194 protein-coding genes, 2 tRNA genes and 1 pseudogene (2 of these 197 running past the window's edge) are annotated in these 230,686 nt (G+C 43.7%); 107 read left to right on the top strand and 90 right to left on the bottom strand.

Annotated elements, in window-relative coordinates; genetic code table 11:
- From AC3E9V_RS24015 to AC3E9V_RS23980, 8 genes are all read left to right on the top strand, one after another.
- Positions 1 to 834, top strand: the end of a protein-coding gene (locus AC3E9V_RS24015) for a RagB/SusD family nutrient uptake outer membrane protein (protein WP_488750715.1). The gene continues 864 nt to the left of window position 1, outside the view; 834 of the gene's 1,698 nt are visible here — the last part of the coding sequence; its start codon lies off the left edge, out of view; the stop codon is at positions 832 to 834.
- 262 nt (positions 835 to 1,096) lie between these two features.
- On the top strand, positions 1,097 to 3,151 hold the full coding sequence (locus tag AC3E9V_RS24010; RefSeq protein ID WP_488750714.1) for a family 16 glycosylhydrolase: 2,055 nt from the start codon (positions 1,097 to 1,099) through the stop codon (positions 3,149 to 3,151).
- 183 nt (positions 3,152 to 3,334) lie between these two features.
- A complete protein-coding gene (locus tag AC3E9V_RS24005) occupies positions 3,335 to 5,323 on the top strand; it encodes an RICIN domain-containing protein (protein ID WP_488750713.1) in 1,989 nt (662 codons plus the stop codon).
- A gap of 867 nt (positions 5,324 to 6,190) precedes the next feature.
- On the top strand, positions 6,191 to 7,594 hold the full coding sequence (locus tag AC3E9V_RS24000; protein WP_488750712.1) for a family 43 glycosylhydrolase: 1,404 nt from the start codon (positions 6,191 to 6,193) through the stop codon (positions 7,592 to 7,594).
- Between the two features lie 11 nt (positions 7,595 to 7,605).
- On the top strand, positions 7,606 to 10,554 hold the full coding sequence (locus AC3E9V_RS23995) for a glycosyl hydrolase 115 family protein (RefSeq protein WP_488750711.1): 2,949 nt from the start codon (positions 7,606 to 7,608) through the stop codon (positions 10,552 to 10,554).
- A gap of 9 nt (positions 10,555 to 10,563) precedes the next feature.
- Complete coding sequence (locus tag AC3E9V_RS23990) at positions 10,564 to 11,367, top strand: SDR family oxidoreductase (RefSeq protein ID WP_488750710.1); 804 nt, start codon at positions 10,564 to 10,566, stop codon at positions 11,365 to 11,367.
- A 200-nt stretch (positions 11,368 to 11,567) separates the two neighbouring features.
- The gene (locus AC3E9V_RS23985; protein WP_488750709.1) at positions 11,568 to 12,299 is read left to right on the top strand and encodes a rhamnogalacturonan acetylesterase; all 732 of its coding nucleotides are present in this window, start codon (positions 11,568 to 11,570) and stop codon (positions 12,297 to 12,299) included.
- A 177-nt stretch (positions 12,300 to 12,476) separates the two neighbouring features.
- A complete protein-coding gene (locus AC3E9V_RS23980; protein ID WP_488750708.1) occupies positions 12,477 to 13,232 on the top strand; it encodes a TMEM175 family protein in 756 nt (251 codons plus the stop codon).
- Positions 13,233 to 13,274: 42 nt separating this feature from the next.
- Here the strand turns inward: AC3E9V_RS23980 and AC3E9V_RS23975 are convergent, their stop codons facing one another.
- Entirely contained in the window at positions 13,275 to 14,408 is a 1,134-nt protein-coding gene (locus AC3E9V_RS23975) for a hypothetical protein (RefSeq protein WP_488750707.1), read from the bottom strand.
- A 168-nt stretch (positions 14,409 to 14,576) separates the two neighbouring features.
- Here AC3E9V_RS23975 and AC3E9V_RS23970 point away from each other — a divergent pair, with 168 nt between their 5' ends.
- A complete protein-coding gene (locus AC3E9V_RS23970) occupies positions 14,577 to 14,846 on the top strand; it encodes a hypothetical protein (protein WP_488750706.1) in 270 nt (89 codons plus the stop codon).
- Positions 14,847 to 14,848: 2 nt separating this feature from the next.
- Here the strand turns inward: AC3E9V_RS23970 and AC3E9V_RS23965 are convergent, their stop codons facing one another.
- Both AC3E9V_RS23965 and AC3E9V_RS23960 read right to left on the bottom strand, forming a co-directional pair.
- Complete coding sequence (locus AC3E9V_RS23965; RefSeq protein WP_488750705.1) at positions 14,849 to 17,407, bottom strand: ABC transporter permease; 2,559 nt, start codon at positions 17,405 to 17,407, stop codon at positions 14,849 to 14,851.
- Between the two features lie 54 nt (positions 17,408 to 17,461).
- A complete protein-coding gene (locus AC3E9V_RS23960; protein ID WP_488750704.1) occupies positions 17,462 to 18,130 on the bottom strand; it encodes an ABC transporter ATP-binding protein in 669 nt (222 codons plus the stop codon).
- A 197-nt stretch (positions 18,131 to 18,327) separates the two neighbouring features.
- Between AC3E9V_RS23960 and AC3E9V_RS23955 the strand changes: the two genes are divergently transcribed.
- The 6 genes from AC3E9V_RS23955 (at position 18,328) to AC3E9V_RS23930 (ending at position 24,939) form a co-directional block, all read left to right on the top strand.
- Entirely contained in the window at positions 18,328 to 19,035 is a 708-nt protein-coding gene (locus tag AC3E9V_RS23955) for an arylesterase (RefSeq protein WP_488750703.1), read from the top strand.
- Positions 19,032 to 20,390: an alanine/glycine:cation symporter family protein gene (locus AC3E9V_RS23950; protein ID WP_488750702.1), complete on the top strand. Its 1,359-nt coding sequence runs from the start codon at positions 19,032 to 19,034 to the stop codon at positions 20,388 to 20,390. The genes AC3E9V_RS23955 and AC3E9V_RS23950 overlap by 4 nt, the downstream gene beginning before the upstream one ends.
- Before the next feature lie 121 nt (positions 20,391 to 20,511).
- Positions 20,512 to 21,852: a Trk system potassium transporter TrkA gene (trkA, locus tag AC3E9V_RS23945; protein ID WP_488750701.1), complete on the top strand. Its 1,341-nt coding sequence runs from the start codon at positions 20,512 to 20,514 to the stop codon at positions 21,850 to 21,852.
- A gap of 3 nt (positions 21,853 to 21,855) precedes the next feature.
- Positions 21,856 to 23,313 carry a TrkH family potassium uptake protein gene (locus AC3E9V_RS23940; RefSeq protein ID WP_488750700.1) on the top strand — a complete coding sequence of 486 codons (1,458 nt, stop codon included), beginning with the start codon at positions 21,856 to 21,858 and terminating at the stop codon, positions 23,311 to 23,313.
- A gap of 3 nt (positions 23,314 to 23,316) precedes the next feature.
- Entirely contained in the window at positions 23,317 to 24,432 is a 1,116-nt protein-coding gene (locus tag AC3E9V_RS23935) for a prolipoprotein diacylglyceryl transferase (protein ID WP_488750699.1), read from the top strand.
- A 3-nt stretch (positions 24,433 to 24,435) separates the two neighbouring features.
- The gene (locus AC3E9V_RS23930) at positions 24,436 to 24,939 is read left to right on the top strand and encodes a hypothetical protein (protein ID WP_488750698.1); all 504 of its coding nucleotides are present in this window, start codon (positions 24,436 to 24,438) and stop codon (positions 24,937 to 24,939) included.
- On the opposite strand, the gene AC3E9V_RS23925 is transcribed toward AC3E9V_RS23930, so the two are convergent.
- Positions 24,919 to 25,674, bottom strand: coding sequence for a DUF6503 family protein (locus AC3E9V_RS23925; RefSeq protein WP_488750697.1), 756 nt, complete (start codon positions 25,672 to 25,674; stop codon positions 24,919 to 24,921). The two genes, AC3E9V_RS23930 and AC3E9V_RS23925, sit on opposite strands and share 21 nt — an antisense overlap.
- Positions 25,675 to 26,086: 412 nt before the next feature.
- On the bottom strand, positions 26,087 to 26,875 hold the full coding sequence (locus AC3E9V_RS23920) for a DeoR/GlpR family DNA-binding transcription regulator (protein ID WP_488750696.1): 789 nt from the start codon (positions 26,873 to 26,875) through the stop codon (positions 26,087 to 26,089).
- Between the two features lie 636 nt (positions 26,876 to 27,511).
- On the opposite strand from AC3E9V_RS23920, the gene AC3E9V_RS23915 reads away from it, so the two are divergent.
- The 5 genes from AC3E9V_RS23915 (at position 27,512) to AC3E9V_RS23895 (ending at position 33,524) form a co-directional block, all read left to right on the top strand.
- Positions 27,512 to 28,933: an L-fucose/L-arabinose isomerase family protein gene (locus tag AC3E9V_RS23915; protein ID WP_488750695.1), complete on the top strand. Its 1,422-nt coding sequence runs from the start codon at positions 27,512 to 27,514 to the stop codon at positions 28,931 to 28,933.
- A gap of 23 nt (positions 28,934 to 28,956) precedes the next feature.
- Positions 28,957 to 29,814, top strand: coding sequence for a transketolase (locus AC3E9V_RS23910; protein ID WP_488753681.1), 858 nt, complete (start codon positions 28,957 to 28,959; stop codon positions 29,812 to 29,814).
- Positions 29,815 to 29,818: 4 nt separating this feature from the next.
- Positions 29,819 to 30,787, top strand: coding sequence for a transketolase family protein (locus AC3E9V_RS23905; protein WP_488750694.1), 969 nt, complete (start codon positions 29,819 to 29,821; stop codon positions 30,785 to 30,787).
- Positions 30,788 to 30,906: 119 nt separating this feature from the next.
- On the top strand, positions 30,907 to 32,403 hold the full coding sequence (locus AC3E9V_RS23900) for an FGGY family carbohydrate kinase (protein WP_488750693.1): 1,497 nt from the start codon (positions 30,907 to 30,909) through the stop codon (positions 32,401 to 32,403).
- A gap of 62 nt (positions 32,404 to 32,465) precedes the next feature.
- Positions 32,466 to 33,524 (top strand): Ldh family oxidoreductase, encoded by a 1,059-nt coding sequence (locus tag AC3E9V_RS23895; RefSeq protein ID WP_488750692.1) that lies wholly within the window; start codon positions 32,466 to 32,468, stop codon positions 33,522 to 33,524.
- 176 nt (positions 33,525 to 33,700) lie between these two features.
- Here AC3E9V_RS23895 and AC3E9V_RS23890 read toward each other — a convergent pair whose 3' ends face one another.
- Genes AC3E9V_RS23890 through AC3E9V_RS23875 form a run of 4 tightly spaced genes read right to left on the bottom strand, consistent with a single transcriptional unit; the run spans position 33,701 to position 38,026 of the window.
- Positions 33,701 to 34,774 (bottom strand): efflux RND transporter periplasmic adaptor subunit, encoded by a 1,074-nt coding sequence (locus AC3E9V_RS23890; RefSeq protein ID WP_488750691.1) that lies wholly within the window; start codon positions 34,772 to 34,774, stop codon positions 33,701 to 33,703.
- A 31-nt stretch (positions 34,775 to 34,805) separates the two neighbouring features.
- Positions 34,806 to 36,050 carry an ABC transporter permease gene (locus AC3E9V_RS23885; RefSeq protein WP_488750690.1) on the bottom strand — a complete coding sequence of 415 codons (1,245 nt, stop codon included), beginning with the start codon at positions 36,048 to 36,050 and terminating at the stop codon, positions 34,806 to 34,808.
- A gap of 17 nt (positions 36,051 to 36,067) precedes the next feature.
- On the bottom strand, positions 36,068 to 37,318 hold the full coding sequence (locus AC3E9V_RS23880) for an ABC transporter permease (RefSeq protein WP_488750689.1): 1,251 nt from the start codon (positions 37,316 to 37,318) through the stop codon (positions 36,068 to 36,070).
- A gap of 21 nt (positions 37,319 to 37,339) precedes the next feature.
- Positions 37,340 to 38,026, bottom strand: coding sequence for an ABC transporter ATP-binding protein (locus AC3E9V_RS23875; RefSeq protein WP_488750688.1), 687 nt, complete (start codon positions 38,024 to 38,026; stop codon positions 37,340 to 37,342).
- 181 nt (positions 38,027 to 38,207) lie between these two features.
- On the opposite strand from AC3E9V_RS23875, the gene AC3E9V_RS23870 reads away from it, so the two are divergent.
- From AC3E9V_RS23870 to AC3E9V_RS23860, 3 genes are all read left to right on the top strand, one after another.
- Entirely contained in the window at positions 38,208 to 38,528 is a 321-nt protein-coding gene (locus AC3E9V_RS23870; protein ID WP_488750687.1) for a PadR family transcriptional regulator, read from the top strand.
- Between the two features lie 4 nt (positions 38,529 to 38,532).
- The gene (locus AC3E9V_RS23865) at positions 38,533 to 41,133 is read left to right on the top strand and encodes an ABC transporter permease (protein WP_488750686.1); all 2,601 of its coding nucleotides are present in this window, start codon (positions 38,533 to 38,535) and stop codon (positions 41,131 to 41,133) included.
- 111 nt (positions 41,134 to 41,244) lie between these two features.
- Entirely contained in the window at positions 41,245 to 42,648 is a 1,404-nt protein-coding gene (locus AC3E9V_RS23860) for a DUF4403 family protein (protein WP_488750685.1), read from the top strand.
- Between the two features lie 234 nt (positions 42,649 to 42,882).
- Here AC3E9V_RS23860 and AC3E9V_RS23855 read toward each other — a convergent pair whose 3' ends face one another.
- Positions 42,883 to 43,122 carry a hypothetical protein gene (locus tag AC3E9V_RS23855; RefSeq protein WP_488750684.1) on the bottom strand — a complete coding sequence of 80 codons (240 nt, stop codon included), beginning with the start codon at positions 43,120 to 43,122 and terminating at the stop codon, positions 42,883 to 42,885.
- Between the two features lie 116 nt (positions 43,123 to 43,238).
- Positions 43,239 to 43,985, bottom strand: coding sequence for a hypothetical protein (locus tag AC3E9V_RS23850; protein ID WP_488750683.1), 747 nt, complete (start codon positions 43,983 to 43,985; stop codon positions 43,239 to 43,241).
- A 384-nt stretch (positions 43,986 to 44,369) separates the two neighbouring features.
- Between AC3E9V_RS23850 and AC3E9V_RS23845 the strand changes: the two genes are divergently transcribed.
- Positions 44,370 to 44,729: a hypothetical protein gene (locus AC3E9V_RS23845; RefSeq protein ID WP_488750682.1), complete on the top strand. Its 360-nt coding sequence runs from the start codon at positions 44,370 to 44,372 to the stop codon at positions 44,727 to 44,729.
- Between the two features lie 186 nt (positions 44,730 to 44,915).
- Here AC3E9V_RS23845 and AC3E9V_RS23840 read toward each other — a convergent pair whose 3' ends face one another.
- The 4 genes from AC3E9V_RS23840 to AC3E9V_RS23825 all read right to left on the bottom strand — a co-directional run bounded on the left by AC3E9V_RS23840 (position 44,916) and on the right by AC3E9V_RS23825 (position 49,757).
- Entirely contained in the window at positions 44,916 to 45,212 is a 297-nt protein-coding gene (locus tag AC3E9V_RS23840; RefSeq protein WP_488750681.1) for a hypothetical protein, read from the bottom strand.
- Positions 45,213 to 45,303: 91 nt separating this feature from the next.
- Entirely contained in the window at positions 45,304 to 46,980 is a 1,677-nt protein-coding gene (locus AC3E9V_RS23835) for a glutamine--tRNA ligase/YqeY domain fusion protein (RefSeq protein WP_488750680.1), read from the bottom strand.
- A 418-nt stretch (positions 46,981 to 47,398) separates the two neighbouring features.
- On the bottom strand, positions 47,399 to 48,256 hold the full coding sequence (locus tag AC3E9V_RS23830; RefSeq protein WP_488750679.1) for a DUF4382 domain-containing protein: 858 nt from the start codon (positions 48,254 to 48,256) through the stop codon (positions 47,399 to 47,401).
- Positions 48,257 to 48,284: 28 nt separating this feature from the next.
- A complete protein-coding gene (locus AC3E9V_RS23825) occupies positions 48,285 to 49,757 on the bottom strand; it encodes a DUF4382 domain-containing protein (RefSeq protein WP_488750678.1) in 1,473 nt (490 codons plus the stop codon).
- A gap of 81 nt (positions 49,758 to 49,838) precedes the next feature.
- On the opposite strand from AC3E9V_RS23825, the gene AC3E9V_RS23820 reads away from it, so the two are divergent.
- From AC3E9V_RS23820 to AC3E9V_RS23810, 3 genes are read left to right on the top strand one after another with little or no spacing between them, the layout of a single operon-like run.
- The gene (locus tag AC3E9V_RS23820; RefSeq protein ID WP_488750677.1) at positions 49,839 to 50,360 is read left to right on the top strand and encodes an RNA polymerase sigma factor; all 522 of its coding nucleotides are present in this window, start codon (positions 49,839 to 49,841) and stop codon (positions 50,358 to 50,360) included.
- Positions 50,361 to 50,415: 55 nt separating this feature from the next.
- Positions 50,416 to 51,318: a FecR family protein gene (locus tag AC3E9V_RS23815; RefSeq protein ID WP_488750676.1), complete on the top strand. Its 903-nt coding sequence runs from the start codon at positions 50,416 to 50,418 to the stop codon at positions 51,316 to 51,318.
- On the top strand, positions 51,281 to 53,821 hold the full coding sequence (locus AC3E9V_RS23810; RefSeq protein ID WP_488750675.1) for a TonB-dependent receptor: 2,541 nt from the start codon (positions 51,281 to 51,283) through the stop codon (positions 53,819 to 53,821). Before AC3E9V_RS23815 ends, AC3E9V_RS23810 begins: the two co-directional genes overlap by 38 nt.
- 244 nt (positions 53,822 to 54,065) lie before the next feature.
- Here AC3E9V_RS23810 and AC3E9V_RS23805 read toward each other — a convergent pair whose 3' ends face one another.
- On the bottom strand, positions 54,066 to 54,437 hold the full coding sequence (locus tag AC3E9V_RS23805) for a hypothetical protein (protein WP_488750674.1): 372 nt from the start codon (positions 54,435 to 54,437) through the stop codon (positions 54,066 to 54,068).
- A gap of 79 nt (positions 54,438 to 54,516) precedes the next feature.
- On the opposite strand from AC3E9V_RS23805, the gene AC3E9V_RS23800 reads away from it, so the two are divergent.
- Positions 54,517 to 55,563, top strand: a complete 1,047-nt coding sequence (locus tag AC3E9V_RS23800; RefSeq protein ID WP_488750673.1) for a hypothetical protein — start codon at positions 54,517 to 54,519, stop codon at positions 55,561 to 55,563.
- Between the two features lie 621 nt (positions 55,564 to 56,184).
- Here the strand turns inward: AC3E9V_RS23800 and AC3E9V_RS23795 are convergent.
- Complete coding sequence (locus tag AC3E9V_RS23795; protein ID WP_488750672.1) at positions 56,185 to 56,889, bottom strand: hypothetical protein; 705 nt, start codon at positions 56,887 to 56,889, stop codon at positions 56,185 to 56,187.
- A gap of 153 nt (positions 56,890 to 57,042) precedes the next feature.
- Between AC3E9V_RS23795 and AC3E9V_RS23790 the strand changes: the two genes are divergently transcribed.
- The 5 genes from AC3E9V_RS23790 (at position 57,043) to AC3E9V_RS23770 (ending at position 60,536) form a co-directional block, all read left to right on the top strand.
- On the top strand, positions 57,043 to 57,399 hold the full coding sequence (locus AC3E9V_RS23790) for a hypothetical protein (RefSeq protein WP_488750671.1): 357 nt from the start codon (positions 57,043 to 57,045) through the stop codon (positions 57,397 to 57,399).
- A gap of 182 nt (positions 57,400 to 57,581) precedes the next feature.
- The gene (locus tag AC3E9V_RS23785; protein ID WP_488750670.1) at positions 57,582 to 58,061 is read left to right on the top strand and encodes a hypothetical protein; all 480 of its coding nucleotides are present in this window, start codon (positions 57,582 to 57,584) and stop codon (positions 58,059 to 58,061) included.
- A 266-nt stretch (positions 58,062 to 58,327) separates the two neighbouring features.
- Positions 58,328 to 59,041 carry a hypothetical protein gene (locus AC3E9V_RS23780; protein ID WP_488750669.1) on the top strand — a complete coding sequence of 238 codons (714 nt, stop codon included), beginning with the start codon at positions 58,328 to 58,330 and terminating at the stop codon, positions 59,039 to 59,041.
- Positions 59,042 to 59,222: 181 nt separating this feature from the next.
- Positions 59,223 to 59,630: a hypothetical protein gene (locus AC3E9V_RS23775; protein ID WP_488750668.1), complete on the top strand. Its 408-nt coding sequence runs from the start codon at positions 59,223 to 59,225 to the stop codon at positions 59,628 to 59,630.
- Between the two features lie 72 nt (positions 59,631 to 59,702).
- Entirely contained in the window at positions 59,703 to 60,536 is an 834-nt protein-coding gene (locus tag AC3E9V_RS23770; protein ID WP_488750667.1) for a WG repeat-containing protein, read from the top strand.
- Between the two features lie 308 nt (positions 60,537 to 60,844).
- On the opposite strand, the gene AC3E9V_RS23765 is transcribed toward AC3E9V_RS23770, so the two are convergent.
- Complete coding sequence (locus AC3E9V_RS23765) at positions 60,845 to 61,372, bottom strand: hypothetical protein (protein ID WP_488750666.1); 528 nt, start codon at positions 61,370 to 61,372, stop codon at positions 60,845 to 60,847.
- A gap of 222 nt (positions 61,373 to 61,594) precedes the next feature.
- Here AC3E9V_RS23765 and AC3E9V_RS23760 point away from each other — a divergent pair, with 222 nt between their 5' ends.
- The 4 genes from AC3E9V_RS23760 (at position 61,595) to AC3E9V_RS23745 (ending at position 65,972) form a co-directional block, all read left to right on the top strand.
- Positions 61,595 to 61,900 (top strand): ArsR/SmtB family transcription factor, encoded by a 306-nt coding sequence (locus AC3E9V_RS23760; RefSeq protein WP_488750665.1) that lies wholly within the window; start codon positions 61,595 to 61,597, stop codon positions 61,898 to 61,900.
- Between the two features lie 41 nt (positions 61,901 to 61,941).
- Positions 61,942 to 62,730: a PhzF family phenazine biosynthesis protein gene (locus AC3E9V_RS23755; RefSeq protein WP_488750664.1), complete on the top strand. Its 789-nt coding sequence runs from the start codon at positions 61,942 to 61,944 to the stop codon at positions 62,728 to 62,730.
- A 200-nt stretch (positions 62,731 to 62,930) separates the two neighbouring features.
- Positions 62,931 to 65,543 carry an ATP-dependent chaperone ClpB gene (gene clpB, locus AC3E9V_RS23750; RefSeq protein ID WP_488750663.1) on the top strand — a complete coding sequence of 871 codons (2,613 nt, stop codon included), beginning with the start codon at positions 62,931 to 62,933 and terminating at the stop codon, positions 65,541 to 65,543.
- A gap of 237 nt (positions 65,544 to 65,780) precedes the next feature.
- Complete coding sequence (locus AC3E9V_RS23745; RefSeq protein ID WP_488750662.1) at positions 65,781 to 65,972, top strand: hypothetical protein; 192 nt, start codon at positions 65,781 to 65,783, stop codon at positions 65,970 to 65,972.
- Here the strand turns inward: AC3E9V_RS23745 and AC3E9V_RS23740 are convergent.
- The 7 genes from AC3E9V_RS23740 to AC3E9V_RS23710 form a co-directional block, all read right to left on the bottom strand.
- Positions 65,962 to 66,318, bottom strand: coding sequence for a hypothetical protein (locus AC3E9V_RS23740; protein WP_488750661.1), 357 nt, complete (start codon positions 66,316 to 66,318; stop codon positions 65,962 to 65,964). The genes AC3E9V_RS23745 and AC3E9V_RS23740 overlap by 11 nt on opposite strands.
- A gap of 317 nt (positions 66,319 to 66,635) precedes the next feature.
- Positions 66,636 to 67,373 carry an NYN domain-containing protein gene (locus AC3E9V_RS23735; protein ID WP_488750660.1) on the bottom strand — a complete coding sequence of 246 codons (738 nt, stop codon included), beginning with the start codon at positions 67,371 to 67,373 and terminating at the stop codon, positions 66,636 to 66,638.
- 68 nt (positions 67,374 to 67,441) lie between these two features.
- Complete coding sequence (locus AC3E9V_RS23730) at positions 67,442 to 67,966, bottom strand: NADPH-dependent FMN reductase (protein WP_488750659.1); 525 nt, start codon at positions 67,964 to 67,966, stop codon at positions 67,442 to 67,444.
- A gap of 415 nt (positions 67,967 to 68,381) precedes the next feature.
- On the bottom strand, positions 68,382 to 70,001 hold the full coding sequence (locus AC3E9V_RS23725; protein WP_488750658.1) for a Gfo/Idh/MocA family protein: 1,620 nt from the start codon (positions 69,999 to 70,001) through the stop codon (positions 68,382 to 68,384).
- Positions 69,994 to 70,494, bottom strand: a complete 501-nt coding sequence (locus tag AC3E9V_RS23720) for a DoxX family protein (RefSeq protein ID WP_488750657.1) — start codon at positions 70,492 to 70,494, stop codon at positions 69,994 to 69,996. Before AC3E9V_RS23720 ends, AC3E9V_RS23725 begins: the two co-directional genes overlap by 8 nt.
- An 88-nt stretch (positions 70,495 to 70,582) precedes the next feature.
- Positions 70,583 to 71,251 (bottom strand): SGNH/GDSL hydrolase family protein, encoded by a 669-nt coding sequence (locus AC3E9V_RS23715; RefSeq protein ID WP_488750656.1) that lies wholly within the window; start codon positions 71,249 to 71,251, stop codon positions 70,583 to 70,585.
- Positions 71,252 to 71,415: 164 nt separating this feature from the next.
- Complete coding sequence (locus AC3E9V_RS23710) at positions 71,416 to 72,099, bottom strand: energy transducer TonB (protein WP_488750655.1); 684 nt, start codon at positions 72,097 to 72,099, stop codon at positions 71,416 to 71,418.
- 127 nt (positions 72,100 to 72,226) lie between these two features.
- Here AC3E9V_RS23710 and AC3E9V_RS23705 point away from each other — a divergent pair, with 127 nt between their 5' ends.
- The gene (locus AC3E9V_RS23705; RefSeq protein ID WP_488750654.1) at positions 72,227 to 72,748 is read left to right on the top strand and encodes a mechanosensitive ion channel domain-containing protein; all 522 of its coding nucleotides are present in this window, start codon (positions 72,227 to 72,229) and stop codon (positions 72,746 to 72,748) included.
- A gap of 57 nt (positions 72,749 to 72,805) precedes the next feature.
- Positions 72,806 to 72,973 (top strand): hypothetical protein, encoded by a 168-nt coding sequence (locus AC3E9V_RS23700; protein WP_488750653.1) that lies wholly within the window; start codon positions 72,806 to 72,808, stop codon positions 72,971 to 72,973.
- A 72-nt stretch (positions 72,974 to 73,045) separates the two neighbouring features.
- Here the strand turns inward: AC3E9V_RS23700 and AC3E9V_RS23695 are convergent, their stop codons facing one another.
- The 4 genes from AC3E9V_RS23695 to AC3E9V_RS23680 form a co-directional block, all read right to left on the bottom strand.
- A complete protein-coding gene (locus AC3E9V_RS23695; protein ID WP_488750652.1) occupies positions 73,046 to 74,197 on the bottom strand; it encodes a transporter in 1,152 nt (383 codons plus the stop codon).
- A gap of 138 nt (positions 74,198 to 74,335) precedes the next feature.
- Entirely contained in the window at positions 74,336 to 74,860 is a 525-nt protein-coding gene (locus tag AC3E9V_RS23690) for a hypothetical protein (protein WP_488750651.1), read from the bottom strand.
- A 104-nt stretch (positions 74,861 to 74,964) separates the two neighbouring features.
- Positions 74,965 to 75,606, bottom strand: a complete 642-nt coding sequence (locus AC3E9V_RS23685) for a DsbA family protein (protein WP_488750650.1) — start codon at positions 75,604 to 75,606, stop codon at positions 74,965 to 74,967.
- Between the two features lie 352 nt (positions 75,607 to 75,958).
- The gene (locus tag AC3E9V_RS23680; RefSeq protein ID WP_488750649.1) at positions 75,959 to 76,714 is read right to left on the bottom strand and encodes a carboxypeptidase-like regulatory domain-containing protein; all 756 of its coding nucleotides are present in this window, start codon (positions 76,712 to 76,714) and stop codon (positions 75,959 to 75,961) included.
- A gap of 107 nt (positions 76,715 to 76,821) precedes the next feature.
- Here AC3E9V_RS23680 and AC3E9V_RS23675 point away from each other — a divergent pair, with 107 nt between their 5' ends.
- Positions 76,822 to 77,151, top strand: coding sequence for a hypothetical protein (locus AC3E9V_RS23675; RefSeq protein WP_488750648.1), 330 nt, complete (start codon positions 76,822 to 76,824; stop codon positions 77,149 to 77,151).
- Here AC3E9V_RS23675 and AC3E9V_RS23670 read toward each other — a convergent pair.
- From AC3E9V_RS23670 to AC3E9V_RS23620, 11 genes are all read right to left on the bottom strand, one after another.
- On the bottom strand, positions 77,148 to 78,602 hold the full coding sequence (locus tag AC3E9V_RS23670) for a glycosyltransferase family 2 protein (RefSeq protein ID WP_488750647.1): 1,455 nt from the start codon (positions 78,600 to 78,602) through the stop codon (positions 77,148 to 77,150). The genes AC3E9V_RS23675 and AC3E9V_RS23670 overlap by 4 nt on opposite strands.
- Complete coding sequence (locus tag AC3E9V_RS23665) at positions 78,602 to 79,696, bottom strand: HEAT repeat domain-containing protein (RefSeq protein WP_488750646.1); 1,095 nt, start codon at positions 79,694 to 79,696, stop codon at positions 78,602 to 78,604. Before AC3E9V_RS23665 ends, AC3E9V_RS23670 begins: the two co-directional genes overlap by 1 nt.
- A 5-nt stretch (positions 79,697 to 79,701) precedes the next feature.
- Positions 79,702 to 80,064, bottom strand: a complete 363-nt coding sequence (locus AC3E9V_RS23660) for a response regulator transcription factor (RefSeq protein ID WP_488750645.1) — start codon at positions 80,062 to 80,064, stop codon at positions 79,702 to 79,704.
- Between the two features lie 43 nt (positions 80,065 to 80,107).
- Positions 80,108 to 80,824, bottom strand: coding sequence for a hypothetical protein (locus AC3E9V_RS23655; protein ID WP_488750644.1), 717 nt, complete (start codon positions 80,822 to 80,824; stop codon positions 80,108 to 80,110).
- Positions 80,825 to 80,930: 106 nt separating this feature from the next.
- The gene (gene secDF, locus AC3E9V_RS23650; RefSeq protein WP_488750643.1) at positions 80,931 to 83,942 is read right to left on the bottom strand and encodes a protein translocase subunit SecDF; all 3,012 of its coding nucleotides are present in this window, start codon (positions 83,940 to 83,942) and stop codon (positions 80,931 to 80,933) included.
- Between the two features lie 105 nt (positions 83,943 to 84,047).
- The gene (locus tag AC3E9V_RS23645; protein WP_488750642.1) at positions 84,048 to 84,416 is read right to left on the bottom strand and encodes a hypothetical protein; all 369 of its coding nucleotides are present in this window, start codon (positions 84,414 to 84,416) and stop codon (positions 84,048 to 84,050) included.
- Positions 84,417 to 84,475: 59 nt separating this feature from the next.
- The gene (gene udk / locus AC3E9V_RS23640) at positions 84,476 to 85,099 is read right to left on the bottom strand and encodes a uridine kinase (RefSeq protein WP_488750641.1); all 624 of its coding nucleotides are present in this window, start codon (positions 85,097 to 85,099) and stop codon (positions 84,476 to 84,478) included.
- A gap of 10 nt (positions 85,100 to 85,109) precedes the next feature.
- Positions 85,110 to 85,685 (bottom strand): non-canonical purine NTP diphosphatase, encoded by a 576-nt coding sequence (locus AC3E9V_RS23635; RefSeq protein ID WP_488750640.1) that lies wholly within the window; start codon positions 85,683 to 85,685, stop codon positions 85,110 to 85,112.
- A 1-nt stretch (position 85,686) separates the two neighbouring features.
- Positions 85,687 to 86,262 (bottom strand): FKBP-type peptidyl-prolyl cis-trans isomerase, encoded by a 576-nt coding sequence (locus tag AC3E9V_RS23630; protein WP_488750639.1) that lies wholly within the window; start codon positions 86,260 to 86,262, stop codon positions 85,687 to 85,689.
- The gene (locus AC3E9V_RS23625; RefSeq protein ID WP_488750638.1) at positions 86,263 to 87,147 is read right to left on the bottom strand and encodes an FKBP-type peptidyl-prolyl cis-trans isomerase; all 885 of its coding nucleotides are present in this window, start codon (positions 87,145 to 87,147) and stop codon (positions 86,263 to 86,265) included.
- Entirely contained in the window at positions 87,144 to 88,178 is a 1,035-nt protein-coding gene (locus tag AC3E9V_RS23620) for a DHH family phosphoesterase (RefSeq protein WP_488750637.1), read from the bottom strand. The genes AC3E9V_RS23625 and AC3E9V_RS23620 overlap by 4 nt, the downstream gene beginning before the upstream one ends.
- A gap of 150 nt (positions 88,179 to 88,328) precedes the next feature.
- Here AC3E9V_RS23620 and AC3E9V_RS23615 point away from each other — a divergent pair, with 150 nt between their 5' ends.
- On the top strand, positions 88,329 to 88,748 hold the full coding sequence (locus AC3E9V_RS23615) for a nucleoside-diphosphate kinase (RefSeq protein WP_488750636.1): 420 nt from the start codon (positions 88,329 to 88,331) through the stop codon (positions 88,746 to 88,748).
- A 41-nt stretch (positions 88,749 to 88,789) separates the two neighbouring features.
- Here AC3E9V_RS23615 and AC3E9V_RS23610 read toward each other — a convergent pair whose 3' ends face one another.
- Positions 88,790 to 89,581 carry a segregation and condensation protein A gene (locus tag AC3E9V_RS23610; protein ID WP_488750635.1) on the bottom strand — a complete coding sequence of 264 codons (792 nt, stop codon included), beginning with the start codon at positions 89,579 to 89,581 and terminating at the stop codon, positions 88,790 to 88,792.
- 143 nt (positions 89,582 to 89,724) lie between these two features.
- On the opposite strand from AC3E9V_RS23610, the gene dxs reads away from it, so the two are divergent.
- Together dxs and AC3E9V_RS23600 are read left to right on the top strand one after the other, a co-directional pair.
- Positions 89,725 to 91,644, top strand: coding sequence for a 1-deoxy-D-xylulose-5-phosphate synthase (gene dxs / locus AC3E9V_RS23605; RefSeq protein ID WP_488750634.1), 1,920 nt, complete (start codon positions 89,725 to 89,727; stop codon positions 91,642 to 91,644).
- A gap of 212 nt (positions 91,645 to 91,856) precedes the next feature.
- A complete protein-coding gene (locus AC3E9V_RS23600; protein ID WP_488750633.1) occupies positions 91,857 to 93,353 on the top strand; it encodes an MltF family protein in 1,497 nt (498 codons plus the stop codon).
- Here AC3E9V_RS23600 and crtD read toward each other — a convergent pair.
- Complete coding sequence (gene crtD, locus AC3E9V_RS23595; protein ID WP_488750632.1) at positions 93,337 to 94,797, bottom strand: 1-hydroxycarotenoid 3,4-desaturase CrtD; 1,461 nt, start codon at positions 94,795 to 94,797, stop codon at positions 93,337 to 93,339. The genes AC3E9V_RS23600 and crtD overlap by 17 nt on opposite strands.
- 191 nt (positions 94,798 to 94,988) lie before the next feature.
- On the opposite strand from crtD, the gene AC3E9V_RS23590 reads away from it, so the two are divergent.
- Entirely contained in the window at positions 94,989 to 95,435 is a 447-nt protein-coding gene (locus AC3E9V_RS23590) for a hypothetical protein (protein ID WP_488750631.1), read from the top strand.
- On the opposite strand, the gene AC3E9V_RS23585 is transcribed toward AC3E9V_RS23590, so the two are convergent.
- From AC3E9V_RS23585 to AC3E9V_RS23575, 3 genes are all read right to left on the bottom strand, one after another.
- Positions 95,407 to 96,741: an FAD-dependent oxidoreductase gene (locus AC3E9V_RS23585; protein ID WP_488750630.1), complete on the bottom strand. Its 1,335-nt coding sequence runs from the start codon at positions 96,739 to 96,741 to the stop codon at positions 95,407 to 95,409. The two genes, AC3E9V_RS23590 and AC3E9V_RS23585, sit on opposite strands and share 29 nt — an antisense overlap.
- Positions 96,741 to 98,009, bottom strand: coding sequence for a kynureninase (gene kynU / locus AC3E9V_RS23580; protein ID WP_488750629.1), 1,269 nt, complete (start codon positions 98,007 to 98,009; stop codon positions 96,741 to 96,743). Before kynU ends, AC3E9V_RS23585 begins: the two co-directional genes overlap by 1 nt.
- An 85-nt stretch (positions 98,010 to 98,094) precedes the next feature.
- A complete protein-coding gene (locus tag AC3E9V_RS23575) occupies positions 98,095 to 98,625 on the bottom strand; it encodes a 3-hydroxyanthranilate 3,4-dioxygenase (RefSeq protein ID WP_488750628.1) in 531 nt (176 codons plus the stop codon).
- A gap of 150 nt (positions 98,626 to 98,775) precedes the next feature.
- Here AC3E9V_RS23575 and AC3E9V_RS23570 point away from each other — a divergent pair, with 150 nt between their 5' ends.
- Both AC3E9V_RS23570 and AC3E9V_RS23565 read left to right on the top strand, forming a co-directional pair.
- Positions 98,776 to 99,549, top strand: a complete 774-nt coding sequence (locus AC3E9V_RS23570) for an SDR family oxidoreductase (protein ID WP_488750627.1) — start codon at positions 98,776 to 98,778, stop codon at positions 99,547 to 99,549.
- Positions 99,546 to 100,973, top strand: a complete 1,428-nt coding sequence (locus tag AC3E9V_RS23565) for an aldehyde dehydrogenase (RefSeq protein WP_488750626.1) — start codon at positions 99,546 to 99,548, stop codon at positions 100,971 to 100,973. Before AC3E9V_RS23570 ends, AC3E9V_RS23565 begins: the two co-directional genes overlap by 4 nt.
- A 76-nt stretch (positions 100,974 to 101,049) precedes the next feature.
- Here AC3E9V_RS23565 and AC3E9V_RS23560 read toward each other — a convergent pair whose 3' ends face one another.
- A complete protein-coding gene (locus tag AC3E9V_RS23560) occupies positions 101,050 to 101,790 on the bottom strand; it encodes a hypothetical protein (RefSeq protein WP_488750625.1) in 741 nt (246 codons plus the stop codon).
- A gap of 772 nt (positions 101,791 to 102,562) precedes the next feature.
- On the opposite strand from AC3E9V_RS23560, the gene AC3E9V_RS23555 reads away from it, so the two are divergent.
- The 5 genes from AC3E9V_RS23555 (at position 102,563) to AC3E9V_RS23535 (ending at position 107,939) form a co-directional block, all read left to right on the top strand.
- Entirely contained in the window at positions 102,563 to 103,522 is a 960-nt protein-coding gene (locus tag AC3E9V_RS23555) for a hypothetical protein (RefSeq protein WP_488750624.1), read from the top strand.
- 82 nt (positions 103,523 to 103,604) lie between these two features.
- Positions 103,605 to 104,588 carry a hypothetical protein gene (locus AC3E9V_RS23550; protein ID WP_488750623.1) on the top strand — a complete coding sequence of 328 codons (984 nt, stop codon included), beginning with the start codon at positions 103,605 to 103,607 and terminating at the stop codon, positions 104,586 to 104,588.
- A gap of 490 nt (positions 104,589 to 105,078) precedes the next feature.
- On the top strand, positions 105,079 to 105,999 hold the full coding sequence (locus AC3E9V_RS23545) for a hypothetical protein (RefSeq protein ID WP_488750622.1): 921 nt from the start codon (positions 105,079 to 105,081) through the stop codon (positions 105,997 to 105,999).
- Positions 106,000 to 106,298: 299 nt separating this feature from the next.
- Entirely contained in the window at positions 106,299 to 107,543 is a 1,245-nt protein-coding gene (locus tag AC3E9V_RS23540; protein ID WP_488750621.1) for a dipeptidase, read from the top strand.
- 69 nt (positions 107,544 to 107,612) lie between these two features.
- Positions 107,613 to 107,939 carry a four helix bundle protein gene (locus tag AC3E9V_RS23535; protein WP_488753680.1) on the top strand — a complete coding sequence of 109 codons (327 nt, stop codon included), beginning with the start codon at positions 107,613 to 107,615 and terminating at the stop codon, positions 107,937 to 107,939.
- Positions 107,940 to 108,011: 72 nt separating this feature from the next.
- Here the strand turns inward: AC3E9V_RS23535 and AC3E9V_RS23530 are convergent, their stop codons facing one another.
- Positions 108,012 to 108,626, bottom strand: a complete 615-nt coding sequence (locus AC3E9V_RS23530) for a carboxypeptidase-like regulatory domain-containing protein (protein WP_488750620.1) — start codon at positions 108,624 to 108,626, stop codon at positions 108,012 to 108,014.
- A 142-nt stretch (positions 108,627 to 108,768) separates the two neighbouring features.
- Here AC3E9V_RS23530 and AC3E9V_RS23525 point away from each other — a divergent pair, with 142 nt between their 5' ends.
- From AC3E9V_RS23525 to AC3E9V_RS23510, 4 genes are all read left to right on the top strand, one after another.
- Positions 108,769 to 109,152, top strand: a complete 384-nt coding sequence (locus AC3E9V_RS23525; RefSeq protein ID WP_488750619.1) for an ArsR/SmtB family transcription factor — start codon at positions 108,769 to 108,771, stop codon at positions 109,150 to 109,152.
- Positions 109,149 to 109,844, top strand: coding sequence for a YjjG family noncanonical pyrimidine nucleotidase (locus AC3E9V_RS23520; RefSeq protein WP_488750618.1), 696 nt, complete (start codon positions 109,149 to 109,151; stop codon positions 109,842 to 109,844). The genes AC3E9V_RS23525 and AC3E9V_RS23520 overlap by 4 nt, the downstream gene beginning before the upstream one ends.
- A gap of 220 nt (positions 109,845 to 110,064) precedes the next feature.
- The gene (gene pruA, locus AC3E9V_RS23515; protein WP_488750617.1) at positions 110,065 to 111,696 is read left to right on the top strand and encodes an L-glutamate gamma-semialdehyde dehydrogenase; all 1,632 of its coding nucleotides are present in this window, start codon (positions 110,065 to 110,067) and stop codon (positions 111,694 to 111,696) included.
- Positions 111,697 to 111,888: 192 nt separating this feature from the next.
- On the top strand, positions 111,889 to 114,483 hold the full coding sequence (locus tag AC3E9V_RS23510) for a ligand-binding sensor domain-containing protein (protein ID WP_488750616.1): 2,595 nt from the start codon (positions 111,889 to 111,891) through the stop codon (positions 114,481 to 114,483).
- A gap of 44 nt (positions 114,484 to 114,527) precedes the next feature.
- Here the strand turns inward: AC3E9V_RS23510 and AC3E9V_RS23505 are convergent, their stop codons facing one another.
- The gene (locus AC3E9V_RS23505) at positions 114,528 to 116,309 is read right to left on the bottom strand and encodes a sodium:solute symporter family protein (protein ID WP_488750615.1); all 1,782 of its coding nucleotides are present in this window, start codon (positions 116,307 to 116,309) and stop codon (positions 114,528 to 114,530) included.
- A gap of 101 nt (positions 116,310 to 116,410) precedes the next feature.
- Between AC3E9V_RS23505 and AC3E9V_RS23500 the strand changes: the two genes are divergently transcribed.
- The 7 genes from AC3E9V_RS23500 to AC3E9V_RS23470 all read left to right on the top strand — a co-directional run bounded on the left by AC3E9V_RS23500 (position 116,411) and on the right by AC3E9V_RS23470 (position 122,626).
- Complete coding sequence (locus AC3E9V_RS23500) at positions 116,411 to 118,369, top strand: fructose-1,6-bisphosphatase (protein ID WP_488750614.1); 1,959 nt, start codon at positions 116,411 to 116,413, stop codon at positions 118,367 to 118,369.
- Between the two features lie 80 nt (positions 118,370 to 118,449).
- Positions 118,450 to 119,466: an L-glyceraldehyde 3-phosphate reductase gene (mgrA, locus tag AC3E9V_RS23495; RefSeq protein WP_488750613.1), complete on the top strand. Its 1,017-nt coding sequence runs from the start codon at positions 118,450 to 118,452 to the stop codon at positions 119,464 to 119,466.
- A gap of 16 nt (positions 119,467 to 119,482) precedes the next feature.
- Entirely contained in the window at positions 119,483 to 119,830 is a 348-nt protein-coding gene (locus tag AC3E9V_RS23490) for a Z-ring associated ZapG family protein (protein ID WP_488750612.1), read from the top strand.
- A gap of 235 nt (positions 119,831 to 120,065) precedes the next feature.
- Positions 120,066 to 120,902, top strand: a complete 837-nt coding sequence (locus tag AC3E9V_RS23485) for an OmpA family protein (protein WP_488750611.1) — start codon at positions 120,066 to 120,068, stop codon at positions 120,900 to 120,902.
- A 111-nt stretch (positions 120,903 to 121,013) separates the two neighbouring features.
- Positions 121,014 to 121,292 (top strand): heavy-metal-associated domain-containing protein, encoded by a 279-nt coding sequence (locus AC3E9V_RS23480; protein ID WP_488750610.1) that lies wholly within the window; start codon positions 121,014 to 121,016, stop codon positions 121,290 to 121,292.
- 187 nt (positions 121,293 to 121,479) lie between these two features.
- Positions 121,480 to 121,965, top strand: coding sequence for a helix-turn-helix transcriptional regulator (locus AC3E9V_RS23475; protein WP_488750609.1), 486 nt, complete (start codon positions 121,480 to 121,482; stop codon positions 121,963 to 121,965).
- A gap of 10 nt (positions 121,966 to 121,975) precedes the next feature.
- Complete coding sequence (locus AC3E9V_RS23470; protein ID WP_488750608.1) at positions 121,976 to 122,626, top strand: nucleotidyl transferase AbiEii/AbiGii toxin family protein; 651 nt, start codon at positions 121,976 to 121,978, stop codon at positions 122,624 to 122,626.
- A 481-nt stretch (positions 122,627 to 123,107) separates the two neighbouring features.
- Here the strand turns inward: AC3E9V_RS23470 and AC3E9V_RS23465 are convergent.
- Positions 123,108 to 123,181, bottom strand: a tRNA-Asn gene (locus AC3E9V_RS23465).
- A 428-nt stretch (positions 123,182 to 123,609) separates the two neighbouring features.
- Between AC3E9V_RS23465 and AC3E9V_RS23460 the strand changes: the two genes are divergently transcribed.
- From AC3E9V_RS23460 to AC3E9V_RS23445, 4 genes are all read left to right on the top strand, one after another.
- Positions 123,610 to 124,041 (top strand): Hsp20/alpha crystallin family protein, encoded by a 432-nt coding sequence (locus AC3E9V_RS23460; RefSeq protein ID WP_488750607.1) that lies wholly within the window; start codon positions 123,610 to 123,612, stop codon positions 124,039 to 124,041.
- Between the two features lie 220 nt (positions 124,042 to 124,261).
- Positions 124,262 to 125,755, top strand: a complete 1,494-nt coding sequence (locus AC3E9V_RS23455; protein WP_488750606.1) for a Do family serine endopeptidase — start codon at positions 124,262 to 124,264, stop codon at positions 125,753 to 125,755.
- A 133-nt stretch (positions 125,756 to 125,888) separates the two neighbouring features.
- A complete protein-coding gene (amaB, locus tag AC3E9V_RS23450; RefSeq protein ID WP_488750605.1) occupies positions 125,889 to 127,436 on the top strand; it encodes an L-piperidine-6-carboxylate dehydrogenase in 1,548 nt (515 codons plus the stop codon).
- Between the two features lie 11 nt (positions 127,437 to 127,447).
- Positions 127,448 to 127,999, top strand: a complete 552-nt coding sequence (locus AC3E9V_RS23445) for a 3-oxoacyl-ACP synthase (RefSeq protein ID WP_488750604.1) — start codon at positions 127,448 to 127,450, stop codon at positions 127,997 to 127,999.
- On the opposite strand, the gene AC3E9V_RS23440 is transcribed toward AC3E9V_RS23445, so the two are convergent.
- The 5 genes from AC3E9V_RS23440 to AC3E9V_RS23420 form a co-directional block, all read right to left on the bottom strand.
- Positions 127,996 to 128,493, bottom strand: a complete 498-nt coding sequence (locus AC3E9V_RS23440; protein WP_488750603.1) for a uridine kinase family protein — start codon at positions 128,491 to 128,493, stop codon at positions 127,996 to 127,998. The genes AC3E9V_RS23445 and AC3E9V_RS23440 overlap by 4 nt on opposite strands.
- 72 nt (positions 128,494 to 128,565) lie before the next feature.
- A complete protein-coding gene (locus AC3E9V_RS23435; RefSeq protein ID WP_488750602.1) occupies positions 128,566 to 130,302 on the bottom strand; it encodes an ABC transporter ATP-binding protein in 1,737 nt (578 codons plus the stop codon).
- 67 nt (positions 130,303 to 130,369) lie between these two features.
- Positions 130,370 to 130,882 (bottom strand): hypothetical protein, encoded by a 513-nt coding sequence (locus AC3E9V_RS23430; protein ID WP_488750601.1) that lies wholly within the window; start codon positions 130,880 to 130,882, stop codon positions 130,370 to 130,372.
- A 337-nt stretch (positions 130,883 to 131,219) separates the two neighbouring features.
- Positions 131,220 to 131,293 (bottom strand) — tRNA-Ala (locus AC3E9V_RS23425).
- Positions 131,294 to 131,431: 138 nt separating this feature from the next.
- Entirely contained in the window at positions 131,432 to 131,908 is a 477-nt protein-coding gene (locus tag AC3E9V_RS23420) for a C40 family peptidase (RefSeq protein ID WP_488750600.1), read from the bottom strand.
- 55 nt (positions 131,909 to 131,963) lie between these two features.
- On the opposite strand from AC3E9V_RS23420, the gene asnB reads away from it, so the two are divergent.
- Positions 131,964 to 133,850, top strand: coding sequence for an asparagine synthase (glutamine-hydrolyzing) (gene asnB / locus AC3E9V_RS23415; protein ID WP_488750599.1), 1,887 nt, complete (start codon positions 131,964 to 131,966; stop codon positions 133,848 to 133,850).
- On the opposite strand, the gene AC3E9V_RS23410 is transcribed toward asnB, so the two are convergent.
- Together AC3E9V_RS23410 and AC3E9V_RS23405 are read right to left on the bottom strand one after the other, a co-directional pair.
- Positions 133,844 to 134,287 carry a Dps family protein gene (locus AC3E9V_RS23410; protein WP_488750598.1) on the bottom strand — a complete coding sequence of 148 codons (444 nt, stop codon included), beginning with the start codon at positions 134,285 to 134,287 and terminating at the stop codon, positions 133,844 to 133,846. The genes asnB and AC3E9V_RS23410 overlap by 7 nt on opposite strands.
- A gap of 25 nt (positions 134,288 to 134,312) precedes the next feature.
- Complete coding sequence (locus tag AC3E9V_RS23405) at positions 134,313 to 135,083, bottom strand: class I SAM-dependent methyltransferase (RefSeq protein ID WP_488750597.1); 771 nt, start codon at positions 135,081 to 135,083, stop codon at positions 134,313 to 134,315.
- A 130-nt stretch (positions 135,084 to 135,213) separates the two neighbouring features.
- Here AC3E9V_RS23405 and AC3E9V_RS23400 point away from each other — a divergent pair, with 130 nt between their 5' ends.
- Together AC3E9V_RS23400 and rlmB are read left to right on the top strand one after the other, a co-directional pair.
- Positions 135,214 to 136,365, top strand: a complete 1,152-nt coding sequence (locus AC3E9V_RS23400; protein ID WP_488750596.1) for a GWxTD domain-containing protein — start codon at positions 135,214 to 135,216, stop codon at positions 136,363 to 136,365.
- Entirely contained in the window at positions 136,366 to 137,112 is a 747-nt protein-coding gene (gene rlmB, locus AC3E9V_RS23395; protein ID WP_488750595.1) for a 23S rRNA (guanosine(2251)-2'-O)-methyltransferase RlmB, read from the top strand.
- Here the strand turns inward: rlmB and AC3E9V_RS23390 are convergent.
- Entirely contained in the window at positions 137,105 to 138,178 is a 1,074-nt protein-coding gene (locus tag AC3E9V_RS23390; protein WP_488750594.1) for a mannose-1-phosphate guanylyltransferase, read from the bottom strand. The genes rlmB and AC3E9V_RS23390 overlap by 8 nt on opposite strands.
- A gap of 170 nt (positions 138,179 to 138,348) precedes the next feature.
- On the opposite strand from AC3E9V_RS23390, the gene recQ reads away from it, so the two are divergent.
- From recQ to AC3E9V_RS23370, 4 genes are all read left to right on the top strand, one after another.
- A complete protein-coding gene (recQ, locus tag AC3E9V_RS23385; RefSeq protein WP_488750593.1) occupies positions 138,349 to 140,529 on the top strand; it encodes a DNA helicase RecQ in 2,181 nt (726 codons plus the stop codon).
- A 246-nt stretch (positions 140,530 to 140,775) separates the two neighbouring features.
- Positions 140,776 to 142,062, top strand: a complete 1,287-nt coding sequence (gene purD / locus AC3E9V_RS23380; RefSeq protein WP_488750592.1) for a phosphoribosylamine--glycine ligase — start codon at positions 140,776 to 140,778, stop codon at positions 142,060 to 142,062.
- A 53-nt stretch (positions 142,063 to 142,115) separates the two neighbouring features.
- Positions 142,116 to 143,288, top strand: a complete 1,173-nt coding sequence (locus AC3E9V_RS23375; RefSeq protein ID WP_488750591.1) for a PSP1 domain-containing protein — start codon at positions 142,116 to 142,118, stop codon at positions 143,286 to 143,288.
- On the top strand, positions 143,285 to 143,758 hold the full coding sequence (locus tag AC3E9V_RS23370; RefSeq protein ID WP_488750590.1) for a gliding motility lipoprotein GldH: 474 nt from the start codon (positions 143,285 to 143,287) through the stop codon (positions 143,756 to 143,758). Before AC3E9V_RS23375 ends, AC3E9V_RS23370 begins: the two co-directional genes overlap by 4 nt.
- Positions 143,759 to 143,763: 5 nt before the next feature.
- Here the strand turns inward: AC3E9V_RS23370 and AC3E9V_RS23365 are convergent, their stop codons facing one another.
- Entirely contained in the window at positions 143,764 to 147,759 is a 3,996-nt protein-coding gene (locus tag AC3E9V_RS23365) for an AAA domain-containing protein (RefSeq protein WP_488750589.1), read from the bottom strand.
- Positions 147,760 to 147,770: 11 nt separating this feature from the next.
- On the bottom strand, positions 147,771 to 148,694 hold the full coding sequence (locus tag AC3E9V_RS23360; protein ID WP_488750588.1) for a ComEA family DNA-binding protein: 924 nt from the start codon (positions 148,692 to 148,694) through the stop codon (positions 147,771 to 147,773).
- Positions 148,695 to 148,814: 120 nt separating this feature from the next.
- On the opposite strand from AC3E9V_RS23360, the gene hemA reads away from it, so the two are divergent.
- Positions 148,815 to 150,068, top strand: a complete 1,254-nt coding sequence (hemA, locus tag AC3E9V_RS23355; protein WP_488750587.1) for a glutamyl-tRNA reductase — start codon at positions 148,815 to 148,817, stop codon at positions 150,066 to 150,068.
- Positions 150,069 to 150,103: 35 nt separating this feature from the next.
- Positions 150,104 to 152,260, top strand: coding sequence for a WG repeat-containing protein (locus AC3E9V_RS23350; RefSeq protein ID WP_488750586.1), 2,157 nt, complete (start codon positions 150,104 to 150,106; stop codon positions 152,258 to 152,260).
- Positions 152,261 to 152,395: 135 nt separating this feature from the next.
- Here AC3E9V_RS23350 and AC3E9V_RS23345 read toward each other — a convergent pair whose 3' ends face one another.
- From AC3E9V_RS23345 to AC3E9V_RS23325, 5 genes are read right to left on the bottom strand one after another with little or no spacing between them, the layout of a single operon-like run.
- Positions 152,396 to 153,652 carry a M16 family metallopeptidase gene (locus AC3E9V_RS23345; RefSeq protein ID WP_488750585.1) on the bottom strand — a complete coding sequence of 419 codons (1,257 nt, stop codon included), beginning with the start codon at positions 153,650 to 153,652 and terminating at the stop codon, positions 152,396 to 152,398.
- The gene (gene porV, locus AC3E9V_RS23340) at positions 153,653 to 154,879 is read right to left on the bottom strand and encodes a type IX secretion system outer membrane channel protein PorV (RefSeq protein WP_488750584.1); all 1,227 of its coding nucleotides are present in this window, start codon (positions 154,877 to 154,879) and stop codon (positions 153,653 to 153,655) included.
- Positions 154,880 to 154,908: 29 nt separating this feature from the next.
- Positions 154,909 to 158,277, bottom strand: a complete 3,369-nt coding sequence (porU, locus tag AC3E9V_RS23335) for a type IX secretion system sortase PorU (RefSeq protein ID WP_488750583.1) — start codon at positions 158,275 to 158,277, stop codon at positions 154,909 to 154,911.
- 46 nt (positions 158,278 to 158,323) lie between these two features.
- Complete coding sequence (gene pssA / locus AC3E9V_RS23330; protein ID WP_488750582.1) at positions 158,324 to 159,001, bottom strand: CDP-diacylglycerol--serine O-phosphatidyltransferase; 678 nt, start codon at positions 158,999 to 159,001, stop codon at positions 158,324 to 158,326.
- A 9-nt stretch (positions 159,002 to 159,010) separates the two neighbouring features.
- Positions 159,011 to 159,652, bottom strand: a complete 642-nt coding sequence (locus tag AC3E9V_RS23325; protein WP_488750581.1) for an MBL fold metallo-hydrolase — start codon at positions 159,650 to 159,652, stop codon at positions 159,011 to 159,013.
- A 55-nt stretch (positions 159,653 to 159,707) separates the two neighbouring features.
- Here AC3E9V_RS23325 and AC3E9V_RS23320 point away from each other — a divergent pair, with 55 nt between their 5' ends.
- Genes AC3E9V_RS23320 through AC3E9V_RS23310 form a run of 3 tightly spaced genes read left to right on the top strand, consistent with a single transcriptional unit; the run spans position 159,708 to position 164,939 of the window.
- A complete protein-coding gene (locus AC3E9V_RS23320; protein WP_488750580.1) occupies positions 159,708 to 160,760 on the top strand; it encodes an NAD(P)/FAD-dependent oxidoreductase in 1,053 nt (350 codons plus the stop codon).
- 6 nt (positions 160,761 to 160,766) lie between these two features.
- Positions 160,767 to 164,057: a translocation protein TolB gene (locus tag AC3E9V_RS23315; RefSeq protein ID WP_488750579.1), complete on the top strand. Its 3,291-nt coding sequence runs from the start codon at positions 160,767 to 160,769 to the stop codon at positions 164,055 to 164,057.
- A gap of 9 nt (positions 164,058 to 164,066) precedes the next feature.
- Positions 164,067 to 164,939 carry a YicC/YloC family endoribonuclease gene (locus AC3E9V_RS23310; protein ID WP_488750578.1) on the top strand — a complete coding sequence of 291 codons (873 nt, stop codon included), beginning with the start codon at positions 164,067 to 164,069 and terminating at the stop codon, positions 164,937 to 164,939.
- Positions 164,940 to 164,975: 36 nt separating this feature from the next.
- Here AC3E9V_RS23310 and AC3E9V_RS23305 read toward each other — a convergent pair whose 3' ends face one another.
- Positions 164,976 to 165,494: a DUF2911 domain-containing protein gene (locus tag AC3E9V_RS23305; protein ID WP_488750577.1), complete on the bottom strand. Its 519-nt coding sequence runs from the start codon at positions 165,492 to 165,494 to the stop codon at positions 164,976 to 164,978.
- Positions 165,495 to 165,685: 191 nt separating this feature from the next.
- Here AC3E9V_RS23305 and AC3E9V_RS23300 point away from each other — a divergent pair, with 191 nt between their 5' ends.
- The 4 genes from AC3E9V_RS23300 to AC3E9V_RS23285 are packed head-to-tail and all read left to right on the top strand — an operon-like array spanning position 165,686 to position 167,280.
- Positions 165,686 to 166,255, top strand: coding sequence for a hypothetical protein (locus AC3E9V_RS23300; protein ID WP_488750576.1), 570 nt, complete (start codon positions 165,686 to 165,688; stop codon positions 166,253 to 166,255).
- Positions 166,256 to 166,582: a nucleotide pyrophosphohydrolase gene (locus AC3E9V_RS23295; protein WP_488750575.1), complete on the top strand. Its 327-nt coding sequence runs from the start codon at positions 166,256 to 166,258 to the stop codon at positions 166,580 to 166,582. It begins immediately after the preceding gene.
- Complete coding sequence (locus AC3E9V_RS23290) at positions 166,582 to 166,989, top strand: DUF2721 domain-containing protein (protein ID WP_488750574.1); 408 nt, start codon at positions 166,582 to 166,584, stop codon at positions 166,987 to 166,989. The genes AC3E9V_RS23295 and AC3E9V_RS23290 overlap by 1 nt, the downstream gene beginning before the upstream one ends.
- A 6-nt stretch (positions 166,990 to 166,995) precedes the next feature.
- Entirely contained in the window at positions 166,996 to 167,280 is a 285-nt protein-coding gene (locus AC3E9V_RS23285) for a YciI family protein (protein WP_488750573.1), read from the top strand.
- Positions 167,281 to 167,505: 225 nt separating this feature from the next.
- Here AC3E9V_RS23285 and AC3E9V_RS23280 read toward each other — a convergent pair whose 3' ends face one another.
- The 10 genes from AC3E9V_RS23280 to AC3E9V_RS23235 form a co-directional block, all read right to left on the bottom strand.
- On the bottom strand, positions 167,506 to 168,213 hold the full coding sequence (locus AC3E9V_RS23280; protein WP_488750572.1) for a 2-phosphosulfolactate phosphatase: 708 nt from the start codon (positions 168,211 to 168,213) through the stop codon (positions 167,506 to 167,508).
- A gap of 260 nt (positions 168,214 to 168,473) precedes the next feature.
- The gene (gcvT, locus tag AC3E9V_RS23275) at positions 168,474 to 169,556 is read right to left on the bottom strand and encodes a glycine cleavage system aminomethyltransferase GcvT (protein ID WP_488750571.1); all 1,083 of its coding nucleotides are present in this window, start codon (positions 169,554 to 169,556) and stop codon (positions 168,474 to 168,476) included.
- Positions 169,557 to 169,635: 79 nt separating this feature from the next.
- Complete coding sequence (locus AC3E9V_RS23270; RefSeq protein ID WP_488750570.1) at positions 169,636 to 170,412, bottom strand: exodeoxyribonuclease III; 777 nt, start codon at positions 170,410 to 170,412, stop codon at positions 169,636 to 169,638.
- Between the two features lie 93 nt (positions 170,413 to 170,505).
- Positions 170,506 to 170,922, bottom strand: a complete 417-nt coding sequence (locus AC3E9V_RS23265; protein WP_488750569.1) for a DUF1801 domain-containing protein — start codon at positions 170,920 to 170,922, stop codon at positions 170,506 to 170,508.
- Positions 170,923 to 170,986: 64 nt separating this feature from the next.
- On the bottom strand, positions 170,987 to 171,319 hold the full coding sequence (locus tag AC3E9V_RS23260) for a tRNA-binding protein (RefSeq protein ID WP_488750568.1): 333 nt from the start codon (positions 171,317 to 171,319) through the stop codon (positions 170,987 to 170,989).
- A 100-nt stretch (positions 171,320 to 171,419) separates the two neighbouring features.
- Entirely contained in the window at positions 171,420 to 172,112 is a 693-nt protein-coding gene (locus AC3E9V_RS23255; protein WP_488750567.1) for a LytR/AlgR family response regulator transcription factor, read from the bottom strand.
- Complete coding sequence (locus tag AC3E9V_RS23250; protein ID WP_488750566.1) at positions 172,109 to 173,131, bottom strand: sensor histidine kinase; 1,023 nt, start codon at positions 173,129 to 173,131, stop codon at positions 172,109 to 172,111. Before AC3E9V_RS23250 ends, AC3E9V_RS23255 begins: the two co-directional genes overlap by 4 nt.
- Positions 173,132 to 173,249: 118 nt before the next feature.
- Positions 173,250 to 174,440 carry an acyltransferase family protein gene (locus AC3E9V_RS23245; protein ID WP_488750565.1) on the bottom strand — a complete coding sequence of 397 codons (1,191 nt, stop codon included), beginning with the start codon at positions 174,438 to 174,440 and terminating at the stop codon, positions 173,250 to 173,252.
- 303 nt (positions 174,441 to 174,743) lie between these two features.
- Positions 174,744 to 175,061, bottom strand: a complete 318-nt coding sequence (locus tag AC3E9V_RS23240; protein ID WP_488750564.1) for a type II toxin-antitoxin system RelE/ParE family toxin — start codon at positions 175,059 to 175,061, stop codon at positions 174,744 to 174,746.
- The gene (locus AC3E9V_RS23235) at positions 175,055 to 175,288 is read right to left on the bottom strand and encodes a hypothetical protein (RefSeq protein WP_488750563.1); all 234 of its coding nucleotides are present in this window, start codon (positions 175,286 to 175,288) and stop codon (positions 175,055 to 175,057) included. The genes AC3E9V_RS23240 and AC3E9V_RS23235 overlap by 7 nt, the downstream gene beginning before the upstream one ends.
- Positions 175,289 to 175,714: 426 nt before the next feature.
- On the opposite strand from AC3E9V_RS23235, the gene AC3E9V_RS23230 reads away from it, so the two are divergent.
- Positions 175,715 to 175,918: a hypothetical protein gene (locus AC3E9V_RS23230; RefSeq protein ID WP_488750562.1), complete on the top strand. Its 204-nt coding sequence runs from the start codon at positions 175,715 to 175,717 to the stop codon at positions 175,916 to 175,918.
- Positions 175,919 to 176,013: 95 nt separating this feature from the next.
- Positions 176,014 to 177,270, top strand: coding sequence for a tetratricopeptide repeat protein (locus tag AC3E9V_RS23225; RefSeq protein ID WP_488750561.1), 1,257 nt, complete (start codon positions 176,014 to 176,016; stop codon positions 177,268 to 177,270).
- A 171-nt stretch (positions 177,271 to 177,441) separates the two neighbouring features.
- Here AC3E9V_RS23225 and AC3E9V_RS23220 read toward each other — a convergent pair whose 3' ends face one another.
- The 7 genes from AC3E9V_RS23220 to AC3E9V_RS23190 all read right to left on the bottom strand — a co-directional run bounded on the left by AC3E9V_RS23220 (position 177,442) and on the right by AC3E9V_RS23190 (position 186,501).
- Entirely contained in the window at positions 177,442 to 177,642 is a 201-nt protein-coding gene (locus tag AC3E9V_RS23220) for a hypothetical protein (RefSeq protein WP_488750560.1), read from the bottom strand.
- Positions 177,639 to 177,785: a hypothetical protein gene (locus AC3E9V_RS23215; RefSeq protein WP_488750559.1), complete on the bottom strand. Its 147-nt coding sequence runs from the start codon at positions 177,783 to 177,785 to the stop codon at positions 177,639 to 177,641. The genes AC3E9V_RS23220 and AC3E9V_RS23215 overlap by 4 nt, the downstream gene beginning before the upstream one ends.
- A gap of 335 nt (positions 177,786 to 178,120) precedes the next feature.
- Positions 178,121 to 179,461 (bottom strand): sensor histidine kinase, encoded by a 1,341-nt coding sequence (locus AC3E9V_RS23210; RefSeq protein ID WP_488750558.1) that lies wholly within the window; start codon positions 179,459 to 179,461, stop codon positions 178,121 to 178,123.
- Entirely contained in the window at positions 179,454 to 180,605 is a 1,152-nt protein-coding gene (locus AC3E9V_RS23205; RefSeq protein ID WP_488750557.1) for an FIST signal transduction protein, read from the bottom strand. The genes AC3E9V_RS23210 and AC3E9V_RS23205 overlap by 8 nt, the downstream gene beginning before the upstream one ends.
- Positions 180,606 to 181,422: 817 nt before the next feature.
- Positions 181,423 to 181,977: an EF-hand domain-containing protein gene (locus AC3E9V_RS23200; RefSeq protein WP_488750556.1), complete on the bottom strand. Its 555-nt coding sequence runs from the start codon at positions 181,975 to 181,977 to the stop codon at positions 181,423 to 181,425.
- 343 nt (positions 181,978 to 182,320) lie between these two features.
- A complete protein-coding gene (locus AC3E9V_RS23195; RefSeq protein ID WP_488750555.1) occupies positions 182,321 to 184,039 on the bottom strand; it encodes a PAS domain-containing hybrid sensor histidine kinase/response regulator in 1,719 nt (572 codons plus the stop codon).
- A gap of 11 nt (positions 184,040 to 184,050) precedes the next feature.
- Entirely contained in the window at positions 184,051 to 186,501 is a 2,451-nt protein-coding gene (locus tag AC3E9V_RS23190; RefSeq protein WP_488750554.1) for an aminotransferase class I/II-fold pyridoxal phosphate-dependent enzyme, read from the bottom strand.
- A 247-nt stretch (positions 186,502 to 186,748) separates the two neighbouring features.
- Between AC3E9V_RS23190 and AC3E9V_RS23185 the strand changes: the two genes are divergently transcribed.
- Positions 186,749 to 187,162: a DUF7793 family protein gene (locus tag AC3E9V_RS23185; RefSeq protein WP_488750553.1), complete on the top strand. Its 414-nt coding sequence runs from the start codon at positions 186,749 to 186,751 to the stop codon at positions 187,160 to 187,162.
- Between the two features lie 250 nt (positions 187,163 to 187,412).
- A complete protein-coding gene (locus AC3E9V_RS23180; protein WP_488750552.1) occupies positions 187,413 to 187,835 on the top strand; it encodes a DUF7793 family protein in 423 nt (140 codons plus the stop codon).
- Here the strand turns inward: AC3E9V_RS23180 and rnhB are convergent.
- Complete coding sequence (rnhB, locus tag AC3E9V_RS23175) at positions 187,817 to 188,413, bottom strand: ribonuclease HII (protein WP_488750551.1); 597 nt, start codon at positions 188,411 to 188,413, stop codon at positions 187,817 to 187,819. The genes AC3E9V_RS23180 and rnhB overlap by 19 nt on opposite strands.
- Before the next feature lie 671 nt (positions 188,414 to 189,084).
- Between rnhB and AC3E9V_RS23170 the strand changes: the two genes are divergently transcribed.
- The 4 genes from AC3E9V_RS23170 to AC3E9V_RS23155 all read left to right on the top strand — a co-directional run bounded on the left by AC3E9V_RS23170 (position 189,085) and on the right by AC3E9V_RS23155 (position 194,419).
- Entirely contained in the window at positions 189,085 to 191,445 is a 2,361-nt protein-coding gene (locus AC3E9V_RS23170) for a TonB-dependent receptor (protein WP_488750550.1), read from the top strand.
- Positions 191,446 to 191,648: 203 nt separating this feature from the next.
- A complete protein-coding gene (locus AC3E9V_RS23165; RefSeq protein ID WP_488750549.1) occupies positions 191,649 to 192,194 on the top strand; it encodes an NUDIX domain-containing protein in 546 nt (181 codons plus the stop codon).
- Positions 192,195 to 192,356: 162 nt separating this feature from the next.
- Positions 192,357 to 193,664 carry an MATE family efflux transporter gene (locus AC3E9V_RS23160; RefSeq protein WP_488750548.1) on the top strand — a complete coding sequence of 436 codons (1,308 nt, stop codon included), beginning with the start codon at positions 192,357 to 192,359 and terminating at the stop codon, positions 193,662 to 193,664.
- A 308-nt stretch (positions 193,665 to 193,972) separates the two neighbouring features.
- Positions 193,973 to 194,419: a hypothetical protein gene (locus tag AC3E9V_RS23155; RefSeq protein ID WP_488750547.1), complete on the top strand. Its 447-nt coding sequence runs from the start codon at positions 193,973 to 193,975 to the stop codon at positions 194,417 to 194,419.
- A 12-nt stretch (positions 194,420 to 194,431) separates the two neighbouring features.
- Here AC3E9V_RS23155 and AC3E9V_RS23150 read toward each other — a convergent pair whose 3' ends face one another.
- Together AC3E9V_RS23150 and AC3E9V_RS23145 are read right to left on the bottom strand one after the other, a co-directional pair.
- The gene (locus AC3E9V_RS23150) at positions 194,432 to 198,967 is read right to left on the bottom strand and encodes a hybrid sensor histidine kinase/response regulator (protein ID WP_488750546.1); all 4,536 of its coding nucleotides are present in this window, start codon (positions 198,965 to 198,967) and stop codon (positions 194,432 to 194,434) included.
- Between the two features lie 140 nt (positions 198,968 to 199,107).
- A complete protein-coding gene (locus tag AC3E9V_RS23145; protein WP_488750545.1) occupies positions 199,108 to 203,265 on the bottom strand; it encodes a hybrid sensor histidine kinase/response regulator in 4,158 nt (1,385 codons plus the stop codon).
- 280 nt (positions 203,266 to 203,545) lie between these two features.
- Between AC3E9V_RS23145 and AC3E9V_RS23140 the strand changes: the two genes are divergently transcribed.
- Positions 203,546 to 204,757, top strand: a complete 1,212-nt coding sequence (locus tag AC3E9V_RS23140) for a TCR/Tet family MFS transporter (RefSeq protein ID WP_488750544.1) — start codon at positions 203,546 to 203,548, stop codon at positions 204,755 to 204,757.
- On the opposite strand, the gene AC3E9V_RS23135 is transcribed toward AC3E9V_RS23140, so the two are convergent.
- From AC3E9V_RS23135 to AC3E9V_RS23125, 3 genes are all read right to left on the bottom strand, one after another.
- Positions 204,727 to 205,944, bottom strand: coding sequence for an MFS transporter (locus AC3E9V_RS23135; protein WP_488750543.1), 1,218 nt, complete (start codon positions 205,942 to 205,944; stop codon positions 204,727 to 204,729). The genes AC3E9V_RS23140 and AC3E9V_RS23135 overlap by 31 nt on opposite strands.
- Before the next feature lie 83 nt (positions 205,945 to 206,027).
- Positions 206,028 to 208,634 (bottom strand): ABC transporter permease, encoded by a 2,607-nt coding sequence (locus AC3E9V_RS23130; RefSeq protein WP_488750542.1) that lies wholly within the window; start codon positions 208,632 to 208,634, stop codon positions 206,028 to 206,030.
- Positions 208,634 to 208,969, bottom strand: coding sequence for a PadR family transcriptional regulator (locus tag AC3E9V_RS23125; RefSeq protein WP_488750541.1), 336 nt, complete (start codon positions 208,967 to 208,969; stop codon positions 208,634 to 208,636). The genes AC3E9V_RS23130 and AC3E9V_RS23125 overlap by 1 nt, the downstream gene beginning before the upstream one ends.
- A gap of 209 nt (positions 208,970 to 209,178) precedes the next feature.
- Between AC3E9V_RS23125 and AC3E9V_RS23120 the strand changes: the two genes are divergently transcribed.
- The 9 genes from AC3E9V_RS23120 (at position 209,179) to AC3E9V_RS23080 (ending at position 221,943) form a co-directional block, all read left to right on the top strand.
- Positions 209,179 to 209,508: a PadR family transcriptional regulator gene (locus AC3E9V_RS23120; RefSeq protein WP_488750540.1), complete on the top strand. Its 330-nt coding sequence runs from the start codon at positions 209,179 to 209,181 to the stop codon at positions 209,506 to 209,508.
- Positions 209,509 to 209,512: 4 nt separating this feature from the next.
- Positions 209,513 to 210,019, top strand: a complete 507-nt coding sequence (locus tag AC3E9V_RS23115) for a nuclear transport factor 2 family protein (protein WP_488750539.1) — start codon at positions 209,513 to 209,515, stop codon at positions 210,017 to 210,019.
- A 13-nt stretch (positions 210,020 to 210,032) separates the two neighbouring features.
- The gene (locus tag AC3E9V_RS23110) at positions 210,033 to 210,656 is read left to right on the top strand and encodes a 3-keto-alpha-glucoside-1,2-lyase-like domain-containing protein (RefSeq protein WP_488750538.1); all 624 of its coding nucleotides are present in this window, start codon (positions 210,033 to 210,035) and stop codon (positions 210,654 to 210,656) included.
- On the top strand, positions 210,656 to 213,244 hold the full coding sequence (locus AC3E9V_RS23105; protein WP_488750537.1) for an ABC transporter permease: 2,589 nt from the start codon (positions 210,656 to 210,658) through the stop codon (positions 213,242 to 213,244). Before AC3E9V_RS23110 ends, AC3E9V_RS23105 begins: the two co-directional genes overlap by 1 nt.
- Entirely contained in the window at positions 213,241 to 215,862 is a 2,622-nt protein-coding gene (locus tag AC3E9V_RS23100) for an ABC transporter permease (protein ID WP_488750536.1), read from the top strand. The genes AC3E9V_RS23105 and AC3E9V_RS23100 overlap by 4 nt, the downstream gene beginning before the upstream one ends.
- Positions 215,859 to 218,483, top strand: a complete 2,625-nt coding sequence (locus tag AC3E9V_RS23095; RefSeq protein WP_488750535.1) for an ABC transporter permease — start codon at positions 215,859 to 215,861, stop codon at positions 218,481 to 218,483. The genes AC3E9V_RS23100 and AC3E9V_RS23095 overlap by 4 nt, the downstream gene beginning before the upstream one ends.
- Positions 218,480 to 221,065, top strand: coding sequence for an ABC transporter permease (locus AC3E9V_RS23090; RefSeq protein ID WP_488750534.1), 2,586 nt, complete (start codon positions 218,480 to 218,482; stop codon positions 221,063 to 221,065). Before AC3E9V_RS23095 ends, AC3E9V_RS23090 begins: the two co-directional genes overlap by 4 nt.
- A gap of 162 nt (positions 221,066 to 221,227) precedes the next feature.
- Positions 221,228 to 221,683: an RNA ligase family protein gene (locus AC3E9V_RS23085; RefSeq protein WP_488750533.1), complete on the top strand. Its 456-nt coding sequence runs from the start codon at positions 221,228 to 221,230 to the stop codon at positions 221,681 to 221,683.
- Positions 221,680 to 221,943: a hypothetical protein gene (locus AC3E9V_RS23080; RefSeq protein WP_488750532.1), complete on the top strand. Its 264-nt coding sequence runs from the start codon at positions 221,680 to 221,682 to the stop codon at positions 221,941 to 221,943. The genes AC3E9V_RS23085 and AC3E9V_RS23080 overlap by 4 nt, the downstream gene beginning before the upstream one ends.
- A gap of 22 nt (positions 221,944 to 221,965) precedes the next feature.
- Here the strand turns inward: AC3E9V_RS23080 and AC3E9V_RS23075 are convergent, their stop codons facing one another.
- Both AC3E9V_RS23075 and AC3E9V_RS23070 read right to left on the bottom strand, forming a co-directional pair.
- On the bottom strand, positions 221,966 to 222,391 hold the full coding sequence (locus AC3E9V_RS23075) for a type II toxin-antitoxin system VapC family toxin (RefSeq protein ID WP_488750531.1): 426 nt from the start codon (positions 222,389 to 222,391) through the stop codon (positions 221,966 to 221,968).
- Between the two features lie 6 nt (positions 222,392 to 222,397).
- Entirely contained in the window at positions 222,398 to 222,649 is a 252-nt protein-coding gene (locus AC3E9V_RS23070; RefSeq protein ID WP_488750530.1) for a DUF6364 family protein, read from the bottom strand.
- Between the two features lie 259 nt (positions 222,650 to 222,908).
- Between AC3E9V_RS23070 and AC3E9V_RS23065 the strand changes: the two genes are divergently transcribed.
- The 7 genes and pseudogenes from AC3E9V_RS23065 to AC3E9V_RS23035 all read left to right on the top strand — a co-directional run.
- Positions 222,909 to 223,949, top strand: coding sequence for a c-type cytochrome (locus AC3E9V_RS23065; protein ID WP_488750529.1), 1,041 nt, complete (start codon positions 222,909 to 222,911; stop codon positions 223,947 to 223,949).
- 146 nt (positions 223,950 to 224,095) lie between these two features.
- Positions 224,096 to 224,422 (top strand): PadR family transcriptional regulator, encoded by a 327-nt coding sequence (locus AC3E9V_RS23060; protein ID WP_488750528.1) that lies wholly within the window; start codon positions 224,096 to 224,098, stop codon positions 224,420 to 224,422.
- A 37-nt stretch (positions 224,423 to 224,459) separates the two neighbouring features.
- The gene (locus AC3E9V_RS23055) at positions 224,460 to 224,852 is read left to right on the top strand and encodes a GxxExxY protein (RefSeq protein ID WP_488750527.1); all 393 of its coding nucleotides are present in this window, start codon (positions 224,460 to 224,462) and stop codon (positions 224,850 to 224,852) included.
- 5 nt (positions 224,853 to 224,857) lie between these two features.
- Entirely contained in the window at positions 224,858 to 227,500 is a 2,643-nt protein-coding gene (locus AC3E9V_RS23050) for an ABC transporter permease (RefSeq protein WP_488750526.1), read from the top strand.
- Positions 227,497 to 227,658 (top strand): annotated as a pseudogene (locus AC3E9V_RS23045) (permease prefix domain 2-containing transporter); the annotation flags it as partial. The gene AC3E9V_RS23050 and the pseudogene AC3E9V_RS23045, both read left to right, overlap by 4 nt.
- Positions 227,659 to 227,718: 60 nt before the next feature.
- Positions 227,719 to 230,136, top strand: coding sequence for an ABC transporter permease (locus AC3E9V_RS23040; protein WP_488753679.1), 2,418 nt, complete (start codon positions 227,719 to 227,721; stop codon positions 230,134 to 230,136).
- Positions 230,137 to 230,391: 255 nt separating this feature from the next.
- Positions 230,392 to 230,686, top strand: partial view of a sigma-70 family RNA polymerase sigma factor gene (locus tag AC3E9V_RS23035; protein ID WP_115867797.1) — the beginning only. The gene runs 578 nt beyond the window's last position; only the first 295 of its 873 coding nucleotides appear in the window; it begins with the start codon at positions 230,392 to 230,394; its stop codon lies off the right edge, out of view.

The following is a 230,686-nucleotide window of genomic DNA, read 5'->3' as shown; positions in this document are numbered from 1 at the left end:
AATCTGGAAGGAAATGGACAAAGCGCCCATTGGGGATGGGAACTGTGGGTAAAAGAAGCCGGTTTTGAACGTGAAAATCCGGAATATAACTGGAAGAAAACACAATTTACGCCTACCCAGTTTCTATATGGACTTTTCGATACCGATATCGACAGTCGGTATGATGGTACGTTCTTAAGTACTTTTTATGCCACAACAGACGTCCCTGATGAGGGTATTGAAGCAGGTGACCTGAAGGTTTATTTTCCCAAGCCGGACCAACCATTCACAACGGCAGACTCAACTGCCTTTATGGCTGATAACCCGAATGCCAACATCATTACTTTTCCAAAATGGAAGCAGGATATTGAAGGTATTGGGGGTGCAGGCAAATATCCAATGGTTTGGAAATTTCATGACCCCAATTCCTTGTTCCATGGCAACACAACCCAATACAGGAGTACCCGGGATATCTTCCTTTTCAGGCTTGCTGAAACTTATTTGATTGCAGCCGAAGCATATCATATGTCCGGTGATAATTCTACGGCCGCAGATAGAATTAATGAAGTTAGAAGACGTGCGGCTATTCCTGGAAACGAAACGGCAATGGAAATTGCGGCCGGGGATGTGGACCTTGACTTCATCCTGGATGAAAGGGCTCGTGAACTGACCGGCGAATACAAGCGGTGGATGGACCTGAAAAGAACAGGTAAATTAGTGGAACGTACCTTGCAGCATAACAATCTTGCACAAAGCGCAGGTCAGCTACAAGAGTTTCATTTGCTGCGTCCGATCCCTCAATCAGTAATTGATCGGGATGCTGGTGAATTCCCGCAGAATCCGAATTATAATTAATTATTTCAATCACACAAAGCTCAAAGGGCTCCCATCATTTGGAAGCCTTTTGAGCTATCTGTCTCATTTAAATTATACACTCCAAAAATAACGTTAAACCGTGATCCAAAGCAAAATTTTCAGCATTCGACACTGTATCGAGTAGGGTATGCCAGGCACTTATGCTGGCCTGGCAGGGATTGGAATTTTTAGAAAACATGACAGTTACGTGGGTGCGATAATTTTTGTTTCCATTTCATCAAAAACAAAAATTTAAAATACCATGAAACTACGACCTAAAACCTATAGTAATACACAAGTCCTGGTCATCATATTGTTAATATGTCAGGTATCATCCTGCAACATGATAGATGAATCTGAACCTAATGACTTGCAGACACCGCTAAAGGCTGCAGAAGCAGCAACCGATCCAAACCCAATCGACAAGCCGGGCTATGTACTGGATCGCAATGATGAATTCGACGGCACCACGCTTGACACGAGTTTGTGGATTCCCAGTTACTTATCATACAGGACTACAGAAGAGCGGGCAGCAGCCAGGTACGAATTAAGGGACGGCAATTTGGTATTGAGGATTGATGATGACCAGCCTACCTATTACCCTGGCAACGCTATGAAGGTGTCGAGTTTCCAGACCGGTCAAAGAGATTACCTTCATAAGGATAACATTAACCATAGCACCCCGACAATTATGAAGTATACGCCACAGTACGGCTATTTTGAGATTCGCGCCAAACTCATTAACCAGACAGGGTATCATTGTGCCTTTTGGACAACCGGAGTAAGGGATGAACCCTGGCAGGAAGGAGAAATTGACATTATGGAACAGTATGGCGGTAATCGTTCTAACAATTTCAATTTGTTCAAATGGGATGACCCAAATCTTGCTACCAGTACCTACGGCATGACACTTCCGTTTGATCCGTCAGGAGGATATCATATCTATGCGCTTGAATGGGATCCTAATTCCATCAAATTCTATGTAGACAACCAGTTATACAGGACGGTTAACCAATCACCTAATTATCCTGCGGTATTCTATTTAAGCATATATGAAAATGCCGGATGGACAGGAACAGCAGATACCAGTCCACATCTATACCCCAGAGAGTTTGTTATTGATTATTTCAGAGCATATAAGAAAGAAGCTGTGATCAGTAGTTCCATTGAGGCTGAAAATATGATCCTTGAAAACTACTCAATTGAGAGCAATGCAGATGCTTCAAATGGTTCGTTGATCAGGACAAACGGAACCGGAACCGCCTCCGCTACCTATGACGGCCCAGCAACAACCACCGACATCAAAGTGAGCTATTTTGACGAGACTGACGGAGTCTCATCCTACAAACTTTATAGGAATACTACGTTGATCGATCAGTGGACCGCTGACCAGGATTTAGGTTCTGATGCTCCGGTAAGCGCCACCTTAACCAGCCGGATTATTCCGGATGTCGCATTGAATGATGGGGATGTCATCAAGATCGAGGGCGCTGTAGACAATTTTGAATATGCTCGCGTGGATAAAATAGAGCTTCAATCCGGAATAACCAATTCAGTAGAAGCTGAAAATATGGCCCTTACCAATTATTCGGTTGAGAGCAATGCCGATGCTTCAAATGGTTCGTTAATCAGAACGAGCGGAACCGGAACCGCAACCACTACCTATGACGGTCCTGCAACAACAAAAAACATCAAAGTGAGCTATTTTGATGAGACTGATGGGATCTCATCCTACAAGCTTTATAAGAACAGCACATTAATAGGAGAATGGACTGCCAACCAGGATTTGGGTTCTGCTGCTCCGGAGAGTATAACCCTAACGAGCCAGACCTTTGCGGATGTGACATTGAATGACGGAGATATCATCAAGATTGAGGGAACGGCCGATAATTATGAATACGCCCGTGTGGATAAAATAGAGCTGCTTACTTCAACATCCAGTTCCATAGAGGCTGAAAATATGACCCTTACCAACTATTCGGTTGAGAGCAATGCAGATGCTTCAAATGGTTCGTTGATCAGAACGAGCGGAACCGGAACCGCAACCACTACCTATGACGGTCCTGCAACAACAAAAAACATCAAAGTGAGCTATTTTGATGAGACTGATGGGGTCTCATCCTACAAGCTTTATAAGAACAGCACATTAATAGGAGAATGGACTGCTAACCAGGATTTGGGTTCTGCTGCTCCGGAGAGTATAACCTTAACGAGCGAGACCTTTGCGGATGTGACATTGAATGACGGAGATATCATCAAGATTGAGGGAACGGCCGATAATTTTGAATATGCCCGTGTGGATAAAATAGAGTTCTGATCCTTAACTGGTTTTCAAATCACCGGAAAAACGAAACAGCATGTCAACAATATTTAAAAAAAAATGAGCCCCTGCGACCACCAACCCGCAATAGATCGGGACGCAGGAAATTATTACAAATTCGGAATATAATTAACACAAGATCAATGTAAATATTTTTAATTAACCTAATTCTAAACATTTATGAAACAGCTAACTACGTTACTTGTTCTGTGTCTTTTGGTTCTTTCAGCCTGGGCACAAGAGTTAAAACCAATTGCACAAGAAGTTGCAGCAAGAGTATCAACCAACGAGGCATTTGCCGAGAGTGGTGACCTTTTTGAATTAGCCAGCGCCAGCAAACGAATAGCCACAGCTGAGCAAATTGAAGATGCCAGTGTGCTTGAGCTACAGCCCAATGCATTACAGCAGTTAATTGCGGAGAGCCCGTCAAATTTAGAATTAACCATTCCTGTAAATGCCGGAAGTATGGTTCTCCAGCTATATGAAGTGGACCTCTTCAGCGAAGGATTCTACGTTACTACTTCTGATGGCCAGCAGTTTGCCCCTGAAGGAAAACATTATCGGGGGATCATTGATGGCGATAACGAATCGCTGGCAGCTATCAGCATTTTTGAAAATGAGGTCATGGGGCTGGTAGTTGATAACACCGGCAATACGGTTTTAGGAAGGATCGGAGAGACAGGGAATGATTATGTTCTTTATAACGACCGGAATTTAAAAAATTTCGAACCTCCGACATGCCAAACGACTGCTGAGCATTTAAAATTTCCGCTAGAAGACCTGCCCGAAACAGGTGGCCGCATACAAGCGACCAGTTGTGTTCGCGCATACTGGGAGGCGGATTATGAGCTTTATCAAAATAAAGGAAGTGTTAACAATGTTGTCAATTATCTGACAGGTCTTTTTAATGAATCAAAGATCATCTATGACAATGATGGAATAAGTATAATGCTTCAGGAGATCTATGTATGGACTTCTTCAAGTCCCTACTCAGGCACTACTAACAACAAGCTGTCACAGTTTAAAAACTACCGTACCTCTTTCAATGGTGATTTGGCACACTTGATCCATGCAGATGGAGGTGGCGGAGTGGCCTATGTAAATGCCCTCTGTGCATCCGGCTGGAACTATGGGGTTAGTAACATCAGCACATCTTATGCAAATTACCCGACCTATTCCTGGAGTGTGATGGTGGTCACACATGAGCAGGGGCACATTATGGGGTCTCAACATACGCATGATTGTGTATGGAATGGCAACAATACGGCTATTGATCATTGTGGCGGAAACTCTTGTTGGGCTCCGGAAGATTATCCTTCTGATGGAGGTACCATTATGAGTTATTGCCATCTGCAGAGTGTGGGGATCAACCTGACAAAAGGTTTTGGGCCTCAGCCTAAAGCTCGTATTGCAAATGCTATAAATTCCAAAGGATGTCTGTCTGGTACCTGTGGTGGAGGTGGTGGTAGCACCTATTATACCATGACCAATAGAGCTAGCAGCAAATGTGTGGATGTGGCCGGTGCATCAACAAGTGACAATGCAGATATTCAGCAATGGGATTGTCATGGCGGTGATAATCAAGAGTTTGAATTGGTGGATGCCGGAAGCGGTTATTATTACCTCAAAGCACGACATAGTGGAAAATGTCTCCGGGCAGTCAATGGCAATGTAGTGCAGTATACCTGTAACAACGGCTGGTGGAGTGAGATGTTTGAAAGAGTAGATGCAGGAAGCGGGTATTACATTCTGGAAAACCGCAACACAGGAACCTGCCTCCGGGTAGAGAACAGTTCCGGGTCAAATGGCGCAAGTATTGTGCTTGAATCCTGCAACACCGGCTGGTGGAGTCAGCAGTTCTCCTTTTCCGGTTCCAGTAGCTCCCTCTCAGAGGAAACTAAAGAGTCAGCAGCGACAGCCGAAGATCTGACCTCAGATGTGGCGGTTTATCCAAATCCGAGTGTCGATGGAGACTTCATCATAGAGGTTCCGGAAACGTTGGTAAATGCCAAACTGGCAATCTTCAATCTGTCAGGAATGGAGCTTTTCACCATGCAGCTGGAAGGGAACAAAACGACTCCTGTAAAGGCAGGACTGAAGCCGGGAATGTACTTTGTGAAGGTTATTGGGGATGGCGACAGCATAGAGAAGAAGCTGGTAGTTAAATGATAAGCATATTACCGTCATAATGATAAAGTGACACTGGTAGGCAGAAGGTTTAGGGGCTTATCCCCTGGCCTTCTGTATACTGGTGAAAAACAATCAACCCATTTCAGTTGGAAAATAACAAATAAACGATAGCAACAAATAATAGAATCATAATTTATATACCTGATGAATTGAAAGCACTATAATTGAAATAGTTTTAATGCAGCAGGAACTGGATAAATTCATTGAAAAGGCCACAAAATATAACGGATCGACGGGAGTAATTCGCTGAAATTGTGGATATAAAAGTTGCAACCGCCAGGACTAATCTGGGCGAATGATTAAATAAGAGTTCAGAGTACTAAATGATATGAAATAGAAATGATAATCATGTGCAGGTCGATATTTTTACTGTTATTCTTACCATTTACTTTATTTTCTCAATCCGTAGAGACCCCTACCCACTCAACAAAACAAACCAGTGATAGTAGCTACACCCCGTACATTAGCCTGAAATTCTCAATGTTTGCCGGTAGTAAATGAAAAAGACACCTCTTATATCTATACAGGCGATTAATGGTCCTTTCCCAAACAGGCTCCTATGTATTGCAGACCAATATCAAATAGTCTCCTGTCGAATTGAAGAAGGATCAATAAAAGACATATAAAGAATTAAGAGATAACAATTATGATAAATGAAGTATTCAAACTTGATAAAGAATTGCCAAAGCTGATAGATAAATATTTACTTAAGTAAAAATGATCATTTTACAAAGACCGATATTTTTGCTACTATTATTCTCACCATTTACTTTATTATCTCAATCCGTAGAGACCCCTGCCCACGCAACAGAACCAGCCGCAGATAGCCTATACACCAATCCAATCATGGCAGGAGACTACCCAGACCCCTCCATCTTCCGGGATGGTGACGATTATTACATGACCCACTCGTCCTTTGAGTATTACCCGGGATTACTCATCTGGCATTCCAAGGACCTGGTGAACTGGGAACCGGTCTGCCGCGCCCTTCATAAAAATGTGGGTTCGGTTTGGGCACCCGAGTTTCTCAAGCACCAGGACAAATACTACATTTATTTTCCGGCCGGTGGCACCAATTGGGTGATCACTGCTGACAGCCCCGAAGGACCATGGAGCGATCCGGTGGATCTGAAGGTTGGGCAAATTGATCCGGGCCATGTGGTAGACCTGGATGGTAAACGCTACCTGCACCTGAATTACGGAAAAGTTGTTGAATTGTCTGACGATGGCTTATCAGCAAAGAGTAAAGAAACGTCTCATTCCTATGACGGCTGGGACATTCCCGATGACTGGGATGTGGCTTGTAAATGCCTGGAAAGCCCAAAACTAACGTATAAAGATGGTTATTTTTACCTCACTGTGGCCGAAGGGGGCACAGTGGGCCCGGCCACTGCTCACATGGTAGTGTCTGCCCGGTCAAAATCACCCCTTGGCCCCTGGGAAAATTCTCCCTACAACCCGATTGTCCATACCTGGTCAAAAGATGAAAAATGGCATGCCAAAGGGCACGGTACTCTTGTTGAGGACCGGGAGAAGAATTGGTGGATCGTGTATCATGGCTATGAAAAAGATTTTTACACATTAGGAAGACAAACTTTAATGGAGCCAGTTGAATGGACTCCGGATGGCTGGTTTAAAGTTCCTTCAGGAATTCAAACCGATTTGCCCATCAGGAAGAAAGTTCTTGAAAATGAAGGTCCGAAATTTTCATTGTCTGATAAGTTTGAGGGGGATCAACTGGGTCTGCAATGGACTTTTTTTAAGGAATACAACCCATCACGAGCACAGGTCGGCGATGGTAGGCTTCAATTTAAGGCCGAAGGGGATAATCCTGGCAACAGCGCTCCATTGTTGTGCATCCCATCGGATGAATCCTATGAAATACAGGTGAATTATGAACTGAGTGGCAATGCACGGGGAGGAATAGTCCTCTATTATGACCAGTCGATGTATGCCGGACTGGTCACAGCTGAAGGAAAATTAACGATATACAGGAGAGGTCAGCCCCTTAATGCAGGCACAAATCCAATGGGGCAAACCGGCTATCTGAAAATCCGGAATGTAGAAAATATGGTTACTTTTTATTATAGTCCCGATGGCGAAAAATGGGAGAAGATTCAGCGTTCGTTTGTAGTGGATTCTTACAATCACACTGCCTTTGGAGGTTTCCTTTCTCTACGGGTTGGCTTGGTTTCGATCGGAGATGGAATGGTCAACTTCCGGGAGTTCATATATTCAAAAATTGATTAATAATAGCGCTAATGTTACGACTGAGTAAAGTAAAAAAACCTTCATTAAAATTCCACGCCGTTGTTGGTGTTGTCCCCAACAACTTTCGGAAAATTTCTTCATTATTCATACTCCTGTGCGTTGCTGTTTTGGTCTTGTCATGTCACGAAAGCAAAAGTCAGGTTCTCTTCAAAGAGGATGGTACTACCACCATATACGTAGACCAGAATGAAAGTGAACTGGTTCATACAGCACTGTCCATGCTGCAGAAAGATGTAAAGGAGGTTTTCAATGCTAAACTTGATGTAGTCTCAAACGAGTCCGGATATGCGAAAGTGATAGCCGGTACTATTGGGAAAAGCCCGGTAATAGCAGAAATGGCTGAAAATGGACTTGTCGATCTTTCACAAATAAAAGATCAGTGGGAGTCCTATTTGATCAAAAATGTAAAGCGGAACGGCCAACAAGTACTGGTCATAGCAGGAAGTGATAGCCGGGCCACTGCTTATGGCTTGCTTGAAATATCCCGTATGATCGGTGTTTCACCCTGGGTATGGTGGGCAGATGTGTCTCCTGCAAAACAAGAAGCCTTTGAAATTTCCGAAGCCCTATTGATTCAGGATGCGCCAAAAGTAAAGTTCAGAGGGATTTTTCTCAACGATGAGGACTGGGGCCTGCAGCCCTGGGCCGCCAAGACCCTTGAGCCGGAAACCGGCGACATTGGGCCTAAAACCTATGAAAAGATCTTCCAGTTGCTTTTGCGCCTGAAAGCCAATGCCATCTGGCCGGCCATGCACCCTTGCACCAAAGCATTTTATACCATTCCCGGCAACAAGGAAATGGCCGCAAAATATCAGATTTTCGTGGGCACCTCCCATGCTGAGCCGATGCTTAGAAACAATGTAGACGAATGGGACCATGAAAAGTTTGGTGAGTACAATTATGCTACCAATAGTGGTACTGTAAAGCAATATTGGCAGCAGCGACTTGAAGAATTAAGCGAAGAAGACAACTTCATTGTAACACTCGGCATGCGGGGAATCCATGATTCGGGAATGCAGGGCCATTATACCCCGGAGGAAAAAGTGGAAATGCTGGAAACGATCATCAGCGACCAAAGAGGGATGCTGGGAAATGTGTTGAAAGAAGACGTAAAGGACATTCCTCAGGCATTTGTACCCTATAAAGAGGTTTTGGAAATTTACAGCGAGGGAGCCCAAATTCAGGATGATGTAACCCTCGTTTGGCCGGATGACAACCATGGTTACATTCGCCAGCTGTCCAATGCAGAAGAACGCAACCGGTCCGGTGGCGGAGGCGTCTATTACCACATATCCTACTGGGGCCGTCCGCATGATTACTTGTGGCTGGAGTCCGCTCCGGTATCGCTCATCTGGGAAGAGATGAACAAGGCCTATCATACCAATGCCAAAGACATCTGGATCGTGAATGTGGGTGATATCAAGCCCAATGAAATTGGCATGAACTTTTTCCTGGAGATGGCCTGGAACCCGGACCAGTTCTCGCCCGAAAACCTAGGTGCGTACTATACCCGGTTTGCCGAAGAGCAATTTGGTGATGCCTACGCCGAGGAGATCGGAGAAGTTCTCACCAACTATTTTCAATTGGGCTTTTCGCGTAAGCCCGAGCATATGGGATGGACCAGCGTATACCCGAACACTCAAATACAGGACCCTGAATTTTCCATGTTTAGCAATGGTGATGAGGTGCAGCAAAGAATAGATGCATACAGCAAACTGGAAGACCAGGTGGAAACTTTACAGAACCAACTCCCTGATCATTTAAAAGATGCTTTTTACCAGCTGGTGGCCTATAAGGTACAGGGAGCTGCTAACATGAATAAGAAGCTCCTGTATGCCTACAAAAGCCGTGTTTATGCACAGCAAGGCAGAGTAAGCGCCAACGCATATGCAGAAAAAGCCAGGGAAGCTTATGAGCAGATAAAAGAAATCACCACCCGCTACAACCGGCAAAATGATGGGAAATGGATGCACATGATGAGCTACAATCCACGAGAGCTGCCCGTTTTTGGCATGCCCGAGGTTGGTCGTTTTGAACCCACTCAAAAAACAGCAGGAGGGATTATTCTTGAGGGAATTTCGCAACCGGTTGAGCCGGGTAAGCAGGTTTCTTTACCCACCTTTCTTTCAGCCACCGACCGGCAATATTTCATCGATGTTTTCAATGCAGGATCGGAACCATTGAAGTGGACAGCTAAAGCCAAAGACCCATGGATTCAAATTTCATCAATAGAAGGAGAAACCTCTGCTGAGGAGCGCATCTGGGTCTCGGTGGATTGGTCCCAAATGAAAGATGAGCCGGACCAAACATCATCCATAAAATTCAATGTTGGGAATTCGGCATATCAAATCCAGGTGAAAGCTCAGCAGTTGGATATATCAGAAGACAAGCAGCTATTTGTAGAAGACAATGGCGTTATATCCATAGAAGCGGAGCATTTCAGTGACGCGCAGAATAGCCAAAATAATGAATGGAAACTCATACAGGGGTTAGGTAGACAAAATGATGCGGTGGGTAGTTTTCAAATAACTTCCAGTCCCCTAGAGGTACCAAATGAACAAGCGCCGTCTCTGTCCTATGAATTCTTTACCCGGTTAGCCGGGGAGGCAAACCTCCGATTTTATTGTTTGCCCTCTCAGCCGATAAATTCGGATTACAAGCTCCGGTTTGCTGTAAGTATTGATGATGAAAAACCCATCGTAGTAGACGCATCCCTCAAAGAAGTAATGAATGAATACAACAAGGAGTGGAGTATGAATGTACTTCGGGCTACCAACATTACTGAAATCAAAGTAACCATTCCACAAACAGGGAGACACCAGTTAAAGATCACCATGATTGATCCGGGAGTGGTACTGGACAAAGTAGAGATCCTGCAAGGCAGGAAAATGAACTCATATTTCGGATCAAAGGAAACTAAATTGATAACCAACAAGTAATTCTGATTAATGTTTGAAGTTAAAAATAAAGTCATTGTTATTACCGGAGGTACGGGCGTACTGGGGAGCAGCATAGCAAAATCCATGGTCAATGCCGGAGCAAAAGTGGTCATTCTCGGGCGCAATCCGGATAAGCTTAAAAGTACCATAGATTCCCTGGGTAATAATGAAAACCTGATCGGCTTTAGTTGTGATGTTCTGGATAAAACCAGGCTTCATGAAGTCAGCGGTCAAATTCTCAAAAAATGGGATTCAATTCATGTGCTGATCAATGTGGCGGGAGGAAATATGCCGGAGGCCAATATAAATGATGATCAGACAGTTTTTGATATAGATATAGATAACCACAAAAAGGTCATGGACCTCAACCTCGATGGTACCGTCATCCCCAGCCTTGTTTTCGGAAAAGCCATTGCCGAAGGTGGTGACGGGTGTATTATTAACATCTCATCCATGGCCACCTATTCTGCTATCACCCGGGTAATGGGTTATTCAGTAGCTAAAACAGGCGTCAACAATTTCACCCAGTGGATGGCCATGGAAATGGCGCTGAAGTTTGGCGACAAAGTGCGGGTGAATGCGATCGCTCCCGGTTTTTTTATTGGCGATCAAAACAGAAAAGTGCTCATTAATCCCGATGGGTCTTATACAGAACGCAGCAAGAAAGTGCTGGCTCGTACTCCAATGAAGCGCTTTGGAAATATTGATGAATTGAATGGGACTGTACAGTTTTTATGTTCAAAGGCAGCTTCATTTATCACGGGTGTTGTCCTCCCTGTAGATGGAGGATTCAGTTCTTTTAGCGGTGTGTAGTGGGAATAAAATGTATAAGCTAAGTGGAGAATGGGGTTTGATACAAATATTTCCCCTTTTTTGATTCAAGGTGTTTCAACCCAACTCAAAATTGTTTCTTAGACTGACGGCTATGGGGCGATGGGGTTATTTCAACGACCATGATCAGTATATCCTACGGTCTATATATTAAAATTTGACATACTAATTATATTCGTTCTATGAGGACAGCATTATTATTAATAGCCTTTTTGTTTCTGGGCTGCCAGTCTCAGGATAAGATCACATTACATTTGATTGGTGATAGCACCTGTGCCCCCAAAGCAGAGCACAGGCGTCCTGAAACCGGTTGGGGAGAGAAGTTTGAACAGTTTTTCGATGAAGCTATTACGGTGCGTAACTATGCCCGAAACGGTCGCAGTACACGTACTTTTATAGAAGAGCATCGTTGGGATTCTGTTGTTGCTGCTTTGCACGTGGGCGACTATGTGTTCATTCAGTTTGGTCATAATGATGAAGTGCCAACTAAAAAGAGCTATACCACACCGGAAGAGTTCAAAGCCAATCTGAAACGTTTCATATCGGAGACTCGTGCAAAGGAGGCAACACCTGTTTTGCTCACCCCCGTAAGCAGAAGGCGTTTTGACGAGTCGGGTAATTTCTTCGACACCCATGGAGAATACAGCGCCCTTGTCAGGCAAGTCGCAGACGAAACGGGCGTGCCATTCATAGATATGCATACCATCAGTATGTCGATCCTGGTACAGTACGGGGAGACGAAATCCAAAAAACTCCATTTACACTGCGCTGAAGGTGAATGTCCAAACTACCCCAAAGGAATCATCGACGATACCCATTTCAGCGATCTTGGCGCAACTGTAATGGCCGAGGCGTTATCTAAAGCTATCGCCGACGCTGATATTTCACTGAAAGATCATATACTGATGCCCTAGTGTTATCCGTGCAATGTTTTTTCAAGGCAATTGCTGTTAAAAGTATAAGGGATAGTCTCTGCAATCCTGACAACTTTCTGGTCATGCGTAGGATCACTCTGAAAAGGACCTCTTCTGCAAGCCGGAATTTTCAGCAGATCTACTGTTTTTTAGCTCACCTTTCACTATTTTCAAAGGATGAGAAAATGGATGAAAGACCAGGAAGTGGGTTTAGACCCATATTTCCGCTACCGCGGCAAGAACCAAACCCGGGTGGAGGCATTCAGTGATGCGGCTTTTGCTCTGGCTGTTACCTTGCTGGTACTCTCTTCTTCCGTGCCGGAAACCTTCTCCGAGTTAAAGGACTCTATGCGAATGATCATACCCTTTGGGATCAGCGTCACCCTGATCGCGCTTATCTGGTATCAGCACTATGTGTTTTTTCTCAAATACGGGCTACAGGATAAGGTGATCATCGCATTTAATTCCGTGTTGATCTTTTTGATACTCGTTTATGTCTATCCGCTAAAGTTTTTATCCAGATTTCTCTTCGAGCTATTTGTGTCGGTTTTTACAGGTGATTACGCTATCCTCAACTCCGCATTTGGAGACCTTAACATGCCCAACATGCGCTTTTTAATGGTAATGTATGGGCTGGGGGCTTCGTTTATCTTCCTGATGCTGGCCATTATGTACCTGTCTGCCCTGAAGCGGAGCAAATTACTGGAATTAGACGCCTACGAGCGATTTATTACCAGAAGTAGTTTGGTAACCAATGTATTGATGGGCTTTATACCCTTGCTATCAGTACTACTTTCGCTGATCGATTTTGGATCCACCTCGCTTACCTTTTCAATCGCTGGTTTTAGTTATTTTCTGTATCCCATAGTTATGCCTGTCTATGGATTTATAGTCAGGAAACAGCTTAAAAAACAATTTCCTGACTATATCTGAATACTACTTTGTTAAGTAGCCAATTCGGCTCCCAAAGTTGGACTAAATCCTCCTGTAATAATAGCTGATCTTATTGATCACCTGATCATAAAGAGGTGCAGTAAACTCCTCAAACATCAGCTGAGGGCTGGGGATGCCTATTTCCTTGGTATTAACCATATCTAATTCCTCATCGCTCAGAGCACGCTTATCCCCATTAAAATTTGCCCATTGAATAGACCATGTGTAATTACTCGGGAATTTCTCCTGAGAAACAACCTTATTCAGGTCATTGTCATAGATCTTAAAATCCAGCACACCCCTGCCGGTAATGGATTTCTCATGAATTTTCAGGTCTGCTTTTACCGTGCCATACACAGGCTCTCCATTGCTTTTGCCTATCTCCACACTGTCACGGCTTACCTCCCGCTCTATGGTCCTGCTGGAGACATTGCCCAGTGAAAACTGATCAAACTCCATGCGGATCACATGATCTACAAAGTCAAGGTTTTCAGCTTTGGCCTCACCAGGAGTGTAAAAACGTACGTAATCATTGATGTTGGCATTGTGGAGGTATTCGTTGATCTTATTTACAAAAAACTCATGCCGGACATTCAAAACCCTTACCGGTGCCGGAATGGGCTCAACCACTACTTTTAACGTAGCGTAATACAATGCCTCATTCATTTTCTCCTCCACATCTTTGTACCTGGGAACAAAACTTCTGGCGCGAGCAAAATGCTGATGGGCTTCTATGGCTTTATTCCTGTTTTTCTTAAACTTCAGGGCGTCCATACCCATCTCATACCTTACCTCTGCTGCAGATTGATTGGCAGAAGCCAGCTGAGCATCATACTTCGCCGGATTAGGCACCACATCCCTGCAGCCGGGACACCGGACGATCTGATCATACAGGTAATTGATCTGCTGGTAATTTGCTGAGACCACTTCCCACTTAAAAGGGTCGCTGGATACTTTGGCTCTTTCCACATTATCCCGATGTACACTTACCGCCAGTCGATAGGCTTTTTTAAGGGTAGATCGGGCTTTTTTATGGTCATCATTTGACCGCAACCTGTTTACGGCCTGGGCTACAGCTTTGTCATAGTCTCCTTTTTTCAAGGCTTTTTTACCACTGGCACATCCTGCCAGCACAAAAAGGATCACTAAAAATCGGATGGTAGAAATTGCTTTCATAGTCTAAGGGTTTGGTCCAATAAAGATACCAATACCAGAAATAATGCCAATTTAAATTTTCCAACTCCCGTACCTCCCATCAAAAAGAGCTTTCTCGTTCATAAAATATCTCTTTGATCCTATTCGGAATTTTTATACTTTCAATCTGTTTATCAATTTTTCATGAAGATGTCACTTAAGATCAAAGATTTTGTTCCGGAAAAAACCAAAGGTGGGCTCTTTAAGTCAGGAAAAGTCCAAAAGTTTGAAGAAGTCCTTCAGGAAGCTAACCAGTGGGTAGCTGACAACCCTTCTGCGAAGATTATGAATGTAGAAACCCTTCTGCTGCCTAATATCCATGAAAGTGACGAGGAAGGCAGCACAGACACAGAGCTCTGGACCGCAGGAGAGGCAAGCTCACACTGGTATCAACTCATCCGGATTTGGTACAGAGACTGAGTTTAGGTCTCTCTTCTGAGTACTTCCAGTGGGCTTTGTGATATCACCTCACGACTGTTAAACAAGCCAATGACTACCGTGGCAAAGGTTACCGACAGGGTGATCCAAAGCATACTTGTAATGTTTGGCACAAAAGTAAATTCAAAAACAAACTTACCCAGAAGGGTAGTAAAGATCACCGCTATCAGAATACCCGAAAGAGCGCCCAACGCTCCTAAGAAGAAGTATTCAGCAAAAATAATTTTCCAAAGTTTACTACTGGAAGCCCCAAGTGTGCGTAGCAGGACATTTTCACGCATCCGCTGAAAACGACTTAAAAGTATGGAGCTGATCAGCATGAGAATACCCGTGCCTATGCTGAAGAAAGCCATAAAACGGATGACAAAAGCCACCTTTCCTAAAATATCCTCCAGGGTTTTCAAAATCAGCTCCAGGTCGATGATAGAAATATTTGGATAGCTCCTTACCACAGCCTGCTGATAACGAGCGGAAAGCTCATTATTATTGATCCTGGTGATCAGCACATGAAACTGCGGGGCTTTTTCCAACACACCCTCAGGAAACAAAACCAGAAAGTTTGTCTGTACACGGTTCCAGTCAATTTCGCGAAAGCTCCCGATGTAGGTTTTGATCAGCGCTCCCTGAACATTGAAAAGCATTTCGTCTCCAAGCTCAAGCTCCAGGTTTTCAGCATAACCACTACTTATCGAGATAAAAATGGAATCGGAAGGATCTTCAATCTTACCGATCCATTTGCCTTCTTTCAGTGTTTCTGAATCAATCAGACTGTCCCGGTAAGTCACCCGGTACTCACGATTGTAGGCCCAGTCTGGCAAATTGATGGTAGTATCATTGTACGCCTCATCTTTGTCAATCCCGTTGATCTCCTCCAGTCGCATCGTCACAATAGGCACTTCCTGAATGACTGGCAGGTCATAATCCAGGGTGAGTTGTCTTACCTCTTCTTTTTGTGGTGTCTGAATATCAAAAAGCACTGTATTGGGGCGCTCATCTGCTCCGGCTATTGATACACGGTCTACGAGAAGGTTTTGCATGAAAATAAGGGTAGCAATAAACGTAGTGCCCAGGCCTAGTGTGGTTATCAACAGAGATGTCTGATTGTGTGGTCGGTAAAGGTTTGAAAGCCCCTGCCTCCAGACATAGGGGATACTGTTTGGGAGCAATTTTTTGATCAGCCATGCCAGCCCTTTTCCCGTAAGGCCCAGGATGATAATAGCTGCCAGCAAACCAAAAGTAAATACCAGGGCCTGGTCGAATTCACCTATTTGCAAATAGACCAGAACCAATATGAATAATAGGATCCCAAACCCTACGACTAGCTGGACCCAGTCCAGCCTGATCTTCCCTGTTTCCAGGTCCGATCGAATTGCCTGAAGTGGGCTGACCTTGCGCAATGAAACCAAAGAGATCAGGGCAAAAAGTACAGAAACCACCACGCCTATACCAATGCCGCTGAGCACTGAAAGCCAGGAAAAGGTTGGCTCCAGGTCCACCGGAATAAAATCACTCACCAAAACAGGCAAATACATATGAAGCCCTACACCGATCAGACTCCCGGCCACTGCTCCGATGAATCCAAAAACGCCTACCTGTATCAGGAATATGGAGATTGCCTGGTTGGATTTCATACCCAGGCAACGCAAAGTTGCTACAATTCCTACCTTTTCTTTAGAATACACATACATGGAGCTGGCTACGCCTATACACCCCAGCAGTAATGCCGTAAAAGCCACAAGTTCCAGAAAGCCGGACAAGTCTCTGAATGCCCTGCCCGTTTCCTCTTTCGTTTCTTCTATATCATCTATCCGGTAGCCTTTTTTGTCCGCAGCCTCCACCACCTTATGCCAGCCAGTGGTGTCCACTTCAGGGTCAAACATGTAGTAGTTGATGTAATTGACGCGGCTCCCTTTTTTGATAAGCTGGGTCTGGTCCAGGTAGTCATACGGTATATACACCACCGGAGCAGCCGTGGCGCCAATATCTGTTTGCCCGGGTATCTTCTGCAGCCGGCCTATAATTTCAAAGGACTGCTCACCAACTTTCACCGAGTCACCGATTGATACATTGTATTGTATCATCAGCTTCTCATCTACCAGCGCATATTTGTCTTTCTGGAAGCGGTCTGCAGCCTCCGGCGGCATGGTTTCTATTTTCCCGTAATAGGGATATGCTCCGGACAATGCCCGCACCTGTGCCAGCCTCGTCCCGTCCGTTCGCGGGAAATAAACCATGGAAGCAAAGTATGTTTCATAGGATACCTCCGGCGCCAGCTTATAGAAAGCCAGGTGGACACTATCTGCTATAGGCTGCCGATCCCTTACCTCAATATCAGCTCCCAAAAGGGTTTTTGCCTGATCGTCTATCTCGGCGAGAAGGTTTTCTCGAAAGGAAGTAATCCCCACTAGTGCGGCTATCCCCAGAGAAATAGCCATGATAAAAAGGAAAAGCTTCCCTTTGCTCTTTCGGCTATCGCGCCAGGCCATTTTTAGCGGCCATGTGAATGAATAATGCGACTTTTCTATGTTGAGTTTTTTGTCCAAATCTGTTAATTAGAATGTGAAAAGGAGAATTTTCAATTACAGTATTATCAATTCTCAATTAGCTATCCTTCCTCCCTTTAATTTGATGATCTTGTCGGTTTTGGCAGCCAGCTCATTATCATGAGTTACCAGCACCAGAGTGGTGCCTTGTTCTTTATTGATCTCAAAAAGCAATGATTCGATGGAGTGGCTGGTTTCTTCATCCAGATTTCCTGTGGGCTCATCCGCAAAAAGGATCTTGGGTCTGTTTGCAAACGCCCTGGCTATGGCCACCCTTTGCTGCTCTCCACCGGATAGCTGGCTGGGGTAGTGATCCAGTCGATCGGCCAACCCCACGCGCCTTAAGAGCTCTCCGGACAATGGTTCTATATTTTTCTCACCTCTCAGCTCCAGCGGAACCATCACATTTTCCAGCGCCGTAAGGGTGGGGATAAGCTGAAAATTCTGAAATATAAAGCCCACATACTGATTTCTCAACTGAGCAAGGTCATCTTCCGAGAGTTTGTTGAGCAGTGTGTTGCTCAGGGTTATTTTGCCCTCTGTTACCCGATCCAAACCTGCACAGAGTCCAAGTAATGTGGTTTTTCCACTCCCGGAAGGGCCAACGATGGACATGCTTTTACCTTCCTCCAGGTCAAAGGAAATATTCTCAAGTACATTGATCTGACGGTGGCCACTTTGAAATGACTTGGTTAGGTTTTCTACCTCTAAAATACTCGACATTTAATTGAGTTTTAACCCGTATTATTCATGAAAAATACGGTGCTGTTTGGTACAAATGATTGATATCAATGAGTTACAGGTTCTCATTAATTATTCCCGGATTATCCGGGTTTAAATGAATAAAACGAATTCACCCAGATCATGTTTACTAATTTTCGGGTCATCCCTGACGATTAGCCAATATATTTGCAGGATCTATGAAAACGTACAATGGAATAACCCTGATCTTTTCAGGCCTGCTGTTTTTAGCTGCAGCCTGTGAAAATACCAAATCAGGGAGCAACGACAACAAAGAGCAGGAAGTTAGTAGCCAGGAAATTTCTGAAGAAGAGAGCAATGAACCCATCATTCTCTTCTTTGGCAATAGTATTACGGCAGGTTACGGAGTGGACCTGGAGCAGGCATTCCCGAACCTTATCCAGGAAAGACTTGATTCACTCGGATATGATTACAAAGTAGTAAATGCAGGCCTGAGTGGTGAAACTACAGCTGGTGGCCTCAATCGTATCGAATGGGTGCTACGAACAGTCCCGGATATATTTGTGCTTGAGCTTGGCGCAAATGATGGCCTTCGGGGGCTTAATCTGGACGAAACCAGAAGTAATCTGGAATACATTATTGAAAAAGTGCGTGAAGCTAATCCGGAAGTAAAGATCATCCTTGCAGGGATGATGGTGCCTCCGAATATGGGCAGCGACTATTCGAAAAAGTTTGAAACCATCTTTCCTGAGTTAGCAAAAGAGAAAAACGTTATATTGATCCCCTTTATACTCGATGGAGTGGCCGGTAACCCGGAACTCAACCTCCCCGATGGAATCCACCCCACACCTGAAGGCCATGAGATTGTGGCTGACAATGTCTGGCAAAAACTGAAGCCACTTCTGGAAACGAAAGAAAGCTTATGAGTGTAGAGGCGTTTTTTAGTGAAGCCGCCGACTTTGTATGGGGGACACCATTACTCATTCTTCTTCTAGGAGGCGGATTTTTCTTTATGATCTATTCCCGATTCCTACCCTTCAGGTATTTCAGACATGCCGTAAATGTACTCAGAGGCAAATATGATGATCCGGACGATCCGGGGGAGATCAATCATTTTCAGGCACTTTCAGGAGCTCTTGCCGCTACGATCGGCATGGGAAATATCAGTGGTGTGGCTCTGGCGATTTATTCCGGGGGCCCCGGGGCTATTTTCTGGATGTGGGTAAGCGCCTTCCTCGGGATGGCTACCAAGTTTTTTACCTGCACACTGGCGGTCATGTACAGAGGGAAGGATTCCGAAGGCAAGCTACAGGGCGGTCCGATGTACTATATCCGGGAAGGTCTGGGAAAGAAATGGATGCCGCTCGCCATTTTCTTTTCTGTAGTGGGCTTCTTTGGAGCAACACCCGTATTTCAAACCAACCAAATGGTGGCCGTGATCCGGGATGTCTTTCTGAAACCATACGGGATGGTTGCTGACAGTGAGTTCAATACGAATTTGATCGTGGGCATAGTGATCGCACTGCTGGTGGCTGCTGTGATCCTTGGAGGTATCAAGCGTATCGGAAATGTAGCTTCGAAGCTTGTTCCTGCAATGGTGCTGCTCTATTCAGGAAGTGTAATTTTGATATTGATACTGAATTCCACAGACATCATCCCCTCCTTTGTGTTTATCATCGAGGATGCCTTTTCGGCAAAAGCTGCGTTGGGAGGAGCTTTTGGTATGATCGTAATAGAAGGAGCCAAACGAGCAGCTTTCTCCAATGAAGCCGGGATAGGCACAGCCCCGATGATGCACGGAGCAGCCAAAACAAAAGAACCGGTACGGGAAGGGCTGGTTGCCATGCTGGGGCCTGCTATTGATACGTTGATTATCTGCACCATGACCGGACTTTGTATCCTGATCACGGGCGTCTGGGATTCCGGAGAAGCAAACGGCATCCTGCTTACTGCACAGGCATTTGAACAAACACTACCGGGGGCAGGACCATTTATTTTGCTGATCTGCGTAATGATCTTTGCAATTACTACAGTCTTTGGTTTAGCGTATTACGGTCGAAAATGCCTGTCATTCCTTATCGGAGCAAAGTATGGCAAACTATTTAATTACTGGTACATTGCTTTGATCCTTGTGGGGTCCGTGGCCAGCCTGAGTGTGGTGGTAAATATTGTGTTCGTAGCCTATGGGCTTATGTCCATTCCTACGATGATCGGGGCCATTTTACTGGCGCCTAAAGTATCACAGGCTGCAAAAGCTTATTTTAAGCAAGTGAAAGAATGACAGCCGGACAGTCCATAGATAACACTTACCCCTCCAGATGGTTAACTTATCGAATAAGGCAAATAAGTTTGTTTCTCTGGCTTTCATTTGCTTTATATTTGCCCTCCTATAAGGAATTGCTATGAGAATAATCATTGCAGGTGCCGGGGATCTGGGGTTTCATCTGGCTAAGCTTTTAGCTTACGAAGAGCAAGACATCATCCTCATTGATCAGGACAGTGCAGTCCTGGAACATGCGTCCAACCACCTGGACGTACATACAATAAAAGGCAGCTCTACCTCCATCCACGTCCTGGAAGAAGCCAATGTCTCAAAAGCGGACCTGCTCATTGCAGTGACATCCATTGAGGACACCAACATCACTACGGCCTCTATCGGCAAAACCCTTGGTGCAAAGCGTACCATAGCACGTGTCTCCAATATCGAGTTTTTGCACCAGCGGGAAAAATGTGACCTGAAGACCATCGGTATAGATGAAATTATCTCTCCGGAATCATTGGCTGCCCGTGAGATCAAGCGATTATTGAAAGAGTCCGCTCTTACTGATACGTTTGAATTTGAGAAAGGAATGCTTTCCCTGATCGGGATCACTGTGGACGAAAACTCTGAGCTAAGAGATAAAACACTTACCGAAACTGCGTATCTCAACCCGGATCATAATTTCACTACAATAGCTATCCTCCGGGATAATCACACGATCATTCCACATGGTGAAAATAAGTTCCAGCTCAATGATCACGCTTATTTCATTGCCGAGCCCAGCGGGATTGAGCGGGTAATGGCCCTGGCCGGAAAAGAGCGGTTTGACATCAAAAACATTATGATCCTCGGTGGCAGTAAGGTAGGGATCAATACTGCCCGTCAATTGAGTAAAAAATACAGTATCAAGCTGATCGAGAGGGACAAGGATAAATGTTTTGCCCTGGCTGATGAGCTGACAGACACCATGATCATCAATGGTGATGGACGGGACATAGACCTGCTAAGAGAAGAGGGTATCGATCACATGGATGCCTTTATTGCGGTGACGGGTAATTCTGAGACCAACATTATCTCGTCCCTTGTAGCCAAAAACAATGGTGTGAATAAAACCATCGCTGCAGTGGAAAATATGGATTACATCCATCTTTCCCAAAGCATTGGGGTAGATACGCTGATCAATAAAAAACTGATCGCGGCAAACTTTATTTTCAGATATATCCGAAAGGGACAGGTACTAAACCTCACCAGTATTCATGGTGTAGATGCAGAGATCCTTGAGTTTGAAGTACATCCAAACTCGAAGATCCTCCAGCAGGAGCTCAGGAATCTTGATTTCCCCAGAACTGCAATTATCGGAGGTGTCATCAGGAAAGGTGCCGGACACACTGTGAGAGGGAGTTTCCACTTTCAGCCAAAAGACCGGGTAGTGGTGCTGTCAAAATCCGAGTGCATACACAAAGTAGAAAGTTTCTTTAAATAAGGCATGTTTTTTAACTATCGGGTCATCATCAACATCCTGGGCACTTTACTAATGCTCAATGGGGCCTTTATGCTGACCTCCCTGCCTTTCAGCCTGTACTATGGAGAAGGAGATGTGTGGGCTATACTTGGTTCTGCGGCAGTTACTGCATCCTTTGGCTTTGTGATGTGGATCTTTTCCAGGCGAAACCTCAATAAAGAACTTAAGAAAAGGGATGGCTATCTGGTAGTAGCAGGAGGATGGCTTATCATGTCTTTTTTTGGCTCGCTCCCGTATATTCTCAGTGGTTCTATCCCCAATCTAACCGATGCTTTCTTTGAAACATTATCCGGTTTTTCCACAACAGGCGCCACAATCCTTACGGATATCGAATCTGTCAACAAGGGGATCCTCTTTTGGCGGAGCCTTACACAGTGGATAGGGGGAATGGGGATCATCGTGCTTACTGTAGCTATCTTACCGATATTGGGTATTGGTGGTATGCAGCTATTCGTAGCTGAAGCACCCGGTATCTCTCCGGATAAGCTTCAGCCAAGGATTAAAGAAACGGCTAAAAGACTTTGGTTGATCTATATCGGGCTTACCGGACTGGAAACTTTGTTGCTTTGGGCCGGAGGCCTGTCTTTTTATGACGCTATCAACCACGGCCTCACCACCATGGCTACAGGAGGGTTTTCCACCAAAAACGCCAGCATTGCTTACTTCACTTCCCCTTTTATTCAGTATGTCATCATCGTATTTATGTTCCTCGCCGGAACCAATTTCACAATGACTTACTTCGCTCTGCACGGACGTTTCAAAAAAGTTTATAACAATGATGAATTTAGATCCTATCTGGGAACTTGCATCCTTTTTACATTGATCGTGGCGGGAGTTATTTATGGATTGGGTTATGAAAATCAGGAACAATCATTTAGAGATGCAGCTTTTCAGGTAGTTTCTATCGTTACTACCACCGGATACATCACCGCTGATTATACTGCCTGGACCCCTTTCATTACTATTCTCTTTTTTATTATGATGTTTTTTGGAGGTTCAGCCGGGTCTACGGCCGGTGGTGTAAAGATCGTCAGGCACATGATCCTGATCAAAAACAGCATCCTGGAACTCAAGCGCCAACTGCATCCAAATGCCGTGATTCCCGTAAGATTCAATGGCAAAGCTGTCTCCAGGGAGATTACCTACAACATTCTGGCGTTTATCATGATCTATATTTTCATTTTCGCGATCGGGTCTATTGTTATGGGTGTTTTAGGGGCCGATTTTGAAACAGCTATCGGGTCTGTGGCAACCTGTCTTGGAAATATTGGTCCGGGGATTGGTTCTGTGGGCCCGGTTGATAACTTTGCCGGCATATCTGCTCCGGGTAAGTGGCTGCTGGCATTTTTGATGCTGCTGGGCAGACTGGAGCTTTTTACGGTTTTAATGTTATTTACACCCTATTTCTGGAAAACAAACTAATACATGCATTTTATCCTCGACTTCCTTATCTGGAGCCCCGACCCTGAAATTTTTGTCATCCCCGGTATCGATCATCCAGTAGTATGGTATGGTTTATTATTTGCTGGTGGATTTATTCTGTCTCAGCAGGCTATGTTCTGGATGTTTAGAAAAGAAGGGCGGCCGGAGAAGGATGTGGAGAAACTTACCCTTTACATGGTAGTTGCCACAGTCATCGGGGCACGTTTAGGTCATTGTTTGTTTTACAATCCTGGCCATTATTTATCCAATCCTATAGAAATTATCAAAGTATGGGAAGGGGGTCTTGCCAGTCATGGTGGAGCCATTGGGATCATTATTGCTATTTACCTTTTCGGAAAAAAGTACCCGCAGTACCCCATGCTCTGGATGCTGGACCGCCTGGTGATCGTTGTGGCGCTGACAGGTGCGATGATCCGCACCGGAAACTTTGTAAACTCAGAGATGGAAGGTGTAGAAACCAACTCCAAAATGGGTGTGGTTTACGCCCGGTATACCAAAGAGGTGCTGGAATATGATGATGAAAAGGTAGATGAGGTCACTTTTGAAAAAGGGGGAGATAAAGTAAGCAATATGCCAGGCCGGTATCCGGTTACGGCTAAAGTGATTTTTGAAAGAGGAATAGATTTCACTGAAAGAGATAAAGCATTTTTTGAAAACCAGATCCGAAATGCGCTGGTGAGCTATGATGAAGTGACTCAGCACATAGATTTTGGGAAAGATGAACCGCTGGCCTACAAAGTATACCAGGAAGATGGAAGAAACATCGTAGAGATCTATGGGATAGGCATTGTACGTCATGCAGCCCAGCTTTATGAAGCAGCCTATTGTGTGCTAATCATGCTTGTTTTATTCTGGCTTTGGAAAAACAAGCGGTTTACACTGCCTCAGGGCTTCAACTTTGCACTGTTTATGATCGTCCTTTGGGCGTTAAGATTCGTAGATGAGTTTTTCAAAATGAACCAGGAGGCTTTTGAAGATGACCTGGCACTGAACATGGGACAGATCCTGAGTATACCGCTTTCTCTCGCAGGAGTGGTCATGCTGGTGTGGTTCTTTCAAAAGCAAAAGAAGACCATGGCTGGGGAAGAGAGAGCTTAAAAGATGAAAGGGAAACGAGAGGAAAAGTCAAAGAAGGTAGAAAAATCGACTATCAAATCTGTCAATGAACTACTGAATAGGATATATCAGACTGAATCTGAAAATGTAAAAATCGTTTCAGCAAGAGTTGATGTGGTTTTTTTATCTACTAGTGCGGCTTCCCTTCTCTTTATTTTTCAAAACGAGAATCTTACGTGTCAATTCACTCTAGTTTTGAGTGCTACATTTTTTGTAATTGAGATAATTCTAAATCTCTTATTTTTAATAATAACTCAAAGAAAATCTAGTAAGAGAATGACCAACTACGCTACTCATTTATTTGAATTAGGGTTGAAAAAAGAGTGGTTAAAAAAAGATTTTGTAGATTTTTACAACAAAATGGTTAACCCAGAGGAAAAGGAGGAAAAATCATTGTGGCATAAAAACTTCTACAAACCAAACCTTTGGTATCAATTTGGGATTTGGGGCTTAGCAGTGGTTTTACTATTAATTGGAAGCATTGATTAAGTTTCTCACTTGAATTTCCTCATTCTCTATCCTGGATAACTCTTTCAAGCTTCCCTTTTCAAAAAGTTTTGGGAGCTTTCGTAAAGGCGTACCCACTGGCACCTCATAATTGACATAATCCTGAAACAGGATACCTCCTCGCACCACCCGGTTATAGGCCTCTCTAAAGCGAACTCCACCTCCATCAGTCTGATAGTTATAGGCCAGGTAATCCAGTTTGTGGGTTTTTTGGTTGATCCAGTACATGTACTCATCTTCAAAATCTTCTCCGCCGCCCTCAGTGTCAAAGGTCACTTTTACTGCATCGTACTTCTCACCCTTTATTTCTACCTGTCCCTGATGCGTTTTATTCACAGCAGGATCATTAAGCAGGTAGGGCAACTGGACAAAATACAGCACCGAGTTAACCGAGTTTGAGTATTTCGTTTTCATAGTGTCTGGTAAGGAAACCGTATCTCCATTTCTGGATCTTGTGAATTCACTACTATTGACCAGCACATCTTTTATGGTATCTCCGTCCTGAATAAACGTTCGTGTATAAACATACTTATTTTCTGTCCTTGTTGCACTGTAGCTTCTGTCCCGAAAATCAAATGAAACTGTTGCACCCATAAAGTGCTTTCCTCCATGGGTTGCTATGGCCTGATCAATAACTTTCTGGGCGTTACCCGTCCCGGAATCTGAACAACAGTAAAAGACCAATACAGACAAAACTACAATTACGATGTATCTCATATCAGGAAAAACGAATTACCACACAGGCCGTTGGTCAGAAATGGATGAATTGTAAGATTTATGACATGAATGGGTGATAATGGGTTAAGTTAGCGCAACATATAGTCAGTAAATTCTTGACAAAGATTCTGTAAATGAAAAGTAGGCAATCCGATAACTATCGGATCGCTGATTTCAGTATGTTTAAGATTCTCTTGACAAACGGAAAGTGAATTCCCCTCGCATTCGATAATCATCAATCAAGGATTCCCCCTTAAAAAGGGGGAGACAGGGGGTTGTAAAAGGCATCTTTTACACAAGGCGGTGGGAATACTAAGATCTGTCAGGCTATTTCCTATTGTATTTTTTAAGCAGTCGCCAGTTACGCTGTCCATGTGGGTGCAAGTCTTATCGAATCGAACAGCACAAGAAATCACTCGCTTGCATGGGTAATGATCAATTCTATTTCGTGCTCTTCAAAGACTTTCTTATCCTTCTTGTTAATACCTTCGTCAGTAATGATGTAATCGATCAACGAAAGTGCACCTAAACTGGCTAATGCGCTCTTTCCTATCTTTGAAGAATCGGCGACCAGGTAGGTGATATCAGCCGCCTCTATCATGGCCTTTTTAACTACGATATCACTAATGCTGGGATAGGTAAGTCCGGATTTTAAAGATATTCCGGCAGTCGCCAAAAACAACTTTTGAACATTTAGCCCTTTAAAAAAATCTGCAGCCTTCTGACCGGTTAAGGACAAGGTTGGCGGCTTGAATTCTCCTCCGGTAACAATGACCTCTATTCCGGGTTCAGCGCCAAGCATCAGGGCTATGTTCAGGGCATTGGTGATCACCGTTAAATTTTTCATGCCTTTTAGCCTTTTGGCTATCTCTGTTGTGGTAGACCCGGAATCCAGAATAATCGTATCCCCCGACTCTATGTATTCCAGGCATTTTCCGGCAATCAACCCTTTTTTTTCCATGTTTTCCTGGTGGGTCAGGGAAAAATTGCGCACGTGGTCTTCCACATTTTTAAGAAATGCACCTCCATGCTCACGAATGATCAGTCCATCATTTTCCAGCTTTTCGAGATCCTGCCTGATCGTAACCTCGGTGACTTTAAATAATTTCGCAAGATTCGTCACTTTGGCAGACCCGTCTTCCCGAAGAAGATCCATGATCTTTTCTCGACGCTGATTGGCCATTAAATTCTCCAACTTCATCCTGTAAAACCTGGTTTAATTGAAATCCTAAAGCAACTTAATAAATTACATAGTAACCGCCCCAATTACTTGTGATAAGGCGAATCTATTCTTTCAGTAATTCAAAAACTTAAAACAAGTTAAAAGAAAGTAAATGAAAATAATCAACATACCCTAAAAATAGAAACCATAAACATAATTGGTATAAAAGAGATCGTCTTTTCCTTTTATATCTTATTTAGAGTAGCTCTATTTTTGTCCAAATGCTGATATTAGAGGGAAATTCAAAATAGAAGGGGAGTATTGTTTTCCTTATTCACAAGAAACTACAAGCAAAAAAACGAAAATTAAAGAAAGTAAAACGAAAATTATTACCTTTGGGTTTTCACGTTAAAGCAGGATCTCAAAAAACAGGAGAAAAGGTGCTTTTCCCGGCTACTGCCCGAATATCTTTAAAATCCGAACTTATGACAAAATCAGGGCGATCGCATGGGGGTTGATCCTATATCTTCAGCGTCAGACGGTTGGCAGGCGGAGTATCGGGCAATAGCAGTAGAACATATAACCGTCAGACTGCTATTAGGGAAGGCTACCTGTCTCACATACAATGGATAAGTAGAAATGGAGCTTTAACATGCACAAACAAAATAACCAGAAATGAAATATAAAAAATTTAGTTTAGGTGTAATTATAGGAAACAGGGACTTCTTTCCGGACAAGCTGGTATCCGAAGCCCGCGCGGAAATCCTGAGGGTATTGGATGAACATGGGATCACTCCGGTGATCCTGGGCGAACAGGATTCAAAACTTGGTGGTGTTGAGACCTTTACAAATGCGAGAAAGTGTGCCGATCTGTTTAAAAAGCACAAAGAGGAAATAGCCGGGGTGCTGGTCGTTCTTCCGAATTTCGGAGATGAACGTGGCGTTGCAGATGCCTTACAGCTGTCCGGATTAAACGTACCGGTGCTGATTCAGGGGTATCCGGATGATCTGAACAAATTAAACGTCGCAAATCGTAGAGATGCCTGGTGTGGGAAGATCTCAGTATGTAATAATCTGTATCAATACGGGATCAAATACTCCCTGACAACAAAACATGTGGTACGACCGGACAACCCCTCATTCCAGGAGGACCTGAAGAAGTTTGTTGGAGTTTGTCGTGTGGTTAAGGGAATGAAAAATGTCCGGATCGGCGCTATTGGTGCAAGACCCACGGAATTTAACACAGTGAGATACAGCGAAAAGATCTTGCAGGCAAATGGAATTTCAGTGGTGACCTGTGATTTGTCAGAGATCCTGGGGAATGCTGAGAAATTATCTAAAGATGACAATCGCGTAAAACAACATCTGGAAAAAATACATCAATATGCTTCTGTCGGGAAGACTCCAAACGAAGCCCTGATCCAGATCGCCAGACTGGACGTGGTCCTGAATGATTTCATGGAAGAAAATGTACTGGATGCCAACGCTATTCAATGCTGGACTTCATTGCAGCAAAACTATGGATGCAATGTTTGTACAAGTTCGAGCATGTTTAGCGAAGGAATGATCCCAAGTGCATGTGAAGTAGATGTAACCGGAACTCTGACCATGTATGCCCTGCAGTTGGCTTCAGCTAGTCCCAGCGCACTGGTTGACTGGAACAACAATTATGCTGACGATGATGAAAAATGCGTCCTGTTCCATTGCGGTAACTGGGCAAAATCCTTTCTCCCGAACATTGAAATCAGCAATGCCCCCATTCTTGGTACGACCGTAGGTGTAGAAAATACCTACGGCGCACTGGACGGACGCACTCCCGCATCACCATTGACATTTGGCCGCATCAGTACGGATGATATAAGAGGGGTCATGAAAGCTTATGTTGGCGATGGAGAGTTGACAGATGATGAGCTGAAAACATTTGGGAACAGAGCTGTAGCCAGAATCCCGAACCTTCAGGGTCTAATGCAATACATATGTAAAAATGGGTTTGAACATCATGTGGTAATGAATGCTTCTCATACCTCCGGTATACTAAAGGAAGCTTTTGAGAATTATCTGGGGTATGAAGTTTATCACCACCAATTGAATGAATAAACAAAGGCGAAAAGGGGGTTGTCATTGCTGGCAACTCTCACAGTGAATTCAATAATATGGAGGCAAACGAATTAAGATTAAACTCGATAAAGCTCAGGAAAAACCTGCTCAAATATATTTACATGGCCAAAGCAGGCCATACAGGTGGAAGTCTCTCCTGCGTTGACATTCTGAATGTATTGTATAACAGGGTGTTGAATGTAGATCCGGACAATTTCGCTGACCCAGACAGGGACCGGTACATACAGAGCAAAGGGCATTCGGTTGAAGCCTTGTATGTTACGCTTGCTGATCGTGGATTCTTTCCTGAATCGGACCTGAAAACAATGGGAAAGTATCAATCGCATTATATAGGGCACCCGACCAAAAAAGTTAATGGTGTGGAACAAAACACCGGAGCGCTTGGTCACGGGCTGGCCCTTTGTGTGGGGGAAGCCATTGCCGCCAAACTTGACAAAAAGAGCCATCGGGTTTTCACCTTGTTGGGTGATGGGGAGTTGCCGGAGGGGTCAAACTGGGAGGCCTTTTTAGCGGCTGCACATTACAACCTGGACAATTTATACGCCATACTGGATTATAACAAGCAACAGATCACGGGGGAAAACCGCGAGGTGATGAATACAGAGCCCGTGCAGGATAAACTGAAAGCCTTTGGTTGGTCTGTCAGAGAGGTTGATGGTCATGATGTGGATCAGTTGGAACAAGCATTGAACAATGGTCCTTTCGAAGTAGGAAAACCCAATTTCATCATTGCCCACACTATTAAAGGAAAAGGAATAAGCTACATGGAAAGAGTGATCAAGTGGCATCACGGAGTCCCTACCGCTGAACAATATGAAGCTGCCCAGCAGGAATTAGACAAATCAGAGGTCTTAATTTAAGAACATGCAATTAGACATAATAGAAGAACGATCATTAGAAATGGGTAAGCCCAACCAGGAGATTTTTGCTAAAACCCTGGAAGAGCTTGCGGCCAAAGACCCGAAGATCATTGCGGTCACCAGCGATTCTCGAGGTTCTGGCAAATTGGTCCCTTTTGGAAAGAAATTTCCTGATCAGATCGTTGAAGTGGGCATTGCGGAGCAGAACCTTGTAGGCATAGCAGCCGGACTGGCTTCTGCAGGGAAAAAAAGCTTTGCTATTTCTCCTGCTTGTTTTTTAAGTGCCCGGGCATTGGAACAAATCAAGAATGATGTGGCCTATTCTGATAATCCGGTTACCCTGGTTGGCATTAGCGCCGGTGTAAGTTATGGTAGCCTGGGAAGTACGCATCATAGTTTGCATGACTATGCTGCACTTCGTGCCATCAATAACCTAATTATTGTGGCCCCGGCAGATAATTTTGAAACAAGAGAAGCCGTCCTGGCAGCGGCAAACATAGAAAAACCGGTTTATATCAGAATTGGTAAAAAAGCCATGCCCTACCTAAACCCGGAAAACAAGACCTTCAAATTTGGAAAGGGCCGAGTGGTTCGCGAAGGAGATGACCTGGCCATTATCGCCACTGGAGAGACTGTTTATCCGGCCTGGCAGGCAGCTGAAAAACTGGAGGAAGAAACGGGCCTGTCTGCAACAGTGGTCAGTATGCATACCATTAAACCATTGGATACCGCACTTCTGGATCAACTCAGCGACAATGGGAGACCCATCATTACTGTGGAGGAGCACATGGTAAACGGAGGTCTGGGAGAGGCTTGTGCTTCCTATTTTTTTCAAAAAGGGGCCAAAAATTCTTTCCATATCATGGGTATACCGGATGAATATACCGTAACAGGATCACAGATGGAAATCCTTAAACATTACGGGATCTCCGGAGAGGGTATAGCGTCCAGAGCGAAAGAACTGTTGAAATGAACTCAACGATGGGACGGTACTACCGGATGTCTCCCCTTTTTGGCAGCAGGTCATCAAGGGGCTGGTCATTCTGCTCGGTGATCGTTGATAAATCTAGTTCGAAAAACAAAGAATAAAACATGTCAGAATCCAACATACTGGCCGTCGATCAGGGAACCAGCAGTACCAAAACGATCATTTTCGATCGGCAGGGCAAAGCCCTGAGCAAGGGAACTGAACCGTTAAAAACCTACTACCTGGAAGGAGGAATGGTAGAACAGGACCCGGAGGATATTTACCAAAATGTCCTGTTATCGATCAGGAAATGCCTGCAGGATTTTGATGCTAAAGGAAATGATCGATCCTCTATCAAGACTTGTGGTATTTCGAATCAGCGTGAGACATTTGTCATTTGGGATAAAAACGGGACTCCTCTTTATAATGCGATAGTGTGGCAATGCAAGCGGTCAGTCGATATCTGCGATAGACTTAAAGAAGATGGTCTGGAGTCTAAAATACAGCAACGGACCGGCCTGATCATTGACCCTTATTTTTCAGGTTCCAAGGTGATCTGGCTCTACCAGAATCATGCAAAAGTAAGAAATGCGATAGATGCCGGCGAAGCCTACTTCGGTAATATTGATGCATGGATACTTTACAAGTTAACCGGGGGGAGCTGCTACATGACCGACTATACCAACGCTTCCAGAACCATGTTTTTCAACCTGACCTCCCTAGAATGGGACCGGGAATTGTTGGCCGATTTTGGTCTTCAAAACCTAAACCTTCCTGAATTAAGACCTTCCGCTTCTCACTTTGGTGAAACTCACCTGGCCGGCATGCTTGATCAGAAGATCAGCATTTCCTCCCTGATCGGAGATTCTCACGCTGCGGCTTTTGGCGAACGCTGTTTTAAAGCTGGCGACGCTAAAGCTACCCTGGGTACAGGAAGCTCCATACTCATGAATATTGGCCCTCAGCCTAAATCATCAAAGAATGGAATGGTATCAACGATCTGTTGGAGCATGGAAGGCCGAGTGGATTATGCGCTAGAAGGGATTATTGTCTCCGCTGGCGCCACCATAGAATGGATAAAAAACCAGCTGGGCTTATTTGAAGATGCTGCCGATCTGGAGAAAATTTGCAGGTCCGTGGACGACAATGGAGGGGTCTACATTGTCCCGGCATTCAGTGGTCTGGGAGCGCCACATTGGGACATGAAACGAAAGGGAAGCATTGAGGGCCTGACATTTGACTCCACCAGGGAGCACATTATTAGAGCGTCCGTTGAATCCGTTCCCTATCAAATTACCGATGTGATCCTTGCCATGGAACAAGACTCAGGTACTCGACTCTCTGAACTTAAAATTGATGGAGGGATCACCAACAACAAGTTTGTGGTTCAGCTTCTTGCAGATCTGCTGGATCGAAAAGTAACCAATATTCAAATAGCTGATGTTTCGGCTCTGGGGGCAGGATACCTGGCAGGAATCGGATCGGGCATCTATCAGGATATTGATGAACTAATGACGTTTGATCAGGATTCCGGCACTACCCTGGCAGGCGAAGGTAAAAACAAAGCAAAAAACGCTTATCTTGGTTGGTCGAAAACTGTAAGCAGGGCAAAGAATTTCTAGTAGGGCAGAGCACTATTCAGTGAGCAGTTAACAAGTAGCATCAAAATTATCTGTTTTCGATCATGTCACACTATAAGTACACAGAACTCATCCGAATGGTCACAGATCTGCTGGTCTGCTCGGGTTTTCCGGTTGACCGGGCTCAGATAACAGCCGAAACACTGGTTGAAGCCGATCTCATGGGGCACTATACACATGGATTGGCGCTGATCGACCCCTATCTGAAAGATGTGGCTAAAGGTGGAATGAAAATGCAGGGTGAGCCGGAGGTGGTGAGGGATACCGGGGCAAGCATCACCTGGAATGGAGACTACATGTCCGGACCCTGGCTGGTACAAAATGCCATGGAATTGGGATTTGACCGGATCAAACATCACCCGGTTGTGACGATTTCCATAGCAAAAAGTCATCATATCGGATGTCTGGCCGCTTATCCGGAACAGGCCACTCGTAGAAACCTGATGATGCTTTTATCCTGTTCAGATCCACTAAATGCAACAGTTGCCCCGTTTGGAGGAACAAAGGGGATTTACAGTCCGAATCCCCTTGCGATTGGGATACCTACGCAAAACGATCCTATCATCATTGATATCAGTATGTCAACCACTGCGAATGGATTAGTCAATTTGAAGAAAAAAAAGGGAGAAAAACTTCCTTATAAATGGCTACTTAAGCCAGATGGCCAACCTACCGATGATCCAAATTCATTCTTTGAAAACCCGCCTTCTACAATTTTGCCACTGGGAGGAATGGAATCCGGTTACAAGGGGTTCGGGTTAGGACTTTTGATTGAAATGCTGACATCAGGACTTGCTGGTCATGGCAGAGCTGATCATCCGACCCAATGGGGGGCAAGTGTGTTCATTCAGCTGATCAATCCTCAGGGATTTGGCGGGACTGATGCATTCAACCGACAGGCCCAATACCTGGTAGATGCATGCCTTGGGTCTGAGCCCCTTGACCCACAAAACCCCGTCAGGATACCAGGGAGTCGTGCATTAAGATTGCGCGAAAAGCGGAAGAAAGAAGGTATTCCGTTGTCCTCCGACATCATTGACTCACTTAAAGCATGGGCTGAAAAACTGGATTTCGATATTAGCAGGTATTTATCGGACAACTAATTGATTTATTGATGATCACGACTTTTGCTTTGATTAATGGGCAATTCAGTGATTTCAACACCGTAAACGTAGGATATTAACGATTGTACGTCTAAAGTCTTCCAGATTCCGTTCAAATTTACTGTGTCTCCCAGCTTCCTCTGCAGTTATTTCCAGCGATGATTCACACCCCTGGGTTAAAGCTTCTTGATCTTCTCCTCTTTCGTCAGTCCGGCAATGACCTCAATATTTATACCGTCCGAGATGCCTGTAGTAATCTCTCGCTTTTCAAACTCCTGCTCAGCCACAGCCACCTCTACAAAGGTTTTCTCATCCTCAAAAAGAATATTGCTTTCTTTCACAGCCAGGACCTGTTCTTTCCTGTCTAACACAATATCAGCATTTGCGCTGTAACCTGCCCTTAAAAAGTAGTCGCTCAGCAACAGAACGGCAGCTCGAATTTCAAACTGAATGGCCCCTTCCTCTTCTACACCTTTGGGAGATATGTACTCTAGTTCGGCGGTAAACTTTACCGTATCCAGGGCTCCCACTGTCAGTTCCAGTTCCATACCTTCTTTTAGCTTGCCTACTTCTGCCTCGTCTACTTTTCCCTCAAAGATCATCTCACTCATATCGGCTATCGAAGCGATAGTGGTGCCGTCGTTAAATGTATTGGTCTCAATGACAAAGTTTCCTTCTTTCACCGGCACATCCAGTACCATTCCACCCACTGTGGAACGAACCAGGTTAGAGATAGCCCCTGATTTCCTGGAAGCGCCTTCCTTAATCAGCTCCAGATTGTTTTCAGCAGCATCTACCTGCTGTTTGTTCAGGTCATAGGACAGGCGAAACTGATTATAATCCTGTTCCGAAATCACCTTTTCTTCGAAAAGCTTGTGTTGACGTTCCAGCTCCTTTTCAGAATTTTTGAAGTTAATAACAGCTTCTTTCAGCCGGGCTTCTGCATTATTAAGTGCCACCACATCCGGGATGATCTTAATTTTTGCAATTAGCTGCCCGGTTTTTATATTATCACCAGGCTCAACAAAAAGCTTTTCTACTACACCTGAGACTTGCGACTTGAGCTCAATCTCTCTCCTGGGATTGATGGCCCCGGTAGCTACGGTTTTCCGCTCAATATCCGTGACAAACGTAGAGTCCGTTTGAAACACTATTGCCGGTTTTTCAGATTTTTGGTATACAAAAAGCCCCAAAAAACCTAAGCTCGCAATGAAAATGACAATAAGCAGAATTTTAAAAAATTTCTTCATAACCTTTATGTTTCAACCTTATATTTAAATATTATTCATTTCTAATGGCTTCTATAGGATTGATAGAAGCTGCCTTTCGTGCTGGTAAAATACCGGCTATCATTCCTCCAACCACCAGAATACCCAATGCCCCGAGGGCAATAGCGGGATTGACTGAGGGAGCAGCAAAAGGCATATCATCTCCCTCCGGTATGATCTGTGCAACTCCTTCCAGGAGCAACAGACCCGTAACAAGTGCCATGTAACCACCGATCATTGTGAGAAAAACGGACTCCTGAAGGATCAAAGAAATAATGGAACCAGGGGTCGCTCCCAGCGATTTTCTGATACCTATTTCTTTAGTCCTCTCCTTTACGATGATCAGCATGATATTACTCACCCCGATAATCCCGGCGAAAAGTGTACTTAGCCCTACAAACCAGGTAAAGTATTCCAGTCCGTTAAAAAGTCCGTTGATCTCATTATACTCCTCCTGGAGATTAAAATGTCCTATTGCATCTTCGTCTTTAGGATGGATGTTGTTTTTCTCTTTCAGCAATGTGAGGATTTCCTCCTCCATTTTCATAATGTCAGCATCAGGCACTGCAGAGTAGGCATACCATCCTACCCGGTCTCCATAGTGAAATGCTTTTTGAAAAGTACTGAACGGCAGGTGGATCCGATTTTGATCCTGGTTGTTTCCCTCACTTCGCACGGGTTTGATCACTCCCACTACCATAAAGTTTACCTTTCGGATGGTGATGAACTCACCAATAGGGTTTACCTCATCTCCGAAGAGGACTTTCTTCACATTCATACCAATGACTGCTACTTTCCGGTTTTCACGAATGTCCTTTTCATTGATAAACCTTCCGTACAGCAGATCATGGATCTCTATTTTGTTGTACTCCGGATAATCGCCCAGCACCTCAAACTGGCCGGACTCAGATTTATACGTCACCTGGTTTGTATTGCCCAGGCTATTTCTGGGAGCCAGGTACCGGATCTCGGGCACTCTGCTCAGAAGCATCCGTGTATCAGAATTATTAAAACGAACATACCTGCCAGGCTGAAATCCATTGTGAGAAATCGTGGTTTTCCTGCCCCATAAAAAGCCGCTGTTAGTTGCCCAGTTTCCAAAGCCTCGCATGACACCATCCCGAAAGCTGTTACCACCTCCCAGCAGGATAATGATCATGAAGATCCCCCAGAAGATCCCAAGTACAGTGAGAGCCGTACGCATCTTGTTTTTTCTGATGGTACTGAATATTTCCTGCCATTTGTCGTAATCAAACATCTTTACTGAGCGTTAAATTATTCATCTCTGAGTGCTTCAACAGGCGGTATCCTGGCAGCCTTTCTGGCAGGAAAATATCCTGCCAGCGTTCCGCTGACAGCCAGTATGATGGTGGCTACCACCGCATTCGAAAAGTTTACATGTGGGTCGATGAAAAAATCCATCGGGAAACCAAATGAAAGCATAAGGTTTGTCAGAGCTCCTGATTCCAGGAACAGCATGCCAAGGACCATCCCCACATAACCGCTAAACAAGGTGATCAGAAGGGCCTCCATCAGGAACAAGCCAATTACTGATCTGGGAGATGCGCCCACTGCTTTTCGCACTCCTATTTCCCTGGTTCGCTCCTTTACTACAATCAGCATAATATTGCTCACTCCCACAATACCGGCTACCAATGTGAAAATGCCCACAAAGGCCAGGAAAAAACGAATTCCCTTGAACACACCCATCCACCTTATATATTCCCCGAAAAGATTGAAGGTTTCTACGGCCCGGCGATCATCTTTGGAAAACCGGTGTTTTTCGGCCAGTAATGTATGGATCTGGTCTTGTATCTGTACGCTCTCCTCAAATGAAGCATCCCCTACAGTAAGCCTGAAGTCATGGATCCTTCGCCCGCCACCGTAAGCAATCTGAGCAGTAGTGATAGGTACATAGATCACCTTTGATTCCCGCTCACTGCCCTCATCCTTAAAGATTCCCACCACTTTATACTTGATACTGTTTACCGTGATGTATTTCCCGATAGGTTCAATGGTACCAAACAGTATCTCAGCCACATTGGTACCTATCGTGGTAACCTTTCGCTTTTCATTGATGTCTTTTTCATTGATATAGCGACCACTGATCATCTGGGATTTTTCAATGAAGGAATGATCAGGGTGAACCGCCCGGATATTAAATGATGAGTATTTGTCCTCATACCTCACGGTAAATTCTCCACTCACATAAAATCTACCTGAAATATGATCCACCCCTTTTATTTTTTCTTTGATGGCCTCATAGTCTTCATTGGTAAACCGGATCCAACGACCAGGCTGCATTCCTTTATGTGCCATGCTGGTCTGACCACTCCAGATAAAAATACTGTTTACCGCGTCATCCTTAAACTGGTTAGCGACTCCATTCTGAAACCCGCGTCCAAAACCCATGAGTATGATAAGTATAAAAATCCCCCAGGCCACATTAAAAGCAGTGATAAAAGACCTTAATCGATTCTTATCGATGGTATAAAATATTTCCTGCCATTTATCCAGATCAAACATTATCGGGGTCTTTGTGGTGTATCAGGCTTCTGCCAATTTGTGATCTTCATTTAGTATGACTCCATCCTGCAGCCTGATGATCCTTTGAGTTTCGGCTGCTACTTCATTTTCATGGGTAACTACCACTATGGTTTTTCCCATAGCATTTACATCTTTAATGATGCTCATTACCTCCTGGGAGGTTTTGGTATCCAGAGCTCCGGTCGGCTCATCAGCCAGGATCACCGATGGATCAGATATCAGGGCTCTGGCTATAGCTATACGCTGCTTTTGACCTCCGGACAGCTCACTTGGCAAATGTTCTGCCCATTCCTTCAGGCCAAGTCGATCCAGGTACTCCAGCGCCAGCAGATTTCTCTTCTTTCTGCTTACTTTCTGATAGTAGAGTGGTAATGCTACGTTTTCCATAGCATTTTTAAAGTTCAGCAGGTTGAAAGACTGAAAGACAAAGCCGATCAGTCTGTTTCTGTAGTAAGCTGCTTTCGTTTCGGAAAGGTTATTTATTCGATTTCCGGCTATGTAATACTCACCGGAATCATACGCATCGAGTATCCCCAGGATGTTGAGAAGGGTAGATTTACCAGATCCGGACGAGCCCATAATGGATACAAGTTCACCTTCCTCTATGGTAAGGTCTATCCCCTTTAGTACATGTAAAGACTGAACTCCTGTTTGATAGGACTTATGGATTTGCTCCAGTTTAAGCATGAGTAGGCGGGTTTCTAAAAAAAATGTTTCAAAAGCTTTAACGACAGTTTCATAAATTAGATGTACCACTCATGTAAAAAGTTGCATCAGGACTTAAAAAAGGCCTTGAGTGCAATTTTAAATTAGTTAAACAAAAATTAATGATATTCGTATCTATTACTTAAACAAAAATTAATCATATATGAATCTTCAGTTGGGCACACTCGAAGAAATGGTTCTGATCATACTTCTTATGAAGGAAGAAACCTATGGAGTAGACATTGCGAAAGAATATTATGATCAACTGGGCCAGTCAATATCTCTACCGGCTATTCATGTGGTGCTAAAGCGACTGGAGAAAAAAGGACTGGTCCGATCTGCTATGGGAGAGCCCACCGCAGAACGTGGTGGCAGGAGGAAGCGGCTCTACTCTGCGACCAATAAAGGGTACGAAGCTGCCAGAACCCTTCAGCAAAAGCGATCAGCAATGTGGAAAGTGATCCCAAAACTAAATTTCGGTTAGTCATATGAGTCACAACCATCCACCGAAATGGGCAGACCGGCTGCTCGAGTATGTTTTTCGCCCTGATCTTCTGGATGAGGTGCAGGGTGATCTGCATGAAGCCTATAACTGGAGGCTGGAGATGGATGGATCCAAAAAAGCTAAACAACAATTCATATGGGAGGTATTTTCTTCATTTCGCCCTCAAAATATTCGTCCATTTTATTACTTATCGCTCAACACCATGATCTTTAGAAACTACATGAAAATTGCCTTTCGGTCCATGCTCAAAAGAAAGGCCTTCTCATTTATTAACATCTTCGGCCTGTCGGTGGGTGTGGCTGCTTTCCTGCTGATCTTTTTGTATGCTTACCAAATTCTCACTTTTGACCGGATGCATAGTAAAAAAGACCGCATATTTCTGGCCTATAAGGAACGAATAACCCCTGACGGAACCCAGGCTACTTATGACACCTGGGTCCCCATGAAAGACCGGCTGGAAGCTGAGTATGAGCAAGTGAAGGAAGCTGCGCGGTATTATGACACGGAGGCTAGCATCATCCGGGATAACCAGTACCTTGAAGAGGAGATTATCTACACAGATGAATCATTCTTCAGGATTTTTTCATTCCCGGTGAAGTATGGTAACGAGCAAAATTTATTTACTAATAAAAACTCGGTAGTCATTGCAGAAGAGCTAGCTATCAAGTATTACGGAAAATCAAATGCCGTGGGAGAACCTATGGAATTATTTTTGCCGGACGAAGATACCACCATGAGGTATTACGTCTCTGCGGTTCTGAAGGACATCCCGGAAAACAGTTCCTACCAACCACAATTGGTCATTCAGGCTACCAGCCTTCCGGTTTTTTCTCATTACGCTAATAACTGGGGATCATCTTTTCTGGAGACCCTGGTTCTCCTGGATGAACCAGAAAGTGCAAACTACCTCGAAAGAGCCTTCCCGGATTTGATCGAAAACATCTGGGGAACGGAAACACGGGATAACACCAATTTTAAACTTCTCCCTTTCGATCAGTATTACGATACATTTATCGGAAACAAATCCGACGCAAGGACACTTTTGTGGATTGGAGCAGGCATCCTTCTGATCGCCATGATCAATTTCATGAACCTTTCAACAGCTCAGTCCTCCCAGCGAGCAAAGGAGATTGGCCTTCGTAAAGTGCTCGGCGCTTATAGATCCCAGCTCAGAACTCAATTCATTACCGAAGCCTTAGTCAATACCTTTTTTGCAACCATACTGGGTTTACTCGTGGCTATGCTCCTTATCCCTTATTTCAATGACTTTTTTGACACTTCCATTACCCTGGCTGCCTTTTCAATAGTAGAAATTAGTGCGTTTGCCCTCAGTTTGGTATTGGTACTTGGGTTTTTGAGCGGAAGCTACCCTGCCCTTTACCTATCTTCCATTCGAGCCATTGATGTGATAAGACACAAATTAGGAATGGGCGGTTCTACCAGCCTCCGAAATGCCCTCGTGGTGATCCAGTTCTCAATAGCGGTCTTTTTGATCAGTGTTTCGATTATTGTCAAAAACCAGATCGAGTATATGACCCAAAAGCCCATGGGCTTTGAAAAGGAGGGAAAACTGATCATTGGTGCTTCCAGCGGAGATTTTAGCAACAGGGAAGAGGGAGTTGTCCGGCTAAATACATTCAAGGATCAGCTTAAGAACCAATCCTATATCAGTGAAGTAACCATGAGCCGGGCTGTGCCCACTTTCTGGACTCGCAGCTTCACCTTTGTACGACCAGATGGATGGAATGGAGACCCGCTGCGAATGCGGTACACCTATGTAGATGCAGGCTTTTTTGATGTCTATGAGATCCCCCTGAAATACGGCAACCCGTTTCTGGCGGATTCAGAAGGAGACCAGCGTCAATCGGTGATTTTGAATGAAGCTGCCCTGGAGGCATTTCAGTTTGACCCCTCGGAGCAAAATGTGATCAAGATCGGAGATACGCGGCTCAATGTAGTAGGGGTAGTGGAGGATTTCAATTTCGAGTCTTTACGGAATGAAGTAGCGCCCACCCTGTTTTTTCATCGGACGGCTAAGCATCCTGTTCATACTTTTATCACCTGCAATATGGATGTCTCACAGTTACAAGCCCGACTTATCGAAATGGAGGAAATGTGGGAAAAACTGGGTTCCACGAAACCTTTTACCTATTCTTTTATGGATGATCGGGTATTAGGCCTTTATGAGTCCGAACAGCGGTACATGGGAATGGTTTCTGTTTTTTCAGTGATCTCCATCATCGTAGCATGTCTTGGTCTATATGGGCTCACGCTATTTATCATCGAAAAAAGAAGAAAAGAGATCAGTATCCGAAAAGTTCTCGGGGCTGAAATAAGCGGCATTTTAGGCATGATATTCGGGGATTTTGCCAGGTGGGTATTGATGGCCTTTGTGATCAGTGTGCCCTTAGTCATTTATTTTGTACAAGACTGGCTGGAAAATTACCACTACCGGATAGATATCTCCTGGCTGGCTTTTGCCAGTAGTCTCTTGATCATCCTGTTCCTGGTGGCAATCACGGTAGGGTATCAGTCCCTTCAAGCAGCCACAGCCAATCCGGTGAAGTATCTAAAAGACGAATAATTTTTGATAATAAGGAACGTTCTTTCTTATTTCACGCAAAATGAGCATGCCTGTCTGCAGTAGCCGGCAGCCCGGTTTATGCAGTCCACTTATTTCAGCAACTTTAAACAAATGAGAATCGAGTGTATGCGGAAAGAACTTTTCTTCATTACCATTTTATTGGCCTTGGCAGGGTGTGATCAGCTTAGAAAAAAAGAAAATGTGGGCGAGGTGCTCCCCCTGGCGGAAGTGCCTCCCTCTTATCTCAGCTTTCGGGTCAATTTTCCTGCCAGTGAGCTGGAGTCCGGGCTAAACCGGGTACTTCCTGAAGAGTTTCTCAATGAAGCTCTCCCTCTGAAAGACCGGAAGGATACGCTCTTCCTCAAACTGACAAGGAAAGGACAGATCCAATTGGACATTAATAAAGGCACCCTTGAAGCCGTCATTCCCCTGGATGTGACCGCAAGTGTCAGGAAAAAGGTTTTTGGAATCACCTTTTCCAACAAGGATGCCCCGGTTCACTTTTCCGGTTCAGTAAAAGTTACTGCTGACGTTAAGCTTAGAGATGACTGGGAGCTGGATGTCATTTGCAAATGGGAAGGTTTTACCTGGTCCTATCAACCAAAAATATCCCTGGGTACTTTTTCGATGGATATTGGTAGTAATGTGGATCGTTTTCTGGAAAATCATTCAGACTTGTTGTCTGATGTGATCTGCGGTGCCATCCACAGGTCCATTTCCTTCAGGCAGGTTCTGACCAGGGTATGGACTGACATCCAGGAGCCGATCAGGATCAAAACTCCGGACAGAGACCTCTGGTTACACGCTCAGCCGATCGCTCTTTCGGGGCTTGCTATTCCTAAAGAAGATACGCTTACTGTAAACCTGGAATACCGTACGGCATTAAACCTCGCTTTAAAACCTTCTGCCTATGACAGACAGCCTCTTCCTGACCGATCTGTTCCGTTAAATGAAAAGTCTGCATTCCTGGCTTATCCGGAAGTGTTTCTTGCTTATGACTTATTGCAAAATACCTTACAGGAAAAGCTTCAGGGACAGGAAGTTACTTACCAGGATTATACAGCCGTCATAGAAAATGTATCTGTGGGTCCTGAAGGGCAGCGACTGAAAGTCAAGCTTGACTTAAAGGGTGACATTGAAGGGACCCTTGCTCTAAGTGGTACACCCCACCTGGATAAAAACCTGCAGCTTTCTCTTGAAGATTTTGATTATAAACTGGAGTCTTCAGATGATTGGGTTGCATTCACCGAGATGACCATGCATAGCTTTGTAGAAGAGTATATGTCATCCTTTTTAAATGTAGATCTAAACCCCATACTTGACAGGTTGGATCACAGCATAGTACAGGGAGTACACAATTCTGAGCTGGGAGATAAGCTCTCCATCCAAATGAAGCTGAATCGAATTGAATCCTATCAGCTTAGGATGACAGAGGAGGGCGTTCAATGGATATTTTTTATAGAGGGAGCATCTTCTCTGAATCTCAAGCGGGGAATCTTTGAGTCAAGTAAGTGATTTCCCTATTTTTTCAAAATAGGTAATCTTCTCATAAATAAGATCTGCCTCTGCCCCAACTTTGTATTCATGGTTAAGGACATGAGATGGTTTAGGTTATTAGGTTTACTACTAGCAGTTTTTTGGATGTGCATCCTATCATTGGCGGTTCATATATGATTTAGGATTACAACGGCGGTTTAACAAAAGCATATCCGGAAAAAAGAAAAAGCCCCAATTTCGGGGCTTTTTTCTTTACTGCTCGGCAGATTCTTCAATCTCATCGGCTGCCTCTTCGGCCTCAGTACTGAGACTATCGGCAGCAGCTTCTACTTCTTCTGCAGCTTCCTCTACGGCATCTCCAGCCTCATCTACGGCTTCCTCGACCTTATCTGTGGCCTCATCTACCTTTTCTTCGGCTGATCCTGATCCACTGCTTGAACTACAGGCACTAAGTGCAAATGCAAATACTGATAAATAGATTAACTTTCTCATGTTGTAATGGTTGTTTGATTTTCTAAAATTGCAGAATTAATTAATGAAAGTCAATTATCATGCGACATTAATCAATTGAATATCAGTTCTGTTAGAAAATTAGCAATGATAAAAAATCAATCTGCGGGAGTAATGCAGGTAATTTCAGCGGGGACTATCTGTCCATCCGGCAGGTCATCACAGACTTTTTGACTGAATTGAAAACCAAACAACAGTCTAATACCAACATGGTATTTTCCGCTGGCAGGAATCCGTGTATCACCACTTCTTACAGGCTGAAGCCATACCTTTTCGTAATCAGCAATGGTATCGGATAGGAGCAACCATTGGTTTTGCCAAAAGCCATTATTACAGGCAGTGCCAATCAGGCGGGTAGAAATTTTGCAGGCATTCCCCTGTTCGAGCCGGGCAAGGTATGGATCTACCACTACTTTATCTCCTGTGAACCCATTTATGACGGAAACAAAAAGAGTGTCTTCTGAAAAGTCCGAGCCGAAAACTTCTTGCAGATCAAGCTGAAGGGTATCTCTCACTACCCTTTCACAAGCGTCTCCTTTGCTATCGTGCAGCAGTGTGAATGAAATATCGGTTGGGGAAATGGCGCTGGACTCCGATCCTTCCCAGTGTGTGAAGTACTGATGTGTTTCACATCCTCCTGAATACTCCACGATAATCTGCCAGTCATTTCCGCTTGGAGTAACACCCACGATCCTGTACGGGTCATTTGGAAACTCCTCTTTTCGCTGAGAAGGGTCCAGATACAGAAGGTCGTTTTCAGTGATCAGCTGACTGGTATCAAAATCATTTTCCAGACAGCCAGCCAGCATGACACCAATAAGAACACAAAAAACTCCGATTTTCATAGATCCGCTTTAATCATAAAGACACCACTTTTACCCAAGTGGTTCAAATAGACTTAAAATTAAAAGACATTGAAGCGTTTGAACAGAAACTTTCGATGAATCTTTGGTGGTAAGGTGTAAGGCAGGTAAATTCCACAAACCTTTTAATTTGACACATCGTAATATAATGCCATTAAGATAAGGGTGAAACTTCACAGAATCAGTCATTCCAGCGATTCCATCCGGATGGAATCTATGTATTATAAAACGAGAAATGCTCAATTTGATCAAAGACTCCATGACTGGAGTGACCTTATCTTAATGGCATTATATTGTAATAGGTAATTTAATGGATAGAAAGTCGTCCTTCCTAAACCTTTTTCCTAAATAGAATAATACATCACTATGAAAAACATCAAAGCCGACAAGCGAACCTTCATTCGCTGGAAAGTATATATCGACCGGGCCAGAATGTATATTGGCTATGTTCAGTTTTTTATGATCGGGCTGGTCTTCTTCGAAGCTTACCGTGACACGTACATTGGCGAGCTAATTTTCTCCAATATGTACGTTTCATTGCCTGTCTTATTTATCCTGTTCATCGGCCTGTCACTTTTCGTCGGGAGACTGGATACTATATTTGGCTTGCGGGAAGAAGAACTGCGAAATTCAGCCTCATCCAACCCCATGATCAGAGAAATCCATTCCAGTCTGGAAGAGCTGAAAAAGGATGTTGCTGAAATAAAGGAAAAGAGCAAGCCTTAACTATCCCTACTTTGTCAAGTTATGACGAATGATCATTGTGGGGATGGGATTGATACAAATATTCCCCCTTTTCTTTTCAAAGGGGGCTGATGGGGGTTATATAAAATTCATCAAACCCATACCCCTTTTGCTGCTTAATTATAACTTGACAAAGTAGAACTAACCGGGTGACACGACACCAGGACACTAGCCTGTGGTGTATCCCGTGGTAATCGCCCAGGCTAAAACAACCAGGATAATCACAATAGTAAGGCCCAGGATGACGTAAAAGCGAAATTTATCAGCTCTCCGCTGTTTCTTTATCCGTTCCTCAAACCGATTAGCTTCTCTGATATTTTTCTTCGTAGTAGTTGGCATATTGGGTGGCTTTTTCTTTGCCTTATAATCTGCCTGTATGTCTTTCAGTCGCCTGCGTCCTCTTAATAGTCGCACATTGGCTTTATAGCTATTGATCATTGAATCAATGGGTCCACCGAAAGACATGGTTACTATATTTACAGAGCTTTAGTAAATTATACGGGTATCCTGTCCTGAGGCTACGAAAACCGGTATGATATATATCAGGTTTGAGGCGCTACTTCCCCTTTACCTTTTGCCAGGTATCACGAAGTGTGATGGTACGATTAAACACCGGCTTTTCCGGAGTACTATCCTCGTCCACCCGGAAATACCCAACCCGCTCAAACTGCACCTGATCACCTGCTTTTGCATCTCTGAGCGATTCTTCCAGCATGGCTTTGGTGTTAATCTCCAGTGAATCAGGGTTCAGGTGGTTTTTGAAATCATCCGCTATCTCATTGAGGTTTTCTGTATGAAATAGCCTGTCATAAAGCCTGATCTCGGCATTGATACCATACTTTACTGATACCCAGCCCAGCGTTCCTTTTACTTTTTTACCGCTGGTATCCTGTCCGCTTCTGGTTTCCGGATCATACTCAGCATAGATGGTGGTGATTTCCCCGGACTCATCTTTATCATAGCCTGTACACTTGATGATGTAGGCATATTTTAGCCGGACCTCACGCTCAGGCCCCAGACGATACCACTTTTTCGGAGATGGTGGGTTCTCCAAAAAATCTCCCCGATCAATGTAGATCTCCCTGCCAAATTTCATCTCCCGCGTACCTGCAGTTTCATCCTCAGGGTTATTCACAGCCGTAAGTATTTCTTCCTTATCCTCCGGCCAGTTGGTGATCACCAGCTTTACCGGATCCAGGATCCCGAAAAAACGGTTGGCTTTTTTGTTCAGGTCTTCTCGTACGGAATGTTCGAGCAACGCCACATCGGTGATTCCATCCCGGCGGGCGACACCCACTTTATGGATAAACTTCTTGATTGCATCGGGAGTAAAACCTCGTCTTCGTATCCCGGAGATCGTAGGCATCCGGGGATCATCCCAGCCGGCTACATATTTTTCCCTGACCAGCTCCAGGAGCTTTCTTTTACTAACGATGGTATAGCTCAGGTTTAATCGGGCAAACTCAGTTTGCTTCGATGGAAAAATATCAAGCTCCTTGATCAACCAGTCATACAGGGGTCTGTGTACCTCAAACTCGAGAGTACAGAGCGAGTGGGTGATATTTTCGATGCTGTCTGACTGCCCATGCGCAAAATCGTATGTGGGATAGATGCACCACTTATCACCCGTACGATGATGAGGAATATTTTTGATCCGATAAAGGATCGGATCACGCATGTGCATATTGGGGGAAGTCATATCGATCTTAGCCCGCAAAACCTTCTCGCCATTCTTGTACTTCCCGTTTTTCATCTCCTCGAACAGGCGAAGATTTTCCTCCACGCTACGATGACGGTAAGGACTCTCTTTCCCGGGCACGGTAGGTGTGCCTTTGATCTCATTAAAAGCTTCCTGGCTAAGGTCATCTACATAGGCGCTTCCCTTATTGATAAGGCGTTTTGCAAACTCATAGAGCTTATCAAAATAATCCGATGCATAATATTCCCGATCCTCCCAGTCATAGCCCAGCCACTTAATATCTTTTTTTATGGAGTCTACGTATTCTACTTCTTCCTTCTCAGGGTTGGTATCGTCAAAGCGGAGATTGCATTTTCCATTGTATTTTTTGGCCAGACCAAAATTCAGGATGATCGATTTGGCATGTCCGATATGCAGATAGCCGTTGGGCTCAGGTGGAAAGCGAGTATGAATGGATTGATGCCTGCCGGACTTCAGGTCGGTTTCAATCATTTGCTCGATAAAATTCAGAGGTTCTTTTTTTTCGCCTTCCATGTGTGAAAAATTTTGTCCGCAAAGTAAATCCAAAATTAACCGTTGGGGAAGTATTAGCTGCGGTTTTTCCATTCGTTATTCGTCCCACTTTTATCAAGTTGCGATTAAGTAGTAAAGGAGCATGGTTTGATGAATTTTTCCCTGACCTCATCGTCCCAGAGGCTTTTAAATCTCATTTATCAAACAGGAAATACCATTCCTTCAACCTTTACTCTGTGGTTTATCTATTTACCCCCTTGTATTCCCCAATGACGCTATGGTCATGACTTAACGCCCTAAAACAGGGGGAAAGCTTCGCTCAATTGACTTAGTCTGAGTATCAGAAAGTCAGTCTGTTGGGAAAATAAAAAAAGGGCAGCAATTTCTTGCTGCCCCGCGCTGGTAAAAAGACCCCTCGTGGAAAATAGAGGATCGCGAATTACTCTTCCGCCTCAAGCGAAAAATTCGCTGTTGTGGCATTAGCTGCCACAATTTCTACATCGTCAGAAGCGGCGGTGACATAACCTTCTGACTCTACGGTGACATCATACAACCCTGCATCCAGACCAAGAATGGTGTAGTTGCCACTCTCGTCGGTAAATGTTGTGGTATTCAATGTGTCAGCAGCAAATACGGAGACTGTTGCTCCGTCTACTCCGGTGGCTTCTCCTTCTACCTCGGTAGTTACTTCACCTGTCAGTCTGCCGGCAAAAGATTCGTTAGATGCTTTGATCACAGGTGTGAAAATGAAACCGCTAACAGCTGCCGGAGTATTGATATCTCCCTGAGCAACGAATGAGCTGGACACATCCACATCCAGAAGCAACTCGGCTGTTAAACCGCCAGCTACTTCAATGGCAGGTTTAATGAAAACTTTAACCCCTGTTTGAGCGCCGCTAGGTACCTTCAGGTCATAGGTGGCTCCATCCTTTAAAACAACGGATGCTTCTGATACATACACTCTTACCAGATCATATGAACCAACCGGAATATCAACACTCGCCAGGTTTTCAGTAACGCCGTTGGTAAGGTCCAGAAGGTTTGCAGATACTTCAGTATCCATAATGGTGATAAATGGTGACCCGCTTTCTGAGTCTTCTCCATCACCTGCCTGCCTGATTTCAATTTTGGAAACAGTAATGTTTGCTTCCGCTACCAGATCCGTGGGGAAAGGTGCATCTGTCATCTGTACATCCAATCTTCCGGAACCCTCAGTATCACCCTCTCCACAACTATACAGTAGGGCGGAAATCATCAGTGTAATAAATACGGTTAATAATAGCTGTATTGTCTTCATAACTTGGTTGAAATTTGGTTTATGCTTTTTATTTCATAGTAATGTTTAAAGTGGTGGTCTCGCCCTGATTGATAATGAATTCTTCTGATTGAAAAACTTCAAAACCTTCCAGTTCTGCTTCTGCCTCATAGGTGCCTGCAGTAAGTCCAAGAATTTTATAATTACCTGTCTCGTCTGTAAAAGCAGTGGTGTTAATGGTATCAGCAGCATAGACGGTTATTTGTACATGCTCCAGTAAATTTTCTTCATCATCCGTTACTTCCCCTTGCAGTATCCCCGTCATTGCCGTATTTGAAGCTTTGATCACCGGTTTGAAATTGAATCCATTGATCTTTGATATGTCATTGGGGTTCCCTTTCGGGATAAAAGATCTGCTCAGGTCAAAGTCAAATAAATATGCATTTGTGGTGTTGGCATTGATCGATACAGGCTGGTCCGGCTTTATCTTTATGCCGCTGGTACTTCCTGAAGGAACCTTAAGGTCGAAGGTTCTGCCATCCGTAAGCACTACTTCTCCACCTTCCACGATCATTCTGAAAAAGCTGTACGTACCTGCCGGAATTTCAGTATTGCTCAATTCTTCCGTGACACCATTGGTCAGCTCAAGTAAGTTGTAGGTCTCCATGCCTTCAAACAGGGTAATAAACGGCACACTGTCATTTTCGGGACCGGTTTTCACCTGTATTTCAGTGATGGTGACATTTGCCTCAGCAATAAAACCTATAGGAAAAGGCGCATCGGTAATAGCTAATGAAATGGTACCCAGGGGAGTATCAATTTCAGGATAAAAAGGCCTGTCGCCTTCATCGCAGGAATTGGCCTCCATTTCGATGACCTCCAGAAGCTCCGTGTGGTCATTTACTGTATAGTCAAGATCACCACTTGACAAAGACACGGGAAAGTCCAGGCTGATGAGATCCTCCTCGCTTAATCCGCCTAAAACATTATGCAAAGATTGGTCTCCCCGGACTTCCCGCGTATTCGCCATTTGATTTTGTAAGTCATATGTAGAAAGGGTGATGGGATATGTGAAATCCACACATTCAATATCTTCATCCGCACCACCTTCCTTACACAGTAATTTTAATGCCCGCAGTTCTTCTTCACTCTCAATTGTTACTTCTGTATAATCTGCCTGCAAGGCTGAAAAAGGATAACTGATCTCCATGAAGTCCTGCGAATAAGGATTTGACTGGTACAATGCTTTTATTTCCTCAAGGTCATCATCTGATGTGAGTGATTTTTTGACACCCATTACAGATACTTCCATGGGATATACTACTTTCAGGCAGCTTACATTGTCGATTATATTGTCGACTGACCCGTCCAAAAGAGATATGGCCCGGATGTGCTGGCCCAGTAGTTCGCTTTTTGAAAAGGCATCTTCCGGTTTCGGAAATTCCACTTCTTTCTCAGGCTGCTGGCAGGCTGCTAACCAGAGCATCAGCGAGATATACGCTGTTAAAAAAAGGACGGATTTTATTACTTTTCGCTTGAGCATAGTTGTGTTACGTTAATGAAACAGATGACTTGAAATTATTCCTACCCAAGCTGCAGGATATTTAATTAATTTGCTTCCTCAATGAGCGAAAAAAATCAGAACGTATGTGAGGAAAAGACTTTCAGAGCGCTGTTTAAGCAGCACTCAAAGGATCTTTTTAATTTTCTTTATTATAAGTATGGGGAGGCGAACAACCCGGAAGACGTCGTTCAGGAGGCTTTTTCAAAACTCTGGAAAAACTGCAAAAACGTACTTCCTGAAAAAGCCCGCTCATTTCTGTTTACTGTGGCAAACAATAAAATGCTCAATGAGCTAAGTAAGAAAAAAACAGTACTTAACTATAGAAATACCGCTGAGGTAAAATCATACACGATAGAGTCTCCGGAATATCAAATGGAGGAGGAAGAGTATATGAAGCGGCTGCAGAAAGCTTTGGAATCATTAAGTGAGGCTCAGCGCGTGGCATTTATGCTGAATCGTATAGAGGGGAAAAAACACCAGGAGATTGCCGAAATGCTTGGAATATCAAGAAAGGCTGTAGAAAAACGCATATATTCTGCACTGGCTGTACTAAGAGAAAAGCTGGAGGGTATAGGAATTTAGTTAGTGAAGGTAGGAATTTGGGCGCTAAGTCTGTTTAATTATTGACAGCTATAGAATGGATCAGAACGAATACATAAAGAAATGGCTTAATAACTCCCTCAGCGAGGAAGAAAGAGAGGTTTTTGAAAAGACACAGGATTATCAGTTTCTCAAACGACTCGATGATTCTCTGATGAAATTCAAAGCCCCTGATTTTGATCCGCAAGATAAGGTCGACCACCTTTCTTTTGGTGAGAACCAACCGAAGGTCAGAAAGCTTTGGAGCAGCACATTCCTCCGGGTAGCTGCCACTGTATTCATAGCATTTGGCCTGGCAGCTGTTTACTACTTCGTCGACCCATCTGACCGCATCGAAGTAGCGTCCCACGAGAAATCAGAGCTATTTCTGCCAGACTCCTCGCTGGTGAGGCTTAATGTAAGCTCCACACTGGCCTACGAAAATGATAACTGGACCAAAAACAGACAGGTAAACCTGGAAGGTGAGGCATTTTTCCGGGTAGCCCATGGTTCTCAGTTTGATGTGGTGACCCCCTCCGGGACGATCAGGGTAGTAGGCACGCGGTTTAATGTGAAGAGTCGACCTGATTATTTTGAGGTTTCCTGTTTCGAAGGAAAAGTAAAAGTAATCACCAAAGAACGTGAGGTTTTCCTTGAAAAAGCACAGTCCTGGCGCAAACTGGACTCAGTCGAAGAATCCATCCCTTTACCGCTTACCACTGCTCCTGACTGGATGGAGGGTGAAAGCAGGTTCAAAAGTGTACCACTGGTCCATGTGGTCGAAGAATTTGAAAGACAATACAATATAAAAGTGCAATTGGAGAATCTAAACAAGCAACGGTTATTCACTGGTAGTTTTGCTCATGATAATGTTAACTTAGCACTGAAATCAATCAGCTTACCTCTGAACTTATCCTATAAGCTTGAAAAAGATCAGGTTCTGCTATACGGTGCTCAATAAGTGGTCTACATCTGTTTTCCTGTCTTTCTCTCTATTAACCCCACTTTTCGCACAAGAAACCAATCCTCAAAATGTCCCGCTGGTTGCTCTTTTGCAAGAGATTGAAAGGGACTTTGATGTGGTTTTTTCATATGCTGATGAGAACGTATCCAATAGGCATCTCCTGCCTCCGGAGGACAGCTTAGACTTACCGTCATGGTTAACCTACCTCTCCAGGCAAACAGGATTAACATTCAGGCGCCTTGACAATCGGAATATTGCAATCATTGCTCCAAAGCAATCAAAAACCATTTGCGGATATCTGAAAGACGCTGATACGGGAGTGCCAATTCCTTCAGCATCGATCAAAAGTGATAGCGCTATGCTGCTCTCTGATGAAGAAGGTTTCTTTACGCTTACATCCACTCAGCCAATAGATGTCACTTTCAGGCATTTGGGGTATTTTCAGAAGAGTAAAGTGCTTAGTCCTGCAGATTCATGCCGTGATGTGTTTTTGACTCCAAGAATTGCGGAGCTGCAGGAAGTATACGTGTCCAATTACCTGGTACAGGGGGTCAATAAAAAAGTAAGTGGCGAGTTTGAAGTGGACACCCATGAGCTCCAGGTCCTGCCGGGCCTCAGTGAGCCTGATGTGTTGTACATCATGCAGGTACTCCCGGGGATTCAAAGCCCCAATGAATCGGTTTCCAATATCAATATCCGGGGAGGTACAAATGACCAAAACCTGATCCTTTGGGATGGCATCAAGATGTATCAGTCCAGTCATTTTTACGGACTGATTTCAGCATTCAATCCTTATTTTACTGAAAATGTGACCTTAACTAAAAACGGGACAACCGCCCGGCTGGGGGATGGGGTATCCGGCACTATTGATATCCGGTCTACCAACAAAGTAGCAACTGAATTTTCGGGAGGGGCCGGAGTAAACCTGCTGAGCGCCGATGCCTACGCCACCATTCCCTTGTCAGAAAAAGCCTCGTTGAGTATCTCCGGCCGCAAATCAGTCGCAGACCTGGTAGAGACACCCACCTACCAAAATTATTTTGATCGTGCTTTTCGCAATACGGAGGTCACTTCTACCAGCTCCGCAGATTCATTGCTGGCAAGCGATGAAGATTTTACCTTTCATGACCTGAGCGCCCGGCTCAACGTGAATATTTCTGAAAAAGATAAGCTGCATGTCAGTGTCCTCAACATTTTTAACGACCTCAACTACGAAGAAAATGAACTGATAAGCAACGAGATTGAATCGAGAACCAGTAGCCTCACTCAAAAAAGTTTTGCCTCAGGTGCAAGCTACTCCAGGCTTTGGAACCCCACCGTAAAAACGACCTTCGATGCATACGCTTCATTTTATCAGCTGGAGGGCATCAACTACGACATCTTAAATGACCAGAGGCTCCTTCAGCAAAACTCCGTGCTCGAGGGCGGGCTGAAGGCGGACACCCGGTTAATCATCAATGCTGAGCTGGATCTGCATGCCGGAATGCATTATACGGAAACGGGGGTTACCAACTTTGAAGACCTGAATAATCCTGACTTCAGGAGAAGGGTAAAAGAGGTGATGAGAAGCCAGGTGACCTTTCTGGAAGCAAACTATACCTCACCCTCAGGAAAAACCAATATCCGCAGCGGGCTCAGGGCCAATTATTACTTCCCCCTCAAGCGGTTTATCCTGGAGCCCAGGCTGGCCCTTCGTCATGAATTTGTTCCAAACCTTTCGCTGGAATTGCTGGGAGAGTACAAAAACCAGACTTCTACCCAGATCATAGACCTGCAGAATGATTTTCTGGGAGTGGAAAAAAGAAGGTGGGCGCTGTCTAACGATGAAGACATCCCGGTGATTCAAAGTAAGCAACTGTCCGCAGGGCTTCATTACGATCGTAAAACCCTGCTTGTGAGTGCAGAGGGGTATATCAAACTGGTAGACGGGATTATCACCTCCAGCCAGGGTTTTCAGAATCAGTTTGAGTTCCTTCGGTCTGCAGGCAGCTACCAGATACAGGGCATGGATCTTTTGATCAATAAGCGGTTTTCGAGGCTCAATACGTGGCTGAGTTATGCGCTTGCCAGAAATGACTATGATTTTCCCCAGCTATCCATCCGGACTTTTCCCAATAACCTGGATATCCTTCACAATATCACCCTGGGAGCAGGGTACAAGAGTGAGCACCTGCAGCTATCCTCCAGCTTCAGCTGGCACTCCGGCAGGCCATATACTCCCGTAAACGCTGAAAACCCGATTGCCGCCGGCAGAATAAGCTACCAACAGCCAAACAGCTCCATACTGGATAAGTATATGAGAATTGACTTCTCAGGGAAATATCTGTTTTCATTGGGTAACGACCTGAAGGGTCAGATCGGCTTTTCGTTATGGAATCTACTAAACCGGGAAAATATTCTGAGCACATACTACAGGCTCAATGACGCAGAAGAGCTAAGGGAAATCCGGCAAAAGGGTCTGACATTCACACCAAATGCCTTGTTTAGGGTTAGTTTTTAGGTTGCGGGTTGAGTTGTTGCGGGTTACGAGGTTGCGGGTTGAATTGTTGCGAGGTGCGGGTTAAACTGTTGCGGGGTTTGAGCAGTTGGCTATTGAGCTTTGCCTATTGGTCCTTAAGGTCTTTTGTCTTAAGTCTACAGTCTTTTTGCCCCCACCTACGTTACACTTCGACGGACAAGTATTGCTTATTGGGGTTGCGAGGTTGTAACTTACATCTATCCCCCTGGGGGGATTATAGGGGGGATTAATCACCGATCACTGCTTTTTTGCCTCCACCTACGTTACACTTCGGCGGACAAGTATTGCCTATTGTTGTTGCGGGTTGCGAGGTTACGGGTTGAATTGTTGCGAGGTTGCGAGGTTTGAGTTGAATTGTTGCGAGGTGCGGGTTAAACTGTTGCGGGGTTGCGAGGTTTGAGCAGTTGGCTATTGACAATTGAGCTTTGCCTATTGAATCCACAATCTTCTGTCTTTCGTCTAAGATCTTAGGAGTAGTTACATCTAATCCATGACGGAAAAAGGACTTTTTTGTCAGGATAAATGGCAAGTTTTTGTAAGTTGTGAAACCGTTTTCCTGATAAGTTAAATCAGGAAATGCTGTGAGGTAGGTAAGCACTATAGTGCTTGTACAGATGTTGTGTGGCATTCAAAATGACAACTCGGAACCAATTGCATAATATCGAAAGGACAAAAAAATGAATTTAGAAATTGATACAATCTTAGCTGTAATTGGTGTTCTTGCAACAATTGTTATTGGCTACATAGGGGTAAGGTATACTCTGAAACATCGGAAAAGGACTGAAATCATATTCCTTAAGAATAGTAGTATATCTTTATTTAAAGCAATCGTTAAAAACCTTGATGACATTGAAATCAATTTTCAAGGGAAAAAAATTGACGAGAATCTCATTGTTTTTAAGGGAACTTTCTTCAATAATGGCAATACGGACATCGACAAATCAATAGTACATAAACCATTAGAAATCGAACTCCCAGATAATTATCATTGGGTAAGGCATAAATTAATTGATTCATCGGAAGGACTAGAAATAAATACTTCTACGCAAGACAACAAACTTATTTTTAATTGGGACTTATTTAAAGAGGGAGAATATTTCACTTTTGACAGTCTTGTTGAGCATAAAACTCCACAAAAAGAATCGAATAAAGACTTAGATACTGATATTAGCAAAGGGTTGGTTAGGAATATGAAAATCAATCATCGAATTACTAATCTGCGAAAAATTAATAGAGAAAATTCTATCCCAAGGCCGATGCCAGTGGGTGCAGCTATTTTCTTTTCAATAATTCTTTTAGCCTTGGTGACGGGTGCAGGCTACATTTCTTTCGGCCAGTTCTTCTTCCCAGAATATAAAATACTCAACGAAGTAAGCCTCAATTCAAACAGCCTATTTGTCGAAATCGACATTAAAGATAAAGATGAAATATTACTCATTGACGAGAAAGGAAAGGATATTAAACGAGTTTCTTCAAGCGAATTACAGCAAGCAATGGGAAGTGATATTAAAATAACCAAAGACAGTATAAATTATTGGACTTTAGGTGTTTTAGGTTTTATTGCCATTGTATATTTCATTATGTGGATTGTGATAATGATTTCAGAGTACAGAGAGAGACGATTATATAAGAAATTAAAGACCGTAGCAGAGCGACATGATGACTTGGACTTTGAAGAACGTAGACAAGTTGGGTTTAAGCTATTTGAATTGAGATTAAAATAAAAACGCCACACAACAGCAGCTAAGAAAACATGGGGCTGACAGTGGTTTACTCAAGGGTTCATTCTTCGTGGTTACCTTTGTCATGGGCGGACAGGTTAAGAGCTCCGAAAAGCCCCACGTTTCTTAGCTGCGAAACGTTAGTCTGCCACGAAATGGTACAAATCCAATAGGCTGTTTGCTTCGCTTTTGTGGCAGGCATACACCGCTAGCCGGACGATATCTGCCACAGTGCAACATGAAAGAGGTTTTTTATTGGCCAAATAGTAACATTAAAAAACCTCCGAAACATCGCTCCGGAGGTTTTCAAAACATGAAAACAGAATTTTTTAGGCTTCCTGCGGACCTGTAGCCGCTCCTGCGGTATAATGGCCCTTCATGGGTCATTTTTCCTCCCCCATTCCAAATAATATTCTGTCATGTTGATGTTTTAGCCGTCATGCCAAATAATATTCCGTCATGTTACTACTCGCATGCTCCATGCCGGGCATGGAGGGGTCTATGATCAACATGAAGGGGTACTACCCTAACATGGAGGGGTACTACATTAACATGGAGGGGTCTATGACCAACATGGAAGGGTACTACACCAACATGGAGGCATGTTTACTACAACATGAAGGCTTACCTGCTGGTCCAGCGCGCACTGTAGTATCCCTGCAGCCGCTTCTCATCCTTCCAGAAGACAAACTTACCGGCCTGACGGATCTCATCTACGGTATCTTTCAGCAGAGTGTAGGCTTTGTCGCGGATGATCTTTGCATTGTTATTGTCTGCCCGCTCGCCGTTCATGGTAGCCAGCAGTACACTCATCTCCGTAGCCTTTTCCGCGGCAGTGTCCAGCTTGCCCAGATCAAAGCTGCTGATGGATTCCAGCAGGGGCCGGTTGGCCTTGCCCAGCACCGAGAGGTCACTCAGGTCCTGCACCAGGTCAGCATTGCCGGTGCCCTCCTCTATGGTTTTGACTTTCACAAGCAGGTCCGGCCGCTTGCGGAAGGCAAAGCGGTAGGTATGCTCCAGCTCATCCTTCAGCGCCTCAGCTTCCGGGCTTTTCTGCTCCCACTCCTGCCGGGCCTCGTCCTGGCTGTAGCGGTCTTTCATCCACAGGCTCTGGGCATAGCGCAGGGCTCCGGTACGCTGTGGCAGCGCATCAAAGGTGGCCTGTGGTACTCCTGCGGCCTGGAGTTTGGGTTGGTCATCGTCACTCCATACTTCCAGGTTGGCCGCTTCCTGGGTGAAAACATCAATGGGCATGTTGGGGGTTTTTGTGGCTGCATCGTCGATAGCTTCTATCTCAGGTAGCGTGGCGTCATAATTTTCTTTAGCCATAAATTATATGTAATGTTTAGTTAGAAAAAATCCAAAATTATACACCTGACGCTTTGATGTCAATACCCAAAAGTGGGTATTTTTTTCTGACTGTTGGATTGTTTAACTTAAGCTAATATTATTAGTATTGTCTAAAAATATTGGTATTTCGCAATGAGAATAGAACCAGGGTATTATAAGATCAGGCAAAAAGAGGGGTTGCTGGAGTACCGTTATCATTATTTACGTGTGTATATCAAAGAGAGAGTCAAATTTCTCCAAATAGATGCAGGGATACCCACTGAAGCTGAGAAGTGTGAGCAGGATATAATCCAGGATTTTGAGATTGTAAAAAGAATTACACCGGGAAATCCAATCCAGGTGAATAGAGCGATAATTGATTTGAGCTGGGAGGATGAACATGGTGACTGCTACCACATGTCTGGCAGGAGTATCCATCAATTTTTTCGTATTATGGAGTTATTCCCTCGTGTAGCCAAGGCTTTGGATTTTAAAAGGTTGAAGGAGTAGATTTTGAAGGATGCATTTTGGATGGGAGCTATAGTTCTGGTAGCAGGTGCTGAAAGAAACGGTGGTGGGGAGGCAGGCCTTGCTGATATTAAAAATCCATTAGCTTTACTATGAGGGTATAGGTGAAGTATGGTGGGCTATGGTTACTGTACTCGGATAATGGCAATACATTATATATCATCATGCGACCTCAACTGACAGCATTACTCTTACTAACATTCTCGAACTTATTTGCTCAGAGCGGATTTGATGAAAACGACTATGACAGCTACTTCGAACTTTCGAACTACTTAACGAATTCAACTGAAATTGACAATGTAGTTTCTGAGTCCTGCGCTGTTTACATTGGACCAACAGCTGAAAGAATCGAACGTCTAAAGAAAGAATATGGAGAAGACGATTTTTATGTTGTTGCTGATGATAACAACTGGTATAATTATCAGTCGCGTGAACTTCTTAAAAAACTAAACATCAAAACAATCTATTTCAAATCTGGAACGGTCAAGTTTAAAGGGACTACTAACTTTTGGACACTTGATACTGATAAACCAGATGCACCAGCGTGGAACTTCATTCTCTTCAACGTTGACAAAACTCCGGTTATAGGCTCAACTGTTGACGTGACTGAAGAGGAACTCAAGGAGTATTTCGGAATAGAATAGACGATATATAACAGATGCTGATCGGTTATATGCCTCCCGAAGCTTCGGGAGTGCTTTCTGGCTGGCTTTAGTGCGAACTGGGCCATGAATCTACCACCGGGAAAGGTATGTGCTTTCTACGGATTTAAGTTGGCAGGAGATTTTGTTCTTCAGGACGCAGTGGTTTTATGCTATTTGTATCGCATTGGTAGTTTAGCTACTTTGTGCAAGTAAAACAGGTGGCGCACACGCGCCATACCAGGCGTTAGACTTAAAAAAATATGAAAATGAAAATCAATCTCGTAAATCTATTGCTCGTGATAATCTTATTCAGTTCGTGCACAAAAAAATATGAGATATACGTCTTTAATGATGAATTTAAAGAAAGTACAATAGTAATAGATGAAGACACTATCTCTTTGGATATCAATAAAAGCTTTACCCTTATTACCTTACCAGAAGGTGAACACACGATATTATCTAATGGTGTGTTGCCTAATCAAGTGTTGGTTAACTCAGATGGTATCATTTGTTCTGGGAAACGAGAATTTATGACATTCCCTATGAAATTTGTTGCTGACAATTCTTTGAAGAACATGGATTTTAGTTCTTCTTCAAGTGGTCCAATGGTTATTGGTGATTCCTTAGTAGTTTATGATAAGTACAATAACCAAACTGAACTTATCAGTGGCATGAAGAGAATTATTGATTTGAAAGTATTTAACCCTTCAGGTAAAAAATTAACACCGTCTTTACGAATCCTGCCTCAGAAAGATGGCATGATTTCCAAAACCTGGAATTATCAAATTCAGGATGTTCCTAGTACAATTGAAGTAAAAAAAGATGGGCTAACAGAACTGGTAGGTAAAAACATGAAAGTTGTTATGGAAATAAATGATTTTCTTTATTATAACAAAATTGCGAATCAATTTAAAGTTGAAAAAATAGAAAGTCAGGAATTGCTTGAAACTGTCAATGCGTATTTAAATAAGGAGTACTGAGTCTGAAATAAACCTAACAAACGTAGCTGTTGTACAACCTCTGAATAGTGGTAAATACCTAATCTTGTCAAGCGTTACCTGCCTCTAAGCCTTGTAATCGCGGTTTTTAAGATGGGAAATTTGACTGTTTCGGGGGAGATTTGAGTTGTATATGCACAGAGAGATAACATATAGGAACATAATGTACTTTTCGGCTCTTTTTCTGATTGTCGGACTATTTGTCAACTTTGAAAATCCAGCTGCCAACAACGTATCTGAACTCTTATTTTCATTAATTGCCTTGAACGCTGTTTTCTTTGGATTGCTGTGGCTCAAGAACTATGTGCTCTTAATTGGATTCATTCTTTACCTCATCTCCTTCAACTTTGATTTACTTTTTAACCCACTTTTTGCCGGATCAGCCCTAACGAATGATGAACCCTTTCAACTTCTTCTGAATTTGGATATCCTGGCAACAGGAACTGTAATAGTCGGAATTTTCGGAGATAATTATTTCAAGCCGAACTTGAAAATCCGGTTAATTACAATACTTTTATTAGCAATTGCCGGAACTACCATTTTCCAGCTAACCATAAGAACATTCGGTTAACAAAGTCAGCGCATAACAAGCGCTTCGGTTATATGGCTAAGTGCAGGCGTTACCCACAAAAAACACATCAAAATGAAGAGCATTTTACTTTTAGCAGTCACATTATTAATTATTAACATTAATCCATTAGAGGCTCAGAAGGCATTTAAAGTTTTTGAAAAATCTAAGAATGCCGTTGGAATTATTGATAAATCAGGAACCCAAATTATTCCGACTGAATTTGACCAAATCAATTATATCAACAAATCCTATCAATGTCGAAAAAACATCAAAATGGGAGTGATCTCATCAACAGGGGAAGTTTTAGTTCCTATTGAATTTGACTCCTTGCTTTATTCTAACTGTTCAAAGCCTAAAGTTTATGCAGCATCTTCTGAAGGTAAATGGATGATATATAGTGGAGATGGTAAAAAGTTGACTGAACTTGAATATGACCAGGTAAGTGCCCCTTCTGGAAATACAATGGCACTACGGAAGAAAAATAAATTTTTAGAGTTTGATTTAAATAATGAATCCTATGTGAAGATATCTGAAGAAAACTTTAACAATTACGAATTGTACTTTGAAGAATGCATGGATATGTCATTAACAAACGGATCTTCATTAGCCAAATTAACCTCTGAAAACGGTCTGTACGGATACAAAAAAAATGATGAATGGATTATTCAACCTCAATATGAATCTTTAAGAAAAACGATAGAGGATTATTGGGTAGGTGCAAAACAGGGCAAATATGGTCTTATTTCAATTGATGGGGAAGAGTTAACTGAATTTGCATATGATAACATTTCAACCCTTATGGGCTATGCTATTTTAAAAAAAGGTCAACGGTATGGTGTATATGATGTTAATCAAAGACTTGTAATTGTTCCAATAACGTATGATAAAATAGAGTTTATTGAATAACAAATGATATGGCACGTTCCCCTCAACTGAGTGACTTAATATTGCAATGCAAACCCTTTGCATTAGTAAACCCTCCGACTTAAGTCTGGTATGCTATTTTATATAGCCCTTAAAAAAATGGCTCATAAGGAAAGAGAAGGGCCACTCCGGCCAGAGGAGTGATGAATGGATATACAACCGATAACTTGGTGCTATCTCTTATTTGTAGCACTCAGTATAAATTTCTTCTAAGAAAGCAAGAGCTTTCTCTGCTTGAGCTTTTGATACTTTATAGGTAACGTATCTTGAATTATCATGGATTTTTTTCTTCATTTAGCCTTGATAACTTCTCTATATCCAAAACCATCTTCTTTTAGCAGGTTTGGATCAAGATTCTCGCAGGAGGCTAAACTAATATCAAGAGAAGTAGGAGAAAATAACTTAAGGAAAATATTCTTGTTTTCCTGAATTTTTGAATAAGCCAGTTCCACAAATTTGTCATTTAATAGTAGTTTTTCATCAACGGCTAAAACTACTTTTGGACAACTTGGAAATGGATTAATGTAGAATGAATGGGCTTTATAACCATTCTTGCTTAAGTAAGAAACTAGATTCTGAGAAAGGATGTAAACCTGGTTTGCCTTTTGGATAAACTTCTCAACTTTATCTTTCAAAATTGCTTCCAGAAAATCTTTCTTACCAGAATTCTTTCCATCGGAGAATCCCTGGGTATAAGCTTCAGCAACAATATCAACATGGTAGTATTCTTCGGCACTTTCGGTCTTAACTTGATCCTTGTACTTACTTATGTATTTGCCGAATAACTCTGTTCCGCTTTTTTTAGCTGCAGTACTCATCCTTGATCCTGAAGTGGTTGTGCTTTTAACGAAAACGAACGCGAAGGTAATATGTTTGGTTCGAAAATTATCACTGGCAATATAATAAAAGATTTGAATAAACAAGAGATAACAACGTTGGCATTTATTGAATCAAAATCAAACGGGATTATTCAACAGGGAAAAGAAAAAAGAACAATCATTTCTACATATCGGTAATTATAGATTTGATATATTTGCTATATGATAGATCTCATCGAAATAAGTAAGGCACTATCTAATAAAACCAGAGTGGATATTTTAGATTGGCTAAAAACACCTGAAGACAACTTCCCACCCCATAAGGAAATTGTAGGGTTTGAACAGGGAGTTTGCCTCGTTTTTATTAAAGATAAAGCCAACTTATCACAGTCTACCATTTCTCAATATATGTCTCAACTTCAGAAGGCAAACCTCGTAATCGCAACAAGAATTGGAAAATGGACCTATTTCAAAAGAAATGAAGCGGCCATAAAATCGTATGCTGAGTTTATATCAGAAAACCTATAAAAAATTTAAGTCAACAAATCTACAATTACCAATTTATAAATATGAAACACTTAGAATTCTATCAAATAGACACATTTGCCGAAGAAAACTTTAAGGGAAACCCTGCCGGGGTTTGTCCATTAGAGGAATGGATAGACGAGGAGTTAATGCAAAATATCGCTATGGAAAATAACCTTTCCGAGACAGCATTCTATATTAAGAAGAATGGGTATTACGAAATCCGTTGGTTTACTCCTACTACCGAAGTTGATCTATGTGGGCATGCCACACTGGCATCTGCTTTTGTAGAATCTAAAATCAAAAACAGTGCAGCAAAAGAACTGATATTTAAATCTAAAAGTGGTGATTTAATAGTAGACTCAAAGAGTAACCACATTTGCCTGGATTTCCCTGCAGATAGACCTCAACAGATTCAACTAACGAATGATCTAATAATCCCGTTTGAAAGTAAACCTGTAAATGCATACAAGGGAAATTCGGATATATTACTTGAGTTTGAATCAGAGGAAGAAATAGCTAAAATGTCCCCTAATTTAAACTTAATATCAAACATTAAATGTCGTGGGATAATTGTGACAGGTAAGGCTAAAGATTATGATTTTGTCAGTAGGTTTTTTGGTCCCCAGTCAGGAATTGATGAAGATCCGGTAACGGGTTCAGCCCATACCACATTGATCCCATTTTGGGCTGATAAGTTAAATAAGACAATTTTATCAGCATATCAGCTTTCTAAACGCGGTGGAGCACTCAATTGTGAATTATTGAATGACAGAGTGAAAATTTCGGGAACAGCTAAACTATATTTAACAGGTAAAATACTACTATCATAATGCAATAAGTAAAAGCTCTCCTTTTCAGGCATTTTTACCGGAATACTCCGATTTACATAATCCTTAAAAAAACACCTGCCATTTTTTCCTGATTTTGAGTGATTCTGATCTTTTTTCTGTCATTGTGTCTTGAAATAGTGCAATAAATGTGATGGAACGCCTTTTGATATCTTGTGATCGTACTATGAATCAGGAGTGATATGAACTTTAATAACTATACGATAAAGTCTCAGGAGGCCCTTCAGAAAGCAACGGAAATAGCCAGTGGCCATGGACACCAGGTGATCGAGACAGGTCACCTCATGCGGGCGATCCTGCAGTCTGATGAAAATCTGATCTCTTTTCTTTTGAAGAAGACCGGGGCACCCAGACAACAGCTGGAACAGAAACTGGATGAGGTCATCCAGTCTTACCCAAAAGTTTCCAGAGGGCAGCCCTACCTTTCCAATGCTGCTCATCAGGCACTACAAAAAGCTGAGAAATATCTAAAGGAATTTGGTGATGAATATGTGGCCGTGGAGCATATTATCCTGGGTGTTCTTGCCGGATCAGACAAAGCAGCGCAAGTGCTAAAAGATGTAGGTTTTGAAGAGAAAGGACTGATCAAATCCATAAAAGAGCTGAGAGGTGGAGAAAAAGTGACTGACCCCAATGCCGAGTCAAAGTATCGGTCATTGGAGCGCTACTCCAAAAACCTCAACGAGCTGGCCAAGAAGGGCAAGATCGACCCGGTCATTGGCCGGGATGAGGAGATCCGGCGTGTTCTTCAGATCCTCGCACGGAGGACTAAAAATAACCCAATACTGCTTGGTGAGCCTGGCGTAGGTAAGACGGCTATAGTAGAGGGAATGGCCCAGCGAATAGTAGATGGCGATGTGCCCGAAAACCTGAAATCCAAAACGCTGATCTCGCTGGACATGGGACTTCTGGTAGCAGGTGCCAAATACAAAGGCGAGTTTGAGGAACGTCTGAAAGCAGTGATCAAAGAAGTGACCGACAGCAATGGGGAGATCATCCTGTTTATTGATGAGATCCATACCCTGATCGGTGCTGGAGGAGGTGAAGGTGCTATGGATGCAGCCAACCTGCTGAAACCGGCGCTGGCCAGAGGAGAGCTTCATGCGATTGGGGCAACTACGCTGAAGGAATATCAAAAACACATTGAAAAAGATAAAGCCCTGGAGCGTAGGTTCCAGACGGTGATCATCGATGAGCCATCCGTTCAGGATGCCATCTCGATCCTGCGAGGCATCAAAGACAAATATGAAGTACACCATGGTGTTCGGGTAAAAGATGATGCGGTGATTGCTGCGGTTGAGTTGTCTAACCGATATATCTCCGATCGATTTTTGCCGGACAAGGCCATTGACCTGATGGATGAGGCGGCTTCCAAGCTGAGGATAGAGATCGACTCATTGCCGGAAGAGCTGGATGAGCTGAATCGTAAGATCATGCAGCTGGAGATTGAGCGTGAGGCCATTCGCAGGGAAAAGGATAAGCAGAAAGAAACGGAGCTCAGTAAGGAAATTGCAGAGCTGACCGGCAAACGAAATGACCTGAAAGCGAAGTGGGAAAATGAAAAGTCCGTGATCCAGGGTCTACGCACTGAGAAGGAGAATATCGAGAAATATAAAACAGAGGCTGAGCAAGCCGAACGCTCAGGTGATTTTGGACGAGTGGCTGAGATCCGTTATGGAAAGATCACAGAAGCTGAAAAAAACCTTGAGAAATATCAAAAGCAGCTTCGCGAAATGCAGGGTGAAAAGTCCCTGCTGAAGGAGGAGGTTGATCCGGAAGATATTGCCGAAGTAGTGGCAAAGTGGACCGGTATACCTGTTTCCAAAATGCTGCAAAGTGAACGCGAAAAGCTGCTCCACCTGGAGCAGGAGCTGGGAAAACGTGTAGCTGGCCAGGAGGAGGCGATCACTGCGGTATCTGATGCGGTAAGGAGGAGCAGGGCCGGATTGCATGACCCGAAACGCCCTATCGGTTCTTTTATATTCCTTGGTACCACCGGGGTTGGTAAGACTGAGCTGGCGAAAGCTTTGGCCGAATACCTTTTCAATGATGAAAATTCCATGGTGCGGATCGACATGTCTGAGTACCAGGAGCGGCATGCGGTGAGCCGGTTGATCGGAGCGCCTCCGGGCTATATAGGATATGATGAAGGTGGACAGCTGACTGAAGCAGTCAGAAGAAAACCCTATAGCGTGATCCTGCTGGATGAGATCGAAAAGGCGCACCCCGATGTGTTCAATATCCTGCTGCAGGTACTGGACGATGGCCGACTGACTGATAACAAAGGCCGGGTGGCCAACTTCAAAAACACGATTATCATCATGACGACCAACATCGGTTCCGGACTGATCCAGGAACAGTTCGAGAAAATGACTGATGCCAATCAGGAAGAAGTTATTGATGAGACGAAACGAGAAGTTTTTGAACTCATGAAAAAATCAGTACGGCCGGAGTTTTTGAACCGCGTGGACGAGACCATCATGTTCCGACCGCTAAGCAGAGGAGACCTCAAGAAGATCGTAGGTATCCAGTTTAAGCTCATTCAGAAGCGACTGGAGGAAAACGGCATCAAGATCGAGGCGGACAATAAGGTACTGGATTACATCGGGAAGCTTGGTTATGATCCGCAGTTTGGAGCGAGACCACTGAAGCGAGTACTTCAGCGTGAGATCCTCAACGAACTTTCAAAGGATATTCTGAGTGGTAAGGTTAGCAAGGATGCAGTCATTGGAGTCACCTTGTCGGATGATAATCAGATTGAGTTTATCAACCTGGATGAGGTGAAGGTAGAGTAGGTTTTTGCTGTGTTGGCTGTCGTGAGGCAGCCAACTTTTTTTAAAAACTAATCTTCTGACTAGTTCTACTTCGTCAAGTTATATTGAATGATCATCGAGGAGTATGGATTTGATACAAATATTCCCCCTTTTCTTTCAAAGGGGGCTGATGGGGGTTATAGAAAAATTTATCAAATCACATACTCCCTTACTTAATTGCAACCTGACAAAGCAGGACTAGATACTTTTAATACACATTTGAAAAAAATCCTGCATAATCTCAAACGCTTCCTCTGGCTCTGTACCGTCGGTTTTATGATCGCCTGGCACAATGTGTATTTTCAGGATGACCGGTTACGTGAGGAGGATAAAATAGAAATAACCCAGCTTGAAGAAGATGAGGAGAATGAGGAGGGAGAAGGTGATATTCCAAGGCTATTTATGGATTAGATTTTGTGCCGTAGAAGTAGCTAAACTTCCCATCATCAAAGATCAATGTATCTGTTTCATTCAGCCCCCAAAGGCATTCTTTTTCCCACATTTCTTTAGGTGTATCATCAAGAAATGAGACGATTGCATAGCATTTGTATTCCAGGGTATCCGTTATAGACTCACAGATTACATGAGGACCCCTGGTCCTCGCGCAATTTCTCACGCCCTGTCCTTCCAGAGTAATCCGGCCTATCAGGTCATTGTTAACTTTTTGTCTCCATCCGTCCGGAGGGGTTGGTCGATCTCCGTTACAGGATATGAAGAGAAAGCAGGTCAGTACAAAGGCAGGTAGTGAGGATTTCATGGCAAAACGGTTTTGGCTAATTGAATTTAAAGAAATTTTTCCAAATGCGATTTGCATAATGCTGAAGTCGTCAGGTAGATAGATCTTTGTTTATTTAAGGAGTGGATGACGAACATTTACACTGGCCCCATTCCATCCCTGAAAATTATAGCAATACTTGAAAAGTAAAGGATAATGCACAGGATAAGTGAGGAGGTGACCGCATAAATGATCCTTTCAGTCTTTGAAAGGGACTTGATTCTCCAAAAAAGGGTGAAGCAGATGGCTGGAGAAAGAAAGATTAAATACCATAAGATTTGTCCCAGAACATCCATTCCTTATTTATTTCTTACATAGATCAGCTTATGTCTGCTTCCTTTTTCCCGCTGATCCACTTCAAACCGGTTGATGGATTGGATCATGGGTGTAAGCTTTTGAAACCCGAAGTTTCGCGAATCAAAGTTTGGTTGCTTTTTTTGCAGCAGACTCCCCACATCACCTAAAAATGCCCAGCCGTCTTCATCGGCACAGTCAGAGATAGTAGCTGCAATGAGTTTGATCACTTTTGCGGTAATTTTCTCGTGCTCATCCTTTTTGGCAGTCTTGCTTTTAGACCCATTTACTTCATTATCCTTGTCTGCTTTTTTGAGGATCTCGATATAAATAAACCGGTCACATGCCACGATAAATGGATCAGGCGTTTTCTTCTCACCAATGCCTATGACTTTCATGCCTGCCTCTCTCAGCCGGGTAGCTAGTCGTGTAAAGTCACTATCGCTGGATACGAGGCAAAATCCATCTACTTTTCCCGAGTAAAGGATATCCATCGCATCAATGATCATGGCTGAGTCGGTGGCATTCTTACCTGTCGTATAACCGTACTGCTGGATGGGTGTAATGGCGTTCTCAAGGAGCATGTTTTTCCACCGGGCCAGATTTGGTTTGGTCCAGTCACCGTAGATCCGCTTGATGGTTGGGTTGCCGTATTTGGCGATTTCCTCCATCATTTCCTTTACATATGCTGAAGGAATATTGTCACCATCAATAAGTACTGCAAGGTTGATGTCCTTTTCCATACCTCAAAGCTACCGTGTTTGTGCCTGAATTTGACTCTGGTAATGGTTTAAATTCCGGAGGATAGAAGTTACCGCATGGAGAGGATAAACGAATCCATCAAATATCCGATCCGTTTTTTTGTCTGGTCGTCTGCCAGGTTTTTATCACTATCAAATTTTCCCTTAACCCCCTGGATAAGAAGTTTTGAATCATCAGCTATTTTAGCCTCAAGGGTAGACATTACCAATTCCAGCGACTCAAAAGCTTTTTGGCCCGAAGCTGAAGCCACAATTAATGCAGTGGGTTTGTTAGAAAACAGGGTAGTGGATACATTCCATTCAATAGCATTTTTCAGGCTGCCCGGCAAGCTAAACACGTACTCCGGGGTGCAGATCAAAAGCCCGTCAGCAGCCGCAATTTTTTCACGAAATTCTTTAACGGATTCCGGAGGCTCCAGGGTGTCGAGTTCGGGATTGAAGTGAGGAAGCGTATCTATACCGTCAAAAATCTCCAGCTCCAATTGATCCTGGTAAGTGCTTTTGATGTATTGCAATAAAGCCTCATTGGAGGAGTTTTTTCGGGTACTCCCTGAAATGGCCAATACTTTTTTCATGTGTTCAAAGTTTCGAAATTAGCCGCGCCGCGTAGGCGGTTTGCTACAACCCCTTTGATCATACCTGGCCTGCCTGCCGTAGCCACTTTCGGCAGAGGCAGGTTGGTGTTGCTCAATATCTGGGTTGAGGCTACGCGCCCCGACATCATGCTCATTTCATAGCAGTGTATTTTAAAAGGATTCGAAGCTAATTATTTAGTTTGAAAAAGGACCTTTTCGAGGTGGATCTGTCAGAGATATGACACGAGAAGCAAATAATAAAGGCCGGTGATTCCGGCCTTTGGCGTTTTGTGTCCCGCAATGAAGAGGATCAATCAAAGCGCGATCTCTTAATGTTCTACAATACTATGTTAACATATTTTTTAGACCGCACCTATGACAAAAATCAGTTCATGGATAAAAAAATGTCAAGGCGCTAGACAAAGCGCTCTTTATTTAAAAGTAAAACCTCATCCAGATCAACACCTGGAACAGGAACAATTTTCCGGCTTACCGGGTCCCAGTCGATACGGCGGCCTAATTTATATGACAATCCACCCATATGGGCAGTAATAGCTTCCTCAAACCCCTCCTGAATACCACAGCTTGGTTTGCCGCCGTTTCGGATACAGCTTAGCCACTCTCTGACATGCAGGTAAGTACTGTCCACCCGCTTTCCATCACGGTAAGTCCATAGTAGCCCTTTATCAGCAAAATATTTTGAGGTAGCAGAGGTGATCCCGTCTACTCCCTCCGCAGCAGGATCATACTGGTAAATAGGCACATCGGAATCTATCTGTCTTGCTTCGATCATTTCCCGGTATTTGGTAGACTGGGGATCTGCATAGATAGAGATCCGGTTCCCTAACTCCATGGTGCCATCATGTCCCATCAGCACAGTACCACGATTGTATTGATTGCCTAATGTGGCGCTGTATACGAGTGTCATGCCTTTTTCTTTTCCCGGGTCTTGTGTGCTGCCTGTCGTAAAATCGGGAAATTCCATGTTGATGTGCATCACATCCGGGACGTTTCGTCCGTCGCGATGCGTATAGATCCCTCCACTGGACATTATGGAATTGGGTATTCCCATTTTCAGTACACAGTTGATACGGTCATAATCATGAGTCATCAGATCTCCGGAAAGCCCGGATCCGTAGGCCCACCATTTTCTCCACCGGAAGAAATGTTCTTTATTGAAAGGGACCTTTGGCGCGGTGCCAAGGAATAACTCCCAGTCTATCGTTTGTGGGCTGGCTTTTTCATGAATGTAGTACTGCCAGGCGCCATTGTCGTCATTTCGGTTGGTATTTGTCTGGACCAGTGAGACGTGTCCGAGTACATTTTGTTCTATGACGCTTTGGGCGGTCAGGAAACTCTGGGTTTGCCGGTGCTGGTGTCCCACAGCAAATACAGCTTTGGAGTTCAGGGCAGCTTCACGTAAGGCATAGGTTTCGGCAATATTGTGTGTCATGGGTTTTTCCACATACACATGTATACCTTCATTTAGCGCATCTATGGAAACAGGAGCGTGCCAGTGGTCCGGTGTGGCGATGATCACCGCATCTACATCTCCGCTTTTGAGCATTTCCTGGTGGGTCCTGTATCTTTTTATTTTATTGTCATCTGTGTTGAATGAGGTCAAAGCCAGGTCTGCCCTCACATCAAAAACATCACACACTGCTGTCAGCTTCACGTTCAGGTTTTCCTGTTCCAGAAAGGATTTCAATTGGGTATCTCTCGGGTTCTTTTCCTGAGCTTTTCGGGCGCCTTCCAGCCATTCACTATTCGCAAAGCCCAGGACCCTGCAGAGGTGTTCTCCCCGTCCGCCATATCCTATGATCCCGACACGGATGGGGTCGCCTTCCATAGAGCCGGATACTGGTGGTAGTGAGGCTTTGATCCTGAGTGATTCCAGGATGGCTTTTCGTTTTGCACGGGCTTCCAGGCTTTCTGTGGCAGCAGCCCAAAGGATACCTCCGGCAATGGGGATGCCCGCCAGGCCTTTGATCACATCTCTTCGTGACCACCCGCTTTTTTTACTTTCATTATCCATGACTGTTTGGTTTAGGGGTTACGTCTTTTTTAAGGCCAAATAATCGTTCTATACCGAAAGCCCGTGCTGTTGGGAAGTTGTACAAAACAAGCAGAGCCGTTGCTTCTATCAGGTTCTTATTGATGATCCAGTAGTTACCTTCCATGCCTGCCTGTGAAACATCCATAAAAGGAGGCTGAGCCAAATAGTATAGCAATAGAAGTACAATGCCCGCGATTGCTGCGGGTCGCTCTATAAAACCGATGACAAGGGCAATGCCAATGGCGATCAGTCCAAATATGTTCAGAAAATTAATTATTGAAATGATGCCATCATCAGCCAGCCAGGCAAAGAGGTTTTGAAATGGTCCCTGGGCATTTAGTAGAAATCCCCTGGCTGTCCATGAGGGATTGTAAGCTTTAAGAAAACCCTCATACAGAAAATGCCAGCCAATAAACAATCGCAAGAAAATAAGCGAGTTTTGCTGTGATTTTGATAGATCAGACGTCTTCATTTTATGTTAATGTTTTGTCTGATCGATATTAGCTCATTTAGCTGTTAAAACCGATGACAAACGTCAGGTGAAGGGTTTGAAAAGGTCACTATTCCCATTTTTCCAGGATCATCTCTGCAATCATCCGTTGCCCTCCGGGAACGAGGTGAATGCCATCTTTGGACAATTCTTCCCACTTTGGAAGCAACCTGGGATATGTATCTACAAAAACACAATTTTCCTTTTTAGCAACCTTTTTAAATCGGGGGTGAAGCCAGGCAATGTCTGCAGCACCACCCTGATATTTTTCTATGAGCTGACTGTCCGGAGCATAGGGTGGTGGAGAAATAACATAAATTTTTGGCCGATTCTGCTTAAACATATCGTGAGCTTTTATTTTTCCGATCAGTGTTTTGAGGTTTTCCGGCACCTCTTTCAACCGGTCATCAAATACCGCCTTACAATCATTTGTGCCAAGCATAATCACAATTTTATCTACCGACCCCAATTTAGCCTTTCCTTCATTTAAGTATCGGTCAACATTTTTTAAGGTATTTAGTGAGGTACGGCCCAGATTATCAAAACCAATGGTATTTCCTGAAACAGACGTATTGTAAATAGAATCCCCGGGCCTGAGCTGACTTAGCTGGTATACCCAGCCATCTTCCAGTGCTCCGTTCGAATCCCCGATCACCAGTATATTAGAGGATTGAGCAACGGATAATGACCTTGAAACCACTAATAAAGCCAGAATGAAGAGTTTAACTATGTTATTCATTTTTAAGTACATTTTACTTTAAGTAAAAAGTAAAGCTAAAGATTACTGAAGTTATTCGGAACATGACTGAGGGGCAGGTAAAAAATATGGGCTGCTTGTTGGTATGAATGACATAAAAAAGGCGCTCCCAAACGGGAACGCCTCTGCATATGGCAAAAAAGACACTAATAATTAAGCGAGAAAGTAATTGGGAGGACCATTCGTACTTTTACAGGGCGTCCCCTTTGTTTCCCAGGAGTCCACCTGGGAGATTCTTTTATTACCCGTAGGGCTTCTTCATCCAGTCCTTTACTTACTCCTTTCATAACCTGGACGTCTATCAACTCTCCATCAACATCAATAATAAACTGGACAAAGACTTTTCCTGAAATCCCCATTCTCCTTTCCATTGAGGGGTATTCAATGTTTTCGGCTACATATTTAAGAAAGGCCTTTTCACCGCCAGGAAACTCCGGCATGTTTTCCACTATATCGTGAACCACAGGAGGTTTTTCAACCGGAGGTTCATCTAGTAAGATATCATCTATTGGGATATCAAGAGGTTCTTTCGTGTCCACCATCTGTTTAAGAGCTTTGGTTGTTTCAATTATATCTTTGATTTGCTCTGGTTTCACAATTTCCTCTATTTTCTCCTTTGGTTTAGGAGGTTCCGGTTTGGGGAAACTTGTAATTGGGATCTCTATTGGCGGCGGAAAGTGGTCCTCTGATGAAGGAAGTTCCATCGGGTCATATTCACTTTTCCATTCGAAAGCTACCGTTACGCAGAGCAGAGCAACCATGAGCCCAAAAGCAAAGAATAATGGGGATTTTCGCTCCAGATCATATTTAGGATTCTTTTTGTTTTCCATAAGGCAGAATAATTTTTGGTTTACAGGTTGTTTGAGGAAATAACGGGTGGTTTATCACTTTATTGCCGATAAAAAATCTTGCCAGGTAGTTTGCATGCTCTGCTGTCCTAATCTAATTTGCATTGCTATGCAATTGATTGATTTTCTTTACCAACCAGACAATCGCTACATCCAGGTGCTTTTGACGGGTATTTTAGTGGTGTTATATGTAGTAAGTACCAAGATTGCGACCCGGCTGATCAAACGTTTTGGCAAAAGACGTGGGATTGCGTTGCCCAGGGTAGTCTATACGGCTAAATATTTCCGGTTTGTAGCATTTGTCGTGAGCTTGTCGTTATTGGGATTGATCTGGGATATGTCGTTTGAAGGGCTGTCTGTTTATTTTTTATCCTTTTTTACGGTAGCAGGAATCGCGCTTTTTGCCGCATGGTCCATCCTGAGCAATATCACTGCAGCTATCATTTTATTTTTTTACTTCCCTTACAGGATCGGCAATCGTATCCGGATCATGGATGGAGACAACTCCGTAGAGGGGGTTATTTTTGACCTGAATATGTTTTCCATTATCATTAAAAACGATGAAGGCCAAAAGATTACGTATCCCAATAATCTGGCACTTCAAAAAGGGATTATTTATTTGAAAGATTAGCGCTGGACAGGAATTATTTTATTGCTTAACTTGTAGTAATCAAAAACTAAAACCATTATGACCGTTCAAGAATTAGAAGCCGAAATCAAATCGCTTGAAGCACAGCTGACTGGGGACATGTTTAAAGACATGGAGATCAGGGATAAGATCCACAACCTGAAGATGCAGGTGAATGGAACAAAACCTGTGAACCAGCAGATTGACTGTGTAGGCTGTGGTAGCTAAGTCTTGAAAAATATAAGCCATTAAAAAAACCCACCGAGAAGTGGGTTTTTTTAGTTAAAAGCATTCTGAAGTTTATTCTCCCAGATCTACAGGTCCATCACTGAAATCCAGCTCCTTGGCCGATTTACCAAATCTCCAGCTAAAGCCAAAGTTGATCAGGTAGTCAGCAAATGCAGCATCACCGTGACGATCCCTTTGTTTGTCTGAGAAATTTTTGGTTCGGTTTCTTTCCACAGCGATTGGCACAGTAAAATTAAACGCAACATTTCGGATGTTGTAACTGAGGCCGGGCTCCAGGGATATCACATAACCTGGTCGCCTGAATCCTTCGTCACCACCTATCAGGTCGCTGGATGGAATTCCTTCTATTCGACCACCTCCGTAGAAAAACAGCCCATGTACTGGTGTCATTACGATAGCTCCGAGCCTGGCTGCATATTGATCAGGTACGGAGAAGTCTCGCATGCGTCCACGGGTTTCAATGGAGTAATCTTCCCTTGGGTTGATCAGGTAATATAAATTACCACTTAAAACAATATTGTCTGAAAGGACATGGAAGCCTTGCAGCTCTACAGTGGCTCCAACACCGCCATCACCTGGTTGGATGGACTGATCCACACCTGATACGATGGTTTCATCATTGTTATCTCCCTGGTTATAGAAAGTGTCTTCAGCCCGGTAATCTCCTGAAGCAAATTTCATTCCCAGTCCTACGGAGATATTTGAACCTTGGCTTTTAGCTGGGTCCAGCAACCAATAGTTTACGCCTATCCGGATATCACTCAGGCCATTGCTGCTGGTAGTGTGTCTGTCTCCAGCCCAGAATTCATTTTCAGGAGTAGAAGGGTCATCCGGATCTGGGTTACCTCCATGCTCATACATTGAAGAGCGATTATGATATACAAATGGCAAAACAAGATTGACAGATAGCCTGTCAGTTACGCCATAGCTAACCAGCATGTCCAAAAAGAACGAATCATTGATCACTTCCGATCCTTCTTCCACACGGTATGTTTCTTCATGGGTTCCTCTGAAATGCTTGTAGGAATGGAAATATCGAAAGTTGGTACCGGCTTGCCATTGGCCTTGTCCGATAATGGCTCCACCCCCTACATTGACTCCACAACCGGAGCGTATAGCCACGCAGCCTTGTGCTGATGATTCCAAATATATAACAGAGCATATTAGCAGTATTCCTGCTATTCTTGAGTATAGTTTTTTCATGATAATAAGGTACGGTTTAGTTTGAAAAAAGGCAGAATACTGTACCTAAGCTCGTATGAAGAAGTTAAGAAAAGATCAGGTACAGTATTCTATGACATGACGTATGTAATGTCATGCAATTTGAATTTCTCGGGAAAACTATACCTGTGGAGGTGGGGTGCTTACGTCCGGAAATGGATTTTGATAAATTGTAATGTATGAGAAGTATTTTTCGGCCACCAACTGATACGTTGGTTCCTGAGCCATGATGTCTTCCGTAATGAGGTAATCTTTAGCTATTGACTTTAATGCCTTGTTACTGTTTTGTTCGGAATTGGTGTCTGACATGGCCTGCACCCAATCCGATACGGACTTGTTCAGCTTTTGAGTGAGCGTATCCTGTACCAATATCAAATGCAGCGCATCCTGAGCATATTTCTGCATTACTTTTCGGTAAACCACTCCGTCTATGGTAATAGACCCGGTGGCTGGCCTATATTCTGTTTGGTCATTCCAGTAAGGCAGGGTAATGGGTATGGATACTTTTTTAGTTAGTCCGGTGTACTCTACTCTATTCAGCCACTCCTGATTTATCTGCTTTAGAGAGATCCAATAGAAGCCCAGATAACCTACGTGATAGAGTAGGAATAAAGTAAGAAAAAATATGGAGAGGCCTCTTTTCAAGGTAGAATTTAGAGTTTCTAAGAAAAATCAACTTGAAATATAGCTCTAATCAAGATATTTTCAAAAAAATGGGGCGCCAAAATGATTTTAATAATAATCCTGTCTTACCCCACAACCATCTTTTGTGCTTTAGTCAGTGAGCTTTTCAGGTTCTCAAGGTGTGAGTATCCGTGTGCCAGCAAATAATATTTTTGACCGGACCTGTATACCACTGTGGGGAAGCCTTGTACGCCGGATTCTTTAACCCAGGCAAATTCCTGCTGAAGATTTTGTTTCATGCGCTCATCGTGATACCTGCTCATGAAGATATCAGGGTCTATTTCAAATTTTGCAGCCAGATCTTCATAAAGCTTTTCGTCGTTAAAGTCACACCCATCATAGTAATGCGCTTTTTGCAGCTCATGCGCAAACTCCACAGCCCGATCATGAAAAAAGGTCCTGAAAGTAATTAAAGCTCTGCCTGGAGGCTCTGAGTCCAAAATGGTCGTTTTTGACCTCAGAAGATTGTTCAGGTAGTTGGAGCCATATTTGGTGCCGGTTCGTTCCTCCACCTGTTTATAGGCTTTTGAAATATAGTCTTCCATCTGGGAAATAGGGCCAACACGATCACCGGTTACCATACCTCCCGGGACAGCTACAAACTCATACTCTTTACCAAACTCCTGATAAAACCTGAGCATGGTTTCACTAAAGCCATAGCACCATCCGCATAGGGGGTCAAATATGTACAGGATCTGATCTTTCATGTGTTTAATAATTAGCTTTTAGCACTTAGCCTTTGGCTTTTGGCTCGGAATTTTAATTGTGGCCGACCAGGTGCGGCCCAATGCTCTTAAGTTAAGCGGATTTTCTATGTCCTCTCCCTTCACCCTCTCCAAGAGAGGGACAAAAAGGAGCTTAACTTAAGAGCATTGAGGTGCGGCCGGCCAGGCATTCACGGCCTGCCTTTTGCACGCTGGCGCTGAAGCTTTAGCGTAAGAGTCCGAAAGTGGCTACTGCAGGCAGGTTGGACTGCGCGTCTCGGACTGCGCGTCTCGGTATGCCTCCGGTTTATGCTCATTTCATGTTTACAAATAATCCCAAAAGGTAAGGAATAGTTTAGCTTTTCTGAGATTTTTTGAACTCCATGAGTTTCGCCAGCATATCCTCCTGGATGATGTATTTTGGAGTTTTTTCGATGTAGTCTAAAGAGTAGTCGCAATACTCAATGAAATCAGTAAGCTCGTCCCCTTCCAGGCTGGTAACCTCATGTACCCATTCTCTGGAGAGTTTGCGATAGGCCTTTTGCAACCTCGGCTCCATTTTAGTGATTTTGTAGTACTTCCGTTTCTCCTTTTCCTGCTTGCTAAACTTATAATACAGGAAGTCCGTAGGGTGTGTGATCGCAAAGACAGGGTTGTTGATCACTCGTTCACTCAATGGAGAATTATCATAAGGTTTTGGCAAGGGCATTCCGTGGTACCAGAATGAAGTATCTGGAGGTTCATATTCTAAGATCCTCTTCTTGAAGACTTCTTCAGGCGGGATCTGATTGATTACCACATCATTCAAAACAGTAGTATCCTGGGGCAACTCAACGGTCTTTCCATGCGCTATCCATTCCTTGTCCACTTCCCATCCCAGCCGTTGGTAGCCTACGCTGGAGAACACAATGGTATCTCCCAGGGTGGCAGGTATCCGAAAGAAACCCTCTCCATTTGTGATAACTCCCGCATCAGACCAATAATTAGTGACATGGGCAAATTGCACAGGAAGTCCGGTGGTTTTATCCACCAGCTTGCCCTGGACCAGATCCTGACTATAAGCCCTGAACCCTGTTAAAACAAGAATAAGAGATATTATGTGTAGCTTCACACAACAAAGATGCGGTCAGTATACGTAATTTTGGTGTTTTTAAGATTTTTTAACCTTACAGTGTCTGGCAGAGAAGTAGATTTAAACAGTTAACCCGGTTAAAATAGATGACTCGAAGCGAATATGTCAAAAAGACCCTATCTGAATTGACAGGAGGGGAGAGTGATTTCTTAGCGGAGCTTACGGAGGCTTATTTGGAAAATTTTGAGGAGTTTAAGGTCGATGCTACCCAGGCCGTACAAAAGGCTGATATGAAAGCTCTTCATGAACATCTCCATAAGGTTAAGCCGTCATTTATTACCTTTGGCGCAGTTTCAGAGTATGAGGAGTTACATAAGATAATGGACACTTTTAGTCCGGACAGAGAGCAAATCTACATTAAGCAAATAAGCGAGATTTCAGACAGTATGATAGCGGCTTTGAATGCTGTGCTCTAATCAGCCTTTTCAGTCTCAGTCTTTTTGGTTTTTTTGTACTGTACAAACCCACTACGGCTCATTTCTCCCCATGATTTTTTGCCCTTCCACAGGTCAAAATTACCCCGTAAGGACCAGAATACTACCCTGGGGTGATATATGATCGGTTCTATAATGGCGGTTAATGCCATTTTCAGAAAATCTTTCCTTCTCGTGTATTTATAAAATGACAGCTCTTCAGAGAGAATCGCCATTAGCGACATAAAAAGAGCGAATGTATACACCATGCCCAGCATTAATAAGAAAAACGGCCAGTTGATCCGCTCCATAAACACCAGAAACCCAAAATAGAGCAGACCAATTACTTCAATAAAAGGAGCCATCCATTCAAAAAAGAACCAAAATGGGTAGCTGATTAACCCCATAGTGCCATACCTGGGATTGAAGAAGATATCCCGGTGCATCTTTAACGTTTCGAAAGTGCCTCTGGCCCAGCGATTTCGCTGACGGCTAAGTACTTTGTTTGAGGAGGGTGCTTCAGTCCAGCAAAGCGGGTCGGGGATGTAGGATACCCAGTACTTTTTTTTGTTTTTGGTCATCCATTTGCGCATACGGACCACCAGTTCCATGTCTTCACCTACCGTTTTATGGTTGTAACCACCAGCTTTGATCACGATTTCTTTCTTGAACATCCCAAATGCTCCGGATATGATAAGGAGACCATTCATTTTACTCCAGGCCATGCGCCCCAGTAAAAAAGCACGAATGTATTCAAGCACCTGAAATCGTGCAAGTTGATTGGATGGAAGTCGTACTTTTACCAGTCGGCCATCCTCCACTACACAATTATTCGCTATTCGTACTACTCCACCGGATGCAATGACTTCATGGCGGTTTTCATCCAGGAAGGGCTTCACCATTTTCAGAATAGCGTCCTGCTCGATGATGCAGTCTACATCGATGCAGGCTACCAGCTCATGGCTGGCTACATTGATGCCCGCATTGAGGGCGTCTGCTTTACCGCCATTTTCTTTATCAACGATAGTCAGCTTCTTATAGGCCTTGTTTTTTGACTTATAAATGGCTTTTATGGCTTTGGAAGGCAACTGTCGGTCATATGCCATGACTACCTTTTCCAGATCAAAGGCCCTGACCAGTTTTTCTATGCTGTCATCTTTACTTCCGTCGTTGACAATAATGACCTCAAATTTGGCGTATTGAATAGCCAGCAGAGACTTCACATTATCTACAATTGTGAGGGATTCATTGTAAGCAGGGGCTATTAGAGTTACCCGTGGGGCCATGGGGGAGGAGAGTATAGCCCTGTAGTCTACCCCTTTGATGCGTTCCATGTAGCGCTGCATCTCAAACATTGATACGACCGCAAGAATAATATAGGAAGTCATAATACTGATTGCATAGACGAAAATCAGCATCTCAATAATATTTATGAAAAGTTTCCCCGGGTCCATCAGTTTAGCAAGGGGTTTTCCAGGTGATTAGCAATAGTCAGCAAATGATCCGGATGCATTTCAACTAACTTATGAAAACGCTCTCTCCCATTTTCAATTTTCAACATTGCTTTTGCCGCCTGAAAGCGGATACTGTGTTTGGGATGAGTGAGATACTTTTGCAATATTTCAAGGTGAGCTTCATCCAGGCTTATTTCCCCAATGGCTTTTAGTAGTTCAAGCGCCAGTAACTCGCTGCTGGTAATTTTGAGCAATCTCGTAAAGGTGTCTGCGTATTCAAAGGCTTCAAGTTCTGCCAATGTACGGATAGCCTGGCTTTGGACATCTACATCATCTATCAGCAAAAGTCTGGCTACAGCTTCTTTTGACTCGCTTTGGTTGAATTTTGCGGTCATCTCCATAGCAAAAAGCACCACAGACTTATTCTTTGATTCATACCATCGGTCAAACCTGGGGATGCTTTCCTGTGGCAGCTCCCTGAGCCGTTTGTATACATTCAGTTTTTGCCACATAGTCATTCTTTTTTCCAGGCTGTCCAGAAAAAATAATGGATTTATTGTTAGAAGAAACATCAGTGAAAGCGAAGCTTCTACTCGTAAGAGCTTTCGCTCATCATTAATGTATTTCATCACTTCTATCCGGGCCGGTTCATAACGCATCTCTGAAAGATAGCGCATAGCCCTCACTTTTGCTTTTACAGAACCCGTTTTCAGCTCCTTCATGTTGAGTTTTTCCAGGCCCAACTCATAGTAAAGGCTCCCGATAAAGCTCTCAACTCCTCCGGTAAGATTGGTATTGTAGTGAATAAAAAGATCCGTTATCAAAACCTTTTTCCAATGCGTATTGGATAGCTTTTTCAGGTTCTCCTTAGCTCTTTGGATGGTAGAGTCGTCCAGCTCACCATATTGAGCAACCAGCTCATTTAGCGTGTTTTCTATTTTGTTGATGTACCGGGTATTTCTAATGTTTCGACTGGCCTTTACTATTTTCAGGAATAGGATAATCACAAAGAGACTAATGGCTATGCCACTAAAAGCAATAATTAAAATTAAAGTAATGTCGAACTTAACATTATAGGGGATGAGTGCATCCAAAATAACTATCGTGTTACTTTTTTAACCCGGGCGATCAGCTCCTGAGGACTGAAAGGTTTGGTGATGAAATCATCAGCACCAAGGTCAAAGGCCTCTTCGAGTGTGTCCTCCAGGCCTTCAGCAGAAAGAATGATGACAGGGGTTTTATCCTGAGTGTCGTTTCTCAGAAACTCCAGAAGCTCCATTCCGGAGTGATAAGGCATGTGGATGTCTGTAATGATCAGATCAAACTCATGACCTCCTTCCAGGGCTTCCATGGCATCTTTTCCATTTGAAACCGAAATTACCTCGGCACTCAGCTCTTTTTTCAGTTTAAACTGAATAATTTTTTGAATAGCCTCGTCATCTTCACATACAAGTATCTTCATAGCTATTTCAATGTTAAGAATGAATGAGGTAAAAACGAAGTAATCAGCGCGAGAAGTTTTTCACTTGCTCGAAAGACAACGTAGGCAGGTCTACAAGGCTGGTGTCAGTACCTATTTCGATGGAGTTTGATTTCCAGGTGTCATGAAACTGGGAGGGCTTGATCGTTTTGATAGGCAGACCTTCTGTGAGTAGCGTATAGGCAACCAGCTGGATATCTTCGTTTTTTACACTATCTCCATAAAATATGGCATTTGACTGGTAGTCATCATAGACCGGATCTACCGGACGTTCATGGATGTAATATCGGAGTTTTTGAAGCGCGTAAGCACTGTTCCCATCAGGTTGGTGATGGTAGTACCGAATGATTATGTCTGTCCGGACCTTGTTTGGCGCTATGGAAGTAGCTATATCAGCTAAGTATTTTTTTTTTAAGTTCTCAAAATACTCGCTGGCGGGTTCAGAGGACTCTGCATCATTTTCAGCCATTTGTTTATCGGAAGGACGGGCTGAGGCAGTATCACCCGGAAGCTTCTCTTTGTTTGAATCTTCCGGAGTATTATGGGTATCTTCAACCGGCAGGACACTCGAGCTATGGCCACCGCTGGTCTGTACTTCAGATGGGGCTTTTTTCTTGTTTAGGCGATGCTCCTGAGGCTGATAGTGAAGACCAAAGAAACGATCCAAAACAAACAGAATAATAAAAAACGTGGTTAAAAGAAAAACGTAAGATAACCACTTGGCGGAGTTTCCTGATTCCATAAACCTAATGTTTCTCTAAATTTAGTGATTTTTATTGGGAGAAAATCAATAAAAAAACCCCGGGGTTTGCCCGGGGTTCTTTGAAACATTTTATAATGGCTTGTTCTTAAGCATTAACAGCTTTTGGTTTTTCTTTTTTATTTAGATCTATTACCACAGGAGTGGCAATGAATATGGATGAGTAAGTACCCACCAAAATTCCTACCAACAAAGCAAAAGAGAACCCTTTTAGAGCAGCTCCTCCGAAAATGAAAAGAACGATTACCACAATCAAGGTTGTCATAGAGGTGATAAGCGTTCGGCTTATCGTGTTGTTCAGGGACTCATTAAACACTTTTTTCATCTCAGTTCCGGTTTTGATACCCAGATTCTCCCGTATCCGGTCAAAGACCACCACAGTATCATTTATGGAGTAACCTATAATGGTAAGAATAGCGGCTACAAAAACCTGATCTACTTCGAATGCCATACCAAACAATCCTGCAATAGCAAATGCAGATAATACAAATAGCGTATCATGGAATAAGGCTACAATAGCACCAAGCCCAAACTGCCATTTTCTGAATCGTATCAGAATGTATATGAAAATACAGATCAGGGCAAAGATGGCTGATTCATAAGATGAGTTCTTGATGTCATCAGCGATAGTAGCCCCTACCTTGGACGAACTCGCTATGATAAAATTATTCTCACCAGTTGTGCCGTTATCGGCAGTCAGCGTAAGCCCCATGCTTTCAATGCCCTCTACCAGTGCGTCCTTTACTTTTACATCAGCTGCATCAGACTCATCCTCAATGAGATAGCTGGTAGTGACTTTCAGTATGTTGTTAGCTCCATAGGTTTTTACCTCAGTGCCTTTCTTGTCAAAATAGGGCAACAGATTTGATTTCAACTCTGAAGGCGCTATAGGCTCATTAAAAGACACTACATAAGATCGACCTCCTGAAAAGTCCACTCCTAGTGTCAGACCTTTTATTCCCATGGCCACTATTCCAAAAATGATGAACAGGCTGCTAAAAATGTAAGCCATTTTACGCTTGCTCAGGAAGTCCAGGTTCAGGCTTTGAAGGGCGTTTTTAGAAAATGCATTAGCAAAGGAGATCTTGCTTTTATCACCTTTTCTTGAAAAAGCTTCAACGATTACCCGTGTGATAAATACCGCACTAAAGAATGAGCAGGCGATACCGATCATTAAAGTGATCGCAAAACCTTTAACAGGGCCCTGACCAAGGATATACAAGATCATACCCGTGATGAAGGTGGTCACATTGGCATCAATGATCGAGCTGTAAGCCTTTGAGTACCCACTACCAATGGCGGCTTTAATGCCGGCTCCATTTCTGAGTTCTTCTTTGATCCGTTCAAAGATCAGCACGTTGGCGTCTATGGACATACCAATCGTCAAAACGATACCCGCACAGCCAGGTAGTGTCAACGCTGCACTTAATTGAGCCAGGATCCCCAGAATGAAGAAAATGTTGAAGAACAGGGCTACATTAGCAATCATTCCTCCTTTGGCGTAATAAGCCACCATAAACAGGATCACGATCACGAGACCTGCTACAATAGAAAGAATACCCTGCTCCCTTGCTACCTTACCAAGGGTAGGTCCTATGACAACATCCTCTACGATGGTGGTTGGTGCCGGTAATGCTCCGGCCTTCAGGATATTGGCAAGGTCTTGCGCTTCCTCCATAGTGAAGTTTCCTGTGATGGATGAGTTCCCATTGGGGATTTCACCCTCTACATTAGGCGCGGAGTATACATAGTCATCCAGTACGATAGCTATTCGCCTACCGATGTTAGAAGCCGTCAGTCGGCTCCATGTTTTAGCACCGGCAGCATTCATCTGCATGGCAATAGATGGCCTGGAGCGCTGGTCCAGATCCTGCCGTGCATCCGTGATAACCTCACCACTCAATGGAGCTTTCCCCGTTCTCGTATTCTTGATCGGGTGCAGCTCGATCAGCTGAGGAGCAGTTGGCGATTCATTTTTGATGGGTTTTACTTCCCAGAGAAATTTTACGTTTAGCGATGATGATTTTAAAATAGACTGAACGTCATCTCGCTGTAAAATGCGGTTGATCTGTGAAGTGTCTTTCACATCATAGATCAGCCCGTACTGAGACTTGATCAAAGAGAACAGTGGGGAAACCTGGCTGTTCAGTGCCGAATCCAATTCACTTTCAGCAGTATCGCTTTCTGCAAGAGCTGTAGTGTCTGTTTCTTCTGATGCCTCATCATCCTCTGCCAGTAAGCTGGATAGGTCTTCTTCTGCTGAGTCATCGGAATCAGCAGACAGGTCAGAGACATCCTTTTTCGCTGCTTGTTGTTCTTTTACCAGCAGGTCATTGATCCGCTGTAAAACAGGTGCTATTTCATTAACATTGTATACCTCCCAGAACTCGAGCTTTGCAACACCTTGCAGGAGTTTTCTTACACGCTCAGGGTTGTCTACACCCGGAAGCTCTATCTGGATGCGGCCGGTACCCGGTAGACGCTGAATGTTTGGTTGTGAGGTTCCAAACCGGTCTATACGTGTTCTGAGGATCTGGAAAGATCGGTCAATTGCGCTCTCTACTTCAAGACGGATGATATCCAAAATATCTTCATCACTAGTGTTTAAGCTGATACGACCTCTGTTAGAGGCGTTGGAAAAAATGTATGCCAGACTTTTATCCGGGGCATTTTCTTTAAATACACGATAAAATTCATCTACATAGTCTATCTGTGTTCCTCTGATATTTTCTTTAGCCTGTTGCAGGGCGTTTAAGAAGTCCTCGTCCTGATTGTTACCACTAAGGCCTTTCAGGATGTCTACCGGAGATACTTCCAGTGTGACACTCATACCACCCTGAAGGTCAAGACCAAGGTTGAGTTCGGTTTCCTTTACGTCCTGGTATGTATATTCAAGTCCCAGTAAGTTGTAAACGGGCTCATTCCATACAGAGTCCAGGTATCTTTGCTTTTTGGCAAAGTTTACGGTACCGTCCGCTATCCTTGCTGCTTCGGTTGCTTCCTTCTGAATGTTTTGCGCCACAAATGTGAACGACAAATAGTACACACAAAGCAAGGAGATGACGATTGTTAATAGAATAACAAATCCTTTGTTTTTCATGATTATTGTAAGTTTTTTAAATAATTAAATCAATGGAAGATCCTTAGGTAAAGGATGCTGGGAAAATCGAAATAGTGCCGGGTAGTCAGGCACTAAAAATCAGCTCTAGGGAGCATTAGGGGAAATGATACGCCGGAAAAGGATTCTCAGGATCTTACTACCGGCAGACTCCTGGTGGTCGTAAGAGCTGAATTCCTCATCTTCTTCTTCCAGGTCCGGTAAAATATCAATGAGCAAAAACTCATGCTCCAGACTAACTTGCGCTGACCCGGGGATCGCTTCAAATGCTTTTATTGCTTCCCGGTCCTCAGACGGCTCATTATCTGTGCTTTGCTGCTCTACGTCATCATGCTGACATACATAGCCAGAAAGCTGAACAGAGCTAGTGGACATAGCAATAAATGCCACCAACACTCCGGTGAGAAGTGTTCCTCTTAATAGGATTTTTGGTATGTCTTGTTTACCCTTTTTCAAAGCGGAAACAAAAGTACTTAAATACCGCTAATTGAAAAGGGCTTAAGACAAATTATTAGTCAGGAGGTTACGTGGTTTTTCAGGTAAGCCGCCACTACGTCCAGCGCTACAGAAAACCCATTGTGATTTGGTACGATGATGTCTGCATCAAATTTAAGCGGCTCAATGTATTTTTTGAACGAAGGAGTAACATGGTGCTGAAAACGATACAGCACATCGCTCAGGTCATATCCCCGCTCCTCGGCATCTCTGGTGATCCTGCGGGTAAGCATGAGGTAGTCAGGTGCTTCGATGAAAATCTTGAAATCCAGCAGTTCATCTACTTCCTTATAGTAGAAAGTGAAAATCCCTTCTACTACTACGATGGGAGCAGACCTGATATGAAGGATCTCCGGTGTTTTGTTGTCGTTGTTAAAGGTATACTCCCTGATGGAGATGTCCTGGCCGCTTTTTAATTTTTGGAGGTCTTCGAAAAATCTTGTCCTGTCAAGTGACTCAGGGAGGTCAAAGTTTTCAACCCCCTTTACATCTTTAGGCTGCTGGCTTCTCGGCTTGTAGTAATTATCCAGGGATAAAAGGCTGGCTTCTTCAGGCTTAAAAGTATCCATAAGCTGCCTCAGGAAGAGGGTCTTGCCGGATCCGCTTCCTCCTGATATTCCGATCACTAAAGGTGACTTGGCCATTTGTGATTATCTATGCTTTTAAAAAGGCAATTAATTGTTGGAAAGCCCTGCTTCGGTGTGAAATTTTGTTTTTTTCTTCAGCAGACATTTCTGCAAAAGTCTTTTCATACCCTGCAGGCTTGAATACTGGGTCGTACCCAAAACCTTTTTGTCCTGCCCTGGTAAGCGTAATCTCACCCTCAACAGCCCCTGTAAATTGTTTGGTTTTGCCTGACTCGTCAATGTAGGTGATGACCGTTTTAAAGCGAGCGCTTCTGTTTTGATGACCATTTAGGTTTTGCAACAGGAGCTCCATGTTTGCTTCAGGATCTTTCTGACCTCCGGCATACCTGGCGGAGTGTACTCCGGGGGCTCCGTCGAGGGCTTCCACTTCAAGCCCCGTATCATCCCCGAAGCATGCTACACCATGCTTTTCGTGCACATATTGAGTTTTCATCAATGAGTTTCCCTCAATGGTTCCGGCAGTTTCGGGGATGTCTTCATGAAGACCCAGGTCATCAAGTCCTAAAAGCTCAATGTCTACAGGAAGGAGTTTTTTTATTTCAGCTAGCTTGTTTTGGTTGTGTGTAGCAAAATAGAGTTTCATCTTACCGCTTATAGACCGGGTACAGTTCAAACACAAGCACTTTGTTTCTGAATGGGGATACGGTTGAAACACTCGTCCCGTAGGCCAACCCTGAAGGGATGATGATCTCGGCCTTACCGCCAACATTCACTCGTTCAAGAACAGCTGTTACTCCATCCACATAGCCATTGAGGTATTTTCCTCTGATGGCCCATCCCGTTTCTGTATGAGTTATTCGCTGGGGACGATACGTCTTTAATGAATCGAATGAATCATTGTTGATATCTACCGTATCAATACTGGTATCGAAAAGCTCACGATCTGTAAACCTGCCCACATAGTGCAGGTCTACAATATCGCCATACTCGATCGGGGCTCCGGCGCCTTCTTCCAAAATGACAAACCGCACTCCTGAGGCCGTGGTATCACCCGGTTTAAAATCATAACCCTGCTCAGCAATGTAATCATTGATGATTTCCAGGTCAATTTCTCGTTGAACATCAGGGTCTACCGTAGTAACCAGATTGTCCTCTTTGCAGGCCACGAATATTATCATGGCTCCTGTCAGTGAAAGCAGGATTAAAGACTTTAAACTCATTTATTGTTTCTCCACTTTTAATACTTCAACATCAAAAACCAAAATGCTGTAAGCTGGAATAGCCGGACTGGGGGAACGAGCGCCATAAGCCAACGGACTTGGAATGTATAAAGTTCCTTTTCCTCCTTCTTTAATATATGGGATACCTTCATCCCAGCCCGGGATTACCCGGCCCTGTCCGATTTGAAAAGTGAAGGGCTCACCACGTTTTATCGAGCTATCGAATGGCTCCCCACTCAAAAGTCGTCCATCGTAGTGTACAGTAACTTTATCACCAGCCTCTGCAGCAGGTCCTGATCCCTCTTCTGTGATGATGTAACGTAGCCCTGATTCCGCAGTTTCAGCACTTACGTTCAACGAATCCAGATATGCATCTATTTCAGCAACGTCCGTTTCTTTTTTTTCTGCCAGTTTAGCCGTCTCTCTAGCACGTGCCTCAGTCTGAAGTTTTTGGGAATATTTAGCATGAGCAGCTTCACTCATTTGTTTGGCGAGTCGCATGCTTACAGTCACAATGTCTTCATCATTCAACTCCGGAGGGGCCTGTGTCTTCCAGGTTTCCTGGAAAAGGTTTTTGACAGTGGTTTCAAATACCACACTGTCACCTACCTCCAGTTTGTTAAGCACTTCCTGGATATGGCCGGCTTCCATGGAAGGGTCATAAGCTAATGCCAATGGCCGCTCTGCAGTGGATTCCATAAGCACTTTATCATCCTTGCCGGTTACCAACTTCAGGTATATTACTGCTATGGAGTCTTTTATCAAGGCTGCTCCATCGCCTTTTACCACGCAGGATACTTCCACACCGGATTCGGTTACGAAATCATTATTTTCTGCACAGGATGCAACCAAAACAGCTGCTACTATTAACCAGATAAATCTCATTGTTTTACTTTTTTTGTGTTCTTAAGATGATACTGCTCCAAAAACAGAGGTATCAATGATTTAAATTTTTCTTCAGTTTTTTCAATGCCTACATCAGAGATTCCTCCGGCAGCATTGCGGTGCCCTCCTCCATTAAAGTATTCAGCGGCAAAATCATTTACCGCAAAATTACCTACAGACCGGAAAGATAGTTTTACTTCTTTATCCCGCTCCATAATGATTGCAGCTACATTTATGCCCTTGATAGAAAGGGCATAATTGACGAGTCCTTCCGTATCACCGGACTTGAGGTGAAAACGCTCATGCTCTTCTGCAGTAATCACAAAATAGGCTACTCGCTGGTCCTCTACCACTACCAGCTTTTCCATAAGGGCATACCCTATAAATCGAAGCCTGTTCTGGGTGTTGGTGTCGTATATAAGTCTGCTGATCTTGTTTACGTTGACACCTATATCCATTAGCTCGGCCACTATCCGGTGAATTTTTGCAGAGGTAGAGTTGTGTTTAAAAGACCCTGTGTCAGTCATGATGCCTGCATACAGGCATTCAGCTATAGACAGGGTGATTTCATCTTTACCATCCAGAAGAATGATCAGGTCGTAAATAAGCTCTGCAGTAGCAGCGGCAGTGTTATCCCATAGCTCATAGTCCGCAAAACGATCCGGATTCAGGTGATGGTCCACCAATAACTTTTTGGCATCTGTCCCTTGTACCAGTTCACCGAGCTTTTTGATCCTTTTCAGATCTGAAAAATCCAGGCAGCAGATCAGGTCAGCCTGATTAATGTCTTTCCTGATTGCTTCTGCCTTGCTGTCATCGTAGACGATAACCTCATCATTCCCGTCCATCCAATGCAAAAACTCCGGGTAGTCTGTAGGAGTGATCACCTTTACATCGTGGCCTCTTCTATTCAGGAAGTGGTACAACCCCAAAGACGAACCTAGCGCATCGGCATCAGGGTTTGCATGAGTAGTGATTACAATTTTCCTGGGACTTGATATGAATGCTTTAAAAGCGCTTAGTTCCTTCATTAAGTATTCTGCCTCACTTTTGGCTGGTAAGTGAACCGCAAAACTCACAATAAATCAAGTAAATACAAAATGGGAGTAAGTGGGCCTTCTACCGGATATTGTGTTATTTTTGCAGCCGTTTTATAAAACTCAAAAAACAATTAAGCAAAAATGGCAGGAACAAAGACCTTCACGATGATCAAACCGGATGCTTTTGGAGCCGGACATAGTGGCGCGATCATCAAAATGATTGAAGAAGCTGGTTTTAGTATAAAAGCAATGAAGCTCACAAGACTCACCGGAGAGAAGGCTGGTGACTTCTACGCGGTGCATAAAGAACGACCATTTTACAAAGACCTGGTAACATACATGTCTTCCGGCCCCATCATCGCAATAATTTTGGAAAAGGAAAATGCGGTAGAGGACTTCAGAAAGCTTATAGGTGCCACTAATCCTGCTGAAGCAGCTGAAGGCACCATCAGAAAGCTTTTTGCCACGTCAATCGAAGCAAATGCAATCCATGGTTCGGATTCAGACGAAAATGCTCAGATAGAGGGGGCATTTTTCTTCTCCAACCTGGAAAAATATTGATGTTTTAAATGCCTGTGTCTCGCAGGCATTATCTTTTTACTTTACTCTGCCACTTCCGACGAAAGGTTTTCAGGCTCTTCTATCTGCTCTACCCAAAAGTTATTAAACCCTTCACCTATATGCAGGGTGATCACACCGAGTTGGAGTAGCTCCAGAATGGCCAGAAAATTAAAGATTACGAGGATTTTTTCTGGTTTCTCTTCTACCATTCTGGCAAAGGAGATCCGGCGGTTTTCGCTTTTCTTCAGCCTTTCCAGCAAGTAGATCTTTTGGTTGGAGATCGTGTACGGATACTGGACCACCTCGTGGGTAGGTTTGTTCTTTTCAAACTCATATCGTTTCAGTACCTTCTGATAGACTTTCATGAGTTTATAAAGATCCAGGTCCTGAAGCTCGGCTTCCACATCGATGGATTGTGACAACTTACGGATCTCGGTCATCAGGTTACCACGCCTCTCACGATCCAGCCTGTCAGATTCCATTTTAGTGAGCTCGGCAATGACAGACTTATACTTTTTGTACTCCAGGAGGTGTTTTATCAACTCTTCTCGCGGGTCAATCTCGTTACCTTCCTCATCCAGCACAGGTCTGGGGAGAAGCATTTTGGACTTGATGCGCATGAGTGTGGCCGCTACCAGGATAAATTCGCTGGCTACCTCTACGTTCATTTCCTCGAGGCGGTGAAGGTAGTCCAGAAAGTCTGCTGTTACCTTGGAAATAGGAATATCATAGATGTCCAACTCATCTCTTTCTATGAAAAACAGGAGCAGGTCAAAGGGTCCCTCAAACAAAGGGAGCTTGATTTCAAATGTATCGGTGGTTTTTTCGCTCACGGTAACTCAAAACTACAACGAAAGTTGTATATATGTAAATGTTAAAAAATCTTAGCTTTGCAAATGGGAAATTTTATAACAAATACCAACCTTTAAACAATTAGTACGTCTGCTCGTTCTTCCAACATCCCAAAGTATCCAGTATGAAGATTAAACCAGGTGAACTTCTCGCACAGATCAATACCCCGGATGACCTCAAGCAGTTTGATCAAACGAGGCTTGTTCAGATCTGTGAAGAACTGCGCGAATACATCATTGACCATGTCTCTATATACGGTGGTCATTTTGGTGCCAGCCTTGGTGTGGTAGAGCTTACCGTAGCTCTGCACTACGTTTTTAATACGCCTAAAGATCAGCTGGTATGGGATGTAGGACACCAGGCTTACGGGCACAAGATATTAACCGGTCGTAGAGAACAGTTTCATACAAACAGACTGTATAAAGGTCTTTCCGGTTTCCCAAAAAGATCCGAAAGTGAATATGACACCTTTGGTGTGGGTCATTCTTCTACTTCTATATCGGCAGCACTGGGGATGGCATTTGCCTCAGATTATAAGAAAGAAACGGATAGGCACCACATAGCAGTGATTGGTGACGGGGCCATGACAGGTGGTATGGCGTTTGAGGCGATGAACCATGCCGGGGATTCCAGTAAAAACCTCCTGATCATTCTCAATGATAACTGCATGTCCATCGACCCGAATGTGGGTGCACTTAAGGAATATTTGACTGACATTACCACTTCCGGAGCCTATAATAAGCTTCGCGATGACGTCTGGAAAATACTGGGCAAGATCAGTAAGTTTGGTCCGGATGCCCGGGAAATTGTGGGGAAAATCGAAAACAGCATTAAATCCCTGCTTCTGAATCAGTCCAATCTGTTTGAATCATTTAACCTTCGGTATTTTGGTCCGGTAGACGGGCATGATGTGAATCACCTGGTGCATGTATTAAATGATCTGAAAAAAATCCCCGGCCCGAAAATTCTGCATTGTGTTACGCTGAAAGGGAAAGGGTATAAACAGGCCGAGGAGGACCAGACCACATGGCACGCTCCGGGTAAGTTTGATAAGATTACCGGAGAGATCCGTAAATCGATTCCTGAAAGACCTCAGCCTCCCAAATATCAGGAAGTTTTCGGTAGAACCATTGTGGAGCTGGCTGAAAAGAATGAAAAGATCATTGGCGTTACACCTGCTATGCCTTCCGGATCATCACTGAACATCATGATGCGGGAGATGCCGGACAGAGCTTTCGATGTGGGTATTGCTGAGCAGCATGCGGTCACTTTTTCAGCCGGGCTGGCTACTCAGGGACTCACTCCATTCTGCAATATCTACAGCACCTTTATGCAGCGGGCTTATGATCAGGTGATCCATGATGTGGCTATTCAGAAGCTGCCGGTTATTTTCTGTCTGGACCGGGCGGGTGTAGCCGGAGCTGATGGGCCCACACACCATGGAGCGTATGATATAGCCTATATGCGATGTATTCCCAATATGGTCGTATCTGCTCCTATGAATGAGCAGGAGCTAAGAAACCTGATGTTTACCGCAAGTGAATATAAAGATGGCCCTTTCTCAATAAGGTATCCCAGAGGTAAAGGTGTAATGCCTGAGTGGCGGACTCCACTGCAACAGGTCACAGTCGGGAAAGGCAGGAAGGTGAAAGATGGCGAGGATCTGGCTATTTTGTCAATAGGCCATATAGGAAATCATGCCATGAAGGCTACTGAGCTTCTCGAAAATGAAGGAGTAAATGTGGCGCATTATGATATGCGTTTCGTGAAACCGATAGATGAAGAGATCCTACATGAAGTTTTCAGGTCTTTTAATCGTGTGGTGACTGTTGAAGATGGATGTCTTCAGGGTGGATTTGGGTCTGCTGTGCTTGAATTTATGGCTGATCATCAGTACAATGCACAAGTCATAAGGCTGGGCATCCCGGATCGGGTAGTTGAGCATGGTGATCAGGAGGAGCTGTACAAAGAGTGCTACTATGATGCTGAGGCTATTTACGAAACTGCCGTGAAACTGCTCGATGCAAGAGCTGTAGAGCTCTAGTGCAATGTCACATCTACATTGACGGGTTTACAAAAAACTATTTTTTATTAAAACACCCTCCTACACCTCCCTCAATGGAGGAATAGTGGTGTTTTTTGTAAACCATCACCGTTAATCAAGCGTTGACATGACACTAGGAAGTTTCGTCCGTCGAAAAATATTTGGAAAGAAGGCCTCCCGATAGTAGCTTTTCCAAAGATCAATTACCCCTTTTGAGTACTTCACTTAGAAATACTGCCCCTTTTCAGTTTATACTGATCGTAGTTTTTGCCCTCATTGTTTCCTCATGCAAACGGTCGAGTAGCAGCGATGTGTCTGGTGAGCCACAGGAGGAGCCTCCGGAGCAGGTTGTGGAGCTGGATCTCGAAAAAATCAAAAAGAGAGGTTACATCACTGCTATAATGGATAATAGCTCCACCGGGCTCTTCATCTATAAGGGGAAAACAATGGGTTATGAATATGAACTGCTTCAATTGTTTGCCAAATCGCAGGGCCTTGAACTCAGAATTAATGTAACTGCCAGTCTTGAAGAGAGCTTCAAAAAACTGAATGCCGGGGAAGGCGATATCCTGGCTTATAACCTCACGGTCACAAAAGAGCGTAAGAAAAGAATTGCCTTCACGCACTACCATAACCTCGTGCGCCAGGTGCTGGTACAGAGAAAGCCGAAAGACTGGCGGGAAATGAAACTCCATGAGATAGAGGCAGAGCTGATCAGAAATCCTGTAGAACTTATCGGTAAAGAAGTCTATGTAAGACATCACTCATCCTACTTTGGTCGGCTGCAAAATCTTTCAGATGAGATTGGAGGGGATATTATCGTTATTCAGGCTGATCCGGAGGTCGAAACGGAGGCAATTATCAGGCGGGTGGCTGATGGCGAAATAGATTATACTGTAGCAGAAGAAGACATTGCGCTGGTTAATGCTACCTATTATCCGAATCTGGACGTGAAGACAGCCGTTAGTTTCCCAACCCAGATTGCCTGGGGCGTACGTAAGAATGCCAATCTGTTGCTGGAAGAGCTGAATAAATGGATTCTGCAGATGCGAAAGCAGACGGACTATTATGTGATCTATGACAAATACTTTAAGAGCAGAAAGGCGTCCCTGAAGCGAACCAAAAGTGACTATTATTCATTAGGAGGCGGCAAGCTGTCGCCGTATGATGAACTGATCAGGGGAGCAGCCAAAAGGCTGGATTGGGACTGGCGGTTGTTAGCTGCTCAGATCTATAAGGAGTCAAAATTTGACCCTGAAGCAGAATCCTGGGCTGGTGCGATAGGGCTTATGCAACTTCTGCCTGTAACGGGAGCGGAATATAATGTAAAGGACCTAGATGACCCGGTGTCCAATATCCATGCAGGCACACAACATTTACAGTGGCTTATCGAGTATTTTGACGGGGTAGTGGAAAATCCTGATGAGCGGGTCAGGTTTGTGCTGGCTGCATATAATGTAGGCCACGGACATGTGATGGATGCCATCCGACTCACAGAGAAGTATGGAGGAGACCCCCAGGTGTGGGAAAATAACGTAAGGGAGTATCTTTTGAAAAAGTCCAGCTCAAAATATTTCAACGACCCGGTTGTTCAGTTTGGCTATTGCCGAGGGATTGAGCCTGTAACTTACGTTAGCACTATTTTTTCGATCTATGAAAACTACATTGCGCTTGTCCCGGAAGAACCACAGGCTAACAAAAGTATGTAGCTACCAATTTGGCTGAAGAAAGACTCATGGGTATACCTCCTCCGGGGTGAACGCTACCGCCACAGAAGTACAGTCCTTTGATCCTTTTACTTACATTGGCATGACGTAGAAATGCCGCGAAAAGATTATTCGAGCTGTTGCCGTAAAGCGCTCCCAGAGCTGAGCTGGTCTTTGATTCAATGGTCCTTGGTTCCAGCACTTCCTCCACTTCGATGAGTTCTGAAATATCCTGCCCCAGCGTTCCGGAGACTTTTGTCAGGATGTTTGCTCTTGCATCACTGATTAAAGAGTCCCAGTCCTGGCCCTGGTTATTGGGCACATTGATCATAGTAAACCAGTTTTCGCCGTAATCAGGAGCGTCTTCAGGTTGGTATTTAGAGGTAATGTTGATGTACACGGTAGGGTCGTGGTATATGGTTCCCTGATTGAAGATGTGGTCAAACTCCTTTTCATAGTTTCCACTAAACAGAATATTGTGGAGGTCCAGTTGGTCAAATTTCCCTTTAATGCCCCAATAAAAGATTAACGCTGAGCTGGATTTTGGCTGTTTTAGGAGAAAGCCAGGCGCCTTGACCTCCGGTAAAAGCTTTTTATAGGTATTGACAATGTCCATATTGGAGACCACACGATCAAATGTGTGATTAATTCCGTCTGCTTTAAGCCCTGTAATCTGATTATTATTGTCAATCAAAAGCTTCTCCACACATGACCCGAAATGAAACGTAACCCCGCTACGTTGTGCAAGTTCAAAAATTGCCGTGGTGATGGCGTACATTCCCCCTTTTGGGAAAAAAGCGCCAATGGACATCTCCAGATGAGGGATGATATTCATGGTGGCGGGTGTTTTATAAGGGGATGAGCCATTATAAGTAGCGTATCTGTTGAAGAGCTGGATGGTCTTTGGGTCCTTAAAAAGTGTCTTGTTTGCTCCGTGCATTGTTTTTGTGAAACCAAGCCGATGAAGATTACCATAGGCTTTGAAGGCTTTTTTAGAAAAATAGGTCTTCGGATCTTGCAGGGAGCTAAACATAAAGAGGTCACTGAGGCTGTCATACAGGTGAGCGCTTTGCTCGATGGCCTTCAGAATGGAGTCTTTCCTGTCTTTTGTTTTTTCAGACAATTCTTTGGCAAACAGATGTTTGTCAGCATACGCTTTTATAAACGTGTCATCAGAAAAAAAATAGTGGCAGTTGGTTTCCAGTTTTTTGTAGGAAAAATGGTCTGAGGGTTTTTCCCCGGCCAGCTGAAAAAGCTCATCTACAAGGGAAGGAAGCGTAAATAGCGAAGGCCCGGCATCAAATCGATAAGGTCCTGCTTTTATTTCGGAGAGTTTTCCGCCAGGATAATCATTGGCTTCAAAAACCTCAACATGATGTCCTTTAGTGGCTAACCTTACTGCACTTGCCAGACCTGCAATACCAGCTCCTACGATTCCTACTTTCATGCCAGGGTCAAATTGTTTTGCAAATAAACCAAGAAAAAGGTTTTCTGGTTATACTAAAATCAGCTTAAATTAGTTCTATATTATATTTGAATATTTATAAAATGGGTTACTAATGTGTGTTAACCCGTATTTATAGTACCGTTATATTATCTTTAACTATAGTAATCCTAATGATACAGACTGAGGAATTAATGAAGACACAAGCCGCCCAACTCTACGATGAGTATAAAAAAGCCAGAAACAGTGACCTGACTTTAGATCAATTCACCTACATACTAAATCTTTATCCATCACTAATCGTTTGCATGTCAGACGGCACATTAGACCCCGAAGAGTGGGAAGGTGTGGAGCGGCTTGCCAAAGGACTTGTGATAGAGTATGGCGAAGGACTAAAAGATAAGGACCGTGAGAAGATGGAGCAATCATTCCGCACGGAATTTCGTTATTTGCTGGACAATATCGAGAAGTGGCAGAAGAAGTTTCTTAACGCTCTGAAGAACCACATCAAGGACAGTAAAACGGATAAGGAGCTGGTCATGGAAACTATGTACCTTTTTGCCAACAGTGCTAATGGTATCTCTGAGGAAGAGCAAAAAACCATAGATATGCTTACTGAGCGGCTCGCTTTAAATCATTAAACTTTTTAATGAGCGGCTCAAGGCTGATCTCTTCAGGATCAAAATCTGAAGGTAGTTCTTTCATTACCTCAGCCTGGAGGTTACCCAGCTCCAAAGCTTGTGAGTACGGCATATCACTAAATGTGACCATACTGTATAGAGGCAGCCAATCTTCAGGGTAAGCTTCCTGGAGCCGTGCTTCTATCTTTTTGATGGCAAGAAAATGCTCATCCGCTACTTTATCCCGCATTTCCACAAAGTTTTTCAGTGCGAGATCAGCGATTGCATCGGCATCCTTTTTTCTGTTTTGGGAAAAATATGGGAGGAGCTTTTTCCAGTCAAAGCTCAAATGTTCTCCCCATTCCATAAACAGTCTGCAATCTTCAAAACCTGCATTCATTCCCTGGCCATAAAATGGGACTATAGCATGACTTGCATCTCCGATGAGTAATGTGTTTTTATGATTCCACGGGTAGGTTTTGACTGTGACAAGTGAGGAGGTGGGATTGGTAAGAAACTGGGAGGCGAGGTTTGGTATTAGTGGGATCACATCCGAAAAGTAGCTTTCAAAAAAAGCGGAGATCTCGTTTTCTTTTTTGACCGTTTCAAAGGAAGGAGCTCCTTCAAAAGGGAAAAAGAGCGTGCAGGTGAATGATTTGTCAGGATTTGGAAGCGCAATAAGCATAAAGTTGCCCCGGGGCCAGATGTGGAGGTAATTTGGCTCGAGGGCAAAATCTCCATTAAGCGGTTCTATCATTAGCTCTTTGTACCCGTGTTCGATGTAATGCTGCTGAAAATTGAACCGATCCTGGTTCTGTAAAGTACGACGAAGCATGGAGTATGCACCATCCGCCCCGATAAGTACATCTGATTTCTCTGAATAGCTGCCTTTTTTATGTTGAAAAAAAGCTGCCGTTCTTTCCAGGTCTATTTCATCACATTTATGGTCAAAGTAGAAAGAAGCACCTGTTTTTTCCGCTAAATCGATCAATACCTTATTCAATCCGGAACGGGAAACAGAATGGATATGCTGGCCACTTTTTCCGTAGGGTTGAAACGTAAGGTTGCCATGGATGTCATGCATCATTCTGCCTTTCATGGGAATCAAATGATCCCGAATGAGCTCAAAAGCACCAGCCATTTGCAGAGCACGGATCCCACGATGACTAAGCGCAAGATTTATGGACCTGCCCTCTGAGGTTTTAGCACGACGCGGATCCTCACGCTTCTCAAATACAGAAACATTGAATCCTTTTTTTGCCAGCAAGACTGAGAGCAGAGAACCTACCAGCCCTGCTCCTAATATGTTGATCTTTTCTTTGGGCATCAGTCCAGATTTTGCTTCCCTAAAATGGTATAAAAATCCCAGATATCCTGAAAGGTGTTATAAAGAGGTGTGGGGGCTACACGGATAACATTAGGTTCCCTCCAGTCCAGAATTACTCCATTTTCAGTGAGCCCTTCGAAAATAGCCCGGCCATTTCGTTCTACATACATGGAGAGCTGGCAGCCCCGCTCTGGCGGATTGGAGGGGGTGATGATTTTGATATTCTCATTCAAAATAGGGTCAGTGGTAATTAGAAACTCCAGAAAACCTGTTAATGCGATGCTTTTTTTACGCAGGGTTTTGATATCCGTTTCATCAAAGATCTTTAATGAGGCAATGTGCGCTGCAGTGGAAAGCACATTTACATTACTCAGCATCCATGCATCTGCACCAGGGTTGGGAACGAACTGGTTATCCATTTTGAACCGTGATTTGCTATCATGTCCCCACCAGCCGGTCAGCTTTGGGAAGTCAGGATCGTCACCATGCTTTTGGTGGACAAAAATTCCGGAGACACCACCCGGACCTGAGTTTAGGTACTTATAGCTGCACCAGGTGGCAAAATCTACTTCATCCCCGTGGAGATTCATCGGGAGGTTGCCGATGGCATGGGCCAGGTCAAAACCCGCATAAGCACCTGCCTCGTGTGCGGCATTTGTCAGCTTTTTCATATCAAAGAACTGACCCGTGTAATACTGTACGCCAGGGAAAAGGATTAGAGCAAGTTCGTCTTTATACGAGTGAATTGCCTCAACAATTTCTTCAGTAGAGAAAATATGTCCTGATTGAGGTTTGAGTATGATAAGGTGGTTTTCCGGGTCTATACCCATTCGTTTCATGTGGGATTCCGCTGCATAATGATCAGACGGGAAAGCCCCACCTTCTATCATGAGCTTTACGCGTTTGCCCTCAGGCTGGTAAAATGAAGCCAAAAGGAGGTGAAGGTTTGAGGTGAGGCTATTCATACTCACTACCTCTGAAGATTTGGCTCCTACTAATCTTGCCAGGGAGTTTTTTGTGTATTCGTGGTAATTTACCCAGGGTCTGTTTCCTGAAAAATGTCCCTCTACAGCATTGTTTTTCCAGGATAAGAGCTCCGTGTTTAGCTCCTTTACCACATTTTTAGGCTGAAGCCCCAGCGAATTTCCACAAAAGTAAATGCACTCCTTCCCGTTTCTTTTTGGGATATAGAATTTGCTTCTAAATCCTTTCAGAGAATCCTTTTTGTCCTGAACCTTTGCAAAAGAAGCGGTCTTTTCGAACTTCATGTTGTTTATTTTGGGTTTTGGCCATTGACTTTGTCTGACCACTGACCTTTGATCAAATAGACTAATCACTAAATCCACCAATTAACTAATCCACAAACCGAGGGTCTGTTGGCATTACATGGCCGCAATTAGCGCACGTTCTGAGCTTCTCAGAACCATAAAATTCCCGAAACCTTGGCAGAAAGTCCTTTTCGATATTGGTAAGGTGGAAATAGGTGTCGTGTAGCTTATGATTGCAGTTGTCGCAAAACCACATGAGCCCGTCCTGATGGTCAGGTTCTCTTTTTCGCTCCACCACGAGTCCTACGGAGCCTTCAGACCGGATCGGGGAGTGAGGTACTTTTGCAGGTAGCAGGAACATTTCTCCGGAACGGATCGGTATATCAACCGCTTTGCCCTCTTCCTGTATTTTTACGGTGATATTCCCTTCCAGCTGGTAGAAGAGCTCTTCTGTTTCATTGTAATGATAATCTTTACGTGCATTGGGACCGCCTACTATCATCACAATATAGTCCCCTGCATCTGCATATAAGTTTTTGTTGCCTACCGGGGGCTTGAGCAAGTCCCGGTTGTCATCTATCCATTTCTGTAAGTTAAAGGGTCTTTTAATGGCCATCGTATTTAGGGTTTTGTTTGCAGTTCATTCACTTCCTACTACTTAATCAAAATAACTACATTCTGGTTTTAACCATAAGCTTTTATAGTGGTTTTTTGTAGTTTACCAGAAATCTTGAATTTAAGTATTTAAATAAGTTATACACATTCTATGGATTTTGATTTAAAAGATCGTGTAGCGCTGGTTTGCGGTAGCTCTCAGGGTATAGGCGCAGCTATAGCTACCTCACTGGCTCAGGAGGGAGTCAAAACCATCCTCGTGGCTCGAAATGAGCAGAAGCTAAAGGCGCTTAAGGATAGTTTACCGGGGACAGACCATAAGACAAGGCAAACGGATCTGGCTAATACTGGCAAAGTGGCCGGCCTTTGTTCTGAACTTCAGGAAATGAAGATAGACATTGTGGTTAATAATGCAGGCGGCCCGCCTCCCGGGCTGGTAAGTGAAGCGGGTATTATGGATTTTGAAGCAGCAATTAAGCTCCATCTTTTTACCAGCCATCAGATCATGCAGGCCGTATTGCCAGGCATGAAGTCTCGTGGTTTTGGCCGGTTTATCAATGTAATCAGCACCAGTGTGAAAATTCCGATACCCGGGCTGGGGGTAAGCAACACCACCCGTGGAGCAATGGCTTCCTGGGCAAAGACGCTATCTAACGAAGTGGCGCCTTTTGGCATTACGGTCAATAACATTTTGCCGGGAGCTGTGAATACGGATCGCCTTGAGGCCATATTTCAGCTTCAGGCGAAGAACTCAGGTGGTACGGCTCAAGAGGCAAGAAACAGGATGATTGCCTCCATTCCTGCCAGGCGTATCGGGGAGCCGAAGGAGCTTGGTGATCTGGCGGCATTTTTGGCTTCTGAGCGTGCTGCATACATTAATGGTGTTAGCATACCGGTAGACGGAGGAAGGACCGGATCGTTATGATCTATCTGAAAAATTATATCGGGGGAAATTTCCACGAACCAGCATCAGGTAAATACCTGGATTCATATAACCCCGCTACCGGGGAAGTTTTTGCTCAGGTACCTGATTCAGGGAAGGAGGATCTCGAGGCAGCCGTAGCAGCAGCGAGTGCTGCTTTTCCTGGGTGGAGCAGGTCTCCTATTGCTTATCGTTCTAAGGTTCTTTCAAGACTGGCAGACCTCATCACTGACAATCTGGACCGGCTGGCAGCCGCGGAGAGCCGTGATAATGGAAAACCGGTACATCTGGCTAAAAAGGTGGACATCCCTCGGGCCTCAGCTAATTTTCGTTTTTTTGCTTCTGCTATTGTGAATGATTCTTCTGAAGCTCACATCATGGAAGGTGAGGCAGTTAACTATACCCGCAGAGCGCCGCTGGGAGTGGTGGGCTGTATCTCTCCCTGGAATTTGCCCCTTTACCTGCTGACCTGGAAGATCGCCCCTGCCCTGGCAACTGGCAACTGTGTTATTGCCAAACCTTCAGAAATTACCCCCTATACTGCTTACCTGCTGGGTGAGCTCGCCAGTGAAGCCGGTCTTCCGGGTGGTGTCCTGAACATCCTTCACGGATACGGGGCGTCTATTGGGCAGCAGCTCGTTGACCACCCGAAGATTAAGGCTGTTTCTTTTACCGGGGGCACCGAGACAGGGAGAAAAATTGGTCAGTCAGCCGCTGCTCAGTTTAAAAAAGTGTCGCTGGAGCTGGGTGGAAAGAACCCCGTACTGGTTTTTGATGACTGCAACCTGGAGGAGGCAGTTTCAACCAGCGTAAAAAGTGCATTTACCAATCAGGGGGAGATCTGCTTATGTGGCTCAAGGATCTTCATCCAGGAGCAGATCTTTGATGAGTTTCAGGAAGCTTTTGTGCGGAAAGTAAAGGATATGAAGGTGGGTGATCCGCAAACCAATGTGGACCTGGGAGCTATCGTTTCGAAAGATCATCTAAACAGGATCATTCGCTATGTGGAAGAGGCAAAGAAAGAGGGTGGCGAATTGCTTAGCGGAGGCAGATCTGTTTCGATCAATAATGGGTATTACTTCGAGCCAACAGTGATAGCAGGACTTGATGAGACCTGTAGTATCAACCAGGAGGAGGTATTTGGGCCGGTGGTTACACTTGTTCCATTTACGGATGAGGCAGATGCTATAAGCAAAGCCAATAGCACCAAATATGGACTCGCTGCGGTGATCTGGACCAATGATCTAAAAAAGGCGCACAGGGTTGCTCACCAGGTAAAGTCCGGGATCATTTGGGTAAACTGCTGGATGCTTAGGGACCTTAGAACGCCATTCGGCGGCATGAAGGCTTCCGGTGTTGGTAGAGAGGGCGGAACAGAGGCCCTGCGATTTTTTACGGAGGCCCAGAATATTTGTATTAAGCTATGAGCAATTTCACCTCTAAAAACAAAAAACCCCGCAAATGCGAGGTTTCTCGTTAAATCAAATATATTTCTTTGGAGTGTCAGGCAGTAGCACCTTGTTCACTTTTTAGTCGGGCAATTTTGAAAGACTTGCGTTGCTTGTGCCCACAATAACCGCATTCGTAGTACTTCATTAGCTCACCTTCTTCTGTTTCGGTAGCCGTTTGTACGATCTCTTCGTGATCCACTTTCAAAGTCTGATAGTTACACTCAGAGCATTGTAGTGCATGAAGTCTACCGTTGTATTTTTCGATTTTTGTATACCCCGAAAGCTCATCGATCCATACATCATAGTCTACAGAGAAAGCATCTTCTTCTGCCTGCATACCTTCATCCAGGTACACATCTTCTTCTTCCTCACTCAGAAGCTTCATTTTACGTCCGTCAGGAGAGACTCGTGGAGTATATCTCAGCTTCTTAAGTCGTTTTTCGATGAAAAACGGATAGTAGAACTTCAATACATTCTGGATAATTACCCCTACGATCATTGCAACCATCAGGGTCACGAAAATTCTGACAAAGAACCACAGCCAGGTGCTCTCCGGCCACAATGTGTTTGCGTAAAGCGCCGCTCCAATCAAAACCAACAGGAAACCATACCATAGCAGGTTGATTTCGTGCATATTGATGTAGTCGTACCTTGCTTTATAGTCAGAGGTGGTTAATAGTTTCAAATAGTGACCAATTAAGATCAGTATTCCAACACCTGCGATCGCATATGCCAAGTACTGCCCGTAGGTATTCCAGGCGTTAAGCAAATTTGGTGAAATCGGATCAGTCATAGCAGTTATTAGATTAAGCGGTTATCATTACAATTACACAAAAATGTTACAATTTTTGAAAAACACAATACAAACTTGTCGGTATCGCATAAAATCTTTTCCCTTATACCCTGTAAAATATTAAAAATTCTGCTCTCAGGCAATTAACTGTCTTAAAATATGGTGAATCGGTGGTCGGTGAGTTGGTAATCGGTGAGTAGGTGATTGGTTGAATTAGTGATTGGTGATTAGTGAATCAGTGATTGGTGAATTGGTGAATTGGTGATTAGTGATTGGTGAATTGGTGATTAGTGATTGGTGAATTGGTGAGGAGATTGACCTTCGCAACCCGCAACCACCCCCCGCCATGCTATTAAGTTAAGCTTTGACATAGTATCCCCTTAAAGTCATCCTGAAAGGATCTATCATATCTGGAAGACTAATGAACATGGATTCCTGCGGAAATGACTTTCGAGAGGGCTTGACTTGGTAGCATTGCCCCAACCCGCAACTCAACTTCGCAACCCGCAACTCGCAACCTTCGCAACTCGCTCAAACCCGCAACAGGAAAACAAAAATTCCAACCTTTCAAACATGTCGTGTGTCTAGACGTTATGGACTATGGGGGAATGAAGGATTGAGTGTGGGAATTAAGGTTATGAAACGTTAGGTTGTAAGCTTATTTCAGTATTTACTGCACTCATCGAAAAATTTCCGATATTCTAAGCGATATCAACTATTTATTATCAAATTTACGACAAAAAAGGTCAAACATTAATTAAAAACGAATCACATGAAAAGTCTATTTAAGAATTTATTGCTTTTAACTTCAGTTTTTTCTCTGGTATTCCTCTTTAGCTGTGGGGATGAGGATCCTGAAGGTCCTGGAGCTGCACCTTCACTTTCAGTTACAACAACTGTAAATGGTACTGCAACAACTGATAGCCCTCTTGAGTTAGTGCCAGGAGATTCTCTTGGATTCAGTGTAGATGTTACTGCTGAAGAAGGTTTTAATACGCTAAATGTTACATACTCTGTAGATGGGGGTGCTGATGTTAATTTTGAAACTATAAGTAGAGTAGATTTAGGTGTAGATGTAGGAACTTCTCTCGTTGAAGATATCTTACTTTCAACCAAAATAGAAAGTGAACTGGTTGGGTCTAATATCATTTTCACTTTTGAAGCAGTGGATGAGACAGAGCCTGGTCAGACAAGTACTGCCACTGTAGAGGTGAATGTTAATTCGCCGGAGGCTAGGAGCTATGCGGCAGTCTTATTAGTTGTGCCATTAGGAGATTTTTCTGGAGAGAACTTTTTCTCTTCCTCAACCGGAATGGTTTACAGTGCTTCAGAAGTAACTAGCACATCTGAATCAATATCTCCACTTATAGATTTTGGCTACTATTATGGACAAAACGATTTAGCAAGTATAGCCTCACCTAAAGGTTTCGAAAGTACTACTTTTTCTGATCAGGTATCAGGTTGGGATTCTAAAAACGCAACTATTATAAAATCAACCACTTTAGGATCTTCTGATTTTGCGGAAGTAACAACTTGGGCCGATATTGATGCTGAGTTTGATGCTGGTGTTGATGAAGAGGGAATTATTACAGGATTGGCTGTAGGTGATGTAATTGCTTTTGAGACTGTAGATGGCAAACGTGGTTTAGTGTTAATTACTGAGCAGAATGGCACATTCAATGAAGGAGACAATATTAAGATCGATGTTCTTGTACAGGAGAGTGTACAGTGAGATATCATAATGAATGAAATAATCAAACCCCACCCCCACCGGTGGGGTTTTTTACTATAAAGACGGTTAGGTTTTATTTTATATGAGGTTATTACAGGTTTTTTTCGGTCTTATTATTCTGGCTATTTTTTCAGGGCTGGTATCCTGTGCGGATGACACGGATGATGCGCCATTTGATGCTTCCGGCCCCAGGATAGGTGTAATGACCTCTGTGATCACTCCATTTGATACGCTGGATTATCAGGGAGACCGGGACCTGGCGGTGGAGACACTCGACCTGGTGACCTTTGATGTGACAATAGAGGCTGAGGGAGGCTTTGCAAGCTATTCTATTTTTTTGTCAGTAGATGGCGCTGTTTCGGATACGCTCACGGAACTAAATATTGAAGATCTAAATCCGTCTAACAGCAACACTCTCGTGGAAGATTCCCGCAATTTTGAAATACCAAGTGAGCTGGTCAATACCACGGCCACTTTTACTTTTGTAGCTACGGACCAGCTGGGGCAGACCAGCGAGGTGGAGGTGGATCTGGAGGTGAATTCCCCAAGGGCCCGACAGTATTCTGCTGTTTTACTTGCTGCTCCGCTCGGAGAACTTAATGCCCAGAATTTTTTCAATACAAGGTCCGGACAGCCTTTGAGTCCTGCTGACATTGTAGCCACCGAAGGTCTGGCCGAACGTGTCGATTTTGGTTATTACTTCGGACAGGCAGATAGCGCCAGCATCGCTTCTCCCCGGGGATTTGAGAAGACGGCCTTTCTGGGGCAGGTGGAAGGATGGACCACCCTGAATGCTACCGTCATCCGGTCAACAGAGCTGGAGAGCCTGACTGAGATTGAGCGTTTCGAAGATATAGACCTGGTGTACGACCAGGGTGTGGATGAGAGCGGCATCATTACGCACCTGGTACGCAATCAGGTAGTGGCTTTTGAAACAGTAAGAGGTAAGCGCGGCCTGATCCTGGTAAAGGATATTGTAGATCTGGATGGTGACGGTGTTTACGCGGGTTCCGGGGACTATATTGCGCTGGATATCATCGTGCAGGAGCGTACGCCGAGGCAATAGGCAAATGGCAATAGGCACAGTAAGCAGTGATCGATAAGTCGGTGATCAATCCCCCCAATGCTATTAAGTTAAGGTCCCTCCAGAATGGAGTCTTTGGTAATTTGAGCATTTTCGTTTCAATAATTAATAGATCCTATCCGGATGGAATCCCGGATGGAATCACTGGAATGACTGATCTTTTCGGAGCAATAAACCTTAACTTAATACCATTGATAATCCCTCCAGAGGGATAGATGTAAGTTACAGCCTCGCAACCCCAATAAGCAATATACCTGCCGGCTTTGTATCTTACTGACTACCGAATTACCAATCACAGACTACTGGTGACATAAGAGATTTCATCTTATTTGCTAACATCATAAAGCTCAGAAAAACCTCAATTCTCACTAAGATTCAAAAAATTGTAAAAAACGTAAGGTTTACCAATCGAATATTACGTTTTTTCATTTCACCGGACAAGTGTGTAATTTTATATCTTTAACCGACGATCATGTTACTAAAGAATCCACCGCTTGCGATTGCCCTGGGCTTGCTCAGCGCAATCATGGCTTGTAACAAGGATAAGGGTGAAGACCCGATTCCTGATGAGCCAACCATCACCCTGATGATAAACGGGGATGAGGACATTGAAGACTTTACTGGTAATGTTGGCGACACCATTTTGATATCCGGGGAGGTAACAGCTAAGGCCACCATCAGGAATTTTGAAGGCAGGGTGAGTGGACCGGACAACACTACTTTAGTGACATTCGGGGGCGACTCAAGCAGTACCTCTTTCATCATTGACCCGATCAAGTATGTGGTAAACTATACCGCCTCAGGCGAAACCCTGGAGTTTGGGTTTTTCCTGACTGATCTCAGGGATGCTGGAGATACGGTCAGGTTTTATGTAGATGTGACAGCTTCGCCCATTTTAGAAATAGAGCAAAAGTTCATTGGCGGGTATGGTCATAGTACCTATGGAAACCTGCTGAATTTACTGGAGGACACCACTTATTTTCCCAGCAATGTAAGGGTCAGTGAAGATAATCAGGAGGGTGTGGATCTGATTGCTTCCTATGATACGGATACCGGGTGGAGTTTGTCCTCACCGGATGATGCTGAAGCGCCGACCGTTTGGAATGCTTCGGTGAATTTTAATTGGCCATTTACAATAAGAAACAGCACGCGATTGATCGAGCTGTCGGACGGATTCAATTATGAGGAAATTCAGACGTCTGTTCAGCTTGACGAGCTCTTTGACGCTGAGGGTTCTACCTCCGTTTCTGCTTTGTCTGAAGGCCAGGTTCTTGTTTTTCGGCTTGACCTTGATAAAAGAGGTAAGATCGGGGTGCTAAAAATTGTTGATTTCAGTGGAGTGAATAAACCGGATTATCGCCAAATCGAAATAGCCTATAAAGTCCAGAAATGATAACTGTTCCCGCAGACCCGCCTGACAGGGTAGTACGGCGGCCAGATGTCGCAGACAAACGCAGAAATAAATGCATTGAGAATCAGCGAAGATCAGCGTTCTGAATGTTCGGAATCTGTGGGAAATTAAAGAGTGTGTTACACTATGCCTGAGACATTATACCGTTAACATTACACTAGTTGTTTTATACTTCTGGATAAAATTGATGAGCTTAGTTTACTGAAAAACTTTTTGGAGGTGAAAAAGTATAAATTGAAAAAAGTAAAAATTGTTTTACCAAACAACCTAAACCCAGATTCATGAGAAACCTAATTACACTTCTAAGCCTTTTTGTACTCGTATTTGCTTGCACTACCCCACCTCAAGAGCAGGTCAGGGATATCTCCGAGATGAGTGAGGAGGAGCTGAGAGCCTATGCGGATTCCCTGGCTCACAAGTACATCATCGTGGATGGCCATGTGGACCTTCCTTATCGTATGGAGGTCAAAGGGTTCATGCTTCGCAAAGAGGTAGAAAATGTGGCAGTAGAAACCGAGGGTAACTTTGACTACCCAAAAGCTAAAAAAGGCGGGTTGGATGCACCATTTATGTCCATTTATATCCCATCATCTTACTATTTCAATGGTGGTGCGAAAGAGTTTGCGGACTCTCTGATTACCATGACTTTGGATGTTACAAGGGTCTACCCGGATAAATTCGCTCCGGCAAATAATCCGGAGGAGATTGTTGCCAACTTTGAGAAGGGGTTGATCTCTTTGCCCCTGGGCATGGAAAATGGAGCGCCTATCGAAAATGATCTGGCTAATGTGGAGTACTTCTTTAATCGTGGTATTCGATACATCACCCTGACTCACTCTAAGGATAACCAGATTGCTGACTCCTCATATGATAGTACGTTTACCTGGAATGGTATCAGCCCGTTTGGCGAGGATGTGGTAAAGGAGATGAATCGCCTGGGGATCATGGTGGACATCTCTCATGTGACGGATAGTGCATTTTATGATGCATTGGCTATCAGTAAGGCTCCGGTTATAGCTTCTCATTCCTCATGCAGACACTTTACGCCAGGTTTTCACCGGAATATGTCTAACCAGATGATCAAAGACCTTGCGGCTAATGGCGGAGTGATCCATATCAATTTTGGTTCTACCTTCCTTTCTAAAGAGTCACAGGACAAGTTTGATATGATGGACGAACATTTGACCAATTACAGGGCAGAGCAGGGACTCACTCGTTCAGACTCAGCCTACAAAGCGTACGCCCGAAAGTATGCCAATGAAAATAACGTCTATGAAGATGTAAAAATGGTTGCAAAGCACATCGATCATGTAGTGAATTTGGCAGGCATAGATTACGTAGGATTTGGATCTGACTTTGACGGTGTGGGTGACAGTCTGCCGGAAGGTCTGAAGGATGTTTCCATGTTTCCTAATGTCATTTACGAACTTCTCAAAATGGGATATACAGCAGAAGACATAGAAAAGATCTGCTATCAGAATACTTTCAGGGTCTGGAATAAGGTGATTGAAGTCAGTGATCAGTAATTTGGTGATCGGTGATTATGGGATACGTGAAAGTTTTAAGGAGTTAGAAGTGTATCAGTTTTCCAGAAGCTGTCTGATGAAATCTTCAAAATATCTCAGTCCTTCCCAAAAGAAGAAACTTATTCACTTACAGACCAGGTGAGGCGATCTTCCAGGTCAGTTGGCGCACAAATTGCCGAAGCATGGGGCAAGCGTAGATATGAGAAACACTTTGTGAGCAAGCTCACAGATGCAGACGCAGAACAGCTTGAAACTCAACATTGGATCGAAACTGCTAAGGATTGTAAATACATTGGAGATGATCAAGCATCATACCTGTTAAAGGAATATGCTATTATTGGTAAAATGCTTTATACTATGATCAATAAGTCAGACTCATTCTGTGGACCAATTTAGCTATTTTTACCGCTCACCGATTACCGCTTACAGATTACCGCTCACTGTTTCACCGATTACCGCTCACCAATATCAATTCTTCTTCAGGGAATTAATAAATCTTGCCCAGGCAAAGGGGTTTAGGAGGTTATTGGATGGCGCCTGGTACCGGTTTTGGATAGCCTGCATCTGCATTTGCATGAAATACTGGTGGTTTTGATTTGCACTGGCAGGAATATTTAAATATGCCCGGTCCATGTAATCCCGGGAAAGCCAGTCATTCATATTGTCGATTTGGCGTTGGTTGGGCATCTCCAGTGCCAAAACCGCCTCTTTAAACATCGCTTCCGTAGGGTATGGAAATACCTCCACCTCACTGAGAAAGGTCACGTCCTCTTCCATAGTGATGACCACTTTCAGGCTATGGTTTTTATCATGTGGGGGGATGATGTAGTATTGCCGCTTAAACCCAACAGCACTGAAAACCACACTGTCTCCTTCCACTACGGGCATGGAGAAAAAACCGTATGGATTGGTAGTGGTGCCTCTGCCTGATTTAGGCAGGTATACGTGTACACCCGGGATCACAGAGGAACTGTCCGGAGCAAAGACCACTCCCGTAAACTGAATGATCTTTCTGTCCTGTTCCTGCGCGGAACTGGTGTAGAAGATCATTAAAAGACAGATGATGGTTAAGTATTTAAACAAACCGGCTTTTCTTAGTGACTATAAACTTAATACAGAATCAACGTTAAAAGTTTATTTAAAACTAAAATATTAACGATTTTTCACAGTATAAGGCCTCAAAGGTAGCGATGAAAAGTATCTTTGAACGAAAGATGCCTGGAATATGCGGTTAAAAAACTTTAGCCTGAGTTATGGGACACAGATATTTAAGTCCTTCGCTGATGAGTCACGCGTAAGGATCATTCACCTGCTATATAAGAATGAGGAGTTGTCCATTTCAGACCTGGAGTCCATTCTGGATTTTACTCAGACCAAGACCTCTCGTCACATCAGCTATTTGAAAAATTCAGGTCTGGTCAATGCCACGAAACGTGACCAGTGGATCATGTACAGCATAAAAGATGAGGTCTATGATATGGTTGCTCAGATATTTGAGTTTCTCAATAAGGACGTACAGCTTCAAAAGGACCAGGAAATATACCAGGTAATGAATTCTAATCGTGAGTTGGCTGTTAATAAGCTTGCAGCAAAAGGTTATCGTGGTTGAAAAAATTTAAGCACATATTCTTTGATCTGGATCACACCCTTTGGGACTATGATTACAACTCTAAAAAAGTCCTTCGGGACATTTATGAGCATTTTGGTCTGGGAGAGAAGACAGGTGTCCCGGTAGAGGAGTTTCTGGAAACTTATAATCAGGTCAATAGTGCCCTTTGGAACAGGTATAACGTAGGAGAGATCGACCGGAAACACATCCGAAATAAGCGATTTGACCAGGTGATTGAAAAGTGTGGAGGGATACTTAAAAATGGGTTGGGAGAGGAGCTGAGTGAATATTTTCTCTATCACTGTCCGCGCCAAACCAGGATCATGAAAGATGCCGATACCACGCTCAATTATCTCCGGAAGAGGTATGAAATGAGTATCGTGACCAATGGGTTTGATGATGCGCAGTTTATCAAACTAAAATGCAGCAGGCTGGATAAATATTTTTCTTACGTATTCACCTCCGAAAACACTGGCTATAAAAAACCTGCCCCGGAGATCTTTTACCATGCCCTGAAAAAGTTAGGCCTAAACAATGAGGAGGTGCTTATGGTTGGAGATAACCCGGGAACAGACATACTGGGTGCTCAAAATGCAGGAATTACCCCAATGCTGTATAACCCGTCAGGCAGAGTAAAATCAGATTGTGAGCTGCAGATCTCAGATCTGATTGAATTGATGAAAATTCTCTAGTGTCGCGCTAAACATAAATTGTCGGTATAGGTTTCCGAAGCTTCGGAACGCAGACAAACGCAGAAATGCATTGAGAATCAGCGTAGATCTGCAGGAAATAAAGCGTGTGTTACACTATGCCTGAGACATTATATCGTTAAGCTAACCAGGTGTGAACGGTATTCGTTTATTTTTGCACCAGTAAAATAAACCACATTATCCAAAAAACTTTTTATCCATTATGCCAAAAGGAAATTACTACATACCAGAACCATCAAATGAGCCTGTTTTCTCCTATGCTCCCGGCACAGCTGAGCGGGAGGAGCTATTAGCTACTATTAAGGAAGCTCGTGGTGAAGTGAAGGATATCCCAATGTATATCGGTGGGGAAGAGATCCGTACGGGTAATAAAATCAAGATCACTCCACCGCATGATCATCAGCACGTAATTGGGCATTTCCACGAAGGAGATGCCAGTCATGTAGAGCTGGCCGTGAAATCTGCAATGGGAGCTAAAGAGGCCTGGAGCAACATGTCATGGGAGCACCGGGCCAGTATATTTTTGAAAGCAGCCGAACTGCTATCCGGTCCTTATCGGGCCAAGATTAATGCTGCGACTATTTTGGGGCAGTCCAAAAATCCCTTTCAGGCAGAGATCGATTCGGCATGTGAATTCATTGATTTTCTCCGGTTTAATGCCTCTTTTATGCAGGAGATCTACATGGACCAGCCTGAGTCTGCGCCGGGCGTATGGAACCGGCTGGAGTATCGCCCGCTGGAAGGTTTTGTTTTTGCAATCACCCCGTTCAACTTTACATCGATAGCGGGTAACCTGCCGGTAGCTCCTGCCCTGATGGGAAATACCGCCATCTGGAAGCCGGCATACACCCAGGTCTATTCTGCCCAGGTGATCATGGAAGTTTTGCAGGAAGCTGGCCTGCCTGATGGCGTGATCAACCTGATCTTTGTAGACGGACCGGTAGCCGGAGATGTGATCTTCAACCATGAGGATTTTGGCGGGCTGCATTTTACCGGTAGTACTGCTGTTTTCAAACAGCTTTGGAAGACGATCGGACAAAACATAGATAAGTATAAATCCTATCCTCGTATCGTTGGAGAAACCGGTGGAAAGGATTTTGTGATTGCACATAAATCAGCAAACCCACAGGAAGTGGCAACAGCCCTTACCCGTGGCGCTTTTGAGTTTCAGGGGCAGAAATGTAGTGCAGTATCGCGTGCTTACATCCCATCCAATATTTGGGAGGATGTGAAGAAGGAGCTTTTTAAAGATCTGAAAGATATCAAGATGGGCAGTCCGGAAGACTTTTCCAATTTCTTTAATGCAGTGATCAACAAAAGGGCCTTTGATAAAATAGCCGGATACATCGACCAGGCTAAGAAAGATGAGATGGTAGAAGTCATTCATGGGGGCAACTATGATGATTCGGTAGGATACTTCATCGAACCTACGGTTTTACTGGCGACAGATCCGATGTACACTACCATGCAGGAGGAGATCTTTGGTCCGGTACTAACTATTTATGTTTACCAGGAAGAGCGATTTGAAGAAACACTGGAGCTGGTGGATCAGACTTCTCCGTATGCCTTAACAGGCGGCGTATTTTCTAAAGATCGATATGCCGTAGAGCTTGCCGCCCGTAAGCTCAGAAATGCAGCTGGTAATTTCTACATCAATGATAAGCCGACGGGAGCGGTTGTAGGACAGCAGCCATTTGGCGGGGCCAGAGGGTCCGGCACCAATGATAAAGCCGGAGCTTCTATGAACCTCCTGAGGTGGGTAAGTGCACGAACGATCAAGGAGACGTTCGTTCCACCGAAAAGTTATCGATATCCTTTCCTGGATAAGGAATAAAAAAATAATGATGGAATATTTCAACCCCATGTCAATCAGGCATGGGGTTTTTGCTTTTGGAAGACGATTGGCGCTGATTAATAGCTGCTTAGCAAAATAATAATTTACACCGGATGACATAATCCCCTGTAACTTAGTAACTTGTATTACCGTAGAGTAATTTTAGTTATCGCCTATTAAACCGTCTTTCACATGTGCCGATCATTATTGGCCCTTTGTATTGTTTGTTTATTTCTGACAGTGCAGGGGCAGACTGGAGATTTTCCTATTAAGGATCATTCCCCTACCGTTTCGGGAGTAGACCACAAAAGTTACGATATCGTATTTGATCAGCAGGGGCTGATGTATGTAGCCAATCGTTCCGGATTACTGCGATACGACGGATCCTTCTGGGAGTACATTGAGACTCCTGCTGCTGCATTTTCTTTAGCTGTGGGTGCTGAAAACCAAATTTTTGTTGGTTGCATGGGGAGTTTTGGATACCTGGAGCTTACAGGAGACGGACTTGCCTATAAGCCGGTCAGTCCGGACTCTTTAAGCAACGAATACTTTTTTTCTACTCAGGTCATTGGGGATAGTGTTTTGTTTTTGAGCCGACATCAGCTTTGGGTATACCATCCTGATAGCGAAAAAATGGCCAGTTATGGTTCGCCGGATAAGTTTGAAATGGTCTCAGTAACCACTGATGAAGATGCTTTTTACATCAATACAGAAATAGCTTCCTATATATGGGATGGCACAAATACCCGGGAATCAGGAAAGTGGATAGGTGAAGATTACCCGCCTCTCAAATTGAAATCTTCGCCTGATGGTAACAAGCATCTTGCTTTAGACCTGACCGGAAAGTTATTTTATAAGGAACACGGGAAACTGGTCCGTAATAGCTCGGCAGGGATCAAAGTCAATGATTTTCAGTGGATAAACGATACCCTTTACGTCACCAGTACCCGGGATGAAGGATGTATTATTCTGAATGCCATAGATCACAAGATAGTAGGTAAGGTAGATTATGAAGGAGGACTTCCTGATAACGAGATCATGGCACTGGAGGTGGACTGGGGCATGGGTGTCTGGATAGCTCATCAGTTTGGATTCAGCCGGGTGGACCCTGTTGCACCAGTGCATTGTTTGAGTAACCAGGAGGGGCTGGAGGGCAACCTGATTCAGTCAATTGTGTTTAAAGATGAGCTCATAGTTGCTACCAGCTCAGGGGCTTTCCGACTTAAGCAGGATAGTGTATTCTCTGTAAAGACTTCTACTGAGCGGGTTAAGGTAAGAACCCAGATGGCAAGTACCAGTGGGGCAGGACTATTGAAAAATGTCTTTGGGAAAAAGGATAACCAGCCAAAGATTACCTACGGCTATCGCCAGCGCGAAAATAAAGTGTTTGAGTATGCCCGCTGGAAATATGAACGTATTCCGGGGGTGATCACTAAATGCAATAAGCTGCTTGTAAAAGACAATGTTCTCCTCATAGGCACCAATTCGGGTCTTTTCGAATATGACGGGAGAGAGGCTGTAAAGATACTGGGAAGTCCTGCTAAAGATATTGTGGATATCCCTAAGTCCAATGAATTTATAATTATTGATAATGAACACGAAGTAGACCGGTATCTTAGAGAAAGCAACCAGTACAATCATTTAACCTTTGGTTATAATGAGTCCCTGGTCCTGTCTGTTTATGGTGACAGCAAAGGGTTGCTATGGTTAGTAAGTCCCGGCAAAATATTGTCTGTGGGGACGACTTATTACGGGGCATCTGTACTGGATGAGATCGATTTTCCCAATCACTACTTTGAGAATCCAACTGCCATAGAGCTGGGAGGTAAGCTCTACTTCATAACCAATGAAGGGTACTTTGCTTACAATTACCAAAAGAAGACCATTGAACTGGATTCGGTGCTTACTGGTAGACTTGGTACTCCTCATAACCACTTAAGTGACGATAACGGCACTTTTTGGATTTTTGATGGGAAAGTCTGGAATTATATCAATCAAAAAGGTGAAGTCACTACCTTCCCTTATCTGAGCTTGTTTCCGGACATCCGGTTTATCAACAGGGGGGAAGATGGGGCCATATACTTTATCAACGAGCAAAATCAGCTGTATAAATACTATCCCGAAGAAGATCGAAATGAGGTCTACCAAAGCAATATTTTCTACAAGCACCTTTTTACCCAGTCAGCATACTCGGGATACCGTAAGCAGGTCAGTCTGGACTATGATGAGAACTATCTGCGTGCGGAGATCGCACAGCCCGATTACCTGGGATTGCTCAAGGTAGAATTCCAACATAAAGTGGAAGGGATGGATGAAAACTGGACCGAATGGTCTCACAGCAATAAAATTGATCTGAACTTCATTCCTGATGGCAAATTTGAGTTGCATGTACGCTCAAGGGATGTTTTTGGTCGGGTTCAGGAAGGCGAGCCGATCACTTTGGTAATCAATCCTCCATATTGGCGGACACCCTGGTTTTATATGCTGGAGGTCATCATTTTTGCTTCTCTGGTGTTGATCTCGGCCCGTTTGAATCAGGCCAAAGCCTCCAACAGGTTCCTGACTGAAGGTTTGACGATACTGACCATTGTGATGATCATTGAGTTTTTGCAGTCTACTGCTCAGGGTTACTTTGAGATTGCCAGTTCGCCCATTTTTGATTTCCTTATTAATCTATCTATCGCACTGATCATTTTCCCTCTCGAAATCCTTCTCAAGAGGATCATTCGAAGTGGGAAGATCCCGGTTAAAGTGAAGAAAACAAAAGTAGCTGAATCTAAGGGTTAGTGAGTAAGATCCGGACCTGTCCTGATGATAGAAATGTTTTCTGATTAATTGATCTTATCCCAAAGCTTTCTGAGGATCAGGGTAGCGATAACTGATACTACTATGAGTATCGATCCTTTGATGAACTCACTGTAGATGAATAACCCGGTACCCATAAGAAATGAGTAGATGCCGATGGTTCCGGCTATCATACATAAAATGCCAACAGGAACCTTCCACGGACCTTCCGGCGCTTTGATTTCCAAACCACGTTGCTCAGCCTGATCAGTGACTTTTTTCCAGCCCGGACCCCCAGGATTTACCTTATTGATAAAACTGACCATTACCTCGAGACTGGTAGGTTTTGTGAGAAATGCCACCGCTATCCAGGCCAGAGTAGTAATGCCCACACCAATGACCAGCTCGACCCATGAGGTGATTGGCTGAAATCCAAGTACAGGATGCAATACACGGAAGTATATGGCAACAAAAAAGCTTATGATCATTGCGGCCAGTTCACTGGCGGCATTTACACGCCACCAAAACCACCGTAGTATAAAAATCAGGCCCGTACCTGCACCTATTTGCAAGAGGATCTGGAAGGCATCCAGCGCACTATCGAGTAATAAAGCAAAGATCATGGTCAGTATCATCAGGATAACTGTAATGATCCTGCCTACATTGAGCATTTCTTTTTGAGAGGCTTCTGGCTTAGCAAAACGTTTGTAAAAGTCATTGACGATGTAAGATGCTCCCCAATTCAGGTGAGTGGATATGGTAGACATGTAGGCTGCAATAAGGGATGTGACGACCAGGCCGAGCAGTCCTGTTGGGATAAATGTAAGCATGGCCGGATAGCCCAGGTCATGGTTGACGATGCTGGCCGCATCAGGAAATGCAGTCCTTAAACTGTCCAGATCGGGGAAAACCACCAAAGAACAAAGCGCCACTATGATCCAGGGCCAGGGTCTGATTGCATAGTGCGCGGCATTGAAGAAGAGAACCGCTTTGATGGAATGATCTTCATTTTTAGCCGCAAACATTCGCTGAGCAATATAACCCCCACCGCCCGGCTCTGCGCCGGGGTACCAAACACTCCACCACTGAACGAGAAGCGGCACCAGGAAGATCATGATAAATATTTCAGGAGTAGAAAAGGACGGAAAAAAATCCAGCTTATCTACCACGTTTGCATGCTGCAATAGATTGTCAAGTCCACCAATCTTGGGGTGATTCAGGGAAACGATTGCCGCAACGATTGCTCCTCCTATAGACAGGAAGAACTGCAAGAAATCAGTAATCAATACACCTTTGAGCCCTCCCAGCGAGCTATAGATAACTGTGATGGTGCCTGCAATGATGACTGTATGGACTGGTGACAGGCCTAGCAGCACTCCACCGATCTTTATGGCTGCCAAAGAAACAGTTGCCATGATCATTACATTAAAGATCAGCCCCAGATAGATGGCCCTGAATCCACGGAGGAACCGTGCAATTTTCCCACTGTACCGCAGCTCGTAAAACTCTACATCAGTTACTACACCAGATTTTTTCCACAGTCGGGCGTAAATAAACACGGTAAGCATGCCTGTGAGCAGAAACGCCCACCAGGCCCAGTTTCCTGAGACCCCATTTCTCCTGACAATATCCGTGACCAGGTTAGGGGTGTCTGTGGAAAAGGTAGTAGCCACCATGGAAACTCCCAGAAGCCACCAGGGCATTTTGCCACTGGCTGTGAAGTAATCATCAGCGTCTTTATTTCCGGAACGGGCGGCCCATATACCAATCCCCAGGGAGATGATGAAAAAGCCAATAACGAATGACCAGTCGAGTGCAGTAAGGACCATGTGACAAACTTTTAAAAAGCCTGAAGATATAAAATTTCTTCAACTGTCATCTACTCTTTTCACCAATTGCTATCTTTTCACCTGAAGATTGATTGTATCAAATGGAAGATCAACAGGTAAAATACCTCAAACTCCTTTCACGCACCTATCCTAATCGGGTGGAGGCGGCCAAAGAAATTGTTATGGTCAGCTCAGTGCTGAATCTGACCAAAGGCGCTGAGATCTTTTTGAGCGATGTGCATGGAGAGTATGAGGCCTTTCAGCACCTGATGCGCAATGGCTCAGGAGTGATCAAGCAGAAATTAAACGAGCTTTTTGGTAAGGAACTGAAGAAAAAGGAACTTGACCAGTTAGCAGCCATCATTTACTACCCCTCTGAGAAAATGGAGCTGATCAGAAAGCAAAATGGTGAGCTGAGAGCCTTCCATAAATCCACCCTCAAATATATGATCCTACTTACGAGGGATTTTGCCTCTATCTATTCTACCCGTAAGTTGAGGAAGCTGCTGCCTTCTGATTTTGCTGATATTATCCTGGAGCTCGTAAGTAACAGGGAGGTGGGCGAAGAAAATGATTACTATGATCAGTTGCTATCCAGTATCATTGACCTGGAGCAGGCGGATCTCCTGGTGTCTGAGTTGGCACATTTTATCCAGCGCCTGGCCATTCATAAAGTCCACATCATTGGGGATGTATATGACCGGGGCCCGGGGGCAGAACTTATTATGGATGAGCTGGTGAAGCATCATTCTGTGGATTTTCAATGGGGTAATCATGACATTGTCTGGATGGGTGCGGCCTGTGGCTCAGAAGCCTGTATGGCAAATGTGCTCCGGCTATCGCTACGTTATGGAAATACAGATACTTTGGAAAAAGGGTACGGCATTCACCTGATGCCTCTTGCCTCTTTTGCGCTGGAACACTATAAAGAAGATAAAAGCATCATTTTCAACCCAAAGGTATCTCCGGGGGAATTATTCAATGAAACCGAGCAATGGTTGAGTAGTTTGATGCACAAAGCGATATCCATCATTCAGTTTAAGCTGGAGGCTCAGCTGATACAACGGAGACCTGAGTTTAGAATGAATGATCGATTGCTGCTGGATCAGATTGACTTTGATAAAGGGGAAATTGAAATAGGCGAAAAATTTTATCCACTTAAGGATACTTATCTTCCAACTATTGATCCGGACAATCCTTATGAACTCAGTACTGGTGAGACTGAGTTAGTAGAGCGATTAAAAGTTTCCTTTTTAAAAAGCCGAAGACTTCAGCGCCACGCTCGATTGTTATTTGAAAAAGGGAGTATGTATCGTGTCACCAATAAAAACCTCCTGTATCACGGATGCATACCGCTTACTGAGAATGGAGACTTCAAAGATGTGAATCTTGGCAAGGGTTCTTTTAAAGGGCGAAATCTTATGGACTTTTTTGATCAGCAGATGACTATTGCCAGATCGGGCAGAGAAGGCTCAAAAGAGAAATCCTATGCAGTTGACCTCACCTGGTACCTGTGGGCGGGTCCACTTTCTCCACTTTTCGGAAAGGATAAAATGGCCACCTTTGAGCGCTATTTTTTGGATGATGAGGAGGTACAGGAAGAAAAAATGGATCATTACTATACCTTCCGTGATGATCCGGCTACCTGTGACCGGATCCTAAAGGAGTTTGGACTGGAGTCCGGTGAGGCCGTGATCCTCAATGGGCATGTTCCCGTCTCTGTGAAGCATGGAGAAAGTCCGGTGAAGGCAGATGGCAAACTGATCGTAATAGACGGAGGGTTTTCTAAAGCTTACCAGGATGAAACGGGTATTGCAGGCTATACGCTTATGCATAATGCCTTTGGCAGACAGTTGATCGCGCATGAACCTTTTGAGTCCAGGCAAAAAGCGATTACCGATGAGATTGACATTGCTTACAGCGAAACCATTCTTAATCAGGCAGACCGTAAACAGAAAGTAAGAGACCTGGATGACGGGGATGAATTGAGGGAGAAGATTAGTGACTTGAAATTGTTGATTGATGCCTATGCTCTGGGTTTGATCAAAGAGGAGTTTTAGTAGTATATCATGAATGCATTTATGCCATCATATGACTACAATTTGAAAAATATTCCTGTCGCTTCCTTACTTTAGCACTTATGGAAATCAATGATAAGTCAAATCATAAAGCATATCTCGCACGGGAAGATCGTTATCAGCAGATGCAGTATCGTCGCTGCGGCAATAGCGGTATTCAATTGCCTTTGCTATCCCTGGGGCTGTGGCATAACTTCGGGCATGCGGATGATCTGCTGAAAGCCCAGGAGATCTTACGTACTGCATTTGATCTGGGCATTGTCCATTTTGATCTTGCAAATAATTACGGTCCGCCCTATGGTTCCGCAGAAACCAATTTTGGACGGATCTTCAAAGAAGATTTTAAAAGCTATCGTGATGAGCTTTTTATTTCCTCCAAAGCTGGATATGACATGTGGCCGGGACCATATGGCAACCTGGGGTCGCGTAAGTATCTCGTCTCCAGCCTGGACCAGAGCCTGAAACGGATGAATCTGGATTATGTGGATCTGTTTTATCATCACAGACCAGATCCGGATACACCTTTGGAAGAGACTATGGGCGCCCTGGATTTTATCGTGCGATCAGGGAGAGCACTCTATGTGGGTATTTCCAACTATCCGGCTGACCTGGCTGATAAAGCGATTAAGATCCTCAAGGATCTGGGTACACCTTGTCTGATCCATCAGGCACGCTATTCCATGTTTGATCGCTGGGTAGAAAAGGGCCTGATGAAAACACTGGACCATCATGGTACGGGATGTATTGCTTTTAGTCCCCTGGAGCAGGGTATGCTGACCAATAAGTACATAAATGGCATCCCGGAGGACAGCAGAGCCGCAAAGAGTATGACCTACCTTGAGCGGGAGACCGTGGAGTCAAAACTTCCCACGATCAAAGGCCTGCATGAAATAGCACAGGAAAGAGGACAGTCACTGAGTCAGATGGCTATTGCCTGGTTGTTAAAGGACCCGAGACTAACTTCTGTTTTGATAGGAGTGAGCAGCACAAAGCAGCTCCAGGATAATGTGGAAGCTCTGGATAACATGCACTTTGATAAAGAGGAGCTGTCCAGGATCGAAAGTATATTGAAATCATAAACCTCAATTACAGGATATGGAATCAGCTGTCTACGCGCTTTTAGGAACTCTTGTTGGAGGCCTTATTTCGTTTGTTCTTCAGCATCAAAAGTTCCGGCAGGAAATGAAGTTGCGTAGAGAAGAGGATAAAACAGAATTTATGGCCGAACGAACTGCTCGTCATTTTTTAAGTCATAAATCGTTTACGGATCGCTCGTTCGAAATGCTCAAAAATAACCTGGGAGGATTTGAAGATGATGAACTTCGCAAGATCCTTGTTCGTGCCGGAGCGATCAGGACGTTTCGTAAAGACGGTTCCGAATGGTGGAGGCTGCTTTCCAGGATGGATGAGTTTATTGAGCGGAAAAGAGATGGGGATCGCTGATAGACTATACCGGCTGGTTCTTTTAATATTTTTTACCCTTGTGGTAATCGGATGTTGCAGGTCTCAGAATCTGATTCCAAATCCCGGGTTTGAAAAAGGTGATTGTCCCGAAGGTCACGCTACCCTAAATCAAAGAGCTCAAATCGAATCGTGGAGTTCCCCTGACCTGGGCACACCTGATTACTTTCACCGCTGCTCTAAGGAAAATGCTGGTGTTCCTGAAAATTGGTCCGGAATGAGCGAACCAAACTCAGGTGATGCTTACGCTGGGATTTATTTGAGCAAGAGCAGGTACCAGGAGCATCTTCAGACACAATTATTGCGATCTTTGGAGGTAGGTAAGATCTATTACGGAAGGATTCATGTTAAAGCATCATTTTACGCTGAGTATCTGCCAACTGAGATAGCATTACATTTCAGTGAAGAACCCTTAAGAATTGTTAGTGTAAGTGAATATGATCACAGGATGGTTTCTCTGAAAATCGACACCTCAGAAATTTGGCGTAATTGGAAGGTTCTGGAGTTTGAATATAAGCCAAAAGGTGATGATAAATACCTTGTGATAGGAGCCTTAACCACAACAGAAAAAAACCAGGTAAGGACGGATAGTCAGCTAGGCAAGTTTCCAAATGCCGATATGCAAGATGCTTCATACGTTTATCTGGATGATATTTATTTGGGCGTGAGACCTTATAGCTTTGATGAAAAAGAGTCAGAGGAAGTAAGAGAGTTCACTCTCTCAAATGTTGATTTTGAATTTAATAAATCAGAATTGAGGCCTGGTGCCTATGAAACACTAGATACAGTTGTACAGATTATGTACACGGAAAGGGTGATCGCGAAAGTGATAGGGAAAACAGACTCAATTGGTACGGATGAGTATAATTATCAATTAGGGTATGAGAGGGCAAATTCTGTTGCTAATTACCTTAGAGGTAAAGGAGTTTCTGATGAAGATTTACGTGTCAGCTCAGAGGGAGAGCTATTCCCGATAAGTTCAAATAAAACCGAAGCGGGTCGTCAGAGGAATCGCGTGGTAATCATACGATTGTTTAGCGAGAATAAGAGATGAGGTTTGACATTCCTGGCTCATACCAAAGATCATTTTCAAAGGTAACTTTTGTTACTATTTATTCACCTTACCATTCCTAGCTTAGCCTTTAAAATAAAATCAATAAACCTTATGTTGGCTAAAAAGGAAATTATCGTCGTGGAGAACCTAAAGTGTCACGGGTGCGCCAATACCATTACCACCAACCTGCTGAAAATGAATGGAGTGGAGGATGTGAAGGTCAATGTAGATGAAGGTGAAGTATCCATCTTCCATGACGGAAACTCACAACGTGAAGACTTCCTGAAAAAGCTCTCTTCATTGGGCTATCCCGAAGAAGGCACAGGTAATGGTTTTCAAAAAGCAAAATCTTACATCAGCTGTGCCGTAGGGAGGTTTGGAAATCCCTGAAATGTCAGAAGAATAGAATCAGATCAATACACCGCTTATATCGGGGTTGATAACGAATCCATTGGGGGCTAAAATAAATTTTTTTAATACACTGAACGAAAAGTGTCCTTCTGTAAGATAATTGTGGCCCGCGGTTTTCTAAATACGTTTACCTTAAAATATAAGCAAATTTGTTTATATTTGTGATGTGAATCATTACATAGAAAAATACAAAGGCATTCATCCGGGGCTTGTTCTAGAGCGTGAACTCAGGAAACGATCACTCAGACAGCGTCCCTTTGCCCTTTCTATTAATGAACATCCTCAGACACTAAATGCCATCACTAAAGGCAGGAGGAGCCTTAACACATCCCTGGCTCTGAAAATTGAAGAAAAATTAGGATTGGAAGAAGGTACACTGGCTATTCTGCAGACCTGTTATGACATTCAGATGGAAAGGCGGAAACGTCACTCAAAAACACCGGATTTTTCCATTCTAAGAAAGTCTTTGTTTTGGGATACAAACATTGATGATATTGATTGGGAAAAACAGTACAAAGCCGTCATAAGGAGGATTTTTGAGCGGGGAAATGAAATGGAGAAAAATGAAATACTTCGTTTTTATGGTGCAGGGAAAGTGAAATCTGCCACAAAGCCCACCAACAGAAAACCATATACGGTTTCTGCTGTATAATCAGGGAAGCATGCTGTATTACCAAACCGTCAATGACTTGCTTACCAATAGCTTACTTAAGCTTATGTCCGCTGAAGAATTCAATACTTTCAGGTTAGTTGGTGGCACGGCATTGAGTCTTCAAATAGGTCATCGAAAATCTGTTGACATAGATATGTTTAGCGATCTTAATTATGGGAATATCAACTTTGAAGTAATAGAAAAGTTTTTGGGAGCTAACTTTCCATATGTAGATCACCTTTCTAAAATGGCTCCCGCAATGGGAAAATCCTACTTCATTGGAAGTGATGCGGAGAAGGCTTTAAAGCTCGATATTTTCTATGCTGATCCGTTTATTCAACCAGCTCACATTGAAGACAACATCAGGATGGCGACCGTAGAGGAGATCACAGCTATGAAAATAGACGTTGTGCAAAGAGGGGGGCGTAAGAAAGATTTTTGGGATCTGCATGAACTTTTAGATATATACCATGTGGATCAAATGCTCCAATTGCATGAACAGCGATATCCTTACGGACATGATAGGGAACTAATCCTTCACAACTTTACGGACTTTTCTCAGGCTGATGAAGATTTCGATCCTGTTTGTTTAAAAGGAAAGTATTGGGAATTTGTGAAGGAAGACATTGCTGATGTCGTTCGGGAATTTATAGGGGGCTGATAAGGAAAGATCAGGATTAAAGAAGATGTGGCTTAAAAACCCAAATATAACTAACTGGAATATAGGGATCTATATCACTTTCAATGGGTTACCAGTTGTACTATTCAAGGGTTACCGAAAAGGTTACCACTTAATCTGGTAATAATGGTCAAATTTGGTAGGTGTTAGGAGAGAAAAATGCCGTTTGAGCATAAAAAAAAGCCACTCTTTGTGAGTGGCTGTATAGTAATTGCTCCCCTTCTTGGATGCTGACGCTACGGTCAGCACCAAGACCAAAGCGTCTTGGCTCGAACCCTAATGAATATGCTTGCGTTGTTTTAAAACAAAAAAACCTGGCCACTTTAAGCAGCCAGGTTTTCGTAATTGCTCCCCTTCTTGGAACTCGATCGGAGTGGCGTCCCACCCAAGGACCTGGGTCATTGGTTCAGCAGGTCAAAACAAAAAAACCTGACCACTTTAAGCAGCCAGGTTTTCGTAGTTGCTCCCCTTCTTGGACTCGAACCAAGGACCTACTGATTAACAGTCAGCCGCTCTAACCAGCTGAGCTAAAGGGGAATTTGTTTATTATTTCGGTTTATCTGTGAGAAGGCCTTCTGCCTTCCTTTTCCCCGTCAGCCGCTCTAGCCTACGCGGCCCGACCTACGCGGTTCGACCAACTGAGCTAAAGGGGAATATTTCTTTATTTCGGATTTTCTTGCGAGAAGACCTTCCGCCTTCCTTTTCCTGAATTTCCAGTGCTATCCTCCGAAAAGGATTGCAAACTTAAATGGCTGATCCATATTCTGCAATACCTTCTGCTTAATTTTTTTTCAATGACGCAACCGCACCGCTCAAACTACAGAATCAGGACAATGTGTCATTAAATTAAAGCATAAATCAATGTATCCGGCCATTATGGCATAAAAATTTCCGGAAAAAGGCTTGGCATAGAATTCGAGTGGTGTATGGTGAACTTAGATGTTAAACTTAAAAACATTAATGCCATGACACTTATAAAGTATAATCCAAACGATCAGAGACCTGCTACATTTAGCAACTTTATTGACCGTTTCTTCAACGATGACTTCTTTGGAGGAAAAAACCTTACCAGGTTCTCTCCAAACGTAGACATTGCTGAAACTGAAAAGGAATTTGAATTGCAGTTTCATGTTCCTGGTATGAAAAAAGATGACATCAACATTGATGTGCATGAAGATCGATTGACCGTAAGTGGGGAAAGAAAGATGGAAAATGAGAAAAAGGAGAAAAACTTCCATAGTGTAGAAAGCTACTACGGTACTTTCAACAGGTCTTTCTACTTGCCTGACAATGCAAACGTTGAGAAAATCGACGCATCTTATAAGGATGGTATTTTAACAATTCTCATCCCTAAAGATGCCAAAAAAGCGAATAAGAGAACTATTTCAATCAAATAGTTGAGGTGATGCAAGAAATCCCCTGACGAAGGGGATGAAAACCCCGGCTGCTGCCGGGGTTTTTTGTTCCCGGTCACGTAGGGGGAATTACTTTAAGTAATTGAAATGTTAATTATTGTTAACCTCGGATACTAATTCCATTTAGGAATGGTTTTAGCTAAACAAAGACTGAAAGAATTCAGTATAACACTGTACAGAAACGAGAAAGAAAGGTATGAATATGAGCAATAGGAATTTATTTTTCGCCATGGTAGTTTCCTCCATCTTAGGAGGAGCCATAGCAGTTGGTGGGTATACATTGATTGTGGACAAACCACAACCACAGCAGGTACAGCCTGTGGGCAATGAAAACCCCGTTTCTTTTACCAATTACGTCCTGGACACCACTAATTTTGTAGTTCCTGAGGGGCTTAACTTTGTTTATGCGGCTAAGTCAGCAACTCCTGCAGTAGTGCATATCAGGACTACCTATGGCGGGGATCGACAGATATCTTCAAAAAATCCCATGGAAGAATTTTTCCGGGACTATTTTGGTGATCAATATGATCGCCGACAGGAGCCCAGGGGTAGAGGGGCAGGTTCGGGCGTGATTGTTACGAAGGATGGATACATCGCTACTAACAACCACGTAGTAGAAGGCGCAGATAATATTGAAGTTTTACTAAACGATAACAGGTCCTATACTGCCAAGGTAGTAGGTACGGATCCGGATACTGATCTGGCCCTTGTTAAAATTGATGGTGAAAACCTGCCAAGCGTCAAATTTGGTGATTCAGAAAACGTCCAGATCGGGGAGTGGGTTTTAGCTATTGGCAATCCGTTTGAGTTCCGATCTACCGTGACGGCTGGCATAGTAAGTGCCAAAGCACGAAACATTAATATTCTCGCCAGAAGAAATGGTGGAAGCAATACACAAATAGAGGCCTTTATCCAGACGGATGCAGCTGTTAATCCTGGAAATAGTGGTGGCGCTCTGGTAAATCTGAAAGGTGAACTTGTAGGCATCAATACAGCCATTGCATCTCCAACCGGGGCATTCGCGGGATACTCATTTGCTGTTCCGGCCACACTGGTCAAGAAGGTAGTAAATGACCTCAGAAAATTTGGAGCAGTACAACGTCCGTTGCTGGGTATCCAGATAGTGGATGTGAGTGCCCAGCTGGCCGAAGAAGAAGGGTTGGATGTACTTAAAGGTGTTTACGTAGCGCGAGTAAATGAAGGGACTGCAGCCGCTGAAGCCGGATTGCAGGACAGAGATGTGATCATTGCCATCGATGGCAAAAGTGTTTCCAATGTTGCCCAGCTTCAGGAGCGGGTTGCGCTCAACAGTCCGGGAGATAAAATAGAGGTGACCTTTATTCGTGATGGAAAAACCCGAACAGTAAATGCTACATTGAAAAATCAATTCCGAACCACGGAAATCGTAAAAGCCAATAGCTCTTTTGAAGTAGAGGGAGCTGTTCTCGAGCCGGTTTCAGGTAGGTTGAAAGAAAAATTTAACCTTAATTCAGGCCTTCAGATCAAAGAACTGAACAATGGTAAATGGAAAGAAGCCGGAATCGAAGAGGGATTTGTCATTACCAGAATAGATAAGCGACCGATCAGGACGTTAGATGATCTTACTGCTTCTTTAAATAGCGCCCGCGGTGAGGGAATCCTCATAGAAGGTATCTACCCAAGTGGGGAAAAGGCATATTACGGAATAGGTTGGTAGTTTTTGAATTTTAGAAAGTAAAGAAAAGGTCGGTCCTTCAGGTAAGGATCGGCCTTTTTCTTTTTAGGCAGCTACCCTTTCTCCAAGTATTCGGGTAGTTTTGCCAAAAACAACATAACCCCACAATAACATTATGACAAATATATCTGGTGACGTATCCAAAATGCTAAAAAACCTGGGTGTAGAAGGAACGAATCCTGGAGCCGCAATAGGCGGAAAATGGCTGCCTACCCGAGGTAAAAAAGTTATAAGTCAATCACCCGTGGACGGAAAGGTGATAGCTGAAGTAACGCTCGCGGATGAAGATAGCTACGAAAAGGTCATTCATGCAGCTCGTGAAGCTTTTTCTTCGTGGAGAATCAAACCTGCTCCTCAACGTGGCGAGGTAGTCCGACAAATAGGTCTGGAATTAAGAAAACACAAAGAAGACCTGGGTACTCTGGTTTCTTATGAAATGGGAAAATCCCTCCAGGAGGGGCTGGGTGAGGTGCAGGAGATGATTGATATCTGCGATTTTGCAGTGGGTCTCTCCAGGCAGCTTTACGGGCTCACCATGCATTCTGAGCGTCCTGCTCACCGCATGTATGAGCAGTGGCATCCTATCGGGCCGGTTGGCATCATCTCAGCATTTAATTTTCCGGTAGCCGTTTGGTCCTGGAATGCTGCCATCGCATGGGTATGTGGGGATGTTTGTATCTGGAAACCCTCCGAGAAGGTACCCCTTTCGGCCATAGCCTGTCAGAAGATTGTACAGAAGGTCTTTGAAGCTAACAATATTCACCCTGGCGTTTGTGGCTTGGTGATTGGCGATGCGGAGATCGGCAAAAAGATGGCCAATGACCCCCGTCTTCCGTTGATTTCCGCTACAGGCTCTACCCGGATGGGTAAAGCAGTGGGCGAGGCTGTGGGACGCAGGCTTGGGAAGTCAATCCTCGAACTGGGAGGAAATAATGCCATCATTATCACCGAGCATGCGGATCTGGATGTTGCTATTCCCGGAGCAGTGTTTGGTGCTGTGGGCACGGCAGGTCAACGATGCACCAGTACCCGAAGATTAATCGTTCACGAAAACCTTTATGAAGAGGTGAAGCAGCGTCTGGTTAAGGCATATGGGCAGCTGAGGATAGGTAATCCTTTGGACCAGAATAATCATGTAGGTCCACTTATCGATACCGATGCAGTGAAAATGTATGAAACCGCCCTGAAACAAATTGCCGATCAGGGAGGAAAAGCTGTGATACCCGGGGAAATCCTGTCAGGAACCGGATATGAATCCGGTTGCTATGTAAAACCGGCGATTTATGAGGTGCAAAATGATTATGAGATTGTCTGCAATGAAACATTTGCTCCCATTCTTTATTTGATCAAATATTCTACTTTGGAGGAAGCCATAGCAATGCATAATGCTGTTCCTCAGGGACTTTCATCAGCGATCATGACTACCAATATGAGGGAGTCAGAGTTGTTCCTTTCTCATGCGGGCTCTGATTGCGGGATTGCAAATGTGAATATCGGGACTTCAGGAGCAGAGATAGGTGGAGCCTTCGGTGGTGAAAAGGAGACCGGTGGGGGAAGGGAGTCCGGTTCAGATGCCTGGAAAGCATATATGCGGAGGCAGACAAATACCATCAACTACTCCACGCAATTGCCCCTGGCACAGGGTATCAAGTTTGAGCTATAAAGGCAAAGCATTTGAAGAGGCTGCAAGGCAAGGCAGCCTCTTTTTATTCATATCTCAATGATTGCATAGGATATTCACTCAAAGAGGACGTAACTACTATGAATCCGGAATTAACCGATCTAAAACGGGAAGTTTACCAACAGTGTGTGCAGCAGGTTTCTGAAAGAATTGCCGGCTTGAAAAAATCCCTTCAGGATTATCAGGAAGCAGCAAATGAGGAGACCAAAAGCAGTGCGGGCGATAAGTATGAAACCGGAAGGGCGATGATGCATCTGGAGAAGGAAAAAGTGGCGCTTAGCCTGGATGAGGCTTTGAAACAGAAAAAAGTACTGGATCTGATAAAACCGGAAAAAACTTCAGGGGCCGTTGGCATGGGTTGTTTGGTAAAGACGGACAGAGGCTTGTTCTTTCTGGCAGCAGGGTTGGGTAAAGTAAGGATTGGTGACTATGAGGTCTTTTGCATATCACCAGTAGCGCCCATTGGTAAAGTCATGTCCGGGCGTACCCAGGGAGATCAATGTGAGTTCAATAAAATCATTTACAGGATTTTGGATATTGCTTAGGCTACTTTGGAAATAATCAGATCCAGATCGAAAGGCTTGGTGCCATCCTGCATGATGTATTCTTCTTTGCCCCCTTTCATCATACCGTATTTCATGTAGCTACGCCATACATGTTCAGCATACCATTCAGGTTCTTCCTCCCATCTACTATCTACAGATCTGCGATTTTGAAATATATCCTTATCGATCTCCAAAAAGATTTTCAGGTCATATTCTGATCTGAGTGAGGCTGGATAAAACGAAAAAAGCCCCTCAATGATCTTTACATCAGCTGTTGACTTTTCAAGTGCCCGTGTAAGTGTGTCCCATTTTATGGAGTTTGGTCGCTCCCAATCCGGGAGGCCCTGTACTTTTGGCAGGGAGATTTTTGGTTTTACAAAATCATCCTGGCAAAAAACATCTACGCTTTTGCCTTCTTTCTTAAGTCTTTCACTGAGTTGTTCGGCTAAGGTTGTTTTACCCGCCCTGCTTACACCACCTATACCAATAATCATGAAATAAATCTAGGCATAAAATTTAAAAATAGTCAAAAGTATTCTGCCAAAGTCATCCAAAATTCTGCCTACTTATATCCTGGCCTGGTAAGTATATAGCTGAAAATATCTGCCTTCGGACTTTATCAGTTCATCATGTGTTCCGCTTTCTACGATGCGCCCATTTTCGATCACTAGTATTTTATCTGCCCGCCTGATCGTACTCAGCCGGTGTGCTATGACAAATGAGGTGCGTCCTTGCATCAAGCGGTTTAGACTTTCCTGGATATATGTTTCAGACTCGGTATCCAGATTTGAAGTAGCCTCATCCAGGATCAAAATCCTCGGGTCTGCTAAAATAGCTCTCGCAATAGCAATCCGCTGCTTTTGGCCGCCCGATAATTTCACACCACGTTCACCGATGGTAGTGTCCAGCCCTTTTTCAAACCGGTCGGTGAATTCATCCACATGGGCAGCTTTTACAGCCTCAATCAGTCTTGCTTCAGAGATCCCCGGTCGGGGAAAAAGAATGTTTTCCCGTATGGTGCCCTCAAATAAAAAGTCATCCTGGAGCACTACACCAAGCTGACTTCTGTAGCTCTCGAGAACTACTTTGCTTAAGTCTTCACCGTCAATCAGGATGGTTCCGTCATCAGGGGTGAGAAAGGATGCTGCCAGCCCCGCGATGGTCGATTTCCCGGAACCGGAAGTGCCTACCAGGGCCGTGACCGAACCTGCCGGCGCTTCGAAGCTGATGTTTTTGACCACATGGTTATCGTCTTCATAAGCAAAACTCACATTCTGAAATACTACATCACCTTTGATCTGAGGAATGCGGATGTTACGGGTGGTGCCGTCATCTTCCGGCGACATGTTCATGATCTCCTCCGTTCGGTCCAGTCCGGCAAAAGCTTCGGTGAGCTGGCTGCCGATATTGCTCATTTGTACAATCGGAGCAATCATAAACCCAAGGTATAAGGTAAATGCCAGAAAGTCGCCCAGTGTGATGTCTCCCTCGATGATCATATACCCGCCTATCCCCATAATTCCCGTACTGGCCAGGCCAAGTAAGAAAGTAGCTGAGCTGGTTACCAGGCTGGTAGAGGTGAGGCTTTTTTTGATGTTCAGAAAGAGGCGTTCCACGCCCTCTTCAAAGGTTTTTACTTCCTGTTTTTCTGCGTTAAAACCTTTGATCACCCGCACGCCATTCAGGGTTTCTGTAAGGCGGCCGGTAACCTCCGCATTGATCTTTCCTCGCTCACGGAAGATGGGCCTGATGTATCCGAATGCTTTCAGAGAGATCACCCCAAATATGGATACCGGTACCAGTACGTAAAGCGTCATCATTGGGCTGATGCTTATCAGTAGGATCAGGGAGATGATAGCAGTAAGAATGCCACCGAATAATTGGACCAGTCCGGTACCCACCAGGTTACGAACACCCTCTACATCGGACATGATCCGTGATACCAGCTCGCCGCTTTTGCTATTATCAAAAAAGCGAATGGGTAAGTACAGGATTTGCTTCTGTACCCTGGCTCGCAACTGAGCGATCAGGTGCTGGGCTTCTACACTCAGGATCCGGGTCAGCAAAAAAGAGGTTACTGATTGTACTATGATGGCCCCCAGCACAGCGATGACCAGTGTTTTCAGCATTTGGATGTCACCTTCTGCAATGACATTGTCCATTAAGTATTTGCTGGCGCCAGGGAGTACCAGACTGGCCAGGCGGCTGATCACGATCAGGACCAGTCCCAGGGCGACAATATTTTTTCTCGGCCAGATGATCGTCTTGAACACATGACCCATTGTTACTTTTGATTGACTCATAAAGGAAATTTACCAGGCGGTTGTAAGTGGATATGCTTCCCTTTACGAATTTATAGGATAAAGGATTTTAGTTGCCTGTGGGAATTGATTTTTTCATGAAGGTGGCAGTGAAGGATTTATTGATGGTCTCATTACCCACGAAGGTACTGTCCCCGTCATACTGGTAGATGTATTTCAAATTCACATCGGCTGTGATTTCCCAGTTATCACCTTTCTTCTCACCGCTGATGGACCCACCTTCAATTATGTTTCCCGTAGGGAGCCCACAAAAGCAGTAGGGCTTTAAGGTGACCTTTAAAGTTTCCAGCTCTTCATCCTCGTAGGAGAATTCAGTAATTCCACCTGGTATTTGAAAGAAAAAATCTTCGGAATATTCATCATCTGCAATGTTCTCTTCATCCTCAGCCCGGTAAAACCGATCAAACACAATCGAATCACCGAACATTACAAATGGATATTCATCTGAGAGTACCGCATTGGTAAAATATTTATTCTCAACAAGCGAAGGATTAGTCCCGCCATTAAAATCGCAAGCTACCATCAGAGTAGTCACGATTACCATCCAAAGTTGTTTTATCATTTTCATGTGCTTAAAATTGATGAAATCAGCGGTTTGTCACCTAATTTTGATCATACCGGTTGGTGTGGCTCAATAATTGGGTTGAGCATCATGCTCATTTCATGTGTTAAAGACACGGGAATTTGAGGGATGGTTGAGAAAGAAAAGCTCAAGACTTCAAAAGTCTTTGTGCATGTTGTAGTTCAGATTTTTTGAAGCTTGGCTCTTTTGCCTATTCCGGGCGATTGTCGGTCAAGAAACTAACAATGGGAGGTCTACCTCAGATCAAAACAAATCCCGAAGGGATGAAACAAGGCTAAAAACAAGAAAGGCTTACAGAAATCTGCAAGCCTTTCAGTGGAGCATATCGGATTCGAACCGATGACCCCCACGCTGCCAGCGTGGTGCTCTAGCCAGCTGAGCTAATGCCCCATGTTTATTTCTTGTGCTCTAGCCATCCCGATAACTATCGGGAGAGCTAATGACCCATAATTGGATGTGCGAATTTAATTGAAAAAATTTCTTTTAAAAACCCGCGACAAATTGTCTCTTTAAGAATTCGCCAAAAAGCTACCTTATCACCCTTCTGAACCTTTTGACATTGTTCTTATAATAGTCCGTATTCAGGCTGGACTCAATCACTCCCCGACTGGTAGAAGCATGAATAAACCGGATATCATCCCTTCCGGCATAAGTGATCATCCCTGAGTGAAACCATTTTTCGCCTTTCTTTTTAAACTTAAAGTACACAATGTCACCCGGCCGTATACTATCCCAGCTCTTTTTTGTACCAACCTTAGATTGGTCTTTGGACGTTCTGGGAAGGTTTACATTGATGGTTTGGTAGCAGTTGTAGATCAGCCCGGAGCAATCAATCCCACTTTTATTCATGCCACCATAGCGATAGGGCACGCCAATGTAAGTTTTTGCCTCGGCAATGACACGGTTGATCTTTTTACGTTTTCGTTTGTTTTGTGCCTCGCTGGCAGAGATAATAAGCAGGCCCATCATCCCCACAAGTAAGATTTTAATTAAAGTACTTTTCATCCTACACCCGTATTTCTGTTGCAATTCTTTTTATTCGCCATAAATTTAATGCCATATGTGCGGTATTACAGGAATTTTTGCATTTAACTCCGTAGGAAGGATCAGTTTAGTTCACCTGGAGAAGGCTACAAGGAGCCTGGAGAGCCGTGGACCGGACGTGCAGGATTCCTGGTTTGATGATGTGGTGGGGTTAGGGCACAGGCGACTGTCGATCATAGATACCACACCGGCAGGTAACCAGCCCATGGCTGATGAATCCGGGCGGTATCGTATTATTTTCAATGGTGAGATCTATAATTTCCGGGCGATCCGTCAGGAGCTGGAGGGGAGAGGTGTGGCCTTCAGGTCTGAAAGCGATACCGAAGTACTTCTATACGCGTACATCCATTGGGGGGAGACATTCCTGCACAAGCTAAATGGTTTTTTCGCTCTTGCGATCTATGATCAGGAAGAAGAATCAGTTTTTTTGGCCCGGGACCGTTTTGGGATCAAACCTTTACTTTATGCGCAAGATGAGGATAAGGTGCTTTTTGCCTCTGAGATGAAGTCTCTGATGGCTTATGGTGTGGAGCGAAAGCTGGACCTGAATGCATTGAATCTTTATTTTCAGCTTACCTATACTCCTTCACCACACACTATTTTAAGTGGGGTTAAAAAGCTGGAGCCCGGCCACCTTCTGAAGATCAGCAAACAAAAGGGGCTGGAGAAACGCCGTTACTATGATTTCCCCTTTAAATCTGATCCACAGACAAGCTTGCTTGCTGATGCTAAAAAACAACTTGAGGAGAGTTTGCGACAGTCCGTTCATGACCGGCTGGTGGCTGATGTGCCACTTGGAGCTTTTTTGAGTGGAGGGATAGATTCTTCAATCATTGTGGCGCTGATGAGTGAGCGGGTTAAAGACCTGAAGACGTTTAGTATTGGCTTTAAGGACAACAAGTATTTTGATGAAACGCAGTATGCTAATCTGGTGGCTGAAAGGTACAAGACCCATCATCACGTTTTTTCGTTAACCAATGATGATTTACTGGAAGCCGTTCATGATGCAGTTGGGTATATGGATGAGCCGTTTGCTGATTCATCCGCTTTGCCGGTCTATATCCTGAGCCGGGAGACACGCAAACATGTGACCGTGGCTCTTTCTGGTGATGGAGCTGACGAGATCTTTTCCGGGTACAATAAGCACAGTGCCTGGTTGATGAGTTTGCAGAAAAATGTAAAGACCTCATTAGCGGATAATCTGAGCTGGCTTTGGAAAGCACTGCCCAAATCCCGAAACAACAAGCTGACAGATACTTTCAGAAAGCTGGACCGGTTTGCCAGGCTCCAGGGGCTTGGGTTGAAGGAGCGGTATTGGTTTCTGGCGAGTTTTGTTCTGCACAACCAGGTCAGGAACCTGCTCAACCCTCAATATCAACCTGAAGGCTTTGACCAGGTGAAAGGGGCATATTTAGGTCAGATCCATTCAGGCGACCTCAATGAGGTTCTGGCTATGGATGCACAGCTGGTACTGCCTGGCGACATGCTTACCAAAGTGGACCTGATGTCTATGGCCAACAGCCTTGAGGTCAGGGTGCCGTTTTTAGATCATCGGGTGGTAGAGGCTGCTTTTAACATGACTTCTCTGCTAAAAGCTGATGGGGGCAAACGAAAGATAGTGCTGAGGGAAACTTTTAAGGATTACCTCCCAAAGGAATTATACAACAGACCAAAGCATGGTTTTGAGGTGCCTCTCCTGGATTGGTTCAGGAGGGAGTTGAAGGATGAGCTGGAGCAGAAAGTTTTCAACCGGGAGAAGGTGATGGAGCAGGGTATTTTTAGCTGGAATGAAATCGCCCGGATCAAAAGGAAGTTACATTCTTTTAACCCGGGCGATGTGCATGTACTAATCTGGTCTTTATATGTATTTCAAAATTGGTATGATCGGTACTTTGATCACTGACCTAACCATGAGCGGAACATCCACATGGTTTTTTCCTGGCTGTTGATCAATGCAATCATCATATCTTCAGTTTCCGTATCGCCTTCAGCTGCGGCAATCTCTTTTACGCTCTTTTCCTGACCTACTAATGAATCCAGTTGGTCCAGGAGTGATTTTACAATAGTTGAATCTTCTGACATATTGGTCACCGCTTTGATTTTGCTGGTATCCAGGTAGGCTTGAAATGAATGAAGCGGCTGCCCTTTTATAGTCAGTATTCGTTCAGCGATCTCATCAATATTAGTAAGCGCTTCAGTATACAGTTCTTCAAATTTCATGTGAAGTTCAAAGAACCGCTTACCCTTGATGTTCCAGTGGAACCCACGGGTATTTTGATAGTATATGTGAAGGTCACTAAGTAGTTGATTTAGCTCTGTTATTAGCTTTTCTGACGCCATTTTTATGTTTGGTTTATTTCCTGTTTTACTTATATAAGATACAAAAAAGGTCCAGGTTTTGTTCGGATTTTTTGTTCAGAAAATAGTCGTCAGAACGGATGGATTTTACCAGGTCATCGGCCTGTCCCTGGAGCTTATTTCTGTTCAGTCTGTTCAGCAGATCGTAAGGTATGCGGAGGAGTGGAGCCGGTAGTTTGTATTGCAGGTTTAGCACATCATATTTCATGATTTTTTGTACCGAACGGCGATTTCTTTCATGATATTCCATCACTTTTTCATTCCCTGCAATACCCTGCATATCTACTTTACTGAAATATTTCTTTGCTTTAGCCGCCAGCTCATCCGCGGTGTATTCACGGACGTGCCACGGGTTTCTGCTCAGAGTCATTTTTATATTGGGGGTAGAAAGAATGGCTTTACCTCCGGGCTTGAGAATTCGGGCGATTTCAGAGAGAAATTCATCATCCTTTTTTACGTGCTCTATGACCTGGAAGCTCACTACAGTATCGAAGCTGTTGTCGGGTAATTTTACCGGAGGAAATACACCACTTTCAAACTGGGCGTCCGGAAACTTTTCCCGCAATGGCGGAAGCACTGCTTCGATTTTATCCAGCCCCAGAAAAGAGTCGACTTTTTCCAGTAAAAGTCCTACTCCACGTCCTTCTCCTACTCCCAGCTCTAAAGTATCCCCTTTGACCATGGGAGCTGCTACTTCATAGGCTCTCAAAAGCCTCTGGTGAATGGGATTGTCAGAAGTGATCTTATCAGATGCGATTTCAGTAGTGTAAACGCTCATGAGATTTTTTTAGCAAAGAAAAACCCATCTGACGAACAAAACCAGTCTGCAGGGTATTTTCATGTGTATTATGTGTTTTTAAGTACAGGAGGTTAGTGAAAGCAAATAATTCCTTAACTTTTTCGCTGATATGGGAAAATACATTTCACTGCTTTTTGTTGTTGCCTTTCTGGCATTTGCTCAGGTTGCGCTGGGTCTGGATTTTCGTAAAATCGATTTAAGCTATCAGTATGATCCGGATGATTTTATAGCTTTTAGAAGCAGGGTAGCGCAGCAGGGGGCCAGTCTCCAGGTTTACTTTGAGGTGGAGACTGACTCAATCGGTCGCTGGGAGCAAACCTTTTTGCTACAATCGGGCTATGAATCAGCAGGGCACGATACATTGAAAACCTACTCCATAGATACGTTGGCCAGGTCTTCAGTAAGTTTAATGTTGAAGTTGACTTTGAATGTTTCGGATAAGAACCTGCTCATAATCAGCTGGACAGATCTCAACCGGGGGCTGTACCGTGCTTATGATATCCGGATCAAATCACCTCTGGGTTTCCCTTCCTTTGTGCCGGTCGATAAGTTTGGGCTTCCTATACTCGAAAGCTTTATCAGGGAGTCTGACATCAGGGTTCAGGGGGAGTCTTCACGTCATCATGTTTTTCGTTATGTGGACGATTTTGATGCTGCTGACCCGGCCATGGGCATGATGAAAGCTATTGCTCCCACACTGAGGATCGATTCCGCTTTTTATTTTTCTGAGACGTTTTCCGGCCTGGAGCTTTACAAGTTTTATCTGATACAGGAAGATACCTTGTCTGAAAACGGAGTTACACTTTTGCGTACGCCAGAGTATTATCCTGAGTTCAGACGACTTGAGGAACTCATTGGGCCTTTGACATACATCACTACACCTAATGAGAAGAAAATGCTCAACGAGCAGATGTCTAAAAAGTCATTTGAAACCTTCTGGCTAAACACCTACAACACCAAGCTTCGGGCAAAGATGGCCATCAAGGCCTTTTATGATAAGGTAGAAAATGCGAACCGGATCTTTACAAGCTATAAGCAGGGCTGGAAGACAGATCGAGGTATGCTCTACATCATTTTCGGGAAGCCGGATCAGGTCATTCGGTCTGACAGAACAGAAGTATGGAGGTATCAGGATGGGCCGGAATTTGAATTTATCAGGATTTCCACACTTTTTACGCCATCTTTGTATTCGCTAAAGCGCAATCGAAAATATGAAGAGATCTGGTACGACCAGGTCGGTAGTATTCGCAAAGGACTATAGATGGCAGTCAGGAAATTTGAAAATCTAATTTACGGCATTCGTGCTGTGATAGAAACCATACACTCAGGGCAGGACCTGGAGAAGATTTTTGTGCAAAAGGGGCTGAAAGGAGATCTGATCAAAGAGCTTCTTGGGCTGGCTCATAAGGCTCAGATACCCGTATCCACCGTGCCTGTTGAGAAAATTAACCGGTTTACCAGGAAAAATCACCAGGGTGTAGTCGCATTTGTTTCACCGGTGCAGTATCATAACATCACCCATGTACTACCTCAGATCTATGAAGACAGGAGGGTTCCCCTGGTACTGCTGCTCGATCGTGTGACAGATGTAAGAAATTTTGGAGCCATTGCCCGGACCGCCGAGTGCCTGGGAGTAGATGCCATTGTTATACCCACCAGAAACAGCGCTCAGATCAATGCAGATGCTATCAAAACTTCTGCAGGAGCTCTGAACTTTATTCCGGTATGCCGTGAGTCCAACTTTAAGGAAGCCATTCAGTTTCTGAAAGATTCCGGCTTGCAGATCATTGCCAGCTCTGAAAAGTCGGAGACCTTTTTTCAGGATACAGACCTGACGATTCCCACGGCCATTATCATGGGGTCTGAGGAGGAGGGTATCTCTCCGGCTTACCTCAGCATGGCTGATAAGCAGGTAAAAATACCACTGGAGGGGAACATAGCTTCTCTCAATGTGTCCGCAGCAACCGCTATGGCCATTTACGAAGTGAAAAGGCAGCGACTTATATAAACTTGTCGCCTTTTTCAGTTTTCACATCGTTCACAAAATCTCGGAAGATCCCCGAGTCTTCTTTTTTGCAGACCAGCAGTACATCTTTGAAATCAGCGACCAGGTAACCTTCCAGACCCTGTGTGACTACCAGTCTGTCAGATTTGCTGATGATGTAGTTATTGCTGGCATCATAGGTCAGGACATTTCCTTCGATCACGTTTTCCTCGCCATCTTTGTCTTTGATCTCATGTAGGGCATTCCATGAGCCCAGATCTGACCATCCGAAATCTCCGAGTACTACATAAACATCTTCGGCCTTCTCCATGATCGCATAGTCGATACTGTTGCTTTTGGAGAGCGAATATGCCTTTTGGATAAATCCTTTCTCTTTTTCGGTGTAGTAGCTGCTTTCGCCTTCAGCGAAAGTCTCGGCGAGTTCAGGTTCATAAGTTTCAAAAGCATGAATGATTGCATTCACATGCCATACGAAGATGCCGGCATTCCAAACGAAATCACCGCTTTCAAGAAATTTATTGGCCAGGTCCAGCTCAGGTTTTTCGGTAAAGGTCTTCACTTTTTTTATGGCTCCTTCAGACTCATCGTGATACTGAATATATCCATAGCCCGTTTCGGGCCGGTTGGGTTCAATGCCTATGGTAATCAGCCGCTCTTCGTTTGTTCCTTCCACTGCTCTTTGAATAACCCTGATAAACTCTGCTTCATTGAAGATAACATGGTCTGAGGGCAGGATCACCATTACAGCATCCGGATCTTTCTGCCGGACCTTGTAGGCAGCATAAGCAATACAGGGTGCAGTATTTCGTTTTGTAGGTTCCAGCAGGATATTTTCACCGGGCAGCTCAGGGAGCTGCTCTGCGAGGAGGGTCTCATAGATGTTATTTGAAACAACCCATACGTTTTCCGGGTTTACTTCTTTTTTGAACCGGTCGTAGGTCATTTGAAGCAATGATCTACCGGTTCCTAAAACATCTAAAAATTGTTTTGGTTTATTATTTCTGCTGTAGGGCCAAAAGCGAGTCCCTGTACCTCCAGCCATTATCACTACATGTATATTCTTGTTCATCTAAATTTTGAGCCTATTTTGAAAATTCTGGTTTATTTTCGACAAAGATATAAGGAAAGCGACAACTGGAACTCCAGGATCGCGTGGTATAAAGATTATAGGTTTTTAACAGCATGCTCTGGTAAAAATTTATTAATTTATTGAATGGATTAAGCAGAATGATTTGGTAGATGGAAACTGGCACAGACAATAAGCTAAAAGAGACCCTCAAGAGAGTATTTGGATACAATACTTTCAGGGGCACCCAGGAGGATATCATTGAGAGTGTGATGGCTGGTCGAAACACGTTTGTGATCATGCCTACAGGTGCGGGAAAATCTCTCTGTTATCAACTTCCTGCAATCGTGAAAGAGGGGACAGCCATTGTAATATCCCCGTTGATTGCGCTGATGAAAAATCAGGTGGATCAGATGAATGCAGTAGGTATCAATGCCAAATTTCTTAATTCAACCCTGACCAAAGGAGAGATCACCAGGGTAAAGAAGGAAACCTTAGCAGGAGATGTGAAGCTGCTGTATGTGGCTCCTGAGTCCCTGACAAAGGAAGAGAATGTAGAATTTCTGAAAAAGACTAATATCTCGTTTGTTGCAGTAGATGAAGCACACTGTATTTCAGAGTGGGGTCATGACTTCAGACCGGAATACCGAAGGATAAAAGCGATCATCAGTGCACTGGGAAATATTCCGATCATAGCCCTCACGGCCACAGCTACTCCTAAGGTTCAGCTGGATATCAAAAAGAACCTGGATATGGAAGAGGCTAAAGTCTTTCAGTCCTCCTTTAATCGCACAAATCTTGTTTATGAAGTAAAACCGAAGAAGCAGGCTAAAAAGCAGCTGATCAAGGTGGTCAGGGATCATAAAGGAGAGTCAGGAATTGTTTATTGCTTAAGCAGGAAGAAAGTTGAAGAAATTGCCGAGTTTTTAAAAGTAAACGGGGTAAAGGTAGCCCCTTACCATGCGGGAATGGATGGAGCGATCCGGATGAAAAACCAGGATGCGTTCCTGAACGAGGATACGGATGTGATTGTAGCTACCATCGCATTCGGAATGGGCATTGACAAACCCGATGTTCGTTTTGTGGTGCACTATGATGCTCCTAAGTCCATAGAAGGATATTACCAGGAAACCGGGCGTGCCGGCAGGGATGGTATTGAGAGTAGCTGCGTAATGTTTTACAGCTACAATGATATCCTCAAGCTGGAGAAATTCAACAAAGATAAAGCAGTAACGGAGCGTGAAAACGCACGGTTTTTACTGGAAGAGATGGCACTATATGCCGAGTCATCGGTGTGTCGCCGTAAACAACTTTTGCATTATTTTGGAGAGCAGTACCGAGAAGAGAATTGTGAAAAGTGTGACAACTGCATGCATCCACGGGAAAAATTTGACGGACAGGATTATGTCAAATGTGTCGTGGAAGCGGTGGAGCAGACCGGTGAACGATTTACCCTTGATCACCTGAGCAGTGTACTGATCGGTAAGAAGACCGATCATGTGAAAAGCTACGATCATGATAAACTTAAAGTCTTTGGAAAAGGCAAGGGACATGACGAGCACTTTTGGAAATCAGTGATACGTCAGACATTGCTCTTTGAGTTTATCCGGAAAGACATTGATAATCCGGGGGTGTTTCAGCTGAATCAAAAAGGAATTGACTTTCTCATTGATCCATTCCCCGTAGAGCTTTCAAGAGATCATGAATATGAGACTGAGGGAGAAGAGGAGGAAGTAGAAACTTCTAAGGTGAATACCACTGCCTATGACAAGGTCCTTTTTGACATGATTAAGGGGCTCCGTAAGAAAGTGGCTCACCAGAAAAATCTGCCTCCTTACGTGATTTTCCAGGATCCTTCTATGGAAGAGATGGCTACTCTATATCCCACTACCATGGATGACCTCATCAAAATAATAGGTGTAGGTGAAAGTAAAGCCCGCAAGTTTGGTAAGCCATTTCTCGAAATGATCGAGAAGTATGTGGATGAGAATGATATTCTGACAGCATCTGATGTGCTGGTAAAATCATCAGGAGCAAAGTCAAAAAATAAGATCTTCATCATTCAGCAGATCGACAAAAAAATTGACCTGGAAGATATCGCGGAGGCAAAGGACATGAAATACGAAAACCTGATCACCGAGATTGAGAATATTTGCTTCGGGGGCACCAAACTCAACCTGGATTACTACATCGATCAGTTACTGGATGATGAGCGTCAGGAGGATATCTACGATTACTTTATGAATGCCGAGTCAGATAGCATTGAAGAGGCAATGGAAGAGCTTCAGGACTTCTACAGCGAAGATGAGGTAAGGCTCATGCGAATCAAGTTTATGTCAGAATACGCGCACTAGTGTTCTGTTAATGATATAGGGTTTCAGGCATCATAGTGTAACACATTCTTTATTTCCTGCAGATCTTCGCTGATTCTCAATGCATTTTCTTCGTTTGTCTGCGTTCCGAAGCTTCGGAACCTATACCGGCATTTTATTCCTTGACATGACACTGGTTTGCCGTGTAATTATTCCCTTGATTATGGTCATTTTCACTAAAGCACCTATTTTTGGGCGACTTTACTTACATCATAGAATTTTTCACAAATGAATATATTGATCATAGGCTCAGGCGGCAGGGAGCATGCACTTGCATGGAAAATCAAACAAAGCCCGAAGTGTGATAACCTTTTCGTCGCTCCCGGTAACGGAGGAACTTCAGAAATTGCTACAAACCTTTCAATAGATGTTAAGGATTTTTCAGCTGTTAAGCGTGTCATTCAGGAGCATACCATTGATTTGCTGGTTGTAGGCCCTGAAGAACCATTGGTATTGGGGCTTGTGGATGCTCTTAAGGCAGAAGCTGACCTTAAGGACCTCCTCATCGTAGGACCTGGCAAAGCTGGAGCAACACTCGAAGGTAGCAAGCAGTTTGCCAAAGACTTCATGAAAAAGTATGGGGTGCCTACTGCAGCTGCTGAGGTTTTTACTGCGGATAATATCAAAGACGGGTATGCTTTTTTGGAAAAACTGGACCCTCCTTATGTGCTGAAGGCTGATGGACTTGCAGCAGGGAAAGGGGTGCTGATTACTGAAAGCCTGGATGAAGCCAAACAAAACCTGGACGATCTCATCTTAAATAAGAAATTCGGAGAAGCCAGTTCAAGTGTTTTAATCGAGGAGTTTTTAACCGGAATTGAGCTCTCGGTATTTGTTTTAACAGACGGGAAGGACTATGTCATCTTACCGGAAGCAAAAGACTACAAGCGAATAGGCGAGAGGGACACCGGCCCAAATACAGGCGGAATGGGAGCGGTCTCACCAGTGATTTTTGCTGATGATGCTTTCATGAAAAAGGTAGAAGAAGAAGTCGTAAAGCCAACCGTTCGCGGTATCAGGGAGGAGGCGATGGACTACTGTGGGTTTATCTTCATCGGGCTCATGAACAAAGCTGGTAATCCGATGGTGATTGAGTACAATGTGCGTATGGGCGATCCTGAGACGGAGGTGGTTATACCTCGTATCAAATCAGACCTGGTGGACCTGCTGGCAGCATCTGCCAGAGGGACACTCGCTGAAGAGACATTCGAGGTGCATCCATACACAGCCACTACCGTAATGCTGGTTTCGGAAGGTTACCCGGGCGCTTATGAAAAAGGCCGGGAGATCACCATTACCAATCCTGTTAAAAAGGTAATACCATTTCACGCAGGCACTAAACAGTCAGATGGAAAATTACTAACCAATGGAGGCCGGGTGATAGCGCTTACAGGTCTGGGCAAGAATATGTCGGAGGCTTTAAGCCAGAGCTACAAGGCGGTGGAGCAGGTAAATTGGGAGGGTAAAAACTTCCGTTCGGATATTGGTTTTGATTTGCAGGAATTGGGCCAATAATCTTTCTGACTTCCATTATATTTGGTAATTAAACCAATCGATTCGGAATCAATATGGGATGTTCATCGTGTAGTGTGGTAAATGATGTAGAAGGGACACCCGGCTGCAACAATAATGGCGGATGCAGCTCGGGAGGATGTAATAAATTGAATGTCTTTGACTGGTTGTCTAACATGGAGGCTCCGGTTGTAAGTGATTTTGACATTGTAGAAGTCCGCTTCAAAAACGGAGGCAAAGATTTTTTCAGAAACAGTAAAGACCTGAACCTTACCACAGGGGATGCGGTAGTGGTGGATGTGCCCAACGGTCACCATATAGGTCACGTTTCGTTGCAGGGCGAGCTGGTAAGACTCCAGATGAGAAAAAAGGGGGTTGTGGATAGTGATGATATAAAAAGCATTTACCGTATTGCCTCTCAGAAAGATCTTGATAAATATCGGGACGTGAAGAAGCGGGAGATGCCGACCTTATACAGAACCCGGCAGATCATTGAGGACCTGCAGCTGGAGATGAAGCTCACAGATGTGGAGTTTCAGGCAGATAACACCAAAGCTACATTTTATTACTCGGCAGACGATCGGGTAGATTTTCGTGAACTGATCAAGGTACTGGCAGGTGAATTCAGGATCCGTGTAGAGATGCGCCAGATCAGCCTGAGGCAGGAAGCCGGCAGGTTAGGAGGAATAGGCTCTTGTGGCCGGGAACTTTGCTGTTCTACCTGGCTCAGCGATTTCAAGAGTGTAAGTACTCAGGCGGCCCGCTATCAAAACCTTTCACTGAACCCCAGCAAGCTGAGCGGGCAGTGCGGACGACTGAAGTGCTGCCTCAATTATGAGCTGGACACTTACATGGTGGCGCTCAGGGATATTCCCGAGGTAGAACAGCCCCTTTTAACTGAGAAAGGTAAGGCTAAGCTGCAGAAGACAGATATTTTCAGAAGGATCATGTGGTTTGGATACGACGAAGAAAACAGCTGGTATCCGCTGGAAGTGGAGCGTGTCAATGAGATACTGGAGTTGAATAAACAAGGTAAAAAGCCAGTTTCTCTGGCTGAGGATGTTTTAGAGGATTTTGCCAGTGACTCATCACTGAATAGTGATCTGGTTGCTATGGATCGAAAATTCACAAATGGCAAAGGCAAAAAGAAAAAGAAGAAGAAACGTAAAAACAGAAAGTTTAATAAGAATCGAAACCAGAATCACCCAAACAACAAAAAAGATCAATGATCAAGCGTCTTGTCTGGCTCATTATAGCCGTTTCTACTTTTGCCTGTGATACCAACAGGGTCTTTGAGAAAAATACAGACCTGGATGAAAGTATTTGGGTGGAGGATCAGGTAATTTCTTTTGATTTTCAAATAGCTGATACGCAAATTCCTTATGACATCTATGCCAATATAAGGAATGCGAGCGCTTATCCGTACCACAATCTATATTATCAGTACACCCTAAAGGATTCTACAGGTAAGGTCCTGGTCGAAAACCTTCAAAACATCAACTTATTTGATCCAAAAACGGGTGAGCCATACGGTAGCGGACTGGGAGATCTTTTTGACCATCAGCAGCTGATCCTGAATGATTATCAGTTTACGGCTTCCGGGCAATACACTTTGGCATTTGAACAGTACATGAGAAGAGATACATTGCCGCTTATCGTTTCGGTGGGAGCTCGTGTAGAGTGGGCTCAAAATGAATAAAGATCCTATTCTGCTACTCTTTCGATAAACTTTGTCAGCTTTTCTTCTGCCTGCTTTCTGTTTATCCAATATTCCCTGCTGTAAAACTGGATAAAGGGCCAGTTCTTCTCTATAAAATGGTTTTGACGATAGCAATGGGCTTCTTTTGGCGAAGAGGTGTCATAAAAGAGCTCATCGTCTGTCAGGATCAGTCCTTTATAGGCTTTGGTGCTAAGCACTGTAAGGTCTGAAAAAGGCAGTTCCTTTTTGATGTAAATCTTACCGTCTTCACGTTGTAGCTTGTTTCGCAGATACCACGTTGGCGACCGGCTTTTGTCTTCCTGACTGTTAGGAGTCCACTCACCATTGTTTACATCCCAGGCATACTGAAGGTAAGATTGCAGGAGTTTTGGTCCCGGGTTTATGGTATTATCCGCATTTAACTGGTGTGGGGACAGGCTGGTCACCATGTAGATCTCCTCACGGGCTCTGGTGATAGCGACATTCAGACGATTTTCTCCACCAGCGACATTCAGGCTTCCAAACCTTAGCTGCATTCGTCCGGCCTCATCGGGGGCATACGCAGTACTGAAAATAATAATGTCTTTTTCATCTCCCTGTACATTTTCGATATTCTTCACAAAAAAGGATTTCGGGAGTTTAATCCTTCTTTCCTGCTGGTAAATGTCTATCAGGTCCAGGATGTAACCCTGTTGTCTCACATTAAAGGTGACTACCCCTACACTTTTTCCTTTTTTATCTCTTGTAACCTTGTTGATGAGCCTGATCACCTCTTCTGCCTCTACTTCGTTTATATTGTTTTTCCACACACCGTTTGTTTTGAAGTAGCGGATAGCCGGCTCTCTTTTTTGGGCAATGTGAAAATCAGGGAGCAGCTTCAGACGGCCGTTATAGAAATTCAGATTTGAAAACTCGATCAGCTCTAAAGACTTGCTACGGTAGTGGCCCCGCAGGCTTACCTCTTTCAGGTATTTTTTGGCTAAAGACAGGAGGGAATCTATTTCCAGCTCCGGGAGGTCCTGATCATCCTCGTCCTCCCACCTTACCCGATATAAGTCATTGGGCTGCAACTGCTTGTCGTCACCAGCGATTACCACCTGTTTCCCACGGTACATGGCCGGGATCCCACGCTCTGCAAAGCACTGAGAGGCCTCGTCAAAAATGACCAGATCAAAGTTTTCCTCCATGGGGAATATGGCGGACGCTGATTCCGGAGAGGCCATCCAGCATGGAAGCAATGAAAAAACTTCCTCATAGAAACTTGAAATAACCCTGCGGATAGGCCATACTTTGCGTTTTTTGGTGACCTGATGATAGAGGTCCTTGTAGGTCACCAGGTTGTTTAATCGATTATATTCCAGGTTTTCATAAGTCCTTTCGCGGGATTTTAAGAGCAGGATCTCCTGGCTGATGCTCATCTTATCATCTATGGCTTGCTGAAGCTCTTTCGTGAGGTGGTCCAGCTTAAAAGAAGAGATGGATTTAAGGATTGGGAACTTTGTTTCTATATGATCAATCCATGCGAGGGCCAGACTGTTGTCAAAGAGATTTAATATATCTACTTTGTTTTTCCCTTTCTCCAGGAGTTCGCCAATGATTTTTTCCTCATCATTGGTGAAATTATCTTTTAGCTTATCGTATTCTACCAGGGAGTCAAAGTCTTCGTTGAGTAGTGCCCTGGCCTTCTGGATGGGGACCTTTCCCAGGAGGAGTCCCCTGATCTGGGTTTCAGAAATATACCTGGACCAGAGCTGTAGCTGTACAGGGATCTGATCCAGAAATTGCATGAACTTCTCTATACGGTCGATAAAATCTGTTCGGTTGTGTTCTTTTGGCCCCAGCACCTGGGTGAGGGTTCGGATCTTTCGGGTGAGTTGTACGCACTTCAGCGCCAGTTTTTGATAAAAAAACCAATTTTGAATGTCAATTTTTCTGAAATTGGTCGGGAATCCGGTCAACCACCCGGTATTTTGGATGCGCGATACAATGTGCTCATAGTTAAGCCGGTTGTCGATTCGCTCCAGCAGCACTTCAAACCCCTGTTTATTGCTTTTTAGTTCATTTGCTACAAGTACCCTGGTTATGAAGATTTTGTCTTCTGAAAACATCTTCCATCTGATCCAGCTAAACAAGCCTTTCCTGGCTTTTATTGCATGCTCCAGGGCTTCCTGAAACCTCCCGAGTTCTTTTGATTTTAATGAGATTTCAGGCCCTGATCCCTTGAAGCACTGAAGCATCGTACGTTCCAGGTTAGATAGCCAGAGCGGATCTTCGTTGGGCTCATGGTTGAGCATATGCTTGTAGTAATGATAGACCTGCTCGTTGTCCAGGTTGGTTTTTAGCTGCTCAAGTTCATCACGGTATGAGACGAAGTGCAGGCACGACTCAAAGTCAAGTTCAATGCCGGAAAATGCCCTGGATTCAGCCTTTAGCTTTTGATGGTGTTCGGGGATTTCATCCAGAATTTCCTTTAAGTGGATAAACTCCTGGGTACCGAATGAGCTGAATGAAGGCCCTCCGGACCAAAAGTGGGGACTTGTTTCAAACTTATTATAATAGTCCAAAAACCTTGAAATCTTAGTAACAAACTCCGGTGCATAGTGGTAATGAAAGCTGCGATACTCCTGGTTAAGAGTAATAGAGGGTGCATCGGGATTAGAACTCAGGTAAAGTTCTTTGATCGATTTGCCACATTCTGATTCATCAAAAAGCGCATCTTTAAATTCGCTTAGCTCCTCAGTCAACTGGTCAATTTTACGACTGGCCTGCAAAAATGAACGCTCCAGGTAAATGGCATCCAGGCTGTTGTTTTTTTGCTTATACTCATCCAGGCTATCGATCTGGCGCGCTATCTGGTCAAAAATGTCTTTACGGTCATTTTTAAAATCATGAACCAGCCCAATGAAATCGTGGAGCTGCTGAGACTGGAGTCGTTTATAAACCACATCCAGGGCAGCCCTTTTTTGACAAACGAGCAAGACATTTTTGCCTCGTGCAATAAAGTCACTGATAAGGTTACAGATCAACTGCGACTTGCCGGTGCCCGGAGGTCCCTGCACGACAAGGGAGTTGCCCTTTTTGACCAGTTTAAGGGCATGCTCCTGAGATGCGTCTATCTCAAAAGGTGTGAAGGTGGTTTCTTCTTTTACCTGATCTGAAAAACGCACTGCCTGAGTCTCTTCCGGGTTTTCTTTGACACGGTGCGAAAAAAACTGAGCAATGTCATTAACTTGCTCATTTTCCATCAGGCGGACATAGTCAGGCACCAGATAAGATCCGGCCTGGGGAAATATGCCCAGCAAAGCCTCCGGGTAGATCTTGAGGTTGCCATCTTTTTCGGAAGCTTCAAATTCGCTTTTCTTGTAGTTTTTAAAAGAGTGAAGCTTATCGATAAAGTTTTCCTGGTTGAAATTAATTTCAATCTGACTGTTTTTTAGTAATTCGTAAAGCTGAGTGCGGTAGACCGTGCTGTCGGTGTCAAAGTCCCCAAGGACATATTCAATGAGCTCTTCATCCAGGGATACTTTGTTGTAATAAGCGTATGCAAGTAAAAAAGTCTTGTTCAGGGTAATGTTTACCCCTTTTCGCTGCTGCAGGTACCACGCATTATTTTTCCTTTCAAGTGATACCGGGTAGAAGATCAGCGGGCACCTTACAAGTGTACCATTGTTAAGTTTGCCCCGGATAAATGGCCAGCCAACATAAAGATCTTTGGCGCCGCGTTCTTCAAAAATAAACTGCTCGATGCGAAAGATTTTTCTCAACTTCTGGCTTAATGAATTGGATTGGTCATCTCTTGGGTCTACTTCGTCGCAGAGTTTTATTCGGTCTTTCCCGGCAATTAGCTGGCTGATGATGTCAAAGCTTGGTTTGTTGGTAATAAAATCCAGGTCATTGATATCGAGAAACTGGTCGGAGATAAGACGTAGGAGTAAAAGTGACCGGTTATTTCCGGATAGGTTAGTAAGTCTGCGTAAATACGATTGAAGTATTTTCTCCATGTTTGACTCTTTCAGGGGTCAATTGAAAGATAAGGATATATTTTTTGATAAATACTGTCAGAAATGATCTTTATCCTTTTGACCTGATCTACAGATTTATAGGGGCCATGTTGCTTCTTGAAATTAACAATGACTTTGGCCAGATCATAGTCTATATACGGATGATGATATAAATGTGAAGCCGAATCGGTATTTAAATAGATCATTTCCTGAGCGGACTTTATGAATGACCGGTCCAGGATGGTTTTTACAACTGAAGAATCAAGTCCGTATACCTCGTAAAGCTGATCTGGTGAATAAAAACCTCCCAGCTTTTCCCGAAACGCAACAATACGTCTGGAAAGCACAGGCCCTATCCCGTAAATTTGACGAAAGGTTAATGTATCTGCTGTATTCAGGTCAAATTTTCTAGTTGCTTTTTTTGATCGCTGTTCTCCAGGCTTTGGTTTCGAAACCTCCACTTTCTCTTCTTCGGGAAGATCAATATGTGCTGACAGTTCCTGGAGCCTCTCTTTATCTATACCATAGATCTTATCCAAATCCGATTTTATACGGAACGAACCTCCGGATTTGCGATAAGAGATAATATTGGATGCTGTCTTTTTCGAAAATCCGAGAGAAGTGAGCGCTTCATAAGACGCTGTGTTAGGGTCAAACAGGAAAGACTCAGGAACCTGGTGTTTTTCTTCTTCAGCCACCTCTCTTTTGGGAGGTTTTTCCGGTTCCGGAAGGACTGCCTGCAGCTCTTTGGCCCAGCTTTCCAGTTTTTGTGATTCCTCCCTGAAACTTTCTTTTCCGGAATGGGTTTTCAGGAAGTAGATTTTAGGAACAATGACAATGACTAAAATCAGTAAAATAAGGACCAGCGTACCATTGGCTTCTGTTTTGGAAAAACCAAGTGTGTTTATTATTTTCTGTCTTAATTTGTTGATCATACACCGCTATTCATAACGAATATAAATAATTTTTTATGATATATGTCATATTCCTAATAAGTTAAGGTTTTGTATTTTTGCCGGTACTTTGGTAATACAATAGGCGGATTTTAGATGGCGATGAATAACTTCAAAGCAATAGGGATCTCTTACAAGAACACTCCTCTGAATATTCGGGAGGCGGTAGCTTTTGATGAGTCAACCAGCAAACAGTTCCTTTTGAAACTGAAGGAATTGTTGGGTATTGATGAAGCTATGGTTCTTTCTACCTGTAACCGTACAGAGATTTACTATTTTTCCGATCAGGATCATGGACAGGAGATTGCGTCGCTTGTAGATATTTTTCATGGTTTGAGTGAGGAGCCCTCGGCTGGTTACTTTATTTCTTTGAATGAAAGAGCCGCTGTAGAGCACCTGTTTCGTGTGGCTCTGGGTCTGGACTCCATGATCCTTGGAGACATCCAAATTACTAATCAGGTAAAAAAGGCCTATCAATGGACAGCAGATGAGTCTATGGCAGGACCATTTTTGCACCGCCTTATGCATACCATTTTCTTCACGAACAAGCGAGTGGTTCAGGAAACTCCTTTCAGAGACGGCACAGCCTCACTGGCTTCTTCGGCCGTGGATATTGCAGAGCAATACATTCAGCATTTTAAGTCTCCTAAGATAGCCGTTATTGGGTTAGGTGACATTGGAGCCAATGTGGCCGAAAACTTCAAAGGAATAGATGCTGAAGTGACACTAGTGAACCGAACGTTTGAAAAAGCAGAAAAGCATGCTGCCACATTTGGCTTTAACGCAAGGCCTTTTGAAGACCTGGAATCTATAGTAAATGAGTCACATGTGGTCATCAGCACTGTTTTGGTAAATGAGCCGCTCATTACATCAAGTACCATCAGTTCAGCCACTCCAAAATTATTGATAGACCTGTCCGTCCCCCGAAGTATTTCTGACGAGGTTCATGAAAAACCTGGCATCCTTCTGTATAACGTAGACCAGCTTCAGCAGAAAGCTTCTGAGGCTTTGGAGCGGAGGAAGGCTACGATTCCGCGGGTAGAAGGTATCATAGAAGAGAGCATAGTGGAATTTAACGACTGGTCTCAGGAAATGGAAGTTTCCCCTACGATCAAGAAATTTAAGGATGCCCTTGAGGACATTCGTAAGCAGGAGCTGGCAAGATATGTAGGAAAGCTTGATGATAAAGAGCTGAAGATATTGGAGAAAGCTTCGAAAAATATGATCCAGAAGGTTATCAAATTGCCTGTTCTCCAACTGAAGGCTGCGTGCAAGAGAGGAGAGGCTGATTCTCTGGTGGGGGTTCTTAATGATCTTTTTAACCTGGAGAAAGAAGAAACAAAAGCATCCAAATAAGCAGATCGTTACCAGCCTTTCCTATATTTGGCTTTATGCATAAGCGGGCGGTATTTTCCTTACTCTTATTTATTCTACTCAACATTACCCGGGCAGAGGGCCTTCAGATCATTACTTCTGGCGGTTATCAGGGTATTGCTGATAGTAAAGGCGTGGTAGTTATTCCCCCGGTTTATGAGATGCTGGGGTGGTCTGATGGAGGTCAGGTGATCACTCACGAGGCTATTGGCTACAGGGAAGACGGGAAATGGGGACTGATCAGTATCAGGGATAAGAAAATAACCGATGCAAAGTATACCATTCTGCGGCCCTTTGGAGCGTATTTTGAAGCTGGAATTACCGGTCGCTTTTCAAACCTGATATTCAGAGGCCTCATCGATGCGAAAGCCAGGGTACAGCTTGCCTTCAGGTATTTTTCTATAGAGCCTTTTTCTGCGGACAGGTTATTGGTTTCAGAGTACAAAGATGGAAAAATAGCCTACGGACTTTTTTCATATAACAATGAGCAAGTCATTGATGTGGAGTACGAGTCAATCAAAATGGTGGGTGACTTTGTGGTGGCACAAAATGCTATTCGAAAAGCCAGGATCTACACACCTGATGGTGAGCTGGTAATAAGCCAGTGGGTAGATGACTTTAAGAAATGGGAGAATGAGTACCTTCTTGCCAATGAAGGAAAATACGGTCTGCTTTCTGCTACCGGTGAACTGATCCATCCGATCAGGTATAAAAAAATCCTGAACCGGGAACATGTGATCCATTTTCCGGAGTGGGAAGTGCGGGCTATCGGGCAGCCTTCAGGATACAAAGTTTCTTGTGATTCTATTGTTTACCATCCTGAGGATGAGATTCTCATTGCTCATGTCAATGATGTGACCCATATATTGGGAGCAAGCTCTGAGCTTTTCCGGAACCAACAACATACTTTGCGATATGCCGGGAATGGCTTTCTCGTTACCCGGAACATGGCTCTGGGTACATGGGGAATTTATAAAACCAATGGAACGGAAGTAGCTGCTGGCTTTGATTCAGTAGCTGTAGATAGCGCTTATTTCTTCACCAAAACATCAAAGGGTTGGGATATTTATAATCTGTTTGGCAGGAAGATCAATAATCGGTCATTTCAGGAAGTTAAACACTCTCAGAGCGGGGTGATCCCGGTAAAGAAAAATGAATATTGGGGGTGGATAGACTTCCAGGGGTCCACACAGCTTGACTTTAAGTATGATCAAATAAAAGACCTGGGCCGTGAAAATCACTTTGCAGCTAATTACCTCCAAAAATGGGGAGTAAGTAGTTTGCATGGCTCCTGGTTTATTTTACCTGAGTATGATGAGATAATCAACACCTCAAGCTTTTACATTGCCAAAAAGGGAATGGCTTCTCACATTTATACGCCTTACGGGGATTTAGTGGCAAAGCTGCCCTATGTGGTTGAAGATAAGGGCTTCCTGAGGCTTGAGCAGGATGGTAAATTTGGTCTTGTGACAAGCGAAGGGGTGATTATACATCCACAGTATGATCGGGTAGATCAGGTGTCCGGATTTTACGAGCTGGTATCTGAGGAAGGTTTAAAGCTTATCGATGCGGCCGGCAGGGAAATTGTAAAACCAGAAGATAACATTGCAGATGTGGTGAGTTACTCGGAAGGGTATTTTCTAATCAAAAAGGATGGGAAGTACGGCTTTGTGGATGAAAACGGGAAACTACGTGTAGCCAACAGATATGATGAAGCGCTCCCTTATGAAGAAGGTCTGGCTCCTGTGAGCCTACTGGGCAGGTGGGGCTTTATCGACAAATATGAGATCCTTATCATACAGCCATATTACAAGTATTCATCCACTTTTGAAAATGGACTGGCTGTAGTGCAAATTGGAGAGCATTTTGGATTAATTGATAAAGACGGACAGGAGGTTTTAGAGCCTGTCTGGAAGGAGGTCGAACGGCTGGCTACCGGAAATTACCTCATTACCGACTGGGACGGAAAAAAAGGACTGGCCAGCGAAGACGGACAGTTTATAGCCAGGGCAAATTATGATGATATTGAAGATACTGCCCAGAACCTGGTCATTGCCGGCAGAGGAGGTAAAAAGGGGGTGCTCGATTATCAGGGATTTACAAAAGTCCCGTTAGTGTACGATGAGGTGAAAATTCAGGGGGAATATTTATTGCTTTTAAAGGAAAGGAACTAGTGTTAAGCAGAATTAAACTGCCTTTAAAATGTGTCGCAAATAGTTGATTTCCAGTCCGTTGTTTCTATTTACCGTGACAAAAATTTCCTTGAAGAGGAATTTTTCGTCTTGGTTGATTATTTGTGCCATTGGGAACTAGGCTACGCTCAATGTGATCATTTTTTCCTGATCCAGATACTTCTTAGCAGTTTCTTTTATGACCTCCGGAGTTATTTCGTTTAAGGATCTCAGAAAGTCTTCGTAATAGGAGGTATCCAGCCCGGCGCTATTCAGGTTTTTGATCATGTTTAGCGAGTTAAACGGGGTGTCAAAGGAGCTTAGAAATTTTCCTTTCATATAATTTGTAACCATACTCACCTCTTCCTGTGCCGGTGCAGTGGTTTGGAGATGATTTATTTCTTTAGCGATCTCCTCTTTTGTCAGATCCAGCTTTTCCTTCAGCACTTCCGTACTGATATACCAGTAAGAGGCTTTTTGCAAGTGGGCTATGGATGAGTGGATACCATAGGTCAGCCCTTTTTCTTCCCGGATGTTTTTCATCAGCCGCGACCCAAAAAAACCTCCCAAAAAGACATTGGTTATTTTGAGGCGATGTGTATCCGGATGATGCCTGTCAATGGTAAAATGCCCCTGTCGCAAGCTGGCCTGCGTGCTTTCTTCTCGAGTTATATGTTGATCAGCATTACCGGTATTAGCAGCAATATCCCGGGCTCCTGCATTTCCAAAATTAACTTTTTCGAAAGCGGATTGTAGTACCTCTATATCTTCCGGAGCAACCATTCCCGCCAGGTAAAAAGTCGGATTGCTTAGCAAGGTGGAATGAAACTTACTGACTTGATCAAGTGTGATATCTTTCACCTTTTCGTCATCAATGATCACCCCATAAGGATGCTCTTTGCCAAACAACATCTCTCTGAATTTCAGGCCCGCATAAGCATTGTTTTTAGCATGTTGCTGATGGATCTGTTGTATCCTTATTCGCTTCAGGAGATCAAACTCTTTCTGAGGATGCCCCGGTTCTCTGAGCATTTCAGCCAGTAGTTGCACGAGAGGCGGAAAGAATTTCTTGAGGGTGTACAGTTTGATATGAATGAAATCCAGGGTGGGTGTAATCTCTAAGTGACTCCCATAGAAATCAAAGGCTTCGGCTATTTGCTCAGAGGTTTTAGAAGTCGTGCCCTCTGTGAGCATTTTAGCAGCGAAGTATGTTAATCCCGGAGAGGTTTCATTCCACCGGCCTACGGGCAGATCGATTTCCAGTACAAGAACGGGTTGTGTGCCCTGCTCAATGATAAATAAAGGGTACCCGCCCTCTAGTGTGGTCTTATGAGGTTCAGGGATTTCAGGGAGTATTATTTCTTCTGCTTGTGGTGCTTCCGTTCTGTCCAGCATCTAGTTGGAAGTTGGAGCTTCAGGTTCGTTTTTTTCCATGTTAAAGACGAATGACAGCCTGAGTGTATCTCCTAGCGGGTGATTGTTCTCCTGCGGGACCAGGTACGAAAAGTCTATTCCGATCACCTGATATCTAAAGCCCAGGCCTGCCGTGAAGTATTTTCGGTTGCCTTTGGATTCACTTTCATAGAAGTATCCTGCCCGTACTGCAAAAATATCTCTGTACCAATATTCCGTACCTACAGAGAGCATAACCTCTCTTAGTTCTTCCATGGCTCCACCAGGAGCATCTCCGAAGGAACCGATAGTACCACTAAGCAGCGGTCGATCCGGATCTTTACCTGCAGCAATTACCGGTTTATCGTCCGGTCCGATTACAAATTCCCCATCTTCATCTACTTCATAGATAGGAGGTGTAGGTACCAGGAGTTTGTTAAAGTCTACCACCAGGGTGATACTATTATATGGGTCTATATTGGTTTTGAAAGCAGATCCTAATCTCAGGTTTCCAGGAATATAATCCTCATTAGATTCGTTACTGTACGTTATTTTCTGGCCAAAATTGGAAATGTGGGCACCAAATGAGAGTTCTGAATTCATTCCACTTACGAGCAGCTCTTTGGTGTAGTAAAGTCCCAGGTCTATGGCAACGCTGGTTCCGGCGCGTGCGTCCGGTGCTCCCGTGATGTTTCCTGATAGGTTAGACCAGATAAACCGCCCGGTGATCCCAACTCCCAGGTTTTCAGAAAGTTTTCTTGAGTAGGTAGCGTCCAAAGCTGCTTCCCTGGGGTTTTCAAGGCCCAGAGGCTCTCCGTTTGCGTCCGTTAGCTGGATCTCACCCAGGTCAAAATACCTGAGAGAAGCTCCGATGGTTTGGATACGATCTATCTTTTTGTAAAAAGTGAGATAGTTGAGGGACATATCATCTACGATATTTCCCAGCCAGGGAGAGTACGAAAACGAAAAACCAAGATCGTCTTCTATAAACGCAAGTTTACCATTGTTCCAGTGAGTACTGTAGGCATCCGGAGAGGTAGCTACCCCGGCATCTCCCATAGCCGACCCCCGGCTATCCGGAGCAAAACTTAGAAATGGCACAGCTACGGTAATCGGGTTCCTTGCACTGTCCTGGCCTGATATATAGGCAGAGTTAGAGTTTTGTGCTAGCGCCAAAAGTGGGAAGCCAGCAATTAATGTCCAAAGTGTTTTCTTGAGACGGTAAGTCATTCACAGAAATTTAAGGTTGCCAAAGATAATTAATTAATGATTACAAGCCTTTTTATTACTTCATTATTCGCCCCGTCAAATGTACTGGTCACTGACAATCTATAAATGTAGACGCCTTTTTCCAACCGGGCACCCTGAAAGTTCCCGACGGACCATTTCAGGTCATCAATAGTGCCTGGACTGTTGTCAATGGTGTAATTTAACCGATGGACTTGTTCTCCTCTCATGCTATATAATGATATGCTAATTTCCAGCTTCTCCCCTTCCCGGTCATGATCAAACCGGAAAGTGGTCTCCCCGCCAATAGAAACAGGGTTGGGGTAGAGATTAGCATTGTATATCCGAATGACGGGGTCGTCGGATACTTTAAACTCAACTCTCGCCGTACCTGAATTATTGTGTGTGTCCCAAAATTTTAGTATTCCTGTATAGCTTCCCGGGTCCAGGTTTTGCAAGGGAAAAGTCACACTTCCTTGCGTGAAATCATCAGGGTCGGCCGTATAAAAATCATTTAGTACGATAGGTTCACCATCGTTTAAAGTAAGCGTAATGCTGTTGTTGAAGCCATTATTTGAAATATTGATACCGTTTTCATCAGAGAGTCTGGCTATCAGCAGGCTGGTCGTACCGACAGTTCCACCAGATGAAAAAGAGGGTTCATTTATGTAAATGCTACCTGTTGGGGGCTTTTGATCGCTGCTTACATTGGGAGCAGTGCCACCAAGTACAAAATTGCGGGTTGCTCCGGAAGCGTCCAGCAGGTCCTGATCACTCCATGCATACATCGTTAGTTTACCCGGTTTGTATTTGTATGAGATGTTTTTAGGCAGAATGAAAGTAGCATCAAAAAGACCGTCCTTTACAGATACTTCGCCTCTGTAGAGCGCATTGGTCTGGTCCTGGTATTGATATGGTGCATTGCCGGAGCCCTTTGTGATTTTTTCCTGGGGAATGTCCCATAATGTTACGATCGCTTTTCCACTAAATGACTGAACCAGTTGTGCATTTTCCATGATTGAGCCAGAGAGCTGATATGTTTCGAGAGCACTTAGCGTATCCTGCTCACCAGACATTTGGTCAAATACTATATTGTACTTCGGATAATTTAACCGGAGCATGGGATCACCGAGCAGTGCGAAATTCCGGTTTACCGGGCCGCGGAGGCTGTTATTTTTAGTTGCTTTAATCACATCTCCCAGCCTTGGGAACCTGCCATCTATTTTCTTCAATACATTTTCATGAAATGCCTGGTTTACCGGGAAATTGGTGTGAGCGAAAACAGGACGTGTGGTGCATAACAGACCAATTGCACCTCCATGTGGACTTAGTAAAAGCATTTCAGCGCCTGAGGTGAATGCCGGATCATCGTATTTTCCAAAGTCGCAGGTTGCAGTCACAAAGAGCGGTAGTTTTTGACGATTGGTTAGCTGACCTATGATCGTGGAGTTGATCACATTTTCAATAGTAAGCTGTTCTTCATTACCATGACCTATGTAATTAAAAATAAAGATTCCGTCTTTGATCGCGTTGAGGATGGCCTGGGTGGCTTCCGGTGATTTGTTATTCTCCTGGTCGAAATTATCCAGGTAAAGCTTTTTAGCATTATAATCAATATAACTGGTATCTAAGATATCAAAGAGCCTATCTGCGTGGATCATGTGTGTGGCATTGTCTCCATCATCTGAGAAGTAGGCGATCTCATTTCTCCATTTGCCAAGCGCTTTTTCACTGGTTTTATAACGAATGATCTTATCCACTACATCGGTGGCCTCAGTTCGGGTTTTGGCAGCTATTCGGCCAACTCCTATTTCCATGGTATGGTCTTCATAGGGTATGATGTATTCTGAGGAGTTATTTCTACGAACACCCTCAAACCATCCGCCTTCATTTTCCTCGAAAAAGCCAAAGTAATCATCGGATGAGTGGCTGTAAATGGGATGAAAAGATTCTGTAGATTGATAGACCGGCACAAGGTTGGTGTTGTTTGAGACTCTGTTTTTATAGTCGTATGAGCCATCCCCAAAGAGCAGCGCGTATTTTAAGCGTCCCCCATTTTCATAAGCATACTTCAGGAAATCGCGAATTGCGGTGATATCCTGTCTTCCTGCCGAAAATTCATTGTACACCTGTTGGGTAGTAACCACGCCCACGGAGAGCTGATCATATGAGGTGTGAAATCCCGCCAGTCGGCTCGCCTCCGACAGGAAGTCAGGATGAGTTACGATGATGCCTTCACTATTGGCGAGTGACTTGATGTTTTGGTTACTGACCGAGGCAATATATTCCGGTGAGGGAAAATCTGACCCTTCGAAAGCCACCAGGGTATTTTTATCAGAAGCAGGGACATTTATTTCAGCAGTGTTTCCTGTTAGTGAAAATGGTAAGGATAAAGCATTTTCCGGGTTGGTGACATTCCAGATCTTTGTTTGAGAGGAGCTGTTACCAATTTCATAAGTTTGAGGTGAGGATAAGCTTCCGGTATGAAAGGTGGTTTCATTATCATATAAAGCCAGGTTACGCTCATAGGCTAGTATGAAATAATCGATGTGACCACTTGCATTGCCTGTTTTGTTGAATTTCACCCTTAACCGAAGATCATTTCCGGAAATGACAGCATTGTAAACACTATCAGCATACTTTGCTTTATCCTGATACGTGTTACCTATTCCCGTTAATATCGGCTGGATTGGAAGCTTACCTATCAGCCCATCATTAATCGATATCTCGTAATTGCATCCGTCCACACATGCCCCTACTGCTCCAAGCTTTAATTGCATAGGACCTACACTTCCTGAAATTTCATAATCGAAGGTTTTTTGAGTGCCTGCTAGTCCACCTATATCCTCACCAAGCCATAGTCGACCACTTTGAAATTTGTTGACAAGGTCCTTTTCATGGATAATGTATTCGGTAAAAGTAGTTTTTGGCTCACCACCTTCAGATGCAGGAGATTGAGAAATTCTTTTGCCCGGGTCACCCCCATAGGTTATAAAATAATAGGTAATGTCAGCATACAGGTTTTTCTGGTAGTGGAGGGTGCTGTCTACGGAGAAGTGGTCCGGAGAAAGACCATAAAAAAGAAAATAGTCTCCCTCATCCATGGAGCCATCTTGTGTGCCTACCCCTTCTATAGCAAATTCTACTGGATCTGACGGACGGTCAAAGCTATTCTCTTGTGGAAGCATTCCGTGAATGGGACTTCCAAATACTTTAAAGGTTTTTGGGTCAACCGCAGAAAGATCAACTCCAAGTTCAGAACTAAGAAAATTGCGGTCTATCTTATAAATGCCAGACTTTTTTACACCGATTTTATGCCACTCTCCGGATGAGAGAACACTTTGTGCCGGTAGCCGCGCAGTAATGCAGATGGTGAGCAAAAGCGGAAAAAGTACTCGCATTGATTTGTAACGCTTTATTTTAATTTCTAGTGCTTTAAGTAGTTTTTTAAACGCCTTCAGTCCTGGCAAAATTCCCAACCAGGGAGATCATCAGGTAAATCGGAATAATAAAAGGCAGTCCGTCCTGCTGAAAAACGAATAAAGTTAAGGCAATCGCGATGATTAGAATGTATTTTAATGCATTCTGTCTCCAGGATAGCCCCTTGAATTTGAGAGCGATCATTGTAAGGGGGGCAACCAGGAGAAAACAAGAAAGGCCTGTTATAATGAGTAATGCCCAAACCCCCGGGTTCAGTTCAGTCGGCAGGTAAGGTAAGGTGGCGATCATAATGGCGTTTGCCGGGGTGGGCAGCCCTATAAATTTATCAGTCTGGCTATCATCAATATTGAACTTTGCCAGCCGAAGAGCTGAAAACACGACGATACTTAGGCCTGCCAGCGGTAAAAATTCGGACGGTGGGTTGCTTTGCTCAAGCAATCGATACATGATAAAGCCAGGGAGAAGGCCAAAAGAAACTACATCTGCTAATGAATCCAGCTCTTTGCCTATTGCGGATCTTACCTGAAGCAATCTGGCCATAAGGCCATCCAGAAAGTCAAAGATCCCACAAATTCCGATAAAAAAAATGGCCCAGTCTACCTGCTCATTGAGGATCACTATGCAGCCTATTGCACCTGTGAAGAGGTTGAGACTGGTGACGAAATTTGGGATATGTTTTTTCATGTCATAAAATCAGACTGCTTTAACAAATGGGTTCGTCACTTTTTCTTCTCCTATTGTAGTAACAGGTCCATGGCCTGGATAGACAATGGTGTCATCAGGCAGTTTGTATAGTTTTTCCTGAATATTATCAATCAGCTGCTGGTGATTCCCTCCAGGCAGATCAGTCCTTCCGATGCTGCCTTTAAAGAGCACATCGCCACCGATCAGCTTTCTCTCACCGGTGTGGTGAAAGACCAGGTGACCGGGTGAATGCCCCGGGGTGTAGATGATTTCCAGGTTTGTTTTTCCGAACGATATGGATCCACTGTTGTCCAGTAGTAAGTCTGGTTCTGCAGGGCTGTACTGTTGGATGCCCCACTGGGGGGCATAGGCAGTGACAGCCCGATAATTTTCTACTTCATTTTTGGGAATCCATAGCGGGCACTGAAAGGCGGTTTTCATGAAATGATTACCCAGTACATGATCAATGTGACAGTGTGTGTTTACTATTGCCTTGATCGTTACCCCTTCTTCCCTTACAGCATTTTCCAGCTCATCCCGTTCATATTTTTCATAGCAGCCGGGGTCCACTATTACACCTTCTTTGGTATCATCCCAAATCAGGTAGGTATTCTCATAGAAAGGATTAAACACAAAGGATTTTATAATCATAATCCGGATTTCATCAGTTGAGATGTTGCAAATTTGTGTAAAAAAAGTGAAGGGCTTGGAGAAAGTAGATTTTTTGATCGTAGGTCAGGGTATAGCAGGCAGTTTGCTGGCACATGAGCTTTTAAAGGCTGGTCAGCAGGTGATGGTGGTGGATGAAGAGGTGAACGAGACATCTTCAAACCGGGCCGCCGGTTTGTATAATCCTGTAACCGGCCGGAAAATGATTAAGACCTGGCTGGCAGATGAGCTGTTCCCGGGTTTGGAAGCTTACTATCGTGATCTTGAAGCTGTCTATGGCGGCTCATTTGTGTTCCCAAAGACCATCTACAGACCCTTTTACTCCACCGAGGAGCTCAATGACTGGCAGGGGAAGGCGGGGATGGCTGAGTACCAACCCTTTGTTAAGGAAATTGTGTCTCAGTCATTGGAAATAGAAGGGGTGAACGATCGTTATGGAGGACTTAAACTTAATTTTTGTGGCTATGTGGATCTGCCGGTGCTTATTCAGTCAGTAAAAAAAAGGTTGAAGGAGCTGGGAGTTTTCCGTAGTGAGGTGTTTAATAATAAAGAGCTGGCAACTAAAGGTAATGGTGTACGGTATAAAAACATAGAAGCCCGGAAAGTGGTTTTCTGTGAAGGGACAAAAGTCTCAGATAATGATTATTGGGGCTACCTGCCTTTCCGGCCTGTAAAGGGAGAAATTATGGATATAGAAGCGCCTCTACCAACGGATATGATCATCAATCGTGGTGTTTTTATGTTACCCAGAAAGGGCATATTCAGAGTAGGGTCTACCTATGATCACGAGCGGCTGGATTACACCCCCACAGTGGATGGAATCAAAATGCTCAAAAATCGGTTATCTAAGACATACTCGGGAGATTACCGTGTGGTAGATCATGCAGCCGGGGTTCGGCCAGCTACTTTTGATCGGCGGCCTTTCATGGGTTGGCATCCGGAATACAGCTCCGTTGGTATATTTAATGGTTTTGGCACAAAAGGTGTTTCATTAGTTCCATATTTTGCGCGCCAATTTGTAAATTACTGTTTACACGATTCCGAACTGTTGCCAGAGGTGTCAGTAAACAGGGTTAAAAATTTGAAATAGGATTAGATGAAAGGGCTTATTTTAGGAATGGTACTGACGGTGCTGATGACGGTTTCTGCCGTAGCCCAGTACTATCATACCCCGTATGGACACAATCGTATTCAGTATAAAAATTTCGAGTGGTATTTTTATTCTACCAATAATTTTGAAGTTTATTACTATCCGGGAGGCCAGGACTATGCGTTACATGCCTTAAACTTTCTGGAGGAAGAGTTTACACAGCTGACCGATGTGCTGGGATATGCACCCTACACCAAGACAAAAATCTTCGTTTACAATTCCCTTCAGGATCTGCAGCAAAGTAATATTGGCATAAGCGGTGATGTTTACACCATAGGTGGGAAAACAGACTTTGTGAAGCTGCAGGTGGAGATAGCTTATACAGGACAGACCAGTGAGTTTAAGAAAGAGATGCTCTATAAGCTTTCTAAAGTACTCATCAATGATATGATGTTTGGAGGCAGCCTGGCTGAGATATTCCAAAACTCCTATCTATTGTCACTTCCTGAATGGTTTATTGATGGAGCGGCTCGCTATCTGGCTTATGGCTGGAATCAGGAAATGGACGATTACGTCAGGGATTACCTCTCTCGCAAGCAGATCAACAAGCTGGTGAAGATCCAGAATGATGATGCCGGGATTGTGGGGCAGTCCATCTGGAACTACATCGCTATCAAATACGGCCGAAGCAATATTTCGAATATCCTCAATCTCACCCGGATCATTCGTAATGAAGAAAACAGCATATCCAACACGCTGGGACTTTCTTTTAAACGGTTCCTGGACGATTGGCAGAATTTCTACCTGGTTCAGCAAGAGGAGATCCTTGACAATTACCAGGCAATTAATGAAGAGCAGATACTGGCAAGCTATGGGAGAAAAGATGTTGCGATCAATCATGTGAAAATTAACCCTACAGGTGAAAAAGTAGCTTATACCTTTCATAAAAATGGGAAGTACAAGGTAAATGTGGTGGACTTGTCCACAGGGAGGGAAGAGACGGTAGTACGAGGAGGCTATTTGATCAATGAGCAGGAGATAGATTTTCACCTGCCACTGATCGATTGGCAGGATAACAATGCTGTAGGGGTTTTGCTTTACAAAAGAGGCTACCTGTACCTGAATACTTATAATGTTTTAACAGGTGAGAGGCTTCAGAAACCGCTCAACAGGTTTCGTCAGGTTGAGAGCTTTTCTTTCAATGATAACGGGCGACTAGCGATCATTAGCGGTGATATAGATGGGCAAAATGATCTCTTTCTTATCAGCATGCGGCGAAATGCCCTGAAGCGTATAACCAATGACCTTTATGATGATATTGACCCGGTCTTCATTCCAGGTACGGCGGCTATTGTGTTTAGCTCAAACAGGGAAATAGATTCGGTAGAGATTGAAAAGGTAGAGCTAAAAGAAGTTGGCGATAACTACAACCTGTTTTTATACGATCTGGATACTACCACGCATTCCTTTAGTCGACTCACCAATACCTTCAGTATAGACCGGAAGCCATTAGTAAGAAATCAGTACTTCATTTATTACCTAAGTGACCAAAAGGGTATCACTAATCTTTATCGCTACAGCACCCTGGATCGTACCTTCAATCAGGTCAGCAATTTTGAATACAGTATTAAGGATTATGACCTGTCTTTTGAGGAAGACAAGTTTACCTACCTGATGCTGGATGGAGGTCGTAACAAGGTTTTTCTGGATGAGTCTTTTGATCTGGAACGAAAGATCTTTACTCCGCAGACGGCTCGTCAGCGAATGGCACAAGCAAAGTTTATTGCCGGAAGGTTTGTAGAAAGAGCTAAAAAAGAAAAAGAGCAGGAGCCTGAAGAAGAAACCTTTGAGGTGCCTGAGTCAAAACCCATAGAAAATGAGCTGACGGATGTGGACTCTTTAGTACTTCCGGAATCTTTCTTTTTTACCGATGAGGATGAAAAGGAGCAGGGGGAAGTAAGTAGTGAAAAGGGACTTATCGACACGGACAATTATGTGTTTGAGGATGACCAACCACAGAGTCAAAGTAGATTCAAGCCTGAATCATTCTTCTCAAACTACCGAAAGCTGGAGCGAAAGTCGAGAGTTATAGGTCCACAGGCTTATGAACCCCGGTTCAGCTTCAATAATTTGATCACTTCTTTTGCGATAGACCCTATCAGAGGGTTTAGTATACTCCTCGAAACGGAAGTTAATGATATACTGGAAAATCACCGGCTGACAGGAGGTGTACTTACTACGACCGATTTGAGAAGCGGCCATATTTATGGAGAGTATCAGTACCTGAAGTACTGGATGGATTTTCACCTGCGATTTAACCGGAATGCCTACCTGATCAATGATTTTACAGAGCAGGATCAGCTGGTACAGAAATACACCCTCAATAAGATAGAGGTAGCAGCTTCTGTGCCATTAACCAATACTTTCCGTTTTGAGGCATCCCCTTTCTATGCAGGCACCGTTTTTAATAACCTTCAGAATCAATATGTGTTGGGCACAAACCCTGCAGCCAATTTTGCACAGGACGACAAAGTACACTATGCAGGAGCACGCGTAGCTGCCGTTTTGGATAATACGATCGAAAAAGGGTTTAATATCTATCAGGGAACCCGTGGCCTTGTAGAGTTTGAGAACTATTTTGGAGTCACCAATACGAGAAAAAGCTTCAGCCGGGTGAATGTAGACTTGCGGCACTATCAAAAGATCCATAAAGAGGTAACCTTCGCTACACGTTTGTTTTATGGGCATTCATTTGGAGAAAGTGCACAAAACTATGTACTGGGAGGTATGCAAAACTGGGTTTTCCGGCAGTTTGAAGATCAGGGGCTAAGCGATCCGTTTTACTTTTCAAATACACGAAACAACTCCAATTTACTTTTTACCAAGTTTGTGACTAATTTGAGAGGATTTGATTATAATGAGATGTTTGGTACGGACGCGCTGCTTTTCAATGCCGAGTTCAGATTTCCTGTGTTCAGGTATTTTGCGAGTGCGCCTATTTCCTCTGCATTTCTCCGAAACTTTCAGCTGATCGGTTTCTATGATATGGGCACAGCCTGGACAGGAAAACCTCCGTTTACGGAAAAAGGTACAGCCTTCAGGAAAAAGTACGCTGAGGAAGGGTCGCCATTTAGTGCAGAGATAGCTAACTTCCAGAATCCATGGCTGGCAGGTTATGGATTTGGGGTGCGTACTGTATTGCTGGGATACTATATTAAGGTAGATGTGGCTCGTCCTATTCAGGACTTTGAAATTGGGGATACCAGAATATACCTAACTCTCGGATTAGATTTCTAAATTTACCGGATGCTTTATTCAATGACTGGATTTGGTTCGGCTGAGGCTGAATCTGAACATTACCGTATCAAAGTTGAGCTGAAGACACTCAATAGCAAATTTTTCGACCTGAACTTAAAGCTACCCCGTGAGCTGGCTGATCGTGAGTTAGAAATCAAAACGCTTATAGGACAGCACCTGAAAAGAGGCAAGGTAAACCTGACAGTGGAGCTGGTGCCGCTGACTCTCGAAGAGCCTACAGTAAAGATCAACGATCGATTATTTGTTACCTACTATAAGAAGTATGAGGAGCTGGCTGAGCAGGTGGACGCTAACCCTAAAGACCTGTTTCGCCTGGCATTACACTCGCCGGATGTGATTACAACTGATGAAGGTGGCCCCGATGCGAACTGGAGCATGACCAAAGATGCTCTGATGGTGGCAATTGATAAATGCAATGATTTCAGGCGAGAAGAGGGCGCTACATTATCGGGTCAGCTGAATGCTTACATTCAAGGTATAGGTGATGGGCTTAAGCTGGTTAAGGAACACGACCCTAAGCGGATGCAGCAGATCCGTGAGCGAATCACTTCAAACATAGAAGAAATCAAAGAGAAAGTACAGGTGGATCAGAACCGTTTCGAGCAGGAGTTGATCTACTATATCGAAAAGCTGGATATTACTGAGGAGAAGGTGCGATTAGAAAAACATCTGGAGTATTTCACGGAGGTTATGACCCATAGTGATGCTCAGGGAAAGAAACTCGGGTTCATATCCCAGGAGATAGGCCGGGAGATCAATACGATCGGCGCAAAGGCTAATGATGCGGTAATTCAGCGAGCTGTCGTTCAGATGAAAGATGAGCTGGAGAAGATAAAAGAACAGCTGCTCAATATACTCTAGTAAAAGGCGACCGTTTGAGATCGCCTTTTACCTTTGTTATTTGGATACGGTAAATGGGACTGATTTTTCAGCCCATGTCATGGCCACAGTACCATCTTCATCGATGGTGTATTTGAGTTGTTCTACCGAGTCTACGTTTTTAGGTGTAACATCCACACGTAGCGCATCCTGGCTGCTATCATAGTCGTATGCTCCCCACTGGTCCCAGACTTTGTTGAAAATGACAGTCCAGTCACCCTCTTCCTTAGGAAGGATAAAGAAACCATACTTTCCTTTGGGCAGGTCCTTGCCATTGATCTTTACGTCCTCAGAAAACTCGATGGTTGTGGCATTATTTGCTCCTGCCCGCCATACTTTACCCCAGGGTTCCAGTCCACCGTAGATGGTTCTTCCCTTTACACTCGGTGAGTGATAGCTTATTTTTACGGATACACCGTCAATGGTTCCTTCTGCTTTTGCCGGGGGACTCTTTTTTTGTGCATCAGCATAAGTGCCGCAAAAGACAATGATTGCTAATGCAATAAATGATTGAGTAAATGTTTTTAAGTTTTTCATATGCATTTGGTTTTCCTCATTTCACGGATAAAATAGAGATTTGTTTTTGGTTACTGTTTGAATTGGCAATCATTTATCTATAGTAGTCAGACCTGCGACTTTTCTGATTTATCAATGGATTTGGTTTGTTTGACTATTGATAGAATTATAAAACACCGGGAATTTGTTATCTTAAAAGAAAAATTTGGATTATGAAGACACTAAGCCGCCTCACCTTATTAGCAATAATATTATCAGCTTGTTCGTCGGAAGTCAGCAAAGAAAAAAGGCCTCTGGTAAACGCCATCAATAAAAAAGTAGATGACATTGATGCCAATCACCGGGTGGATATCTATGAAGACGACTTCCACTCAGGAGACTCTGTTTATAAGATCAGAGGTTATTTTATGGATGAGAACCTGCTTAAGCTGGTGGGAGTCTTATACACTCCAAAAGGGGAACGGGATGATTACTTTTATTTTGAAAGCAACCAGCCTATTTTCAGCGGTCATATTGTAGTTATGAAAGATGAGCACTTAGCTTCCGAGTATAAGTACTACTTTGATGAGTCAGGTCAGATTGCAGAGGCACTTTATTGGGAAGATCACTATGAGCGAGGAAAGCAATTCCCTCATGAAAAATTTGAGGAATTCCAACCGGATCCTGATTCACTGATGAAGAGTGAAGATAAGCGGCTCAATTTTTTTCTTTCTAAGCTGAATGTAGAAGGATTCAGGGTTCGCAAAGAGAATGAAAACCTGGGAGCAAATACGGAAAGATAAATGACAATAGAAGAGGCACAGGAGCAGGTAGATCAGTGGATAAAAACAGTGGGCGTGCGCTACTTCAATGAGCTCACCAATATGACGATCCTTACGGAGGAGGTGGGTGAGCTTGCAAGGATCATGGCGCGAAAATATGGTGAGCAATCTTTCAAGGAAAGTGATAAGGGTAAAGACCTGGGTGATGAGATGGCTGATGTCTTATGGGTGCTTATCTGTCTGGCCAACCAGACTGGTGTGGACCTGACGAAGGCGTTGGAAAAAAATTTTGAGAAGAAAAACATCCGGGATGCCAGCCGCCATCAGAACAATAAGAAACTCAAATAATGGAAATTTCCCTTACAACACCAGCTTTATTATTTCCGGCTATTTCCCTTTTGCTTTTGGCGTACACCAATCGTTTTTTGGCTATTGCCAGTATCATCCGGCAGCTTCATACAAAGTACAATGAAAACCCTAAAAACGTACTGGAAGGCCAGCTTGACAACCTGAGAACCCGGTTGTTTTTGATCCGGGTAATGCAGTTTTTTGGTGTAGCCAGCCTGTTTTTATGCGTACTGGCTATGTTTTTTATCTATATGAAAGTAGGCGAGTGGGGTAGCATTATTTTTGGGATATCCCTGGTGTTCCTGTTAATTTCGCTTTTTATCTCTCTGCGGGAGATCCAGCTGTCTACCAAGGCGTTGGAGATAGAGCTGAGTGATATGGAGTTTGGCTCCAAATTAAAATTTTAAGAACTTATGAATTACATCGTTATAAGTCGAGATCATGCAGATGGTTTTGAGAGGCGTCAAAAGCACAGGGCTGCCCATTTAGAAGGAGCTAAAAAGCTAAAAGAAGAAGGCAAACTGCTGTATGCGGTAGCGCTGATTGAGGAAGGGAAGATGAAAGGCTCAGTGATGGTTTTTGATTTCCCCACGCAGGCTGAATTTGACGAATGGAGAAAAAACGAACCCTATGTCACAGGTAACGTCTGGGATAGTATGGAGGTGTCTGAATGTGCCATACCGCCATTATTTAGCTAGTACTGCGTTAAGTATAAATTGTCGGAACAAACTCCCGCTGACCCGCCTGCCAGAGTAGTACGGCGGCCAGGTGTCGCAGAAAAACGCAGAAATGCATTGAGAATCAGCGAAGACCTGCCTTTGCCGGAAGTGGCTACTGCAGGCAGGTTAGCGTAATCTGCGGGAAATGAAGAGTGTTGTTACACTATGCCTGGGATATTATATCGTTAGCATTACACTAGTGCCTTACAGGACCAATTCCAGTCGGTCTTTTTTAAACTGCGGCACTACACTAAACAGGCTGGACTGCATACAAAATTCAAGGTCCTTCTCTACCCCAAAACCTGCCAGCCTGTGGGCGTGTGAGGATTCCCTGGATATTTTGGGCAGGTCCATTTTATTGTGATCATATAGATGCTTTGCCAGCAACGCAGGGTCCCCCTGAATTTGGAAGGTATTGGAGAGCTCATCGATAAGTGCACCGGCAAATAATGTGTCCTCTATATTGACCATACCTTTCCAGCCGGCACAATGGATTATGATATCTTTTCTGCTGGTAGCAACATAGGTAGCCAGCGATCTCAGGTTTAGAAATGCGCCAATAAGGATCTGATCCGCACCTTTGGAGGCCAGGATGGTTCTGGTACCGTTTGTGGTGGTTACAGCGATAGACTTGCCTTTGAAATCGTCCGACATGTATTCATAAGGAGAGTTGCCGATATCAAAGCCATCAACTTTTTGTCCCCCTCGCTCACCGGCAGTAACCATCCCTCGTTTTCCCAGTGCAAAGCAATCATCTACATTGTCTACGGGATAGATAGCCTCCACTCCGTAAGCCATACCAGCCACCATGCATGAAGTCGCTCTGAAAATATCCACAACGATCACGATCTTTCCATCCAGCGAGTACTGATGGATAAGCTCAGGAGTAAGACAAACTTCTACATTATTCATGTGTTCAAAGTTTCGAAATAAGCCGGGCCGCGTAGGCGGTTTGCCGCAACTCTTTGATCATACCATGTTGGCATGGCTCAATATCTAAGTTGAGACTACGCGTCCCGGCATCATGCTCATTTCATGTGTTTAAAATTTTTTCAAAATGTTGAAAGCAAAGCTTTTGCAAAAATTTGTAAACCCATGGAACCGCTTCGTTTTCACATAAACTTGTTTTAAGCATAAAATGGATGGTATGCTTAAAAAAGTTTATGCTCATTTCACTTAATAAAAGGCGGTTTCCTGATTTTAGCAGTCAATGATTTATTTCTCACTGATATAAAAATTTCTGTTTCGGGTTTGTGATGGCCCACGGCTACATAACCCAGCCCTATTCCTTTATTGAGCGATGGAGACATGGTGCCTGAAGTTACGTGACCTATCTTGTGGCCATCAGCGTCAGTAATGTCATAGCCCTGGCGAGGGATGCCCTTGTCCACCATCTCTAAACCGACTAGCCTTCGGCTAACACCCTCCTCCTTCTGCCTTTGAAGGCCATCCGCATTGATGAAGTCTTTGGTGAATTTGGTAATCCATCCCAGTCCGGCCTCAAGCGGCGAGGTGGTATCATCGATATCATTGCCATAAAGGCAAAAACCCATTTCAAGTCTTAAAGTGTCGCGGGCTCCAAGTCCGATTGGTTTGATATTAAACTCCGCTCCGGCTTCAAAGATCTTTTTCCAGACTTCTTCGGCATCATTTTTATCCAGGTAGAGCTCAAACCCACCAGCTCCGGTGTAGCCCGTACCTGAGATGATCATATCTTTTCCTGCCAGGTTGCCTTTGGTGAAATGGTAAAACTTCACCTCATCCAGGTTTATATCAGTCAGTTTTTGGAGGGTTGTTTTGGCTTTTGGACCCTGGACTGCAAATAATACAGTATCTCCGGACACATCCTTCATCGTAGCTCCTGGGGTGTTGTGCTTGCTGATCCAGTCCCAGTCTTTCTCAATGTTGGAGGCATTTACTACCAGCATGTATTCTTCCTGGCCAAACCGGTAAATGATCAGGTCATCTACAATTCCCCCCTGGTCATTGGGGAGGCAGGAATACTGAGCCTGTCCGTCCACAATTTTGCTGGCATCATTGGAGGTGACTTTCTGGATCAGGTCAAGAGCAGCAGGGCCTGTGATCATAAACTCACCCATGTGGGAGACATCAAAAACACCTACTCCATTACGGACGGCCAGGTGTTCTTCTTTGTCGGAGCTGTACCTGACCGGCATTTCAAAACCGGCAAACGGTACCATTTTCCCGCCGAGGGAAACGTGAAGGTCGTGAAGGGGTATTTTTTTTGTATCCATGTGTGCTAATGTTGGGCTGCAAAATTATGGAAAATCTGCAGAGTAAGTAAGATTGGCCCGCAATAACCCCTGATAATACCTAAAGCTCAATGTTTATCCCAACCGGACAATGGTCAGAGCCAAAGTATTCATTGTAAATGTGGGCGTCTTTCAGGTTACTTTTTAACTGTTCGCTGACCAGGAAATAATCGATCCGCCATCCTACGTTTCGTTCCCGCGCTTTAAACTTATAGTTCCACCAGGAATATTTCACTTCGTCCGGATAGAAGTGCCGGTAGGAGTCAAAAAAGCCTGCTTCCAGCAAGCCATCTAATCCGTCGATCTCGGTTTGCGTATAGCCGCTGGTTTTGTTGTAGTTAGCTTTTGGCCGGGCAATGTCTATTTCCTGGTGTGCTACATTGAGGTCGCCACATACGATGGCCGGTTTCTTTTCTTCCAGGGCTGAAAGATGCTCCCTGAATGCTTCATCCCAGGATGCCCGGTAATCCAACCGCTTCATTCCCTCGCCTGAATTTGGGGTGTAGACGGTCACCAGGTAAAAATTTTCAAACTCAGCGGTAATGACGCGTCCTTCCTGGTCATGCTCATCAATCCCCAAATCGTATGTGATCTCTATGGGCTTTTCTTTTGTAAGAATGGCTGTGCCCGAGTATCCCTTTTTTGCTTTTGCAGAATTCACATAAGCATGATAGCCGTTGAGCAACTCCAGGGTGGTTTTAGCATCCTCAGGTTGTGCTTTGGTTTCCTGGAGGCATAAGATGTCCGGGTCCAGTTCTTTTATGTCTTTCAGAAAATCCTTTTTGATTATTGCCCGGATACCATTTACATTCCAGGATACTAAGTGTAAGTTGGCCATCAATCTTATTTTTTGAGGGCGAAGTTAACGGCTAAAAAGTCTTTAGGAAAATGAATTCCAATTTTGGAAGTTTAGGCTTTTTTATGGAAGTAATTAGTGGTATTTCTGTCTCAAATGATGGACTGATGTTTCTATTAGCTCATAAAGCACATCCCTGTTGATATCATCCAGCCTTTTCACATAAAGGCAGGCTTTTCCTGTCTTGTGTTTTCCGAGTTTACCAAGGAGCTCCTCATAACGTTCCGCTCCGGTCATGATGTAAAAAGTCAGGCTTTGCTTACGCGGAGAAAACCCGGTCAAAAACCAATCTCCTTCCCGGCCGCTTTTATATTTGTAATGGTAGCTTCCAAACCCGATGATGCTGGTTCCCCACATTTTTGGTTCTTCACCAGTGATTTTTTGCATCATATCGAGAACCTCGTGACAGTCACTCCGTTTTTCAGGGTCCTCTACATCATTGATGAAAGCGTGAGCACTAATATTGTTTGGAGTGGTTTTAAGTGACGTCATGGTACATTTTTGGTTTGATGACCTCAACCTTAAATTTAAAAAAAAAATTGAGCGTCTGCCGAATCTATCCAACTTTACACCCGGGAGAGCTTCCTTTGTCCGGTCTCAACAGGATCACCTGATTATTTTCATCATAGATACCCATGACCAGGCATTCGCTTATAAGCGGGCCGATCTGCTTTGGTGGGAAGTTTACCACGGCTATGATCTGTGTGTCCACCAGATCTTCCGGTTTATAATGATCTGTTATTTGAGCTGAGCTTTTTCGGATGCCGATCTCAGGCCCAAAGTCAATGGTAAGCTTGTAAGCAGGTTTCCTGGCCTCCGGAAACTCCCCGGCATGGACGATGGTGCCTACACGCATGTCTACTTTTTCAAAATCTTTCCACGTGATCATTTCAGATGGTATTTTTGTCATCGTTTGTGTCCTCCCAAACGCTCTGGTGTCCTATTGTAATCTACTTTGGATTTACAAAAAAACAGTTTTTCTGTGAGCTTCATTTCCTGATGATCTTTTGACCGGTAATCTTTTCGAGTACTGATTCTTTCAGGGTTTTTCCTATCGGTACCGTGGCATGGTTGCTGAGGATGATACGCTGACCGTCTATAGACCGAACCGCCTCCTTGTTGACAATGTAAGACTTATGAGTTTTGATGAAAAGCTCAGCGGGTAGCTGTTCTTCTACTGATTTTAAGGTCAGATGTGTGATGAATTTTTGGTCGGTGGTATGAAACGTCACATAGTTTTGTAACGCTTCTACAAAAACAATGTCCGCATAGCCCAGCTTTTCCAATCTGCCATCACACCTGATGAAGATGTGATCATTCTTTTCGCCAATTAAGTCACGGGCCTTATTGGCTGCTTTCACAAAGCGTTCAAAAGAGACTGGTTTGAGTAAATAATCTATAACATCCAACTCAAACCCTTCAAGCGCATACTGATCATAGGCCGTAGTGAAGATGACTTTGGGCGGGTTTTTCATGCTCTTTAGCCAGCTGATGCCCGTGAGGTAAGGCATTTCGATATCCAAAAATACCAGGTCAAGCGAATTTTCCTGCAGGTAATCGTTTAGCTCAATGGCACTATGGAATACTTCTTTTACCTCCAGAAAGCCTATTTTGTTTGCATAGCCGGCGATACCCTTAGCCGCAATTGGCTCATCATCTACGATAGCGCACCTGATGCTCATGTGATCGGGAGTTTTAACTGGGCAGAAAACTGGCTTTCATCTTCGTGGAGTTTTAGTTCTGACTGCTCCGGGTAAAGAAGCTCTAACCTCCGTTGCAGGTTGGTGATACCAAGACCGGAGTATTTTGATCCGTTCATGCGGTTATCAAAAGAATTTTTCACTGTGAATTCGATAAATTCTCCATTTCGTCTGCATTGTAAATCTATGAATTTGTCCTTGCCACCTACATATTTAAAAGCGTTTTCTACGAGGGGAATACTTAGCAACGGGTAGATGCTTTCTTCTCCCGTCTCTTCAAAATTCATACTGATTTTTACCTCTGAGGGTAATCTTTCTCGCTGTAAAGCCACATACTTTTGAATGAAGTCTACTTCTCTTTGCAGGGGTACTTTTTCATGGTGACCTTCATAAAGCTGATACCTCAGCAGGTCTGATAGCTTTTCGATGGTCTTTTTTGCTGCATCAATAGAATCATCCATCTGGAAGTAAACGGTGTTCAATGCATTGAAAAGAAAATGAGGGTGGTATTGACTTTTCAGAAAGTTAAGCTCGGTTTCAGTCTTGTCCCGTTTTATCCTTTCCAGTTCGGTTTTCTGGTCCATATAAGACTTTAGGTAGCTATTGCCCCTGCGGATGGAGTAGATGACTAATACAAACAGCAACGGAACCAGGTTGATCATCACAAAATCATGCATGTCCATGCCATTGTCAGTGGTGGCCGCCACTACGCCTATCGTGGCATTCATCGCTATGAGGGTAATGACAGAGATTGAGATAAACTCTTTAAAGATCTCTCTGAAATTTAGCAGGAGGTGGGACTGACGTGACCTTTCATACCGCCTCAAAAGCCAGACAATCAAATAACCCACCAGCACAGCTGAGATGATCTCTATGGCATTGGTTACCCAGTCCCGGTGCAGAAGCACGTTGTACCTGCTGGCCGTATCGGTAATGAGCCGAATAGCCGTGTAGATGAGCAGCCCCATCAGGCCGGGGTAGATGTGTCTGAATAGTTTCAAGGGCAATCGTTTATCTGTTGAACCCAATCCTACTTTATCAAGTTAGGTTAATGGTCATACTCCCTTACCGCCTAATTTCAACCTGACAAAGACTAATCCGGGTAGAAGTTACAAAAAGTCAGGCAGCTTTAAATTCTCCACGGTTTTCAATTGTTGAAAAGTTTCGTTTTGGTTTCTTCCTGAGCTCTTTGACCCCAAAGACATGGCGCATGACCCTGTAGGGACGGATCAGGAATTCGTAGATTGCAATGGAGCCCACAAGGGATAAAGTGCTCACAAAGATGTATTTAGCCAGAATGGACTCTTCTGTTTGGATCACATAGTATCCTATGATGATGATCACTGTCTGATGCAGGATATAAAATGGGTAGATGGCCTGATTGGCATAGGGTAGTAATTTGTGGGGTTTGTTAAGGTAGCGCTTGCCGTAGCCCAGGGCCATAAGCAACCAAAACCAACCATTTGCTGCAAAAATACCGAGGTATAAGTAGCCCAGGACAGGGTGTACGGCAAAGAAATCTGCAGAGCTTCCGTCATTCCATCTCACGGTATTGATAATCAAAATGCTGAGGAATGCCAGCCCCAGGTAGGTTCGCCGGTTCTGCTCGATGGATTTCCAGATTCGATCTGATAATCCTGTAAAGTACCCCATAAAGAAAAAGGTAAACCAGTAGGCATGCCAGGGAGCATCCTGCACAAAATTGTTTGCACGACCGTGCCAATAGGTCCAGAATATAGCGATAAGGACTGTCGGTAAGATGATGATCAACCCATGAAAGCTGGCCGTCTTGTCCGTAAATTGCTTCAGTAACCTGCTGCCCTTTTCTGATCTGAGGTATAGAAAAACAGGCAGACCGATAAGGGAATAGAAAAACAGGTACAAAACAAACCACATGTGATGCCAGGAGAGGTTGCCATTCGGATAAGGGCCGGTGGTGAAGATGGTAGGGTAGAACTCAGCATAGGAAAAAGTGGATCCGTTAGCGATCCGCTCAAAAAAGATCTGCGGCGGCACGACCACCAGCATGGAGAAAATCAGCGGGATCATGAGCCGGTTATGTCGCTCTTTTATATAGCGCCACGGGCTTCGTTTTCTCAGGGCCAGAAAGGTGCCAAAGCCAGACACAAAAAACAGCAATGGCATCCTGAAGCGGGATAACCAGAAATTAAACTCACCCCATAGCTCGCTTTTCTCTACATTTTGAATGTGCCAGCCGGAGTGGGCATTAAAAAGCATTGCCGTATGAAAGTAAAGCACCAGCAGGATGGCAATGATCCTTAGCCAGTCAATGTCGTGTCTTCGTTCCATCGTTTTTTAATATTTTATGGTAGCGAATTTGATTCAGATCCTCTGACTGATCAAAAAACTTTGATGAAGGGACCGTGAGCTTTGACCAACGTCATACGCGTCCACCATGTAGGAGGGGTGGTTTCAGCTTTAGAACCAACCCCTCCCCCGCCAGCGGGACCTCCCTGGCCGGGCGCCCCCTTGTGAAGGGGAGGAGTATTCGCAGCAAAAATTATTGATTTTCTAAAAATTAATAGTGTGAGCTAAAATTAGAAACGCAAGCCAACTCCCCTCCTGATCTCGTGGCTTGATAGAGGGGCCGAACTAACGGCGCTTGATATTTGATGGATCTCTGCTCGTATGAAAGATATCAACGATGTAAATGGCTTCCTTCGTTACTTCATAGATGATTTTGTAACTCCAGATCACCTTATATCGATAATTTCCCGGTTCACTTTTCAAAACAGGCTCCTGTTCAAACTTTTCAGGAAAATCATTCAGGGACCTGGTGCTGGAAGCAATTTTGTTTCTAACTTTTTTGGCTACTTCTATTGATTCCCGTTCTTTGATGTAGTTGTAAATGTTGCGTAAAGAGTGCTTTGCTTCATCATCCCAGATGATCTTCAATCGCTTTTTTACCATTCTTCCATCTCTCTTTCAAGATCTTCCTGAGTAGTAAACTGGCCAGCCTTGATCCTGGCTTTGGCTGCTCTGACCCTGTTTTTGAGCATATCTTCACTCATAGGGCCTCCGGGCAAGGTGTAATCCTGCTTATCAGCCTGAAACATCCCATAAACCAGATGCAACAGCCTCTCATCAGCATTATCAATGTATTCGTGCAGTTCCTTTTTTAACTGTGCCGTACTCATAAAAATTTTCTTTAACTACAAAATAACGATTTACGATCATTTTTTGATCAATTTAATGGGGGATATTTTTGGAAGCAGCATTCGCAGCAAAAATTATAGGTTTTCTAAAAATTGATTGAGTGAGCGTTGAATCAGAATCTCCCCCGCCAGCGGGGGAGATACCATCCCAATTTTAACTCGTCAGAAATTTTAAAATATACAGAAATTAATGTTTATCTCAGAATCAGCTTCCCTTACCAACTTCCTTACCAGGGAGAAGCGCCCGGCTCAGAAGTGGCCGGAGCATACGGTAGACTAAACCACCTAGAGCAAACTCTTGCCGTGTCTTTATAGCCTCTGGGTAATCCATGAAGCCGCTGTATCTCGCTTACAGGTACTACCTTTATACATATTACGAAATTTTTCAAAACACAAAATTTTAAAGTTATGAACAGTAAGAACAGATTATTCGCCATTGCCACCGTAGTACTTGCCATGACCCTGGGAGCCTGCTCCGCAGCGCCGGATATGGATGAGGTGATTGTAGATACCGAGATCAATGCTCCTGCTCCTTCGAATGATGGTCAGAATGGAGGAGGCACTGATCTTCCTCCCGGTGGTAACGTTACTTCCGAAGACGGTCTTAACTAGAATTATTGTAAAACTTAAGATTGTTACAGCCCTGGCCTTTACAGTCGGGGTTTTTTTATATATTCGCAGTAGTTGGCCCGTTATTAACCAGCAATTTGAAGATATTATTATTCACCATATCGTGCTCTATAGCTTTACCATTGTTTGCAGGAGAGCAATTGGAGCAGTTGTATCAAGCCTCCCTCCAGTCGCTTCGGAACCAGGAATATGATGCTACGATACCCCAGGCTGAAGAATTGTTAAAGGCTGCAAAGGAACAGACCGATACGTGGTACATTGTACAGAGTTATTTTATTCTAGCGTACAGCCATAAGAAAAATGAAGACTTTGGCAAAGCTGTGCTGTGTTATCTGGAAGGTGCAAGATTTGCTGAAAGTTCTTCTGAAAAAAGGATCAAAGAAAGTTTAATCTCCATGTACAATAATCTCGGTGTGATCATGGGTGATTACAGGCATTTTGACCTGGCCCACAGATTCAACCAAAAAGGTCTTGAAATTGCTCGTGAGCTATCAAATGAAAGCCACATAATTCATCTCTTACATAATGATGGAGATGAATACATTGAAGAAGAAAAGTACGATTCTGCTCTTCAAGTACTTAATACTATATTCAATAATTATAAGCCTGAGCTCGGAAGGGAAGTAAGTATCAAAAATGATATTGGTTTAGTCTATTGGAACCTTAAAAGAGCCGATGAAGCCATTGAGCAATATAAATCCATACTGCATTTACGTGATTCTATTGAAGATACGGGATTTATCGCCAAAGTGCTTCATAACCTGGGATTGGCGCTGATGGACAAACAGGAATATAAAAAAGCGCTTAGTTACTTTAAGGAAGCGGTGGAAATCAATACCCGTGAAGGATTTACCAATACTCTTTTCGGTAACTATAAAAATATAGGTAAATCATGGTATGCATTGGGTGATAAGGAAAAGGCTATTGAATATTACCTGAAAGCTGCCGATCTGTTTAATGAAGAGTACGTAGACCCGGAGGACTATGACATTTTTGAACTGATTGCTAACTTTTATCATGATCATGATCAGTCGGAGCTGGCGTATCAGTACGGAAAGCTCTATAATAACCACCTGGAAGACTTTATCGCCCGGCAAAAGGAGATCGAGGAGCTGGACAAAAAATACAACATGGAGCTGCTCACCCAGCGCTACTTTGACCTGCTGGCTGCTGAGGAGCGCCACCGGGAGACCCTTCGCACCGCTCAGTTTGGTCTGGGAAGCGGTATAGCCCTGCTGCTGGCGATCCTTTTTTACATCGCGTACCGGCGCTACAGAAACAGGATGGAGATAGCACAACGATTGCGTGCCATTGAACACGATTCCCTTGTATGAGAAATCCGGGCAACCTCACAAGTTTATACCAAGCTTGGTTCTAAGCACCCTGGTCGGGCACCCCTGGTCGGGCACCCCTGGTTGGGCACCCCTCAATGCTCTTAAGTTAAGGTCACTCCAGAATGGAGTCTTTGGTAAAAAGAGCATTCCCGCTTCAATAATTGATAGATCCTATCCGGATGGAATCCCGGATGGAATCACTGGAATGACTGATCTTTTCGGAGCAATAAACCTTAACTTAATAGCATTGGGGCACCCCTGGTCGGGCACCTCATAGATCTTAGCCTCCTTCTCATGCAGCTTGCTGATCTTTTCTTTTTGCTCTGAGTTTTCAGTGATCAGCATACGTACCAGTAGGGATAATTCTTTCAAAGTAGCGGTTTCTTCTGTCCGGGATTTGCTTTCCAGGTGCTCAGCAGGGAAACGATCCGCTCGTGAAGGTCTACCTGCGGGACTCCTTTAGCACGCTTTTCTCTTTTGGATGGGCGGGAGGGGTCTTTTTGAGGTTCGGTCACTGCCTGGCTAGATGATTTTTTTTTAACTATACATCATATGGCGTTTGAATAAGCTAATCAAATAATTTGAGAATAGAGGACCAAAAAAACCCGGAATTTAAAGTGACCCATACCGTAAAAGTCTGAAAAATGTTATAATTTTACACCTAATAGTTAATCATTATGGCGGTGATGCCCCGTTTCGCTGGAAAGTGGACGGGGTTTTTTTTATTGTTTCAGGTTTGTAGAACCTACCATCATTAGCCTCAGAAGGCACAAAAAACCATTGATCCTTTTGATCGATGGCTCCACTAAGCGAAATCGCTTCACTCTTCTGTTCGAAACGTCCTTTAAGTTCACAAGCGTCCCTGTTCTTGTAAATTATCAGACGTAATGTTTGAGACTAACCGCCCGTTATCAAGGTATTCCAGTGACACCGGTAGGGTAAAAAAGAACTCAGCTCCCATATTTTTCTTTCCTCTGGCCCAGATCTTACCCCCATGCTTCACCACGATACGGCGCGTTATGGCAAGACCAATACCAGTCCCTTTAAACTCCTCTTCCGGATGCAATCTTTTAAAGGGCTCAAAAATATTATCGCTTTCACTTTCATCAAATCCGGCCCCATTGTCAGTTACAAAATACAGGATCATGCCATTGATCTTTTTAGATCCTATTTCAATGAAAGGGTCCTTGACTTTGGATGAATACTTTAGGGCGTTTGATATTAAGTTTGAAAACACCTGATAGATTAGTGATCCGTCGCACCAGGCTGGCAGGAGTTCATGTACACAAATGCGATGATGCCCGGGTAGAGATGTTTGTTCCTTAAGTATCTTATTCACAAGCTTGCTGACATCTACGTTTGATTTGTCCGGTTCCTTTTGGCCCGATCTTGAAAAGTCAAGAATATCATCGATCAGGTGTTCCATGCGATGGATGTGTTTTCTGATCATTTCAATCAGGGTTTCCGATTTATTATCAAACTGATGAGCATTTCTTTCATGAAGGATAGTGACGAAATTTCTGATAAAACCTAAAGGTGCTCGCAGGTCATGAGAAATAGAATAAGAGAAAGATTCCAGGTCGTTGTTGGAAACTTCCAGTTGGTGTACATGATCTTTCAGGTTTTTATTCAGCTCCCTTATCTTTTTTGCTGCTTTTTGCTGCTCAGAAACATCCTGTAAAATGAGTATGTAAATCGGATGATCAAACTTATCAAAATAGCTTATGGATACCGTACAGGGAATCTTTTCCTCGCTGTGGTTTCTAACAAGTACGTTGTGTCTCCTTTTTTCTTCCTTTCCCAGATCGGCTATCATCTCTTCAAAATCCTCATATTCGTCGATCAGGGTTACCAACTTTTTGTTTCGCACATCATCTATTCTTTGACCGATCACCCGCTCGGCAGTGTGATTAAGACTAAGAATGGTGCCTTCAACTGAAACGGTGATCACTCCATCTACAATGCTGCTAAGAATTGCTGAGGTGTAGGCCTCACTATTTTCCTGATTCTGTCTGTTTACTTCTTCGAGTTCCTCAGCCATCAGATGTATGGCCCGGTCTTTACGTTTTTGCTCTTTTTCAAAACTCAGATAGGTGTCATTTATTGCCTTGATAAACTCATCTGGTAACCGGTTAAGGTCTTCGTACTTTTTTCTTAGCTTGTTAAGTTGTCTTTCCAGGGTCTTATGCATAGTTTTCAGAGATGGTTGTGATAGTCATGGTTTGATTGTGGAGTTCGCAACGGCCGGTTTTCAAATGGGGAGATATTTCTCCATACGAGTAAAATCCTATTTGCCTGGTCCGTTGATCAAAGACTGACCTTGTAGATACTACTTCATCTTCTGCCCGCTCCCCCAGTAAGAGTTTTCGCCCTACGCAGCTTATCAAAATCGCTAATTTTTCCTGATCCGGTCTCATTAATACACCTTGTCGGGCATATTTTGCTGCCTGATGGGCACCGTCGATCAGCTTGTCAAAATTGGTGACCATCAATTTGGCCACATATCCTTCGGGGACATCCCCTGCGAAAGTCATGCTGTTTTCTTTCTCATTTACCGATAGTATGGTGCGTACCATTCCTTCTTCAGTAGAAGCGCTCGATTTGATCATCAACGGAAACAGCAGAGCACTGGCTGGCAGGTTTGCAGCTTCTTCTCCCAGGTATTTTTTATAAAGTTCCAGGGCTGGTTGCCGGTCCAGCTCATATAGTATATTGGCACTGGATCGTGAAATCTGTCTGTACGGTCCAAAACTATCCCATCCTCCAGCGGACCCGTGACTGACCTGAAGCTGATCACCGTAGAAGGCGATCAATGCCACCCTGCCCTGAACGGGTGGACAATTAGCAGCTATAAAGGTCTCTTTAAATTTATCCCCATCACCCGCCAGTCCTCCTGTCACTATCACGGAGCTGGGAAATTTTTCCTCAAAGCCCCTGACCAACTCCGAGCCATTTACAATCTGCCCGTCAGAAAGCACAAAAACTGCTTTGAGCCCCTTGTGAGGCACAGAACCAGCCAGTTGTTTTCCTGTTTCAAATGACTGGGAGGGCTGCACTATATCTTGATAGGCTATTTTTACCTGGGTACTTTCGAATTGGATGGCGGCAGATACTGCGCTGTTATCTAAAACTTCCTCGTTCAGGATTTCCCCGGCAGTGGTACACCCCGCTATGATAGAGTCCGGGAATTTATTACGCAACAGGTCATAGACTGCCGGATTGGCCATGGCTGACTTACTGGCAAAAAACAAGACGAGTTGTGCTTTCAGTGGGTTATTATCCCTTTCCGGGTTGATCCATTCTCCATTTTCAAATAAAAGCGATTGTATCTTCATAAGCTCGTATGCTTTAGTCTTGATCAAACCTATGCTGAGCATCACAAGGAAAACAGATTTGGAATAGGTTGACTTAATTAAACCATTTTGTATTCATACTCCGGCAAAAAGCATCTGTTTAAAATTGGCTGATAAAGATCAGGGAATTGATCATAGCACCAGTCCCTTAAGTAATGGACTTCATCCGGTGTTAGCATTATGATTGCTTTTTTAAGCTCTTTTTCGAAAAGCGAATTATCAAAGCTAACTTTTAGAAGGATGGTTTTGGAGTAATCCAGCATAGTTGATCGGTGAGTTTTAAGGATTTTTAAGATAAAGAGAACCGGTCAATCAGGTATAGGTATAATACCTATTTTAAAAAATAAGTGATTTTACCTATTAGATCAGAAGGTGTGAGGTAGGTCGGGCCGCGTAGGTCGAGCCGCGTAGGTCGGACCGCGTAGGTTGGGTCTTTACATTGAAGGTGCTTGGCACAACCCCCTGTCTCCCCCTTTTTTAAGGGGGAATCCTTGATTGATGGTTATCGAATGCGCGGGGAAATTCACTCTCCGTTTGTCAAGGGAACTTCCATAGATTATATTAGGATAATACCCATTTTAAGCGCTCCCTTTTACCAAAAGAGCTGGGGGTGTGATGGAACTGAGGGCTTTGGGAGTACTTAAAACCTGACGGCTATGACAGGCCGGGCAAAGAAGGCGGTTACTACTCTGTGATCAGGTCGGCCTGTGTGGGTATAGGTCTATGTCTAAGTTGGGACTTAGCGTCCTCATGCTCATTTCCAGGATAGTTTATTGGCATAGCTATTTTCAGGCGCCATTCATCCCCAACAGCCAAATAACCAATTGCCCTGGGCGCTTATATCATTACTTCGGAAAAAATCGTAAACAGCTTTATGCATTTCCTTACGACTGATCGTGTCGTCTCCATTCAGGTCAAGGCTTGTAAAGCTTTTGCCGGAATATCTGATATCAATCCTGTATGCCATAAAAAAATCCACAAACTCCTCCAGAGAGATGCTGTCGTCACAGTTAGCATCAAATGTATCAAAGATCTCATCGACCATTTTCTTCACATACCGGTCGTACAATAAATCACTCCCATTCACAATGACCTTGTTGGCGAAACCAAGCCATGCATCCAGCCGGCCATGGTGTGGATCGGTTGTGCGGGTAAATTTCCGGAAGCTTTCCCAATGATGAAGTCCCAGGTCAACAAACTGGTTGAACTCCCTGGTCCCCTCCCTCAATCCCCGGAGAATGCACAGGTTCTGACTGACAGCTTCAAAATCTGCTTTTTCGATAGTGTGATTACCGTTAAAATCCAACACATTAAAGAAATGTGTCATTTTTTGCTGTTGTAGTTCTGTTAACATGGCGATGTATTTAGTTATGTTTTGTTTCCGGTAAAATGAAGAGCAGTATGATAACTAATTTCTTTATGGCTTTATACAGTTGAGGCTTTCTATAAAGTTTATAAAGAAAAGTGGTACTGGTAAGGGTAAAATGCCGAATTGAAAAAATAGGGGAAACCAGAAACTGTCTTCCTGAAAAGAAGTAAGCAATTGAATTAGGTGCTTTCCCTAAGCTCATTTGGCTGGGTCGGGGGTCGTAGATCTTCCTTCTTTTGGGGACCATACTTTTGGCATGGGGGTATCCTTAACCGTCAGAACCTACTTCTGACCCGGTGGCGCTTACTCCTATTTGTTGACCCGGGAATTACACCTCTACCCACTTTTTGATAAGCTGCAGGAGCTGGGAGCGCTGATAGGGCTTTTGTAAGTAGTCGTTCATGCCGCATTCCTTACAGCGATTTATGTTTTCCCGGTCTATGTTTGCAGACAGAGCTACTATGGGCTTTTCATACTTGTGTTTACGCAAAATACTGGTCGCTGTAAAGCCATCCATTACCGGCATTTGGATATCCATCAGTATCAGGTCAAATACCTCCTTATCAGCTTTAGACAGAGCTTCCTCTCCATTTTGTGCAGTGACTACCGTGGCCCCGATTTTCTCCAGGATCTTCTGGAGAAGGATCAGGTTGACCCGGTTATCATCTACAGCCAGGATCTTTGTCTCTTTAGTAAAGGCAAAGTCGTTAATATCCTCGGAGGCAGCTTGGCCTCTGGTGCTATGCATAACCTCCATTGGTATTTTAAACCAAAATGTGGATCCATAATCCTGGTTATTGATCGGGCTGATCACCCCCATCTCACCATTCATGATCTTGACAAGCTGCTTACTGATTGCAAGGCCTAATCCTGATCCGCCGTACTTTCTTGTTATGGAATTATCCGATTGGGTGAAGCTATCAAAGATAACTTCCTGGCGGTCTTCAGGCACCCCAATTCCACTATCTGTTACTTCACATACCAAATGTACTTTGCCTTTTCCTGTGGACGTAGCAGAAAAAAAGATCTCAACACCGCCATCCTCTGTAAATTTCAGGGCATTGCTCACCAGGTTTAGCAATACCTGGTTTAAACGCGTAGGGTCTCCCTGTAGAATTTTCGGGACGGAATCATCAAAAGTATAGGAAAGTGAAGTACCCTTTTCACTGGCGATGTACTTATAAGGGTTCAGGTTTGAACTGACCGTTTCCCTGAAGTCAAAAGGGACGGTTTCCAGGGTGAGCTTATCCAGGTCGATTTTGTTGAGGTCCAGCACATCATTCAGAAGCTTGGCCAGGTTGTTCCCCGAGTTTTTGATCATACGGAGATACTCCTGCTGCTGCTCGTCGGGCTTTGTGTTTTGCTGCAGGAGGTCTGTGAACCCGATAATGCCATTGAGTGGTGTGCGGATTTCATGGCTCATGCTGGACAAAAACCTGCTTTTTGCACGGTTGGCCTCCTCTGCTTCTTCTTTGGCCCTGATCAGCTCCTGTTCGGTTTGCTTGATTTTGGTGATATCCTTAGCAATGATCATGATGCCCTCCTTCTCTTTCCGGTTATTCAGTATATAAGAAAATGAGGAAGAGGTGGGGATGTTAGCATTATAGCGGGAGCTAAAGTAAAGCTCAGTATTGGGGTGCTTTTCTTTAAGCTCCAGCTCTTTTTTGGCCTTTTCGATCGATTTTTTGGTTTGAGGGTCATTTGCTAAGACCTCTGTAATGGGTTTGCCAATTACTTCAAAATCTGCGTAGCCCAGGGCCTGTACAAAAGCGTCATTAACTTTTAGGATTTTAAAATCAAAATCCAGCAAAATCAGTATATCGATCACACCATCGTATATACTTTGCATGTGGTCTCTGGATACCGTGGATGCTTTGAGCTCTTCACCCAGCATATTTATCCCCATGATTATCGCGTCCAATTCATCCTCATTATCAGACATAGGGATTTTATATTCGAAGTTGCCATTGGCAGCTTCGAATATCAATGTAGCTATTTCCTCTATTCTTTCACTTACTTTATCAGTTGTGTCTTTCGAATTGCCCATGAGCCATGTCTTTAGTCTTGTTCAGCAATCATTGTGGATCCGATCAATTCCATGTTAAAGTTATCTTTGGCATTTAAATAAGCTACTTTTGGATATACGGTAGCCCCAACCTTCTTTTTTTCTGTTGTTGCAGAAACTCCCAGATTAACTTTACTGCACTTTAAGTCTTTTGCTCTTTGCATAATTTGGAATAATGCCTGGGCGTAACCTCGATATTCATAAGTGTAATTGTAATTCATTCCAATTAATACTGCACTATAGAGATTGGCAATATTTTTATGACACATGACTATGACAATTGGTTCCCTAAATTCTGAAACCTCCTGTTTAAGTCTGAGAATGATAAACTCCCATTCAGGCCGCTCATTTAGATTGTTAAATACTTTAAGGGGAGGGCTGAATGTATTAAGCGCAAAATTATTTCCTTTTACATTGTCGAAAAGATCTCGTGCCAATTCCAGTTCTGTTTTTGAAAGGGTTTGCTTTACTTCAACATCATAAAATTCACTGTACTTTTTGATATCCGCTTTGTAATTCTTCCAGGCTTTTTTTGTCAATAAATTTCGGAATTCCTCCTCTGTATTCCACGACAGATCTTCTATAACACAGGAATCTGGCATGTCTACTTTCACAAAACCCTGATCAATCATAAGATCGCTCAGTTCAGGGTCTCCTGCATGAAAATCCCTTATGACCAAATTGTTTGCTTCTTGCTTTTCTTGTTCATTATACAAGGTTTCTATCAACGCTTTGGTGGCTCCCTTCCAATTAGGATGAGACCGATCAATAAACATGTGGTCTCCTTCAGTCAACATGGTCCCCATAATGATAGCTTTGGAGGTGAGGTAATACTTGTCGGTTTTACGAACTTCTTCAAGTTGTTTTGAGATTGAAGCCTGAGAGAATGTATCTTCTTTATATATTCCTACGATACACGATGTTATAATAACAACATTATTATCCTGATCTCTTACGATATAATAAAGAAAGTCCCAATTATCCTCCGGATTTTCATTTTGAGAATAAGACTCTTCAAAAAATTTCATTCCTTCCCAATCAAACATCCCCCGATATCCCAATCGGTCATTCCAGAGGGCTTTGTCAATATGCGTTATTGAGCTAGATGTCTCAACTACAAACTGGTTTTTGTTAGTATCAACAAGTGAGGTGTTGTTTTTTTTATTTAATTCAGTCAGTAAAGGTAATTTAAATGCTCTTCTGATCTTATCGTTCGTTTGATCTACCTCTTTAAGTGCCTCATGGAAATGATGATCCAGCTTCGCCACCATCTCAGCAATCTCATCGTAATCATTATTTAGTGAGATAGTGATTCTGACACCGGTATTTTTGGCGGGTACAGCCGGGAATGGCGCTGTATTGACATAAATACCATCTTCAAACAGGCGCTCAATGAGTCTGTTGGTCATTGCCATAGCGCCGGTACCGATGAAGAATATCGGACTGTCATTGACTTCTATTAGCGGTAGGCTGGTTTGGGCCAGCAGCTCATTGCAGTAGTCTATTCTTTTCTTTAGTTCACTCTGGTGCTTATAGATCTCGTCGCTCAAATGAAGCTCAGCTGATGCTACCGCAGACCCAAGAATGGCAGGCTCTAATTGAACCGAGAATGTGTTTGGCCCGCCAAATACCTTCACCTGGTCGTACCATTCTTTTTTAGGGAATAGCGTTACTCCGCCACAGGCTCCGAATGCTTTTCCCAGGGTGGCGGTCAATACTACTTTGTGGTGTAGCTTATTGTCCATCTGGCTCATCACATAGCCCGCACCATGCCGGCCGGCCCAGCTCATACCATGGGCATCATCTATATATAAATACAGCTGCTCATACTTCTCCGCAAGTGCCAGCATGTCTTTGACTGGAGCAAAGTCACCATACATAGAGTATACACCATCAGACATGTACCAGATCCTTCTGTATTTGTCCTTCAGTCTGATTATGGTTTCTTCCAGCATTTCCATGTTGGCATGCCGGATCATCTCTACATTTACCCCGCTTGGTAGTAGTTTTTGCACTGCAGCCTGTACGCTTGAGTGGACCAGGTGGTCTAAGATAACTGCATCATTTTCCCTGATAAGGGTAGGGATAGTGGCCAGGTGCGAAATGGTACAGTTTTTAGAGATAACTGCCGGAACACCGTAGATCTTTTCAATGAGTTCTTCAAGCTTACGGTAGAGTGGGCTTGACATGTAAGATCTTGACATTGGGAATTGCGTTCCGTAACGGTGGATAGCGTCAATGGATCTCGCCTTGAGCTTTTCGTGAAACTCCAGCCTGAGATAACCACAAGTACCAAAATTCAGGGCTTTGCGGTTATTTACAGTAAAGTGCTTACCATCCAATACTTCATCTTCCGCATAGAGATGGATAATTCCTTTGTCCCTGGCTATAGTGAATATTTCACTTGCCGTGTCAATGATATTGTTGTGTTTGATCTTTGCCATTGTTGTGAGTCTATTTCCAGTAACTGAATTAATTTCAGTGTGAGTTTAGAAGTCAATATTAACTTAGTACAGTTCCCTAAGAGGCCGATTTTCGATCATTGGTAGTATTTGATAGTTGTTTGATCAGTAAAAGAGCAGAAACACCTCGATAAAACCGATAAGCTTAATTTTCTATATTATAGAATCGTTTCATTGATAATTCGATATTTGATGGAAATCAATATATTTAACAAAATTATTGGGATCTATGGGAGATAAAACAGCTAATTATGAGCATTGGACTTTACAAGTTCTTGATGGTATATTGTATATAGTTTTAAGAGTTGAAAAAGTAACTCTAGAAGTGGCGAAGGTTAGCGTTAAACAGCGAATAAGCTTTAGCAAAGGGGTATCCTATCCCTGCCTGTTCGATATCACAAGAGTAAAAGAATTTACAGGTGAAGCGAGAAAGCACCTGGCTGATGAAGGCAATGAACTGGTTACCGCGAGCGCACTTTTAATAAACTCGCCGGTAAGAAGGATGGCGGGCAATTTCTATATTATGGTTGATAAACCGAAGCATCCTACCCGACTCTTTACTGATGAGAAAGAAGCCATTAAATGGCTAAGTCAATTTAAACCTGAAGAAGGGTCACCTGACTCTCAAAATAACTCCATCTGACCGGGCAATAACCGAAAGCTTTTTCGGTGATGGGGGGTACCCTAACTCTACTTGAATTAACATTCCCTGGTGCTACTCTATATCTATTACAGAGTTTTAATATTGGTACGATTAGCGATTGGGCAGAACCTGCCACATTACCGGATTCTAATTTATTCCGGGGAGTGTTGAGGTTTTTTGCGATTTGTATCCTTAATGTGAGTCTTCAAATTTTTCTAAATTGTAGCCAATTTCTCGGTTAGGTTATTCTATGAAGAAAGGAAACACATTCTTTAGTTTTGATCATTGTACTATTCTAATCACGGATGATATAATGGATTGCGCTTATAAGCCCGCTGATCTGGTTGATATTGATGTTGCAAAGATTTGTGTTAAGAATAGGATCGAAGTGAGTCAAGGCACATCCTTCCCCTGTCTCTTTGATATCACCTCGATAAAAAAAATAACAAGAGAAGCCAGAAATTATTTGGCTGACGAAGGCAATGATCTGGTTACAGCCAGTGCACTTCTGGTGAATTCACTTTTAACCCGTATGATCGGCAACTTCTATATAATAGCAAGCAAGCCCAGGAATCCTACCCGGTTATTTACGGATAAAGCGGAAGCATTTGAGTGGTTAAGTCAATTCAAAGAGGTAGAAGCATCTTTTGAATCTCAGAACAACTCCAACTGACTGGGTAATAACTGAAAGCTCTTTCGGTGATGGGGGGTAATACCCTGAGCTTTAATGGCCTGACGATGTGCCGTGGTGGGATAGCCTACATTGGTTTCCCAGCCGTAACCTTCAAAATCAATGGCCAGCTGCCGCATCAGTTCATCCCGATACGTTTTGGCCAGAACGGATGCTGCTGCGATGGCGTAATATTTTCCGTCCCCTTTTATAATGCACTCATAAGGGATGTCATTATGTGCTTTATAGCGATTTCCGTCTATAAGTAAGAGCTCGGGGATCTGTTTTAACTGATCGATGGCCCTATGCATGGCCAGGTAGGAGGCGTTGAGGATATTGATCTCATCGATCTCCCCCGGTTCTGCTACTCCTATCCCATAGGCAATAGCATCCCGGACGATCTCCTTTCTCAGCTCAAATCTTTGCTTCTCACTGAGCTGCTTTGAGTCGTTTAATACTTCATGCTGATAATCACGGGGCAGTATGACTGCTGCAGCTACGACCGGGCCTGCTAAACACCCTCTGCCGGCCTCATCACAGCCGGCTTCCACTTTGTCAGGATTAAGATAGGGGAGTAGCATTTTGTAAAAATAGTAAAACTGGAAGTAAGGGTATTGATACAGGCTGGTTGTTATGTGAGTAATGCTTTTGCATGATAAAAATCAATAAAATATTAATTTTACCAATTTTTATTAAATAAAAATTTAAATTTACAGAATAATAATCTTCAATCAACTATCGTTCAAATAAAATATTAACCATTCAAGTAAGATTCTGAACAGATCGGAGGGAAATTCGATCTTAAAGATATCCCCTCTTTTTACTGTTTAAATTAGTGCGGGTATGTTTCAATTCAAAAAAGGGGCTCCAGACGGGAGCCTCTTTTTTTATGGGGTAGAACGACTCTCAGGAGTCGTTTTACGGGGATTAACCTAAAAACCTCTTCAGTGCTGAAATGAGTGAGATCAGTTTATACAGCTGAGATTCTGAAATCAGTTTGCACGGGTTGAACTCTAAAATTAGGAAGCCTCTTTTTTTTATTGGGATAAAGATAAGGTTTACAATGGTGAACATCGCGGTAATTCTTTTGCAATAGCGCAATCTGATTATTGTTTGGGGACGTAATGGGAAAGGTACTTTTCAAAGGTGCGTGGGGGTAAAACCCAGGTGGTTTGTCAATAATTAAACGCCTTTTATCAAATCATTTTTAACGAACCATCTTTAAAAAATAATTTTTCAACTAAAAGGACTAATGAAAGTGAAAACCGTTTTAAACCTATTACTAATTATCGCCCCTTATATTTTCCTGTCAGGACAGTCCCTTACACAGTCAGTGAAGGGGCAGATCAAGGATCAGCAATCCAAATCACCAATAATCGGAGCAACAGTAGTCGTTCAGGGCTCAGAGCCTTTGCTAGGTGGAGTGACAGATGTTGATGGAATTTTTAGAATTTCAGATGTGCCTATCGGCCGAAAAAACCTTTTGATCTCCTCAGTAGGCTATGAAAATAAGGTCATCCCAAATGTGGTTGTAGGATCAGGAAAGGAAGTGTTTCTGGAGGTAGAACTTGTGGAATCTTTAACGGAAATGGAAGCAGTAGAGATTATTGCTAATAAGAAAGATGCTGCTGGCGAACCCCTGAACGAAATGGCAACTGTAAGTGCGATTTCTCTCAGTGTGGAAGAAACGAGCCGGTATGCAGCTACATTTGATGATCCGGCCAGAGCGGCTGTATCTCAGGCGGGAGTGACTACAGGCGGAGATGACCTGCTAAATGAGATCGTAATTCGTGGAAACTCCCCCAAAGGAATACTATGGCGATTGGAAGGAGTGGAAATTCCTAACCCTAACCATTTTGCCTCTGTAGGGTCATCTGCAGGGGGTATCAGTATGCTGAGCTCTAATGTGCTTGGCAATTCTGATTTCTTCACAGGTGCATTTCCAGCACAATATGGAAATGCTACCTCTGGTATCTTTGATCTGAATCTAAGAAAAGGGAATTTTGATACTCACGAACACACCTTTCAGGCCGGCTTGCTGGGTATTGCAGCTTCTTCAGAGGGACCGCTAAGCAAAGAGAGTAATGCTTCATACCTGATAAACTACCGGTATTCCACCCTGGCTCTTTTTGATCAAATCGGTATTAATATACTTGGTGATCAGGAAGATATCACATTTCAGGATATTTCATTTAAGGTGTTTATTCCTACTAAAAACTTTGGGACTTTTTCTATTTGGGGTTTAGGTGGTGTGAACACCTATGGATATAATGCAGACACGGTCAACACGGATGATTTTTTCTTTGAAACGGATGATCAATATATGGCTGCTACAGGGCTAACGCATATTGCGTATCTGGGGAAAGACACTTACCTCGAATCTATTGTGTCCTTTTCAGGATACAGACAAAACTATGAAGAAGATTCACTAAAAATCCAGGTAGAATTCGTCGAAGATGTAAGGGAAAACCAGTTAAGGTTCTCATCCTTTCTGAACCATAAGTTCAATGCGCGAACGACATTACGTATTGGTGGTATTTTGAGCCGTCTGAATTTTCAGATGGAAAGTGAGGAGTGGATAAACAGTGAAGAAAGATTTGTTACTTACCTGGATGAAAATGGAGGTACAAACTTATACCAGGGGTTTGGCCAGATCCAACATAGATTCAGTCAGGATTTTACAGTGAATGCAGGGGCTCATCTTACACATTTTGCTCTGAATGGGAACACTTACCTGGAGCCAAGGCTTGGTTTTCGGTGGGATGTGTCTCCAAAGGGTACCTTCACTGGTGGTGCAGGTCTGCACAGCCGTATGGAATCATTGGCGCTCTACATGGCCAGGGAGGAACAGCCAGGAGGTGGTTTTGAACGTAACAATAAAGATCTGGGCTTTATGAAGGCAGCCCATGCAGTCATTGGTTTTGAGTACAGGATAAAGCCTCAGCTTCAGCTAAAAGCAGAGGTATATTATCAGCACCTGTATGATATTCCAGTTTGGCCAAGTGATACAACATCAGATTTCCTGGCGCTTACTTTCTCATCGATCAATAGCTATGATGGATATACATCACTACCACTGGCAAACAAAGGAACTGGCCGAAACTACGGACTGGAGCTTACTTTAGAGAAGTTTTTTAGTGATAACTATTATTTTATGGCTACCACCTCACTTTATCAGTCCAGGTATACAGCGATTGATGGGGTGGAAAGGAATACTCTTTTTAATGGAAATTACATTGTTAACCTGCTGGGTGGAAAGGAATTTATATTCAACGAAGGACGTCAGGTGCTTTCCGTTAACTCACGTGTGATCTACGCGGGAGGTAAGCGAGAATCTCCGATTATGCTGACAGCATCCAGGGAAGCAGGCTACACAGTTCGTGATTATTACAACAGGTTTGAGGACCGGTTACCAGATTATTTCAGAATAGACGTGGGCATAAACTATCGGATCAATAAAGAGCGAACAGCTTCTGAGATTGGTATCAATATCCAGAATGTAATAGCTCGTGAGAATGTTTATTCCAGGGAATACGTTCCGCAACTGGATGCGATCTATAGCTCAACCCAACTGGGCATGTTCCCCAATTTGAGCTACAAGATTGTTTTCTAGGAGATTACTTAAATTGTTTTTCAAAGGTTAAATGCAATACGAAATAACTAACGTTAAGAAAGATTGGTTTTACCTTAAAGGGGACTCTTTTGAAGAAATCAGCAAAACCAAAGCCGTAATGGAATCAAAGTTACTAAAGACCAATCTTCACTTTTGAGCTACTGGTAGCTAAATAGGTTAGCACAGGCCTTACCTTTGGGTGCATGAAAGAAAACCCCTGGAAGAAACAATCTGGCAAGAAAATTTATAACAACCCCTGGATCACGCTGGAAGAGGACAAAGTCGTCAATCCCGGAGGAGGCATCAGCCATTATGGGAAAGTACTCTTCAAAAATTACGCCATTGGTATTGTACCACTTGATGAGGACATGAATACCTGGCTCGTTGGGCAGTGGCGATATACGCTTAATGAGTATAGCTGGGAAATCCCAATGGGAGGAGGTCCGAAGGATGTAGATCCGCTGGAATCTGCCAAAAGAGAGCTAAAGGAAGAAACGGGACTCACTGCTCAGAAGTGGACGCCTTTTCTGAAAATGCATACGTCTAATTCCGTAACCGATGAAGTAGGGTTTGCTTATTTGGCTCAAGGCCTCACAGAAGGTGAAACAGCGTTTGAGGAAACGGAAGACCTGGAGATTTGGAAGCTGCCATTCTGGGAGGCGCATCAGTTGGTTTTGGATGGTAAGATTACAGATAGTCTGACGATGGTGGCTATTTTGAAGCTGGGGAGGATGTTGCAAAAAAATTAATCCTATTTATCACGTGATGTTGAATGATCATAGTGGCTTTGTTCCGGAAAGGAATATTTTTTATACCACTTCGTATACCAGATGTTCACCTATCTGGCTTCCAAATAAGAATGTTAAGGGGTGAGGGTTCACTATCTTTGCCGCCTCAAAAACAAAAGGACATTGACGCTAAAAGAACACCTCAGAAAAAACATTGTACTGGCATATCCGGTCATCATCGGTCAGCTGGGTCACATCATGGTGACTGTAGCTGACACGGTAATGGTGGGGAGAGTAGGAGTGATCCCGCTGGCGGCGGCCACCTTTGCCGGTACGTTTTATCATATTCTGATGATTTTTGGAATTGGGGTAAGTTATGCGATCACACCATTGGTGGCAGCCACTGACCCAAAGGATCAGAAAGGTTTGATGCGCTTCCTGAAGAATGGCTGGATATTAAATGTAGTCTTATCTGTGGGGTTAGCAGGAGTGGGTTTTGTTATCAGTCATTTCCTGGGCTATTTTGGTCAGGAGCGGGCAGTAGCCCTGGAAGCCAGAAATTACCTGATCATCGTTACCAGCTCTTTGATCCCACTCATGATCTTTCAGACCTATCGCCAGTTTGCTGAGGGACTTTCGGATACTTTTAACCCCATGGTAGTGTCTGTCATGGCCAACCTGCTCAATGTTGGGTTAAACTATTTGCTGATCTACGGAGTATGGGTTTTTCCCAGACTGGAGCTGGATGGAGCTGGCTACGCTACTTTGATCTCTCGTGTGATCATGGCGGTGGTGATGTGGCTGGTGGTGAAAAAAAGGATCAAAGGGTTACCCTCTGGCCTGGACTGGCGGGCGATTAAGCGGATGATAAAAATTGGCGTACCAAGCGGCATGCAGTATGTCTTTGAGATTGGTGCTTTTGCTACTGCGGCTATAATGGTTGGCTGGATTAGCGCTGCGGCATTAGCGGCGCACCAAATTGCATTAAACCTGGCAGCTATTACTTATATGGCTGCAACTGGCATGGGAGCTGCGTCCACTATCCGCATTGGTAATCAAATGGGAATGAAAGATATCAGGAACCTGAAAGTAGCGGGCTACTCGGCTATGGCTATGACTGCAGTTTTTATGACTTTCTGTGCCTTGACTTTCATTGTATTTCGGGATGAGCTAACAGCTCTCTATGTAAAGGATCTCTACGTGCAAAATTTAGCAGCGACACTGCTGATCATAGCTGCTGCCTTTCAGATATCCGATGGGTTGCAGGCCGTAGGTCTTGGGATCTTGCGGGGATTGACAGACGTCAAAGTTCCCACACTGGTAACGTTCTTTGCTTATTGGGTACTGGCCATTCCGGGTGGGTACATCCTCGGCTTCACTTTTGATCTGGGTGTAAGAGGTGTTTGGTATGCGTTGTCCGGTGGGCTGACTGTTGCCGCGATCCTGCATTTCTATCGTTTCAATAGCCTGGTGAAGAAAATTCGATTTTAATCCTACTTCGTCAAATTGCGATTAAGTAGTATGGGAGTATGGGTTTGATAAATTTTCCTATAACCCCCATCAGCCCCCTTTGAAGAAAGGGGGAATATTGGTATCAAATCCATACTCCACTACGATCATTCAATATAACTAGTAGGATTAATCAAACGGATATTCCTGATCGTGTGTCTTATGGAAGTATCTTCATACAAAAACACCAATATTCCCCTTTAGAAAAAAGGGTGTAGGGAATGTTTATAAGCAAGTTTGTTTTTGTGTGAAAATTGTTGGGAACGTGCACTCTTTAAACTTCAAAAGCAATGCGAATAGTTGGATTGATTACCTTGGCACTTATCCTGTATGGATGTGATGATATGGAAGACCTGAATACGGATAGGATTATTTCTTATGGTACATCGTTTGGTGAATGTATAGGCTACTGCAAAGTGGAAACACACCTCAGTGACAACTCGCTCCTGATCATTGCTAAAGGGTGGTCTCCTGATGTAGCTGCGAAAACCAATAGTGTGGAGATTTCAGACGAGCAGGTAAATCAGATCCGGGCAGGAATTAACCTTGAGAAGTTTGCTAAACTTCCGGAGACCATTGGCTGCCCGGATTGTGCAGATGGAGGTGCCGAGTGGCTTGAACTGATCATAGACGGAGAGAAGAAAAAAGTCACCTTTGAATATATGGAGGATATTGAGGGTATAGCAGAGGGCGTAAAACTCCTCCGTAACCTCACGGAGGAGTATTATCCGGACTGATGCTAAATGCGATTAAGTGTTAGTCTCTGTGAGAGCTTCTTTCAGCCATTTGGTGAGCATACTTCTCACACTATCAAGCTTTATGGGCTTAGACATGTAGTCATTCATGCCCGATTGCAGACACTTTTCCATATCACTTTTCATGGCATAAGCTGTCATTGCAATTATAGGACTGTCTACATTTGGTCCGTTGCCAGCTCGTACTTCACGAGTTACCTGATAACCATCTTTAAAAGGCATCTGTACATCCATAAAGATCAGGTCGTATTTGTTCTCGGCTAACAGGCTACATGCCTCTTTACCATCACCGGCTATGGAGAAGCCGATATTCATTTTCCTGAGGAGGTTACGGATGACTATTTGGTTTACACGGTTGTCTTCGGCAATTAACACCTGTACTGCTGAATAGGCATCGCGCAGTTCCCTGGGCTCTTTCCGGTCCTGACCATTGGAAGTACTACCTCCATAGATGTTATTGATAAGTCGTGTCAGGTCTGTCAGCCTGACTGGTTTTGTCATGGATGCATCTATCCCGGATTTTTGATATTCGCCTGTATGAATATCGGCTATAGAGCTAAGTAAAATGATCTTTTTGTTAGAGAAGCCTGGGGTTTCCTTTATTTTTTGAGCCAGTTCCAGTCCATCCATACCGGGCATCTGATGATCAAGGAGGATCAGCTCCACGGTGTCACCGTTCTCATTTAGGGTTTTCAAAGCTTCAGTGGCTGATCGTGTCACGATGGGTTTTGCCCCCATTGATGCTAATTTTTCGCTTAAGAGGAAACAATTATTCTCATTGTCATCTACTACCATTACCTGCATTCCTTCCAGGTCTACCTTTGAGAGATAGCTATGCTTGATCAGTTGAGGATTTCGACCTACTTTACAAGGCAGGTTAATATGAAAAACGCTGCCTTCTCCAGGCTTACTTTCCGCCCATATTTCACCATTCATGAGCTCTGTGAGCTTTTTCGTGATCGTTAAGCCGAGACCTGTCCCGCCAAATTGCCTGGTAGTAGATCCATCTGCCTGAGAAAAGCTTTCGAAAATATGTGATAGTTTGGTTTCGGAAATTCCAATACCCGTATCGGAAACGGAAATGTGTAAAGGAAATTTTTGTTTTTCTCCCTGTGTTAAACCAGCATTTATTTTCACATAGACCTCGCCAGATTCTGTAAACTTCAGGGCATTGCCGATCAGGTTGGTTAGCATTTGTCTTAATCTCATCGGGTCTGCAATGATGAAAGTTGGGATTTCCGGACTCAATTCACATAATAATTCCAGGTCCTTATTGATAGCCTGTATGGAGAAGGTGGATACCACATTTTCTACCAGGTCCACCAGATTAAACTGGGTAATGTTCAGGTCCAGTTTACCAGCCTCTATTTTAGAATAGTCCAGAATGTCATTGATTATGTTGAGTAATGACTCTCCTGATTGCATTACGATGTTTAGATACTCACGCTGGTTGTCATCCAGGTCAGTTTCAAGGACCAGCTCAGTCATGCCCAGCACACCATTCATCGGCGTTCGTATCTCATGGCTCATGTTGGCCAGAAACTCGCTTTTGGATCTGCTTGCAGATTCTGCTGCCTCTTTGGCTGTTTTCAACTCTTTGTTTTTACGGATCCGCTCCAGCTCTACTTCTTTTAGTGCAGTGATATCGCGGGAGATCCCAAAAGTCCCTATGCAATTGCCATCGCGATCAAATAGTGGAAGCTTGGTGACCGATGACCAAAAATCCTGCCCGGTGGGCATAATCTCATGCTGAACCTGGTTATAAATCCCTTTTTTGGTTTTAATGATGTTTTGTTCTTCATCAAAGTACCTTTGAGCAGCCTCTTTATGGTGAAAGTCAAAATCTGACTTTCCAATAATGTCATTTAGTTCCATGTTTGGAAAAAAATTAATCATAGATTGGCTGACTCTTGTGAATCTGCACTTCTGGTCTTTAAAATAAATGTAATCCGGGAAAGCATCCATGATGGCATCCAGGTATGACTTTTCTTTTTTGAGTTCTGCTGTTCGTTCTTCTACACGCTTGACGAGCAACCTTTTCTGCTTTCTAATGGATCGTGTTCGTAGGTTAAATATGAGCAGGATCAAACCACCAAGACTAGCGATCATTAAACCCCTGAACCAGCTTGTAGCCCAAAAAGGTGGAGTGATGATGATTTTAAGCGTGGCTCCTTCTTCGTTCCAGTATCCATCATTGTTGGAGCCTTTTACGCGAAAGGTGTAGCTGCCTGGACTTACCGACCGGTAAGTAACTGAGTTTTGGCTGCCGGCCTGGCGCCATTCGTTTTCCATTCCCTTCAGCATGTAGGCATATTGATTGTTTTCAGGGTGGGTGTAGTTTAAAGCTATAAAGTCAATTGTAAAAGAGTTTTGTGTGTACGGGAGTTGAATCTCGTTATTAGTAATAGCCCAAGCTTTCTTTTTTTGGTCAAGCGAGTGATCATTACCTAGCACAGTAACATCAGTGATGTATACAGGGGGAGTTATAGTATTATCCTGAATGTTTTCCGGGTTGAAGTAAATAAGTCCCCCTTTATTCCCAAAATACAAGGTGCCGTTATCATCCTTTAGTGCCGCTTGAATGTGGAAGTAATCGTTCTTCAGTCCGCTACTTTTATCGAAAATTTTGCACTGGATTTCATACTTTTCAAAATCCGAGCCTACTAGTGTGATTTTACCAAGACCGGTACTGGTACCCACCCACAGATTTCCTGAATTATCCTCTGTCATGGAAAAAATGGAATTACTAGGCAGGCCATCTGATTTCATGAAAGTTTTGAAATCATCCTTTTCTGAATCATAGAGGCTAAGCCCACCATTTACAGTTCCAACCCAGAATCTGCCACCAGAGTCTGTAAAGAGACTCACTATGTAGGTGTCTTTCAGTCCCGGACCTTTCCCGGGTTGGCTTGTATATTTCTTAAAAAGAACTGTATCATCTTTAATGTTACATTTAAAGAGACCGTTTTTGGTCCCCAGCCAAAGAGTGCCTTGATGGTCATAGCCGATGGAGTGACTCAGGGTGGTTTCATAATCACTGGAAGGGAGATAATTTGTAAAATCGCCTGTCCTGGCATCATAATATTCCAGCCCACCACCAAAAGAAGCAATCCATAGGTTTCCCGGATTTTCTCTATCCTCTACAAAATCAAAAATGCTGTTTACACTTATACTGTGAGGATCAGACGGATTGTGTTTGTAGTGAGAAAATTTACCCGTTTTATGGTTATAATAGTTCAGGCCACCTTCCCAGGTCCCTATCCATAGATTGTCCTCTTTATCTGATTGGACTTCCAACACGGCATTGCTGGAGAGGGAGTGTGCATCTTTCGGGTCATTCACAAATTGCTTGAACACATTGGTGCCTGGGTTATACAAATTCATGCCTCCACCATCTGTCCCGATCCATATATTGCCTTTGCTGTTTTGTGAGAAAGCTCTGACACTACCGTGGATGAGTGTATTTGGGGCGTTAAATTTAAAAGTTTTGGAGTAAAATTGCTTGTCGTGAGGGTCGTATATATCCAGCCCGTTTCGAAAATTCCCAACCCATATGCGGCCGTCTCTATCCTCCAGCAATGACCAGATAGAGTTGTCAGAGAGGGAATTGTCTTCTATTGGGTTATATTTAAAATGTTCAAATTTACCGGTATTAACCTCATATTTGTCCAATCCGCCGTTTTCAGTACCAAACCATACATGACCTTTGGAGTCAGCCAAAATAGAGAGTATATTGAAGTGTGACACAGTACCTGCTTTGCCTCCCTGGTAGTCAAAGTGTTGTATCTTAAATTTCTCTGTAGAATCGAGGGTGAGGCTGTATACCCCTTTTCCCCTGGTTGCTACCCAAATAGCCCCTTGATTATCCTCATCAATTTGCTTTATTTCCTGCGCATCAATATTAACTCGCGATTTTGAATCGATTGAGAAATTACCGGCAGTACCATCTGTCCTAAGGAGGATAAGGTCAAGTCCGCCCACCCATATATTATTTTCACTATCCCTGTAGATGCATTGGAGCCAGATGCCTTTTAGGAGTTGCTTAATGACTTTCTCTTTTTTAGGGTCAAAAACAGAAAGTCCATGATCAGTGGCTAATAACAGATGCCCATTTTGATCGAACTCTATGCCAAACACCTTATTGCCTGCGGTTGAGTTTTCATCAGCAGGTTTTACAGTATAGGTTTTAAACAGACCTGTTTTCTGATCATAGAGGCTTAAACCTCCACCACCCGTACCGATCCATAGTTTACCATCCGCACTCTGTGTAATGGAGAGGATATGGCCATTTTGCAGAGCTGTAGTATCATCATTATCGGCTTCAAAGAGCTCTATTTTTTCCCCATCGTAGCGGTGAAGACCATTGAGCGTGCCAATCCATATGAATCCTTTGTCATCCTGGTAAATTGTGGTTACGGCACTATGATTCAGTCCTTTGTGCATGTAAGAAAACTTGACATCTTCCTGAGCAAAGGTTATGAAGCTGTAAAGCAGCACCGCGAATGTGGCCAAAATGGAATTAGAGTTCATAGAGGCTTGTTTCAAACTCCAAATAAACAGGAAAGTAAATCGCTGTGTAAGAGAGAATTACCTATTTTGATAAATAGGGAAAAAACCTACTTTAGGGATTCCGGCTTGTTATTTTAGTGGAGAAAAATCCAGATGAAGCATCAGGGTGCAGCTTCGATGGCTACCTCTTTCAGCCATTTGACGATTATGTCTCTTACTCCATCCAACTTGATAGGCTTTGATAAGTAATCATTCATGCCCGACTGCAGGCACTTATCCTTATCACCTTTCATGGCGTAAGCTGTCATAGCAATTATAGGACTTTCCGCATTGGGTCCATTGCTGGATCGCACTTCACGAGTTACCTGATAACCATCTTTAAAGGGCATCTGAACATCCATAAAGATCAGATCGTATTTGTTCTCAGCTAATAATCTACTTGCTTCTTTGCCATCACTGGCTATGGTGAAGCCGATATTCATTTTCTTGAGGAGGTTACGGATGACTATTTGATTGACACGATTGTCTTCGGCAACCAGTACCTGTACCGCTGAGTAAGAGTCGTCGGAAAGATCGTCAGTCTTTTTGTGGCCCTGATCACTGGAAGTACTGATACCATAAATGTTATTAATAAGTCGTGATAAGTCAGTCAGGCGAACTGGTTTTGTCATGGATGCATCTATCCCGAATCTTTGATATTCCCTGGTGTGTATATCAGCAATGGAGCTCAGTAAAATGATCTTTATATTGGAGTAGCCTGGGGTTTCCTTTATTTTCCGAGCCAGTTCCAGTCCATCCATATCAGGCATCTGGTGATCAAGGAGGATCAGCTTGATAGCCTCAGCATTTTCATTTAACATTTCTAAAGCTTCACTGGCCGATCGTGTCACGATGGGTTTTGCTCCCATTGACCCTAATTTTTCACTTAGAAGGAAACAGTTATTCTCATTGTCATCTACGATCATTACCTGCATTCCTTCCAGGTCTACCTTTGAAAGGTAGCTATGCTTGATCAGTTGAGGATTTCGACCTACTTTACAAGGCAGGTGAATGTGAAAAACACTGCCTTCACCGAGCGTACTTTCTGCGTATATTTCACCACCCATAAGCTCCGTGAGCTTTTTAGTGATCGTCAGGCCAAGACCTGTCCCGCCAAATTGCCTGGTAGTAGATCCATCAGCCTGAGAAAAACTTTCGAAAATATGTGATAGTTTGGTTTCCGGGATCCCAATACCGGTATCAGAAATGGAAATATGTAAAGGAAATGATTGTTTTCCTACCTGTTTTGAGCTTGCATTTATTTTGATATATACTTCGCCAGATTCTGTGAATTTCAGGGCATTTCCGATCAGATTGGTCAACATTTGTCTCAATCTCATCGGGTCCGAAATAATGAAAGTGGGGATTTCCGGGCTCAATTCACATAATAATTCCAGGTCTTTATTGATAGCCTGTATGGAGAAGGTGGAGACTACATTTTCTACCAGGTCCACCAGGTTAAACTGAGTGACTTCCAGGTCTAACTTCCCGGCTTCTATTTTGGAATAATCAAGGATGTCATTGATGATATTGAGCAATGACTCTCCGGACTGCATTACAATATTTAAATACTCACGCTGGTTGTCATCCAGGTCAGTTTCAAGTACCAGCTCAGTCATACCGAGCACACCATTCATCGGCGTTCGTATCTCATGACTCATGTTGGCCAGGAACTCGCTCTTCGATTTGTTGGCAGCTATGGCTTCATTTCTTGCTTCTCTTAGCCCCCTGGTCTGTTCCTCCACTTTTCGCTCCAGCTCTTTCCTTATCTTTTTTGCACTGTAAGTTCTCCACTGGAAAACGGCAAGTATCGCACTTGTGAGCAATAAAATGCTCAGAAAACGGAACCAGCCGGTTTTCCAGAAAGGAGGCTCAATGACAATGGTAAGAGGGGCTCCCTCCTCATTCCAGTAGCCGTCACTATTGGAGGCCTTTACTCTGAAGGTGTAAGTGCCGGGATCGAGATTGGTATAGGTGGCGGATCGCGTATTTTTAGCATAGACCCAACCTTTATCAAACCCCTCGAGCATGTAAGCGTATTGATTTTCGTGTGGAGATATATAATCAAGAGCTGCAAACTCTATTGAAAACACAGAATGCCTATAAGAAAGAACGATCTCTTCTGAAACGGTAATGGAGCGGTTCAGGATGGAATCTGCTCCATCGATCTCCAGGGATTTGTTGAATACCTTAAAATCAGTCAGTACTACCGGAGGAATATCGGTATTATCCTGTATGGCTGCCGGATCAAACAGGTTAAATCCATTACCCCCGCCAAAGATCATCTCACCGGATCTCAATTTTAAGAAAGCATGTAGTTTGAACTCCCAACCCTGTAGTCCGTCGCTTCTCGCAAAATTTTTAAATGTTCCCTTTTCCGGGTTAAACCTGCTCAGACCATGACCGGTACTCAGCCACAGGTTTCCTTCTTCATCCTCCAGAATGCCATATATAGCCTCACTCGGCAGACCATCGCTTACATGGTATTGTCTGAAGGTAAAGGTACTTTTGTCCAGCAGGTTGAGTCCACGGGAGGTCCCCACCCACACCCGGTCTTTGCTGTCGGTAAACACGACGTAGATCTTATCATCACTCAGTGACTGGTCGTTTGCAGGATCATGACTGAATCTTTTCTCGACTCGTCTGGTGTCCCTGTTCAGCAGCTTAAGTCCGTCCCATGTGCCTACCCACAGGTTACCATCCTGATCTTCCATCATTGACGACACGTAGTTATCCAGGTCTATTCCCAGATTGACATGCTTAAAAGTTTGAGTGGCAGGATCAAACAGATCCAGACCGATGAGGGTGGCTACCCAGAGATTCCCTCTTTTATCTTCATACAAATACATGACATTGTCCTGGAGCAGGCTTGTGGTGTCATTTTTATGGTGTTTAAACCGGGTATATGTTTCCCGCTCCGGATCAAACCGGTCGAGACCGCCATCCCAGTAGGCAATCCACAGATCTTTTTTGGCATCTTGCAGAACATAGGTTACTACATTGGTGCTAAGGCTTTGCGGATTGGCAGGATCGTGTTTCAGTTGCCTGAACTCCTTTTTTTTCCGATCGAGAATGCTTAAACCGCTTCCATCTGTCCCGACCCATATATTGCCATGCTGATCTTCTACAAAAGAGGTTACATTGTTGTCACTGAGTCCGGTATGGTCGAGCGAGTTGGCATAGAAGTGAGCAAACTTTCTTTTACTGATAAAATTTACCCCTTTATTATGAGTCCCCAGCCACATGTTGCCATTGGTATCCTCGTAGATGGAATTGATGGTATTGAAACTAAGACTGTAGGGGTCCAGATTATTGCTCTTGTAGTTGTAAAACTCATTCTTTTTCGGGTCAAAAATGGACAACCCTTTATTTTGTGTCCCGATCCATAGCCGTCCTTTAGCATCTATTCTCAGGCTCATCAGGTTGTTTCCGGCCAGGCTGTTGGGGTTCCCCGGTTCATGTTTGTATTTCTTTATGATCTGTCTCTGCTCCGGATCATAAAGCACCAGTCCATCTCCCAGTGTGGCGATCCATAGATTGCCTTTCCTATCCTCACGTATCCGCTGAGTGCTATTTAAAGAGATGGTGGGTTTCGGTACCGTTTTTTGACCCTCAGTATAATAGGGCGTATATCGCTGCTCTTCCTTGTCGTAAATAAAAACACCATTTTCCAGGGCGGTCCAGTAAGTACCATGACTATCCAGAAAAAAATAATTGATATTTATCCTCCAGTCCATATGGTCATGCTGTGTAAAAACCTGCTCTCTTTTATCCCACAAAAAAACATGAGGGCCGCTGACTGCCCAGATATCCTGGTTGTTGTCTTCAAAGATTCTACGAACGCTGACGTCACCTACTTTCGGATATCGAATAAACCGATCCCGCTCCCGGTCGTAGCGACAGAGCCCTTCAGTGGTCCCCACCCATAGATTGTTCTCACTGTCTTCAAATAAAGTAACTATATCACTGTTGGGGAGGCTGCTGCTATCCTGCGAATCATGTTTGTATACGGTAATGTTGTACCCATCGTATCTATTGAGCCCGACCGTGGTCCCAAACCACATAAAGCCCTTGTAATCCTGTGTGATAGAAGTAACTGTACCCTGAGAAAGACCATTAAAAGAATCGATATGATCAAACTTCAGGTCCGGTTTTTGGGCGTAAGCGCTATGATTGAATATAGAGCTTGAGATCAGCAGGAGAAAACCTATAGCATGGTCCTTAAACATATTTGCAAAATTCGACTTCAGGGAGATACTATATGAGGGTATTTTACTCATTTTGAAAAATAGGTGTTTTGCCTATTTTCAAATCAGTTTAAAAAAACCATTGTCCAATCCACAAAAGGTTATCCCTGCGGTAAATATTATAAGAAACATCCAGGCCGAGAGTGGCTCTTTTCGGGTAATAGGGAGAACCTTTCCCTCCTCTTAAGTAAGCAGCAAACCAGGAGTTGTAATTATGAAGCTGCTTTGTATTTCACTCAGACTTCAAATGTAGTTAACAGGTATTTTCATAAAAACCGGTATTTTCGTACTCATTTTATAAGAAAGGTTTTTTATGAGAAATCGAAAAGCTGCTTTGGGCTTTATTTTTATAACTGTTCTGGTTGATGTAATTGGGATTGGAATCATTATTCCGGTCATTCCTCAGCTAATTACAGGGCTTACAGGCGGTACGATCAGTGATGCTTCAATCATAGGTGGGTGGTTGATGTTCTCTTATGCCTCCATGCAATTTCTTTTTGCACCTATACTTGGTGGATTGAGTGATCAGTTTGGGCGAAGACCCGTTCTATTATTCTCATTGTTTGGTTTTGGGGTGGACTATCTGCTGGTGGCTTTTGCTCCGACTATTACATGGCTGTTTATAGCTCGTTTTATTGCGGGGATTACCGGGGCCAGTTTCACCACGGCCTCAGCTTACATTGCGGACATTTCTACAGCGGAGGAGCGCTCGAAAAATTTCGGTATGATTGGAGCGGCATTTGGTCTTGGGTTTATTATCGGTCCTATGATTGGAGGTATACTGGGGGAGTACGGCTCCAGAATTCCCTTTTTTGCCTCGGCAGGATTGGTTTTGTTAAACTGGCTCTACGGATACTTTGTATTACCAGAGTCACTGGCAAAAGAAAACAGGAGGTTATTTAGCTGGAAACGAGCTAACCCCTGGGGTACACTGATGCAACTCAGGAAATACCCGATGGTTACCGGGTTGATATTTTCACTAGTACTGGTTTATGTAGCAGCACATGCTACTCAAAGTACCTGGACCTACTTTACTATAGAAAAATTCAAATGGAGTGAGGCTGAGGTTGGCTACTCGCTGGCATTCGTCGGGCTGATGATTGCGCTCGTACAAGGAGTTGCAATCAGACCGATTATCAGCAAGATCGGACAGGCAAAAGGTGTGTATGTAGGGTTGGCTTTCAATACCATTGGGTTTACATTGATTGCCTTAAGCTCTACAGGTTGGATGCTGTATGCCGTGCTAATTCCGTATGCCTTTGGAGGTATAGCAGGTCCATCACTTCAGGGGCTAATGTCCAATAGCGTACCCGCCAATGAACAAGGAGAGCTTCAAGGTGGTCTGACTAGTTTGATGAGTGTGACCTCTATTATTGGCCCACCCTTGATGACTGGAGTGTTTGGGTATTTTACGGATGCTACACGGGATGTATATGTGCCGAGTGCTCCATTTTATCTGGCTGCCTGCCTGGCTTTTATTGCTATGTTAATGTCTTACAGGTTTCTTTCAGGAAGGTCTGTGTGATTAATTACCCACCAGCTTAAACCAATGATCCCAACAATAGCAGAAATCGAGATGATCAATGTTAATTCCGGGGACCTCTCTAAGCCATAACCAATAACGATTGGCCCCAGAGCAGTGGATACCACCATAAAAGTTGTGACCATGCTTTTGATTGCGCCGAGGTTTTTCACTCCATAAAGCTCAGCCCAAATAGCCACACCGGTCAGGGAACCCAGACTGGCAGTCATGCCCAGTAGGATCATATAAACGAGAGCCATCAGTTGATGATCGCCGAGGAGGAGAGAGGTCAAGCCTAAAGCAAGCGGTAACAAGTAGAAAATAAAGACTTTCTTGCCTGAAAAGTGATCAACCAAAGCACCCCCTAAAAAGGACATAACCACTTTGGTAATTCCATAGCCGATGAAGCAGGTGGCCATCCACTCCATACTCCATCCTTTAGCCTCAGCCACCAAGTTTTGGTGGATAAAAATACCTGTGATAAAGAATGGCAAAAACACAAATGCAGGGAGGATTAGGTAGAATTTAGGGTCTTTTAATACCTGGGTTCTGGTGAAATGAACATCAGGAGTCTTTCCGGAATCATCTGCTTCATCCTCTTTTGGGGCCCGGTCATGTCTTTTGATGAGCAGGTTGGTGGCAGGTAGAAAGAGAAGAGCTATTCCGGCAGCCAGGAAGAGCCAGGACTCACGCCATCCGAAGCTTCCGATGATAGTTACTATGATCAGCGGCATGAATGTTTCAGCCCCAGCCAGCCCCATACCTGCAAGAGACAAGGCTTTGCCTCGGTTTTTGTTAAAGAATTTGGCTATGGCGGTGGAACCGATCAGTACCATGCCACCCTGACCAAAGAACCGCAAAAGAAAAAGACCCGGAATCAATATCCAAAGGGCCTGGCTGCTAAACATCACTGCACATGCCAGGATCAAACCTAGTCCCCCTGCCAGGCTTACAGTAGTAAACTTAGCACGATCTACCCAACCACCGACCAATGGTAAGGTAAGTGCACTGCAAATGGTAGCCACTGCGTAGCTATTACTAAAAGCCAGACTACTCAGCTCCAGGTCTTCCAGCATATAAGGCACCGAAACGCTGATCAGGAAGGTCTGCCCAATGCTGGAAAAGAAGTAATGCAAACCTCCATAGGCAAGGTACTCAGGATGCTTTTTAGCAATTCGGACGTAGGACATGGTTGGCGTCTGTTTTGGAAGACGCAAAAGTAAGGAAGAAATAGAAGGGAAGATTCTCCTACTTCGAAATGATATATTTAGTGTTACTCACTCCTTAGTGTCCTGGCTGGGTTGATCCTGGAGATCCTGTATGAATGGCTTAGGGTGGCCAAAAGCGCTACCAGCATAACCCCAATCCCGGCAACACCAAACCACAGCCAGTTCAGGTCGATCTGGTAGGCGTAATTCTCCAGCCAGTTGGATAGCATGAGGTATGCCACAGGGGACACCAGAACCAATGCGATCAGGATGTATAGCGCAAAGGGTTTAAACAGATGCAGTATCAGATTCCGGATACTGGCGCCAAGCACTTTGCGGACACTTATCGCTTTCACTTTTTGTGCGGTGATCAATGAGATCAATCCATATAGCCCAAGACATGCAATAATTATTGTGACGATTGTGAAAAGTCTGAAGAGCCTCGCAAAAGCAATGTCATTTTGATAAAGCTGATTGAGGTGGTCTTCTAAAAAGATCATGTCAAAGGGGAGTTCGGGAAACTGATCGTTCCATTTTGCTTCCAGATCATTAACCAGAGATAACATGTTGCCAGGTGCTACACGCAGGTAGACATCCTCCAGGTAGGTACGGGGATAAACAATGGCCAGTGGCCCGATCTCATGGTGCAGGGAGGTAAAATGGTAATCTGAGACTACCCCCACAATTTTCCCTCTTCGGATATCGCTCACCTGTATATCCTTGCCGATGGCTTCTTCAGGTGAAGGGTAGCCCATGGTGGCAACGGCGGTTTCATTGACGATCACTGCACCTGCGCTATCAGTAGCATAAGTTTTGGAAAACTCACGACCTGCTGCCATTTCGATACCGAGTGTTTCAAAAAAACCATAGTCTACGGCCTCTACAAACATTGGTAGTGACTCTTCCATGTCAGGTGTTTTTACCGGAACACTGCCATTATCACCATCCATGCGTCCACCACCTACAGATACTTTTTCTATACGTGGAACGGAAAGCAGCTGAGTTTTTAGCGTCTGGTATTCTTCGATCAAAGTAGGTCCGGGTACGCGCAAAACAGCCAGGGAGGATTTATCAAAGCCCAGATCTTTCTCCTGTACATACCGGATCTGCTGGTAAATAATAATACTGCCGGAAAGCAAAGCAATGGTGATGATGAACTGAAGGGTGACCAATACTTTTCGGACGCTGAGACCAAAATTTCCGCCAGTCAGGTTTCGGGTTAATGCTGAAACTGCTCTGATCCGTGACATGGTCAGGGATGGATATAGGCCAGCGATAACCCCCACTAAAATGGCAAACGGGATAGCAAAAGGAGCCAGCTGCTTCATGGCAGAGATCCAATCGGGTAAGACCAGGTTGATATTCAGAAAATCCTTTAGAAACGGAATGGTTGGTGATAGCAGCAGTAATGAAACCACCATACTAATCATCGCCAGCAGAACAGACTCCAAAACAAACTGTGAAAGGATCGTTAGTCGGCTGGCCCCCATCGCTTTTCTTACCCCTACTTCTTTGGTTCGTGAAAGAGAACGAGCTACAGATAAATTGGTGTAATTAAATATGATCAGCGAGAGTAACAAAATCCCTGCAAGGCCGAAAGCATAAATATTCGTCAGGTTGCCGGAAGCTACAATGTCATTTTTGACATCTCCGAGGTAGATATCTTCCAAAGGTTGTAACCGAAAGCGAAAGGCGTCCCACCGATCTTCAGGCCAGTGTGTTTTAATAAAGTCAATCAATTGACTTTCCATTTTAACCGGATCAGTGCCCTCTTCCAGCAAAATATACGTATGAAAAGAGATCCATCCCCAGTCGTTGAGCGTGACCGGATAGCCGAAAGGCACCTCAAAGGCATGAAAGGGGATCACAAAGTCAAAATCAAAATGGGTGTTAGAAGGAATGGGCTCAAACACCCCGCTCACTGCATAGGACTCTTCACCAATTTCCAGCCGCTTTCCTAAAGCCGATTCTTCACCAAAGTATTTCCTGGCTGTTTCACTGGTAAGCACCACATTATTCGTTTCCTTAAGTGCAGTTTGTTCGCTTCCTTCCTGAAGCGGATAGTCAAACACCGAAAACAAAGTGCTGTCCATATAGAAGATCCGATCTTCATAGAAATGATTGTTTTTATAGCTGACCGGTTGGGCAGGTGTATAGCGGAAGCGTACGAAGTTTTCTATTTCCGGATAGGCTTTTTTCAAAGCCGGACCAACTGGTGGACCGACAGTTGTAAGGTGTCTGGTGCTCTTCGCTGATATGCTTTCATCATGTGTAACCCGATAGATGCGATCTGACTTTGAATGCCACTGATCATAGGTAAGTTCTCTGGAAAGCACCAGGAAGATGACCATGGTCAATATAAACCCTATGGTTAGACCAACACCATTGAGTGCCAGGCTGGCTTTATCTTTTTTCAGGTTTCTCCAGGCGGATATTAATGTACTTGTCAAAAACATATTCAGGGGGATTAGGGATTTCGGAAGCTTCCAGGTGTAGCTGTAGCGCAAAAAAAGGAATGTAGTTTTTACCAGGTGTAAGTTTGTTCTAAAGCGGCCGTGGGCATGTGCATAATCCACCATTTCTTCCTGTAAGTCACCGGATATTTCTTCACGGACCTGCTCTTTGAAGAGGAGCCTTAGCAACAAGGTGACCGATTTGGGGAGCTCTTCCATTAGTTGTGCAATTGGAATATGGCCTCTGGGATCTCAGCCCAGAATTTTTCACGAAGCTCTTTAGCCTCCTGTAGTTTCTTAAGCCCAAGAGCTGTAATCGTAAACATTTTCTTTCGTTTGCCACCCCGTACGGAGGTGGCTTCACCAAAAGCACTTTTCACCAGGCCTTTTTCTTCCAGTCGGTTTAATGCCCCATGGGCAGTACTTAGATTGATCTTTCTGTTGGCGGTCAGGTTGATCTGGTTTTTTACCGAAACACCATAGGCGTCCGGATAGGTTGTGCACACTGCCAGGAGTACCAGTTCTTCAAATTCACCAAGTTGGGTTCCTTTCATGAAAATAATATACGTATATGTCGATATTATGTTTTCTTTTCTGAAAATGTCTGTTTTCCCTTCATGTTTTTTGATTGGTTTCTGCGAATTTTCTTCCGGAAAGCATATCTCACATCGATTTTTACATACATGAGGATATTTCCTACTAAATAGTAGAACAAATAAAAATATTCTTCGTACATTAGTTCTACAATCTAGTAACATAGTACATGAGAGAAACACGTTTAGGTGAATTTGAAGAAGTGATCTTGTTGCTCGTGGGCATACTTGGAGAAGAAGCTTACGCATTTAAGGTCGCCGAGGAATTTAAAGATCAGTCGGGGCGCACCGTTTCGATTGGGGCCGTTCATTCCACCCTGGACCGCCTGAAGGATAAGGGATTTCTGACTTCAGAGATGGGCAAGCCCACTGCTGAGCGCGGCGGGAGAAGAAAGCGGATCTATACCACTACTGCTGCTGGTCAGCGAGCGCTACAGGATTCGAGGGATTTCAGAGTTTCACTTTGGAATCAGTATCCGGAATTTGGAATCATTAAATAAGAGGATGAATAAGATTAAACGCATATATCTGCTGTCGGCTGTCCTTATCATGCTGGCTTTTTCACTCAGGGCTCAATTACCTGAAACTGATTCGCTTTTTTTGAGTCTACAGGAAAAAGACAGTCTGCTTTTTGATGTAGGGTTTAACACTTGTGATGTCAATCAATTTGAAGTGTTGGTCCACGAAGATTTTGAATTCTATCACGATCAGTCGGGAATTACTCCTTCTAAAGAAGCTTTTATGAAAAATACGGAGGAAGGTCTCTGCAATCTTGATTATCAACCTATCCGTAAGCTCGAGGCTGGTAGTCTGGAAGTATTTTTATTGAAAAATGACGGGGCGGTTTATGGAGCTATCCAGAAAGGAATTCATCATTTCTATGCACAATATTCAGGCGAACCATTGCAGCATACCTCCAGTGCACGGTTCACATACATTTGGAAAAAGGAGGGAGAGGATTGGAAGCTTTTTCGGGTTCTCAGCTATGACCATCAGCCCGGTTCAAACTAAGTAAAACCACATCATGAAAACACTTAAACATTTACTATCTGTCATTTCTCTTTTATTATACGGAATAGCGATTAGCCAAAACCTGGCAGAACCTACTGCCGAATACTGGACAGCATTCAATAGGGAAGTGTCTTTTAATGGAGATGAAATTTATCTCAATGCACAGGAAAATGACGGTTTGCTTTGGCTCAATAATACCAATTTCAAAAGTGGTACTGTAGAGCTGGACATTAAAGGGAAAGACGTACGCGGCCAGAGCTTCGTAGGTATTGCTTTCCACGGTAAAGACAATGAGACTTTCGATGCTGTGTACTTTCGCCCATTCAATTTTCAAAGTGAACAGCGAAAGACTCATTCGGTACAGTACATCGCAATGCCTGCATACGATTGGTCAGCACTGCGAAATGAATTTCCCGGCAAGTACGAAAGTACGGTTTCTCCTGTTCCGGATCCTAACGGATGGTTTCATGCTAAAATCGTCATTGATTTCCCTTCGGTTAAGGTTTTTGTAAATGATTCAAAGGAGCCATCTCTTGAGGTGGAACAGATCAGTGACCGTGGTGCAGGACAGCTTGGGTTGTGGGTGGGGAATGGCTCTGATGGCACTTTTAAGAACATCAAGATCACTAAAAAATAGTGGCTGCCAGAAAGCACATACCACCGCGCCTGGCCACCCGGCTGCTCACCTGGCTCATCCGTGATGATCTGGCTGAAGAAGTACTGGGCGATCTGGAAGAGAAGTTTTATGTGGTTGCAGAAGAGAAATCAATGTTTCGTGCTCGACTCAATTACTGGTATCAGGTGATCAATTATCTGAGGCCATTTGCAGTACAAAGGTCTAAATACTCAAAATCTAACAGTATGCTACGCCACAATCTTAAGTTATCGTTCAGGTCATTTAGAAAGCAGAAAACTCAGTTTTTGATTAATTTGATTGGCCTTTCGACCGGTATTGCTTGTGTGCTCTTTATTTACTTATGGGTTAAGGAGGAACTTAGCATAGATAAGTTCCACCAAAACGATAATAGGATCTATCAGGTAATGACCAACCATGAGGATGGTGGAGAGATCACCACCCAGATCATTACACCCGGGTTGTTAGCAGAGGCAATAGAGTCTAAAGTCCCTGAAGCGGAGAGTGTAGCAGCCTGGACTGTTTTTAATAGTGGTGATCTTTCTGTAAAGGACAATTACCAAAATGCAAAAGGTTTATTTGCTGAGCCTGAGTTCCTAGAGATCTTTTCTTACCCTTTGATTCATGGCGATCAAAATACAGCACTCTCTGATAAGTCAGGAATTGTAATCTCCGAATCTTTAGCCCAGAGGCTTTTTGAAAGTGATGATCCCGTAGGCAGGTCCTTAAAGTGGCATGGGAAAGGTCTTTCAAAAATCCTGACCGTTACAGGAATAATCGCAGATGTACCTGGATCATCTAGTGTGGAATTTGACTACTTGATGTCGTGGGATTACTTTCATGATGATCTAACAGATAGTAAAAGTTGGAGTAATTATTACGCGCTTACAACAGTGCTGCTTAATAAAGAGTCGACTATCAGTCAATCAGCCATCCTGGAGGTTGGCAATAAAATAAATAAAGTATTCAAAGAAAATAATGATGATCAGGTGCAGGTAATGCTGGCCAAATATTCAGACCTGTATCTGTATGATCATTTTGAAGGAGGTAAGCAAGCTGGAGGCACTATTGAATATGTCTATTTATTGTTGATTATAGGTGCTTTTATTCTTTTTATTGCCAGTGTAAACTTCATAAACCTGTCTACAGCAAGAGCCACATGCAGGATGCTTGAAATCGGTGTTAAAAAGACTCTTGGTGCTTCCCGTAAGTCACTTATCTGGCAATATTTAACAGAATCAACTTTGCTAAGCTTTCTTTCCTTCCTGGCAGCCCTGATGCTTGTGTGGGTCTTTCAGCCGTATTTTAATCATATCATTGATAAAACGATCTCTGACATTTGGGATTGGAACCTGATTCTGGTAGCAATTTGCATTGTTTTACTTGTTGGTTTTGTAGCGGGAAGCTACCCTGCTTTTTATTTATCCGGATTTAAAATATTAAACATTTTTAGAGGGAACCGAAGTTCTGGAGGCCATGCTGCCTGGGGACGTAAAACTCTGGTATTTATACAATTCACCCTGGCCATTATTCTGATAGCTGGTGTTTCTGTGGTTTACAAGCAGATGAATTATATCAACACAAAAAACCTTGGATATAAACGGGACAACCTGATCTATCTTGAGTTGGATGGAAACATCAAGGAGAAGCACGAGTCCTTTCTAACGGAAATCAGAAATATTCCTGGGGTCTCGCATGCTTCTGTCACCTCTTTTGCGGCAGGCTCTTACAACTGGACAGCAGCCATAAACTGGGAAGGCAAACCCCCAGATTTGAGGGTTCAATTCCATCAGGTTTGGGTAGGTACGGACGCGCTGGAGATGCTTGACTTTAGGCTTAAAAAAGGTCGTTTTTTCTCAAGAGATTTTGAAGATCGAAACAGCATAATTATTAATGAAACGGCCGCAAAGGTGATGGGACTTGAAGATCCGGTTGGTAAAACCATCCGGCATTGGACTGGAGAAAAGCGGATAGTTGGGGTGGTGAAGGACTTTAATTACAAGTCTTTACATGCACCGGTAGGCCCGGCAGTTATTTTGAATCAGCCGGAGTATACCCGAAATATAATGGCCAAAATAGAAAAAGGGAAAGAGATTGAAACCCTGCAAAAAGTGGAAAAAATCTATAATGAGTTCAATCCTGGATATGCATTCGAAACTAAGTTTGTGGATCAAGATTACCAGGCCTTATATGATTCAGAAAGGCGGATTTCTATCCTCATAGGTTTCTTTGCTGCCTTTGCGATTTTCATTTCTTGCCTTGGACTTTTTGGATTGGCTACATTCACTACCGAAAGGAGAACCAAAGAGATCGGCATTCGAAAAGTATTGGGAGCCAGAGTTTTTGGTATTGTACTTCTGCTTTCTAAAGATTTGACAAAGGTCATAACCCTAGCTGCGATTGTAGCTCTTCCATTTAGCTATGTGATGGCATCCAGATGGTTGGATAATTTTGCATATAGTATATCTCTACATTGGTCAATTTTTCTTATCGCTGGACTACTGGCATTATTTATAGCCTGGATTACCATGGGGTTACAGACCTTTCGTTCGGCAAATAAAAATCCGGTTAATTCTCTTCGGGTTGAATGAGTTCAAATAGTCCCATACCACCCAAACTCCCCGCCCGTCTGCTCACCTGGCTCATCCGAGATGACCTGGCAGAAGAAGTGCTGGGCGACCTGGAGGAGAAGTTTTTCGCTGTAGCGGAAAAGAGGTCACTATTCCGGGCAAAGCTCAACTACTGGTACCAGGTGGTGAATTACCTGAGGCCATTTGCGGTAAGAAAAACAAAGGTTAGACACTCAACTCAAATTGCTATGTACAAAAACTATTTCAAAATAGCTTTTAGGAATTTAAAAAGAAGGAAAGGCTATTCTTTATTGAATATCGGTGGACTTTCAATTGGCATGACCGTAGCTATGCTGATCGGTCTCTGGGTATATGACGAATTAACTTTCAATACCTACCATGAAAGCTATAAGCAAATCGGTCAGGTCATGCAGCATAAGGCCAGAGATGGTGGTAAGGTCACCAGGCAAATCATGCCTTTTCCGCTGGGAGAAGAACTCAGGAGAGCGTATGGAGAAGATTTCAAACACGTGGTGATGAGCTCCTGGCTTGGTCCGCATGTGCTTAGCTCTGATCAGAAAAAGATCTTTAAATCCGGTGCTTTTATGGAACCATCAGCTCCGGAAATGCTGTCGTTAAAGATGCTTCAGGGACAAAGAGAAGGACTGAATAGTCAAAATGCAATATTGTTATCTTCATCTACAGCCGAAGCGATTTTTTCAGAGAAAGAGGTGGTTGGTAAACAAATCAAAATAGACAATGAGTTGAATGTAATTGTTGCCGGGGTTTATGAAGACCTGCCACGAAATACGACCTTTCATGACTTGGAATGGATAGCCCCCTGGCAGCTTTCTGTATCTGCGTATCCATGGGTAAGTGCTTCCCGGAATATTTGGGATAGTAACTCCTACCAGATTTTTGCACAGATAGCGGATCATACTACATTCGAAGAGGTCAACCAAAAAATCAAACCGACCATTCACGATCATCTGGAGGAACATCAGCGATCGGGCAACGAAGTATTTCTTCACCGGATGCAAGATTGGCACCTTCGGGATAGCTGGGTGAATGGAGTGCAATCGGGTGGTAATATTCAGTATGTATGGCTTTTTAGTTGTATCGGAGTCTTTGTGCTAGTGCTGGCCTGCATCAATTTCATGAACCTGAGTACAGCCCAGTCTGTGCGACGCTCCCGTGAAGTGGGGATACGTAAGGCAATGGGCTCATTCAGAGGCCAGCTGGTAGCCCAGTTTCTCAGTGAGTCATTGGTAATGGTGGCTATTTCATTCGTTGTCTCTATCGGCCTCTTATTACTAACTGCCCCATATTTCAATTTGGTAGCTGGAAAAAACCTTCACCTTCCTTTCGGACAACCTCTATTTTGGACGGCTTGCTTGCTGTTTATGCTTGTGACCAGCTTGCTGGCGGGAAGCTACCCTGCCTTTTACCTCTCGGCCTTTCGGGCTACCAAGGCCCTGAAAGGAGCCATAGGTGTGAACGGAAATTCCGTATTGCTACGCAAAGGGCTAGTGGTAGTTCAGTTTGTGGTGTCGGTATCGCTGATCATTGGTACGTTTTTCATACACGAACAGATAGCGTATACCCAGAGCAGACCTACAGGATATAAAGCGCAAGATTTGATCATGGTCGAAATTGTATCTAAAGATTATGACGGTAAATATGATCTTTTCAAAAACGAGCTTGAAAGCCGTGGGTTGATCCAGGCAATGACCGAATCCTCCAGCTCCATGACAGAGGTAAACAATTCAGCAGGAGGGTTTCACTGGGAAGGCAGGGATCCTAACTTTCATCCGCATTTGGTTACTGTGTGGGTCACACATGATTTTGGAAAAACAGTAGGCTGGGAAGTTGTAAAAGGACGTGATTTTGACCGGAATTTAACATCTGATTCCAGTGCGTTCGTCATTAATGAGACGGCTGCAAATTATCTGGGTATTGAAGATCCGATAGGCACGGTGATCCGGTTTGGTAATAAGCGATATGAAATCATAGGTATAGTAAAAGACATTGTGAGAGAGTCGCCGTTTGAAGAGGTAAAGCCAGCGGTTTATCTGATCAATTCTGCAACACACACAAACACAAATTGGATCACACTAAAACTTAACCATACACGCGCTACACCAGAATTGCTGGCGGGGATTGAAGAAGTATTCACAGATATCGCTCCTGATGTACCTTTTGATTTCCAGTTTGTTGATCATGAATATGCACAGAAGTTTAATGTGGAAAAGCGAATTGGTAGTCTGGCAACCGTATTTGCAGGTTTGGCCATTTTGATAAGCTGTCTGGGGTTATTTGGTTTGGCGTCTTATATAGCTGAGCAGCGCACAAAAGAGATTGGGATTCGCAAAGTACTTGGGGCCACAGTACTGAACTTATGGCATTTGCTTTCAAAAGAGTTTATTCTCCTGGTGATAATAGCCGGAGTAATTGCTGCTCCTGTGGCTTACTACTTTTTGAATGATTGGTTAACCCATTATCAATATCGAATAAATCTTGATCTGGTGTATTTTGCCCTGGCTATAGCGGGTGCTTTACTTATCACTATTGCTACAGTGAGTATCCAGGCGATCAAAGCAGCTTTAGCTAATCCAGTAAACAGCCTAAGATCTGAATGAAAAAAATTGAAAAACACAACCCCCCCCGCCTGGCCACCCGCCTGCTCACCTGGCTCATCCGAGATGACCTGGCAGAAGAAGTGCTGGGCGACCTGGAGGAGAAGTATTTCGCTGTAGCGGAAAAGAAATCTCCGCTCCGGGCTAAGCTAAATTACTGGTATCAGGTGCTGAATTACCTGCGGCCGTTTGCATTAAGTAAAAAACTTGTACAAACAAACAGCATAGTCATGGTCAGAAACTTTTTTAAGATAGGTTATAGAAACCTCATCCGGCACAAGAGCTTTTCAGCTATCAACATCTCGGGACTGGCACTTGGTATGACCTGTTTCCTGTTTATTTTTTTGTGGGTGAGCGATGAGATGAGGACTGATAGTTTTCATAGCAAAGGCCCCAACCTTTACAATTTTTACCAGAGTATTCATAATCACGGGCAGATTTTTGGGACATACTCTACCCCCATGCGTTATGATGAAAACGGACAGTATTTTCCATTAGAAGACTTGCCAGAGGTAATGCCCGAAGTGAAAAGCCTTACCTATTATGCAACTGGTTATGAATTGCCTTGGGGCTACCCTAAGACTTTTCGTGTGGGTGATCAGATCCACAAGCTTAAAGGATCACGGGCCAGTGAGGGTTTCTTCAAGATGTTTGACTTTCCCATCCTGGCTGGAGACATGGAAACTCCGCTTGCTGATTTTAGCAGCATTGCTATTTCACGGAAGATGTGTCAACTGTTTTTTGATGATCCGGGTGAGGCTATAGGCGAGCAGATCAGGTATGAAAACAGGTTTGATTTTGTAATTACGGCTGTTTTTGAGGATGTTCCAAGGGAAAGTTCGTTGCAGTTTGATTATATCATCAACTGGAAATCCCAGATGAAGCGACTGGAATGGTCCTCGGAAATAGTGCTCACTACCATCGAACTGGATAATCATGCAGACCCTGAAGTGGTAGGGAAAAAAATAAATGACCTCCTGCAATCTCGATTGGACGAAAGTGAGCCTTTTGAGAACAAGATCGGAATTATTCCTTTTAACAAGCGCTATCTGTTCTCGTCTTTTACTGATGAAAAACCGACGGGTGGCCGGGTTGAGTATGTGCGGATCTTTAGCGTCATAGGATTTTTTATTCTGTTAATGGCATGTATCAACTTTATGAATTTGTCAACCGCCAGGTCTATCAAAAGAGCTAAGGAAGTAGCCATGCGTAAGATGGTTGGGTCGGGAAGGGGCTACCTGATCGGTCAGTTTTTGTGTGAATCTGTGCTGATTGCTTTTATTGCCTGTTTTACAGCCTTTGTTGCAGTCATTGTATTGATGCCAGTGTTTAATAGCTCTCTGAATAAGAATATTGATATTCCATTTGCAGATATTTCATTTTGGGGTCTCTTCTTTGGATTGACAATTTTCACAGGACTATTTGCTGGCAGTTATCCGGCTTTTTTTCTTTCTTCTTTGAAACCGATCAAAACCCTGAAGGGAGTGGTACGCATCTCAGGAGGGGTCGTTTGGTTCCGCAAAGGACTTGTGGTGTTTCAGTTTGGCGTTTCCATTCTTTTGCTTGTATCTACGATCATTATTTCCGAACAGACTGATTATGTCCGCACTAAAAATCTTGGCTATGATCGTGAAAATTTGTTGTCTTTCCGGGTAGAGGGTAATCTCAATGAGAAATATGATGTTTTCAGGAATAAACTCACCCAAATGCCGGGTATCGATGGTGTGGATAGGAGCAGTGAGGCTCCACATTCTATGGGTTTTCTGGTTGCAAGGGATATTAATTGGGAGGGTAAGGATCATGATGTGATTTTTAAGCCAAGCTCAGTGGGGTTTGATTTTCTGGAACTGATGGGTCTGGAGGTGGTGGAGGGGCGTGGTTTTTCGAGAGATCATCCGACGGACACCAGCGCTTTCATGGTCAATGAAATTGCAGTTAAGCAGATGGGTATAGAAAACCCAATCGGTAAATGGATCTCAGCCTGGGACAAAAAGGGACATATCATTGGGGTTTTAAAAGATTACCATACCGGTTCGCTGCATGAACCCATCAAGCCTGTTATTCTGGATGTAAAAGAGGATCTATACTTTGGGGTGATCGTGGTGAAAACCAAGCCAGGCCAGACCCGGGGAGCTATAGCTAGTCTGGAGAAAGTTTATGGTGAAATTAATCCGGATTTCCCATTAAATTTTCAATTTATGGATGTGGAATATGGCAAGATGTACCAAAATGAAGTGGTCATGGCCAAACTTTCCAACATATCTTCGATTTTGGCAATCATTATTTCTTGTTTGGGCTTATTGGGTCTGGCCATGTTTACCGCTGAAAATCGAACCAAAGAGATTGGTATCCGGAAAGTACTGGGTGCTTCTGTTAGCCAAATTGTTGCGCTATTTTCAAAGGATTTCCTCCGGCTTGTAGGAATATCATTTCTTATCACTATTCCTCTTTCCTGGTATTTGATGACGCGATGGCTGGAAGGTTTTGCCTATCACGTTGACCTTTCCCTGTGGGTGTTTGTCTTGTCAGGACTGGTAGCTTTCGGAGTGGCCTTTGGCACAATCAGTTTTCAGTCGGTAAAAATTGCGTTGGCTAACCCCACCAAATCCCTCAGATCAGAATGAAACCTCCGAGGAACATACCGCCCCGCCTGGCCACCCGCCTGCTCTCCTGGCTCCTCCGCGAAGACCTGGCCGAGGAAGTGCTCGGTGATCTGGAAGAGAAGTTTTTCGCTGTAGCGGAAAGGAAGTCGCTCTTCAGGGCAAAGCTTAATTACTGGTACCAGGTAGTGAATTACCTGCGGCCGTTTGCGATACGCAAATCACAATCAAAACATTTAAATCAAGTTGCTATGTTTCAACACAACCTCAAACTCACCTTCAGAAATTTCAGAAAACATAAAAGTCAGTTTCTGATCAACCTGACGGGCCTTTCTACCGGGTTAGCCTGCGTACTGTTTATCTACCTCTGGGTAGCTGATGAAAGGAGCATGGACGCCTATCATGAAACCGATCAACGGCTCTATCAGATCATGTCAAACCACAACGACGCCAGCGGGATCAATACCTGGAAAGGTGTACCCGGATTGCTGCTCGAGGAGATCCAGGCTACCGTTCCGGAGGTAGAGACCACTGTGGCGATGACCGATCCCCATGAGTACACGCTGTCTGCGGGGGAGTCTTATTTCAAAGCAGATGGGAAGTTTGCCAGCCGGGATTTTTTTGATGTTTTTACCTACCCTTTAGTGGAAGGAAGTGAGGAGAGTGCCCTAACGGATAAATCTGGTATAGTCATCACCCGATCATTGGCGCTACGGCTCTTTAAAAGCACCGATGTGGTTGGGGAACAGCTTGTCTGGCATTTTTGGGGAAAGACAAAGACCGTGCAGGTATCGGCGGTGCTGGCGGATATCCCGCAAAACACTTCTGAAAAGTTTGATTTTCTGATGTCCTGGGAGTATTACCATGATGACCTGATCGATTACAAAAACTGGGGCAACTATTATGGACGGATAGCAGTGGTTTTGAAGCACGGAGCTGACAAAAAAGTAGCTGAGGCAAAAATAGACGCCATCCTGAAAGAGAAACAGGAGAGTGACCGGGTGAACCTCTTCCTTGCCGGATTTTCCGACCGGTATCTTTACAGCAAGTACGAGAATGGTGTACAGGCCGGAGGCCGTATAGAGTATGTAAATCTCTTTTCGGCCATAGCGCTGTTTATCCTCTTTATTGCCTGCATCAATTTCATCAATCTCTCCACAGCAAAAGCTTCTCACCGGACCAAAGAGATCGGGGTGAAGAAGACCATGGGAGCTTCCCGCCGGTCACTCATCGGGCAGTTTTTCACAGAGTCGCTGCTGTTGAGCGTCATTTCCTTGATGATAGCAGTGGCCATTGTCTGGTTGCTCCTTCCGCAATTCAACTTTATCACGCAGAAGCAACTCTCCCTGCAGCCGGACGGTGCTCTTATGGTGGCAGCTGTTCTTCTGGTGCTTGTGGTGGGACTCCTGGCGGGCAGCTATCCGGCACTATACCTCTCGGGTCTCCGGTCTATTGAGATCTTGAAAGGAAAGCTTACAAAAAAAGCGGGTGAGCATCTGGGCCGGAGAGCTCTTGTGGTGGTACAGTTTACCCTATCCATCATCCTGATCGTATCAGTTGTAGTGGTGTATCAGCAGATGGAATTTGTAAAAAACAAAAATCTGGGCTATGATCGGGACAACCTCCTCTACTTTGAAAGAGAAGGAAAACTTATTGACAACTCGGATGCTTTCATTGCAGAGCTGAAAAATATCCCCGGCATATCCAATGCCGCTTTGTCAGGCTTTATGGTCGGAGGAGGAAACTCCACGGGTGGCGTGAGTTGGGAAGGCAAAACAGAGAAAGATCAGATCCAGTTTTGGGAGATCCGGTCGGGCTATAGGCTGGTGGAGATCATGGGAATGGAAGTGGTGCAAGGCAGAGCTTTCTCTGCTGAATTTGGTGCAGATTCTTCTGCAGTGATCTTCAACGAAACAGCCATAGCCGCCATGGGGATGGAAGACCCGATTGGCAAGACCATCAACCATTACTCAGGGGAAAAGAGGATTGTTGGTGTGGTGAAAGATTTCAACCTCGTTTCCCTTCACAAAAAAGTAGAGCCCACCATCTTTCTGTATGCACCAAAGCAAACCCATTTCATCATGGCCAAACTCCAAAAGGGTAGCGAGGTGATCACCATGGAAAAGATCGGATCATTGTACGAGTCCTTCAATCCGGGCTATGTGTTTAAGCCGCAGTTTGTAGACCAGGACTACCAGGCGCTGTATGCTTCGGAAGAGCGGGTGTCCATCCTTTCCCGGTATTTTGCCGGACTGGCCATATTGATTTCCTGTCTTGGCTTGTTTGGGCTTGCATCCTTTACCGCTGAGCGAAGGACGAAGGAGATCGGCATACGGAAAATTCTGGGTTCAGGTGTACTGGGGATTGTCTTTATGCTGTCAAAGGATTTCACGAAGATGGTTGTGATCTCTATTCTCATTGCAGTACCGGTCGCTTATTTCATTGCTGCCAGATGGTTGGAGGATTTTGCGTATACGATTGATCTGGAGTGGTGGTTCTTCTTTGGGAGTGCAGTTGTGGCTCTGATGATCTCCTGGCTGACCGTAGGATTTCAGACATTTCGGGCTGCCGCCATTAACCCTGTGGAGTGTTTGCGGGATGAGTGATTTTACAAAAACAAAACGATAGCGAGTTGATAAAGTTTGCTGTGGGAGTAAGCCTGAAAAGTTGTAAAAGGAGTCGTGGAGGTTAGAGAGTTGTATACTCCAAGGGTGAGAGGATTTTTATTTTATGAAACTGTTTCTAAATTTTTTCGTCATATAATTCCGATGAAAAACCCAAAACCGCTCGGTAAAAAAGCCTATGGAAGCATACCGCACCTGCCTGGCTCCAGGCTCGGGCCGGGAGATTACCACATAGACGAAGGGCAGGCTATTATCGCTACCCGAAAGAAGCGGGACCGACATGATGTGGTGATCGTGCAGGAGAAACTGGACGGATCCAATGTGGCTGTAGCAAAGCTGGAAGGCAAAATTATCCCGCTGACCAGGGCCGGTTATGTGGCCGAAACCTCACCGTTTGAGCAGCACCATTTTTTTGCCTTGTGGGTTCGGGAAAATGAAGAAAGGTTTTTCAAACTCCTGAAACAGGGCGAGCGTGTCTGTGGCGAGTGGCTGGCTCAGGCCCATGGCACCCGGTATGAGCTGCCACATGAGCCTTTTGTGGCTTTTGACCTGATGGAGGGAACAGAGCGGGTTATTTACAACACTTTGCTAAGCGAGTGACCCGGCAGGACTTCATCGTCTCCAACCTTCTGAGCATAGGTGATCCTTTTCCGGTGGAGGCTATGCTGGAGGGTATAAAAGTAAGCGGCCATGGAGCACTAGATGAAGGGGAAGGAGGTGTGTGGAGAGTGGAGCGAAGAGGTGAAGTGGATTTCCTGGCCAAGTACGTGCAGCACCACAAGCAAGATGGCAGGTATTTTTCTTCACAAACCGGAAAACCTGATGTGTGGAATGTAGACGTAAGTCGGTGGCGGGAATAAGATTTTTACCAGAAAATCCATCTCAATTGCTATGGAACAACACGAAATTGAGTGGGTCAATAACGGGAAGCCCAGAGGCAAAAAAATCTGTGGTGTTTGTGGTAATGATGACTTCACATTTTCCACTCCTTGCGCAGGTATATTGTAATCCGTCTTCATAATCGGGCCATAAAGCGATCTCTATCTGTGAAAGCAGGTCAGGATAGAAAGGAGTAACCTTAACCACTTTTAAATAGCTATACGCACGCTTTGCTGCTTCTTTTGGGTTCCGGATTTTCCTATCAATGAAGTACAGGAGTTGATAGAAGGTGACCAGGCTGATATGCCCCTCCCATCGTTTGTTTTCGATCTCTGCAAAGATTAAATCTATGGCTTTTTGCTGACGTTTTTCGGCATCATCAAAATGAAATGATAACAAGACGTTGGTATCGAGAAAAAGCTGTTTCAAAGTGTGTTAATTGGTTTGTTTGGATTGGTGCCTACGACGGATAAGATGTTGTTCTATTTCTTTTGACCCAGGTCTTTTGCCCGGTTGCTTAAGTGATTTAAGTGCATCACTCAGCCTTACTTGTTTTCTGTCAAAGGAGATCAACGCTTCAAGATAACTCTCAAACAGTTGACTCACACTTGTACCATGGGATTTAGCAAAAGCCTTGGCCCAGGCTATTTTCTCCTTATCATGTATGCTCAATGTTAACTTATCCATACGTATGAAATAAGATTATTTTCTCATAAATATACGTATATTTCACTCCTTTTGCAAGAAAGGTAATGATCAAAAGTACTACCCTCTTTTAAAACCGAAATGGCTCAAATGCACCGTTTCCTGTGGTGATAAATGACAAAGTATTTAATCCATTAGAGCATTGTATTGCACAGCGAATTGATTGACCAGTGCAGGTTTTCGCATTAAACTTTCAAGAATTTCACCAAACGGTTATCCACTGTGGTAGTTAACTATATGTATGGAACGGTCACTATGCTTCATATTACTGCTCTTTTGTTTTACTTCTGTTTATAGTCAATCGTCGCAAATACCTGCAGACTCACTGAGGATTGTGAGTGGGAAGGATCTTTTTGCAGATCATTGCTCCAGGTGTCATATCATTGGCCAGCAAAAGACCGGCCCTTCATTAGCCTGTGTCGTGGATAAGCGACCGGTTGAGTGGTTACTTGGGTTTATCAGGAGCTCACAGGGTACGATTACCTCTGGTGATCCGTATGCACAGCATCTCTTTCGCAATTATCGTAACATGGTCATGCCAGACTTTAGACAGTTGACAGATGACCAGCTAATGGATATTCTGGCCTATATCAAAGCTGAATCCCAGTCAGAGACTCATTCGTATTCTACTGATTCCATGAATTATTATGACGCTGAGATCCTGGAAAAAGCTCAGGAAAGGGCCAGTAATACTCAAAAAGGAGAAACAGATTATTATAACACACCTACGAAGCTTATTGTACCCGGAGATCTTCCCGCAATTCAGATGGGTGAAACTTTGTTTAAAGGCCAGTGTTCCAGGTGTCATCGCCTGGATAAACGGACCACAGGGCCGGCGTTGGCCAGTGTTACAGACCGAAGACCTTTACCCTGGCTTTTGGATTTTATTGAAAGCCCAAAGAAGGTGATAAAAAGCGGTGATGATTACGCAAACTTCCTGGCAATGAATTACCCGCTCGTAATGCCTGACTTTGATTACCTGGATCAGGAGGATAAGTTGGCTATACTGGCCTATATCAGGTATGCTTCCGGGGCTCCCGTAAAGGTAGCAGGGGCAAACGCTAATAGAGTGATAACCCAGCCAGAATCAGATGCAATCATTACCAAAAAGAAGATATCCGGATCAAAACCCAGCTCAAATCAGCCTGATGAGGAAGAGTCAAACCAGTTCGGGGATGTAATATTCAAGGTGGTGGGTGTTCTCTTTACGGCCACCCTGATCTTTGTAGTCATTTTGATAGTTTGGAAAACATTTATGCTGAAGAAGGAGACTGAAGGGTAGCTGGTGGTCAAACAATTTTGACCCTGCATTTTCTGGCCTTGTGTTTATCCTATAGGGATATTATCTGTTCGAGCAATTGTTTACTTAACAAATATGAAACTAATGAATTACATTCACGTTTGTTAAGTAAATAATTTCGTAACCGAATGAAAGAACAATCACTGGGAGAGTTTGAAGAGCTCGTTCTCTTAATGGTGGCTACACTGCATGATGAGGCGTATGGAGTAGCCATTCTGGAGGGCCTGGAAGAGCAAACAGGCAAGAAAGTAAATATCAGCGCCATACATGTAGCCCTGAAACGCCTTGAAAACAAAGGATTTGTAGACTCCAGGTTTGGTGGTATTACCAACGACCGGGGAGGCCGCAGGAAAAAATTTTATGCAATCACGGCGCTGGGCAAGCGAATGCTCGACAGCCAGTACGTCCTCAGGACCGGTCTGTATCAGCAGATCCCGAAAATTTCATTTAATTAGTCAGAATCGGGATTTTCCGAATTTAAGAATTAACAGGATGAAGGAAGAAATCAAAGATGAGTTAACATACAAAATTATAGGTTGTGCAATGAAAGTTCATAATGCTCTTGGCAATGGCTTTCAGGAGGTGATCTATCAAAGATGCTTGGCTATAGAAATGGAGAAACAAAGTTTAGGGTTTGCTAGAGAAGAAGAAATGCCAATTTATTACGAAGGAGTTGAGGTGGGCACTCGAAGAGCCGATTTTTTGATAGAAAATACTGTTTTGGTAGAAATTAAAGCCTTGATTAAACTAGAGGATGTGCATCTTGCCCAAGGTCTGAATTATCTTCAAGCATATAAAATTGATAAGGGACTACTAATCAATTTTGGATCTAGGAGCCTGGAAGTCAAACGTCTTTTCAGAAAACAAAATTCTGGTAATCTTTAAATCCAATGAATTCAGGTTCAGACGTTTTTCCGCCAAAGTACCCCTTAAAATTTCTCCGCTGGTATTGCCGGGAGGATTTCCTCGATGAGATTGAGGGGGACCTCATAGAACTCTATGAAAAGCGTGTAGAGAATTCTCCTGAAAAAGCCAGGTGGAGGTTTATTTGGGATGTCATTAGATCTTTTCGGCCCATCAATTTTAAAAAACTCAAAATCAACAATTGGACTATGAACGCAATCCGTAATTACACAAAAGTTTATTTCAGAAGGTTCAGAAAAGAGACCGTTCATTACATGGTCAATACGATAGGATTAGCGCTGGGCTTAACGGTGCTCTTTTTTATCCTTATGTACGTCTATGATGAGCAAAATATAGACACCTACCATAAAAAAAGTGATCGGATATACAGGGTGCTGGAAAAGCGTACTAGTGACGAAGGGCAGGTTCAGCATTTCAGCACCACATCAAATCTTTTAGCAGATGGATTGAAGGACGAATTTCCTGAAATTGAAGAGACTGCAAAAATGATCTACCTGGGATCGGGCGGACTGCGCTATGGAGAGACTCAGTTTACTGATCGCAATTATGCTTTTGCGACGAAAAGTCTATTTGACATTCTGGATTTCAATATCCTTGCTGGTGATCCGTACAGGGATTTTAACGGGCCGGTGGCTGTGGTGCTCAATGAAACTACCGCAAAAAAACTATTTGGTGAGGAGGATCCTATAGGAAAGTTGGTGGAGCTGCCCGGTAAATTAGAAAATGTGGAAGTCATTGGCCTCTATGAAGACCTGCCCAAAACCTCTACCTACCAGTTTAACACCATCTATGTCTCTAAGTTTGCTCAATTTCCTCAGGGATATGGAGACTGGTTTACCACCTGGGATTCAAGGGGAATGACTACCTGGGTGCTATTTAAAGAAGGAGCTGATCCTGGAGATGTCCTCGCAAAAAAGGGGTCATTCATGGAGAAATATTACAGTGAGGAGATCAGGGCACATCACGATTTTTATTTCCAGCCTATTGGAGAGATGCATCTGGGTTCCAGCCACCTGGACACCTGGGGTGCAGAGCCACTTCAGACCATTCCATATTCCAAAAGCGAATTTGTCTCTATCATACTCCTTATTGGGATCTTTGTCATTGTCATAGCTTCGCTCAACTACATCAACCTTTCATCGGTTCAGGCCTTAAAAAGATCTCAGGAGGCGGGAATTCGAAAAGTAAATGGCGCCACAATCGGAAATTTACGTTTTCAGTTGTTTGTGGAGACGTGTCTGACATTATTAATTGCCTATGCTATTGCAATCGGATTATTGATCATTTTTCGACCTAAATTCTTAGAGCTTTCCAATAAATCTATTTCCCTGGAGCGATTTTTCACACTTGATATGCTCCTGTATCAGCTTTCGGTTTTTGTAACCATCTGGATCTTATCCTCGCTGATTCCCGCACTTTATTATTCCAGACTGAACAGGTCTTTGATTATGACTAAAAATGTATTTGCCGGGAAAGGAGACCTGTTGAGAAAATCATTCGTAGTGGTGCAGTATGGTATTTCGTTGTGCCTTATCATAGGGTCCATTGTACTTTACAGGCAGCTTACCTATGTACAGACGAAAGACCTTGGCTTCAGGAACGAAAGGCTTCTTACCCTGGACATTAACAGTGGCGCTGCCCGAAGAAACTTTGAAAATATCATACATGACCTGAAACAGAATGCGAATGTAGCCAATGCAACTACCTCTTCCAGGGTTCCCGGAGAATGGAAATACATTCCCTCGGTCAAGCTTTCGATCCAGCGAAACCAGGAGCAGGTTCTGGCTACCCATTACGCTGCTGATGAAAACTGGCTGGATACCTACAGCATGGAGCTGGTGGCCGGTAAAAACTTCAGTGGGTTGCCTCAGTCAGATACGCTCAAGCTTATTCTGAATGAAAAAGCAGCAGAGGCTTTAAACCTGGATAACCCCATTGGGCAGATGCTTTGGGTAGAGGAGGATACTACTTCAAAGATGCAGGTAATCGGTGTAGTAAAAAATTTTCATTTTGAATCCCTTCACAAGCCTTTGGGACCCGTAGCTATTACCAGCTGGAATAATCCGGTGCTGGGTATAGATTATTTTACTGTTAAGTATAAAAGCAATCCATCAGAGGTGATTGCGCATATAGAAGAGGTGCAGAAAAGGTATGACCCGGAAACCCCAGCTGAGATCAATTTCCTGGATGAGCGCTGGGAGCGGTACTATCAGGCCGACCAAAGCAGAAGCTATCTCATTCTGGTAGCTACCATCATTTCTATCATTATTTCCACTTTCGGTTTGTTTGGCCTGGTCAACTTCACTGCTGAGCGAAAAACAAAAGAAATAGGGATCAGAAAAGTCCTGGGAGCTACAGTGCCGGGTATCCTGCAGATCGTACTCCGCGATTATGTGATTTTGCTCATTTTGGCCCTGCTCATTGCTGCACCTGTAGCCTGGTGGGTATTAAAAGACTGGCTGGCGGGCTTTGCTTACCGGATCGAGCTTTCTCCCTGGATTTTTTTGATAGCATTTGGCGCCGTATTGGTGGTTTCTTTTGTGACGGTCATTACCCGGGTATACCGGTTAGCTAAATCCAATCCTGTTAATTCTTTAAGATATGAATGATGTCTCATTACCCTCCAAAGTATCTACTTAAGCTTCTTCGTTGGTTTTGCAAAGATGAAATTCTTGATGAAGTGGAGGGGGATCTGATTGAGCTTTTTGAAAAAAGATCCGGGAAATCAGTTTGCCGAGCCAGGTGGTTGTTCTTTCTTGATGTTATCAGATCCTTTAGGCTTTCGAACTTAAAGACACCAGGGAGATTGAAGGGTCACATCATTTTAATGGAAAGCTTTTTTAAAACTGCTTTTAGAAACATTCGATCCGATAGAAAGTTTTCTGGCTTTAATATTTTCGGTCTTTCTGTGGGGCTTGCTGTCTTCATTTTTATGATAGGGTTTATCTCGCATGAGAATGATTACGACAAGTTCCATTCCAAATCAGATCGCTTATTCGAGGTTGTTCAGGTTTTTGAAAATGCTGATGGAGCCGATCCTGAGATTTTCACTTCTTTAAAACTCGCACAAGCATTAAAGGGTGAACTTTCGATAGTCGAAGATGCTGTGACCATTCATGGAGCGGCATCCACTTGGGCTCAGGCGGACGGTGAGCGCTTCTTTGAAGAAAATGGGATCGTTGCAGGAAAGGAATTTTTTCGGCTCTTCGACTTTAAGTTGGTAAAAGGGTCACCAGAAAAAGCCCTGGCTCATAGAAGATCAATTGTTATCGATGAGAAGCTTGAAAAAAAGTATTTTGGTCAAACAAGTGGGTTAGGAAAAATCATCGAGCTGCAGCATTATGGGAAATTCACTGTGACAGGTATTCTTGAGACTTTACCATCTACTTCTACTATTCAGTTCAATTACATTATCACCCAGGATTATGATTTGTTTTTTACGCATGTAGCTCCCTGGTTTCCTGACTGGTTTGTTTCCTGGGAAGGGGACCCGGCAACAACCTTTGTTTTGTTGAGAAACAAAGAAGACGCTGAGAATTTTAGTGACGCAGTACTACCAATTCTTCAAAAAAACCTATCGGGAGATCAAGTGAACCCACATCATTTGCTGGCTCTGAATAACCTGCATTTCGGATCGAATGGAATTGACGGTCGGGTAAACCAATACATTAAAGGGAACAGGCAGGAGTTAGCTGTTTTTTCATTAGTTGCAAGTCTGATTTTGATAATGACCTGCTTTAATTTTATGAGTTTAATGACGGCCCGGATGACCAAAAGAAGCAGAGAAGTGGGTGTCCGTAAGTCAATGGGTGCCTTTCGTTTTCAAATTGTATTTCAGTTTTTAACCGAAGCTTTCCTGAGTGTTTTTCTGGCTTTTGTCTTATCGATTATCTGGATATCTCTACTAGTCCCTCATTTCAATGAGCTATTAGATACTAATCTGCAATGGACAATCAAGAGGATTACGAGTATTCTGCCTTTAATTTTAGTAAGCCTGTTTGGGATTACATTGTTTACTGGTATATATCCTGCTTTGCATTTAAGTAGATTTTCTCCTGTTAGAATCCTTCTGGGAGGAGGAGTTCAGGTTAAAGGAAAAAGGTACTTCCAAAATGGATTGGTAACACTTCAGTATTCTCTGGTATTGGGGGTCCTTTCTGCTTTATTGATTATCCATTTACAATTCAATTTTATCACCAATAAAGACCTGGGTTTCAATGAAGAGAAGCTGATGGTGGTAGAAATTAACGGGGGAGGTGTCAGAAATAACTTTGAGCTTATAAAGGCAGAACTCCTTACAAATCCCAACATCAAGAGCGTAACCGGACTAACACGGATGATCAGCGGTTACAGAAGTCCGGTTTCAGTTTTTGCTGCTGATTTGGATCATCCAGAGGAAAAGAAACCAATGCGCTTTTATGGCATGGACGACTCAGGACTGAATACATTAGGGCTGGAATTGGAATCAGGACGCTGGTTCAGCGGACAAAAAAGTTTGGACAGCTCAAGTGTTTTGTTAAATGAGAAAGCTGCAAAATTATATGGGGGAAATGAGGTCCTTGGTAAGTGGATCCAAATAGAAAACAGTAGTGGAAATACTACACTTCGGTCAAGAGTAAAGGGTATCATCAAAGACTTTCATTATAGCTCTCTTCACGACCCCATAGGTCCGCTTGTAATTGGATACTACCTAAATCCTTTCGAGAGTCTGGATGACATAGCTATACGCTTTAGCGATGCTAGTATCTCTGAAACGGTGGAGTTTGTGGAGACTGTTCACAATGCCTATGATGAGAATGATGTAATGACCTGGGAGTTTTTAGAGGATATGAGACTCAGAGAATATCAGGATGAGATAGTAATGAGGAGAGTTTTTCTTGCGTGTGGATTTATTGTCTTGCTTATTGCCATTTTTGGGCTTACCGGACTTCTCTCTTACCAGCTCGTATCACGCACTAAAGAACTCGGTATTCGCAAAGTCCTCGGAGCTTCGGTTAGTCAGCTACTGATTGTCTTAGGTCGATCGTTTTTGAAAATGTTTTTGATAGGAGCATTGATCTGTATGCCTTTTGTATGGTGGCTCATGCATGAATGGGTAAATGATTTTGCTTACAGGATTGATGTGTCTCCTGCCCACTTTTTGGGTGTTCTATCCTTTGTTTTTGGTATAACTACCCTAATAATAGTTTTGATGGGATTTAAGGTCGCTAATCAAAACCCTGTTAATTCTTTAAGATATGAATAGGATTTATGAATACCTGATGTTATATTAAACTCAATAAAGGCATATTTTTCCTAAATCTCTAAATTTATTTTTCACGCATGAAACCTATTGAGCGGGATTTAAGTTAATAATAGGTTAGGATATAATTCGCGAAGAAGTTGATAGATATTAAAAATAGTAGTAAATTCGCGGTTCGCCTTTTTTCACGATAAAAATTGGTTTTTTTATAATCCCGACATAAAAAACATTAAAATATAAATCAGTAATAGCTAGTATATGCGACAACTCAAGATTACACAGTCGATCACTAACCGAAGAGAAAGCCACACTCTCGAGAAGTACTTCACGGAAGTAAGTAACGTTCCGATGATTACTCCTGATGAAGAGGTGACATTGGCTAAGAGAATTCGTGAGGGCGATGAATTGGCTTTGGAAAAGTTAGTGAAAGCAAACTTGCGTTTCGTAGTGTCTGTGGCAAAGCAGTATCAAAACAGGAGCCTTCCTTTGAATGACCTGATCAACGAAGGAAACCTGGGATTGATAAAAGCCGCTAAGAAATTTGATGAAACAA

Source organism: Marinoscillum sp. HNIBRBA16962 (assembly GCF_057801515.1).
Note: the sequence above shows the minus strand (reverse complement) of the source record. Positions and strands in the feature narration are given on the sequence as shown.

Excerpts from the sequence above, each read along its gene's own strand:
- AC3E9V_RS24010 (WP_488750714.1), top strand. The coding sequence starts at position 1,097 with ATGAAACTACGACCTAAAACCTATAGTAATACACAAGTCCTGGTCATC.
- AC3E9V_RS24005 (WP_488750713.1), top strand. The coding sequence starts at position 3,335 with ATGAAACAGCTAACTACGTTACTTGTTCTGTGTCTTTTGGTTCTTTCA.
- AC3E9V_RS24000 (WP_488750712.1), top strand. The coding sequence starts at position 6,191 with ATGGCAGGAGACTACCCAGACCCCTCCATCTTCCGGGATGGTGACGAT.
- AC3E9V_RS23995 (WP_488750711.1), top strand. The coding sequence starts at position 7,606 with ATGTTACGACTGAGTAAAGTAAAAAAACCTTCATTAAAATTCCACGCC.
- AC3E9V_RS23990 (WP_488750710.1), top strand. The coding sequence starts at position 10,564 with ATGTTTGAAGTTAAAAATAAAGTCATTGTTATTACCGGAGGTACGGGC.
- AC3E9V_RS23985 (WP_488750709.1), top strand. The coding sequence starts at position 11,568 with ATGAGGACAGCATTATTATTAATAGCCTTTTTGTTTCTGGGCTGCCAG.
- AC3E9V_RS23980 (WP_488750708.1), top strand. The coding sequence starts at position 12,477 with ATGAGAAAATGGATGAAAGACCAGGAAGTGGGTTTAGACCCATATTTC.
- AC3E9V_RS23975 (WP_488750707.1), bottom strand. The coding sequence starts at position 14,408 with ATGAAAGCAATTTCTACCATCCGATTTTTAGTGATCCTTTTTGTGCTG.
- AC3E9V_RS23970 (WP_488750706.1), top strand. The coding sequence starts at position 14,577 with ATGTCACTTAAGATCAAAGATTTTGTTCCGGAAAAAACCAAAGGTGGG.
- AC3E9V_RS23960 (WP_488750704.1), bottom strand. The coding sequence starts at position 18,130 with ATGTCGAGTATTTTAGAGGTAGAAAACCTAACCAAGTCATTTCAAAGT.
- AC3E9V_RS23955 (WP_488750703.1), top strand. The coding sequence starts at position 18,328 with ATGAAAACGTACAATGGAATAACCCTGATCTTTTCAGGCCTGCTGTTT.
- AC3E9V_RS23950 (WP_488750702.1), top strand. The coding sequence starts at position 19,032 with ATGAGTGTAGAGGCGTTTTTTAGTGAAGCCGCCGACTTTGTATGGGGG.
- trkA (WP_488750701.1), top strand. The coding sequence starts at position 20,512 with ATGAGAATAATCATTGCAGGTGCCGGGGATCTGGGGTTTCATCTGGCT.
- AC3E9V_RS23940 (WP_488750700.1), top strand. The coding sequence starts at position 21,856 with ATGTTTTTTAACTATCGGGTCATCATCAACATCCTGGGCACTTTACTA.
- AC3E9V_RS23935 (WP_488750699.1), top strand. The coding sequence starts at position 23,317 with ATGCATTTTATCCTCGACTTCCTTATCTGGAGCCCCGACCCTGAAATT.
- AC3E9V_RS23930 (WP_488750698.1), top strand. The coding sequence starts at position 24,436 with ATGAAAGGGAAACGAGAGGAAAAGTCAAAGAAGGTAGAAAAATCGACT.
- AC3E9V_RS23925 (WP_488750697.1), bottom strand. The coding sequence starts at position 25,674 with ATGAGATACATCGTAATTGTAGTTTTGTCTGTATTGGTCTTTTACTGT.
- AC3E9V_RS23920 (WP_488750696.1), bottom strand. The coding sequence starts at position 26,875 with ATGAAGTTGGAGAATTTAATGGCCAATCAGCGTCGAGAAAAGATCATG.
- AC3E9V_RS23915 (WP_488750695.1), top strand. The coding sequence starts at position 27,512 with ATGAAATATAAAAAATTTAGTTTAGGTGTAATTATAGGAAACAGGGAC.
- AC3E9V_RS23905 (WP_488750694.1), top strand. The coding sequence starts at position 29,819 with ATGCAATTAGACATAATAGAAGAACGATCATTAGAAATGGGTAAGCCC.
- AC3E9V_RS23900 (WP_488750693.1), top strand. The coding sequence starts at position 30,907 with ATGTCAGAATCCAACATACTGGCCGTCGATCAGGGAACCAGCAGTACC.
- AC3E9V_RS23895 (WP_488750692.1), top strand. The coding sequence starts at position 32,466 with ATGTCACACTATAAGTACACAGAACTCATCCGAATGGTCACAGATCTG.
- AC3E9V_RS23890 (WP_488750691.1), bottom strand. The coding sequence starts at position 34,774 with ATGAAGAAATTTTTTAAAATTCTGCTTATTGTCATTTTCATTGCGAGC.
- AC3E9V_RS23885 (WP_488750690.1), bottom strand. The coding sequence starts at position 36,050 with ATGTTTGATTACGACAAATGGCAGGAAATATTCAGTACCATCAGAAAA.
- AC3E9V_RS23880 (WP_488750689.1), bottom strand. The coding sequence starts at position 37,318 with ATGTTTGATCTGGATAAATGGCAGGAAATATTTTATACCATCGATAAG.
- AC3E9V_RS23875 (WP_488750688.1), bottom strand. The coding sequence starts at position 38,026 with ATGCTTAAACTGGAGCAAATCCATAAGTCCTATCAAACAGGAGTTCAG.
- AC3E9V_RS23870 (WP_488750687.1), top strand. The coding sequence starts at position 38,208 with ATGAATCTTCAGTTGGGCACACTCGAAGAAATGGTTCTGATCATACTT.
- AC3E9V_RS23865 (WP_488750686.1), top strand. The coding sequence starts at position 38,533 with ATGAGTCACAACCATCCACCGAAATGGGCAGACCGGCTGCTCGAGTAT.
- AC3E9V_RS23860 (WP_488750685.1), top strand. The coding sequence starts at position 41,245 with ATGAGAATCGAGTGTATGCGGAAAGAACTTTTCTTCATTACCATTTTA.
- AC3E9V_RS23855 (WP_488750684.1), bottom strand. The coding sequence starts at position 43,122 with ATGAGAAAGTTAATCTATTTATCAGTATTTGCATTTGCACTTAGTGCC.
- AC3E9V_RS23850 (WP_488750683.1), bottom strand. The coding sequence starts at position 43,985 with ATGAAAATCGGAGTTTTTTGTGTTCTTATTGGTGTCATGCTGGCTGGC.
- AC3E9V_RS23845 (WP_488750682.1), top strand. The coding sequence starts at position 44,370 with ATGAAAAACATCAAAGCCGACAAGCGAACCTTCATTCGCTGGAAAGTA.
- AC3E9V_RS23840 (WP_488750681.1), bottom strand. The coding sequence starts at position 45,212 with ATGTCTTTCGGTGGACCCATTGATTCAATGATCAATAGCTATAAAGCC.
- AC3E9V_RS23835 (WP_488750680.1), bottom strand. The coding sequence starts at position 46,980 with ATGGAAGGCGAAAAAAAAGAACCTCTGAATTTTATCGAGCAAATGATT.
- AC3E9V_RS23830 (WP_488750679.1), bottom strand. The coding sequence starts at position 48,256 with ATGAAGACAATACAGCTATTATTAACCGTATTTATTACACTGATGATT.
- AC3E9V_RS23825 (WP_488750678.1), bottom strand. The coding sequence starts at position 49,757 with ATGCTCAAGCGAAAAGTAATAAAATCCGTCCTTTTTTTAACAGCGTAT.
- AC3E9V_RS23820 (WP_488750677.1), top strand. The coding sequence starts at position 49,839 with ATGAGCGAAAAAAATCAGAACGTATGTGAGGAAAAGACTTTCAGAGCG.
- AC3E9V_RS23815 (WP_488750676.1), top strand. The coding sequence starts at position 50,416 with ATGGATCAGAACGAATACATAAAGAAATGGCTTAATAACTCCCTCAGC.
- AC3E9V_RS23800 (WP_488750673.1), top strand. The coding sequence starts at position 54,517 with ATGAATTTAGAAATTGATACAATCTTAGCTGTAATTGGTGTTCTTGCA.
- AC3E9V_RS23795 (WP_488750672.1), bottom strand. The coding sequence starts at position 56,889 with ATGGCTAAAGAAAATTATGACGCCACGCTACCTGAGATAGAAGCTATC.
- AC3E9V_RS23790 (WP_488750671.1), top strand. The coding sequence starts at position 57,043 with ATGAGAATAGAACCAGGGTATTATAAGATCAGGCAAAAAGAGGGGTTG.
- AC3E9V_RS23785 (WP_488750670.1), top strand. The coding sequence starts at position 57,582 with ATGCGACCTCAACTGACAGCATTACTCTTACTAACATTCTCGAACTTA.
- AC3E9V_RS23780 (WP_488750669.1), top strand. The coding sequence starts at position 58,328 with ATGAAAATCAATCTCGTAAATCTATTGCTCGTGATAATCTTATTCAGT.
- AC3E9V_RS23775 (WP_488750668.1), top strand. The coding sequence starts at position 59,223 with ATGTACTTTTCGGCTCTTTTTCTGATTGTCGGACTATTTGTCAACTTT.
- AC3E9V_RS23770 (WP_488750667.1), top strand. The coding sequence starts at position 59,703 with ATGAAGAGCATTTTACTTTTAGCAGTCACATTATTAATTATTAACATT.
- AC3E9V_RS23765 (WP_488750666.1), bottom strand. The coding sequence starts at position 61,372 with ATGAGTACTGCAGCTAAAAAAAGCGGAACAGAGTTATTCGGCAAATAC.
- AC3E9V_RS23760 (WP_488750665.1), top strand. The coding sequence starts at position 61,595 with ATGATAGATCTCATCGAAATAAGTAAGGCACTATCTAATAAAACCAGA.
- AC3E9V_RS23755 (WP_488750664.1), top strand. The coding sequence starts at position 61,942 with ATGAAACACTTAGAATTCTATCAAATAGACACATTTGCCGAAGAAAAC.
- clpB (WP_488750663.1), top strand. The coding sequence starts at position 62,931 with ATGAACTTTAATAACTATACGATAAAGTCTCAGGAGGCCCTTCAGAAA.
- AC3E9V_RS23740 (WP_488750661.1), bottom strand. The coding sequence starts at position 66,318 with ATGAAATCCTCACTACCTGCCTTTGTACTGACCTGCTTTCTCTTCATA.
- AC3E9V_RS23735 (WP_488750660.1), bottom strand. The coding sequence starts at position 67,373 with ATGGAAAAGGACATCAACCTTGCAGTACTTATTGATGGTGACAATATT.
- AC3E9V_RS23730 (WP_488750659.1), bottom strand. The coding sequence starts at position 67,966 with ATGAAAAAAGTATTGGCCATTTCAGGGAGTACCCGAAAAAACTCCTCC.
- AC3E9V_RS23725 (WP_488750658.1), bottom strand. The coding sequence starts at position 70,001 with ATGGATAATGAAAGTAAAAAAAGCGGGTGGTCACGAAGAGATGTGATC.
- AC3E9V_RS23720 (WP_488750657.1), bottom strand. The coding sequence starts at position 70,494 with ATGAAGACGTCTGATCTATCAAAATCACAGCAAAACTCGCTTATTTTC.
- AC3E9V_RS23715 (WP_488750656.1), bottom strand. The coding sequence starts at position 71,251 with ATGAATAACATAGTTAAACTCTTCATTCTGGCTTTATTAGTGGTTTCA.
- AC3E9V_RS23710 (WP_488750655.1), bottom strand. The coding sequence starts at position 72,099 with ATGGAAAACAAAAAGAATCCTAAATATGATCTGGAGCGAAAATCCCCA.
- AC3E9V_RS23705 (WP_488750654.1), top strand. The coding sequence starts at position 72,227 with ATGCAATTGATTGATTTTCTTTACCAACCAGACAATCGCTACATCCAG.
- AC3E9V_RS23700 (WP_488750653.1), top strand. The coding sequence starts at position 72,806 with ATGACCGTTCAAGAATTAGAAGCCGAAATCAAATCGCTTGAAGCACAG.
- AC3E9V_RS23695 (WP_488750652.1), bottom strand. The coding sequence starts at position 74,197 with ATGAAAAAACTATACTCAAGAATAGCAGGAATACTGCTAATATGCTCT.
- AC3E9V_RS23685 (WP_488750650.1), bottom strand. The coding sequence starts at position 75,606 with ATGAAAGATCAGATCCTGTACATATTTGACCCCCTATGCGGATGGTGC.
- AC3E9V_RS23675 (WP_488750648.1), top strand. The coding sequence starts at position 76,822 with ATGACTCGAAGCGAATATGTCAAAAAGACCCTATCTGAATTGACAGGA.
- AC3E9V_RS23670 (WP_488750647.1), bottom strand. The coding sequence starts at position 78,602 with ATGGACCCGGGGAAACTTTTCATAAATATTATTGAGATGCTGATTTTC.
- AC3E9V_RS23660 (WP_488750645.1), bottom strand. The coding sequence starts at position 80,064 with ATGAAGATACTTGTATGTGAAGATGACGAGGCTATTCAAAAAATTATT.
- AC3E9V_RS23655 (WP_488750644.1), bottom strand. The coding sequence starts at position 80,824 with ATGGAATCAGGAAACTCCGCCAAGTGGTTATCTTACGTTTTTCTTTTA.
- secDF (WP_488750643.1), bottom strand. The coding sequence starts at position 83,942 with ATGAAAAACAAAGGATTTGTTATTCTATTAACAATCGTCATCTCCTTG.
- udk (WP_488750641.1), bottom strand. The coding sequence starts at position 85,099 with ATGGCCAAGTCACCTTTAGTGATCGGAATATCAGGAGGAAGCGGATCC.
- AC3E9V_RS23635 (WP_488750640.1), bottom strand. The coding sequence starts at position 85,685 with ATGAAACTCTATTTTGCTACACACAACCAAAACAAGCTAGCTGAAATA.
- AC3E9V_RS23630 (WP_488750639.1), bottom strand. The coding sequence starts at position 86,262 with ATGAGTTTAAAGTCTTTAATCCTGCTTTCACTGACAGGAGCCATGATA.
- AC3E9V_RS23625 (WP_488750638.1), bottom strand. The coding sequence starts at position 87,147 with ATGAGATTTATCTGGTTAATAGTAGCAGCTGTTTTGGTTGCATCCTGT.
- AC3E9V_RS23620 (WP_488750637.1), bottom strand. The coding sequence starts at position 88,178 with ATGAAGGAACTAAGCGCTTTTAAAGCATTCATATCAAGTCCCAGGAAA.
- AC3E9V_RS23615 (WP_488750636.1), top strand. The coding sequence starts at position 88,329 with ATGGCAGGAACAAAGACCTTCACGATGATCAAACCGGATGCTTTTGGA.
- dxs (WP_488750634.1), top strand. The coding sequence starts at position 89,725 with ATGAAGATTAAACCAGGTGAACTTCTCGCACAGATCAATACCCCGGAT.
- crtD (WP_488750632.1), bottom strand. The coding sequence starts at position 94,797 with ATGAAAGTAGGAATCGTAGGAGCTGGTATTGCAGGTCTGGCAAGTGCA.
- AC3E9V_RS23590 (WP_488750631.1), top strand. The coding sequence starts at position 94,989 with ATGAAGACACAAGCCGCCCAACTCTACGATGAGTATAAAAAAGCCAGA.
- AC3E9V_RS23585 (WP_488750630.1), bottom strand. The coding sequence starts at position 96,741 with ATGCCCAAAGAAAAGATCAACATATTAGGAGCAGGGCTGGTAGGTTCT.
- kynU (WP_488750629.1), bottom strand. The coding sequence starts at position 98,009 with ATGAAGTTCGAAAAGACCGCTTCTTTTGCAAAGGTTCAGGACAAAAAG.
- AC3E9V_RS23575 (WP_488750628.1), bottom strand. The coding sequence starts at position 98,625 with ATGGCCATTAAAAGACCCTTTAACTTACAGAAATGGATAGATGACAAC.
- AC3E9V_RS23570 (WP_488750627.1), top strand. The coding sequence starts at position 98,776 with ATGGATTTTGATTTAAAAGATCGTGTAGCGCTGGTTTGCGGTAGCTCT.
- AC3E9V_RS23565 (WP_488750626.1), top strand. The coding sequence starts at position 99,546 with ATGATCTATCTGAAAAATTATATCGGGGGAAATTTCCACGAACCAGCA.
- AC3E9V_RS23560 (WP_488750625.1), bottom strand. The coding sequence starts at position 101,790 with ATGACTGATCCGATTTCACCAAATTTGCTTAACGCCTGGAATACCTAC.
- AC3E9V_RS23555 (WP_488750624.1), top strand. The coding sequence starts at position 102,563 with ATGAAAAGTCTATTTAAGAATTTATTGCTTTTAACTTCAGTTTTTTCT.
- AC3E9V_RS23550 (WP_488750623.1), top strand. The coding sequence starts at position 103,605 with ATGAGGTTATTACAGGTTTTTTTCGGTCTTATTATTCTGGCTATTTTT.
- AC3E9V_RS23545 (WP_488750622.1), top strand. The coding sequence starts at position 105,079 with ATGTTACTAAAGAATCCACCGCTTGCGATTGCCCTGGGCTTGCTCAGC.
- AC3E9V_RS23540 (WP_488750621.1), top strand. The coding sequence starts at position 106,299 with ATGAGAAACCTAATTACACTTCTAAGCCTTTTTGTACTCGTATTTGCT.
- AC3E9V_RS23525 (WP_488750619.1), top strand. The coding sequence starts at position 108,769 with ATGCGGTTAAAAAACTTTAGCCTGAGTTATGGGACACAGATATTTAAG.
- pruA (WP_488750617.1), top strand. The coding sequence starts at position 110,065 with ATGCCAAAAGGAAATTACTACATACCAGAACCATCAAATGAGCCTGTT.
- AC3E9V_RS23510 (WP_488750616.1), top strand. The coding sequence starts at position 111,889 with ATGTGCCGATCATTATTGGCCCTTTGTATTGTTTGTTTATTTCTGACA.
- AC3E9V_RS23505 (WP_488750615.1), bottom strand. The coding sequence starts at position 116,309 with ATGGTCCTTACTGCACTCGACTGGTCATTCGTTATTGGCTTTTTCATC.
- AC3E9V_RS23500 (WP_488750614.1), top strand. The coding sequence starts at position 116,411 with ATGGAAGATCAACAGGTAAAATACCTCAAACTCCTTTCACGCACCTAT.
- mgrA (WP_488750613.1), top strand. The coding sequence starts at position 118,450 with ATGGAAATCAATGATAAGTCAAATCATAAAGCATATCTCGCACGGGAA.
- AC3E9V_RS23490 (WP_488750612.1), top strand. The coding sequence starts at position 119,483 with ATGGAATCAGCTGTCTACGCGCTTTTAGGAACTCTTGTTGGAGGCCTT.
- AC3E9V_RS23485 (WP_488750611.1), top strand. The coding sequence starts at position 120,066 with ATGAGCGAACCAAACTCAGGTGATGCTTACGCTGGGATTTATTTGAGC.
- AC3E9V_RS23480 (WP_488750610.1), top strand. The coding sequence starts at position 121,014 with ATGTTGGCTAAAAAGGAAATTATCGTCGTGGAGAACCTAAAGTGTCAC.
- AC3E9V_RS23470 (WP_488750608.1), top strand. The coding sequence starts at position 121,976 with ATGCTGTATTACCAAACCGTCAATGACTTGCTTACCAATAGCTTACTT.
- AC3E9V_RS23460 (WP_488750607.1), top strand. The coding sequence starts at position 123,610 with ATGACACTTATAAAGTATAATCCAAACGATCAGAGACCTGCTACATTT.
- AC3E9V_RS23455 (WP_488750606.1), top strand. The coding sequence starts at position 124,262 with ATGAGCAATAGGAATTTATTTTTCGCCATGGTAGTTTCCTCCATCTTA.
- amaB (WP_488750605.1), top strand. The coding sequence starts at position 125,889 with ATGACAAATATATCTGGTGACGTATCCAAAATGCTAAAAAACCTGGGT.
- AC3E9V_RS23440 (WP_488750603.1), bottom strand. The coding sequence starts at position 128,493 with ATGATTATTGGTATAGGTGGTGTAAGCAGGGCGGGTAAAACAACCTTA.
- AC3E9V_RS23435 (WP_488750602.1), bottom strand. The coding sequence starts at position 130,302 with ATGAGTCAATCAAAAGTAACAATGGGTCATGTGTTCAAGACGATCATC.
- AC3E9V_RS23430 (WP_488750601.1), bottom strand. The coding sequence starts at position 130,882 with ATGATAAAACAACTTTGGATGGTAATCGTGACTACTCTGATGGTAGCT.
- AC3E9V_RS23420 (WP_488750600.1), bottom strand. The coding sequence starts at position 131,908 with ATGAAAAGTACTTTAATTAAAATCTTACTTGTGGGGATGATGGGCCTG.
- asnB (WP_488750599.1), top strand. The coding sequence starts at position 131,964 with ATGTGCGGTATTACAGGAATTTTTGCATTTAACTCCGTAGGAAGGATC.
- AC3E9V_RS23410 (WP_488750598.1), bottom strand. The coding sequence starts at position 134,287 with ATGGCGTCAGAAAAGCTAATAACAGAGCTAAATCAACTACTTAGTGAC.
- AC3E9V_RS23405 (WP_488750597.1), bottom strand. The coding sequence starts at position 135,083 with ATGAGCGTTTACACTACTGAAATCGCATCTGATAAGATCACTTCTGAC.
- AC3E9V_RS23400 (WP_488750596.1), top strand. The coding sequence starts at position 135,214 with ATGGGAAAATACATTTCACTGCTTTTTGTTGTTGCCTTTCTGGCATTT.
- rlmB (WP_488750595.1), top strand. The coding sequence starts at position 136,366 with ATGGCAGTCAGGAAATTTGAAAATCTAATTTACGGCATTCGTGCTGTG.
- AC3E9V_RS23390 (WP_488750594.1), bottom strand. The coding sequence starts at position 138,178 with ATGAACAAGAATATACATGTAGTGATAATGGCTGGAGGTACAGGGACT.
- recQ (WP_488750593.1), top strand. The coding sequence starts at position 138,349 with ATGGAAACTGGCACAGACAATAAGCTAAAAGAGACCCTCAAGAGAGTA.
- purD (WP_488750592.1), top strand. The coding sequence starts at position 140,776 with ATGAATATATTGATCATAGGCTCAGGCGGCAGGGAGCATGCACTTGCA.
- AC3E9V_RS23375 (WP_488750591.1), top strand. The coding sequence starts at position 142,116 with ATGGGATGTTCATCGTGTAGTGTGGTAAATGATGTAGAAGGGACACCC.
- AC3E9V_RS23370 (WP_488750590.1), top strand. The coding sequence starts at position 143,285 with ATGATCAAGCGTCTTGTCTGGCTCATTATAGCCGTTTCTACTTTTGCC.
- AC3E9V_RS23365 (WP_488750589.1), bottom strand. The coding sequence starts at position 147,759 with ATGGAGAAAATACTTCAATCGTATTTACGCAGACTTACTAACCTATCC.
- AC3E9V_RS23360 (WP_488750588.1), bottom strand. The coding sequence starts at position 148,694 with ATGATCAACAAATTAAGACAGAAAATAATAAACACACTTGGTTTTTCC.
- hemA (WP_488750587.1), top strand. The coding sequence starts at position 148,815 with ATGAATAACTTCAAAGCAATAGGGATCTCTTACAAGAACACTCCTCTG.
- AC3E9V_RS23350 (WP_488750586.1), top strand. The coding sequence starts at position 150,104 with ATGCATAAGCGGGCGGTATTTTCCTTACTCTTATTTATTCTACTCAAC.
- AC3E9V_RS23345 (WP_488750585.1), bottom strand. The coding sequence starts at position 153,652 with ATGCTGGACAGAACGGAAGCACCACAAGCAGAAGAAATAATACTCCCT.
- porV (WP_488750584.1), bottom strand. The coding sequence starts at position 154,879 with ATGACTTACCGTCTCAAGAAAACACTTTGGACATTAATTGCTGGCTTC.
- porU (WP_488750583.1), bottom strand. The coding sequence starts at position 158,277 with ATGCGAGTACTTTTTCCGCTTTTGCTCACCATCTGCATTACTGCGCGG.
- pssA (WP_488750582.1), bottom strand. The coding sequence starts at position 159,001 with ATGAAAAAACATATCCCAAATTTCGTCACCAGTCTCAACCTCTTCACA.
- AC3E9V_RS23325 (WP_488750581.1), bottom strand. The coding sequence starts at position 159,652 with ATGATTATAAAATCCTTTGTGTTTAATCCTTTCTATGAGAATACCTAC.
- AC3E9V_RS23315 (WP_488750579.1), top strand. The coding sequence starts at position 160,767 with ATGAAAGGGCTTATTTTAGGAATGGTACTGACGGTGCTGATGACGGTT.
- AC3E9V_RS23310 (WP_488750578.1), top strand. The coding sequence starts at position 164,067 with ATGCTTTATTCAATGACTGGATTTGGTTCGGCTGAGGCTGAATCTGAA.
- AC3E9V_RS23305 (WP_488750577.1), bottom strand. The coding sequence starts at position 165,494 with ATGAAAAACTTAAAAACATTTACTCAATCATTTATTGCATTAGCAATC.
- AC3E9V_RS23300 (WP_488750576.1), top strand. The coding sequence starts at position 165,686 with ATGAAGACACTAAGCCGCCTCACCTTATTAGCAATAATATTATCAGCT.
- AC3E9V_RS23295 (WP_488750575.1), top strand. The coding sequence starts at position 166,256 with ATGACAATAGAAGAGGCACAGGAGCAGGTAGATCAGTGGATAAAAACA.
- AC3E9V_RS23290 (WP_488750574.1), top strand. The coding sequence starts at position 166,582 with ATGGAAATTTCCCTTACAACACCAGCTTTATTATTTCCGGCTATTTCC.
- AC3E9V_RS23285 (WP_488750573.1), top strand. The coding sequence starts at position 166,996 with ATGAATTACATCGTTATAAGTCGAGATCATGCAGATGGTTTTGAGAGG.
- AC3E9V_RS23280 (WP_488750572.1), bottom strand. The coding sequence starts at position 168,213 with ATGAATAATGTAGAAGTTTGTCTTACTCCTGAGCTTATCCATCAGTAC.
- gcvT (WP_488750571.1), bottom strand. The coding sequence starts at position 169,556 with ATGGATACAAAAAAAATACCCCTTCACGACCTTCACGTTTCCCTCGGC.
- AC3E9V_RS23270 (WP_488750570.1), bottom strand. The coding sequence starts at position 170,412 with ATGGCCAACTTACACTTAGTATCCTGGAATGTAAATGGTATCCGGGCA.
- AC3E9V_RS23265 (WP_488750569.1), bottom strand. The coding sequence starts at position 170,922 with ATGACGTCACTTAAAACCACTCCAAACAATATTAGTGCTCACGCTTTC.
- AC3E9V_RS23260 (WP_488750568.1), bottom strand. The coding sequence starts at position 171,319 with ATGATCACGTGGAAAGATTTTGAAAAAGTAGACATGCGTGTAGGCACC.
- AC3E9V_RS23255 (WP_488750567.1), bottom strand. The coding sequence starts at position 172,112 with ATGAGCATCAGGTGCGCTATCGTAGATGATGAGCCAATTGCGGCTAAG.
- AC3E9V_RS23245 (WP_488750565.1), bottom strand. The coding sequence starts at position 174,440 with ATGGAACGAAGACACGACATTGACTGGCTAAGGATCATTGCCATCCTG.
- AC3E9V_RS23240 (WP_488750564.1), bottom strand. The coding sequence starts at position 175,061 with ATGGTAAAAAAGCGATTGAAGATCATCTGGGATGATGAAGCAAAGCAC.
- AC3E9V_RS23235 (WP_488750563.1), bottom strand. The coding sequence starts at position 175,288 with ATGAGTACGGCACAGTTAAAAAAGGAACTGCACGAATACATTGATAAT.
- AC3E9V_RS23230 (WP_488750562.1), top strand. The coding sequence starts at position 175,715 with ATGAACAGTAAGAACAGATTATTCGCCATTGCCACCGTAGTACTTGCC.
- AC3E9V_RS23210 (WP_488750558.1), bottom strand. The coding sequence starts at position 179,461 with ATGCATAAGACCCTGGAAAGACAACTTAACAAGCTAAGAAAAAAGTAC.
- AC3E9V_RS23205 (WP_488750557.1), bottom strand. The coding sequence starts at position 180,605 with ATGAAGATACAATCGCTTTTATTTGAAAATGGAGAATGGATCAACCCG.
- AC3E9V_RS23200 (WP_488750556.1), bottom strand. The coding sequence starts at position 181,977 with ATGTTAACAGAACTACAACAGCAAAAAATGACACATTTCTTTAATGTG.
- AC3E9V_RS23195 (WP_488750555.1), bottom strand. The coding sequence starts at position 184,039 with ATGGGCAATTCGAAAGACACAACTGATAAAGTAAGTGAAAGAATAGAG.
- AC3E9V_RS23190 (WP_488750554.1), bottom strand. The coding sequence starts at position 186,501 with ATGGCAAAGATCAAACACAACAATATCATTGACACGGCAAGTGAAATA.
- AC3E9V_RS23185 (WP_488750553.1), top strand. The coding sequence starts at position 186,749 with ATGGGAGATAAAACAGCTAATTATGAGCATTGGACTTTACAAGTTCTT.
- AC3E9V_RS23180 (WP_488750552.1), top strand. The coding sequence starts at position 187,413 with ATGAAGAAAGGAAACACATTCTTTAGTTTTGATCATTGTACTATTCTA.
- rnhB (WP_488750551.1), bottom strand. The coding sequence starts at position 188,413 with ATGCTACTCCCCTATCTTAATCCTGACAAAGTGGAAGCCGGCTGTGAT.
- AC3E9V_RS23170 (WP_488750550.1), top strand. The coding sequence starts at position 189,085 with ATGAAAGTGAAAACCGTTTTAAACCTATTACTAATTATCGCCCCTTAT.
- AC3E9V_RS23165 (WP_488750549.1), top strand. The coding sequence starts at position 191,649 with ATGAAAGAAAACCCCTGGAAGAAACAATCTGGCAAGAAAATTTATAAC.
- AC3E9V_RS23155 (WP_488750547.1), top strand. The coding sequence starts at position 193,973 with ATGCGAATAGTTGGATTGATTACCTTGGCACTTATCCTGTATGGATGT.
- AC3E9V_RS23150 (WP_488750546.1), bottom strand. The coding sequence starts at position 198,967 with ATGAACTCTAATTCCATTTTGGCCACATTCGCGGTGCTGCTTTACAGC.
- AC3E9V_RS23145 (WP_488750545.1), bottom strand. The coding sequence starts at position 203,265 with ATGAGTAAAATACCCTCATATAGTATCTCCCTGAAGTCGAATTTTGCA.
- AC3E9V_RS23140 (WP_488750544.1), top strand. The coding sequence starts at position 203,546 with ATGAGAAATCGAAAAGCTGCTTTGGGCTTTATTTTTATAACTGTTCTG.
- AC3E9V_RS23135 (WP_488750543.1), bottom strand. The coding sequence starts at position 205,944 with ATGTCCTACGTCCGAATTGCTAAAAAGCATCCTGAGTACCTTGCCTAT.
- AC3E9V_RS23130 (WP_488750542.1), bottom strand. The coding sequence starts at position 208,634 with ATGGAAGAGCTCCCCAAATCGGTCACCTTGTTGCTAAGGCTCCTCTTC.
- AC3E9V_RS23125 (WP_488750541.1), bottom strand. The coding sequence starts at position 208,969 with ATGAAAGGAACCCAACTTGGTGAATTTGAAGAACTGGTACTCCTGGCA.
- AC3E9V_RS23120 (WP_488750540.1), top strand. The coding sequence starts at position 209,179 with ATGAGAGAAACACGTTTAGGTGAATTTGAAGAAGTGATCTTGTTGCTC.
- AC3E9V_RS23115 (WP_488750539.1), top strand. The coding sequence starts at position 209,513 with ATGAATAAGATTAAACGCATATATCTGCTGTCGGCTGTCCTTATCATG.
- AC3E9V_RS23110 (WP_488750538.1), top strand. The coding sequence starts at position 210,033 with ATGAAAACACTTAAACATTTACTATCTGTCATTTCTCTTTTATTATAC.
- AC3E9V_RS23100 (WP_488750536.1), top strand. The coding sequence starts at position 213,241 with ATGAGTTCAAATAGTCCCATACCACCCAAACTCCCCGCCCGTCTGCTC.
- AC3E9V_RS23095 (WP_488750535.1), top strand. The coding sequence starts at position 215,859 with ATGAAAAAAATTGAAAAACACAACCCCCCCCGCCTGGCCACCCGCCTG.
- AC3E9V_RS23090 (WP_488750534.1), top strand. The coding sequence starts at position 218,480 with ATGAAACCTCCGAGGAACATACCGCCCCGCCTGGCCACCCGCCTGCTC.
- AC3E9V_RS23085 (WP_488750533.1), top strand. The coding sequence starts at position 221,228 with ATGAAAAACCCAAAACCGCTCGGTAAAAAAGCCTATGGAAGCATACCG.
- AC3E9V_RS23070 (WP_488750530.1), bottom strand. The coding sequence starts at position 222,649 with ATGGATAAGTTAACATTGAGCATACATGATAAGGAGAAAATAGCCTGG.
- AC3E9V_RS23065 (WP_488750529.1), top strand. The coding sequence starts at position 222,909 with ATGGAACGGTCACTATGCTTCATATTACTGCTCTTTTGTTTTACTTCT.
- AC3E9V_RS23060 (WP_488750528.1), top strand. The coding sequence starts at position 224,096 with ATGAAAGAACAATCACTGGGAGAGTTTGAAGAGCTCGTTCTCTTAATG.
- AC3E9V_RS23055 (WP_488750527.1), top strand. The coding sequence starts at position 224,460 with ATGAAGGAAGAAATCAAAGATGAGTTAACATACAAAATTATAGGTTGT.
- AC3E9V_RS23050 (WP_488750526.1), top strand. The coding sequence starts at position 224,858 with ATGAATTCAGGTTCAGACGTTTTTCCGCCAAAGTACCCCTTAAAATTT.
- AC3E9V_RS23040 (WP_488753679.1), top strand. The coding sequence starts at position 227,719 with ATGGAAAGCTTTTTTAAAACTGCTTTTAGAAACATTCGATCCGATAGA.